Raw genomic sequence first — 229,405 nt, 5'->3', positions numbered from 1 at the left:
TGACCGAGTCCCCGGCTTCATGGTGCACGTAGGTGCGGCGTACCAGGTCGATGACGGCCGGGCGGTCCCCGTCCAGTACGTCGCGTACGGCCGGCCCCGGAACAACGGTGAATTCGAACATGGTGCGAGTCCTTCCTTCGTGTGGTCTGGTGTTCCGGCGGTCAGCCGAGGTCCGGTGCGCCGGCCTCGCTCCGTACGAGTTCCACCGGGCCGATGGGATGCAGGGGCTGCAGCGGGCGCAGGGCCTCGGGGCCGAAGTGGTCCAGCACCCAGCGGTCGTCGTAGACGGTGGTGAGGTAGCGGTCGCCCATGTCGGGGGAGATGCACACCGAACTCAGCGTCCGTCCCGGGTCGTACCGCTCCAGCCACTGGAGCGCGCCCGCGACCACCGTCCCGGTCGAGCCGCCGAAGAGCATGCCGTGCGAGGCGAGCGTGCGGCAGAGCCGGACGGCGTCCAGTTCACCGACCTCGACGAGGTGGTCGAAGGCTTCCGGGACGAACAGCGGCGGCGGCACACTCGCACCGAGCCCGGGGATCAGCCGGGGAGCCGGGGCCCGCCCGAAGGTGACCGATCCGGCGGCGTCCACGGCCACCAGCCGGGCGTGGCTGCCGCTGTCGCGGAAGTAGCGTGCGCAGCCCATCGCGGTCCCGCCGGTGCCCACCCCCACGAACAGCACGTCCACGTCGGGCAGATGCTTCAGGATGGCGGGCGCCGTGGACTCGTAGTGCGCACCCCAGTTGGCGGGGTTGGTGTACTGGTTCAGCCATAAGTACCGGTCGTCCTCGGCACACAGCGCCCGGACCCGGTCCAGCCGGGCCTTGAGGTAGCCGCCCTCGGGGTCGGGCTCTTCGACCACCACCAACTCGGCGCCGAGGGCGCGCATGGTGGCGGCCGTGGCCTCGTTGCACCGCGCGTCGGTGACACAGGTGAAGCGCAGTCCCTTCCCGGCCGCGATCACGCTCAGCGCGACGCCCAGGTTGCCGGAGGAGGACTCGACGAGCACCGAGTCCTCGCGGAGGAGGCGGCTGCGCTCGGCCGCGGCGACCATCGAGGCCGCCGCCCGCACCTTGATCGAGCCGCCGAGGTTCAGGCCCTCGCACTTCATCTGGAGCGCGTGCCCGAGATAGGGGGACAGGTCGATGAACATATCCGGGTCGGTCAGTTCCTGCAGTGCGGATGTCGATCTCACAGCGCGGCCTCCTTCTCTGCTCCGGTACGTGACGTGGCATCACGGGTTCCGGCCCGGAGGGTCACCACGGTGTCGGCGGCCTTCAGCAGGTCCGGGTTGTGCGAGACGACGATCCACGCGCCGGGCCACTGCCGGGGCAGGGTCTGCCAGATGGACCTGGCCGTCGCGCCGTCCAGGGACGAGTCGCAGTCGTCGACGACGTACAGCTCGGCGGGGCGGCAGAGCATCCGGGCCAGGGCCAGGCGCTGGCGCTGGCCACCGGACAGCCGGCTGGCCGCACCCGAATCGAGCCGGGTGCCGAGCCCGTCGGGCAGTTCGGGCGAGCCGGGCCGCAGATGTACGGCGGCCATCACCCGCTCCAGGTGCTCGGTGCTCACTCCCGTGGCGCCGAGCAGCAGGTTCTCCTGGACGGTCCCCCGCAGGAACAGGGACTGCTGCCGGGCGTGGCCCACGCGGGGCGCGCTCAGCCAGTCCTGGTTCCCGGCCACGTCGACGCCGTTCCAGCACACCTGGCCGCGCACCTCGGGCTGGAGCGCCAGCAGGCTGCGGACGAGGGTGCTCTTGCCGGAGCCGATGTCGCCCGTGACGGCGACGAGCTGACCGGGGCGGACCTGGAAGCTGACCGGCTCGGGCGCGGTCACGCCCGCCGGGGTCGTGCAGCTCAGCGCGGTCACGGTCAGCTCGCGCAGGGGCTCAGCGGCGGGGGTGGCGGCATCCTCCCGGGCGGACGACGGCTCGTCCGGGGGCGCGAGTTCACCGAGCCGCGCGTAGGAGACCTTGCCGCTCTGGTAGCGGGCCAGGATCTTGCCGAAGAAGTACATCTGCTGGCCCAGCCAGCCGGTGTACGTCACGAACAGCGCCAGCTTGCCCACGGAGAAGTCGCCGTTGGAGACACGGACGCTGACGGTGAGCAGCACCACCGCCGTGCCCACCATGACCAGGTTGCGGAACAGGTCCGACAGGAGGTCGAGGTAGACCTGATGGCGCAGCTGCACCCCGCGCCGCCAGGCGAACCGCCGCTCCAGCCCCTGGAGCCGCCCCTCGATCGCGCCGGACAGGCGCAGGTCGCGGATGCCGGTCAGGGTATCGGCGACCTCCGAGCCGATCATCCCCTGCCGTACCCGCGTCTCCGCCTGGAGCACGGCGACGCGGTTCTTCAGCGCGACGGACGCCCACAGGCCCAGCAGCAGCAACAGCAGCGGGATCGTCATCGCGAGGTCGGTGACGGCCAGCACGACGACGGCGATGACCAGGAGGACCGAGCGGTAGACGAGGTCGGTGGTCCACTCCAGCAGGCCGCCGATCTCGTCGCTGTCGTCGCGCAGCCGGTTGAGGATCTCCCCGTTGCCGCGTACGGCGGCGCGCGACGCGGGCCGGCGCAGCAGCCGCCCCAGCGCCGTCACCTTGATCCAGGCACTGGTACGGAAGATCAGGACGAACGTCAGCTGCAGACCGCCCCACAGGGCGGCGGCGCGCAGCACCATCAGCGCGACGGCGGCGGCCAGCAGCCACCAGATGCCGCTGCCCTCCAGCGGTCCGGCCGCGCTGTCCAGCATGGCCGAGGTGACCGCGCCCGCCAGCAGCGGAATGCCGTAGATCGCACTCCAGGTCGCCATGGCGGAGAAGTACAGCGCCCGCAGCCTGCTCCCGCAGCGGTGCAGGAAACGGCTGAACGGTACGGTTTCGAGCCCAGCTCCGTGTTCGGTGGTCACCGGTTCCCTCCTCGCGTGAGCGCGCCGGAGCGTCCGGCGCCGTCGCCCGTGGCACCGGCCTCGGTGATCTCCTTGACCCGGCCGCTCTCCATGGTCATGATCCGGTCCACTCCGCGCAGGGTGCCGGTCCGGTGCTCGACCATGACGACCGTGCGGTCCTGCATGACGGTGTCCAGCATGTCCGCCCAGGCCTTCTCGGTCTCCGGGTCGAAGTGGGACGCCGCCTCGTCCACGATCAGCAGGCTGTACGGGCGGATCAGCGCCCGCGCGCCCGACAGGACCTGCATCTCGCCGTCCGACAGCTCCCGCGCCCCGGCGCCGACCCGGGTCTCCAGGCCCTCGGGCAGGGCACGTACCCGGTCGGCGGCGTTGAGCTGCTCCAGCACCTCCCAGACGCGCTCGACGGGCATCGAGTCGTCGAAGAGGGTGATGTTCTCCCGGACCGTGGCGGAGAAGACGTGCGCGCGCTGGCTGAGCACGGTGACGCGCTCGGCGAACTGGGCGGGCGTGAGACGGCCGGCCTCGACACCGCCGATGAGGACCCGGCCCGCACCCGGCTCGGCCAGCGCGCAGAGCAGGTTGACGACCGTGCTCTTGCCCGCGCCGGTGGGACCGACGATGCCGAGACTGCCGCCGGGAGCGACCGTGAAGGTCACATCGCTCAGCACCTGCGTCTCGCCGTAACCGAAGCAGACCCCCTCGAAAGCGACCTCCAGCGGCCCCTCCGGCAGCGACGCCCGCCCGTCCGGCAGCGAGGCCCGCCCCTCCGGCGGCGCCGTGGACTTCGCGCGCCCCTCCGGGCCGAGCCTGCGGGCGGACGTCTTGAGCACCGCCATCATCTGCTGCAACTGGCCGAGCTGGGAGGACATCTCCTCCAGCGGGCGCTGCAGGAGATCGACGTAGAGATAGATCATCGTGAGCGTGCCGATGGTGATGGCACCCGCCTGCAACTGCTGGAGGCCGAACCCGAATCCCAGGCCGAAGGCGAGCGCGAAGCACAGCTGGGTCAACGGCCAGAACGCGCGGCCGCTGATGTAGGCGCGGCCCTCGGTGCGCAGCAGCGCTTCGAGGTCGGTACGGGTCCGCTCGGTGGCCCAGTCCGACTCCCGCGCGAGCAGCAGGTCGTCCCGGGCGCTGAGGGAGTCGCCGACGAAGCCGAAGAGGTCCGCCTGCTGCTCCCGTGCCGCCTGCCAGCGGCGCACCGAGCGCCGCGTCAGCCGGGTGAGCACGAAGCACACGGCGATGACCAGAACCGAGATGGCGAGCCCGGCGGCCGGAATGACCACGGACATCGCGACGATGGTGCCGATCGCCAGCGCGATGTTGCTGAGCATGCGGAAACCGGACTCGGCGATGGCCTTGCCGACGATATTGGCGTTGCCCTCGACCTGTTCCAGGATCTCGCCGACCGGCCGGCTCTCCACGTCGAGCACCGGCTGCTCGACCGCCGCGTGGCGCAGCAGCCGGACGCGCAGGCTGTCGGCGATCCGCCAGCCCGCCTGGACCGCCAGGTAACTGGCCCAGATCCGGGCCGCTCCGGCGACGAGCGCGGCGGCCAGATAGCCGAGGGCCGCGGTGACCAGCACGGACTGGGCGCTGCCCGCGGTCGCCTGGTTCACGAAGTACTGGACCAGCCAGGGGCCGGCCAGGGTGGCGAGGACGCTGACCATGAGGACGGACAGGGCGCCCGCCGCGATCAGCCGGACGGGCCGTGACTCGCCCCACAGCAAGCGGAGGGACGAGGCGCGCGGCTCATGCATATGAGGGTGCTCCTGACCAACGGGGTGGCATGTTCTGTCTCCTGAGATCCGGCGGTGTCGGGGGCGTTCGCCCGCGGGCAGGTCCGGCCCGTCCGGCCCGGACGTATCGGTGGCGCCGGCGGTCAGCGCGGCACCGCGTCGGCGTGTCCGCTGACCAGGCGGCTCCGCAGCAGCGCCGCCACCGCGGACTGCTGCGGCTGCGACGAGAGGTAGAAGTGGCCGCCGGAGAAGACCCGGAGTTCGTGCGGGCCCGTGGTGTGGTCGGCCCAGGCGGCGGCCTGCTCCAGGCTGACCCGGGAGTCGCTGTCCCCGGTCAGGGCCACCACGGGGGAGGTCAGCCGCGGGCGGGGCCGGTGGCGGTAGGTCGCCACGGCCCGGTAGTCGGCGCGGACGGCGGGCAGGATCAGCCGCAGCATGTCCGGGTCGGAGAGCAGCTCGTCCTCGGTGCCGTCCAGCGCCCGCAGCCCGTCGATCACGGCTGCGTCGTCCAGCGTGTGCAGCGGCTCGATGTCGTCGGGGCAGCCGGCGGCGCGCCGCCCGGAGACGAACAGCGCCTTCACCGGAGTGCCCCGGTCCTGGAGCTCGCTCGCGACCTCGTAGGCGACCAGGGCGCCCAGGCTGTGTCCGAACAGCGCCAGCGGGAGGCCGTCCGCGTCGGCGGCGGGTGACGTCAGCGCGGCGACGACCTGGCCGGCCAGGTCCGCGATGTCGGTCAGGGGCGGCTCGTGGTGCCGTTCGAGGCGGCCGGGGTACTGCACGGCCAGCACGTCGAGGTCTCCGGCGAGGGCCTGGGAGAAGGGGAAGAAGAAGCCGGCCGAGCCGCCCGCGTGGGGCAGGCAGACGAGGCGGGCCGCGGGGCGGCCGGGCGGGGCGTGGAAGCGCCGGAGCCAGCGCTCGACGGCGTCCGGGGCGAGGGGCGAGCTCATGGGAGGTCCTTTCAGGAAGGCGTGGGGGACGGCCGCCGGGCGAGGACCGCGATCCGCGTCAGCGCCGTACGCAGCGCTTCCACCAGGCGGCGGGCGTGGCTCTCGTCGACGCCGTCCTCCCGCCACGCGATCACCAGCCGCCACGATCCGCCGGCTTCCGGGACAGCTTCCAGCATCAGCTCCACAGCGGTACGCGGCGGCCGCACCCGCACCGGAGCCAGCGTCACCTCGTCACCCAGGCGGCCGCTCGGCGGCTCGGCCTGGAGGACGGCGAACGCCTGGAACCAGGGGTGCCGGCTGCGGTCCGGGCCCAGCTCGCGCACCACCTCGTCGAACGGCGTCCGGGTGTGCGCGAGACCTGCCACGATGCCGTCCGCCGTCCTGCCCACCAGCGCGGCGAGGTCCTCGCCCGCTCCGTCGCGGACACGGATGCCGAAGGGATTGACGAAGTAGCCGAGCACCGTCTCCAGGGCGGGGTCGAAGCGGCCTGCCGTGACCGAGCCGAGCGTGAAGGACCCGGTCCCGAAGGTTGCGGCGATGGCCTGTGCGGCTCCGGCGGCCAGCGCGGTGACGGCCGGACCGCCGTACCGGGCCGACACCTTCACCAGACTGCCGACCGTCCCGGCGTCCACCTGCAGCACGGCCTCCAGCCGCCGGGCCTCTCCCGCACCCGTGGGCGCAGGCAGAAAGGGCGGCGTGGCCGGGCACAACTCGGCCTCCCAGAAAGGGAGATCCTCCTTGGCCCACTCGGCGAGCCGGGTCTTTTCCCAGGCGCTGTACCTGCCGTACGGGAGCCGCCCCCCGGGCTGTTCCGTCGGCCCCCCGGCCAGCCGGGCCCGGTACGCGGCTTGCAGATCCGCCACCAGCACGGTCTCCGACCAGCCGTCGAAGGCGATGTGGTGCACCTGGACACAGAGCAGATGCCGGTCCGCGTCCAGCCTGCACAGCCGGACGCGCAGCGGTACTTCGTCCTCCAGGGAGAACGGCCTGTCCCACCAGTCGGCGGTCACCGCCTCCGCCAGCTCCTGGAGTCCGGCCCCGGCCGCGTCGGCCGGGGGCTCGGTCAGCTCCACGCCGATGCCCGCCTCGTCGGGCGGCAGCACCCGCTGCACGGGAGCCTCCCCGGCCCAGGGGTACGTGGTGCGCAGCGCCGGATGCAGGCGGACGGTGTCCTGGAGGGCCTCGGCCAGTGTCTCCGTCTTGAGGGGGCCCGACAGCGCGTAAGCCAGCACGATCATGTTGTCGGCGGCGCCCGGAGCGCTCATCTCGGCGAGCCAGAAACGCTGTTGGGCGTGCGAGAGCGGCGCGTCGCTCTCCTCCTGCTCCGTGGGCTGCGGAAGCACATCGGCGGATACGGCGTCAGCTGCCGAGCAGTGGGCGCCGATGTCCTCCAGCGTGCGCAGCCGGTAGACGTCCGAAGCCGTCAGCCTGGCGTTCAGGCGGCGGCCGAGCCGGGCCGCCAGCCGGATGACGTCCAGGGAGTTCGCCCCGGCGAGCACGAGATCGTCCCGCATGCCGAGTGCGGGCAGCCCGAGCAGGTCCCGCACTTCGGCAAGCAGCGGGTCTGCCTGCGAGTCCCGCTCCGCCTCCGTCTCCTGCGGAGTCCGCCCCGGTGCCGGAACCGGCCCCAGCGCCTGCCGTACCGCCTGCCCCACCGCTTTACGGTCCGTCTTGCCGGTGCCCGTCAGCGGAAGGCGGTCGACGTGGTGGAGCACCGTCGGCACCATGGCGTCCAGCAGCTGCCGTCCGGCGAAGGCGCGCAACTCCGCGGCGTCCCGTGGCCGTCCGTCCGACGTGGCGTACGCCGCGGCCAGTTCCCTGCGGCCGGGGACGGCTTCCAGGGGCAGGACGCAGGCCGCCGTGATGTCCGGGTGCGCCTCCAGTACGGACTCGACCTCGCCCGCTTCGATCCGTATCCCGCGGATCTTGAACTGGTGGTCGATCCGGCCCCGGTACCGCAGCAGGCCCTCCACGTCGCGTACGACGATGTCGCCGGAGCGGTAGTAGCGGTTGCCGCCGGTGTCGAAGAAGCGGCGCCCGGTCTCTTCGGGGTTGTTCGCGTACCCCAGCGCCACCCCGTCGCCGCCGATCGCCAGTTCCCCCTCACCCGGCTCGCCGTCGGGTACGGCCCGGCCGTCGGGGCCCAGCAGCATGACCGCGGTGCGCGGCAGCGGGGTGCCGATGGGGATCTCGGTGCTGTCCTCGGCCACGTCCGCGGGGCGGATGACGTGATGGGTGGCGAAGATGGTCGCTTCGGCGGGCCCGTAGCCGTTGACCATGTGCAGCTCCGGGAACCGGCGCAGTACGCGCCGGGCACTGGCGACGGAGACCCGCTCGCCGCCCACCAGCAGCAGCCGCAGCTCGCCGAAGAGGTCCAGCCGTTCCTCGGCCAGCACGCTGAACAGCGAACTGGTCAGCCACAGGCTGTTGACGCCGAGCCCTACGACGCGTTCCAGCTGCTCGGCGTCCAGCGTCGCCGCCCCCGCGTCCAGCAGGACACTGCGGCCGCCGTTGAGGAGCGGTGCCCACAGCTCCAGCGACAGACCGTCCCAGGGGAGGGGCGCCGCCTGGAGGAAGACCGCGTCGCTGTCCAGGGGGATGGCGGGGCAGTCGACCAGGGTGCGCAGCGTGCCGCGGTGCGGGGAGAGGACACCCTTGGGCTTACCCGTGGAACCCGAGGTGTAGAAGATGCTGGCGGTACGGGTGCCGTCGCGTTCCGGCGGGGGCGCCGCGGCCGGATCGCCGCTAAGCAGCACGTCGAAGGGGGCCACGGGGATCTCCCCGTCCACCCCGGGAACGGGATCGTCGGTGATGAACAGATCCGGACCGGTTCCCCGCAGGCTGTCCAGCACACGGGCGTGCGGCCACTCCGGATCGGTGGCGACGTAGGCCGCACCGGCGCGCAGCACCCCCAGCAGGGCTGTCACCAGTTCGGGGGAGCGCGTCATGCGCACGGCCACCCGCCCGCCCGCCGTGACACCCCGCTCGTGCAGGGCGGCAGCGACGGAGTCCGCCCGCTGCGCCAACTCGCCGTAGGTGAGCAGACGGTGTCCCTGCTGTACGGCGATGTCCGCGGGCCGCAGCCGTGCGTGGTGAGCGACCACCTGCTCGATGCGTTCGCCATACACGTAGGGGTTCGGGCCGGTACCGGAGGGCGGGGAAGAGCGCATGCGGAGATCACCGTGTTCTGGGCGTGGGGGGTGGGAAGACCGAAGCGAGCCACGGGAACGAAGAACGGAGGGGACGGCGGCCGATGGCGGCCTGCGCGGCGGGCTAACGCGTGGCGTCGACGGCCACGGCCAGATCCTTCAGCACGGTGTTGTCCAGCAGCGTCGGGAAGGTCAGCCGGGCGTTCAGCTCGCGATTGATGCGGTGATGCATACGGAACGCCAGCAGCGAATGGCCTCCCAGGCCGAAGAAGTCCTCCTCCCGGCCGACCTGCTCGACATTCAGCAGCTCTCCCCAGAGCCCGGTCAGGTACCGCTCGGTCTCGTTCTGCGGCTCCGCGTACGCCGTCCCGCGCGCCTGCTGGGCCGCGAGCACCTCGCGCAACGCGTCCACGTCGCGCTTTCCGTTCACGGTGACCGGAATCTCGTCCTGGACGAGGAACCGGCTGGGCACCATGAAGTCGGCCAGGTCGCGTTCGGCGCGGGCGCGCAGCGCCTCGACGCCCAGCGAAGCGTCGAGGACCACGAAAGCCACCAGCCTGCGGTCGCTGCCCTCGCCGTCGGCGAGCACCACGGCTTCCAGCACCTCCGGGTACCGGCGCAGCCCGCGCTCGACCTCGCCGGGCTCCACGCGGTAGCCGCGGATCTTCACCTGGTCGTCGGCGCGGCCGACGAAGACCAGCACCCCGTCCTCCCGCTGCCGGGCCAGGTCACCGGTGCGGTACATCCGCAGGACGCCGCCGTCCTCGTCGGGTACGTCCAGGAAGCGCTCCCGGGTCAGGTCGTCGCGGTCCTGGTAGCCGCGGGCCACGCCGGGGCCGCCGACGAACAGCTCGCCGATCTCGCCCGGGGCGACCGGCCGCAGCCCGGCGTCGAGGACCCGGACCGTCGCCCCCTCGATCGGGCGGCCGATCGGCACGACGTCGCTCTCGGCGTCCTCCCGGGTCACCAGGTGCGCGGTGCACCCGGTGGTGATCTCCGCGGGGCCGTAGCAGTTGTAGAGACTTCCGGTGAACCTGCCGCCGAGCAGCGAGCGGCAGGCGGACGGCAGGAGGACGTCACCGCCCGCGCCCAGGACCCGCAGGGGCGCGAAGGCGTCCTGGTCCTCGTGCGCCACGTGGTTGACGACCATGGTGGGGACCACCATCGCGGTGATGCCGTACTTCTCCATCTGCTGCCGGAAGCCCGCGGCGAGCAACTCCGGCACCGTGGGCAGGATCACGGTCCGCGCACCGGCCGCCAGGGTGCTCCACATCTCGAAGTGGAAGGCGTCGAAGGAGACGCTGGAGACCTGCCCGGTCCGGTCCTCCGGCCGGAGCACGGGCATGCCCGGGTTCCCGGCGAAGGAGACGAGGTTGCGGTGCTCCAGGACGATCGCCTTCGGTTCCCCGGAGGACCCCGACGTGAACAGCACACTGGCCGCGTTCTCCGGCTCGACGACGCCTGCGCCGCGCCGGCCCTCGAACTCCGACCGGCCGCTGAGGGCGACGGCCTTCGCGGCGATCCCGCCGAGCCGGTCCTCCCAGCCGTCCTCGGTGAGGACGACCTTGGCGCCGCTCCTGCCGAGCATCTGGTGACGGCGTGCCTCCGGATAGCGGGTGTCCACCGCCACGTAGGCGCCCCCGGCCTTGAGGATCCCGAGCACCGCGACAAGAAGCTGGACGGAGCGGTTGACGTACAGGCCGACCCGGTCCTCGGTGTCGACACCGTGACTGCGCAGCAGCGCGCCGACCGCGTCGGATTCCCGGTCCAGCTCCGCGTAGGTGAGCGACCGCCGGTCGTCACTGACGGCGATCCGGTCGGGGTGGAGCCGCACCGAGCGGCTGAACAGCTCGGTCAGCGTGCCGACACCTGGGGTGCTTGTCACTGCTTCCTCCCGCTCGCTCCGCACGGGTGCTGCCGTACGGGCTCAACGTTGATGACTGACGCTCGGGCCGCGGCCGGGGGCGACGGAGGGGCCGGGAGCCACGGGAACCTCCGGCACACGAACGCGCCGGTGAACCACCCGGCCCCGGCAAAGTTAGTGAGCCGCCGGACCGTGCGTCGACGCATTCCGGCGACGGCGAGAGGCCATGGCGGACAGCAGCCAACCCCGCCGTTTGTCTCACCATGTGAGACGAGATCGAGGGGGTGCGCGGATCGGACCGGGCCGGGGGACTGGGGGCCGCGAGAGCGCCTTCCGGGGACGGCGGTACGACGTACCGAGCCGCATTTCCCGAATTCTCCGGCGAGTTGCTGCCCATTCGATTACCTGCCGCGCCGCCCCCGCTCCGCCCCGACCGGTGAATGACTAGCGCCAAACGATTCTTCTGACTTTCGTACATGAGTACATTCAGGTGTTGTGTGCACATGCCCCGCGGAGCCCCGCGGGCCCCGCTATGCTCACTGCCGCGCAGCGAGCCGTGACCGTTACGACACATCGGCCCGGCGTGCACCGCGGCAATTGACCGGTGTGTGCGAACCGATGGTCGGCCATCGCCTATTCGCTGCTTTCTCGACGTCCGTGAATTCCGTGAGCGACGCATGTACGACGACGTGTACGACGCCCATTCCCTTCCCATAGCGCTCTGAGGCTGCCGATGGTTCATGCTGATTCGTCACCCGGAAGGCCGGGGCCGGCCTCTACCGCAATGTGGCTGCTGCCACCCGTCTTCCTGGCCATATGTGTGGCCGTGGCCGTTCCGATGCTGCCGTCGGCGGCCGGCGCCCACGCCGTCTGGATCGGCGCTCTCGCCACCGCGGCAGTGGCCGCCGCGACCCGGAAAGCAGCGCGCCGAGGGCGTGCGCTGGAAGAACTGCGCAGGCAGTACACCGAAAGAGAGGCCGCCCTGCAACGGCAGTTGGCCGAGCAGGAGACCGAGACGGAACGGATGGCCAAGGAAACCCTGCCCGCGGCCATGGCCCGGCTCCAGCAGGGCATGCCGGTCGACGAGGCACTGCGCGGCACCTGCCAGGCGTCCCGGGTGAGCCCCCGGTTCGAAGCCGCGCACCACGCGGTGCTGCGCTACGTCCTCCAGGCCGTGGAGACCGAGGAGGACCTGCGTGACTCCGCCCAGCGAGCCTTCGTCAACATCGCCCGGCGCGTCCAGGCCATCGTGCACCAGCAGGCCCTGGAACTACGCGAGATGGAGGACCGGCACGGCCAGGACCCACAGGTCTTCGGCGACCTGCTGCACCTCGACCACCGCACCGCCCTGATCGGCCGGCTGGCGGACAGCATCGCCGTCCTCGGCGGCGCCCGGCCGGGGCGTCAGTGGCAGAAGGACATCCCGCTGTTCAACGTGTTGCGCGGTGCCATGTCCCGGATCACCGACTACCAGCGCGTCGACCTGCACTCGGTGGCCGACGTCGGAGTCCTCGGCCGCGCCGCCGAACCCTTGATCCACGCCGTGGCCGAACTCCTGGACAACGCCACCCGCTATTCACCGCCGCAGACCCGCGTGCACCTGACCGCGGCCGAGGTCCAGTCCGGCGTCGCCGTCGAGATCGAGGACGCCGGGCTCGGCCTGACCGACGAAGCCCGCATCCGCGCCGAGCGGGCCCTGGCGCAGCACTCGAAGAGCGGACTGGACCTCGACGACCTGGGCGAGTCACCACGGCTCGGCCTGGCGGTGGTCGGCCGGCTGTCCCACACGAACCGCTTCAAGGTCTCCCTGCGGGTGTCCGCGTACGGCGGCGTGCGCGTCGTCCTGGTCGTACCGCCGGACCTGATCACCGTGACCCCGGTGCCCGGCGGGGCCCTGGCCAAGGCGGCCAGCCTGCCGCCGCCCCGCCGCCCCAGCGGCCCGAAGCACCGTGCCGAAGCGGCCGTCGACGAGCCGGTGCCCGCCGACGCTCCGCGCACCGCCAACGGCCTCCCGCAGCGCAGGCGGCGCACCCGCACGGTGATCTCGTCCGTGCGGCCGCAGCAGGCGCCGCCCGCCGGGTCCGACGCCCGCTCCCCGACGGCGTCCGGCCGGTCCGCACCGGCCGGGATGTGGATGTCCGCCTTCCTCGACGGTGACTCCGGCGGGCCCGCGGCCGGGGCCCCGGAGCAGCGTCCCCACAATCCGAGCGATGAAGAGCCCGAGCAGTGACCGAGCCGGCAGAGAAGGATGAGTGAGCAAGTGGCGACAAAGCAGCGGCTCAACATGGACTGGATGCTGGAGGAGTTGGCGGCCGGCGTTCCGCAGACCCGCAATGTCGTGGTGCTGTCCTCGGACGGCCTGTGCATGGCGCAGTTCGGTGCGGACAACGACACCGCCGACCGGCTCGCCGCCGCCTGCGCCGGGCTGCAGAGCCTGTCGGCGGCCATCGGCGCGGAATTCCCGCGGGGCGACGGCCGGATGAAACTCGTCGTCGTCGAGGTCGACGGCGGCTTCTTCTACCTGATGGCGGCCGGCGCGGGCGCCTATCTGGCGGTGCTGGCCGACGACGACGTGGACGCCGGCCTCATAGGGCAGCGGATGCGCGATCTGGTCGCCCGGATCGGGCAGCACCTCACCAGCCCGCCACGGGCGGACCGGCAGGCCCCATGAGTGATCCGGAGCAGGAACAGCACCGGCCCTGGGAAGAGGGCGGCCCCGAACGGCTCTACGTCATCACGTCCGGCCGGAAAACGCCCGACCGGCACGCCTCTCTCGACATGGTCACGCTGATCGTGAGCCGCGGCGAACCCGGTCCGGGCATGCAGCCCGAACCCGCCGCCATCGTCCGCATCTGCGGCTACCCGCTCTCCGTCGCCGAGATCTCGGCCTATCTCCACCTGCCGGTCAGCGTGATCACCGTACTGCTCACGGACCTCCTGGCCAGCGGACATGTCGAGGCACGGGCATCGGCTCTGACCCAGTCGCTGCCCGACGTGGAACTCCTGGAGGCGGTGATGCATGGACTACAGAATCTCTGAACCCGTCGTCGGCCCCCGGAGCGAAGACATCCTGCCGGCCTCGGTCAGCACCGCGGTGAAGGTGGTGATCGTCGGCGGCTTCGGGGTCGGGAAGACCACCCTGGTCGGCTCGGTCAGTGAGATCAGGCCCCTCACCACCGAAGAGATCATGACGCAGGCCGGTGCCGGAGTGGACGACATCGCCGGTGTCGAGCGCAAGAACGAGACCACCGTGGCGATGGACTTCGGCCGGATCACCCTCAGCGACAAGCTGGTGCTCTACGTCTTCGGCACCCCGGGCCAGCAGCGGTTCTGGTTCCTGTGGGACGGGCTCTTCGAAGGAGCGCTGGGCGCCGTGGTCCTGATCGACACCCGGCGGCTGGAAGACAGCTTCGACGTGATGGGCCGGCTGGAGGAACGCGGGGTGCCCTTCATCGTCGCCATCAACGCCTTCCCGGACGCACCCTGCTACCCGGCGTCCGAACTCCGGGAGGCCCTGGACATCCCCGACGGGGTGCCGGTGATCGACTGCGATGCCCGCGAACGCGTCTCCAGCCGCGACGGCCTGCTGACCCTCATGCGCTACCTGCACGCCCTCACCACCACGACCCCGGAGCGACGGTGACCTCCTCTTTCCCCGAACAGCCCCGCACCGCGTGGGCTCCCACTCCGCCTCCCGGGTGTCCGGCACACGCCCGGTTCGGCGCCCCGGACGGACTGGCGCGGCTCTTCGGCCCCGAGGCGGCCGAGGATCCCATGGGCCTGTACGAGCGCCTGCGCGCCCGGCACGGCGCCATCGCGCCCGTTCTGCTGGACGGCGACCTCCCGGCCTGGCTCGTCCTCGGATACCGCGAGATCCTGGAAGTCGCCGGTACACCCGCCCGGTTCAGCCGTGACTCCCGTATCTGGCGCTGGTTCAGGGAAGGGCGGGTCCCGCCGGACTCCCCGCTGCTCCCGATGATCGCCTGGCAGCCGGTCTGCCTGTTCCTGGACGGCGAGGAACGCAACCGGCTGCGCCTGGCGGTCACCGACAGCCTGGAGCGCTTCAACCGCCGCGGAATCCGGCGGCACATCACCCGCTTCACGCACCAGTTGATCGACGGCTTCGCCGAGCGGGGGGAGGCGGACCTGGCCGAGGAGTTCTGCGAGCACCTGCCCATGCTCGTCCTGACGCAGCTCCTGGGCATGCCCGACGAGTACGGGCCGCGGCTGGTCGCCGCCAGCAGGGACATGGTGGCGGGCACCGAAACCTCGGTGGCCAGCAACGCGTTCATCGTGGAGACCCTCACGGAGCTCGTGCGGCGCAAGCGCCGCAACCGCGGCCACGACGTCACGTCCTGGCTGATCGAACACTCCTCGCGGCTGACCGACGAGGAGGTGTGGAACCACCTGCGGGTCATCCTCATCGCCGCCAACGAAACCACGGTCAACCTCCTCAAGAGCACCCTGCGGATGGTGCTGACCGACCCCCGGTGCCACGCCTCGTTGGCCGGCGGGCAGATGACCCTGCCCGACGTGGTGGAGCAGGTGCTGTGGAGCGAACCGCCGCTGATGACCATTCCCGGCCGGTGGGCCGCCGTGGACACGGAGGTCGGCGGTCAGAAGGTCGAGGCGGGGGACATGCTGCTGCTGGGCCTGGCCGCGGGGAACCACGATCCGTCCGTCCGGCCGGACCCCTCGATCCCCCTGCACGGCAACCGTTCGCACCTCGCCTTCAGCAGCGGTCCCCAGGAGTGCCCCGGCCAGAACATCGGCCGCGCCATCGCCGACACCGGCATCGACGCGCTGCTGGCGAGGCTCCCCGACGTACGACTGCGCATCCCCGAGGAACAACTGAGCTGGAAATCGGGCTGGATGACACGGCACCTGGCCAGCCTCCCGGTGACGTTCACCGCGCCCGCCGGTGCGGTGCGTGCCTCCGCGGAGGCCGGGCAGCAGCTGTGGAGTGCCGCGGGCAGCGGCCGGGGCGCCACCGGCAGCGGCTCTGAGTCCGCTGCCGAGCCCCCGGCCCGTTTTCCGTCGGTGGTGCCGCTGCCGGTTCCCTCCCGGAGGAAGCGGCGTACATCCTGGTGGATCTCGTTGAAGGCACGGCTGCGAGGCTGATGCCCGGGTGGGGGCGGTGACGCTCTATCGCCGGGCCCCGGTGGCCTGGAGGGCGGCCGGGCCACCGGTGAGGAGTTCGCCAACGGCTCCGGCGATGCGGTGCATCGCCTCTTCCATGACCGCCCGCGAAGTGGCGTAGCTGATACGGATATTGCCTTCGGCGGCCGGGCCGAACCACTCCGGTGTACCGGCCACCACCGCCACCCGGGCGCGGGACAGCAGGAATTCGCCCATCGCCCGGCTGCTCAGCCCGGTGGCGGACACATCGGGGAACAGTACGTACGTCCCGTCCGGGCGGTTGCAGGAAATTCCCGGAATCGAGTTCAGCCGGTCCACGCAGAAATCACGTACCTCCCGTAGATGTTCCAGGAAAGTGTCCCTCCAGGGCCAGCCGTGACGCAGGGCGGCCAGGGCACCGGCCTGGGTGAAGGGGGTCATGCTGTACGTGGCGCCGAGACGCCGGAAGGTGAGCTGTAGGGCGTCCGCCTCCCGCAGGGTCGGGGCGATCACGAATCCCATCCGCAGGCCCGGCAGCGCGAATGTTTTGGAGAGGCCGGTCACCGTATAGATGCGGGGACTGTTCCCGGTGTTCAGGCTCGCCATGCTGACGTGCGCTCCGGGCGGGTACACGATCTCGTTCCACACCTCGTCGGAAAGGACCGGGATCCGGTACGCAGCCGCCGTCTCCGCCACCGCGCGAAGGGCCGCTTCGGTGAAGACCGTGCCCAGCGGATTGTGCGGATTGCACATGCAGATCAGGGCGGTGCGCGAAGTGATCAGGGAGGCGAGCCGGCCCGGGTCCAGCAATCCCGTGCCCTTGTCCACCGGGCAGTAGACCCGCCGGGCCCCCGCGGCGTCGATGGCCTGGCCGAAGAGCAGGTCGACCGGGTCCAGCAGAATGCACTCGTCGCCCTCTCCGCACAGAAGGTGCACCACGCCCCAGAGCGCGGCTGCGGTCCCCGGTGCCGCCACCACCCGATCGGGATGACTGCCGATCCCGTAACGGGTTTCGGCGACGTCGGAGAAGACCTCCCGGAGTTCACCGCATTCCGTGAGCGACGCATAGGGGAAGTAGCCGTCGGCAAGAGCCGCGTGCAGGGCGTCCGTGACCACCGGGGGCCCGGGGAAATCCGGCTCGGCCGCCGTCAGCGGGATGACGTCGGGTGGACAGGCGCCCCACCGGAGAGGCGACCGCTGCCGCAGCAGGCCGGGCCGGACCTGCGCGTCGTCGAACAGGTGCCGGTACGCGTCGGACAGTGGCACGGCGCTCACCCCCGTTGATAACGGGCAGGCGGATACCGGTCGTAGAGTTCCGGCGACCAATAGATGGTCAGGCGAGGCCGTCCGTGGTGCATCCGGGCCGATGCGTACGTGTGGATGCCACGGCCGGCCGCGAGCGGACGCCGGGCCATGAGGTTCAGCAGCGACCGATAGCCGTCGAGGGAAAGGCCCATGTCGGCCATGACCGAGCTGATGCGGTCCCGGACGGTCCGGTCGCTCGCCGTGTGCCGCCACAACGGGACGTACAGCGTCGCGGACACCGGTATGTGCCCGCCGGCGTCCGTGAACGTCAGATTGCTGACCAGCGGCTGGGCCCGTACCTCACTGTCGCTGCCGGTCAGCCGACGGCAGAACTCCCCCAGGAATCCGGCTTCGTGCTGAAGCGAGATCTCCATTTTGGCGTCGAGTTCCGCCGGAGAGATGTCGTAGTGGCGGAAGTACACCTTCACGCGTGACGCGGGGCCGTCGGCCAGGTCGAGACCGAAGTAGACGATCCTGTCGAGGTCGAATCCCCGGCTCGCGTAGGCGCTGACCGCAGCCCACGCCTTTCCGAACCCGAGGCGGTCCAGTGCCTCGCGGGTCCGCTCGGTGCCGGTCATGCCCTCATTGGCGTTCGGATTGAGGTAGACCTTGAATGCGGGCCCGCCGGTGGGTGCGAGGGCGGCGGCGTGCATCATGGCGAAGCCGGTCGGGTCCTCGTCCGGCAGGAACAGGTCCGACACCATCGCCAGCCGCTTTCCGGCGGCGCCGAAGTCCTGGGTCAGCCCCTCGGTGAGATCGAGCGCCGCGGTCTGCGCGGACGAGGTGCTCAGCCGGTCGGGAAGGGCCTCCACGAGCACCCGTATCTGTATGTCCTCCCCGGAGAAGGCCGCCGAGAACTCGATCGGCGAACCGTCGGCGCATACGTCGGAGTGCCAACCGGGGTTCGCTCCGATCCGCCTCGCCCCCCACGGGGACAGCATCCGCCGCAGCACCTTTGTGCCCTGTTCGACGTCCATGCCCGCGCTGCCGAGAAGGCGTGTCGCGGTCGTGACCCCGTAGTCCAAGAACGTCGCGCTCGCAGAAACCCGTGGAACCGACCGAACAGACGACATGGAATTCCTCCCTACCTCGCGCCGGGTCCCGCCGTACCGCACGCTTGCTCCGCCGGCCGGCCGGCCAGTACCCACAGGCCGATCGGCCAGTACCAATAGGGAGAGAAGCTCCTGACTATCCGTCCATGAGGAGATCGACGGCTCGATCAGCCGTTCGCGTAATCCCGCATTCCCGCACTCCCGCGTTCGCCCGGGGCCGGCCGCTCGGATACCGCCCGTCACCCCTGTCGGTTGCGGCGGCTTCCCCGGACCCGGGGTACTTTCACAATTAACTATGCTTCCTCCGCCCGCCACCGGCGCACAAGGGGCGTGCGCGGCGTTCGTCCTGCGATGGCGTGCGCAACCGACTGACGGATGCGCACTCCGGCGCGCGGGAGAGCGCGAGGACGCGGGGGCAGCAGGCCCCGGCGCCGGCGTGCGCGGGTCGGGCGGGATTGCCGCGTCCGCTGAGCGGTCACGGAAGTGGCCGTCGGGGTGGGAGTGGTGACGGGGCCCGCCTGGGGCTTCATTGGCCGGGCGCCCCTCTTCCCTTTCCCCGCAGGGCGGGAACAATGGTCCGAAGTCTCGGAAGCGGGGACGACATCCCTACGCGGGCGCGGGCGGCCACCGGCCTGAGGGCCGGTCTCCGGACCGGCGCGTGCGTGCGGGCCCGCGCGCCGGGCGCGCCGACCGGCAGACCTTCCCGGGATCTCCCGAAGGAGTGGTACATGGTCGCTCATCGTGACTACCCCGTCATCGACGCGGACAGCCACATCGTGCTGCCCGACTCCGACGACTGGTGGCGGGGGAGGCTGCCCGCGAAGTACGCCGCCTGGATGCCGTCCTACCGGGACGACACGCTGACCGCCGAGGGCCGGGTCATCGAACAGCCCTCGTCCACCTTCCACGGCCGGCCCACCCAGGCCGCCTGGTTCGGCGGCACCCAGGGAGCCACCTACACCCCCGGAAGCTGGAAGTTCGACGACCCGGCCGCCGTGGACGTCCTCGGCGCCCTGCGGCGCGGCGGCCTGGACCCCAAGGACCGGCTCACCGCCATGGAGCGGGAGGGCATCAGCCGCGCCTACATCTTCCCGTCCAAGGTGCTCGGCCTGCTCCCGGCGCTGCGCAGCTCGGCCTTCGCGTACGAGGTCGCCAAGGCGTACAACGACTGGGTCCTGGCCTACTGCGCCGAGGACCGGGAGCGGCTGTTCCCGGTCGCCGCGCTGCCGCAGCACGACCTCGTGCTGGCCGTGGACGAGGCGCGCCGGGCGCTGGAGCAGGGCGTGCGCACCGTCATCCTGCGTCCCAACACCGTGGCCGGTACCAACATCGACGATCCGGTCTACGACCTCCTGTGGGAGTTCTGCCAGGAACACGGCGTGGCGGTGTGCTTCCACGAGGGCTTCGGGGTCGCACGCATCCCCCGTATCGGAACGGAACGCACCCACGACACCATGCAGGGCCACCTCGTCAGCCACACCTTCGAACACATGATGGCGGTCATGCTGCTCATCACCGGCGGCGTCCTGGAGCGGTTCCCGGGCGTACGGTTCGCCTTCATGGAGAGCGGCGCGGGCTGGGCCCCGTTCTGGCTGAACCGGATGGACGACCACGCCGAGCAGTTCGCCAAGGACCGGCCGCCGCTCCCCGAGCGGCCCAGCACCTACTTCAAGCGCCAGTGCTACCTGGGGGTGGAGCCGGAGGACCCGCTGCTGCCCGTGCTCATCGACCAGGGGCTGGCGGAGAATCTGCTGTTCGCCAGCGACTTCCCGCACTTTGACGCCAAGTTCCCCGGCGCCGTCACCGCCCTGACCGACCGGAAGGACATCGACGAGGCGGCCAAGCGGCGGCTGCTGTGCGACAACGCCCGCCGATTCTTCGGGATCGGCTGATGGAGCGGATCCTGCCGGACCTGGACACCCGGCTCACGGCCGTCCTGACGAAATTGGAGGAACGCTCCCTCAAGGAGCAGCGCGAGCTGGAGACGCTGCGCGCGCAGGGCGGCACCGCCCTGCGCGACCGCGCCGGCTCCTTCATGCTCGACGTCGGCCCGGACGTCGGCCAACTGCTGAACACCCTGGTCCGGGCGACGGCCGCGCGCACGGTCGTGGAGGTCGGCGGTTCGGTCGGCTACTCCACGCTCTGGCTCGCCGAGGCGGTACGGGCCACCGGCGGACGCCTGTACTCCATCGAGGTCGACCCCGGGAAACAGGCCGAGCAGCGGGACAACGTGGCGGAGGCGGGGCTCGCCGACGTCGTCGAACTGACCACGCTGGAGGCGCCCGCTCTCGTCCCCACCCTGACCGGCCCGGTGGATCTCGTCCTGCTGGACCACTGGAAGGAGCTGTACGTACGGGACTTCGACGCCTGCTGGCCGGCGCTGCGTCCGGGCGGCCTGGTGCTGGCCGACAACATCCTGGTCCCGAAGAAGAACGCCGAGGTCATCGCCGCGTACCGGCGGCATGTCGGCGGCGTGCCGGACGCGCGGAGCCAGGTACTGAAGATCGGGGACGGGGTGGAGTTCACCGTAAAGCGTGAAGCGCGGCCCGGCGTTCGGCGAGGTTCCGGCTCCGGGCCCTAGCGTGGCCCCGCCACCGACGCCCCCTCGTCCGACGGAGAGCCTGGAACATGAAGATCGGCATCGAATCAGAACTGCCCGTGGCCGACCGCCGGGGGGCCGCGGCCGACCGCCCGGCCGTACGGGCCGTCTTCGAACGGCTCGCCGCCCGCCCGGACTTCACCCCGTACCACGACGCCGCCACCGGCACGCTGGTGGGCGCCCGGTCGGCGCGCGACCACGGGACCCTGGACGTGGGCAACGACTACGGCGTCTGCACGGTCGAGGCGGCCCTGCCGCCGGAAGAGGGGTTCGCCGCCGCCAAGGCCGCCTGGCACCGCACGCTCGACGACGTGGTGTTCCCGGCCCTGGCGGCCGAGGGGCTGTCCGCCCTCGCGCACGGCTGCCAGCCGCTGACCGAGACCCTCGGAGGCCCGTACCTGGCCGACAAGGCGCACTACGGCCTGTGGCTGGCACAGGCCGAGCGTTTCCCGGGGCACTACGCGAGCGACGCCTGGCCCGGGTTCGCCGCCGTCCAGTTCAACGTCGACGTCCCGCTGCCGCAGGTGATCGACGCCTGCAACACGCTGATCAAGATGACACCGCTGATCTTCGCCTGGGGCTCCAACTCCGCGGTGTTCGGCGGCCGGGTGCAGCCCTGGCACTCCCTGCGGCTGCGCGGCTACACGGAACTGTCCGAGACCAATCCGTTCTTCGCCCACCGCCTGCACTACCCCCGCCACCTCTACGGCAGCCTGGCGGACTACATGCGCGAGGCATGGGCGCTGCCGATCTTCGAGGTCACCCGGCACGGCACCCTCCACACCCCGCTGGTGCCCGAGCTGACGACGCAGCAGTTCGCCGAGGCGGGCCACGCCGAGTTCGTCGACCCGGACGGCACCAAGCGCATCCTGCACTGCACCACCGCCGACCTGGCGTCCGGCCTGGTCTTCTGCTGGCCGGCGGTACGCGTCCGGATGCGGCTGGACGAGACGTGCACCGTCACCGAGGCGCTGGCGGCGGTGGCGGCCGGCCGGGGCGAGGCGGTGCTCCGGGACGGCGGACGCGGCACCTTCGTCGAGATCCGCCACCTGCCCACGATGCACAAGGAGGAGACGTTCGCGTGGCTGGCCATGCTGCTGGGCTGGCTGGGCGACATCGAGGGCTGCCGTGACCTGTTCGGCGGCTGGTCGCTCCAGGACGCCCGCACGGCAGCCGCCGAAGTCCAGACCCGCGGCTGGGCGGCCGAGGTCGCCGGGGTGCCGCTGACCGAGTGGGGCCGGCGCGCCCTGGACCTGGCGGCCGGGTCGCTGCGCCGGGAGCCGGTGGCGCCTGCCGAGGAGCTGGAACCGCTGGCCCGGCGGCTGCGGGACCGGACGAGTCCGGCGACCGACGCGGAGGCGCAGGTCCGCTCCGAGGGCATCGAGGCGTTCGTGGAGGGGCTGCGGATGTGCTGAGGGGGGCGGGCGGGCCGACCGCCGTACGGCTGAAGGAGGGGCGTGGGATGGACCGACGGCAGGCGGAGGGGAACCGGCGGGGTGCGCCCGGCACGCCGGAGCCCCGGACCGCGTACAACTTCTCCGCAGGCCCCGCGACGCTGCCCCGGCCGGTGGCCCGGCGGGTGCGCGAAGAGTTCGCGGAGCACGCGGGCGACGGTGCGTCGATCGTCGAGATCAGTCACAAGCACCCCCGCTTCACCGGCGTGCTCGACACCGCCGTGGCGCTGTACCGGGAGGTGGCCGGGCTCCCGGAGGACCACCACGTGCTGTTCGTGCACGGCGGCGCCCGGATGCAGTGCGCCGCCGTACCGCTCAACCTCATCGGCCGGTCACCGACCCGCACCGCCGGGTACGTCGTGACCGGCCTGTTCGCCCAGCAGGCGCAGCGCGAGGGCGCCCGCTACGGCACCGCCGCGATCGTCGCCGACAGCCGGGACACCGGATTCGACCGGATACCCGCGGTGGCCGTACGGCACTGCCCGCCGGACGCCGCCTACCTCCACCTCACCAGCAACAACACCGTCTACGGCACCCGCTGGAACGATTTCCCGCGCGACTGCCCCGCGCCGCTGGTGGCCGACGCCACCAGCGACATCCTCTCCCGGCGGCTGGACCACAGCCGGTTCGGCATCGTCTACGCGGGGTTCCAGAAGAATCTGGGGCCCGCCGGCACGGCCCTGGTGACCGTCCGCGACGACCTGCTCGGCCACGCGCTGCCCGCGACCCCCCGGCTGCTGGACTACTCCGTCCACGCGGCGTCCAAGTCCCTCGACAACACCCCGAACACCTTCGCCGTCTTCGTCCTCTCCCTGACCCTGGAGTGGATACGTGACCAGGGCGGCCTCGCGGCGGTCGAGCGGACGAATCTGGCCAAGGCGCGGCTGCTGTACGAGGAACTGGACCGCACGGCGTTCTACCGGCCCACCGCCCACCCGGACCACCGCTCCGTCACCAACGTCGTCTTCCGGCTCGCCGACGAGTCGCTGACCGGGGAGTTCCTCGACCGCGCGCGGGAGGAGGGGCTCCTCGGCCTGGCCGGGCACCGCCTGGTGGGCGGGGTGCGGGCGTCCGTCTACAACGGGATGCCCCGGGAGGGCGTACAAGCGCTGGCGGGATTCCTGCGGGAGTTCGCGCGCGTACGGGGGTGAGGCGGGCCGCCGCCCCGCCTCACCCCCGTACGGCTCAGTCGGCGGGCTTGGCCACGGTGAACGCGTACCGGCCGAGGCTGAAGAAGTACCGTCCCGCCGCGTCCAGTTCGCGCAACTCCCGGACCCAGGCCCTGGTCTCCTCCGGGTCCGCGCCGGGGTGGCCGGCGAGGAACGCCTCGATGAAGCCGATCTGCCAGTAGCTGTACGCGTCGCGGTGGCACCGCCGGTTGAGGAAGGTCAGCGTGGTCAGGCTCTCCTCCGTGAACCCTGCCTCCTGGAGCAGCGGACCGAGCCGACGGGGCAGCCGGGGATCGGCGACATGGTCCTCCCACAGAGCCAGGACCCGCCGCATCCGGGGGAGGTCGGCGGAGTGCCACACCAGGGAGTCCCAGTCCGTGTCGAGCACCACCGCGCGGCCTCCCGGGCGCAGCACCCGGTACAGCTCGGCCAGCGCACGTTCGATGTCGCCGACGTACTCGTACACCTGCGAGGAGACAGCCGCGTCGAACGACGCGTCGGGGAAGGGAATCTCCTCGCAGCGCCCCGCCACCAGGTTCACCCGCGCGCCGGCCGGCGCGCACCGGGCCCTGGCCAGGTCCAGCATCGACGCGCTGATGTCGACGCCGCACACCTCACCGTCCGGGCCGACCGGGTCCACCAGCTCCGCGATCAGATAACCGGGTCCGCAACCGACGTCCAGCACCCGCTCCCCGGAAGCCACGGCGAGCTGCCGGAGCAGGTGCTGCCGCTGCCCGCGCATCTCCGGTGTGTGCGCCTCGACGTCGGCCTCGCAGGCCCGTTCGCCGTCGAATCGCAGCAGATCGGTCATGAGGGCACCCCCTCCTCGGTGCGCGCGACCCGTGGTGTGCCGGGCGGTACCGGTCCGAGCCGGGCGCGTGCCACCGCCCGGTCGGTCAGGGCGCCGGCCTCACCCACGTAGCGGGCCGGATCGAGCAGGTCGTCGAGCGCCGCGGCGGAGATCCGGCACGTGATGTCCGCGCACTCGCGCACGCAGACGCGCAGCGGGCGGCCGTCGCTCTGCGCCCGCTGGCTCACCGCGTAGACCAGGGTGTGCGCGCTCTGCTTCCCGATACGTTCGCCCAGGGCCAGCATCAGCGCCTCCGTGCACAGGAACTCCGCCACCGAGGCCGCGTTCGCCGCCATCCGCTCGCGGTGCACCCGGAGCCCGGCGAGGACCTCGTTCAGGATCGCCAGCGCCGCCAGCGTGTAGTGCGATACGTCGGCGACCGTGACCCACTCCATCCGCAGGCCCCGCGCGTCGCGCTCGTGCTCCTGCACCATGCCCTCGACGCCGAGCGCGGCGGCGGAGCGGGCCAGGCGGGCCAGCAGGACGACCTGTTCGGAACGTTCGGGATTGCGTTTGTGCGGCATGGTGCTGCTGCCCACCCGCCCGTACTCCCAGCCCTCGGACAGTTCGCCGACCTCGGCGCGCGAGAGCACCCGGATCTCCTCGGCGATCCGGCCGAGTGTTCCCGTGAGCAGGGCCAGGGTGGTGCCGAACTCCGCCACCCGGTCCCGCGCGACGTGCCAGCCCACGACGGGCTCACCGAGTCCGAGGCGGGCGGCGAAGTCGGTGAGCAGTTCCTGCCCGCGCCCCTGGAACCCGGCCATGGTGCCGACGCCGCCGTGCAACTGGGCCACCAGGGCCCGTTCGCGCAACTGGGCCAGCCGCTCACCGTGCCGCCCCAGCTCGTCGAGCCAGCTCGCCACCTTGAGGCCGAAGGTGATCGGCAGCGCGGGCTGGGCGTGGGTGCGGCCCACCATCAGCGTGTCGCGGTGCGCCCCGGCCAGCGCGATCAGGCGCGTCGTCATGGCGGTGAGTTCCCGGTCCGCCTCGTCGAGCACGTCCCGCATCTCCAGGGACTGCGCGGTGTCCTGGATGTCCTGGGTGGTGGCTCCCAGGTGCACCATTTCCCCCGAACCCGCCTCGCACGCCGCCTCCAGACCGCGCAGCAGCGGCACGAGGGAGTGGCCCGTACGGCGGAACTCGGGCTCCAGGGAGGCCAGATCGATCCGGCCCGGTTCGCAGGCCCGCGCCACCCGCGCCGCGGTCCCGGACGCGATCATGCCGAGCCGTTCCTGACTGGCCGTCAGGGCCGCCTCCACCCGGAGCCATCGTTGGAGCCGACATCGGTCACAGAAGATCCGGCGGCTGGCGGCCGTGGCGTACCCCTGCCCGTGGAAGAGGGAATCCAGTACGTGTCCCCGCTCGTGGCCGCACCCCGCCGCCGTGTGGCCGTCCTCGCCCTCGCACGCCGGTGGCGCGTGCGCGGGCCCGGTGGGGCCGTACGGGAGGCCGTCCCCGTACGGGGCGGGAACGGGCGCGGGTGCCTGCTGGTGCCTGCGAGAAATATCCATGAATCCTCGCATTCAGTGAGTTGCTTCTAGGTCACTTCGGTCATCCCGGCAGAACTCGCCTCATGGCACCACATGGGGGAGTCGGGGCCAATACCGCGCGCGGGGGCGGTTCCGGGACGGCCGGCAAGCCTCGTCGTGCGGGGGAGCGGAGCCGGCACGCCGTGTCACCTGCCTCCGGCACACTCCCCGTACCCGCGCCTCCTACGAGCGAGCGGCACACCGCGCAAGGCAGGCCCCGGAAGCCCCGGAGGGAGCCTCCGGAGCCGGGGGGCGGGGGCGGGGCGCAGCCCCTACGCTCTCAGCACCGTCTTCAAACGCACCCTGGGCATCCGCCCTACGGAGCATCGCGACCGCTCTCAGTACGACCGCAGGAGTTTCCCATCCTTGAAAAACTGACAACTACGGCCGCATTGCTCGCCGTCCCTCTCATGGCGCTGTTCGCCGTCATGTGGGTATTCCGGTTTCTCATGCGGTCGTGGGTCAGCGTGCAGGTAAGCCGCTGGATCGAAGGTGCCTTTTACGCTCTGCTCGGCACCCTCATCACCTATGCGTGGGGCCTGTTCAGCGGTTTCCCCTGGGATATCGAGGAAACGTGCAGGCTGGACCATCAGCAGCACTGGGACCGGGGTTTCGCGGGATCAGCAGGCTATTTCCCGCTCTCCAACAAGTGCAATGCCGCTTTCGACCTGGTCCCCGGTTACCTCAACCCGCTGCTGGCCACGGGGGTGAGCGTCATGGTGATCTGCATCGGCATGGCCGCATACCGGGCATGGAAACGGCGGAAACGGGCTTCGCGGTGCGGACCGGGGCGGGTAGCGGCGGATCACGGTTGCGGTGGTCCGGTCCCGGAGGCCTGAGTTGCAGGTTCAAAGGTCAGCGGCTTGCTCAAGGTGGAGCGCACCGGCGATTGTGCGATGCGCTCCTCGACCGCGGGCCGGTGGGCTTCCAGTTCCGGGGCGAGGAGAAGTTCGTAGCGGAACCGCGTCGTGGACTCCTCGCGCTCCAAGTGCACCCGTACACGCACCTCGGCATCGGTGATGCCCAGGTCCGCCAGCGCCATCCGCGCCGAGATGGTCATGCACGTGGCCAGGGACGCCTCCAGCAATTCGTGCGGCCGCATCCCCGCCGATCCGCCGACGCCGGCCTTGAGCGTGTCGGCGGTGCCCTCGTTGTCGCCCGCCTGGAACCTGACCTGCCAGGGCGCCGGAAGCGCCGCAGCCTCGACCATCGCTTGCCTCCCTACAGGAAACCCGACTCGCCAGGAGCGTATCGACTGGCTCACATCGCGAGTAGTCGATGATCGGATGCTGAACCGGACGCTGCTCTGAAACCGTGTACGACCTGGGCCGGGCGCCAGGCAGGGACGGAGCGTGTCGCGGCGCCGGGTGTGATCGGGATTTCGGCGCTGTAAATGTCGTTTATCACGAGGTGAAAGCCAGGATGACCTGTTGCCGTGCCACCCGGGTGCCCGAGTAGGGTCGGGGGGCTGCGTGATCACTGAGGGCTGCACCCTGTCCTCCCGGCCCTTGTGAGGGCACATGCGTACGCGGCCTTCCCGGCCCCACCCGGGATGGGCGCATGGCATGCGCACGTACGGGCAGCGTCCGTACGCGCCGGGCGCCGGGATGCGGCTCCGATGTCTCACGGGCAGTACAGCGGACCCCCGGGTCCGTATCCCCCACACAAAGAGTCGCGCGTGCGCGGCCGCAGAGCAGGAGCACCAGTGCAGGGCATCCCCCACATAGCCAGCACACCGCACGACGGGCGATCGTCGTCCGTACCCCCTGCCCGCAGGGAGCAGTACCCGGCGCAGCAAACGGGGCGGGACATGACACCGCGCATGCCGCACCAGGGCGCGGCGCTTCGCGTGCCCCCGGCGGCGCGGCGTCCCGAGGCCGCCGTCCCCCGACATCCCGTCTTCATCTCCCGGTCGGGCTGGCGCAGGCGGACGCTGCAAGTCGTGGCGCTGGCCGTGGGCTGCGCCTGCTTCGGGTATCTGCTCTTCGTCGGCATGCTGATCAGCGGACTCCGGCAGCCCGTCGGCACGCACCCGCCGAGTATGACCGGGCCGGTGCCTTCCGGTCCGGTCGCCGGCACGTCGCAGTACGGCCGCGGCGCACCGGCCCGAGCCGAGGCGCACCGGCCGCCGGCCGGGGCCAGGGCGGACCGCGACGACCGCCGCCGCCCGCCGGCCGGCAGATCCGCCCCGTCGGCCGGAGGCCCGAAGCAGTGAGCCGGCACGCCGCCGATGTGCGGCGCCCGCCGCGCGGACACTGGCTCGTGCTCCTGCTGGTCCTCCTGGTGGTCGCCGTCGCCCTGGCCTTCGAGGGCTGGACGACCCACCAGGTCGACGCCGCGCGCACCAAGCCGTCGTGCACCCGGCCGATCCCGCGTGAGGCGGACGACGGGAAGCCGCTGCTGCGGTTCGGCCCGAAGGGGGTCACCACCGCGGCCATGCCACCCGGGACCGTCGCGCTCACCTTCGACGGCGAGCCCGACCCGGTGTGGACGCCGCGTCTGCTCGACCTGCTGCGCAAACACCGTGCACGGGCGACCTTCTTCGTCTACGGGAAGGACGCGGCCCGGAACCCGGAGCTGGTGCGGCAGATCCTGCGCGACGGACACGAGGTCGGCTCGTACACGTACAGCGGCGGCGACCTCGGTATCGCCTCACCGCTGCGCGCGCGGCTCGAACTGCCGCTCGCCCAGACCGCTTTCGCGGGTGCGGCCGGCATCAACACCACCCTGCTGAGGCTGCCGCACACCACGGCCGCGGACACGCTCTGCGGCCCCGAGTGGCCGGCCGCGCAGCGCGCGGCGGCGCAGGGGTATCTGGTGGTCGCCTCGGATCGCAAGGACCGCAAGCCGTGGCGGGGGGTGGTGACACAGCACAGCCAGACCGACCTCGGCTACCACGAGGCCGAGGATCTGCTGGAGGACCGCAGCGTGAAACGGTTCACCACCATCAGCGGCGGACTCGGCCGTTCCTCCTTCCTCGAAAAGGTCCCGGTCATCGAGGAGATCAAGGGGGAGGGCCTGATCTGGTCGCAGCGGCTCGGGCACGCCTTCCTCACCGTGATGGTGTGGACGCTGACCCTCACGGGTGTGCTCGGCGTCCTGCGGATGCTCCTGTTCGCGGTGTTCGCCCGGCTCCACGTACGCAGGCTGCACCGGTACCGGCCCGGCGCACCACGGCTGCGCGCGGTGCGGGACCCGGTGACGGTCCTGGTACCGGCGTACAACGAGGAGGCCGGCATAGCCTCCACCGTGTACTCGCTGCTCGCTTCCACCCACCCGCACGTGCAGATCATCGTGATCGACGACGGCTCGACCGACTCGACCGCCGACATCGCCGAGGACATCGACGATCCGCGGGTGACGGTGATCCGGCAGCCCAACGGCGGCAAGCCCAGCGCCCTCAACACCGGATTGGCGTACGCCCGGCACGACATCGTCGTCATGGTCGACGCGGACACCATCTTCGAACCCGCTGCGCTGGCCCGGCTGATCCAGCCGCTCGCCCACCCGGCGGTCGGCGCGGTCAGCGGCAACACCAAGGTCGGCAACCGGCGCAGCCTGATGGGCAAATGGCAGCACCTGGAGTACGTCCTCGGCTTCAACCTCGACCGGCGGATGTTCGAGGTCCTGGAGTGCATGCCGACGGTTCCGGGGGCGATCGGCGCCTTCCGCAGGGACGCGCTGATGGGCATCGGCGGTGTCAGCGACGAGACCCTGGCCGAGGACACCGACCTCACCATGGCGCTCTGGCGGGCCGGGTGGCGCGTCGTCTACGAGGAGTCGGCGGTCGCCTGGACCGAGGTGCCCAGCACCGTACGACAACTGTGGCGCCAGCGTTACCGCTGGTGTTACGGCACCCTCCAGTCGATGTGGAAGCACCGTCACACGGTGAAGGAGGTCGGCCCCGCCGGACGCTTCGGCCGTCGCGTGATGCTCTACGTCACGCTGTTCCAGATCGTGCTGCCTTTGTGCGCGCCGGTCGTGGACCTGTTCGCCCTCTTCGGGGCGCTGTTCCGCGACCCCGTGGAGGCCGGCCTCGTCTGGCTCGGGTTCCTCGCCGTCCAGTTGGTCACCGCCGCGTACGCGCTGCGGCTCGACCGGGAACGGCTGCGCGTGCTGTGGGTGCTGCCGCTCCAGCAGTTCGTCTACCGGCAGTTGATGTACCTGGTGGTCATCCACTCCGTGATCACGGCGCTGCTCGGCATTCGCCTGAAGTGGCACAGCATGAAGCGCACCGGAACCGCCGACCCGTATCTGCTCGAATCACCGGCCGCGGAGACGTCCGGGGATCCGCTGGAGGAACTGCCCCCGCGGCGGGACCTGTCGCCGCAGTGAGGGGACGGAATGGACGGGAGGGGATGGAGGGGATGGAGAGGGTGGAGAGGACGGGAGGGGAACCGGTGAGCGGCCGAGTGAGTCCGACCTGGGACATGACCGAGGGAGCTGACCATGACAGACCCGCTTGACCAGCGGGCCGGACGCACCACGCCCACGGGGGAGCAGGGCCGGCACGGCGACGCCGGGAGCCGTCCCGTGCACCGGGGGCCGGTGCGGGTGACGGGCGAGCTGTGGCGCCCGGAGCCGGGGGGAGGCCAGGGCCCGTACGCCGAGCAGGAGCTGCATGGCGATCCAGATCGGTACGCCCATCCAGATCTGGGCGCTGATCCGGGTCCGGGTCCGGATCCGCAGGCCGGCCAGGGTTTGTACGAGGTCCCGGAAGGCGCCGCCGCGCGTGAGCGGTTCGCCGAACGCCCCAGTTCGCGCTACGGGCCCCGACGCGCCCACGCCCGGCAGCCGAAGAAGCGCAGGAGGCTGCGGCGGGCGGTGCTCGTCCTGCTGGCCGTTGCGGTCGTCGCGGCGGGCGGCACGTACGGCTGGGCCGAGACCCGGCTCCAACGTGACGTCGACCTCGGCGCGTACGGGAACCGGCCGCCGCCCGGCGAGGGGACCAACTACCTCATCGTGGGCTCGGACAGCCGCGACGGACTCTCGGACGGCGACGTGCAGGACCTGCACGCCGGTGGGGGTGGCGGCCGGCGCACCGACTCGATGATGCTGCTGCACTCCGGGGCCCGGGGAACCAGCATGGTCAGCCTGCCGCGCGACTCCTGGATCACCGTGCCCGGCCGCCTCGACACGTCGACGGGCAAGACCAAGCGGCCTGAGGGGGACAAGCTGAACGCCGCCTTCTCCTACGGCGGCCCCGAACTGCTCGTGCACACCATCGAGAAGAACACCGGGCTGCGCATCGACCACTATGCGGAGATCGGCTTTGCCGGGTTCGTGAACATCGTCGACGCCATCGGCGGCGTCCGGATGTGCCTGGACCGGGACATCAAGGACGAGAAGTCGGGCGCCGACCTGCGCAAGGGCTGTCACACCCTGAGCGGCAAACAGGCGCTCGCCTTCGTCCGCCAGCGGCACCAGGAGAGGGAGGGCGACCTGGGCCGGTCGAGGAACCAGCAGAAGTTCCTGTCGACCCTCGCCCACCAGGCCGCCCAGCCCGACACCCTCTTCGACCCGACGGAGATCGGTCCAGCCATGGAGGCCGGGCTCGACACGCTCATCGTCGACAAGGACATGAGCCTGCGCGATCTCAGCCGGATCTTCCTCGCCGTACAGAGCGTCGCGGGCGGACACGGCAAACAGGTCAACGTGCCCCTGTCCGGCATGGGTGTTCCCACGCCCAAGGGCAACGTACTGAAGTGGGACGCCAGGGGGGCGGCCCGGCTCTTCGACGACCTGCGGTACGACCGGCCGGTGACGGAGACGGGGAAGACGCACCGGCACCGGGCCGAACGGTGACGGCGGGATCGTGAGGGCCAGCAGCGGCCCCACCATCAGAGCGCGGGCGCCGCGCCGCCGCGCCGCGCGGTGTATGGACCCGGGAGGAGGCGGCCGACGTGCTCGGTGGTGAGTGGCGGGTGCTGTTCAGGGGTATGGCGGGAAGCAGCGGTGACGGGGGAGCGGGTCTCTTCCAGGGGTGCGAGGGGCCGTAGGGGTGCTTCGTGCGTCTGTTTGTCACGCACCTGACGGGGGCGCGTCTGTGTGGCGCGCGAAGAGAGAGGCGCGGAACGCCATGCAGAGAATCATGCAGAGAACCTCCTTCCGTGGCTTCTTCCGTATCCGTCTCGTGTTGCCGGCCGCCGCGGTGGCGTCGGTCATGCTGGGTACCGCGGCGAGTGCGGCCGTGCCGGCGGACGTGTCGCACGGCGTTCCGGCCGGGGCGCGGGCACCTGCGGCGCGCGGCTGTGCCATCGTCTACTTCGATCTGGGCGAGACGCTGGTGCACACGGCCGCGGACTCCGGCATCAGCTACCTGCCGGGTGCTGCCGCGTACCTGCGCACGTTGCGGGAGCGGCACATCGAGGTCGGGCTGATCACCAACGTGCCGTCCTCGTGGGGCAAGACGGACGCCGAGCGCGCTGCCGCCCTGAAGAAGGAGGTCGACGGCGCGTGGAAGGGGCCCGTTCCGTTCGCCTGGGAGGACTTCGGCGACCGTATTCTCACTCCGCGCACCGAGGCGGAGCGTAAGCCGGCGGCCGTCCTCTGGAAGCGCGCCAGGGCCGCGGCGCACGGCTGTCGCCTCGTCTACGAGGGGGAGACCGCCAAGGAGACGTACGTGGCGGCCTCGCTCGGTTACGTGGCCTATCAGGTCGGACGGCCCTTCCGTCCCGCCTACCTCCCGGTCCGAGTGATCGAGTGCCTGGCGTACGGCTCCCGCCGGCCCGCCTGAACAGGTGCGTCTGCGCCCGGCTCCTCCGTCGCCTCAGAATCCGGCCGCTCCGCCGCCTCCAGGGCTCCAACGCCCTCCGTCATCCCCTCCGCACCGCGCCGCGGCCTCATGCTCCGCAGGACCAGTTGGAAGGCGCCGAGCAACACCGCGGTCGCCAGGGCGCTGTGCCAGAGCAGGGCGTCCAGGTGGCCTGCGGAGAGGTAGGCGCCCACGGCGACGGCCGCCAGCGCGCACACCGCGCGGTCCACGATCGACTCGACCGACAGCAGCGTCGCCCGTGGGGCGTCGGCAGGTACGGCATCGTTGACCAGCTTGCGCTGGACGGGATAGGCGAAGCCGGCCGCGGCGGCGAACACGCAGAGGAGAGCGACGACCGCCCAGGGCCCGCCGAGGGTGATGCCCGCCAGGGTGCCCGCGAGAACCAGGCTGAGGACGGAGACCCAGGCCACCGGCGTCAGGCGGCGGCCCAGCCACTGGGGGCGTGCCGAGCCCACGGCCTCCGCCACCGTCATGGCGGCGAGTACCCCGCCGTGCGCGGACTCGCCGATGCCGTGGTCGAGCAGGATCGGCTGGAAGAGGTTGACCTGGCAGATCCTGGACAGGGTGAACACGGCCACGCCCTGGACCATGACCAGCGCCAGCCACGGCGAGGAGGCGACGCAGCGCAGCGCTGCCTTCGCGTCGCCCAGCGAGGTGCCGCGCCCGCCTCGTGGCGCCCGGGGCTTTCCGGTCCGGCCCGGCGAGGCCGGGGCTTTCCGGTCCGGCGAGGCCGTGGCGCGAATCCTGGCGGGCGTCGCAGCTCGGGGCAGGGCGATGACGCAGATCAGGGAACCCGCCGCGCTCAGGGCGCTCAGGAGGTACGGGGCCGGGTGGACGAGGACCATCAGCGGCCCGACCAGGGGCCAGCACAGGATCTTCGCGGCGAGTCCGAGTGCGCGGGCGGTCCCCTCCGCCTTGAGGTAGTGCTCCTCGCACCGCTCGTCGCGCAGCCCGTCGTACAGGTAGGCGCTGGCCGCGCCCGAGGTGAGGGAGCGGCCGGCGGCGATGGCGAGGAAGTGGACGAGGAAGCCGGAGTACGAGGAACTGACCACCGGGGCGAGGTTCGCGGCCGTCATCACGACGGCGCCGGCCCGCAGGCAGTTGCGGGTACCGATCCGGTCGGCGATCAACCCGGTCGGGATCTCGAAGAGACAGAAGGCCACGTAGTAGATGCTCTGGATACCGAAGATCTGCCCGTCGGAGAGCCCGGCGTCCTTCTGGTAGGCGTAGAACACCGGCATCCACCACAGCAGGTTGAACAGCAGCTGGAAGCCGTAGTTGAGCCGGACGATACGCCGGGCGGTGCCGGTCAGGGGCGTGGCCGCGGGCCGCGCCGCGGAGCGCGGGAGGCGGGGGCTCACAGCGCGTAGGGGCGGATCTGGACCAGGCGGAAGTCGCCCTGGTCGGTCAGCAGCCACTCGATGTCCAGGGGGTCGTCCACCTCGGGGGCGCTGAAGTGGGACTGCAGCAGCCGGCCGGTCAGGGACAGGTCGGCGAGCCGGGCCCGTGTGGCGGCGGGCAGGCCCTCGCGCCACGAACCGAGGGCGACGGTGCGCCCGCCGCCCTCGACGGTGTTGTAGAGGTACTGCTGCGGCAGTACCTCTCCCTCGACGACCTGTTCGGGCGAGCCCGGCGAACAGTTGAGGTAGACGTTGCGGAAGTCCTCGCGCCGGGTGGGGTCGCAGGTCACCAGGACGCCGCCGAGCGCGGCGGGGACGTACTCCTGGATGATCACGCCCATGTAGGTGTCGTCCAGGGATATGCCCACCTGGTGGCGCAGCCGCACACTGCGCGGCGAGAGCAGGGAGGCCCACACCTGCCGTACGGCGTCGAGGAGTTCGCCGGTGCCGCGGACGGTGGTGACGGAGTCGTAGACCCCTGCCGCGGAGAAGCCCGGCAGGTCCTCGGCGTTGGAGGAGGAGCGCACCACGAGACGGCCGCCCGTGGCGAGCGGGGCGGGGAAGGACCGGGTGATCTCCCCGGCGACGGCGTCGGGCATCGCGGTGTGCCGGATCAGATGCTGGATCTGTAGGCAAAGCGGGTCGAGGACGTCGGTGGCGTCGAGTTCGAGCGCCATCTTCAGCTTTCCGATGCCCTGCTGGAGCGCGGGGGAGGAGATGAGGAAGCGGTGCAGGAGGGAGAACGGCAGGGCCACCCCCTCGGGGGCCTCGACGGTGCCGGCCACGAAGGAGGCTGCGGCCGCGCGGAGTTCGGTGGCGGAGGGCGCGTTCAGGCCGAGCCGGGCCGCGAGGTGCCCGTACAGGTTCTTACGGGGCGGGCGGGGGCGGCCGTAGAACGCGGTGAGATCGGCCGTGCGGCTGTCGAGCACGTGGTGCAGCTCTCCGAGGTTGGCCGCCTTGGTGCCGTAGCGGTCCCGGTCGGCGCTGCGCAGCCGGTGCAAGGAGAGTACGGGCGCGTCCTCCAGGAGCGGCGGTTCCAGGCGGATGCGCTGCTGATGCCAGGCAGGGGCCCGCAGCTCGGGGGCCTGTTCCAGCCGCTCCAGGGTGATCTCGTCCTCGCGGACCCGGTAGCGGACCCAGGCGCCGTTCAAACCGTCCTGCTGGACGAGCTGTTCCAGGTCGCGGACGATCGCGTTGGGGATGCCCCAGCCGGAGGCGAGGACGTTGGTGTGGGACAGCGGGGTGATGGGCGCGGTGTTGATGAATCCGGCCACCCTCTGGATGCCGTCCGGCAGGCAGGGCATGGCGACGATGTCCGGCCAGCCGAGCCCGCCGGCGGCCGCCTCGTACTCCGCCACGTCCCGGAAGCAGTGCAGCCGCCCGGTGGCTTCCCCGACGTTGAGCGGCGTACGGACCCGGGCACCGAAGAGTTCGTGACTGAGGATGCGCGGCACCCGCTGCTCGCTGATCGCGGTCAGCTCCTCCTCCTGACCGTGGTTGGCGGGCTTGAGCAGGAGCGGGAGCCTGCCGTCGACACGCTCCCGTACGAAAGCGTGGAAGAACTCCAGCAGCTCCCCGTGCATGGTGTCGGCCTCGGTCGTCTCCAGCACGAGGAAGGTGCGCTCGCGGCCCTCCCGGTCCTCGTCGGTGTGCAGGGACAGCACCCCGAGCAGGAAGCGGCGCTCGGGGTCCATGTAGACGGACGCGTTGAACTCGTCCAGGGAGGCGTCGAGTTCGTCGAGACCCATGCCGAGGACGCGGGTGGCGATGTAGTTGACGTGGAAGGGGTGTGCGGCCGTGTCGAGCAGGTGCCAGGTGGCCTCGGCGCGGTCGACGACGACCTTGAGGTACGGGTGGCCTGCCAGAACGCCGGACAGCGTACGGAACAGCGGCAGCGAGAGGTTCTCGCCGATGACCGTGCGGTCGGTCGCGGGGTCCGCGACAGCGACGGGAAGCTGAGTGGTGGTCACGCGGAGGCTCCCTCGGGCTGGGCGGCCGGCAGGACGCGCGGGCGGGTGGGGGACGGTGCGGCCACGGACGGGGGCCCGGCGGCCGGAGACCCGGACCGCGGCGCGGCGGGTACGGCGGTCGGCAGCACGTCGGGCAGCGCGTCCACCAGCGCCGTGAAGTCGCGCAGCACGGTGCGCGCGTCGGCAGCGGAGAGCAGGCACAGGGCCGCCATCGTGTTGGCACCGCCGGCGGGGTCGTAGACCGGCACGGTGCTGCCGTCGGGCAGGGAACTCTCCGGTACCACCGAGAGCGTGCTGCCCCCGCTCAGCGCGACGGCCTCCTTCACCACGGGGAAGTCCCACAGTCGGCGGTCCCGCCAGGCCGCACCGTGGCCGTCCACCGCGAGGACGACGAGGGAACCCGCGGCGCCCCGTGCCTCCTCCGGGCCGAGGACCCGCGCGGGCCAGGCGACCGGACGGCCCAGAAGATGGTCCACGAGCATGCCGACGACGTCGAGCCCGAACACCTCCTCGATCTGCGGGACGGTCATCGCGCCGCCGAACCGGGCGGCCGTCTCGATCAGCCACATGCGCCCGTCGGCACCGAGCTTGATCTCGGTGTGGGTGCCGCAGTCGCGCAGGCCGAGGGCGTCCACGGCCTCCCGGGCGAGGGCCACGACACGGTCCTGGAGATCGGCGGGAAGCAGCGCGGGGGTGATGCCGGCGCGCTCGGTGAACGGCTCCACCGTCGGCATCCGGCCGCTGACGCAGACCGGCCGGAAGACGCCGCCGGTCACCACGCCCTCGACGCTGACGTAGTCGCCCCAGCCGGGCTCGTCGAACCATGCGGCGGTGTCGCCGGTCACGATCTCCTCGACCACGAAGTGTCCCGCGGCCTCGGCCACATGAAGTTCGGCGAAGCCCAGCCGGGCGGACAGCGCCATGGTCTCGCGCGAGCGCCGCCAGGCGGTGTCGGCCTCCTGCGGGGAGCCGATGATCTGATGGGCGGTGGAACCGGCGCTCCAGGCCGCCTTGAGCAGCAGGGGAGCGGTCAGGGTGGCGACGGCCTCGTGCAGGTCCGCCTGTGTGGTGACGGGGCGGAACGCGGGCTGCGGCAGGCCGTGCCGATGCCAGGTGTGCCGCATCATCCGCTTGTCGCGGGCGAGCGCGGCGGCGTCTCCCGCCCCGGCGAGACCGAGCGCCTCACACGCCTCGGCGACAGCCACGACCGCGTACTCGGAGAAGGTGAGAACCGCGTCCGCGCCGACGGCTTCGGCCCGCGCGACGATCAACGAGACCAGGTCGGACCGCTCCGCGTCGGTGGGCAGCACGACCGAGGCGCACAGGCGCTCCGCGGACGCGGCGACCGACGGCACAAGCGCGCTGAGCGCCAGCAGGTGCACGTCCGCCCGCGCGGCTGCCCGGGACAGGACATGACCGAGCGGCGGACCGCCCTTGGCGTGCACCAACAGCACCGTGCTCACTGAAATTCGTCTCCCATCGCTTGTCTGTTCACTTGTCTGTCCGGGGTGTTGGGCGTCCGGGGTGTCGGGCGTCCGTCCGGGGCGTTGGGCGTCCGTCCGTGGCCCGGACCCGCTGCCCGGCCTGGCGCCGCCCGCCGCCCGTCGACCGTGACCGGGACACCGTGACGCAACCCGCGTAGAACACGTCGGGTAACCGGTGACACACACAAGGGAATCAGAAGGCGGATGCCGGAAGTGCCACCGGAGGCGGGTGCCAATCAGGCAAATGCCAAAGTCGTGGACACCGTTGGAGTACGGACGAAGGGCGTGGATCACCTATGGCGAGCCGCCCCGGCGACGCGCTCACGTATCGCAGTCGGCCGATAACCGAGCATGGCCGGACGCCGCACGGGATAGGCATCGCCATGTCACTTCCCGCCGCCCGGTGTGGACATGGACGGAAAGGCCGTCGTGGACGATCCCGGTCTCAGAGCACTGCTGGAGCACCTCCCCGTGTCCTGGTGGGAGGCCGACGAGCAGGGGCACGTCAAGGAGCGGGGCGGCGGGGCCTTCGCCGACCTGCCCACCGCGCAGCGCTTCCTGGACCGCGCGCGCCAAGAGCTGTCCGCTCAGGGGGATGCCCTCCAGGACGGCCACCCCGTGGTCCGGTTCGACGGCCGGACCTTCAACGTGAGACGGCCCCAGGACGGGAGCCGGGGCTGGACGCGCGGGTTCGCGATGGAGGCCGGCGCGCAGCCCGCGGGCGGCCGGCCGTACGCCGCATTCGCGGACTTCGCCGGTTTCGCGCCGGCCGCGGCCTTCCTCCGCGACCGCGACGGCCGCTACTTATGGGCCAATCACGCCTACGCGCATCTTTACGGCACCACACCGGAGCGGGTCGTCGGCAGCCGTATCGAGGACTTCGACACCCCCTCCGACGCCGCCCAGTTCCGGGCCCTGGACCAGGAGATCCTCAGCCGCGGCAAGCCGGTCCGCCACCACCTGCGCTATCACCGTTCGGACGGCAGCACAGGGCAGGCGGCCGGCCACCGCTTCCCGGTCCAGGAGGACGGCCGGACCTGTGTGGCCGGGATCTATGTCGACATCACCGACCACGTCCGCGCGACGAGCCAGCGCCAGGAGGCCGAGGAGAACCTGCGCGCGCTGCGGGATTACAGCGGTCTGCCCTGCGCGCTGCTCTCGGTCGGCGGCCGTATCGAGCAGGCGGGTACGGCCGCCGCCGAACTGTTCCGGACACGCCTGTCCGACCTCGTCGGCCGCCGTGCGCACACCCTGCTCGCCGCCACGCCCGACCTCCGCCCCCTGCGTCGCGCCTGGGAGGGGCTGATCACCCGCCGCATCAGGCGGGCGGAGACCTCCGCCGTCCTCCTGGACACGGAGGGGCGCCAGCGCCGCGCGCAGCTCCACCTGTCCACGGTGAGCGGGCCCGTCGGCCGTGTCGCGCACGTGTGGGCCGTCGTCACCGACCAGAGCATCGCCCACGAGGCCCACCCGCCGCTCACCGCCGCGCAGATCCGCATACTGTCCCTCCTCGCCGGCGGCAGCACCAACGGCGAGATCGCCACCTCGCTGAAGCTCTCCCGGCAGGCCGTCGACTACCACCTCAGCCGGCTCCGGGACCTGCTGGGCGCCGAGACCAGGCCCGCCCTCGTCGCCCGTGCCTACGTCCTGGGCATCCTTGCCCCCCGCGCCTGGCCGCCGCGCCCGGCCGCGACCCGCGATCCGCTCGGCTCGCGCTGAGATGTGCGGGGTGGGGGCGGGGCCCCGGCCGTGGCCTCACCCCGGGTCGGGGATGTCGGGGACGGCCGGAGCCTGCGCCTGCGATGGAACTGAACTGAACTGAACGGATACAGATACGGATGCGGATGCGGATCTAGAACACGTCGCGCAGGGTCTCCAGGAGGCGCGCGATGTTCGCCTCGTCCCGGCGGTAGTAGGTCCACTTGCCCCGCCGGGTGGCGACCACCAGCCCTGCTTGCCGCAGCATGGCGAGGTACTGCGAGGTGGTTGACTGCCCCAGACCCGCACGCTGCTGGATGTCGGTCACGCAGACGCCGATCTCGACGTCGCCGGGCTCCTGGCCGGGGAAACTCATCGGCTCCTTGAGCCACACCAGCATCTGGCGGCGGGCCGGGTTGGACAGGGCCCGGAACACAGCCAGCAACTCCGCCTCCGAAAACACGCCGTGATCGTAACGCATGCACATATTGACGATTCGCGATACGTCGATCTAAGTTCACCGCATGCCGACTTCGATGCGCGTGATGGAACTCGTCCGCTTCGGTGCCGCGGAGGCCGCGTTCGCCACCCGCGAGCTGCCCAGACCCACTCCCGGACCCGGTCAGGTGCTGGTGCGCGTGTTGGCCACGTCCGTGAACCCGCTCGACCTGCAGACCCGGCGCGGCGACTACCGCGACCAGGTGGCGCTGCCCGCGGTGATCGGCAACGACGTGTCCGGCGTGGTGGCCGGGACCGGCCCCGGGGCAGGCGACTTCCAGCCGGGCGACGAGGTCTGGTACCTGGCACCGATTTTCGCCGGACAGGGAACCTACGCCGAGTTCCACGTGGTCGACCAGGCCCTGGTCGCCCGCAAGCCCGCCCGGTTGTCGCACGTCGAGGCCGCCGGTCTCGCGCTCGTCGGCGTGACGGCGTGGGAGGCGCTGGTCGAACGCGCCGGGACGCGGGCCGGGGAACGGGTCTTGGTGCACGGCGGAGCGGGCGGGGTCGGGTCGGCCGCCATCCAGGTCGCCCGCGCGCTGGGAGCCGAGGTGGTGACCACCGCGCGGGCAAGGGATCACGAGTTCGTCACCGGACTGGGAGCCGACCTCGCGATCGACTTCTCGGCGGGAGACTACGTGCCGCAGGTCCGCGCGCTGGGCGGCGTGGACGTCGTACTGGACACGGTGGGCGGGGACACCCTCGCCCGCAGCCCGGAGGTCCTCGCCGACCGGGGCCGCGTGGTGTCCGTCGTGGACATCCCCGAACCTCAGAACCTGCTCGCCGCGTGGGGCGTGAACGCGACCTACCACTTCCTCTTCGTCAGCCCCGGCCGGGCAAAGCTCGCGGCCCTCGGCCAACTGGTCGACCAGGGCGGACTCCGGCCGGTGATCGGCGCCGTGCTACCGCTGGCCGACATCGCACAGGCGCACACACTGCTGGAAGGCGGCTCTGCCGACGAAGGCCGCAGACGCCCACGAGGCAAGATCGCCCTCGCTGTACACCCCCTGGACGAGCCGCCTGTCGGGACAACGCCTTTGCCTTAGAAGAGTCAACACAAGGCTTGGACTCGTTGGCAGACGATGACGCCGGTCCATGCGGGATGGCCGGCTCGCCCCGAGTCATCGCGTGCGGGGTCGCTGCGGGGAGCGGAGTACGAGCAGGGTGATCTCGCTGGGAGCGAAGATGCGGAACGGCGGGCCCCAGAAGCCGGTGCCGCGGCTGGTGTAGAGGAGGGTGCGGGCGCCGTGGCGGCTGAGGCCGGCGAGGGCGGGCTGGTCCATGCGGACGAGGTGGTGGAAGGGCCAGATCTGGCCGCCGTGGGTGTGGCCGGAGAGCTGGAGGTCGATGCCGTCCGCCGCGGCCCGGTCGATGAACTTGGGCTGGTGGGCCAGGAGCAGGACGGGCAGGCCGGGGTCGGCGCCGTGCAGGGCTCCGGCGAGGTGGGCGCGGTGCCCGGCCAGGCCGGAGGACTCGGCGGTCACGTCATCCACTCCGGCGATCACCAGGGTGTCGCCGCCGCGTTCGAGCAGCAGATGACGGTTGCGCAGCGGCTCCCAGCCCAGTTCGTCCATCAGGTCGACCCAGCCCTGGGCCTCGCTGTAGTACTCGTGGTTCCCGGTGACGTACACCCGGGCCCGGGTGGCGCGCACGGTGCCGAGCGGAACGGCCTGGGCACGGCGGCGTTCGGCCGTGCCGTCAGCGATGTCGCCGGTGTGGCAGACCAGATCGGCCTCCAGGGTGTTGACCTTCGCGCAGACCCGCGCCGACCAGCGGGCGCGATCGAGCGGGCCGTAGTGGGTGTCGGTGATGAGGACGACGCGGGTACCGTCCAATCCCGCTCCCAGGCGCGGCAGCCGTACGTCGAGCTCGCGCACCCGTGGCACCCGGCGGGCCTCGGCGTACCCCCAGACGAGCAGCACGGCGACTACGCCGAGGACCGCCCAGGTGACGATCCGGGCCCGGCTCTGCCCGTCGCCTGCGCCGGCCACGGTCAGGGCGAGGCGCAGCAGGACGCCGAGCAGGACGGACCAGGTGAAAAGTACCCAGCTGACCCCGAGGAGGGTGTCCCCGACGATCGCCGCCCGGTCCTGCTGGCGCCGGCCGTGGCCGCGCACCATCGCGAGCGGCATACCGATCAGACCGAGGACGAACAGCGCGGTGCCGCCCAGCACCACAGGGAACGGCCAGTGCTGGCCGGCGTGCAGCAGCACCCAGCAGGGCACAGCCCACAACAGGATCGGGACGATCGACGGGGCGTAGCGCATCAGGCGGCGCAGCCGGCTCTGCCGGGACGCGTGCGCTGTACCGTCCGCGGACCGGGTTTCGCTGGTGTCGGTCACGCTTCCCCTCCTCAAGTAACCGGACTGCCGGACCGGACTGCCGGACCGCACTGCCGAGGCGGACTGCCGAGGCGCGCACTGTATCCGGTCGTCCTGGTCATGGCCGAAGCCGCTCCCATGGCGCTGAGCATGCCGGCTCAGCGCATCGAGCAGCTCACCGGGCGGATCGACGAATCGTGCGCGGCCTTGGAGGCGGTTCAGACGGTCGAAGTATTCGCGCGGGTGACGGCCGTGATCGCCGGGGCCCTGGTGATCACGATGGAGGACAATCCTGAAACGCCGCCACAGCGAGACGTCATTCGTCGCCTTGTACGGGGTAAGCCCCGATGGACATTTCTCGGGGTGCGAGTGGTGCTTCGGCTCACTCTCGGAGGGTCCGGCAGGTCAACCCGGCACTCCATCGCATCGTGCGCACCCGCCTTCGGCAGGATCCCGGTACCCGGACCTACTGTGAGCGGCGCACGGCGGGAGTCAAGATCCGGCGTGAGATCCTCGAACGCTACACGGCGGCGAGTTCTCTCCTTGGCCCGATCCGACAGCACACTCCGCGAAACGCCCTAGCTGTGTATGCCGCGAACCTTAGGTCCATCTCGGGTGTTTCGGGGGAATCGGCAGGAGCGGATGTCCGGAGTTTCCGGGCACGGGCCGACCTGCGGACGTCCGGGCCCGAAACGGCCCAAGTTCTCTGCTCTCGTGGCATTATGGGAAATTCATGGCACGGGAGGGGCACTGGTGGGCAAGCGAAGTGTGCGGAAGATGCTGGGGCGGATGGTGGGCGAAGAGCCCGTTCAGGTCACCAGCGCCATGGCGTCCATGAGTAAGCTCGCCCGACTCGGGGCGTTGGCCCAGCAGTTCGGGTACGACTACGCGTACGTGAAGCAGGGGGCCGGGCCGCGTGGTGACGGATACGTGATGACGCTCGTGCCCGACCCTCGTCCGGAGGCCCGCGAGCGGGCCACCCGTAACCGGGCGCGGTATCCCGACGCCGCTGACGGCGGCGCGCTGCCGCCCGTCGCGCCCGAGGCGGTCCGGCTCTTCAAGGCACGCATCGCCTACGACCTGGCCTCCAGGCTGACCGAGAAGCGGATGCTGTGGCTCGCGGGCGTCGCGTTCACGTTGCTGGCCGGGGCCTTCGCCTTCCGGTTCCGTGCGCACCCCACCGCTCTCGTCGTGGCCGCCGTCGGCTGGGCCGTGATGATGGCCGTCCTGCCCGTCGGGGTCTTCGTCAACCGGCGCTACAAGGAAAGGAACTCCGCCATGCTCCGGGCGGCCGGATTCGCGGCGGTGACCGACGCCGAGGGAAAGCTTCGGTACGTGCCGCCGGGAGGGCAGTTGCCCGGGCGGGTGAGGGCTCTTCCCCGGGAGCGCTAACCGCTGTTCCGGGGTGCCGTCAGGCCCGTATCCGCCGGCCCGCCGCCTACCCTCGCGTTTATGTCGACACCTCGCATTTCGTGGCTCGGACACTCGCTTTCGCGCCACCCGTGTGTCCTTGAGCTGTTCCGGAGTGTCAAATCATGATTACCGTTCGTGGTGCCGACGGGCGTGTCGGCGCCCGGCTTCTGCTGTCCGGCGTGTCCTTTCACGTGGCCCCCGGCGACCGCGTCGGGCACCACCCGGCGACCCATCCGGCACGCCACACCGAGTTCTACCGGCTCACCGCCCGAAACCGGGTATGGCTCGCCCGCCGTAATCTCCCGGCCCTTCTGATCCCCGCCAATCTCGCGACCTGGGCAGCATTGACGGGATGGCGCGTACGGGGCCGGGACGCCTCACGAGCCACGGCCTCCGGCTTCCGAGAAGGCCCGCGCACGAACCCCGGCACACGGTCGTCCATGAGCCGGCGCACCGTGGGACGGCTGACGCGCACGTCCCCTACCGACGCGTCGGGCCGCTGGAGCATGTGATTGTCCTCCGGCGGCTCGTGACACGTCGACTGAGGGCCCACGTATCGCCGTATGGATAAGGCAGGCGTGATTGTGGCGGCGGGCCTTCGGCGCCACATATCCGGAATCCCTTTCATCTGAGGCGAGGGCATGGGGCGGTCCCCCCCCACGCCGGGCGTTCGTCGACAACGCAGTTGTACGACCGGTCAGCGGTGTCTTAGTGTCCGGGCAGCGACGTGTAGCTCAGCAGCAGAGCACCGGGCTCTGGCCCCGGAGGGCGCAGGGGCAGGACCTGCCACGCCGGCCTATGAACCATCACGCTGACCAGCAGCAGCCCACCGTGACCCCGTCCTACCCGGCGGGCCAGTTGGACAAGGCATTCCTGACCGCGCTGACCCATAAGGACGCCGTGGCCCGCCGCCGGGCCGCGGAGCGCGTGCGGCGCTGGCAGGACGTGCTCGCGGGCATGGCCGACGGTCGGCTGACGGTCGGCTCGCGTACGCCGGTGGCCGGCTTCCCGGCCTGGGTGACCTTGGAGGTGGTCCGCGGCGGCTTCGCCACGGGCGCCCCGGCCGCCGGCGGCCCTCTCCAGCCGTACGAGCAGGAGGCCGCGCGCCGGGCCGGGGTGCCGCAGGACCGCCGCGCGCTGTTCGCCCACTGCCTCACCGAGCCCGGCCTGACCCGGCTGTACGCACTACTGGACAGCGGCCGCTACGAGATCACCGTGCCCGAGGAGGCCGCACTGCTCACCGTGGCATGGCTGGTGCGCTCCGGTGACATCACGGGCGCGCTCGTCCTGCTTGATGAGCTGTGGCCGTTCGCGGGCACGCTGCGGTTCCTCCCGCGGCCCTCCCCGAGGCCGGCCCCGGACGCTGCCGCCGTGCACCGGCGCACGGTCGCCGAGGCCAGCTGCGCCCTGGCACGGCGGCGGCCGCACGAGGCGGTCGAGGCACAGCGGGAAGCACTCGCCGTCTGGCAGCCGTTCGGCGACGAACTGCTGGCGCACTGGCTCCAGATCATCACGACGGACCGCGAGCCCGACCGGGCCCCGGATGCCGCCTGGCACGAGCGCGGCGCGGTCCTGCTGGAGCGCTACCGATCGCTTGCCGCAGCGCATACCCGCTGCGGCAAGCACCGCAATCCCAAGGAGAACCTGGGCATCCTGCGTGGTGCACTGGAGGAGGCCGTCGCCGGGCGTCCGCTGGACGCCCGGCGCCTGGGCCTGCTGCGGCACGCCGTGGCGGCCATGGTGCGGCGACGCGGCCGCCCCGGCTCCGAGCGGCACACCGCGCTGCGCCGGGAGCAGGCGCTGCAGGCGGCGCTGCCGTCTCATCACGCTCTGGCCCAACTGGTGCTCCGCCGGCTGTCCGAACTCCCGCAGGACGTCGGGACGGCCGATGTCGCCCCGCTTGTCGCCCCGGTGTCCGAGGACGAGGCGCGGGAGACCGGGCTGCCCGTCGGGGCGTCGGTCCCGGCGGCGATCCGGCGCAATGTCGAAACCGCGCTCAGCGCGCCGGTCGGCACGCTGGTGGCCCAGGGCGTAGTGCCGTCGCCCGAAGTGCTGGCCGAGCTGGTACCGCAGCTCACCGCGGCCACCACGGCGCAGGCGTACCAGGATGGGGCGCTGCGCACGCTGATGGCCGCGACCTACCGGGCCTTTCGCCACCGCCGTTCGCTGCTGCTGGTCAACCTGCAGCGGCAGGTACGGGTCGATGAACTGCCCTGGGTGCGGGCGGTGGCAGAGCAGCGCGCCCCCGCAGCGGTCCGCCCGCCGGCGCGCACCGCACTGCGGCAGCTGGGTGAACTGGCCGTGCAGGGCTTCCCCGCCACGATCCTGCCCAACCCCCTCGTCCGCGAGCTCGGCGTGCTGGCCCGCCAGGCCGAACTGGACGCGCCGCTGGTCGAGGAGCTGGCCGCGGACATCTTCATGGGCACCTTCACCCCGAAGTTCCTCGCGGCGGCGCAGGTCGCCGGTGAGTTGCTCGGCGGCACACTGTACGAGCGGTACTACAGCATCGACTACGCGGCCGTGCAGCACCTCGCGATCATCGAACCGGACGGGACACCGTCGCACCGGTACGCGGCGCGGACGTCCCCCGGATTCGCGCGGCTGTGCACCGAACGGGCCGGGACCGGCGGCCCCGAACCGTCATGGTCGGTGGCGGCGAACGGCGCGGTGATCGAGCAGGCCCAGATCCTGACCACCCACAATCTGGCCACCCTGGTGCACCGGGTGGGCATCGCCCCCGAGCCGGGCTGGCCCGACCTGGCGCGCCGGTGCTTCGCCGCGGTGTGCCGGCTGACGGCCCGGGTGCACGGCAACCCGCGCCCGCTGGCCACGGTCAAGGAAGCGGCCTACGCATGGCGGCAGATGGTCTTCCACCTGTCGCTGTGCACCCCCGACGAGCAGCGGCATGTCATCGGTGGCCTGGAGGCGCAGACGGCCCGCCGCCCGGGGCACGTCGCTGCCCGCCTCGAGCCGGCGCTCGCGGGGCTGCGGTTCGTGGCCGACGGAGGTGCCTTCGACACCGACGGCACCACGGACAACGGCCGTACCCGGTGCTTCCTCGGATGGGCCACCGCCGGTGGCCACTGGCTGTGCCATCGCCCTCATTGACTTACTGCGGCTGCCCTTCTCCTCGGCGCTGAACGCTCACGGCTCGCGCAGGAGCAGCATCGCCAGGCCCTTCGCATCGCGCGGCTCGGCGCTGTGAAACCCGTCGGCCAGGGCCTCCAGTTCGTCTTCGTCCAGGGCGATGTGGCGCCGCTCGTCGGGCGTGTTCGTGACGGTGGGGGTGATGACGACGAGCGCTCCGCCCTGGCGCAGCCGCGTGGCCAGGCGGTGCAGGACCCGGGCGCGGTCGTGTAGGAAGGCGATGGACCGCCCGCGGTGTGATGAGGTCGTAGCCGTCCTCGGCCGGATCGGACAGGTCGTCGTGCTCGATGTCCAGGCACAGCCAGCGCACCCCCTCCACCCCGGCACGCTCCGTGCTCGCCCGCGCAAGGGCACCGTCGGCGAAGTCGGCGCCGTCGACGGCGTACCCGAGCGAGGCCAGGAAGGCGGCCAGCTCTCCGGTGCCGCAGCAGGCGTGCAGGGCCCGGCCCTGCTCGGGCGGTGCAGCGCGCTCGATCCGGGCTTCTTTTCCTCGTCCCCTAGCGGCCGGAATCCGTGGCCGTCGGTGTAGTGCTGGGACCAGTCCTTGCGGGTGTAGCCCACAGAGTGCTCCTCGTTGGGTGAAAGGCGGGTGGTACGGCGCGGCTGCGGTCGTTCGGCGGGACCGCTCGCGGACTGGTTCGGGAAGGCGGGCGATTCTTTCCGCGTCATCCGCATCGGCGCGGGACTGCCCTCGAAACCCAGCTCGCGGTAGAGGGGTGCGGCCTCGTCGCCGGCGTGGAGGCCGACCAGCGTGACGTGATCGGCGTGCAGGCGATCGAGCAGTGCGGACACGACGGCTCTGGCGTAGCCGCGGCGCCTGAAGTCCGGCTGCGTGGCGACGACGCGCACGCGGGCGGCCAGGCCCCTGGGGTGGGCCGGCGCCGGCAGTACGGGGTGGATGAGGCCAAGGGCGCAGGCCGCGAGCGAGCCGTCCGGGACCTCGATCACGCAGGCTCGCGCGTCGCCCGCCGATGTCAGCCGCGATGCCGGCTCGTTGGTGCACCACCGGATGCGCTCCTCGCTCAGGGGCTCGGACGGGACGTAGGCGGAGCGCAGCCGGTGATGCCTTCGGCGTCGGCTGGGCCGGCCGTACGGACTGCCGGTGGCCCGGGGGCGGCCGGCACGAGGCGTAGACGGTCGGCGCCCGGGTCGTGGGCGATGGCATCACCGGGCCGTTGGAAGTGGACCGCGAGCCGGGCGCCGGCCACGTATGCCTCCAGGCCGGCACGGCAGAAGGCCACCATCTTCGCGGGCAGAGCATCCAAGGGCACCCAATTCATCGCGTCACACAGGTCCGGTTCCGCGATCCGGGGCTCGCCCTTCCACTGCCGCACCTCGAAGAAGAAGCCGGTACGGCAGGCCCCGCCGGGGCTGCGATGGTGCACGGTGACGGCGGCCCGCACATCCGCCGGGTCGATGACCACGCCGGCCTCCTCCAGCGCCTCCCGCACCAGGGCCGTGACGACGTCCTCGTGCGGGCCGTCCAGGTGCCCGGACGGCAGATGCCACAGCCCGCTGGCATACACCGGGCCGGCCCGCCGCGACAGCAGGATCTCCGGCCCGCTACCGGACTGCCGCCGCAGAATCAGATGGACGTCCAGCGGCTCGGCGTGCCGCTCTGCCGCTTTGTGCCGTTGCGGGCGCACCCGGCCGGCCGGTATGCCGACCGGGGAGTGCCGGGCCGCATGCCGGCGGATCAGATCGGCGGTACCCGGGCTCAAGCGCAGCCGGTCCAGCATCTCGGGGGCGAACCAGCGCAGCAGCACACCCTCCTGCAAGTCCACCGCATCCGGATCGCCGCTCCAGCGGGCCGCGTAGACCTGAACCGGTACTGTCAGCCCCTCGACGCTCGTCGCATGCTCAAGGGCGTACGGGGCCAGACCGACAGGTTCCAGGCCAGGGGTCTCCTCGGCGAGCTCCCTTCGCAGAGTCTCCTCCAAAGACGCGTCGTCCACGTCGCATTGGCCGCCGAGAAGGGCAAACGTCCCCGGCTGCCAGATGCCGTCGAGCTGGTCCCGCAGATGCAGCAGGTAGCGGCCGTGGCCGTCGTGGAGCACCACGCAGGCGCTGACGGGCTCCGGCCGCCCGTCGAGTCCCTGGGCTTCGGCCGCCAAGAGCTTGGTGCGCAGGGTCGGCGACCCGACGTCTGCGAACGTCGGCCACTGGGCACCGCATACCTCGTCGTCCTGCAGTGCCAGGGGCGGTGGCTGCTCGGCGCTGAGGCAGAAGGCGAAGCGGAAGTCGACGTGCTGGTGGGCGGGTTCACCCTTGGCTGGATCGGTATCGATGTCGTGGATGTCGATGTCGATCGGATCACCGAGGAACTGCCGGGTCAGGCACAGGTCGCCGGGGCACAACCCGGCTTCCTCGCACACTGCCCACAGGGCCGCGGCCAGGAGGGTCGGGCCCTTCTCGACGTGGCCGCCCGGCGCGAGCAGCTTCTCCGATGCCTGGTGCCCGGTGTGCAGCACCCGCCGATCACGGTCGATGACGACCGCACTGCAGGTGACGTGGCAGGGCATCGTGGACCGGTGATACGGATCATCACTGCCGTCAACGACGGACAGCAGCCCGGCCAGAGCAGCTCGCTCATCGGGATGCCGGGCCAGATACGCCTCCACGGTCGCACGGATGTGGGAGCGGGTGGGCGGCACGTGATCACCTCGGGTGGGGTGCTCGGAGGGGTGCGTGGCTGACGACGTAACCGTCTCGGCTGGGCCGTGCGGAGCCCTACTGGGACCGCTCATGAGCACCTTCCGCGGCTCTCGTCGTCCGCCCCCGCAGTGACCTGATAGGACAACAATTGCCTGAACAGCCCGGCTTGTTCGGCGAGGTCGTGGTAGGTGCCCTCCTGCACGATGCTGCCCTCGTCGAGGACCACGATCCGGTCGGCAACCGCCACGTTGGTGATGCGATGGGTCACCAGCAGCACCACCCGGTCCTGGGCGAGGTCCCGCAGCCGCTGGAAGATCCGGTACTCGGCGCGCGGATCCAGGTTCGCGGTCGGCTCGTCGAGCACCAGCAGCCCGGCCTCGCGGAAGAACGCCCTGGCGAGAGCGACGCGCTGCCACTGGCCGCCGCTCAGCTCCTCCCCGTTGAGCCACTCGCGGGCCAGCAGCGTGTCCAGACCGGCGCCGAGCCGGCCGACGACCTCGTCGGCACCGGCGGCCTGGCACGCCTCCCACACCGCGGCGTCGCCCCGTGCTGCGGGCTGCCCCTGGGTGATGTTCTCGCGCACGGTCAGCGGCCAGTGCGCGTAGTCCTGCGGGACCAGGGCCACCTGCTGCCACAGCTGATACGGGTCGGCCTCGCCGGTGGGTACGTCATCCCACAGCACCTGCCCGTCCGTGGGGAGGTACAGGCCGCTGACGAGCTTGGCCAAGGTCGACTTCCCCGAGCCGTTGAAGCCGACCAGGGCGGTGACTTCGCCCCGGCGCAGAGTGAGCGACACATTCGACAGTGCGTCGCGGTTTTTGCCCGAGTAGCGGTGGGTGACCGCTTTGATCTCGATGGTCTTCGGCGGCTCGGGACGGCGCGGGCCGCGGCGCATCCGGTAGCCGCCCGCCTTGTCGAGGAAGCCGCTCCAGTCGTCCATGTACAGACCGGTGCGTACGGCGCGCGCTCCGATGGCCACCAGCCCGCGGACCGACTGGCCGGCTGTCTGCAGGGCGAAAACTGCCGATCCGGCGTGCCCGACGCTGATGCGGTCGCTGGCCAGCAGCCACACGACCGCCGTCCACACCACCGCCGACAGGAGCCCGCCGCACAGCGCGCCGACCAGAGACATGCGTGCCCCCGTGTCGGCGGCGGCCCGGTCCTCGCGGTTGATCCGGGCGACCGTCTGGCGGTAGCGGCCGGACAGGAAGGGGCCCATGGTGCCGGCGCGGATCTGGTCGGCCGCCTCACGGGTGAAGATGTGCCAACGAAGTACCGACAGCATCCGCTGATCGCCGTTGCTTCGGGCGTTCGCCAGATATCGCACCCGGGCGGCGCTGACCTGGGCCAGGGCCTGCGGCAGGCTGGCCGCCATCAGAAGCGGGAGAAGGACCGGGTGCACTCCGGCGAGCACGACCGCCCCGGCGAGGAAGCTGGCGCTGGAGGCGATCAGGTCCTGGCCCTCGTCGATCAGGTCACCGGTGACCTGCGCTCCGCGGTCGGCGGCTTCACGGTCGCGGTTGAAGTCGGGCTCGTCGTAGGCGCACAGCTCCACCTCGGCGCAGCCGGTGAGCAGCATCTGCTCGGCCTCGCGTGACATCAGCGGGCCGAGCCGGGAGGACAGCCAGCTGACGGTGATCCCCATCAGGGCGCGGATGCCGGCGGCGCCGGCCAGCAGGGTCACGGACGGCCATGCGTGCAGGATCCGGTCGTAGACGGCTCCGGTGGCCAGCAGGGCGCTGAGGGTGCCGGTGATGGCGACCAGGCCGAGAGCCTGCATCACACCGGCTGCGGCCTGACACAGCAGCAGGCCGACGGTCGCTCGCCGGTCGACCCGCCAGGCCAGAGCCAGTGACCGCCGCACCAGCTGCGGCAGTCGTCGGGCCATGTCGCGCATCCGGATCGAGCGGCCGGTCGCCTCATGGCGGCCGGTCAGGTCGACGTACCGCATCTGCGGCTCGCCGTCGGGCTGCGTTGCGGCTTCCGACTCGGCTTTCGGAGGCGCCGTCTCTCCGGACACTGCGTCTGCCGCGCGTGGGGCGGTGCGCGGCTCGGGGACGCGGTCGGCTGGTGCATCGGTGGGCTCGCTCACGCTCCCCACCTCGTATCCGGGCGCCCGGTACGGATGACATCGGCGGCGCAGCGGGCGCGCGAGGTGGCACCGGCCCGGGCTCTGAAGACAGTGACCAGGGCGGCAGGGCCAGGGGAGGGGGCAGCAGAGCGGGCGGGAAGAGGGTGCATGGCGGTCTCCAGGAAGGGGTGGTCCGGGGATGTCATGGCGTTCAACGAGAGCCCGCGCGCTTCGAACACAAGTGTTTCGGACGCAGTGCAAGCCTTGGGAATGCGCGGGAGCGCTCCTTTGCCGAATACACCGACCCTTGCCAGGGGCGGGTCGTCCTCCGACGTGACCATGGCCGAAACGCGGATTTCGGGTGTGCAGCAGCCGTCGGCCGTCACGTGGCGCAGCCGTACCTCTCGTACAGGGGGAGCTGGATATCAGGTGTGGTCTGTCGCCCGAATGCGGGTGCCGTGGGTTCGCTCGCAGCCATGTTCGAGAGAACTGCGTCCGCCGAGATCTCGCGCCGCAGCTCGTTCCCAGGCGTTACCAGGGTGGCGAACGCGACAGCATGGGCGAACTCGCCACCGAAGCGGCCGAAAGCGCCGGCAGTCTCGGCACCCGCTCCCTTTCGTCGGAGAGGCAAGGACGGCGCATGGGGCGGGTGACGCTGGGGATTCAACGAGGGGCGGAGCAGGCCGAACAGCAGCCGGCGGGAAGCCAGAGCGGCGTCCAGGTAGACGTCGACGCTGCCCGGGCCGGCGCGACGGCCTGCTGCACGCCGATGCCGTACCGCTCGGCGTACTGCCGCAGCCACACCTCGGCAGCCACCACCAGGCGCAATGAGCGTCTCAGGCCGGGCGAACCGAGCAGCTCGCCCCCAGCAGATCACCGCTGGGGCCCGCTGAGCAGGGCAAACTTCCTGAAGAGCCCCACCCAAGAACTCAAGGTGGTCGCCCCGCCGCCTCGCGATTCACACGATCCCCGGCAGAGTCACTCACTGAGCAGCGGGAAGACGAGCGCCCCCGACCGGCTCCGGGCCCGACGTACGGCGGAGGAAGCCGCCTTCCGGGAGGAGACCGCTATGCGCGGCGGCCGCGAGTTCACCGGGTTCCACATTGAGCGACCGGAGGCCGGCCGATGACACCGCCGACAGCTTCCTTCTCTCGCCCGCGCCCGGCCCTGCCCCCGGTAACCGTCCGCGACGAGATGGCCGAGGTGCTGCGCAGGGCAGCGACGGAACCCAGGCGTGTCCGTGTCCATGACGGTCGCGTGGACCACGCCGCCCGCGAAGAGCGTCCCGGTCGGTGGAGCATGGCCTGCGGCCGCCTCACCCGTGCCCGCCCCGGTCAGCCGCCTCGCGGGCCTGCCCGCCAGCGCCTTCGTCGTTGTTCGCGCGGAGCGTGAGTTCGTGCCACGATCGCTCGTTAACGGGGCGGCGCCGGGCGGCGACACGCCACCCGGCGCGGGCACACCTTGGTAGCGGCGCGCGGCGAGCAAGTGCGTACTTCCAGGTGGGAGTCAGGCCATATGGTCTGGCAGGAGGGGGCGGCTTTGTGGCCGGATGGCGGCGAGCTTGTTGGTGGGGTCTGGCGGCTGCCGGTGCTGGTGTGGCGGTCGGGTTGCTGGTGTGGGTGTCGGCCGCGGACCTGGAACGGTCGAGTCAGGCATGGGGGGGGCCGGTTCATTGGCCGGAGTCTTGGCGCTGGGAGTCGCCCTGCGGCAGCTGAAGACATCAGTGGTCCGGTCACCTGCCCAGGTTCCGCCAAGGTCGGTGCGGGCTGAAGGCGGGTCGAATGCCGCGGGCAGGAGCATCCGAGACTCCCAGGCACGGACACCACGCCCAGGGCGGGCACGGCGCGGACGCCCCCCGAAGCGGCTTGTCGAACATCCCCCGGACTGCGGGTTTCATCGGCCGCACCGGCGAACTGGAGATGCTGGATACGGCGTTCACCGGCCCGGGTGCGGTGGTGCTGCACGCGGTGTACGGGCTGGGCTGGGTCGGCAAGAGCGCACTGGCCGCGCAGTGGGCCGCGCACCGGACCACCGCCGTCCTGCGCTAATGGATCACCGCTGACAGCTCGGCAGCGGTCGACAAGGGCCTCGGGGATCTGGCCGTCGCCCTGCAACCGGGACTCACCGAGCTGCCCACGAAGCTGCAAAAGGAACGCGCCCTGCACTGGCTCGCCGGCCACCATGGCCGGCTGATCGCGCTGGACAACGTCGGCCACCCCGACCACATCCGCCCCCTCGTTGACCGGGTACCGGGCGGCCGAATCCTGGTCACCACCCGCCGGGCGACAACCGTCTACCAGGCTCTTTACCCGCCAGGCCGCGGCGAGCTGCTGCGAGAGCTCGCCGGTGCTCTGTGCGCCGGCCGCGCCCGGCGCCGGCCCCACCGTCGAGCCGAGGTTCGCCGGCCCCGTTTCGCCGGTTCGCCGGACCGATGGTCATGATCATCGGACAACCGGATCGCTTGAACCCGGCACCGCAGAACCGCCCGCCCGTTAGCCTCGAAATGGTGCCGCTGACTGGCGGGAATGGTGAAGTCCCACTGGAATATCGGCAGCCGCTGCCCCAGGACAGGAAGATCGTGGGCGGTTTTCGCGGGACGACGCCGGGAGATAAGCGGCCGCGCGGAAGGTGCCCAGAGGTATGGGGCAGCGCATAATGCCGGACGCTCTTCAGCGGCACCCGTCATCGAGTGACGTCGGTTCCGGTGCGGGGATGACGTCGGGAACTCGCCAGATGCGGCGGCAGGTCCTTTGACATGCTGGCTCCGGCGCACGCTCCGCCTGCCGGGTTCCTGGAAGTGCAGAAGTCGACCCGGTGCCGACGGCTGTCGGATTGGACGTCGAATATAAATCCCCATCATTGGAAGGATTCAACGATGCAGGAGTTCGAGCGTACGGCCAGGCGGGAAGTGCTGGAGCAGGCTACGGGAATGAGCCGAGCCGAAGCGAAAGATCGAGAAGAAACCCTGCAGAATGAGCGTAAAGCTCATCTGGGGTTCCACTGCTTCGACGGTCTGTGGGCTGCGGAGCTGGTTGCCGTGAAAATTTCTGAATGGCGCCGCGTCATCAGTGTGATGGATGCGCAGGGCATGGACACCTATATGCCGGCGAAGGATCCGTCCGCGGCACAGGAAGTCGTCACTTCTGTGCACTGAGCCCGGGAAGGATGGTGGGCCGTCGGGGCAAGACTGTGGTGGGCTCGCCCCGACGGCCCGTCAGATCGGTCCGGTACATGCCCCCGCGTGCCGGGAATCAGATAGATGCCGCTTCGGCAAGGATCCCGCTGCTGTTGTAGGCCCTTTCGTAGGCGATGGCAGTGCGCAGCAGATCGGGCTCGGCGAGTGCACCTGCAGTCAACTGCAGCCCCAAGGGAAGGCCCGCACCGTCGAACCCGATGGGTATGGAAACAGAAGGCAGGCCGGTGACATTCATCGGCGCTGTCAGCCGGACGTATGCGTCAGTGACGGTTTCGACGGCCCCATCCGCCCAGCGCAGCTCGGGCTGGCTGCGTTCGGCCGCGGTGCAGGCGACCGTGGGGGCGGCGAGTACGTCGATGGTGTCGAACAGCTCGCGCCAGGATCGGCGAATGACGGAACGAGCGCGTTGGGCGCGCATATAGTCGTCGGCCGGAATCAGCTGCCCGGCCTCAAGCAGTATCCGCACGTCCGCACCGAAGAGGTCGGCCTGATTCTGCAGGTGGTGTTCATGGACGGAGGCCGCTTCCGGCCCCATGAGTCCCCACAGGGTGGGCAGGATGTATTCGGCCAAGGGGATCTCCACGTCGACGGTTGTCACGCCGAGATCACCGAGGCGGTCAATGGCGGCGCGGACTGCTTCCGCCACTTCGGCCGTTACATTGTGGAAGAAGTGGTTTCGGGGAATGCCGACGCGCAGACCGCGTAGGTCGGTCGGCCTTCCGCACTCACCGTGGAGGTTCGGTGAGGTGATGCTGGCCGGGTCACGTACATCCCGGCCGGCGAGTGCGTCCAGGACCAGGGCGGCATCATGAGCGTTTCGGGTGATAGGCCCGACATGGTCCAAGGACCACGACAAGGGAGCGACTCCCCAGCGGGAAACGAGACCGTAGGTCGGTTTGAGCCCTACAACGCCGTTGAGGGCCGCGGGAACCCGAATGGAGCCGGCCGTATCGGTGCCCAGCGCGAAGAGCGCCGAACCTGCTGCCACGGCCACGGCCGAGCCGCCGCTCGATCCGCCGGCAATGCGCTCGGTATGCCAAGGGTTGGCCGTTTGCGGCGTGATCAATCCATAGGCGAATTCATGGGTCTGCGTCTTGCCGACAAGTACGGCACCCGCGGACGCGAGACTCCTGGTCACGGCACTGTCCTCCGTGGGGAGGCGGTCGGCCCAGAGACGCGATCCAGCCGTGGTGGGGACTCCGGATACGTCGATGGTGTCTTTGAGCGCGAAGGGGATGCCGTGCAGCGGGCCGCGATACCGGCCTGCCATGATCTCCCGTTCCGCCTGCGCAGCCGCTGTCCTGGCGGCCTCGGCGGTGACGGTGACATAGGCGTTGAGGGTGTCCTCGGTCTCGTCGAGACGCTGCAGAACCGATGCGGTCAGCTCGACGGGTGAGAGTTCTTTCGACGCGATGGCTTCCGCAGCAGCGGCCAAGGTGAGTTTATAGAGCTGCATCGGAGGTCCCTTCGGCCGCGACGGGAATACCGTCGACGGCCCGGAAGACCGGCGCGGGAGCGACGCTGGTGAGATCCAGTTCGCGCAGCGTGGCAATGAGGCCGCGGAGTCGGGCTGCGAACGCCATTTTCTCAAGGTGTCGGTCGCTTGTCAGCGGCGAACCGGAGTGCGGCGCGCGCGACGCCCCTATCGCCGCCGGCATAAGGGGATTGTCGGGAACGGACATGAACGCTACCTCTGATTCAGCGGTGGAGCGTGCGGGTTCGAAGGTGCCCGACGGCCCTGCTGTACGGGGGAATGGCAGGGCCGCCGGGCGGTCTCAGACCTGGGCTCCGGTCATGGCCGGCAGGTGAGGTGTATGACGCGCTGCGGGTACGACGGGCCGTGCGGCGAGGCCGGTCACAGATCGACGGTGACGCTGTAGGACTCCAGCCAGGCGTTCAGCGAGAGCGGGACTTCCAGATCGATCCGGGTGATCTGTGTGCTCTCGGAGCTGACGGGCCGGTTCAGGCGTTCCTGGACCCGTTCCCGGTCCAGCAGCGGGAGGACGGGGGACGAGTCGTCGGCGATGACTTCCGCCAGCCGGTCACGGAGTTTCTTCTCGTAACCGGAGTCCTGGGTACTCGGATAAGGGGCCTTGACGCGCTCCGCGATGGACCGGGGCAGGATGTCACGTGTCGCGGCGCGCAGCAGGCTCTTCTCGCGGCCGTCGAACTTCTTCATGGCCCACGGGGCGTTGAAGACGTACTCGACGAGCCGGTGGTCGCAGAACGGAACGCGGACCTCCAGGCCCACGGCCATGCTCATGCGGTCCTTGCGGTCGAGGAGGGTGTTCACGAAGCGGGTGAGATTGAGGTAGCCGAGTTCCCGCATCCGCTTTTCCAGGCCGTCCTCCCCCGGAAGCACGGGAACTTCGGCTATCGCCTGGTGGTAACTGTCACGCCGGCGCCCGGGAATGTCGAGACGGTTCAGCAGGCCCGAGTCGAACAGGGGAGTGCCATCGTAGAAGGGGCCCGGCGTGCTGGTGAGCCAGGGGAAGGTCTCGGCGGTGAGCACCTCCGGGTCATGGAACCAGCTGTACCCGCCGAAGAGTTCGTCCGCCGATTCGCCGGAGAGGGCGACCGTGGACCGCTCGCGCACCGCACGGAAGAGCAGGTACAGGGAGGGCCACAGGTCCCCGTACCACACGGGCGGCAGATCGGTCGCGCCCAGGACGGCGGCGCGGATCGCCGGATCGCTCAGGTCGTCACTGTCGAGAAGGATTTCCTTGTGGTCGGCCGCGACGAGTTCGGCCAGATCGCGGACGAAAGGAGCGTCCGGGGTACTGCGCAAAGGGTCCGGCACGAAGTTCTCCGCGGCGCCGACGAAGTCGACCGAGAAGGAACGCACGGGGCCGGCGTTCTCGTTCTTCAGCGCCCTGGCGGCGAGCGCGGTCACGGCGGAGGAGTCCAGGCCGCCGGACAGGAGACTGCACAGCGGTACGTCGGAGATGAGCTGTCGGGAGACGATGTCCTCCAGCAGCTCCCGCACGGTGCTGATCGTCTTGTCCAGGGAGTCGGTGTGCTCCTTGGCCTCCAGGGCCCAGTACCGGTGCTTGGTCAGCCCCTGGCGGCGGACACGGATGAGGTGTCCGGGGCGGACCTCGGACATGCCGGTGAAGATGGCATGCTCGGGGGTCTTGACCATGTCCAGTATTTCGCCGAGGCCGTCGGCGTTCACCCTGCGGGAAGCGGCAGGGTTGGCCAGGATCGCCTTGGGTTCGGAACCGAAGAGCACTCCGTCGGGAGTGGGGTAGTAGTAGAGCGGCTTGACGCCCATGCGGTCGCGGATCAGGAGGAGTTCCGCACGGCGGACGTCCCAGACGGCGAACGCGAACATACCGTTCAGCTTGTCGACCAGGCTCTCGCCCCACTCCAGGTACCCCCGCAGGACGACCTCGGTGTCGCTCTGGGTGCGGAAGCGGTGCCCTCGTGACACGAGATCGGAGCGCAGTTCCCGGTAGTTGTAGATCTCGCCGCTGAAGGTCAGGATGGCCAGCGGCCTGCCGTCCTCCTCGGCGACCATCGGCTGGCGGCCGCCCTCCAGGTCTATGACGGAGAGTCTGCGGTGGCCTATGGCCGCGTGCCGGTCGAGCCAGACCCCATCGGCGTCCGGTCCGCGGCAGGTCATGGTCCGCGTCATGGCGTCCACCGTGGCGCGCTCGCGCGTCAGGTCACGCTCGAAATCCACCCAACCAGCAATTCCACACATGGACGAACGCCCTTTCCGGGGTATGAGTATTCGGGATGCTGCCCGCCGGCCGGACCGAGGGTGCCGGGACCCCGTACGGGACGGGACCCGGCAGCCGAGGTCTGGGAAATGGCCGGTGCGTTGCCTCAAGACCGGGCGTTCTCCGACCAGGTGAGGCGCCGGGCGAAGTGGGACCAGGCGGCAAGGACCATGAGGGCGGCGGTGATGCCGCCGAGGGTCATGACGACGGACGGCGAGGTGTGGTCCAAGATGGCCCCGCCTACCAGCGCGCCGAGTGAGATGGTCGCCTGGAAGGAAGCGGTGAACAGCACCGAGGCTGCCTCGGGCATGTCGGGGGACGCCTTCGTGAACCAGGTCTGGGACGAGACGGGAACAGCTCCGTAGGCGACGCCCCACACGATCAGCATGGCCACCGCGCCGATCTTCCAGCCGCCCAGCACTGGCAGCAGCAGCGTCGCAGCCGCGAGCAGGGCGGCGGCGATGCCGAAGCCGGCGCGGGGATACCGGGTGACCACCGCGCCCCCCAGGAAGTTGCCGGCGATTCCCGCGACTCCGTAGATCAGCAGGAAGGTGGTGACCAGCCCGGAACCCGCGTGCGTGACCTGTTCGAGGAACGGGGTCACATAGGTGTAGGTGCCGAAGTGGGCCAGGACGATGAGGAAGGTCAGCAGCAGCGCGAAGCGCGTGTTCACGCTGCGCAGCATGCCGCGCAGCACGCTCAGGCGGGTGGTCCGGGAGGGCGGCAGCGGCGGCATGACCAGCAGGAGCATGATCAGCACACCCACGGTCAGGACCCCCATGACGACGAAGGCCGTACGCCAGCCCGCCACATCGCCGATGAAGGTGCCGACCGGAACGCCGAGAACGGACCCCAGCGGGACCGCGGAGAAGATCACCGATACGGCGCGGCCGACCTGCTCCGCGGGGACCAGACGGTCGGCCAGTCCGGCCCCGATCGACCAGAAGCCGCCGATGGTGATCCCCACCATGACGCGCGAGACCAGGACCATCCAGTAGTCCGGTGCCACGGCGGCCAGGAAGTTCGCGAGGGCCAGCAGCAGCATGAAGACGCACAGCATCAGCCGGCGGTCGATGCGTGCGGTCGCCACCGTGACCAACGGCGCTGAGATCGCCGCGAGGAATCCAGGCATGGTCATCATCAGCCCCGCCATCCCGTCCGAGATGGTGAAGCTGGAACCGATCGAAGTGAGCAGGCCGATCGGCAGGATCTCGGTCGTGACGATCGAGAATATACCCAGCATTACCGATACCACGGCCAGCCACCCGATCAATGGTGATCGGGGCGGCGTGTCAGTTCCGTCAGGGTGCGCGGTAGCGGCGGTTGTTGAGGCCATGAATTCCATCCTGTGAAGGGCCTTCCATTTCTCGATCAGTTCAGCACGTCTCCAAAACAGAGGCTGGCAGCTTTCCGACAGTATCCTCGCGACGGATGGCCGCGGGCCGCGGTCCGGTCGACCGGACCACGTCATCGTTGCTGGTGGGAGGCATATTCTGGCTCGGCCGACGAGTGCTGTCCGCACCATCGGCGTGGGGAACCCTTGGCCTACTTGTCCAGGTTGCCCAACGCGTCCGCACTGCCTCGGAGTTTGCGTCGCACGCCGTTATCGCGGCGCTGCCGGTGAAATCTCCGCACCTCTGCCATTCGCTGTAAAATTCGATCGCGACTTGGGCAAAAACGCGTTGACCTGCCGTGGTGCGGAAGCGACGGTATGAGCCATGCCGATACCTATGGCCTTAGTTTTCAGTGCGGGAATCTCAAGCCTTGAGATCGCGGCTGCACGCGAGATTTTCGGCGTGGCTCGAACTTATCTGGCCGATCCCTGGTACGAACTCGTCGCCTGCGTCTCGGAGACCGTGCGAAGTTGTGACGCCTGCCGTATCGACCGACTGTGCGGCCCTGAGCAACTGGTCGACGCGCACACGGTCATCGTTCCTGGCTGGCCGGACGTGACACGGGAACCGCCCGCCGATCTGGTCAACGCCCTGCGCGACGCGCACACCGCCGGCGCCCGTATCGTCTCCGCCGACACCGGGGCTTTCGTGCTCGCCGCCGCGGGTTTGCTGGACGGGCGACGGGTCACCACCCACTGGGCGCATGCCGATCTCCTGGCCGCCCGGTATCCGCGTGTGCACGTCGACCTCGACACCCCGTACGTCGACGAGGGCGGCGTCCTCACCTCGGCCGGCGGGGCCGCCACCCTCGATCTGTTCGTCCACCTGGTGCGGTGCGACCACGGCGCCGCCGTGGCGAAGGCCCTGGCCCACCACTTGGTCATGCCGTTCCAAGCGGCCGACGAGCAGGTACCGGCCGCCGCCTCGCCCGAGCCCGGTCCCGACGACCGGGTGCTCACCGACGTGCTGTCGTGGGCCGCCGAGAGAATGGACCAGCAGGTGACCGTGGAGGACATGGCGCAGCAGGCCAACGTCAGCCGCCGCACTCTCGCCCGGCACTTCCGGGCGGGCACCGGCATGGCTCCGTTGCAGTGGCTCCTCGCCCAGCGGGTCCAGCTCGCCCAGCGCCTGCTCGAAACGACGCACCTGAGCGTCGAGCAGATAGCCACCCAGACGGGTATGGGGACGGCGGCGACGCTGCGCAGGCACTTCAGCCGCATCGTGGGAGTGCCGCCGGACTCCTACCGTCGCTGGTTCCGCGGCCGCGACAGGGGGAGAGAAGGGCCGGCGTCGTTGACGTGGCGGTGAATTCGGAGGGTCCCGTATCCACGCGTCCGGATGCCGAGGTGCTGTGACCGCTTGTTGGGCCCTGGAAGGAGAAACCGTAAGTGAACACCGAGGGAGAATCCGTAGCGGGCGCGTCCGCGTCAGCGCCCCTGCCCGAAGCCTTCTACCGCGATCTGGGCCACGGACGGTACGAGAGCAGTCCGGCCACGGCGGGGCCGTGGAGCCCCAAGTGGCAGCACGGCGGGCCGCCGTCGGCTCTGCTCGGGCGGGCGCTGGAGCAGCACGACCCGAGGGAGGGCTTGCGGATCGCGCGCGCCACGGTGGAACTGCCGCGGCCGGTGCCGATGGCGGATCTCCAGGTGGCGGTGCGGACCGTGCGTTCCGGTCGGCGTGCCGAACTGCTGGAGGGTGAAGTCAGTTCCGGGGGGAACACCGTGTTGCCGGCCCGGGCCTGGCGACTGGTCGTCAGCCCGCCGGACGTCCCGCCCTTGCGGCCCGAGCCGAAGGCCCCGCCACTGCCCGGTGCGCAGCCTCCGCCCACCATGGCCCGTGCGCACACGGACGGCTACCTCACGGCCATGGAGTGGAGGTTCGAGCCCGGCGGGGGGTTCGATGCGATGGGGCCCGGCACCGTATGGGCGCGCCAGCGCATACCGCTGTTGGTCGACGAACGGTGACCGTGGGCGGACGAGGCCGGCCCTCCCGCCGTGCGACGGGCAGGAGGGCCGGTGGGGCATGGCCACCCAGGAGCGGCGGTACGGCCGCGGCCGGGTGGGGCCGGTCACTCCGGCCAGTGGACCAGCAGCTTGCGAGGCCCGCGGAAGGAGATGTTGGCCGGGAAGTCGAAGTCCTGCTCCTCGACCATACGCATCCCGGGCGCTCGCTGCGCGAAGAGATCGAGCGCGACCCGCGCTTCCATGCGAGCGAGTGCGGCGCCGATGCAGTAGTGGATGCCCTGCCCGAAGGCGAGGTGCTTGCGGACGTCCGTACGGTGGATGTCGAACGTCTCCGCCGCCTCGAAGTGCTTGGGGTCCCGGTTCGCGGCACCGAGCAGCAGCAGGATCTTGGCGTTCGCGGGGATGTCGACACCGCCCACGGTGACCGCCTTGGTGGTGATGCGCCGCCAGGCGGGGATGCTGCTGTCGTAGCGCAGCACTTCCTCAACGGCCTGGGGGATGAGCGAGCGGTCGGCACACAAGTCGTCCCACTGCTCACGATTGGCGAGCAGCCGACGGACCGCGTTGCCGGTGAAGCTCGTGGTGGTTTCGTGGCCGGCGAAGCTCAGACCGTACGCTACGTTCGTGATGTCCGGCACCGACAGGCTCTCGGGATCGGCCTGGTGGATCCGGATCAGGTCGCTGGTGAAGTCGTCGACCGGCTCGGCCAGTCGCTTGGCGACGAACTCCTCGCAGTAGCGCCAGTAGTTGACCATGTTGTTCGCGATGACTTGCTGCTCGTCCGCGGACGGCCGGCCCCAGCTGAAGGCGATGCGGTTGCCGCACCAGGACTTCAGCATGTCCATGTCCTCGTCCGGGAACCCGATGAACGTGAAGATCATGTAGGCGGGGAGCGGGTAGGTCAGCGCCGAGACCAGGTCGACCACACCGGGCTCGATCGCGTCGACCAGTTCCGTGGCCTTGGCCCAGACCTTCGGCTCCAGAACCGAGATCCGCCGCGCGGAGAAGCCCTTCTGGTTGTGACGGCGTATCCGGGTGTGGCGGGGAGGGTCGCAGTCCGACATCACCGGATAGGCGCGGAACCCCGCTTTGATGATCGACTGCGCCTCTTCGGTCAGCGGGAAGACCGGCCGCTGGCCGACCGCTGCCGAGAACGTCGCCGGATCCATCAAGGCAGCCTGGATGTCGTCGAACCGGGTTATCACCCACATGTCGATCGACTGCGCGTAGAACGCCGGCGTCTCGTCCCGTACGCCGGACAGGATCGGATACGGATCGGCGACGTAGTCATCGCCCAATGGATTGAAACCGTGGTTCACCGGGCACGCCATCGCGTTGGTCATAACGGACCCTCCTGGGTTCGGTGGCATCCAGTGTCACCTGTTTCTGGCTCTCTTGAAAAGGTGAATAATGTGGACAGCAATCCTGGTTTTTCTCATGGCTGAGCGAATAAACTTGCGCCAGTTGGACTACTTCGTGACCGCCGCCGAAACCGGCACGATGACCGGGGCGGCGCAGCGGTTGTACGTCTCGCAGTCCGCGGTTTCCGCGGGAATCGGTGAGCTGGAGCACCAGTTGGGGGTGCAGCTGCTGATTCGCGCGAAAGCCAAGGGCCTGACCCTCACCACCGCCGGGCACCGCTTCCTGCCGGAGGCCCGGGCCCTGCTGACGCGCAGCGAAGAGATCCAGGTGGGAATGCGGGAAGTAGGGCAGACACTGGCCGGCCGGCTGGTGATAGGGTGCTTCACCACGCTGGCGCCATTTCTGCTGCCGCGGTTGCTGGAAGAGTTCCGGACCGCCCACCCCAAGGTCACGCTGGATTTCGTCGAGGGGTCCCTGAACGAGTTGCAGGACCTGCTGCGCGAGGGAAAGTGCGAGGTGGCCATGCTCTACGGCTTCGATGTGCAGTCCGGAATCGACTTCGAGGAGCTGCGGACCGTCGAGCCGTACGTTTTGCTGCCACCGGGGCATCCCTTGGCCGAGACGGCGGAGATCCGGTTGCCGGATCTCGACGGGCACGACATGATCATGCTGGACGTGCCGCCCAGCCTGCGTTATTTCACCGACATCCTCAGATGCGCGGGCGTCATCCCCAAGATCAGGTATCGCACCGAAAGCTTCGAGCTGGTGCGCAGCCTGGTCGCCCGCGGCGCGGGGTACTCCCTGCTGCTCCAGCGTCCTGCCCAGGATGTCAGTTACGAAGGACGCCGCCTCCAGGTGCGGCGCATCGCCGGCGATGTCGACCGTCTATCCGTCGGTCTGGCGCGGCCTTCGAGCAGCCGACCCACGCGCCGGGCCGCGGCGTTCGCGGCTTTCTGTCACGCGCAGATGGAACACCACCCTGCGGCGGAGCAGGGCGCGAGGCGGTACGGGCCGATGAACCCCGGTTTCCCGGCTGCCGTATCGTCGTAGTGCCGACGCTGGCATCCGCTGCTTTCACCCGCGACGCCGAACAGCCGCAGATCGCCGCTCACGCGGAAAGGTGGCCGGCTGCAAGGCCGGCCACCTTTTCCGCTCTGCGTGAGCGGGACAGGATCGATGGTGATGTCGAACTGCGGCTCAGGCGGTGAGATCGGCGAAGTGGGCGGAGCCCGTACCGAGCGCCTCGGTGATCGCCGCGAGGACGGGCGGCGGGACGACAACATCGACCGGCATGGCGACCATGGCCTCGCCGCCCTCGGCATCCCGCGCGACGTGCATGGCCGCGATGTTGATGTCCGCCTCCCCAAGAATGCGGCCGGAGGCCCCGATCATCCCGGGCGTGTCCTTGTAATTGAGGAAGAGCATCCGATCGGTGATGTCCAGGTCGACGTCGTAGCCGCCGGTGCCGACAAGTTTCCGGGTGTTCCCGGGCCCGGTCGGCGTACCGGTCACACTGATCTCCTGACCGTCGGAGAACATGCCGCGCACAGTGCTCACATTGCCGTGCGCCGGGCATTCCGAGGTGGTGAGAAAGCGGGTATCGGGAATCCGCCCGCGAGCGGCCACCGGAGCGTTCACCAGCGTGAGCGTGCCCTTGACGGCGTTTGCCAACACACCCGGCAGAGCGGCGGATCCGAGGACTTTCACCTCGCGAATCTCTTCGGTGATATCGCCGGGCAGGTTGACGGCTTCGGGGACCAGGTCACCTGTCAGGGCCCGGCGGACGGCGTCGGCGGCCGCGGCGACCGCCGTGAGCAGAGCAGCCTGGTCCGTACCGTCACAGTGCCGGACCTCCAGGCCGGACCCCAGCGCTTCGATCGGGTGTGGCGCGAGTCTTTCCGCGACGAGCATGACAGGTTTCGTCATCGGGACCGCCTCACGGAGTCGATTCGGCGAGCGGTTCGGCAGCCACCAAGGGGTGATCGGATTCCAGCCGGTCCCCGGCCCCGCCGGGCGAACCGAGCGCTGCGAAGAATTCGCGCTCCGCGGTTGTGTAGTCGGCCCATCGGGCCGGCACGGAGTCTTCGTAGAACACGGCTTCAACGGGACAGACAGGTTCACAAGCTCCGCAGTCGACGCATTCGTCGGGGTGGATGTACAGCTTGCGCGGACCTTCGTAGATGCAGTCGACCGGACATTCCTCGATACACGCTTTGTCCTTCACATCAACACAGGGCTGGGCTATGACAAAGGCCATGATTGATCCTCCACCGTCCAGGTGTCGTTGCCGGCGAGCAGTGTGGAGAGGGCCTGGGAAACCTGTTGGCGGTGGTGTGCACCGGCCGCGGAGTCGTGCTCGGCCCAGACTTCGGCCGTCAATCCTCCGGGAAGCATGACGCCGTCGGTGGAAGCCGGGACCATCGGAGCAGGGAAGAGAGTGGGCAGGCCAGAGCGCCGGGTCGCGGGCACGATCAGCGCCGCCTCAGGCGGCGGGATACTCGGAAGAGCAGGCAGGCCCACCAGCAGGAGGTTGCCCACGATCGCCGTCAGGGCGGCGGTGCGCGCGCCCGTCAGCCGGGGAGGGGCGGTCGCGGTGGCCTGGAGAAGGGCTTCGTAGAGCCGGACGGTACGGAGGAAGTCGTCCTCGTGCACGGTCCGTTGTACGAGCAGCCGCACCCTGCCCGTCGGCGTCCCGACGCGGGGGACGGCGCTGGAGGAGTCGGCCGAGCGAGGTTTCTCACCGGGCCAAGGGCGATGTTCGACCAGTTCGGCCACGGTGCCGTCGGGAAAGCGGACTCGGGCTCGGGCGCCGGGCAGGATGGGCTCGGGCGGTTCGAGAACAGTGGTGCCGGTAGCGCCCAGCAGCTCCAACTGCCTGTCGAGCGAGGGAACGATCAGGGAGAGTGACGTCTGCCGCTGTATCGGGGTGAAGGGGCGGGCGCTGGCGATGAGGAGAAGGTTTCCCACCGCGGCCAGTTCCAGACCGCCGAAGTCGGGAATGGGCATCCGCAGGTCGGCGGGTACGCCGAGCAGCCGCTCGTAGGAGCCGATGTGATCGTCGAGCTCGGCCGCGTCGATGAGGCACCGGGCGAGCAGCCGCGGTCGTGACAGCACGGACGAGTCGGGCCGGGCGCGGAACCAGCGTTCCGGGTGGGCGGGCCGCAGGGGCACGGACATCGGTCAGCCTCTCTTCGTCTCGTGGGCCGCGACGGGCCACCACGGGTGCGCCTTGAGGCCCCAGGCCGCCAGCTCCTCCACCGCCAGCAGGTGCAGGGCGGCGGAGTCGCCGAACTGATGGGGCATGCCGGTGACGGTCACGACCATGCGACGACCCACGCGGAGCAGGCACAGCGAGGCCCGCAGCCGTGCCCTGTCCGGGACCAGGCCCGGCACGTTCATGGTGCGCAGGGCGACCGAGCCGGCCGTGCGGCCGGCGAAGCGGACCACGGCTTCGGGAGCGCTCCCGAAGTTGGAGGCCACCACGTCGGTCTGCTGTGCCCCCGGGGTCTTGAGCGCGTCGGCACGGCGAGCGGGCAGCAGGTGCCACAGCGGTTCGGGTACGAGCGTGGCGCTCCGGGTGCCGGAGGACCGCAGCAGCGCCTTCGTCGCCCACCGGGTCGCCCGTAGATCCCCGTACTGTACGGGGCCGCCGGGAACGCTCAGCGGCACGACGACCAGGGCGTTGGCGCGCTCGTCGCGCGGGCCGCGCCGTAGATTCATCGGGATGCCCACCTCGATGTCACCATGTGCGGCGCGTGGCACGCGGGCGCGCACGAGGTTGGCGGCGACTTCCAGGAAGAGGGTGTTGGTGGTGCCGCCGCGTGCACGGGCCTGCTCGTCCCATGAGGAGGCGTCCACCTCGACGATCGCCGTACTGAAGAAGCGGGGCTGTGCCGGAGGGCAGGCGGGCGGGGCGGGACGCGGCCGCATGGCTGCGCTGAGCAGTGCGCGCTGTCGGGGATCGCGGGCCAGCCGCAGGGACTGGTGTGCCGATTGAACCGCGGCCCGGGTCACTTGCCGCAGCGCGTCGGTGACATCGCTGTGGCGTGGACCGCGCGGCGGGTGGGCGGTGCTGTCGGTAGCAAGGGCTTCGAGAATGCCCAAGCCGTCGCTGCGAAAGTGCGGCACGGTCAGCGAGACCAGGCAGCCGCCCTGGTAGGGAGCGCTCGCCAGCCGCCACAGATCCGTGGAGTCGGTGGGCAGGGGCGCCCGGACCTGGGCGTCGATCCATTCCGGTGCGGTGGCATCGGTCAGCGGGTCGCGTTGCGACTGCACCGGCTGCGTATTGGTGGCCCGGAGCCACTTGCGACGGGCTCCGGGGAAGCGCGCGGCGGCTGAGCGGCGGCTGAGCAACCCTCTGTCGAGGCGTCGCCACTCCGCCTGTAGCGCCTCGTCGGGTACGGGATCCGGGAAGCGCCACAGTACTTGGACGATGCGGGAGGAACCGAGTGACCGCGCGGTCCGGTGCAGCATCTCGTCCGTAGGGTTGAGGCGCCAGGCAAGTGCGTCGTTCATTGGGCCGGCACCTCCAGGAGCTCGGCCGCCGCACGGCGGCCGACGGCGGGCGCGAGCTTGAACCCGCCCCCGTTCCAACCGACGGCGGTGACCAGGCCCCGGGGACGGGGCCATGCCGTGACCGTCCCGGGACTGTCGGACGCGAGGGTGTCGTACGCGGTGACGCCGCCCACGGCGCGTGTGTGTGCGAGGCGCGGCCAGCGGTGCCGCACGACTTCGCGGATGCGATGTTCCTCGGTGGCCGGGACCGTCTTCCGCACGAGGGGAGGTACGCCCGTTCGGTCGGAGGACACGCCGGCCAGTACGGTGCCGTGGGTGTCCCACCGGCGTATCCACGCTCCAGTGGTGCGGTCGATGACGGTGGGCAGCTCCGCCGGGCCGGCAAAGTCCTCGCAGCGGAACAGGCAGTAGCTGACTGCCCGGGTGTTGAGCCCCAGCCGTACGCCCACCGACGCAGCCAGGGACTCGCTGCCCGTACCGGCGGCGAGGAGAACGGCGCCGGTGCTCACGGCACCTTTGGTGGTCCGGACGCCACGGATACGTCCGGAGGAGTGCAACAGCCCGGTGGCCCGCGCGGTGAGCAGGCGCAGCCCGTCTCCGGCGTCGCGCCGCAGGGCCTCGACGACGGCCCGGACCGGAAGCCATCCGGCCCGGGGTTCGAACACGCCGAGCAGGTGGCCGGGAGCGGTGAGGCCCGGGAACCTCCCGGCGATCTCGGCGGAGGTCAGGACGTCTGTCTTGTGCCCGGCGGCGTGCGCCACGTCCAGTGCGGCCGTGACGCGGGGAAGGTCGTCGCGGTCGATCAGGGTCAGGCTGCCGTGTTCGCGCAACCGGGGCCACGTGCCGCGCGGGCCGCCCGCCTGGTAGAGCGCGCAGCCTTCGGTGGCCCATGCGGTGTGCGTACCGGTGGGGTCGAAGGCGCGGACCAGCCCGCCGGAGGCGCTGGTGGCGCCGCCCGTGGCACCCGTTTCGTCGATCAGGACCACGGACGCGCCGTGGGCGGTGAGCCGTTCCGCGGTGGCCAGGCCGATGATGCCGCCACCGACGATTGCGACATCCGCCGAGCGGGCCGTCGTCACCGCAGGGCCTGTGCGGCCGGCCGGCGCCGGGACGCCCGGGTGTCGCGCAGAGACAGGAGCGACCGGGAGATGTCGGAGGCCCGTACGGACAGCATGGCCAGCGCTCCGGCGTCGCCCATTCCGTGGCTGGCCTCGCACAGCCCATTGAGGTAGACCTTCAGCGGGCGGGGGGTGGACGCCTTGAGTTCGATGGCGTAGTCGCGCCCGACGACGGGGATGCCGTCGCCGTCCAGGGGGAGGCGGTGGGCCACCCCCTCCAGCAGCGGGTGGTAGGGCTCGTCGTCCGGCCCCGTGCCGAAGTCCTTGAATCCGGTGGCCAGGACGATGACGTCGGCGTCGACCGTGTCCTGGGTGAGGTGGTTGACATCGCGCACGGACAGGCGGTGCGGTCCGCCGCGCGGCGCGGTGTCGAGGCCGGTGATCTCCGTGAACGGCTGGAGCCGCAGCCGGGCCGAACCGGTGAGTTCGTACTCGCGCTGGGTGCCCACGAGCCGGTCGATCACGTCCTGGTCGCAGGCGGCGTAGTTGATCGAGTGCAGCTCCGCGCGCAGACGGCGTCTCGTCTCCGCGGGAAGCGGGTGGAAGTAGTCGACGAAATCGGGCAGGAACACCTGGCGGCTGTAGGGGCTGGTGTCCTTGAGCCGGAAGCCGATGCCGCGCTGGATCGATATGACCTGACGTACGTTGGGGCGCTCCAGCAGGTCGAGCACGATCTCGATGGCGCTCTGGCTGGCCCCCACGACCGCCACCCGGATGTCCCGGTGCCGCAGGGCGTTGATGGAGGAGAGGTAGCGGGTCGAGTGGAAGACGGTCTTTCCGGTACTCCCGAGGAACTGGTGCGGAATCCTGGGGGAGCGGCCGGTGCCGACGATGAGGGCCTCACCGAGATAGCGCCGGCCCTCCCGGGTCTCCACGGAGAAGAGCTCTGCCCCGTCCGCGCCGTCGACGAGGGAGAGCTCAGCGGCGGACTGCCCGTAGTCCACCGAAGCCGCAAAGGCGTCGGCGACCCAGGCCAGGTATCCGGCGTACTCACGGCGCAGGGGGAATTTGGCGTTCAGGTGGAGGTAGTCGGTCAGCGCCCCGCGGGAGGCGAGGTACTTGACGAAGGTGTGGGGACTGTCCTGGTTGCGGGGCATGACGAGGTCGCGGAACGGGTTGTTCTGGATGTCCGCGCCCGAGAGCAGCTGCTCGTCCTGCCATTGGAAGCCGGGTGATCGCTCGATGAAGTGGGCGCGGTCCAGGGAGCCGAACTCTTGGAGGGCCACGGCCAAGGACAGGTTCGCCGGCCCGAACCCGATGCCCAGTACCGGATAAGCCTGGTTGTTCATCACCATTCACACATCCTCGACTTGTCGCGAGTGCAGGAACGCAGGAGGAGCCGGCGGGGGCCGGCGGCAGGGCACCGGGGCACTCGGCGTTTCGCCTGTCGCACCACGGAGGGCCGGCCTTGGCGGGTGTCGCCGCGGTGTCCCGGGCGCCCTGCCGCCGATGTGGGGTCGCGCCCGCTCCCGGTGTGGGGGAGGCCGGCGGGCGTCAGGAGCTGAGCAGGGCCGTATCGGTGATCTCGTTGGCTTCGTTGACGTGTACGACACGGGACTTGAAGCCGGCCCGCTCCTCGTCGTTCAGCTGGGCGTAGCTGATGATGATGACCTTGTCACCCGGCTGGACGAGGCGTGCGGCGGCGCCGTTGATCACGACCTGCCCGGCGGGAGGCTCGGGGGCGTCGTCCAGGATGGTGTAGGTCTCGAACCGGGCGCCGTTGTTGATGTTGACGACATGCACCAGTTCGTGGACGCCGAGCCCGGCGGCCTCCAGCAGCTCAGGTGAGATGGTGATCGATCCGACGTAGTTGAGATTGCTGTCGGTGACGGTCGCGCGATGAATCTTCGCGTGCATGAACGTGCGCAGCATGATGGGGCTCCTTCGGCGTGTGGTGTGCCGGTCGGCACGGGAGGGCGGTCGGGTGGGCTGCGTCCGGCGGGCCCGTTACGTGGCGGGTACGCCGCCCTGTGCAGGAGCTGAGGTACCGCCGGTGGCCAGGCCGGCGAACGGGCCCGGCGGTCGGCGGCCCAGGTCCTCCACCAGGGGCGGGTTCTGCACGGTGGAGGGGGCGCCGAAGGCGCTGGACACCCGCTCGGCAAGGTCCGGGGTCAGGGGCCAGGCGAGGGTGCGCAGGGTCCACAGGAACCGCAGGGCGCCGGAGACGTCACCGGGGTCGGCGGCGTCGAGGTCCGCGCAGCGCAGGGCGAGAACCTCCAGGTGCAGGGCGAGCGCCTCGGCGGCCTTGCGGATGGAGAAGGTCTCCAGCGCGTACGCGTCCTCGAAACGCCGTCGCGAAGCCGCGAGCGCCGTGCGCCACCAGGGCGAGGGTTCGGCGTCGGCGCGCCGCCCGGCCAGCGCGGTGACGAACGTCTCGGCGATGGTGGCGAGGGGGGCGTCGAACCGGGTCGCCAGCGTGGCGTCGGCCACCGGCTCGCTGAATTCGGACTGCTGCAGCTCGGGGCTGGTCAGGGACAGCACGAAGCGGGCCCGGTCGCGACCGACGGCCTCCAGGAAGTCACCCGCCCAGCGCACGTCGCCCTTGCTGGTGGAGAACTTGCGGCCCTCCAGCAGGTAGTACTGATTGGTGAGCGTACGGGTCTTGGGCAGTTCGACCGGCAGTCCGTGCCGCACAGCGAGCAGCGAGAGCGCCACGTAGATGAACGCGTTGTAGAACCCGTTGTCGATCCCGATGAACTGGATCAGCTCGTCGGCTCCGGCCCGCCGGCCCTCGCGCGCCTTGCGCAGCCAGTACACGTGGCCGGCATAGATCTCCGGCCAGGCGTTGACGGCCTGGGCGGGAGCGTCGGGGCCGTCCCAGTCGACGGTGATGCCCCACGTACTCGGGTAGGTGACCGGGATGTACGGCAGCGGACCGGCGAGCGTACGGGTGACCACGCCCTCCAGGTCGGGGCGGAGCCGTACGTCCGAGGACCGGTACCAGTTGGTGAGCATCGAACGGTAGCGCTCCAGGTCCAGAACCCAGATGGAGACGGGGCGGTTCGGCAGCGCGGAGGCGGAGTCGGCCACGGGCAGCAGGGCGCCCGGGAGGTTGTACAGACCGCACGTCTCGCAGACGCCGGCGCGGGCATGCGCCAGGCAGGTCGGGCAGCGCCCGGTGACGAACGCTTCGGCCTTGTAGGAGTCCGATGCGGCGTCGTAGGGGAGTTCCACCTCTCGGCGGTCGAAGGTGCCGTGCCGCCACAGGTGGGTGAAGAACTCCCGGACGAACGCGGTGTAGTCGGAGTCGGGGCGTTCGAAGAGGTCGACCTGTATGCCCGCCAGATCCAGCGTCTTGGTCACGCTGTCGAAGGCATGCCGGATGAGCGATTCGGGCTCGGTCGCGAGCTTTTCGGCCGTGGTGACGACATAGGTCTGGTTGTCGTCGGTACTGGTGCCGAAGGCCACGTCGTGCCCGTGGATCTTCTGGGCCCTGGCGCAGATGTCGCTGGCCAGCACCGGTCCCGACAGATGGCCGAGGTGGAGGTCGCCGTTGGGGGTGGGCGGGGAGAAGGTGACGTTGATGCGGCGCCGTCCGTCGTCGGCACCGCGCGGAGCGTCGGTCATCGCAGCGTCTCCCCTCACCGGGCCGGCTGGAGCCAGTAGATGCTGACGAAGGTCAGCGGCTCGTCGGCGCTGGTGTTGGTGACGATGTGCCTGGTGCCGTGGGGAATGTAGATGACGTCCCCCGGGGTGACGGCGCGTTCCTCGTCGCCTACCCGTGCCTGCCCCTGCCCGGTGATGAAGATGAAGGTCTCGTCGGTGTCGTGTCCGTGCGGCGTGCTGGACTCTTCGGGCCGGATGGAGCACAGGGTGCTGTTCCACGGCGGGGTGACGACCCCGTCCCAGGGATAGAGCTGGCGGATGTCGCAGCCGTTCTTGCGGATCAGTTCGTCACCGGCCGTGGTCTTGACATGCATACGGATTCCTCTCTTCTTGGTTGCCCGCCCCGCTCCGGAGGCCGGGTGCTGGCTTGGTCCGAGGTGGCGCCGAACCGGGGCGCCGTGGTCATCCGAGGGCGAAGAGCCGCTCGATGACCTCGGGATCGAAGGATTCGGCGGGTACATGGAAAGGCCCCTTGAAGGTGGCGAGCCGCGACCCGGCCAACGCCGGGTCGGTGGGCCAGGCTTCGGCGTAAGCCTTGCGCCGGGCCATGCCTTCGGGGGTGAAGGTCATGTTCATCGTGGTGCGCACCGAAGCGGAGATCCGCAGTCGGTGCATGCGCAACTCGCGCTCTTCCACGTACGGTTGGAAGTCCTCCACCGCCCAGCTGCTGGACGAGCGGAGCGCGTCACGTACCATCCGCGCGTCCCGCAGCGCGATGGACAGGCCCTGCCCGATCACCGGGTCGGTCCACCCGGCCGCGTCCCCGACCAGCGCCGCTCCGGGAACGACGGGCGTGTCGGTCCATGCGTCGTTCATCGGGTAGAAGGCGCACACGGCGGACGGTGTGGCTCGGGCGAACATGTCACTGCCCGGGATGCACCGCAATTGGAATGCCCGCAGGAAATCGGTATGGCGATCCGGCCCGGTGAAACGGCCTTTCTGGGCGACATCGTGCAGCAGGTACAGCCGTGCCCGACCGTTCTCGCGCGGGAATACGAAATAGAGCAGGTCTCCTTCGGTGCCGACCGAAGTGACGTTCACGGGCCAGTCATCCAGGTTCTCCACGAGCATGCCGCCGCCCAGGGAGTTGGGCGGGGTCTGCGTGAGGCCGATGTCCAGCTGGCGGCGTACGGTCGACATCCGTCCGTCGGCGCCCACCACGAGCCGGCAGGCGACCTCGTATTCGAGATCGTTGTGCTCATAGCGCACATGGGGATGCGTGCCACCGCTCACCAGAACGTCGCCCACACCCCGCACAACGGTGGCGCCTGCTTCCTCGGCTGCGTTGGCCAGGGCCTCGCACGCAGCGGGATGTCCGACATCGATCACCCCGTGAATGTCCGGAAGCAGCTCGTCCAGGTGCAGGGCATTTGCCCTGGCCGTTTCCGGGTCGACCGTCTCGTCGAAACCGACGAACCTGTCGACATAGGTGCCACCGGCCTTGAGGATGCATTCCTCCAGTCCCAGCTCGATGAGTTCCGCCACGCCCCAGCAGTTGATGACTTCGCCTCTGACTTTGTCCCGGTAAACTGTCTGCCGCTCCAGGAGCAACACCTCATGACCATCTCCGGCGAGGGCTGCGGCCAGTGCGGATCCGGCGATTCCGCCACCGACGATGACCGCTTCGAAGTGTTCAGCTTGCACCATGGAATCCTCCTGGAAACCTTGATGTGGGCACGCCGGGACAGGGCTTGTGGGCTCTTCAACCGGGCTCGCTGTGCCGAGCTTGCGACTAATGAAATTCTCACCACCGTGATGAGGTAGGTCGAGGTGAGGACGTGACATCCGTCGTTCACTTTGGGTCATGCCGTGAATGCCGGGAAGGTGGCCGCTCGAAGGGGTATCCGAGTAGGGCAGGGGGCGCGTGACCGAGAAAGCAAGGTGTACTTGTACAAGTCGCAGACGGGCGATCGTGACGGAAAGGGGAAGCGGAAGAGGGCGTCCGGCGCGTGTACTCGCCGAATGCCCTACGCCGATACGGTGCCCGTGACCGGAAGGCGGCGCGCCGTTGACCCCGGCCTTGGCTCCCTGCGATGTGGTGATCGGGGCCGGGGCTTCCGTACAGGGCGCACCTGGGCGCCCCGGCCTGTTGTCCAGTGGTCCACCGCGTGATCGAACACCGGCGTCCGGCGTCCATCGCTCCCGGCACATCTGGACGAAGAACTGGAGCGTGGATACCGGCCGAACGGAAGACGCGGCGCAGACGCCCGCATCGACAGCGATCACGAACTGTTCACGTCATGCCGACATCGGTTCCAGCGCCGGATGGGCGGCTTGCGGGAGACCGGCCAGCCGCCGGTAGGCGTGGGCTGCGGACGTCAAGGTCATGTGATGGTGCCAGCCCGGATACGATCGGCCTTCGAAGTCCTGCAGGCCGAAGTCGCGGACCAGTTCGCGGACCGAGTCCTCCGTGCCTGTATGGCTGTCGACGAGCGCGAGCAGGTCCTTCACCCGTCGGCGCACCATGTTGGTGATCCAAATGACGGCGGGGTATCGCCGGCCCGGGCGCCGGTGGGTGAATAAGCGGTACGTACCCAGGGATCCGGAGCCGGGCACGGTCGCGGAGGGCAGCCGGACCAGACTGGTCTGCACATCACTGCCGTGGTGGGCGCCGTCACGTTCGGCACCGGTCGTGGACCGGGCATGCCGGACATCGCTCAGGACCAGACTGCGCTGTGTGCCCAGTGACAGGACGGATGCGGCTGCCCGGGAGCCATGATCGGATGCGTCGAGGGGCAGGACGGGAAGGCTGCCGGGAACGGCGACCACGAAGTCGCAGCGCTGACGCGTCAGAAGGTGCAGCATGTCGTTGGCCTCACTTCTGTCACACATGTCGGCCACGAGCGGGGCAGGGTGCACCCCGCCGACCCGTCTGAGACGGTCCGCCATGTCCAGGGCATCGGCCCACATGGGCACCGAGGCGGCCTCGCAGGGGATGCGTGCCAGTCGGCGAGGGTGCGGAAGGGCCCAATGGTCGGGCAGGTGCAGACGCCAGTCGACGGGCACCGCTGTCGCGCCGTCGGACAGGAACAGTCCGACACCGACCTGACAGTTCACGGTCTGGCCCAGCCGGGGGACGAAGCGCCGATGCACTCCGCAGGAGTGGTCTCCTCTTTTGGGTAAGACCGCCGTGGTGATTGTCCATGCTTGCGGGCGCAGCCGTACATCGATCCAGCGGGCCAGTTCGTGACGGACGGGTTCCCATTCCCATGGGCTGGAGTTGATGAATTGCTGGAAGGATTGCGACGCTGTCGGCGAGTCCGCGACGGCGGCTGCTAAACGCCGGACCGTCTTTTTTCCCGGCACAGTGAGTAACCCGAGAAGGTAGGCATGACCCCAGCGGCGCTGCTCCGCGCGCCGCAGCTGAGAAAACACGGTACTCGTGAATTCGGAGAGCTGTTCTGTAGGAGCCGGCTGTTCGGTGGGGGCAGTGGGGTGCGACGCCATGAGGATCCTTCCGGTGAGAAGTGGAGTTCCGCTGCACCAAGGGCTGCGGACAGTGGGGCCTGAGCAGAGGGGAATCCGGAGCATGCCGTCCCGATCTACATGCAGACAAGACGGCAATAGAGCATGGGGAAATGTGTCCACGCTGTGCCGAACGTGGCGGTGACCGTTTTATGCGTGACTGCGAGCGCGACAGCAGGTCGCCGAACCCGTGCCTCGGTGATATTGTTCCGCGGAACGGCAGATTCACGAATGTCCGGGCTCCGGATCGCCGCGCCGACCGCTGTCCAAGAGGTACAGGGTTCCGGCGGTATCGTGCGACGGATTCGTGGTGTCGGCGGAACAGTGCTGCGAACGGCGTGAGCCGGAACGCCTGCCGAGGACGGCCGCGCTTCTATGAAGGGTCAGGGTGCGGGAGCCCGACCGGCCGAGCGAAGTCGATGCCCCGGTACGCCCGTTTCGCGGCTGCTCGATCCTGCGATCCTGGTATTTCGTACGCAGGCGCCCACCGTGTTGGCGAGCCGGGGAGAATCGCTCACCCGATGAAGAGGAAGGCCGTCCGAGCCGGCCGATCCATGTTTCGCCACGTTAATCCCCCCGGATTCGCGAAATTCTCGGGACATCAAGTTCAGGCGGGCACGGCACCGCCTTGCGCCGCGCCGGGTGCTGACAACTCGGTCGTACGGTCGGTGCCGCGAGGAACACGGCGCATTCGCAGGCGTGTGAGAGTGCGTCGCCTGGCTGTTGTCGCGTCGAGGCGGGCGGAGGCATGAGGTGCCGAACACCGCGACTGGCTGAGGTGACGCCAGTGTGCGACGCCCCGCTCTCGCGGGTTTCCGCCCTTCGCCGAGGACGATAGGGCGCTTTACGCATTATTGCAATATGCTGCGCCATCGGTGCACTATCCTGCCCGAGGAGGTAGGTGATGAGCAATCAGCACACACCCGAGACGTCCGCACAGCGGTTCCCTGTCGATCACGTCCAGGCGGCCAAGGCCGACATCGCGTCGCGGCTGCGGCACATCCGTCAGCACCATCCCGAGGGGCCGTTCAGCCTGGCCAAGCTCGCCGACCTCGCAGGGGTGTCCAAACGCACCCTGGCGTCCGCGGAGTCCGCCGAAGGCACCAACCTCACCATCGAGACCCTGGTGAAGGTCGCGCACAGCCTGGGCATCCAGCGCTGCGCGTACTTCCTCGACGAACAGGTCTTCCAGCAGGTCAATAAGGAGTTGGAAGTCCTCTCGGCACTGCGGTCGCGCAAGACGCGGGGCCTCGCCCTGCGGTCGTCGCACGCGGCCCCTGTTCCCACCGACGTCGACCAACTCTCCCAACTCCTCACCGGGATCATCGACGCCGCGGCTCAGGCCCGCGACTCACTTCACCCGACATCGCCGACCGCCGGTGAGGAGCCGGACGGCCCCGATCCGCAGCCGCCATGAAGCACCGGGTGACCTCGTCACGATGCGCTCGGTCGAGCCCGACACGGGACCCGGCGGTCAGAGCGGCCGCTCCTTCGGGGCGGGTCGGCAACCGACCACGAAGGTCAGCTCTGCAGCATGCAGCACCTATACAACTGCTTCTTCCAGCGGTGTCTGATCGGGGAGCAAGGCGACACCATGACCACACGGCAGGTCCGCAAGAAGTGTCAGGCGCTCGTGAGTTCCCTCGACCTACCCCGGCCCTTCTCCGTCGATGCGCTCGTCCGCGAGCTGTCGACGAGGCGGGGCCGGCCGATCCAGATCCACACCGTTCCCATCGGCTCGGCCATCAGCGCCTGTGGCCTGTGGATCGCCACTGATGCGAGCGACATCATCTACGTCGAGGAGAAAACCACCAAGTTCCACCAGGACCACATCGTCCTCCATGAACTCGGGCACATCCTGTGGGATCACGGCATCTCCGACGAGGAGACCGAAGGCGCGCTCGTCGCCCTGCTGCCCAGCATCAGCCCCAAGCTGATCAGTCGGCTGTTGGCGCGCACCCACTACAGCACCGCCCAGGAACAGGAAGCCGAACTCGTCGCCAGCTTGATCCACGCAGCTGCGGGAATGTTCCCTCCCTCACCGTCCAGCGGGGTGCGTGGTGCCCTGGAAACCGCCCTAGGGATTCGAGAGTAGGAGCCGTGGACACACTTTCCCTGTATGAGCTGGGAACTCGGGTCGAGCTTATCGGAGCCCTGGTCCTGTGGCTGGTGATCATTCTCCGATTACCCGCCGCCCGCCGATCCCGCCAGCAACGCATGCTGCTGATCGCTGTGATCGGGATCGCCGGATCAGTCACGGTCTATCTCGACCCCGTCACCGCGGCCCTGAACCACAGCCTCGCCTTTGCCGAGAGCTGTGGCCTGTTCATGAACGCATGGGGCGTCCTCAGTTCAGCCCTTATCCTCGACTTCGTCCTCGCGGCCATCGCCCGGCGCTGCCCCTGGCTGGTCTACGTTCCGATGGTCGTCACGATCGCCGCCCTGATCGTGCTCAACTACACGATCGCTCCGCATGCCGGCTGTGTCACCGCAGCCTACGTGCCCTGGTACAGCCCCTTCTGGTGGATCCTCGTCGCCGCCCATCTCGTCGGCACCGTTCCCTGCACCGTGCTCTGCGTACGCTATGCCCGCCGGGTCCGCGACGACCGCTCCTTACGGGCCGGCCTTGTGCTGCTCGCTGCCGGTTTCGCCTCGTCCTCGGTGTTCTGGGGCGTGGTTTTCGTCTTCCTGCTCGCCCGCCCCGCCTGGCTGGGCGCGTTGTTCCCGCTCAACATAGGCATCACGGCTTGGCTCATGGCAGCCGGGGCCAGCTCGCCGCTGGTCATCGGCGTCCTGCGCACAGTCCGCGACGCGTGTGCTCTGTGGCGCTTGCGCCCGCTGTGGGACGATCTCACCAAAGCTGTCCCGCACGTGACCTTGGGCCGGTCGGTCCCCAGACTCCGCGCTGTGATCGGCAGCCCACACGCGATCCACCTCCGGCTCTACCGCCAGGTCATCGAGATTCGCGACACCCTGCTCATCCTTCAGGACTACGCCAGTCCCGAAGTGATGGCCCGCGCTCGGCAGCACATCACAACCCTGGCCATGCCCGAGGACCAGCGCGAGCCGGCCACCACGGCGTGTTGGCTGCAGGCCGCCCTCCGGGCCGTGGCGACCGGAGGCACACCTCGGCCGAATCCGCTCGGGTCCGGGCACTCGGGAAAGGGTGACCGGGACAGTCTCCGTAGTGAGATCGACTTTCTCCTCGCCGTTTCCCGAGCCCGCACACTGCCCGCCGTACTGTGCTTCACCCTGCCGTCAGCCGTACCAGGTACCACCACACCGGACGGAGACGACCGCCACGCTCCAGCCACGCCCGCGAAGTAGACATCCACGAAACAAGGTGACACCCCGTGCTACCACAGTCTGGCACCGCTGCCCCTGACAGCACCGCCATCTTGGGCGACGATGCTTCACCGGAACGTCATCGCCTGGAATCCATTCAACGCAGCGTCGACACTTTCACGACAGGCGTCATCGACTCCCTGCCTGTCGGTCCCTCGTGGAACTGTCTGGAACTGGGAGCAGGCGCAGGATCCATCGCCTACTGGCTCGCCGAACGCTGCCCGGACGGATGGGTGACCGCCGTCGACATCGACACCCGCCACCTCGACGCCGGCCGGGTCCCGAACCTGTATGTCCAGCGGGCCGACATCACACACGAGAACTTCGCCCCTGGTGCTTTCGACCTCATTCACGCCCGCTACCTGTTGTGCCATCTTTCTGTACGCGACGAACTGATGGCGCGGGCCGTCCGCTGGCTGGCCCCCGGAGGCTGGTTGGTCGTCGAAGAGCCTTACCACCTCCCGGCGGCCACCTCACCCTTCCCTGTGGTCCAACGCGTTCTCGATGGTTACCAGCGATATTGCCGCGAACAGGGAGCCGACATGACATGGGCGCGCGGCCTTCCCGCCCTCATGGCCCGGGCCGGCCTGAGCGACGTGGCGTATACCGGGAACCTTGGCTGCATGGGGGGCCTCGACAAGGACCGGTGGTTCCCCCTGATCGCGCAGGCCGCCCCGGCGCTGCTCGCCGGCGGCCTCGTCTCCGAAGCCGATCTGGTGCAGTTCTCCGAGGCGTTGAAGAACCCGACGTTCATCGACATCCCTCAGATCACCATCTCCGCCTGGGGCCGCCGCCCGAAGGAACTCGCGGAAGTGCCCACGCCCTCAGAGCCCACGCCGGACCGGCCAGGCGCTCCCAGTCGGCTCACTCCAGATTCGGCGGGTGGCGCTGCATAGCCAGCGGTGGACTCTGCCAGCGGCTTGGTGAGGAACGGCGATGTGGAGCGGTGGACGCCGCGCGAGCTTCTTTTAGGTCAGCTCGGCGACCACCGTTCCACCAGATTCGGCCAGGACGTGCTGGTCGGCGTGAAGAGGGCGGGTTAGCTGTCACCGCTTGATGCCGGGCGTCTTGTGGGTCGCGTAGTCGTCCAGGTGGACTTCGAGGCCGTCGGGGACTTCCCGGTCGAGTTTGGCCAGGAACTTCTTGACCTCCGCTGTCCGTGCGCCCCCGTTCGGCAGCGGTGTGACGGCGGCGCGGACGGCATCGACGCCGTCGACGCTCTGCGCACGGCGGAGTGGACGCCGTCGACGCTCTGGGCACGGCGGAGTGGATGTAGCTGTAGCCGATCACTGGCTTGCAGTTCTTGCGCTGGTCGGTGGTGGCCTGCCGGTTGCGGTCGCCGTCTTTTCTGCTGACCGTGTGCCAGCCGCCGCCGTCGGGGATGTTGCCCAGCTACAAACGTAAAGACGACCAAGAGGTGGTACGTCGAGCCGGATGTAGAGGACCTCCGCGGAGCTGCCACCACATGGGATGGCCTGCACGGGGGTGCGGTGGAGGGGCAAGCGTGAGTCATGTGTTTCACCAGCCGGGCGACTTGCCGAGTCGTATGGCCAGCGGGGTTGAGGCGGACTCGGAGTCCGGCTGCCGGTTGTGGATCGGCAGCCGGGATGAGGAGGGCCAGTCCGGCTGCGGCCAAGTCTCCTGCCAAACGCGCGCCCCATTGCCGACGTGGTCACGAGTGCACGCCAATGAACGGATACCCGGACACTCGGTAGGGTTCCGACAGCGCCCCGCCCCGTCTGTTGCGGGAGAGTCAGGACCCGCTAGGTTCACCCTGGCGATGTGACACCTCATGACAGATGAGAGGGTCGGGCGGGTGAGCGAGACGACGAAGACCCTGCAATACCGCTCTGACGGGCCGGAAGATGCACCTTGTCTGGTTTTGGGTGCGGCCCTCGGAACGACGTGGCATATGTGGGATCGGCAGATACCCGAGCTGACCCGTCACTGGCGCGTTATCCGGTTCGACCTGCCCGGGCACGGTGGCTCGCCGGCCTATCCGGCCTCCTCCGTCGCGGAGCTGGCCGATCGGCTCGTCGCCACGCTCGACGCGCTCGGTGTGGACTGTTTCGGCTACGCGGGGTGCTCCATCGGCGGTGCGATCGGCGCTCAGCTGGCGCTCACCCGGCCGCAGCGCGTCACCTCGCTCACCCTGGTCTCCTCCTCCCCGCGCTACGGCACCGCCGACTCCTGGCGGCAGCGCGGTGTGGTGATCCGTACGAACGGGCTGGACCCGATCGCCCGTACCTCGCCCGAGCGCTGGTTCACCCCCGGCTTCACGGGGGCCCAGCCCGCCATCGTCGAGTGGGCCGTCCAGATGGTGCGCACCACCGACCCGGGCTGCTACATCGCGGCCTGTGAGGCGATGGCCTCCTTCGACGTCCGCTCCTCGCTCCAGCGGATCGGGGTGCCCACCCTCGTCGTCGTCGGCTCCGAGGACCAGGTCACTCCGACCACCGACGCCCGCACCCTGGTGGCCGGGATTCCGGACGCGAGCCTCGCGCTCGTTCCCGGCACCTCCCACCTCGCGCCCGTCGAGCAGCCCGCCGCCGTCACCGAACTGCTCATCCGGCACTTCACCGCCGCCTGGCACGACAAGCCGGGCGCCGCCACCCAGGCGGCGATCGGCGCCGCCGCGCCCAAGCCGGTGCTCGGGCCCGCGCCCCCGCCCCCGCCCCCGCCGGTGGCGCCCGCGGCCATCGAGTCCGGTCTCGCCCAGCCGGAGGCGGTCCGGGGCGGCGCGTACGAGCAGGGCATCAAGGTCCGCCGTGAGGTGCTCGGTGACGCGCACGTGGATCAGGTGGAGGAGGGGGTCGACGACTTCAGCGGGGACTTCCAGGAGTTCATCACCCGCTACGCGTGGGGCGAGATGTGGACCCGCGCGGGGCTGGACCGGCGTACCCGCAGCATCATCACGCTCACCGCGCTGGTCGCCCAGGGCCACCGGGACGAGCTGGCCCTGCACACGCGTGCCGCGCTGCGCAACGGACTGACGCCCACGGAGATCAAGGAAGTCCTGCTGCACACGGCGGTCTACTGCGGTGTGCCCGCGGCCAACGCCGCGTTCGCCGTGGCCCAGCGTGTCATCCGCGAGGAGACCACCCCGGAGGGGTGATCTCGGGGCCCGGCCGTCGTCCCCTCCGGCCCGGCCGTCGTACGCTCCGATCCGGCCGCCGTCCCCTTCGGCCCGGCCGCAACGGGTTCCCTCGCGCGTCCCTCCGGGGCCCGCCGTACATCCGCGCGGCAAGATGGGGACATGGAACTCACGAAGAAGACCCACGCCTGTGTCCGGCTGGAGAAGGACGGGCAGGTGCTCGTCATCGATCCCGGTGTCTTCAGCGAGCGGGACGCGGCGGTCGGCGCCGACGCCATCCTGATCACCCATGAGCACATGGACCACTTCGACGAGGAGCGGCTGCGCGCGGGCATGGAGGCGAACCGCGGCGCCGAGATCTGGACCCTGGCCAGCGTCGCCGAGCAGATTTCCGCTGCTTTCCCCGGGCGGGTGCACACGGTGGGGGAGGGGGACGCCTTCACGGCGGCCGGCTTCGACATCGAGGTGCACGGGCAGCTGCACGCCGTCATCCATCCGGACATCCCGCGCGTCACCAACGTCGGCTACCTGATCACCACCGAGGACGACGGCGCGACCGTCTTCCACCCGGGTGACGCGCTCACCGTCCCCCAGGGCCGCACGGTCGACACGCTGCTGCTGCCGGTGCACGCGCCCTGGAACAAGGTCGCCGAGGTGATCGACTACGTCCGTGAGGTCCGGCCGCGCCGCGCCATCGACGTACACGACAGTCTGCTGCAGGACCATGCCCGACCGGTCTACGACGGCATGATCGACAAGCTCGGCGGTACCGACCACGGACGCCTCACCCCCGGTGAGAGCACCGGTTTGAACTGAGTGTCACACCCCCGCTGTAGGTTTACGGACATGCGCATCGCGACCTGGAACGTCAATTCGATCACCGCCCGCCTCCCGAGGCTGCTGGCCTGGCTGGAGAACACCGGCACGGACGTGCTGTGCGTCCAGGAGACCAAGTGCTCGGCCGAGCAGTTCCCGTACGACCAGTTGCGCGAGCTGGGCTACGAGGCCGCCGTCAACGCCACCGGCCGGTGGAACGGCGTCGCGCTGCTGTCCAAGGTCGGCCTGGAGGACGTGACCACCGGGCTGACCGGCGGTCCGGACTACGAGGGGGCGCAGGAGCCCCGCGCCGTCTCCGCGACCTGCGGCCCGGCCCGCGTCTGGTCGGTGTACGTGCCCAACGGCCGCGAGATCGACCACGCGCACTTCGCCTACAAGCTCCAGTGGTTCGAGGCGCTGAAGGCGGCCGTCGCCGAGGACGCGGCGGGCCCCCGCCCGTTCGCGGTCCTCGGCGACTTCAACGTGGCGCCCAGCGACGACGATGTGTGGGACACCTCCGTCTTCGAGGGCATGACGCATGTGACGCCCGCCGAGCGCGCCGCCCTGTCCGCCCTGCGCGAGGCCGGGCTGTCGGACGTGGTGCCGCGCCCCCTGAAGTACGACAAGCCGTTCACCTACTGGGACTACCGCCAGCTCTGCTTCCCGAAGAACAAGGGCATGCGCATCGACCTGGTGTACGGCAACGAGCCGTTCGCCAAGGCCGTCTCGGACGCGTACGTGGACCGCGAGGAGCGCAAGGGCAAGGGCGCCTCGGACCACGCCCCGGTCGTCGTCGACCTGGAGGTCTGAGCCGGGCCCGGCTCGCTGCTGTGGCTTCCGGGCCCGGACCACGATTACGGGTGCCGGGCCCGGACCACGACTGCGGGTGCCGGGCCCGGATCACGGCTGCGGGTGTCGGCCCCGGCAGCCCCGGCGGCCCGTATCAGTGCGTATCAGTGCGTATCAGGGCGTCCTGGGTACGAGCGCGCGCAGGTCGACCGACTGTCCGAGCGCCCGCAGGCCCGCGTCGCCGGGGTGCAGGTGGTCGCCGCTGTCGTACACGGGCAGCAGCCGCTGCGGACGCGCCGGGTCCCGGAGTACCGCGTCGAAGTCCAGTACGGCGTCGAAGTCCGCGCCTCGCTGCCGGATGGCGGCGTTCACGGCGTTGCGCCGCGCCTCGACCTGCGCCGTGCAGTCACCGAAGCCCTCGCACGGTGTGACGGTCGCGGCCACCACCCGCAGCCCGCGCTCGTGCGCGCGCCGGGCGATGGCCCGCAGCCCTGCCACGATGTCGCGCACCGGAGTGCCGATCCGGATGTCGTTGGTGCCCTCGAAGACCACGACCGTACGGACCGAGGGCTGGGCCAGCACGTCCCGCTCCAGCCGGTGCTGAGCGCTGACCCCGCCGGTGTCGTTGCTGACGCCGTCACCCGGATAGCGGTCGGTGACCACCCGGTTCGCGTCGATACCGCTGTTGGCCACGCCATAACGCGGCAGGCGGTGCTGGGCCTGGAACCGGCGGGCCAGCACGTCCGGCCAGCGCCGGTTCGTGCCCGCCGTCGAGAGGGAGCCGTCGGTGATGGAGTCCCCGAGCGTCACGACCGTGCCCGGCCCGCCCGCGACCTGCACCCCGGTCAGGAACGGCCAGCCGGTCAGCGTGCCCGGATACGCCGCGCCGCCGATGTCACCCGTCCGGTCGCCGCTGCCGGGCGCGCTGGCGTACGAGATCTGCTGGGACCCCGCGTGCACCGGCGCCGCCGTCACCGTGCCCGGCAGATGGAGGCTGACCAGCAGGTCGCGGCCCGCGGGGACGGTGAAGCCCACCGGATCGCTGTACGCCTGGGCCCCGGCCGGGATCTGCACGCCCCGCTGCCCGCCGAAGGTCAGCGGTACGGGCTTGCGGCTCGCCGCCGCGCCCCTGCCCCGCACGGCCACGCTCGCCGCCCCGAAGCGCACCGGCGCCGACGCGAAGGTGTTCGCCAGCCTGACCCGGACCCGCGGCCCGCCCGCGCCGGGGTGCACGACCAGCCGCAGCGTCTGGCCGCGCCACGGCCCGCGCTTGGTGTACCCGCCCGTGGCCGTCGCCCAACCGGTCGTCCAGCCAGCACCGTTGTCGCGCACCGCCGCGGCGAACACATGCAGGTCGGCGCGCGGCCCGGGGTCCGCGGGCAGGACGACCGCGGCCACCTCGCGCCCGCGCGCCACCGGCACGCTCACCGCGTACAGCCGCGCGCGCTCCGCCCGTTGGCCGCCGGGTGTGTTGATGTGCGGCAGCGCCACCGCCTTGGTGCTCAGGGGGCCCGTACGCCAGTCCGGCGCGGTCAGCCGGTACGTGCTGCGCGACCCGTCCCGGTAGCGGACCGTGCCGCTTCCGGTCACCGTGCCGCCCGTCGCGGCCACCAGCAGCGACAGCGCGTCGCCGCGGCCGCTCAGCCGGACCGCCTGGCCGTCGGCCCGTACGTTGTCCGGGCGGCCCGCGGCGGCGCGCGGCCACCGCAGCCGGGCCGCGTCCAGGGTCAGCACCCGCCCAGGGGTCCAGCCCGCCGCGGCGAGGTCCCGCGCGGACAGCGAGTTGCCGTCGCCGTCGAAGTCGGCCGACGCCGGGGCGGACGGCTCGCTGACCGCCGTGTTGTCGAAGAGTCTCTCCAACGGCACCGGGGCGCTGGGCCGTTGAGGTGGAGCCGCCATGGCCGGGGTGGCCAAGGGGGCGAGGGAGAGGCAGAGGGCCGGGGCGAGAAGCGTGCCCCATGGTCGTACGCGCATACGATCTTCCTTCCGCTGGCACCGAGGACGTGCACGGGGACCGGCCGGAACCGGCGGCCCGGGGCGGTGATCCGGCCACGGCCTGCCGCGCGCCTGTGGCCACCGCCCGGGCCCGGGTGGGACGCTACGCTCATGAACATGTCTTTCCTGGACAAGTGGCGCAAGCGTCCGGAAGTGGTCCCTGCTGTCGAAGACGACCCCGAAGGCGCGGCGATGCTCCTGGCGGAGTGCGAGCTGCTGCGTGCCCAGGCCCAGACCGAAGGCGTGGAACTGGACGATTCGGTGCGGTCGTTGGAGGCGCTGGACCAGCTGCGGCCCGCCTGGCGCGACGACCCGGACGTGGTGACCTGGCTCGGCAACGACGCGGGTTTCTACCTGGGCACCGTGCTGGTGCGGACGGTGCCCGGCGCCGCCTGGAAGGTGTGGCCCAGCGGCGAGCCGGTCGTCCGGCTGGCGTCCGGCCGGGAGGTGGACGTGGTGACGGCGGGCCAGGACTGGGCGGCCAACGGCGCGCCCGAACTGTGCCAGCTCTACGCGGAGGCCGCCGAGAGCTGACCGTCCTGAACGGAGGCCGTCGAGAGCCGACCGGGCCGACAGCCCTCACCGACAGCCCTCACCGGCGGCCCCGGCCCGGTCATACGAAGACCGGCGGTCCCGGCCCGGTCACTCGGACACCGGCGGCCCCCGGCCCCGTCACACGAACCCGATGTCGTACGCGAGCCGCCACCGGTCGGCCCGTACGACGATGTCCGAGGTCTCCACGGCCCGCCCGTCCGCGTCGAAGTGCGTACGCTCCACGACCGTCACGCACTGCCCGGGGGAGCAGCCCAGCGTCTCCGCCTCGGAACTGGAAGCGGGCCGGGACCCGACGCGCTCCTCGGCGCGCACCACCCGGATCCCGATGGCGGCCATCCGCCCCCGCACCCCCCGCCGGGCATAGGGCCCGCACTCCGGGAAGACGACGTCGGTGCCCTGGGTGATGGCGAGCGGCTCCCAGCTCGTGGCGAGTTGTACGGGCTGCCGGTTGGCCAGGTATTCGTACACCGACCGTACGACGCCGGTGCCGGGCACGATGCACAGCCGCCGTGCCACCCGGTCGGACGCCGCGTCCGTCGTCGAGGACGCCTCCCACGTCAACGGTGTGCCGTCGGGTGACCCCTCCAGGGCGATCCGGGCGGCGAACGGGGAGTCCACGGCGCCCGTGGAGCGCAGCAGGGTCCCGATGGGCGCCCGGTCGGCCACGAACACCCCCCGGCCGAACTGGCCTTCCGCGTAGCCGGCGGCCTTCAGGACGCGTACCGCGCGGTCCACGGTCTGGTCGCTGGCCTCGTACGCCCGCTTGAGCTCGGAGCGGGACGGCATCCGCGCGCCGACGGGCAGGGCACCCTCGTCGATCTGGCGGCGCAGGTCGTCGGCGATGCGCTGGAAGACAGGTCGGTTGTCACCCATGCCCCACAGGCTAGGTACGCAGGCGGGCACTGTGTACCTAGGGAAGAGGCGCTGGGGCAGCCGCCCGCCGGAGGTCCGTACCGGAGGCCCGTACCGGAGGCCCGTACCGGAGGCGGCCCGCCGGAGCCCGTACCTTCCGGAGGCTCCCCGCCCGGGGACCCGTACCCGACCGGAGGCTCCCCGCCAGGGGCCCGCACCTGGCAGGCGTGCGCACTTTCCCCGGTAATCAGGGTTTATCGGAGTATTCGTGCGTGTCAGGGGAAAACCGCTGCTTTCGGGCAGGTAGTTTGCGGTGTTCTGGCGGTACGGATGAGAGTGAGCAGGCTGCACATGGCCGGTGATGCGCTGATCGAGCTGCGCGGGGTCAACAAGCACTACGGGAAACTGCATGTCCTGGCGGACATCGACCTCACCGTCGGCCGTGGTGAGGTGGTGGTCGTCATCGGGCCCTCCGGGTCCGGCAAGTCCACCCTGTGCCGCACCATCAACCGCCTCGAACCGATCGAGTCCGGCACCATCACCCTGGACGGCCGGCCGCTCCCCGAAGAGGGGCGCGAACTGGCCGCGCTGCGCGCCGAAGTCGGCATGGTCTTCCAGTCCTTCAACCTCTTCGCCCACAAGAGCGTGCTGGCCAATGTGATGCTCGCGCCGGTCAAGGTCCGCAAGCGCAAGAAGGAGGAGGCCGAGGGGCGGGCCCGCCAACTCCTGGAGCGGGTGGGCCTGGCCGCGCACGCCGACAAGTACCCGGCGCAGCTCTCCGGGGGGCAGCAGCAGCGGGTGGCCATCGCCCGCGCGCTGGCGATGGAGCCGCAGGCGCTGCTCTTCGACGAGCCGACCTCCGCCCTCGACCCGGAGATGATCAACGAGGTGCTGGAGGTCATGCAGCAGCTCGCCCAGGAGGGCATGACGATGGTCGTCGTCACCCATGAGATGGGTTTCGCGCGCTCCGCAGCCAACCGCGTCGTCTTCATGGCGGACGGCCGGATCGTCGAGGACCGCACGCCGGAGGAGTTCTTCACCGCGCCGGAGAGCGACCGCGCCAAGGACTTTCTCTCCAAGATCCTCAAGCACTGACCGGGGGCGCCGCCATGCACCAGACCCGCACCGCCCTCGTGGCACTCGCGCTGACCGCCGCACTCCTGGCCGCTGGCTGCGGCAAGTCCGGCAGCCCGCCCGTCAAGGGTCCCGGAGGCAGCCAACTGCCCCACTACACGACCGCCCAGGGTTTCCGGCTGCCCGACTCCGCGACCTGGCGCAAGGCCAGCAGCCGCGGCCGGCTGGTCGTCGGGGCCAAGGAGGACCAGCCGTACATGGGCGAGCGCGACCCGGCCTCCGGGACGTACACCGGCTTCGACATCGAGATCGCCAAGATGATGTCGGCCTCCCTCGGCTTCGACCCGAAGACCGTGCAGTTCAAGACCATCGCCTCGGCCAACCGCGAGACGGCCCTGCAGAACGGCCAGATCGACTACTACGTCGGCACCTACACCGTCAACGCCAAGCGCAAGCAGCAGGTGGGCTTCGCCGGTCCGTACTACATGGCCGGCCAGGGCCTGCTGGTGCGCAAGGACCAGAAGGGCATCGACGGGCCGCGGGACCTGGCGGGCAGGAAGGTCTGCTCGGCGGCCGGTTCCACGCCGTACCAGCGCATCCAGGCCGACTACCCCAAGGCCGACCTGGTCGCCTACGACACGTACTCGGTGTGCGTCGACAACCTGCTCACCTATCAGGTCGACGCCGTCACGACCGACGACGCGATCCTCATGGGCTACGCCGCCAAGGTGCCCGACGAGCTGAAGCTGGCGGGCCGGCCGTTCTCCGAGGAGCCGTACGGCATCGGCGTGCCGCGCGGTGACACCGCCCTGCGCTTCGCGCTGGACGACGCGCTCGCCGCCCACGAGAGGAACGGCGACTGGAAGAAGGCGTACGAGGCGACGCTGGGCCTGTCCGGCGTCCCGGCTCCGCGGCCGCCCGCGATCGACCGCTACCCGGCGAGCTGAGGACGAGGACCGCCCATGAACGTGCTCACGGACAACTTCTCCCTCTACGGGAAGGGCCTGCTCGGCACCGTCGAACTGACCGTCTTCGCCTCGCTGCTCGCACTCGTCGTCGGTGTGCTGATGGCGGCCTTCCGGGTGGCGCCGGTCGGCTCGCTGCGGGCGTTCGGCACCGTGTGGGTGACGGTGCTGCGCAACACCCCGCTGACGCTGCTGTTCTTCGCGGTGCTGCTCGGCCTGCCGCGCTTCGGCGTCGTGCTGCCCTTCAAGGTCTTCGCCGTGCTGGCGCTGGGCTGCTACACCTCCGCCTTCATCTGCGAGGCGGTGCGCTCCGGCATCAACACCGTCCCGGTGGGGCAGGGCGAGGCGGCCCGCAGCCTCGGCCTGACCTTCTCCCAGACGCTGGGCGACGTGGTGCTGCCGCAGGCGTTCCGTACCGTCATCCCGCCCGTCGGCTCGACGCTCATCGCGCTCGCCAAGAACTCCGCGATTGCCGGCTCCTTCAGCGTCGTCGAACTCCTCGGCACCTACAAGACGCTCAACGAACTGGGCTACGGCATCATCTGGACCTTCGTCTGGATCGCCGTCGGCTACCTGATCGTGACCCTGACCATCAGCGCGCTGTTCAACGTGCTGGAAAAGCGCTGGGGGGTTCCCCGATGACCGCCACCACCGCCCTCTACGACGTACCCGGACCGCAGACCAGGCGCCGGCACCGGCTCTACGGGGCGGCAGCGGCCGTGGTGATCCTCGCCGTCGCCGTCTGGGTCGTGTACCTGCTGATCGACACCGGTCAGTTCAGCGCGCGCAAGTGGACGCCGTTCGCGTACCGGGGCATCCAGGAGCTGCTGCTCGAAGGGCTGGGCAACACGCTGAAGGCGTTCGCCTGCGCCGCCGTGCTCTCGCTCGTGCTGGGCGCGCTGCTCGCCGCGGGCCGGCTCTCGGACCACGCGCCGGTGCGCTGGGTGAGCACGCTGCTGGTGGAGTTCTTCCGCGCGATGCCCGTACTGGTCATGATCTTCTTCGTCTATGTGGCACTGCGGGCCGAGCCGCTGTACGCGCTGATCGCGGGGCTGACGCTGTACAACGGCTCGGTGCTGGCCGAGGTGTTCCGGGCCGGTGTCCACGCGGTGGACCGAGGGCAGCGGGAGGCGGCCTACGCGCTGGGGATGCGCAAGACTCAGGTCATGACGCACGTCCTGGTGCCGCAGGCGGTCCGCGCCATGCTGCCCACGATCATCAGCCAGCTGGTGGTCGCCCTGAAGGACACCTCGCTCGGCTACCTGATCACCTACGAGGAGTTCCTGCACGCCGGCAAGCTGATCGCCTCGAACCTCGACTACGACCTGCCGTTCATCCCCGTCGTCCTGATCATCTCGCCCATCTACATCGGTCTGTGCATGCTGTTGTCGTGGTGCGCCTACCGGGTCGCCAAGCGGCAGCGGAAGAGCCTGAAGACGGACGCGGTGGACGTCAACGCGCCGGAGCCGGGGACACTGCTGCCGGGGGCGCAGCAGCAGCGATGACGCCCCCGGCAGCCCGCCTCAGCGGCGCAGCACCTTGCGGGACAGCGTGTTGCCCAGCAGCTGTGCCGCCTGGACCAGCGCGATCAGGATGAGCACGGTCACCACCATCACCCGGGTGTCGAAGCGCAGGTAGCCATGGGTGATGGCGAGGTTGCCGACGCCCCCGCCGCCGACCGTGCCCGCGATGACCGAGAAGTCGATCAGCGCCACGAGCATGAACGTCAGGCCGAGGATCAGCGGTCCGAGCGCCTCGGGGATCAGCACCGTCACCAGGATGCGCACCGGCCCGGTGCCCATCGCGCGGGCCGCCTCGACGACGCCCGGTTCCACGGCCAGCAGGTTGCTCTCCACGATCCGGGCCACGCCGAACGTGGCGATCACCGTCATCGGCAGGATGACGGCGTCGGTGCCCACCGCCGTACCGATCAGCTCCCGGGTCACCGGGGAGAGCACCACGATGGCGATCAGCGCCGGCACCGGGCGTACGACGTTGACCAGCACGCTCAGTACGGCGTACACGACACGGTTGTGCAGCAGGCCGCCCTTGCGGGTGGCGTACAGCAGCAGTCCGAGGGCCAGGCCGAGGACGGTGGACAGGACGAGGGTGGCCAGCACCATGTACACGGTCTGGCCGGTCGCCTCGGCGATCTTGGGCCAGAGCAGGTTCCAGTCCGGATGCATCAGGCGCCCACCTCCGCGAGGACGGTCGCCACGACCGAGTCCGCCACACCGTGCTTGCGCAGCAGCTGCGGCAGCAGGTCCAGGACGGGCGAGGCGTGCACGGCGGCGCGTACGAAGGCGCGGGTGGTGGGGTGCTGCGGCCGGGCGAAGACCTCGGCCACCGCACCGCGCTCCACGATCCGTCCGCCGTCCATCACGGCGACCTGGTCGCACACCGCCCGGACCACCTCCATCTCGTGGGTGATCAGGACGATGGTGACGCCCAGCTCCGTGTTGACCCGCTTGAGCAGCGCGAGGATCTCGTGCGTGGTCTGCGGGTCCAGCGCGGACGTGGCCTCGTCGCACAGCAGCACCTGGGGAGAGGTGGCCAGGGCGCGCGCGATGCCCACACGCTGCCGCTGGCCGCCGGACAGCTGCTCGGGATAGCGGCGGGCCTGGTCGGCGAGCCCCACGAAGGCCAGCGCCTGCCCGGCCTTCGCGCGAGCCTGCGCCCGCGAGGCCCCGGCCTGCCGCAGCGGGTAGGCGACATTGCCCAGGACCGTGCGCGACCGGAACAGGTTGAACTGCTGGAAGACCATGCCGATGTCACGCCGGGCGGCACGCAACTGCCGCTCCGGGAGGCCGGTGAGCTGCCGCCCGCCCACGGTGACGGTGCCCGCTGTCGGTGTCTCCAGCAGGTTGACCATCCGCAGCAGAGTGGACTTGCCGGCGCCGCTGTGCCCGACGATGCCCTGTACGGTGCCCCGCGCGACGGTCAGGCCGACATCGTCGACCGCGCGCACGCCACCCGCGAACTCCTTGGTCAGACCGCTCAGCCCGATCATCGTCTCGGTGCTCATCGCGGCCTCAGCCCTTGAGCTGGCGGGCGACCCGGTCCAGCTCCCGTGTCAGTTCGGCCCGGGACAGCTCGATGTGGACGGCCGTGCCGTTGGACGTACGGCGCGACTCGTCCTGGACCGGCTTGCTCGCGTACAGCTTCACGATCTTCGCGAAGCGGGGGTCGTCCTTGTCCTTCGCGCGCGAGGCGATGACGTTGACGTACGGCCGTACGTCCGCTCCGCGCGGGTCGTCCTTGAACAGCGCGGTGTCCGCCTTGACGCCCGCCAGCGTGGCCACGCCGTCGTTGATGACGGCGGCGTCCACGTCCTTGAGCAGCCGGGGCGTCTGCTGGGCGTTGACCGGGGTGAGCTTCAGGTGCCGGGGGTTGTCGGCGATGTCGTCGGCGGTGGCGTACAGGCCGGTGCCGGGCTTCAGCCCGATCAGTTCGGCCTTCGCCAGCAGCCGCAGCGCCCGGCCCTCGTTGGCCGGGTCGTTGGGGTGGGCGATCCGCGCGCCGTCCGGCAGGTCGGCGAGCTTCTTCGCCCGCTGGGAGTAGAGGCCGAGCGGGACGACGTTGGTGGCGGCGAGCGGCACGATGTCGCTGCCGTTCTCGGTGTTGGACTGGGCCAGGAACACCAGGTGCTGGAACGCGTTGAGGTCGATGTCCCCGGCGGCGAGCGCCTTGTTGGGCAGCGAGTAGTCGTCGAACGGCACCACCTCGACCTCCAGGCCCTGTTTCTCCGCCTCCTTGGCGAGCACGTCCCAGTCGGTGGAGTCACCGCTGACACCGACGCGGATGCGGTCTCCGCCGGAACCGGTCAGGCCGCAGCCCGAGAGGGCGAGGGCCAGCAGGGCGGCGGCCGCGAAGGCGGTGCGGCGGGGCAGGGTGCGGTTCATCGTTCTCATTCCGTGAATTCCGTGGGTTCCGTGGGTGGTGGAGGGGGAAGGGCGGGCGCGGCTCTTGTGGAGCGGGCGCCCGCCCGGTCGGTCGCGCCTGGTCCGGGTGCGGATCAGGCGGCGAAGTGACAGGCCGAGGTGTGGCCGGGCCCGTGCGCGGTGAGGCCGGGGACCTGTTCCTCGCAGCGGGCCCGCCGGTCCGGGCCGAGCGTGGCGTACAGGGGACACCGGCCGCGGAAGCCGCAGCCGGTGACGCGCTCGGCCGGACCCGGCGGGTCCCCGGCCAGCAGGACGCGCCGGCGGGCGCGCTCGCGCGCCGGGTCGGGGACCGGTACCGCCGACAGCAGGGCCTGGGTGTACGGGTGCCGGGGCGCGGCGAACACCGCGTCCGCCGGGCCGTGTTCGACCGTACGGCCCAGGTACATCACGCTCACCCGGTCGGCGACGTGGCGTACGACGGACAGGTCGTGCGAGACGAACAGGTACGACAGGCCCAGCTCGTCCCGGAGATCGGCCAGCAGGTTGAGCACCCCCGCCTGCACCGACACGTCGAGGGCCGACACCGGCTCGTCCAGGACCAGCAGCCGCGGCCGCACGGCGAGGGCGCGGGCGATGCCGATGCGCTGCCGCTGGCCGCCGGAGAACTGGTGCGGATAGCGCTCCGCGTCCCCGGCCGAAAGCCCCACCCGCTCCAGTACGTCCGGTACCCGCGCCGCGATCCGGTCCTTCGCCGCCCGCTGCGCGCGCAGCGGCTCGGCGATCAGCTCGCCGACCGGCATCCGCGGGTCCAGGCTGGACACCGGGTCCTGGAAGACGATCTGGACGGCTCCGCGCAGGGCCCGGCGCCCCGCGCGGTCCAGGGTGCGGACGTCGTGGCCGAGCAGTTCCACATCCCCGCCTTCGGGGCCCCCGGGCGCTGTTCCGGACAGAATCTCCAGCAGCGTGGTCGTTTTGCCGGAACCGGACTCGCCGACCAGGCCGAGTGTTTCGCCGCGCCGGATGTCCAGGTCGACGCCGTCCACCGCGTACACGCTGCCGGTCCGGCGCCGGAACACCGTGCCCCCGCGCACCGGGAACGTCTTGGTCAGGCCCCGCACCCGTAGGACGTGCGGCAGCTGGTCGCGGTCCCCGGCCGCCGGGCGCACGGCCGGTGGCTCCGGCGTCGCGTATGCAGCGGCGGCGGGCAGCGCGCGCTCAGCCGCGCGGTGCGGCTCCTTGAAGCACGCCACGGCGTGTTCGGGGCCCGCGCCGACGGTCAGCAGGGCGGGCTCGGCCGTACGGCAGGCGTCGTCGGCGAGCGGACAGCGTGGCGCGAAGGCGCATCCGGCGGGCAGATCGCCCGCGTCCGGCGGCGTACCCGGGACCGGAACGAGCCGCCCGCGGCCCGGCACCGCCTCGATGCTCGGTACGGCGCCCAACAGGCCCGCGGTGTACGGCATACGGGGCGCGTCGAACAGCTCCTGCGCGGGCGCGCTCTCCACCACCCGGCCCGCGTACATGACGGCCACCCGGTCGGCCATCCCCGCGATCACCCCCAGGTCGTGGCTGACGAGCAGCAGGGCCGCGCCAGTCTCCCGCTGGGCGGTGCGCAGCACGTCCAGCACCTGGGCCTGCACGGTGACGTCCAGCGCGGTGGTGGGCTCGTCGGCGAGGATCACCTCGGGGTCGTTGGCGATGGCCATGGCGATGAGCACGCGCTGCCGCATGCCGCCGGAGAACTGGTGCGGGTACGCGGCGGCGCGTGCCCGCGGATCGGGGATGCCGACCAGGTCGAGGAGTTCCACGGCCCGGCGCGCGGCCTGCGCGCGAGAGACGTCCTGGTGGGTGCGGACCGCCTCGGCGATCTGGTCGCCGACGCGGTGGACCGGGGTGAGGGCGGACAGCGGGTCCTGGAAGACCATGCCGATACGGCGCCCGCGCAGCCGGGAGAGCGCGGCGTCACCGGCGCCGACCAGCTCGGTCCCGCCCAGCCGCACCGACCCGCCGACCTGCGCGGACCCGGGCAGCAGCCCCATCGCGGCGAGCGCGACGGTGGACTTGCCGGACCCCGACTCTCCGACGAGCCCGAGGACTTCGCCGCGTCGCAGCGCGAGGTCCACGCCGCGCACCGCGTGGCGGGGACCCCGCGGGCCGGGGAACTCGACGTCCAGCCCGCGGATGTCCAGAGCGGCAGGCGCGCCGGCCGCCTCCTGGGGGTCAGTCGGCGACGAGATCATGGGCGGTTTCCTCGTGGTGCGGGGACGGGAGGGGCGCGTACCCGGGCTCCTCGGCGGGGCGGCGGCGCTTCGTACGGCGGGTGCGGCGCGGCCGGCCGCCCGATGTCGGGTCCAGGGCGTCGCGCAGTCCGTCGCCGAGGAAGTTGACGGCCAGGACGAAGACCACCAGCAGCCCGGCCGCGAAGAAGAACAGCCAGGGGTAGGTGACCGCCGCGCCCGTCCCGTCCGCGATGAGGGTGCCCAGGGACACGTCCGGCGGCTGCACGCCGAAGCCGAAGTAGGACAGGCCCGTTTCGCTCATCACCGCGCCGCCGACCGCGATCGTGGCGTCGACGATGAGGAAGGAGGCGACGTTGGGGAGGATGTGGCGGAAGACGATGCGCAGCGGGTGGACGCCCATCAGGCGGGCCGCGCGGACGAAGTCCCGCTCCTTGAGGGACAGCGTCATGGACCGTACGACGCGCGCGGTGAGCATCCATCCGAAGGCCGCCAGCAGCCCCACGAAGGCGATCCAGCTCGCGCCCCGCAGGCGCGGGGAGACGATCGCGATGACGAGGAAGGCCGGGAAGACCAGGAGCAGGTCGGTGAAGAGGGTCGTCAGCCGGTCCGCCCAGCCGCCGAAGTATCCGGCGCACGCGCCGGCCACCGCCGCCAGCACCGTCGCGAACAGCGCGACCAGCAGCCCGATCAGCAGCGACTTCTGGAGCCCGCGCAGCACCTGCGCGTACACGTCCTGGCCGATGCTGTTGGTGCCGAACCAGTGCCCGGCGGAGGGCGGCTGCCGCAGCGCGCTGTAGTCGACGTCCGTGTACGACCAGTGGCCGAGGTACGGGCCGGCGAAGGCGAGGAGGAAGAGGAGCAGCAGAACGGCCGCGCCGGTCAGGGCGTTGGCGTTCCGTACGAAGCGGCGCAGGGCGACGCGAAGCATGATCCGGCCCCTCTCAGCTCGTCCGTACGCGCGGATCGAGCGCGGCGTGCAGGACATCGGCCAGGAACCCGGACAGCAGCACCAGTACGGCCGCGAACACGTTGACCGCGACGACCGCGTTGACGTCGCCCTTGCCGACGGCGTCGATGAACCACGAGCCCATGCCGTGCCAGCCGAAGACCTTCTCGGTGAAGGCGGCGCCGGTGAACAGGGCGAGGAACCCGTAGGCGAAGAAGGTGGACATCGGCACCAGGGCGGTCCGCAGCCCGTGCCGGAGCACCGCGCTGTGCTTGCGCAGGCCCTTGGCGCGGGCGGTGCGCAGGAAGTCGGAGCCGAGTACGTCGAGCATCGTGCCGCGCTGGTAGCGGCTGTAGGACGCGGCCGTGCCGAGCGCGATGGCGAGGGTCGGCAGGAGGAGGTGGACCAGGCGGTCACCGAGCAGCGTGCCGAATCCGCCCGTCAGCCCCGGCGTGTGCTCTCCGGTGAAGCCGATGATCTCGCCGCCCGCCGCCTGGTTCACCGCGATGGCGCCGGTCTTGAGGAGCACGGCGAGCAGGAAGGTGGGGGTGGACAGCAGCAGGAACGCGAAGAGGGTGACGGCACGGTCGGAGAAGCGGTACTGCCGGACCGCACTCCACGCACCCAGCAGTACCCCCGCGACCGTGCCCAGCAGGGTGCCGGCCAGCAGCAGCCGCAGGCTGACGCCGACGCGGCGCCCGAACTCCTCGGTGACGGCGCCGGAGTCGATCGTGCGGCCGAGGTCGCCGTGCAGGGCATGGCCCAGCCAGGCGGCGAACCGTTCCGGCAGGGGAGTGTGGTCGTTGATGCCCAGCGCGGTCAGCTGGGCCTCGACGGCGCCGGGCGACGGCGGCGGCTGCCGGCCCTCGAAGTAGCCGCGGGGCGACAGCGCGAGCGAGGTCAGCGCGTAGGAGACGACGACGGCCAGCGCCAGCAACAGCGCGTAATAGCCGAGGCGTTTGGAAAGGTGGGCGAACACGGGCGGACATCCCTTTCAGGGTGGTGCGGCCAGTGACGCTATCCCACGCTTTTCACCGGGTGATGCGGCGGCGTGAACCTGTCATTGCAAGTTCAATAAATGCGCTGAGCTGCGCCTTTGAGGAGTTCCCGGCCGCCTTACGGTGCTCCGGGGGCCGTGCTCGCGGCGCCCGCGAACCAGCGAGAGGAACCGCGCATGAACCGGGCCCGAGGGGCAGCCGCCCTGGCCGTAACGACCGTCCTGGCCGCGGTGGCGGTCACCGCCTGTGGCGGGCCCGGCGGCTCGGCGGACGGCGCGCACGCCGGCGCGGCGCCGCGGGCCGGGGCGCAGGGCCTGGCCCCGCACCCCGTCTCCGACCTCAGACAGGGCGGCACCATGCGGGTCTCGGTCCAGCAGTGGATCACCCAGTCCAACCCCAACCAGATCGACGGCACCCAGGGCGACGCCTCCGCGATCACCAGCATGGTGGAGCCGAGTCTCTTCAGCCTCGACGCGAAGGGCGAGCCCCGGCCCGATCCCGACTTCCTCGCCTCGGCGAAGGTCGTCTCGACCACCCCCCAGGTCGTGTCCTACCGGCTCAACCCCCAGGCGAAGTGGTCCGACGGCAAGCCGCTGGGCTGGCGGGACTTCGAGGCCCAGTGGAAGGCGCTGAACGGCACCGACGACCGCTACCGCGCCGCCACCACCGGCGGCTACGAGCAGATCGGCGCGGTGGAGCGGGGCGCCGACGACCACGAGGTGCAGGTCACCTTCACCACCCCGTACGCGGACTGGCAGTCCCTGTTCAAACCGCTGCTGCCCGCCTCCCTGAACGCTACCCCGGAGAGCTTCGAGAAGGGCTGGGTCGGCCGCATCCCGGTGACCGGCAACGCCTGGAAGGTCGGCGCGTTCGACCGGACCGCGCAGACCGTCACGCTCGTTCCCGACCCGGCCTGGTGGGGGCGCAGGCCCAAGCTGGACAAGATCATTTACTGGGCGCTGGACGGCACCTCCACCATCGACGCTTACCTCAACAAGGAGATCGACGACACCAGCGCCGTCGACCCCGAGAAATACCAGCGGCTGAAGAAGGACCGCGGCACCGACATCCGCGTCGGCGCCCGCTGGGACCAGGTCACCCTCAGCCTCAACGGCGGCCGCGGCCCGCTGGCCGACGTCGCGGTGCGCCAGGCCGTCACGCTCGGCGTGGACCGTGCCGCGCTCGCCGAAGTCGCGGGCAAGGACCTGCCGTTCGAGCCGCGGGTGCTGGACAACCACTTCTTCATGCCCGACCAGGCGGGCTACCAGGACAACACCGGCGGCTTCGGCAAGCGCGACGTGGCCCGCGCCAGGAAGCTGCTGGACGCGGCGGGCTGGCGGGACAACGGCGCCGGCGAGCCGCGTACCAAGGACGGCAGGCCGCTGTCCCTGGAGTTCGTGATGCCCGGCGACGCGCTCGCCCTCCAGGCCGACCAGGCCAAGCTGGTGCAGCGGATGCTCGGCGAGATCGGCGTCGGCGTACGGCTGCGGAAGGTGCCGGGCAGCGACTACTTCGACAAGTACGTGCACCGCGGCAACTACGACCTGACCCAGTTCCGCCAGGTCGACCGGGTCTTCCGGGCCACCTCGTACGCCGACTACCGGATGCCGCACGGCGCGAACGCCTTCACCAACTACGGCCGGGTCTCCTCCCCGGAGGTGGACCGCCTCCTGCTGGAGGCGACCCGTACCACCGACGTGGCGCGCCAGCGCGCGCTCTACAACCAGGCCGACGCCCGGATCTGGCAGCTGGGCCACTCCATCCCGCTCTACCAGCGCCCGCAGCTCATCGCGGTCCGCAAGGGCCTGGTGAACCACGGCGCGCCCGGCCTCGGTGACGAGGACCCGAAGACGATCGGCTGGCTGAAGTAGCCGGCGGACGGGCCGGAGCGCCCCGGCCGTGGGCGCTCAGTCGCGCACCGGCACCGAAAGCCACGACGGGTCGGCGGCGGGCGAGGAGAAGGTGAGCTTGGCGCCGGACGGGTTGTGCTCGATGTAGAGCGGGTCCACGGAGTCCACGACCACCGCCAGCCGGTGGCCCGCCGGGACGTCGTACGCCGTCGAGAACAGCTCCAGGTCCACGCCGAACGGCGTGTTCGCCGCCTTGTCGTGGAACGTGAACGGCGCGTGCGAGACCAGCTTGCCGAGGCCGAGCGGCCCGACGTCGTACAGGTAGGCGATGCCGGTGCCGCTCGTGGCGGTGCTGGTGACGGTGGTGTGCAGCTTCGCCGTGCCGCGCACGTGCTGCGCGGACGCGTACCGCTCGGACTGCCAGACGGCGGCGGCCGAGCGCGGCAGCAGCGGGATCGAGGCCATCGGCGGCAGCTTGAGGAACTGGTCCAGGATGCTGCTGAGGAAGATCGTGCCGCCGTTGGCGCCGGAGTCCCAGCCGGTGCTGATCCGGTGGGTGCCGTTCAGCTCGATCCTGCGGTGCGCCGAGGGTACGTCCTTCCAGCTCTTGTACCCCTCGTAGGCGCCGGTGGAGCGGGACTTCAGCTGTACGGGCGCCTCGCGGTCGACGCCGTTGTCGGCGCCCTTGAGGTAGTGGTCGAACCAGCTCTTGGTGTGGTCCCAGGTGTCGTTCGGCAGGCCGAGCAGGCCCAGGCCCTCGGCGGTGCCGTGGTCGCCGGGCCGGAACTCCAGCCGCTTGGGACCCTTGAGCTTCTCGTAGAAGTCGGCGTACTGGTTGGGCGGGAAGAGCGAGTCGCCCCAGGCGTTGCCCAGCATGATCGCCGCGCCGTTGGCGTTGATCTTGTCGAGGTAGGTGACCGGGGACCGCTTCGCGCCCCACTTGATCATTTCGCCTTCCTTGGCGAGGTTCGAGCCGAGGAAGTTCTTGAGGATGCCCGTCAGTTCCGGGCTGGGGCGGCCGGTGAGCGCTCCCGCGCCGCCCAGCACCGCCGCGGCCTGGAGGTGCTGGGTGCGCCCGCTGTAGATCGAGTCGATCAGGTCGGCCCAGCCGCTCAGCGCCGCGACCGCCTTGACGCGCTTGTCGAAGGCCGAGGTCAGCAGGCTGATCCCGGCGCCGTACGACACCCCGCCCATGCCCACCTTGCCCGGGTCGGCCGGGGTGTGGGCCAGTGCCCAGTCGATGACCTTGGAGGCGTCGGCGATGTCCGGGGGACCGGCCGTCTCGATCTGCCCGCCGGACTGCCAGAAGCCGCGGGAGTTGTAGCCCACCACCACGTACCCGGCGTCGGCCAGCTTCTTGGCCTGCACGACGTACTCGATCTGCGGCATGGCCCAGCTGGTGGGGAGCACGATCAGCGGATAGCGGCGGCCGGGGGCGGCGTCGCCCGGGGTGAAGACGTTGGCCTTGAGGGTGATGCCGCCGTCGCCCTTGATGTCGACGAACTTCACGTCCGGGAACTTCGCCGCGAGTGCCTGCCGCGGGGCGGCGCCGGCCGCGGGCGTGCTCGTGGCGGGGGCGTGCGGTGCGCCGGTGGCGGAGTTCGCCATCGGAGCGCCCGCGAGGACGGTGGTGGCGAGCACGGCCGCCGAGACGGTGCCGACGGCGGTGCGCAGCGTGGTGCGGGAAGGCGACATCTACTGCTCCTAGTGCTTCAACAGTGAAGTGACTGGAGAGTAAGATGTGGCTTTTACCGATGGTAACCCGTCGGTAGGTTACGGATGGGTAACGTCCGGTCGTCGAGGGCCTGGTGGCGCGCCCGGCCGGTGGGCCGGGCGCGCGCCCCGTCACAGGCCCAGGTCCGGCCCGAACACCTCGTAGTGGATGTCCGCCGCGCCCACGCCCGCCGCCAGGAGCTGGCCGCGGGCGGCCTTCATGAAGGGCACCGGGCCGCAGAGATAGGCGACGGTGCCTTCCGGGGCGTCGGTCCGGCTCAGGTCGATGCGGCCCTCGTGCTGGGTGACGGCGCCGCCGCCGTTGCCCGCGGCGCCGTCGTTGCCCGCGTCGCCGGACTCCGGCTGCTCGTACCAGACCTCCGCGGTGGCGTTGTCCAGCTTCTCGGTGAGCTGCCGCAGTTCGGCGCGGAAGGCGTGGGCGGCCGGGGCGCGGTCGGCGTGCACGGAGACGACGCGGCGGGCGGAGCCGTCGGCGGCGAGCCGGGACAGGATGCCGATCATGGGGGTGCAGCCGATGCCGGCCGAGGCGAGGAGCAGCGGGCGCTCGCTCTCCTCCGGCACCACGTCGCCGAACGGGGCGCTGAGGCGCAGCACGTCGCCGCCGTGCACATGGGCGTGCAGGTGGTTGGAGACCTCGCCGGCCGGCGACCCGGACGCGTCGCCGGCCACGCGCTTCACCGAGAACTGCAGGCCGCCGTCCGGCTGTCCGGACAGGCTGTACTGCCGTATCTGCCGGGCACCGTCGGCGAGCCGCACCTGTACGGAGACATACTGGCCGGGCCGGGACGCCGGGACCGGATCCCCGTCCACCGGCTGTACGACGAAGGTCGCCACGTCCTCGGTCTCCTGGAAGCGCCCGGTGACGCGGTACTCCCGCCAGACGTCGCCGTCCGGCGTGCCCGCAGCCTCGTACAGGCGCTTCTCGATGGCGATGAGAGCGTTCGCCATCAGCCAGTACACCTCGTCCCAGGCCGCCACGACCTCTTCGGTGACCGCATCGCCCAGCACCTCGGCGATGGCCGCGAACAGGTGCTCGCGCACGACCGGGTACTGGCCGGGGAGGACGCCGAGCGAGGCGTGCTTGTGCGCGATGCGCTCCAGCATCGCGTCGGGACGCTCGTCCGGGTGCTCCACCAGGTACGTGGCGAAGGTGGCGATGGAGCCGGCGAGCGCCTGGCGCTGGCTGCCGTTGGCCTGGTTGCCGCGGTTGAACAGGTCGCGGAGCAGCGCGGGGTGGGCGGCGAACAGCTTCTCGTAGAAGAGCGGGGTGATCTCACCGATGGCCGCTCCGACCGCGGGGAGGGTAGCACGGACGGTTTCGGCGGACTTGGAGGACAGCATCGGGTGCTCCGGTTCTCGTTCTTGAAAGGTGTTGACGGGTCGGCTCGTCGGTTGGTCGGTGGAGGCGCTGGTTGGTCGGTGGAGACGCTGGGGCGCGAATAACTTGCATCTCAGATTCGTATTTCGCCGCAAGCGTACGAGCCGGGGTGGGGGTGTGCGGTAGGGCCGTTCAGCCCTCCGGCCGCGGAGACAGGCTGAGCAGCAGAGGGCCGGTCGGGGTGCCCACCAGGTCCTCGACGGACAGCGGGTCCAGCGAGGCGAAGAACGCTTCCTGTGCGGTGCGCAGGGCGCCGCGCAGGCGGCAGGCCGCGCGCAGCGGGCAAGGCGGCTCGTCCTCGCACCCCACCACGTCGCCGACGCCCTCCAGCTCGCGCACCAGGTGCCCCAGGGAGCCGGTACGCCCCGCCCGGGTCAGGGACAGTCCGCCGTTGCGTCCCCGCCGGGCCTCCACGACGCCGAGGTGCTGCAGTCTGCTCACCACCTTGGCGGCGTGCGTGTACGGGACCTGGACGGCGCCCGCCACCTCGCGTGTGGTCGGCGCGTCGCCCCGGTCGTCGAGGACCGCCAGCCGCATGGCGATGCGGAGCGCGATGTCGGTGCTCTTCGTCAGTCGCACGGTCTCACCGTACTGAATTGGATTATGCGATGCCAATTTGGGGGTGGTGTGGACGGGGCGGGCGGGATGGGGTGAAACGGGCGGGCCGGAGGGCGGATGGGCCGGGCGCGTGTCGGACACCCGCGGCGAAGACGGACGGCCGCGCGCCTGTTCCGCCGTACCGGGCAGCAGTACGGTCGGGCCGAAGGGCATCCACGGGCCGCTCTCCGGCCGCCGGGATGCGGTGCCGGAGCCGGCCCGTGAGCACCGCGTTTGGAGGCCGCCATGCTCCCGACCCGCACACTCCTCGACAGCATCACCACCAAGGCCCGGCTCGGCACCGACGTGCTGGCCCCGGCCACCGACGCCCTCGCCGACTGCGAGAAGGCCGTCCTCGTCTGCGCGACCGGAATGCTCGCCTCCGACGACGCGGACCGGATGCGCGAAGCGGTCCGCGCCGACCTGGACTGCCACGACGTCGTCGGGGCGACCCTGCGGCTGCTGCTCCGGGAAGGCGGCGCCGAGACCCGGCTGCTCGCCGCGCAGCTCGACGCGTGCGCGGTCGCCTGCGAACGCAGCAACGACCTGTGCCGGGCACACGCGGGCGGCCACGAACACTGCCGCCTGTGCACCCAGGCCACGACCCGTGCGGTCGACGCCTGCCACGGCGTACGGGAGGCGCTGCGACCGTAGGGCGTGCGGTGCGGTCGGTCGCGCGGACGGTCGCGCGGATGGTCGCGTGTGGTCCGTCGCGCGACCGGATACGGCACGGCGGTCCGTCCGGCGTTCGGCTCACCGCCGGTGCCGTCTCCCGTCGCACGGGGTAGGCGTCCGGGCATGGTGAGCGAAGTGGAGTGGGCCGCGTTCTTCCCGGCGGCTCTGTTGCTGGCCGCCACGCCCGGGGCCAACCAACTGCTGGCGTTGCGCAACGGGCTGCGGCACGGCCCGCGCGCGGCCGTCGGCGCCTCGCTGGGACGGTTCAGCGCGTTCGCGCTGATGGTGGCGGCGGTGGCGGCCGGGCTGGGAGCGGTGCTCACCGCCTCCGAGCCGGCGTTCAACATCGTCAAGTGGGGCGGGGTGGCGTACCTGGCATGGCTGGGAGTGCGGACGGTGGCCACGGCGGGCCGCACGGCGTCACGGGAGCGGCCGGACCGTGACCGCGACGACCGCGGCGGGGGAGCGGCAGGAGAGCCCCGGCCGTCCGTGTCCGCGCGGCGGCTGGCGTGGCAGGAGTTCGTCGTCGCGGCGGCCAACCCGAAGGCGCTCATCCTCTTCACCGTGTTCCTGCCGCAGTTCCTCGCCCGCGACGCGTCGCACATCGCCGTCCCGCTCCTCGCCCTGGGAGCGGCCTACATCGCCGTGGAATTCTGCTGCGCCTGCGGTTACGCCGCACTGGGCGGCCGGCTGAAGACCCTGGGAATCACCCGGCGCGTACGGCGCCGCCTCGACGCGACGACCGGGGTGGCGATGCTGGGACTGGCGGGGTGGCTGGCCACGGAGCAGCGGTGAGGCCGCGCGCCGGTGCTGCGGGTGGCCGGGTTCCTTCCGGAGCGCGGGAGGCGTACGCGGCCGGACCGCCCCCGGAACGCTACTTCCCGTGCCGGGCGCGCCAGTCGCTCACGACGCGCTCCACGTCGTACGGCTCCAGGTTGAGCGGCGGCCCGGGAGGCGGCTGGCGGACCGCCTGCTCGATCTTCGTGTTGATCTCGCCGACGATGCGCCGCACCGCCCGCTCCGAAGGGGCCTGCGCCGCGGCTTCGAGCGCGTCCTCGGCCTCCTTGCGCAGGGCGAGCGTCGGCGGCAGGAAGGAGAGGTTCTCCCGGCTCATCTTCTCCTTGACCCACCACATGTCGTCGTACGGCTTGTTGAGGTCGGGCAGCGGCTTGCCGAAGCCGGGCAGGTCGGCGAACTCGCCGCGCTCCGTGGCCTCGCGGATCTGCCGGTCGGTCCAGGTCTCGAAGCCGACGCCGGGGGGCTTGCGCTCGGTCATCACGGAACTCCCTGGGAGGTGGGGTTCGGCCGGTCACCCTCGGCCCCGGCACACCGGGGCCGTTTGTACAGGAGTACCACACCGGGATTCCCCGGGCGCAGCCGCGCGGCGGAGGTCCGGACCGCGCTGTGTGACGGGCGCGAGCACGGGTAGCGGACGGTCGCGTGGAACAGACCCGCGCGGGGGCCCGAACCGGAGGAAGGGCGGAACCTATGGCGGCAGTCGGCGAGTGGTGGCGGACGGTGGAGACGGAGCGGGGGCGCGTGCGCGGTGTGCCCGCCCCGGCGGAGAACGCGACGGGCGTGGGACGGCGGCTGGAGGGTGCCCACGGCGCCCACGGCGCCGGAGCGGGAAGCCCGGCGGGCTCGCCGCCGGTGGCCGCCGTCCCGCCGGTGGTCGCCTTCCGCGGAATTCCGTACGCGGCCTCGCCGACCGGCGCTCTGCGCTTCTCGCCGCCGCGCCCGCACGAGGGCTGGACCGGTGTCCGGGACGCGGCGCGCCCCGGGCCCGCCGCGCCACAGGGCCCGTCCCGCCTGGAGGGCGTCATGGGGGCCCGTACCCCCGACTGGGACGAGGACGGCTGCCTGACCCTCAACGTCTGGAGCCCGGCCGACGCGGCGGACGGCACCGGCCGGCCCGTGCTGCTCTGGCTCCACGGGGGCGGTTTCACCAGCGGTTCCGGCGGCTGGGACTGGTACGACGGCGCCCGGCTCGCCGCCCTCGGCAACCTCGTCGTGGTCACGGCCAACTACCGCCTCGGTCCGCTCGGCCACCTCTTCCTCCCCGACGCCGGCGTGCACAACCTCGGCCTCCAGGACCAGGCCGCGGCGCTGCGCTGGGTGCACGGGAACATCGCGGCCTTCGGCGGCGACCCCGCCCGTATCACCGTCGGCGGCCAGTCGGCGGGCGCGTACTCGGCCCTGTGCCTCGCGGTCGCTCCGCAGACCCGCACCCTGGTACGCCGGGTCGTCGCGCAGAGCGGGCCGTGGGGCCTGCCGCCCCAGGACCCGGCCGCGGCGGCGCAGAACACGGCCGACTTCCTGCGCCTTGCCGGAGTGCCGGACAAGGCGGCCGTGTCCGGCAACGAGGCGGCGGCGCTGCGGGAGTTGCGCGCCCTGCCGGTGGAGCGGCTGCTCTCCGCCTACGCCCGGCTGGCGGCGGACCGCGCGCGGCCGGGCCGCGTCGCGCCGCCCCTGTACCCCGTGCTCGGCGGCGCCACCCTGCCGGTCTCTCCTCAACAGGCCGTATCACAAGGGGATCTGGGCAGCACCGGGCTGCTGATCGGCACGGTACGCGACGAGATGACCGCGTTCCTGGCCTTCGACGAACAGGCCCGGCGGTTCACCCGGGACGACGTCCTCAAGGTCATGCGCGAGGAGTCCGGCGGCGACTTCCGGAGCGGCGGCCGTGACGCAGCGGCGGACGCGTACGACGACCTGGCACGCCTGCGACCGGACGCCCCACCCGTCGGCCTCCTGAGCGAGGCGGCCACCGGCTGGATGTTCCGTGACGGGACGATCCGCATCGCGGAGCAGCGCGCCGTGCAGGGGACCCCCGCGTACGTCTACCGCTTCGACCGGGCTCCGGAGGGCGACGACGGCACCCTGGGCGCCACCCACTGCGCGGAACTGCCGTTCCTCTTCAACACGTTCGACGCCTACCCCGAAAGCCCGATGCTCGGCCGGACAACCACAGAAGACCACCTCCTGGCACAAACGCTCGGCAGCGCCCTGACCACCTTCGCCACCACCGGCACACCCAACGGCCCCGGCCTCGCCAACTGGCGGCCCTACCTGGGCGGGCCGGCATCTGAGGTGATGTATTTCGGGTGAGCGGTGCGGCGAAAGCCTCCCTTTCTTCACCTTTATTCACCGCGTCGACGGTGAGGATCATGATTGGTGGACTCTGCGTGACAGCCCGCTCCATTTCCGGCGGTGGTCGGCTCCGCCCTACGCGTCGCGCGTGATTTGCTCCTGATTTCCCCTCAGGGCCGAGGACGCACTCCGTCGTCGCACCCCGGACAGTCCTCGATGTCGAAGGCCTGGACCGTCCGGCAGTGTCTGCAACTCCAGTGCGTTGGGAGGGGCGTGGCCTGATACGCGTCCTTCGGGCGGACCGACAGGTCGGCATCCCGGCGCAGCGCCTCCATGATCGAACCGTTGGGATCGAGACACGGTACGGCAGAGATCAGCATTCTCGCCGCCAATCGGTGGTCCGCCGATTCCGAGGAAGCGGCCCGTGCCAGGAGCGAAGGGCGCCGATCGCCAGAGGTCATGACGGCGATGGCGTAGAAGAGGCTCGCCCGGTGGCGAGGCCAAGGGGTCATGTCCCTGTCGAACAACTCCTCGCCGTCCCACGGAACGCGACCTCCTTCCAGGTTGATCAGCAGGTTCGCCGCCGACCATGCCATCCACGAGGAGTCCGCTTCCAAGCACGCCAGCATTGCCGTCTGCTGGGCGTCGGTGAGGATCTGTCCGACATCGGGTAGCGGCGACGGCTTGACCGGGGGCGGTGTGCCCGCGACGAGCCATCCGTCCAGCGGGGAATCGGGCGCGGTGACCTGCTGGAGGTGGCGCGCCTGGGCGGCCACGGCCGCCTTGTCGATGCCGTACGCGTCCGCTGTCGCGTCGAGCCACGCCCGGCGCTCCGCCGTGCTGTCGTGGGCGAAGGCGCGGTCGATCTCGTTCGCCGGGGAATCGGAGTATCCGGTCGCCGCGAGAAGGTCGCCGAGGGCGGTGAGCGACCAGAAGTCCCCGCCCGGAGGCTCCGGGCACGGGCCATGCAGCGACACGAGGTCGGAGAGGAAAGCAGCCCTGTCGTCCCAGGCGCCGGACGCCCAGTCTCGCAACTTGGCGGTGATGTTCCCCCAACGCCGACTTGTGTCGAATCCCCCGCGTGCGAGTACGGCGTAGATCCTTTCGGCGACGTGCCCAGACGTGTGCATCGCGAGGGCGAACACGTACTCACCCGCGTCGTCGGGAAGCTCCCCCAGGTGCTCGGCCGCGCCTAGGGCGACCTGCTCGAGCCCCGGTGTGAGGCGGCCACCACCGACCATCTTCCAGCTACCTCGTCCTTGCTGCACCATGCCGGAGTCCTGCGGCAGGGGAAGCGCCAGCAGCTGGCGGAGCGCGTCGATCTCCGCTCTGCTCAGGGGGGACGCGTCCGTGCGTGCGTCCGTCAGCGCGCACAGAGTCCGGGCGATCGACTCGGCGGTGTCATCGAGCTCGGACAGTTCCACAAGGTCCGTTCGCCGACGCCGCGACGTCGAGGGCAGGGCCAGCAGACACGCGGCCTCCACGAAGGGCCAGGGCCCCGCACCGCGCGCCTTGTCCCACAGTGCGGGGAGGAACCCCGGGGGTTTGCCAGGGCCGCGCGGGAGTACCGGCTCGCCCGCGAGCGCGCCGAGAGCGCCGTTTGCGAGCTGGTCCAGGGCCCGTCCCAGTTCGCCGTCGGAAAGTGTCACGACACCGCGCGCCGCGAGGTCAGCCACCATGAGGGTGGCCTCCCGCTGTGTCTCGCCGACGTCCAGCAGAGCCTCGGCCGTACGGGAATCGAGTCCGGCGGCGAGTGCGATAGCCCCGTCGGAGTCCGTGTGGACGAGGGCGTGGCGCAGCCAGTCCCGCAGTTCCTCGGCCCCGCACGACCGTGCCCACATGGCTGTTGCGATCTCGGCGAAGACCTTGCTGCGGGAGGTGAGTTCGCCCGCACCGTTCACCACGAACACGGCGACGTGCTCGTCCCAGAACCGGAGAACGTGCTCCGCCAACTCGCCGGCTGCGGCGGGCGGCATGGCCCATCGCAGCGGGTCCCTCAGCATGCTGTTCAGTGACTCGAGGGCGCGTCCCGCTGGAGGGGTCGCCTCGCCGGCGAGGAGCCGTCCGAGCGTGACGAACCCGTCGAGAAGCATGCCCGTCGTCAGGGCGGGTGCCCAGGGTCGGGCCGGGTCGAGTGTCCCCCGTAGCCGCTCCCACCGGTGCACGGACTGTTCCACCGCGCGGTGCAACAACGCCGCACGCCCTCTGGGGAGGGCGGCGTCCGGCGCGTTCGCGCAGACGAGGGCGAGCAGAGCGGCGAGCAGCGGCACCGCGAGCAGATGCGAGTGCGCCTTCTTCGCATCCTTGATCCAGGCGCGTCGCGTTGCCAGGAAGGCCGCTCGGTCCGGCCCGGGAACCCGTGCTTCGGCACAGGCGACGAGGATGCTGTCGACCGTTGCGTTGAGATCCTGTGGGGCCGCGAGTTCGACCCGGGGCAGGCCGAGCCGGGCCGCGGCCCCTTGTGCGTTCGTCCGTGTCGTGACCACGAACCCGCAGGAGGGGTGCAGAGACGCGAGAACCTCTTTGAGTTGCTGCGCGACCCATGGCACGCGCGCCCCGCATTCGTCTAGCCCGTCGCAGAGGAGGAGCACGCGCCCTTGGCCGATCTCCTCATGGAGGTACGCGGCGAGCGGTCCCCGGTCCGCGTCCGGCACGGTGTCCGCCACGGCGTCATCGACCAGGCTGTCGAGGGTCAGCCGTCCCGGCTGTCTCTTCAGTAGACGCGGCAGCGACACGGGGACCGGGGCGGGGGCATCGGCGTGGCTGGCGCAGTGGGCCGCGATCTCGCGTACTGCCACCGACTTGCCTGAGCCCGGTTGCCCCACGATGAGCATGCGGCGCCAGCGCCTCAGGTATTGGAGGAGGAAGGAGGAGGAATGTTTACCCTCCACTTCGATCCGGAGGCCGCCGACGAGGTCGTCGACGACGAGGGGCGGAAGGTCATCGGCGAGCAGGCTGAGGTCGATCCGTCCGGCCTCCGCGGTGAGCCGGGTGCGGTACGCGTCGACGGCGTTCCGACGGGAGGCCAGACGCATCGCCACCGGACCCCCTTGGTCCGGGAGCACGGTCACCCCAGAGGCGGTCAGGGCGGCGACCCAGTCCTCGGCGGAACTCCCGAGCGCCTCGCCCGCTTGCCGGTGGAAGACGTCGGCCAGGGTGCTCACGGCACGGTGTCCCTGCGTATCCGCGACGACGAGATCCATCAGGGCGGCCAGAAGGTCCCGGTGGAGTGCCGGTCCGGTTGAGGCGGGTAGATGGAGGACACGTGCCCGGTCGAGGACGAGCCCACGGACCCGCGACGGAAGCCGGTCGGTGAGGAGGGCGAGGGCCCTGGTCTCGTCACCAGTCTCCATGCCCAGGCCCGCACGGTGGCGTCGCAGAGCCCGGTCGAGGTTCTTTACCGGCCCGACGAGTTCCTCGCCGGCGATGACCAGAAGATCGTCCGGACCGAGCGTCGGAACCTGTTCCACCCACCCCGCCAGCGTCTCTTCGAGCGGACGCCCTCGGTCGATCTTCCGCTTCGCGGACACGTAGGCGAGGCGCCCATCGGAAAAGGTGACACGGATGTCGTCCGTCGGGTCGCTGGTCTCGAAGTCCAGCCGGACGGGCCACGCCCCTGCGGGTACGTCCAGTCCCGACACCGGGCGGCCACGGAGCCCGTGCACTGCCAAGTGCGCGGCCAGTTCGCACCGGAAGACACTGCCGACTTCCCCAGCCTGCCCTGCCCTGCTCACAACGACCGCACTCCGCCCGCCCGACCCACACAGCTTGCTCCGGACCTCCGGCGGAGCACCGCCCATGGTAAGACGTCACATCGAGAAGCGGGGGCGAGACAAGGACGGGTTCGCCTTCGTGCGCCTGAGCCCTCGTGGTCTCCGCCCGGTGAAGGTCCGGGCGCGATCACGTCGCCCATCCGGGCAGGAATGCCGTCCGGCCCTCGGTGCGGAGGAACGAGGCTGATGACGCGAGTCTGGATAGAGGGCCGAGTTGGGCACTCGGCGTAAGGCCGTCCGCAGCCGGATGGTGTCGACGCGGAGGTCATCGAGTTGTACGGATTTCACGTGCGAGACCCATAGAGCCTGATCGTGTCGAGCAGGAAGCGACACTACGAAGGGTGGTTGAAGTGATGCCGTCGCCGTGCGTTTAGACGCGACATTGCTGAACTGGGCATGTGTCTGATGCCTCGGTGTGCGCGTGCGAGAGGCCAGCACTGGGATCGGTGCTGCGGGTGCACAAGCGCCTAGGCAGGTTCCGATGGTGTACGAAGCAGGTCAAGTTGTGGGTGAGGTCTTGTGATTCGCACGGTTGCCGACCTTCTTTCAGGAATTCTCCGAGATGAGTTACCTAAACTCGATAATGCTCCCGTAAAACATGCTCCGACCATTGGAGACATGTATGAGGGACTGTCTTCCGAGATATTGAATCGCGCCCTTCCGGTTGGCTTGGGGCTGCGGGTGGTATCCGGATTTGCTCGCGATGGTCGAGGATGTCTATCCGGTCAACTTGACTGTATGGTGGTGCGGGGAGAGGGGGAGAACCTGCCGTACACCGACTCGTACGTATGGCATGTCAAAGATGTCATTGCCGTCGTCGAAGTCAAGAAAAATCTCCACTCGGCCGAGCTTCGTGATGCGTTCGCTCAGCTCAAGACCGTCAGTGCAATCGAGCACTCTTATTATCAAAGTGGAGACGAGGAACTGGACGACCCCGATCGCAGCATGGCTCCGTCGGCTCGAACGTTTGCCGAGATGACGGGAAGGGCTGTTTCGGAATTGGAAGGTATCGCCGACCTCCCGTACGAGGAGGAGGCTGTATTTCGCGCACTTCTCCTAGAGCAAATGTCTGCGATTCGAGTCATTCTTGGAATGCACGGATTCAAAAGTGAGCGGGCGTTCCGATCGTCAATGGTCGATTACCTTGAGCAGAACGTCGGGAAGAATGGGTTCGGCCCGACAAGTTTTCCTCAGTTGATCATATCGGGTAATTATTCCCTCGTGAAGGCCAATGGGCGACCATACATGACACCTCTGGTCGATGGATGGTGGCCGTTTTATTTCCCGACACCGGAAAATCCACTGAAGCTGCTACTGGAGTTCATTTGGACGCGGCTGGACGAAATGTATGGCTTCGGTCGGAAATTGTGGGGGGAGGATCTTGAGATGGAAGTGGGGAGGGCCGGCTTCTCGGTCAGGTTCGCGAGGTCTTGCGTCGCCAAGCGAAAGGACGGCCGCTTTCAGTGCGCGGTCTACGTCCTCCAGACGGACGGGACACGGGCCCGCAAGTTAGCCTATGGCAAGACCTGGGCCGGGTGCGACACCAAGCGCCGAACTCTGCTCGACGAGATGGACCAGGGCGTGCCCATTCCCACGCGGTCGGCCAAGCTCTCCGAGTGGCTGCCGTACTGGCTGGACAACGTCATCAAGCCTCGGCGGAAGCTCAGTACGTACGACAACTACGAGGCGCACGTCCGGCTCTATCTGGTGTCCCTGCTCGGCGCGAAGCGGCTCGAACCGCTCTGTGTCTCCGACGTTTGGCGTTCTATTACGACGACGATCCGAAGAGCCGCCGTCGCCGCGCCGTCCCGCTGCCCGGCCTGTGCATTGCGCCTCTGTGTTGGCACCGGCTGAAGCAGGCGGCCGTCCGGGGCAAGGCGGGGGAGAGGTGGCAGGAGTCGGACTACGTATTCACGACTCGGACCGGGCGTCTGGTCGAGCCGCGGAACCTCTACCGGTCCTTCACTCGCGTCGCTGAAAGCGCCGGCCTCCGAGTCATCCGGCCGCACGATGCCAGGCATGGCACGGCCACCCTCCTCACGGCGGCCGGAGTCGCGCCCCGTGTGGTGATGGAGATCCTTGGCCACTCTCGGATCAGCATCACCATGGACGTCTACACGCACGTCGTGCAGGACACCCAGCGCGAGGCGATGAGCCACATGGACCGGCTGCTCAGGAGGCGCCCCGGTCGTCAGTGACCATGGGAGTTGATGTCAGAAGTGGATGTCAAAGGCCCCGGAGCTTGATCGCTCCGGGGCCTTCGCGTTGGTGCCCCCGGCAGGATTCGAACCTGCGACACCCGCTTTAGGAGTGGGGTCGAATGCATGATCGAGGGTGTTCGTATCTGCCGGGTGGTGCTGTTCTTGCAGGTCAGCACCACCCGGCCTGATGCTGAGTCCGACGTCCGGCACCTCGTGTTCCGCCGTCCGCTCACGCATCGCTCACGCATCGCTCACGCATCGCTCACGCATGACAGACGGCTGACCAGGCATGTGACGCGCGGTGGTCTATGAGTGGGCGTCACAGGTTTGGCAGCGGCGGGTGGCCACTCGGTCGGTGTTGCCGTGTGTGGCCCGCAACGGCTCGGACTCCGATATACGAGACCAGGTATCGGGATCGGGGCCGGCTAGCCAGCCGAACTTCGGGGAGGAGATCTCGCTGTCGGAAAGGTGGAAGCAGCCGGGAAGATGGGCGTTCCCAGCAGGCGACACAATGATGGCGCTGGGCGGCTGCCCAGGTCGGAGGGTCCGTGGTGATATACGCTCATGCGCGATGCGAGGGACAGAGCCGTCGGGCGGGCAGGCGCATCCCGCCCCGATAATGAGGTCACAGCGTTCGCAGCGTTGGGCAGCCAAGGGTTGTCGTCCTTCCCGAGCCGGATGTGCAGCTCGTCATCTACGTCCTGCGACATGAGGACCGTTGACGTCCGACCACCATCGCATCCGCTCTTAATCCCGGTCTGGTGAATTGACGTACGCGTCCAGGGGCTGAGCCTGCGGTTCTCCGCTGGGTTTCCGGTAAGAAGTGGGGTGCAACCAGTCACGGGCTGCGGGACGCGGTTCAACCCCGCGCTCTGAGCTTGGGAAGCACCGCCGCTCTGGCCGCCAATATGACCTCTGATCTGCGGACAACCCCCTCCGCCGGACCTGTCGAGAGGTTCCGCTCGCACCTGTGATGACCGCTGTTCACCGCTCCGAAGGGCACGGATGGGGCACGGACGGATCAGCGTAATCGGGCGGGGCCCCCTCGCCGAGGAATCGGGCAGCCACGGCCGGGTGGATGAACTCTTCTGGGCCGATTCCGATCGAGTCTTTGCTCGACTTGCGCCAGTTGCAGCCCTGATGGGCCAGCTGCACATTGGCGGAGGTATCGGGTCCGCCAGCAGCGATCGGTACGACGTGGTCGATGGCGGCGGACAGAGGGTCCGGCCACTGTGCTGCCTGGTCCACTGGGTAGAAGCAGAGTCGGCATCGCCAACGGTCGCGTTCGAACACGTCGAGTCGCTCGTATCGCTCGCGGCCATTGCCCCGGATCCGGGCCCGGCGCCGGTTTGCCGCGTCTGCCTGCTGGCGGCGGCGTAGTTCCGGACACGCTGCCCAGCGTTGGCGGCGAGCTTCGTTCTTCCAGGCCGGGAGGCAGGCGTCACAGCGGACTGCCAACAGTTGTTTGGCTGTGATGTCTGCTTCGCAGTCCTTGCAGCGACGGGTTTCCACATGCTTCGGATAGGGCTTCCCGTGCTGCTTGAAGTACTCCATGCATGCCTGGCTGCACCACTTTCGCCGTGCCCCGGCGACCGGCTGTCCGAACGAACGGCCGCAGCCGGCGGCGCAGTAGGTAGTCGTATTGGCAGCGGAGTCCCTTGCGCAGCTGCGGCATCCGATGAGGCGCTGTCCACGCGTGATGTCGGAGATCTTGACGGTTGTGCCAGTACGGCAATCGAGGCATTCGGCAGCTACTGCGAGCGTGGCTCGAGCGTAGGGTCCCGCAAGCACTAGACGGAGACTCGCCAGAGCTTGGACCGCCTCGGACTTGGGCATAGCCCGGTCCCGGCCGGCTCGGAGCCGTCGGAAGCAATGGATGCAGGAACTACCTCGGACTGCGTTGCTCAGCAGCACTGCCGACAGCTCACCGCAACTCAGGCAGGCGACCTTCACAGGCTGGTTACTACCCTGGAAGGGCTCCAGCGGACGGTAGCCGTTGTTGGCGAACACCTCTGCGGCGCACCGTGCGCACCAGCCAGGTCGCCCAGACGCTGTGTATCTGGTACTGCACTGGGTGCATTTGGCTCCTGCAGCATCCCCGTATAGCTTCTGCAGGCGTCGGTGCCGTGGGCAAAGCCCCAAGGCCGCGGCTGCCTTCGTGCACTCCTCGACAGCACATTGGGGCGTCTGTCGGGGGACGGTTTGGTGTAGAGGGTCCCCATACTTGTGCCAGCGCGCATAGTGACTGCGGCAGTACCCGCGCGCGACGACTGGGCCGCCGCATCCCTCAAGGGCGCACTCCGTGAAGTCTCCTGATGAGAGCAACGCCTGCCGCTTGAGCTCAGCGCGTTCTCCGCCTGCCCGCTGGGCGCACTGTTTGGAGCAGAACTTCTGCCATGGCATGGACTGCGGAGTGAATTCCTGTTGGCAGAATGTACACGTCTTGGTGAGGTTGGCGAGTTTGCGGCGCGTTTGGGCTCTGCGGTTCTCGTTGCCTAGCTCGCGGCGTCGTTCAGCGGCGCACTCGTCGGAGCAGGTTTGACAGGCGCGATGCCGAGTGGAGGGGACCGGGTTGGTACACACCACGCAGATGAAGTGCTTCTGCGGTGGGCGCCGGGTACCCCTCTTATTTGCGGCGCTTTGTCGGTCGCGGCACTCAACTCCGCAGTATTTAGCCTGAGATGCCCGGTCTGCACCAATAGTGCCGCCACACCGAGCACAGGTGGTTGCCATCCTCCGGCTCTCCATCTGGCTGTAGATTTGTACATCCTCTGGGGCCGCAGACTAGGGGGAGGTACTGACATTGCCGATGGAACCGCGATCTTCTGCCCTCCCCTTGTTCCGCCACGTTGATGCCAGGTATGGGAACAGAGGGGGGTGTGTCAGGCTATCGGCCGAGCCTTCCAGCGCCGGGCCAAGGGAGCCATGCCATGCCTCTTCAGCCTCATCATCGAACAATGCTGCTCGGCAACCGCGGTTGCGCGCCGGGTCGCAGTGAACCCAGCTGTTTTCGTTAGGGCGCTGTTCGAGGCTAGACAACAACTAAGCCCCAGGCCGCTGGCCTGGGGCTTTCGCGTGGAGCGGGCGACGGGATCGAACCCGCGCTCTGAGCTTGGGAATCAGGGGGCTTTCCGGCACTCAATGCCAGTCTGACCTGCGAAGACGCCGCATTGGGGGTGCGGTTCCTGGCGAACCCTCTGGGCCCCTGTTGGCCGTCGTTTACCGTTCTATCTGGCACGGGAGTGGCACGGCGGGCGGACTTGCTGCTGAGGGGGCATGCGCTGCACCTGAGGGCTTTGCTCAGAGGCGTGCGCGAGGGCGGTTCGAAGTCGGCATTGCTGTGGCAAAGTAGCCCGTACCGGACACATCGTCTAGCACAAACACGCGGTCAACGGGCGTGAATGAGGGAACCCTGATGGCTTCTCACCCTCGCCGCTAACGTCGGTTGAGCAGTCACATCAGCGGACTCCAACACCTCACCTTCGCCATATTGGCGTTGGGCGGCAACGCCGGCAGCCGAAGCCGGTACGTCTCGGAGGTGCGGTCGAGCGTGCTGATGCCGTCTCGGACACATTGGGTCTTGCCCGGGCGAGCCGAGGGGGAGAACGGGAAGCAGCGTGACCGATCTCCTTGGACGACCACGGCGTCCAGGTGCGTGCCTGGATGGACACCGGGACGAAGATCGGAGAACACCTGATGGAGCCCCCATCCGGCGCGGGCGAGACCGTGCTGCCCCGCCCCGTCGAAGCGTTGCCCCTGCCTGCCCTGGCGGCCGCAACGCGGAAGCTCGCCGATAAAATTATCGAATACTTCGCCATGGGTGAGTCCGCCGCACTGGCCCTCGCGCAGGCTGTCGTCGCCCCATCTGCCGCTCGCCGGGCCGTAGAGTCACCGGAGCGGCTCCGGGTGCCCGGAGGCGTGATCCTGGCCATCAGGGCTGACGTTTGGGCGCGCTACCTCATCCCGGACCCGCGAAATCCGCGAATCGGTCCGTCGCGCCGACACCCGGCCTCGAACCTGATCGGCACCGGCGAGAGTACGCGCTTCCGTCCGTTGGTCGAACCGATCGCGGCGTCAGGGAGTCGCCCAGAGCTCGTGCAGAAGCTCGCGAACCAGGAACACCTCGCGTGGGCGGCACAGCTGTCCAAGGAGTACGTGCTCGATCACAATGACTGGCGTGAGTCCCTCCGACATCAGGGAGTGATGACGGAGGTGTGGCTAGCCGCGACGACCTTTCAGCATGAGGACAGCACACCCGGGGTAACGGTGCCGGTCACGGTCGAGGGGTCGAGCCGCGTGACGTGCGCCCACGACCTGCTCGACCTCAGGTCCGCCGACGTTCCCTACCTCCGGGATACGGCGAAGCTGCGTTCCCACATCCGCAAGCTCAACGAGGCGATCACGACCGCGGGCGACCCGGCACAGGTTGACCCCAAGGTGGCGGTCACCGTGCGTTGCGAACGACTCCCTGCGCTGCTGCTCGTCGGCTTCGAGCCGCATGACGGCAGCACCGCTGACTTCGGCGTCGCCGTGAAGTCTTTGGTCGCGCTCCGGCACGTCGACTCCCCCAAGCCGTGGGGTGAAGCTGCAGAGAACGAGGCTCTCGCGGACGCCGTGGTGGACGAGATCGAGCGGCGAAGACTGATTACTCCTGCCAAGGCCGACTGGCTACGCGGTGCTCTCACGCCCGATCAGGCGAAGGCCGCCGGATTTAACGACGACCCGTCCGTCCGGGCGGCGGCGATTGTCCGGCTCTTCGCCGAGCGCGATCAGCCGATCCATGTAGCTGTGCGGGTGGCCATCACCGGTCAGAGCACCCGCAAGAACATCACCACCAAGCTGCTGCTCGACGTAGCTTCCTCTCTGGTAATGCGCTCGGTTTCGGAAGAGGATTCTCGCAAGCGAGAACGGATGCGGAAGTACCTGCAGTCGGCGTTCCCGGGTGAGCTGGCCAAGGACTGGGAGGCGACGTTTCGTGGGACGGAGGAGCTGGCCCAAGCCGCGCTGGAGGAGGTGAAAAAAGGGGAGCCAGGCGCGGCGACCCGGGAACTCGCGGCCCGCAGCGCCTATCCCCTGGTGATCAACGGCCAGCTCACGGGTGACCGTGGCACGAAGAACAACGATCAACCCGATCGTCGGCACCCAGGCGAGGTCATCGACCGCATGCGCGGTACCCAGCACGGTGTGCATCAGCTGAAGCAGACACTCCTCGACTCTGCAGCGGGTCGCAGGAGCCGCAAGGTGGACGAGACGGGACAGGTCACTCAGAACGACGACGGCCGCGACATCCTCGTCACTGACGCGGACCTCCGTCGCACCTTCCCAGCTGCTGGCGAAGGTCCATCACTCACACCGGCTCCCCGGAACGCAGCTGAGATTCTCGGGAATGCACTGCATGACTTGGCCGCTTTGATCCAGACAGTCGAGGGTGCGGTCAAGGTTGTGGAAGCGGTCAGGGCCGACGACGGGACCCGTGCTATTGATTCGCTCGGCGCCGACCGAGCTGACTGCGAGGCTTGGCGAAACGTCCTGCAGGACGTCTTATTCAAGCTGCCCGTCTGGCAACAGAGGAGTGTCCAGCGACACGGGATCATCGCCCAGGACCCATACGACCTCGACGCGGACGGTGACGACGAGGAAGGCGAGGAAGCAGGCGACGACTTTGACGGTCAGCCGACTGACGAAGACACCGCGCCTCAGCACGAGGTCGTGTGAAATAGCTCGTGCCCCCAAGGTTTGCCGGTTAGGCATCGGAACCCGGCAGCGTGCCGGGAAATGCGAGGTGGGTAAATGGTGAGGTCTACCCACCTGATCAGAATGAGGGCGGCAACGCCGGCTTTCCGGGCTTGTGCTCGGAAAGCCGGCCTGCTCTCTACTCGTCCAGCCTTAGCGGAGGCGCATGTGAAATGACGCGTCGCCCAGCTCCCCATATGCGTCTGCCGAGAGGTCTCCTCTCTTCCCGTTCCGCGCGGGCTCGGTCGTTTCCGGAGGCCGACGTCTCGCCGTGGGTAATTCCCTGCGCACTCAAGGGTCGGTGCGCAGGTGCATGTCGAGTGTTCCGATCACTTCGGCTTTGCGGGCCATGAGGTAGACGTGGTTGTGGGTGCGCTGGACTTCGTGGAGCAGGGTGAAGCCCTGGGTTTCGTAGTAGTGGACGAGGCTGGGGTGCATGCAGCCGCGGCGGACCCAGGACCGGCCGGTGCGGGCGGCGTGGTCGACGGCCCATAGGGCGATGAGGGTGCCGGGCCGGTGGGGACGGTCGGCGGGGTCGGTGATGGTGGAGTAGAGGTAGTCGGCGGGCTCGGCGAGTTCCTGCTCGGTCCAGCCCCACGGGGGTGTTTGCTGCTGGACGGTGGTGCAGCCGACGATCCGCCCGGTGTCCTGCTCGGTAAGGACCCACATGGAGCCGTCCGTGTTTTCAGCCTGTCCCGCCAGGTCTTCCGCGCTGTGGCGCCAGGTGGGCAGGCCGCGTTCCTCCAGCCAGGCGGAGCGGGCCAGGATGACGGCTTCGATGGCGGGGGCGTCCGCAGCGGTGGCGGGGCGGATGACGTACACGGTGCCCTCCTCGTCTCGGAGCCAGGATTACTGGAAGGCTTGGGCGGCGAGGTGGAGGTCGATGACTTCGAGGAGTTGGGCGTCGCCGTCCTCCCGGTAGGGGCCGGCGCCGAGGCGGTGTACGGCCTGTCGTAGTCCGTCGGGGTTGACCAGGCCCTGGTCGAAGAGGGGTGAGCCCTCGTGCAGCATGCGGGCGAACAGGGGGCGGGCGTGGGTGGTGAGGGTGTGCTGGACGACTTCGGCGAAGGACTCGCGGACGCGTGACTGGGTGACGTCGGGGCCGAGGCCGAGCGCGGCCAGGCGACGGCGTTGGAGCTGTTTGAGCTCGCGCCAGTGGAAAGGCAGCCACTCACCGAGCTGGATGAGGCCGGGGTCGGTGAAGGGGTGCACGGGCCAGATACCAGCGCGGAGCAAGACCGGCGCGGTGGTCTCCAGGGAAAGCAGGGTCATGGAGTTGACGGCGGCGGGTGGGGCGATGGCGTCGTCGGCGAATTCCAGGGCCTCGCGGGCGCGCTGGCCGATCCAGGGGAGGGCGTCGCTGATTTCGCCGATGGGCGGGTGTGGGTGTTCGTTCTGGGAGAGGGCGACCATCTCGTCTCCGCCGAGGCCGGTGACGACCGTGCGGGCGCCGTGCTGGGACAGGAGCGCGGTGAGCTGGGTGAAGGGGTGGTGCAGCGGCTCCTCGTAGGGGCTGATGCGTTCGCCGCGGACTCGTGCGCAGTCCGGGTGTAGGGGCGGGCAGTCCACGGCGTCGATGACGAAGTCGTCCTCGGCGAAGGGCACGGCGGCGCGGATCTGCTTCCGGCGCCGGAGCTGGGAGGCTCGTCCGGGGCCCGCGATGAGGAGGGTGGCGGTGGCGAAGCGGTGGGGGTGCCGTTCGGCGGCACGAGTCGCCACGGTGCCGGAGTCGAAGCCGCCGGTGAGGTGGAAGACGGTCGTTGCCGGCTCCAGGGGGCGCAGGTAGAGGGCGTCGTCCATCGCGGTGGTGAAGGCGTCCAGGACGTCGGCGTCCTCGGCCAGTTCGCGCGGGACGCTGTGGAGGGCGGGTTCGGGGTGGTGGAGGTGCAGGTGGCCGCCGTAGAGGGCGGTGGCGCGTTCGGTGAGGCGGTGGATGCCGCGGAAGAGGGTCTCGGTGCTGTAGCGGGGGCGGTAGATCAGCAGGCGGGCGGTCTCGCGGGGGCTGAGGCCGGTGATGTGGCCAGCGAGGTTGGCCATGTCCCATGAGCCGTACAGGGTGCTCGTGTCGTGAGCCAGGTACAGGGGCGCGATCCCTCCGGGCCCGGCGGTGACGCGGACCGGCTGGCCGGGGGCGGTCTCGATCAGGACGTAGTCCGCGGGCCACTGCTCAACCAGGGCGCGGGCACGGTCGAGCTCCTGCGGCGTGGCCGCGTGCACGTCGGGGGTGGCCGGCTCGCGGCCGGTGACACGTTCGCGGATGACGATCAGCGTGCGCTGGCCGTCGGTGACGGCGGTGTGTTCCAGCATCGGGTGGGCGTACGGGGTGATGTCGCTGGTGCCGTCCGCGGTGACGTAGCCGTGGCCGTTCCACTTCCAGGCGGTGTCGGCATAGGGGGTGAGGCGCAGCTTGAGCACGGGATTCCTCCGGAACCGTAAGGATGCCGAGGGCACGGCCGTCTGACCGCGCCCTCGGCGAGGAGAACGGTCAGACGGCCGTGGTGTCGTAGGTCTTGGCGCCGTCGGAGGACCCGGCGACTTTCTTGTACTCGTGGCACTCCGCCGGGGTCTGCACCCGGCGGGTCGCCTTGGTGGTGAACAGTTTCTCGAAGCTGGTGGTGCGTTTGGGCGGCGGGCTGAAGTCGTCCATGGTGGTGCCCCTTTCGAGTGTGGACGAACAAGAACAGGGCCCTGCCGCCGCCCCGGTTTTCCCCATGTCCGGGACGGCGGCAGGGGGCTCAGGGGATGGGCGCCTGATCGGCGATGGCTTCGAAGTGGTGGAGCAGCGCGTTCGCGCAGCGGGCGAGCTGACGGGCGTACCGGCTGGCGGAGTCGAGGTTGTGGCCGGGCCCGGCGCGCAGCTTGCGTTGGGCCTCGGCGATCGCCAGGAGGGCTACCTTGCGCAGGTCGCTGTCGCTCGGCAGGTTCCGGACGCTGTCCGCGACCGCGTTGACCAGCTCGGACACCTGGGCGCGGAGGACGATGGTGTCCTCGTCCAGGCGACGTGGGAGCGGGTGCTGGTCGGTGAGGACGCGGTCGACGACGGCACGGATCGCATCGGCCATCAAGGCTTCTGCGTCCGGTGGCCTCGTGTGGGGCATGTCGGTCACGTCCTTGTCATCTGGGGCGGTGGGGCGGCTGAGGGGAGCGGAGCGAATCCCTCGGGGATGCGGAAGCGGGGCTCGCCGAGTACGCGGAGGAGCGTTCGGTCTCCGGAGAAACGTGTGCGGGAGTGAAGCCACCGGTGATTGTCGAGCAGGTAGCCCTGCCCGGCCTGGAGGTGGATGCGCTGCTGGCTGTCGGCGATGGCTTCGCGCAGGCAGGAAAGGTGCGGCTGGATGATGGGACTCCACCGGGCGAGGCCGTCCTGGCGCAGCCGTATGGAGATCCGTCCATCAGAGTGGGAGGTGATGACCTGCGTGGCGTGGCCGGCACCGGCCCCGAAGTACGCGGTCCGGGGCTGGGCGAACGCAGCGGCTGCACCTTGGCGGTCGGCGGCGAGCCGGGCGTGGACATCGCGTCCGTCGGCGAGGAGGACGTCCCCGCCCGAGAGGGCCGGCTGCTGGCACACCAGGAGCAACAGACGTGGCGGCTTGGGGGTGCCGGATCGCTCGGTGTGCGCTCGGAGTTCGCCGTTGCCGAGTCCGGCGAGGCCCGCTCGACGGGCGTGGCTGCCCGTGTCACGGATCAGCGTCAGGCCGTCCGGTTCGCCGTGCGGGTGCGGGGCGATGTACATCACCTGTGAGGCGAACGCCAGGACGTCATGCCGGCTCTGCAGACCGTCGACGGTGACGAGACCGGTCTCCCGAAGTTGGGCTGCGATCACGTCGCTTGCGTGCGGTGCGCGGACGTTGACGTAGTGATCCGTGAAGGGGGCCACGGTGTCTGTTGCGGCATCGCACATGGCCGTACTCCTTCGATCGAGGTCGGTGTGCTCAGGGTGGGGAGGCGGGCGTGGCGGGGTAAAGCGACGGATTGCCGACTCGGGCAAATCACCCGGCGCGGCTGAAGGTTGGGGTGGGCGTGCTACGTTCCGAAAGCCCGGGTCGCATACCGCAGGACGAGGATCGTCATGACGTACACGCCGCCGCTCTGGCCCGTCTCCGTGAAGGGCGTCGCCCTTGATGCGCGGGACCGCGTGCTGCTGCTGAGGAACGAGCGCGACGAGTGGGAGCTGCCCGGCGGCCGTCTGGAGACCGGCAACCCGGATGGTGCCGTACCGACGGACGCCAGTCCCGAGGCCGCGCTGGTACGAGAGATCCAGGAGGAGACCGGCTGGGAGGTCAAGGCCGGCCCGCTCATCGACGGCGGCGTGTGGATCTACCAGCCCATTCCCGGACGGCGCGTGCTGATCGTGACGTATGGCTGCACCGTGCTGAGCCCCGACCGTCCGCCGGTCGTCAGCCACGAGCACAAGCAGCTTGGCATGTTCGCCGCCGAGGAAGTGCCCGGGTTGAACATGCCTGATGGCTACAAGCAGGCCATCGCCGCCTGGTACGGACGGAAGAACCCCAGCCTGGACAACTACGAGCGGAGGTAGCTGACAGTGGCCGGGAGCGAGATCGCACAGCGAGTGGAAACGAGCAGGGTCCCAGTGCACCGGCCTTCGGCCAGGCACGCTCAGTGGCACTGGGCGACCCCACAGGCCCAGCTCCTTCTAGCCACCGGCGACCTGCCCAGCATCCTGCGCTTCTACCGGCGGGTGCATGGCATGAACCAGACCGAGCTCGGCGCGCTTCTCGGCTACGACAAGACGTACATCTCCGCCCTCGAACTGGGGAAGCGCACCCTCGACGACCTCGGCTCCCGTCGCCGGGTCTGCGACTTCCTGGCGCTGCCGCCGCATGTCCTCGGGGTCACCGATCCCGCCGACACGGATCACCGGGCGATGCTGCAGTTCGGGGAGTCCACCGTCCGGCTCGCTGAGATCGCCCGGCAGTCCGGACACGCCTCCGAAGCCGTCGCCGAGCTGTGGCCGCTCGTCGCCCGGATTGAAGCCCGCATCGAGGACGGCCACACCGAGCGCGACGTGCTGCACCTGCTGGCCCGAGCCCGGATGGGTCTCGGCGTGGCCCTGGGAAATGTGCTCCCCGAGGAGCGACTGGCCACAGCGGCCCACTGGACCGCGAAGAGCCTGGAGGTTGCCGAGTACTTCGAGGACCTGGGCATGACCTCCCATGTCCTGCGCATGCACGGCAACGAACTGCGCAAGGCCAACCTGCGCGGCGCGGCTGTCCAGCGGCTGTGTCGCGCCGCGGCCACGGCGCCGGACGACAACGCCCGGGCCGCGGCCCTGTCGCTCCTTGCCCGCGCGGCCGGCACGCTGGGCAACGGCGAACTCTTCGACCGGGTGATGCGGGAGACCGACGATCTGCTGTCCCGTCTCGACCACACCAGCTTGTTCAATCCCTTCTCGCTCCATGAGATCCGCCTGCGCGGCCTGGTCTCCACTGGACGGATTGGCGTGGCCATGCGACTGGTGGAGCACAGCCCAGCGCTCACGACAGCCGTCGCCCCGCAGTGGCGCGTCATTGAACTGATCACCGTGGCGCACGTCCAACTGCTCGCCGACGACCGCAACGGCGCCGCCCAGTCGCTCGACGTCGCGATCCGGGAGGCGGTGTTGCAGCGCCTTCCCCACCAGCTCCAACGAATCATGCGCACCGCTGGGACCCGGTTACCGGCCCTGCGCATAGACGCCTCCCATGCCCTGGATCGGATACGCGGCGAGATGGCTGCATAGCCTGTTGTCTGTTGCCGGCTACCTTCCATGCCTTCGACCGCGCCCGGCTTGAGGGAGGCTGCGCGGTGTGGGTGAGGGCACGGTGCCCGAAGGCTGCCGCGCGCGGTCGGGCAGAGGCCGGGCGTCCGCGGGCAGGTCCGCCAGGTGCCGTAGGCGCCAGACGAGGACGTCGCTGACGGAGTCGGCGCTATCTACCTCCCGATATGCCGCGGCTTCGGCCAGCAGGTGCCGTGGGTCACGACCAGCCTGGTGGGCTTGGGTGAGGGTGGCGGCCAGGGCGTTCCAGCCGGGTTCGGCGAGGATGGTGTCCGCGAGCCGGGGGAGGGTGGCTTGCACGGTTGCCGCGTGCCGGGCGTGGATGCCGCGCGGGAGGTGCTGGCCCTGTTCGCGCAGGAGAGCCAACGGGGTGGCCGCACTGGTGCGATAGGCGGCGCGGAGGTGCTGGGCGGCCTGGCGGGCGGCGAGGGCTTGCTGTTCGTGGTGGCGCTGCGTGTGCCAGCGGGCGATGGCGATGGCCAGGAAGACGAGGGAGTCGAGCACCATCGCGGTGGCCGCTCCGTCTTCTCCGCTGCCGAGTGCGCTACCGCCGTAGACGAGTTCGCGGGCGGCCTTGCGCAGGGCCCGGCTGTGCTGGTGCTGGGCACGGACATGTGAGCGGCTGGCCCGCTCGAAGCGCCGTGCGGCCTCGCGCAGTCCGATGCGAGTGCTGGGGGAGGAGGTCTTGACGAGGGTGTCGAGGACCTCGCCCGCCGCGGCGATCTGCGCCGCTGCCGCACCGTCCCCGACATCGTCGAGGTGGTGAGCGGCTTCCCAGACCACTGCCGTGGCCGAGCGGCGCGCACGGGCGGGTGCGCTGGGGGCGGCGCGCGCAGTGGCGGAGTGCTCCGGTTTCGTCATCGAGTCGGGGTTGGCCTGGGCGAGGCGTTCGCGGATCTTGGGAAGGGAGAGGTCGGGGGCGAGTTTGGAACCGGAGTACCAGATGGGTTCCTGGTCGGCGTTGCGATCGCCGATGTGGGCGAGGCTGTAGCCGGTGACGTCTCCGGAGGGGGCGGTGCGCAGCTTGATGCGGACGCCCTCGGCGGCCAGCCGGTCGAAGAACTCCTGCTCGGTGGCGGCGCCGGCGCGGGCGGTGCGGGCGGCCTCGCGCAGCAGCTCGCGGGAGGTGGCTACCTGGCCGCGGCGCTGGGCCTTGTGGCGTTCGGCGCTGGTGGGGCGGCGGGCGGCGGTGCCATCACCCGTGCCGACGCGGCGCAGCCCGTAGTCGGCTTCGATACGGCGGGCTTCCTGCTGAGCGCGCTTGGCCTCGTTGTTCAGGCGGGGGCGGCGGCCGTCGTCGCGGACCAGGGTGGCGATGATGTGGATGTGGTCGTCCGCGTGGCGGACAGCCGCCCAGCGACAGGCTTGTTCGTCCCCTTTCGGGGCGAGGCCGGTGGCGGCGACCATGCGGCGGGCGATGGCGCCCCAGTCCTCGTCGGCCAGGACCGGGTCCTCGGGTGCGGCGCGTACGGACAGGTGCCAGACGTGCTTCTCGGGGCGCCGGCTGGTGGGCAGGGCATCGACGGGCTGGTCGAGCAGGCGCTGGAGCTGTTGGAAGGTGGCGTGCGGGTCGCGGCCGGGGTCGGGGGTCAGCGGGTCGAAGGCGGCGACCAGGTGGGGGGCGATGTGCTCCTCGTGGGTGCCGGGACCGTAGAGGTAGCGCAGCAGGCCGATGGTGCGGCTGCCGCGCTTTTGGAGGCGGGGGATCATGCCGGGGCACCGCCGGTGCGGTGGGCGAGCAGGGCGTCGGCGGCGTCCTCCACGCGTCGCGCCGCGCGCACGACCGCCTGGGCGGTGGCTTCCAGATGGGGTGCGTCGGCACCGGAGTTGAGGGCCTTGGCGACCTGGTTGAACAGGCCGTGGATGCGGCCGAGGTGCCGGCGGGCGGCGAAGACCTCGTCGAGGACTTCCCGTTCGGTGGCGATCTCGGCGGCGGTGCGGTCCAGGTCGCGGGCCGCCTTGTCGATGGCGTAGGCGAGGAAGGCGGCGTTGGTCATCTTGCAGTGGGCGGCTGCGGTGGTGAGGCGCGCGTACTCGGCATCGTTCAGACGGCAGCTGGGCTGGTGCAGGCGCTTGAACGGCTTGGACTGACGGGGGCGCTGGCGCACGCGCGAGAGCTCATCAGCCTGCGTCCCCTGCTCTGGCTGCGGTCCGCCCTCGGCCGCTGCTCGCTGGTCCAGTGCCCCCTGGTGCCGGGCCGCTCCCGTCACCTCCGGGGCGGGATTCCCGGGAGCATTGCTCCCGGGACAACTTGCTGCGCTGTTGAGGCCGGTGGTCATCTTCGTCTGGGGGGTGGGGAGTTCGCGCTGCGGGTCGTGCATGGGTTGGTTCTCCGTGGGGTGCTGGTGCTGGGTGCTTCGCCGTGCGCGGCCCCCGTGCCCCTGCGCTTGTCTGCACAGGGGCACGGGGCTAGCCGGAAGGGGGCGATCGGCGCGATCGCAGGGGTCAGGCGGTGCCGACGGGGGCTGTGTCGAGTTCCCTCTGCCGCTGGGAGGAGGCTGCGTCGAGTTCGGATTGAAGGATGTCCTTGAGCTCATCCGCCTCCTTCCTGCCGATGGTGAGTTCCTTGCTGCGGAACGTGTCTTCGATGTGGCGGCGCGAGGCGCGACCGTTGCGCCCCAGTGGCGCGGTGCGCGCGATGGCGAGGCGTTCAGGGGAGACCTCGCTGGGCTTGTGGTCCTGCGATTCGGCGGGAGATTGCGGATCCCCAGCCACTTCGGTGCTGTCCGGAGCCACGTCGGAGGGACCGTCAGCCACGTCTGGACCCGTTGGCTCCGGCACATTGGGAGCCTCTCCTGCCGGGTTAGTGGCCTCGACGCCGTCGGTGCCGTTGTGGCTGTGGTCGTTGGTGTTGTGGCGTTCGGTGGCGTCGGCCTCCTGGCGGCGAAGCGTGGGGTGCCGGCGGATGACGATGTAGAGGTGGACCGCGCCGGCAAGGGCGAGCGGGGCGATGGCGGACAGCGCACCGACGGTGAGGTCGCCCAGCCTGAGACCGTCGCCTTGGTGGCTCTGCTGGTTGAGGCGTACGGCGTGCAGGGCGTTGGCCCAGATGCTCGTCACGGTGGCCAGTCCGACGAGCGCCCACACGTACGCGCGGGAGCGCAGAGGGGCGGTGCGCAGCATGAGCAGGGCGCCGACCCCGATGGCGATGAACCCGTCGATCACGAGTGGGAAGGCGTAGGTGAGCAGCCCGCGGATGTGGATGGCGACGGCCATCTGCCGCAGGGCGTCGTAGGAGAGCGCGAAGGCGAACGCGGCGAGCAGGGCGATGCCGAGGCGGATGGCGGCGGTGCCCGGTATGGCGGGCCTGGTGTTGCTGAGGGAGGTCAAGCGGAGGTTCTCCAGGTGGGGTTGGGCGGCGGCCAACCGGTGCGGGGAAGGGGTGGCCGCCGTGTGGTGCGGTGACTCGTACCACTCGTTGCATGCCTGGTCAGAGCAGGTACGAGTGGCGTGGTGATGTCGACTCGACTCGTTGCGGGCCTCGCACTCGTCCCCGCGCTGACCTGCGCGGGGACGAGTGCGACGAGTCGAGTCGGGTCAGGCTGCGGTGCCGGGGAGCGGCTCAGCCACCGGCTGAGCCGACTCGGCCGGAGGCTTCGGCTCGGGGCAGTAGCGCTTCCAGGCGTCGAGGAACTGGTTCCGTGCGAAGCCCTTGGCCTGGGTGCCGTCGGGGAAGCGGCGGTTGGCCGAGCTGATGCCGTAGGGCTTGAGCAGCAGCTGCAGGGCGCGCGGGGTCAGGCCGTTGGCGCCGTACTCCGCCCATGGCGCTTCCTTGTCCGCGTTGAGGTGCTCCAGCAGGCGCTTTGTGCCCAGTACCGCCGGATCGTTCTCGGCGGCGAAGGCCCGGCGGATGCCGACCAGGAGGCGGGTCCGCGTCCCGCCCTCCTCGTCCTGCCCGGCCTCGTAGTCGGTCATGATGCGGCAGGCGGTGCGGACCAGCGTGGGCCACTCGCCACCGGCGAGGTCGGCGATGACTACCAGGGGCTCCCAGGTGTCCGCCGCGCGGTCATCCACCGGCATGGCCGGCTCCATGTCCATCGCCTGTGCGTGCAGCGGCTGCAGCCAGGCGGTGAGCCGGTCGCGGATCGCGTGCAGGGCAGGGGTGTCGCGAACGGTGCGGAAGTGCGCCACCTTCTCCCCGTCCACCCGGCGGCGCATGCGGATGACCACAGACCGGTCCATGACCGTGTCCGGCAGGTCGCCGATCCCGGCGAGCGCCGCCATGGCGAAGGTGGGGAACTTCTGGGGCTTGTGCTCAGGCCCGGACACCCGCAGCGTCGGCCGGTTGCGCTGGTGGCCCGCGTTGATCAGGCCGCGCACCTCCTCGTTCTTCTCCGCCGCCTTGGTGGTGCCGAAGAGGGTGTCGGCCTCGTCGACCAGGAGCGTGATCGGGTCATCGTCGTCGATCGACCGGAAGATCGCCGCCGGGCTGGCGTTGACCGTGATCAGGGGGTTGTGCACCGTCTCGGTGATCACGTCCAGCAGCCTCGACTTGCCGCACCGCTTCTCCGGCGCGACGATCGCCAGGCGCGGCGCGTGCTGCCACGCACGCTGCAGGTGCGTAGCCGCAACCCACAGCGTCACCGCCGTGAGGGCCTCCTCGCTCGGCATCGCCACGTACCGCTTGATCTGCGCCCGCAGATCAGCCAGCACCTCCTCGCCCTCCCGCAGAGGGCCCATGGGCGCCCTACCGCTCATCATCGGAGGCTTTGGTGCCGACGGCTGATCCCCCGCAACGCGCCCCGGCTGCTCATCGGCATCTGCGTCTTGCTCATCGAGCAGATGGGCTCCCGGCTGACCAGGGATCGCGGCCTTCGGCCAGACGGCCTCGGCGGGTGTGGAATGGGCTGGCGCGGAATGCGCATCGGGTGTCGTAGGTTGCACAGGGCAGCTCCTCATCTGGCGGTTACGGACTTGCCCGCCCTTGCCGCCGGGTTGGTTCACGTGAAACCGTGCAGGGGTGTTGCTCGGGCCTCCGGCGTTGCCCCGCCGGAGGCTCACCCACGTCTCGCGGCTGCTCGACCGCGGCGAGGGACCACGGACAGTACGTCCACGCCTCGCCGCAGTCCAGCGCTTCTGTGTCAGCTCAGCGCAGACACGCCTGCTACGGTGCCCTGCTCTCACGCCGCCAGGCCCAGCAGTTCCAGCAGGTCCGCCGTCACCACTCGGTAGGCGTTGCCCAGCCGCAGCACCTTGCACGGGTACTGGCCGCGCTTGGCCAACGCATAGCCCTTGCTCCTCCCCAACCCGAGTGCCCGGTTTCCTGTTTCCAGGTCAACGGCAACGGGGAGGGTGAGAAGGTCCTCCCGGCTCATCCCCTGCGGCCGCCCGGTCATCGCGTCCTCGCGCATGCAGTGCGCCCCTTTCGGTACAGCCCTCGGCGAACGCGGGTGTCACGTCCGGCTCCAGGCGTCTACCAACCAGGATGACCAAGCTAATGTGTCTGCATGACACAACGCAGATCCGATGATGAAGAGGACGACGTTCCTGAGTGGGCGGACCGGGTCAAGGCCAACGTGGCCGGCGAGGTCCGGCGGAGAAGAAAGGAGATCGGATGGAGCGCGCAAGACCTGGCGGACCAGTGCGAGCGGCTCGGGCATCCCATCCCGCGCAACGTGATCGCCAACATGGAGTCCGGACGCAGGGCCAACCTCCCGCTGGTGGACGTCATGGTCCTGGCCGCCGCCCTGGAGACCTACCCGGCCTGCCTGATCTTCCCCGTTGGCTACGTCGACCAGACGCAGGAACTCCCCTTCCAGGACCTCGTCCCCACCCGGGAAGCCCTACAGCGCTTCACCGGTGAGCAGGAGGTGCCCGGGTACGACGCTGGCCTGCTCCCCGGCTTCGAGCTTCACGACAGCCTCGTGCGCACCGCGCTCGCGGCGCTCGAAGAGGAAGAGCAGGCGCGGTTCGCGGCCAAGACCGCAACCGGACGCGCCCAGCAGGAAGAAGCCGAGCGCAAGCGAACGCAGTACGCCGACCAGGCCATCTCCGCCAAGTACAAGCTCCGCTCCCTCCGTCGGGACATCCGCGACGAAGGAGCCACCCCACCTGGTCTGCCACCCGCATTGGGCGACGTCGACCCGCCCGAACCGGATATCGAAACCACTCAGGAGGAGCGCCTTTGAAGGGCTCCACCCACCGCCGCTGCTACTGCCGCGACCCCAAGACCGGCAAACCGCTCGGCAAGAACTGCCCCAAGCTCTCCAGCCGCAAGCACGGCTCGTACTCCATCCGTCAGGAGCTCCCGCCCCGCGAGGACGGCACGCGCCGCTCCTTCAGCCGCGCCGGCTACGAGTCGCTCAAGGCTGCCCAGGCCGACCTCGACCACATACGCGCGCTCCTCGGGCTCGCCGAATCCGACGACCCCGAGGGGCTTGCTCAGATCGCCGCGCTGCTGGAGAAGGTGGCTGACGAGAAGGCGCCATTGCCGGACATCGAGGCGACCCGGCGCCGCCTCAGCCACGGCCTCGACCTGACCAGCAGGCTCACCGTCGGCGAGTGGCTGGACATGTGGCTGGCGGGCAAGAAGGGGCGGCAGAGCGCCATCAGCCGCGATGAGAGCAACATCCGGGTCCATCTCAAACCGCGTATCGGGGACCTGCGGATGGACCGTCTCCGTGTCAGCCACCTGTCGGAGATGTTCGAGGCCATTGCCGAGGCCAACGTCGAGATCGCTGAGGGTAACGCCGCGCGCCGTAAGGCGTTCGAGGACCTTGCCCAAATCCCTTGGAAGGGGCGTGAGCATCGCGCCCGCCGCAAGGCGATGAAGGCGGCCATCGCCGAGATGGAGTCCTACCGCCGCATCGTGGGGCCCGCTACGCGCCAGCGTGTGCGCTCCACGCTGCGGGCCGCGCTGAACGCCGCGATCGCGCAGCAGCTGATCACCTTCAACCCGGCTGCCCACGTCGAGTTGGAAGCGGGCAAGCGCCCCAAGGCGCTCGTGTGGACCGAGGAACGCATCCTTCGCTGGAAGCGGACCGGAGAGAAGCCCTCACCGGTGATGGTCTGGACGCCGGAGCACACCGGCCTCTTTCTCGACCACGTCGCGGAGGACCGCCTGTACGCGCTGTGGCACCTGATCGCCTTCCGTGGGCTGCGGCGCGGCGAGGCGTGCGGTCAGAGGTGGGCCGACACGCGCCTGGACGCCGGGCTCATCACCGTCGCCAAACAGCTCGTCGTGGACGGCTGGGAGGTGTATGAGGACGATCCCAAGACCGATGCCGGCGCGTGCACCATCGCGCTCGACTCGGACACCGTCCAGGCCCTTCAACGGCACCGCGTCCAGCAGGACAAGGACCGCAAGGAGTGGGGGAGCGCCTGGGTGGAGACCGGGCGGGTCTTCACCCGCGAGAACGGCGAGCTGCTCCACCCTGCCAACGTCACCCGGCGGTTCATCGAGCTGTACGAGGAGATCGGCCTCCCGCCGATCCGGCTGCACGACCTGCGCCACGGAGCGGCGACTCTCGCCCACGCGGCCGGGGCCGACCTGAAGGGCATTCAGGAGATGCTCGGCCACTCCTCCATCACGATCACGGCGGACACGTATACGAGTCTGCTCCCCGAGGCGGATCTGGCGATCGCCGAGGCCGCGGCCAGGCTTGTGCCTCGCACACGCGCCGCCACCGAGGACACCGCCTTGGCATCCGAGCCCGAGTCCGATGAGGTCGAGAAGACGGATCCCGAGCCTGAAAAGGCGGACGAACTCTGTCAGGAGTCCATGCCGGACCGTGCTGATCCGTCGGGCGGAAATCCGGGGCCTGGCGACCCGTCCGCTCACGCACCGCTCACGCATACGGCCCCGGACGAGGAGTCCGAGGCCGAATAGAACGCCTTCCTGGGGGAGAAACCCCAGGTCAGCGGCTTAAAGCGCTGTGCCCCCGGCAGGATTCGAACCTGCGACACCCGCTTTAGGAGAGCGGTGCTCGCCCCGGCCGCTTGAACGGCCCCCGCGCGCCGCCAGTCCGCGCCGACCCGCGCTTCTGCACGCCGTCCCGGCTACACGCCCGCCCGGTGCCCCTTCGGCTCCGCCGGAGTCAGGGCGGGCTTGGTCACGTCCGCTACGAGTTCCACCACGTCGGGGCCGTATGCCTGTGAGTTGACGACCTTGAGGAGCAGGCAGAACTGGCCGTCGGTGCCGTGCTTGCGGGTCAGCCGGGGCTGGTTGCGTACCAGGTGTCGGATGGCGGCGCGGTGGGTCACCGGGCGCTGGCCGGCTGCGAGGAAGACCGGGCGGCGGCTTTCGGCGGTGGTGAGGCGGGCCAGGAGGACGAACTCCACCGCGCCGGGTTCCATCCGGTACGTCGTGCCGCCGACGGTGAAGGTTCCGCGGCCGATGCCCCGTTCGTCGCCGGGGTGGACGGCGACACCGGGCAGCAGGTTCGCCAGGTGGGCCGCGAGGCGCCGGTGTGCGGTCGGGTCGCCGACGCAGAACTCGGTGCGGGCGCCGAAGCCCTGCAGCCCGGTGTCGTGCGGCGCGATCTCGGCGTGCGCGCCGCAGGTCTCCACCACCGAGGCCAGTCCGAGGAGGGCGAGCGCGTCGTGCCGGGGGATGCTCCAGTGGGCCGACGTGCTGTCCCGGTGGGTGACCAGCACGCACTCCGATCCGTCGGGCAGCCCGAAGAAGCTCTGCTCGCGGCTCAGCTTGCGGCGCGCCAGGGCGGTGTGCGCGGCCCAGCCGGCCGCGGCGCCCACGACGAGGGCGGCCGCCGCCACGGTCAGGAGGAGCAGGGAGTCGTCCATGGCGGGGGAGCGTAGCGGCTGTCCGGGAGTGTGTTCGAACGCGGGGCGGGTGGCTGGGCGGCCTTGCCCGGGTCCGTACGGGCATGGGGAGCGCCGCCCTCTATGCGGGGCCCCGTACCTTTGCGCACCCGCGTGGAGGGCGCCCGTTCGCGCCCCTTTCGCGCCCCGCCCTCGCGCCCCCTGTCGCCCCTGTGATCACGCAGGTAGGCTCCGGCCCCTGCCACCCGAGCAGGCCAGGAGGGAACGCAGCATGACACCTGCCCGACGTCTTTCCATACTGGGGGTGGTGGCCGCGCTCGCCGGCTCGCTCGCCGCCGTCCCGGCCTCGGCCACGTCACCGTCCGCCCTCCGGCCGCCGGGCGCCGCCCCGGCAGGCGCACCGGCCGAGGCCCCGTCGAAGGTTCCCGTGGCGGTCGGCTACGGCGGCGCGGTCTCCAGCGTGGACCGCGACGCCTCGGCCGCCGGCATCGAGGTGCTGCGCAAGGGCGGCAACGCGGTGGACGCCGCGGTCGCCACCGCGGCGGCCCTCGGCGTCACCGAGCCCTATTCGGCCGGTGTCGGTGGCGGCGGTTACTTCGTCTCCTACGACGCCAAGTCCCGTACCGTACGCACCCTCGACGGCCGTGAGACCGCGCCGCTCAGCGCGGACAGCGGCCTCTTCCTGGAGAACGGCAAGCCGGTCCCGTTCGACGAGGCGGTCACCAGCGGGCTGTCCGTCGGCACCCCCGGCACCCCCGCGACCTGGGACACCGCGCTCGAACGGTGGGGCACCCGCCCGCTGCGCGAACTCCTGGAGCCCGCGGAGAAGCTGGCCCGCGACGGCTTCACGGTCGACGGGACGTTCCGCTCGCAGACCGCCGCCAACGAGGCGCGCTTCCGCGACTTCCCCGCCACCGCCCGCATCTTCCTCCCCGGCGGCAAGCTCCCGGCCGTCGGATCGACCCTCAAGAACCCCGACCTGGCCCGTACGTACAAGGAATTGGGGGACGAGGGAGCCGACGCGCTCTACCACGGGCGCCTCGGCAAGGACGTCGTACGGACCGTCCGGAAGCCGCCGGTGCGCCCCGGCGCGCAGCGCAAGGTGCGGCCGGGCGACCTGACGGCGAAGGACCTGCGGGAGTACGAGGTGCGCCGCCAGGCGCCGACCAGGATCCGCTACCGGGGTCTGGACGTGTACGGCATGGCGCCCGGCTCCTCCGGCGGCACCACCATCGCCGAGGCGCTCAACATCCTGGAGCACCGTGACCTGTCGAAGCTGAGCGAGAAGGACTACCTGCACCGCTACATCGAGGCGAGCCGCATCGCCTTCGCCGACCGCGGGCGCTGGATCGGCGACCCGGAGTTCGAGGACGTGCCGACGCGCGGCCTGACCTCGCAGCGCTACGCCGACTCCCGGGCCTGCCTGATCAAGGACGACGCGGTGCTCACCAGCCCGCTGGCGCCCGGTGACCCGCGCGATCCGCAGCCCTGCAAGGCCGGCGGCCGGGCCACCCCGACGACGTACGAGGGGGAGAACACCACCCATCTGACCGTCGCCGACAAGTGGGGCAACGTCGTCGCCTACACCTTCACCATCGAGCAGACCGGCGGCAGCGGCATCGTCGTACCGGGCCGCGGCTTCCTGCTCAACAACGAGCTGACGGACTTCTCCTTCGCCCCGGCCGACCCGGCCGTGCACGACCCGAACCTGCCGGGGCCGGGCAAGCGTCCGCGGTCCTCGATGTCCCCGACGGTCGTACTGCGGGACGGCCGGCCGGTGGTGGCGCTGGGCTCGCCCGGCGGCGCCACGATCATCACGACCGTGATGCAGAGCCTGCTGAACCATCTGGACCGCGGGATGCCGCTGGTCGACGCCATCGCCGCGCCCCGCGCCAGTCAGCGCAACGCGGCCGCCACCGAGCTGGAACCCGGCCTGTGGAACAGCCCGGTCCGCGCGCAGCTGGAGGCGATCGGCCACCGGTTCACCCTCAACCCGGAGATCGGCGCCGCGACCGGCGTGCAACGCCTGCCGGGCGGGCGCTGGCTGGCGGCGGCGGAGAAGGAGCGGCGCGGAGGCGGGTCGGCGATGGTGGTGCGCCCCAAGGGGTGAGGCCACGGCCGTACCCGGCCGCGTGCCGGAGCGGGCGGCCCGGCGGGTGACGTGCGGTTGCGCCACCCGCCAGGCACGCTCTCGTTCGTCCGCATCACGACACATCGGGAGCATAAGGGCGTTAAATAACCGTACGATAGGTTTTCTCGTGTGAACGACGACCTGAACGACCACCCGCCCCCCTCCCCGGACGGCGACCTGGACGTGGACGCCTTCGCCACCACGATCGAGTACTTCAACCGCTTCTACGTCCGGCTCCCCACCCCGGAGAAGCTGTCCCTCACGACCCTCTCCGTGCTGGACACCCTCGCGTACGCCGAAGGGCCGCTGCGGCTGACCGAACTGACCAGGGCCGAGCAGGTCAGCCAGCCCGGCATCACCCAACTGGTCACCCGGCTGGAGCGCGACGGGCTGGTGGAACGCCGCCCCGACCCCAGTGACGGGCGCGCCGTCCTCGTCCGGATCACCGAGGCGGGCCGGCGGATCGGCCGCACCCGCCACACGGACCGGACCCGCCACCTGGAACCCCTGGTGGCCCGGCTGACCTCCGGACAGCGGCAGGCCCTCGCCGACGCGCTGCCGGCCCTGACCCGCCTCGCGGAACTCGGACGCGACCAGCTCTGACATCCGGGCCGCACGGAACTCCGGGCCCGCCCCGCCGGTCGCCTGCGCGCGCCACGGCCGCACCGTTGAAGCGGGCGCCCGGCCCGGTTACCGTCGAAGCTGTTCGTTCGAACGAACAGTGCCGCCGAGGGGGAGCCATGGGCATACGGGACAACGGCACCAGGGAGTACGAAGGGCTGGCCGAGCAGGCCGCGGCACTGGCGGCGGGACAGGTGTCCTCGGCCGAGCTGGTACGGCGGTCGCTGGAGCGCATCGACGCCACCCAGGGCACGGTCAACGCCTTCCGGCGGGTCCGCGCCGAGGCCGCGCTCGCCGAGGCCGCCGAGGCCGACCGGCGGCTCGCCGCGGGCGAGCGGCTGCCACTGCTCGGCGTGCCGGTCGCCGTCAAGGACGACACCGATGTGGCGGGCGAGCCCACCGCGTTCGGGTGTGCCGGGGAGTTCCCGCCCAAGCGGGCGGACGCCGAGGCCGTACGGCGGCTGCGCGCGGCCGGTGCGGTCGTCGTCGGCAAGACCAACGCCTGCGAGCTGGGACAGTGGCCGTTCACCGAAGGCCCCGCCTTCGGCGACACCCGCAACCCCTGGAACCCCGGCCACACGCCCGGCGGTTCGTCGGGCGGCTCGGCCGCGGCCGTCGCCGCCGGTCTGATACCGGCCGCCCTCGGCACGGACGGCGCCGGCTCGGTCCGCATCCCCGCCGCCTGGACCCACCTCGTCGGCATCAAGCCCCAGCGCGGCCGCATCTCGACCTGGCCCGACGCGGAGTCGTTCCAGGGCATCACGGTGCTGGGCCCGCTGGCCCGCACGGTCCGCGACGCGGCACTGCTGCTCGACGCCGCAGCCGGCAACCACGACGGCGACCTGCACCGGCCCCGCCCCGTCGCGGCGCGCGCGGCGGCCGACCGCGCCCCGGGCCGGCTGCGCATCGCACTCTCCTGGAAACCGGCCTTCACCGGTACGCCCAAGCCCCTCCACCCGGAGGTACGGTCCGCCGTCACCGCCCTCGCCCGCACGCTCGCGCGCCTCGGCCACGAGGTCGAGGAGGCCGAACCGGACTACGGGCTCATCGGCCTCGCCTTCGTGCCGCGGGCGACGACGGGCGTACGGGAATGGGTGGAGCGGGCGCCCGACCGCGCCCTGCTGGACCGCCGTACGCGCGACGCGGCCCGGCTGGGACGGCTGCTCGGCGGCCCCTTGCTGCGCGGGGCGCGGAGGGCGGAAGAGCGGCAACACCGGCGCGTGGGCGCGCTGTTCGGCCCGTACGACGTCATACTGACGCCCACCACGGCCGCGCCGCCGCCGCGCATCGGCACGCTCGCGCGGATGAACGGCTGGCAGACGGACCGGGCCATGATCGCCGCGTGCCCGTACGCCTGGCCGTGGAACGTCCTCGGCTGGCCGGGCATCAGCGTCCCCGCCGGCCTCACCACGGGTGGGCTCCCGCTCGGCGCCCAACTCCTCGGCCCGGCCCACTCGGAACCGCTGCTGATCTCGCTGGCGGCCCAGCTCGAAGAGGAGTCGAGGTGGCACGAGCGGTGGCCCGAGGAAGCGGCGGGAGAGAAGGCGGTGGGACAGGGCGCGGGGACGACGGCGGGTGACGGCCACGCGGCGCGGGGGCCGGGGGCCGGTGGCGGTCGGGAGAGCGGTCGGGGAAGCGGTCGGGAGTTGCAGGAGGAGGGAGTCCGCGGCCGGGGGCGGGAGCGGATCCGGAGCCTGATGGTGGCGGCGGACCGGCTCAGGTCGGCGGGGACGGCGGGGACGACGAGGTCGGCGGGCACGGCGGGCGCGGCCGGTCCGGCGGATGCGGCGGACCGATGACGGCGGACCCCGCGCCCGGCCCGTCATCGGCCGACTCCGCCCCCGTACCGGGGCAAAAGAGTCCCGTCCCGGGGCAGACGAGCGACACCCGGCGCTGCATCATCGGTGCCGTGCTGCGCATCATCGGGCGGGACGGCGTCGCCGCCGTCACCAACCGGCGCATCGCGAAGGAAGCCGGTGTCTCGCTGGGCTCGGTGACGTACCACTTCGCGACGCAGCACGACCTGCTGCGGGAGAGCCTGCTGCGGTTCGTCGCCGAGGAGACCCGGCGGTTCACCGAACTGGCCGCGGACAGCCGCCTCGACCGGATCGGCCTGGCCGAGGCCGCGGCGCTGGTCGGCCAGGTCGCGGGCGGTACGGAGTTCGACAGCGAGCACATCGCGCCGTTCGAACTGTACGTCCAGGCGGGCCGCGACGAGCGGCTGCGGACCGCCGCGGCCGAGTGTTTCGCCGCGTACGACCGGCTGGCGGCCCGCATCCTGGCGGCGCTGGGGGTCGCCGACGCCGAGCGGCTGGCGGGCACCGTGGTCGCCCTGGTCACGGGGCAGCAACTGCGGCGCCTGGCCACCGGATCGACCGCCGAGGATCTGGTCGACGCCCTGCTGCTCCTGGCCAGGGGCGCGGCCCCGGAAGCCCGCCCGCCCGCGTCGCCGCGGCCGGGGACAGTCAGCCCAGCAGGCCGATGATCTCCTGCGTGGAGCCGGTCTCGCCCAGGAGCGGGAAGATCTTCTCCAGGCCGCGGCGGTGCGCTTCCTCGTCCGTGTCGGTCACCGCGTCCGTGGCGACGGTGACGTGGTAGCCGTGCTCGTGCGCGGCACGGGCGGTGGACTCCACCCCCATGCTGGTCGCGATGCCCGTCACGACGACCTGGGTGACGCCCCGGTGGCGCAGTTCCGCGTCGAGGCCGGTGCCGTGGAAGGCGCCCCACGTCTGCTTGGTGACGGTGAGGTCCGCGGGCTGCCGGTCGAGTTCCGGGGCCAGTTCGGTCCAGTCGGCGGGCGGCGTGCCCCCGCGCGTACCGGCCTCCGTACGGCCCGGAGCGCCGCGGTCGACGTTGACGAGGACCACGGGCAGGTCCCGCGCCCGGAAGGCGGCGGCGAGCCGGGCGGAGCGTTCGACGATCTCGGAGGTGGGGTGGGCGCACGGCAGGGCGGTGATGCCCTTCTGCAGGTCGATCACGAGGAGGGCGGTGGTGGCGTCGAGTGCGGTGACGGGCATGTGTCCGGCTCCTGGGTGTGTGAAGGGCGCTCGCGGGGCGAGCGGCGTCCGGTGGGGCGTCCGTCGGGAACAGGAACGTGAACAGGGTCGGGGATCGGAACGGGAGTCGGGGCGGGAATCAGGGCGCGGGCGGGAATCGGGAACGGCGCCCGCCCTCAGTCCCGCACCAGCCGCCGCAGCAGCCCGGTGGCCTCGGCCACCGTTCGCTGTTCGGCCGGGTCCAGGCGTTCGGCGATGGCGACGGCGAGCCAGTTCTGCTTGGCCTGCCGGGCCTCGCCGATGATCCGCCGTCCGTCCTCGGTGGGGGAGAAGACGACCTGTCGGCCGTCGGTCGGATGCGGGCTGCGCCGCACCACTCCCTGTTCCTCCAGGGCGCCGATGGTCAGCCGCATCGACTGGGGCCGTACGAGTTCCGCGCGGGCCAGCGCCGCGATGGTGGTGGGCCCCTCGGTGTCGATCCGGGCCAGCGCCGAACGCTGCGAAGCGGTCAGCGCGCCTTGCTGCGAGACGGCGCGCAGGTGTCGCATGAGGAGGCCGACGGTGGCGCCGAGGTCGGCCGCCAGACGTTCCTGTTCCTGGTCGGGCATACCGGCACCGTAGAATCACGACAGGTGAACTTGCAAGTTTGCCTGTCGACCTGATGATCGGCCCGCCGCCCTCGTGCGCCGTGGCCGCCCGCGTGCTGTGCCTGTGAGACGCCGGTCACCGGCGCCTCACAGGCCCTTTCCGCCCCCGGTGCGTGAGTGCCTGACCCCCGTCCAAGCACTCACGGCACCGTCCCTCGTGGGGCAGGTTTCTGTCTCCCGGCGCCGGGGAGGGCGCGGGGAGGCGGTCGAGAAGTGTGCGACTGTCGTGGGGCTCAGTGGCCCATGCCGGCGCCGCCGTCCACCGGGATGACGGCACCGGTGATGTATGCCGCCTCGTCGCCGGCCAGCCAGCGCACCGCCGCGGCGATGTCCGCGGGGCGGGCCATCCGGCCCAGGGGGACCTGCTCCAGCATGGCGTCCAGGCGTTCCTGGGGCAGCGCGGTGGCCATGTCGGTACGGGTCAGGCCGGGGGCGACCACGTTGGCGGTGATGCCGCGCGAGCCCAGTTCGCGGGCGAGTGAGCGGGCCAGGCCGACCAGTCCGGCCTTGGCCGCCGCGTAGTTCGCCTGCCCGGCCTCGCCGCGCAGGCCGACGGTCGAGCCGATGAAGACCATCCGGCCCTTGCGGGCGCGCAGCATGCCGCGGGTGGCGCGCTTGGCCAGCCGGTACGCGGCCGTGAGGTTGGTCGCCACGACGTCGCCGAAGTCGTCCTCGGACATCCGCATCAGCAGGGCGTCGCGGGTGATGCCGGCGTTGGCCACCAGGACCTCGACCGGGCCGTGCGCCTCCTCGATCTGCCGGAACGCCGCCTCGACCTGTTCCGGGTCGGTGATGTCGCACCGCACCCCCAGGACGCCGGCGGGCGGCTCACCCGAGCGGTACGTGACGGCCACCTTGTCCCCGTCGGCCGCCATGGCTTCCGCGATGGCCAGGCCGATACCCCGGTTGCCACCGGTGATGAAGACGCTGCGGCTCATGGGTGCCTCTCGGTTGCGGCCGGCGGGCCCGGCTCCGCCGGGGCGGGCGCGGGGTGGCGGAACGCCCGCGGGGGCGCCGTGCGGTGCCTCGCACGGGGAGTCACTCTGACATGAACCGGCTGATCGTTCTTGCCCGATGCCGGTCACCTGAAGTGACCGGCACCAGGAGTTCCGGTAGGCGCGGTGCCGGTCTGTGGGGTTATTTGAGAGGTGGCGACGGTTTTGGGGTGATATTTGATGCGGAGGGGACGGGTACGGACGGGGTCGGTGCGTGGCGACATCGGGTTAGAGTCGGCCGTAACTTTTCGATCCCTTTACCGAATCGATGGGGAGTTTGGCGAAGGATGTCCAGTAATCACCGGGCCGGTGACTTCCTGCGTGACTGGCGCGGCCGCCGGGACCCCCACCAGGTGCCCGGTTTCACCGCGAGATTCGGCCACCGGGGCCGCCGGGGCATCACCCAGGCGGAGATGGCGGCGCTCACCGGCGTCACCGAGGGCTGGTACCGGAGGCTGGAGTCCGGCCGGATCGAGAAGCCGAAGGCCGAGTGGCTGGAGCGCATCGTGCGCATCCTCGACCTCGACGAGGCCCAGCGGCACACTCTCTTCGTCTTCGTGCGGGGGCAGGCGCCGCCGCCGCTGTACCGCCCGGCCGGCTCCGTGGACCCGTCGACGACCGCGCTCGTCCAGGTGCAGCCCTGGCCGGCGTACCTGTCCGACGCGGCGTGGGACGTCCTCCTGTACAACGCGGCGTGCGAGCAGGACTGGCCGTGGATGAAGCACGGCATCAACGTCATGATCTGGGCGCTGACCTACCCCGAGGCCCGCCTCCAGCTGATCGACTGGGAGGAGGCCTGGGCCAAGCCGATGGCGTCCCAGCTCCGGCTGGCCGCCGCCGAGCAGCCGGAGAACCGCAGGCTGGCGGAGGTCGTCGCCGAGATCAAGGAACGCGACAGGGTCGCGGCCCGGCTGCTCAACGACGACCTCACGACGGTCACCCACCCGGACGGCGACCGGCGCTGGCTGTACCTGCCCGGCCACGGCGACGAGGAGTTCGAGGTCACCTTCCGCTGCTTCGCGCCGCTCGGCGACCGTACGCAGCGGTTCATGCTGGTGGTGCCGTGCGACTACCCGGCGGCGAGCTGAGCCATGCCCTCGACGAGGTCGAACGTGGTGCTCGGAACGTTCTCCGCGCCCGCCTCCTGGTAGGCCGCGGCGACGGCGGTGAACAGCCGCTCGGGGTGCGCCAGCGCGCCCGCGTGCTCCGCCTTGACCAGACGGGCCGCCTCGGCCAGCTCCGTACCCTTGCGGGCGTGGGCGGTGGCCGTCTCCTGGACCCGGGACAGCATGTCGCGGAATTCCGTGACGCCCGCCCGGTCGGTGATCCCGCCGTGGCCGGGCACGAAGGTCGTCGCGCCGGTGGCCAGGAGCGTGTCGCAGGCGGTGACGCAGGACGAGAGCGAGCCCGACCAGACGATCATGTGGCCGCCGCGGAACAGGGCGTCACCGGTGAACACCACGCCGTCCTCGGGGACGTGCAGCGCGACGTCGCCCGCGCTGTGCCCGGCACCGAGGTCGAGCAGCCGCACCGCCGTGCGGCCGACGGCCACCTCCAGGCTGCCGGTGAAGGTCCGGGTCGGCCCGGTGACGGTGATGCCGCCGAAGTCGAAACCGCCGAAGTGCTCGACGGCGTAGGCGGCGACCGCGGTGGTCGGCTCGCTGCGGCTCAGGGCCGTCAGCATGTCCGGGGTCATCTCCTGGCACAGGTGCGCGGCGGACGCCTCGGACGTGATGATCTCCGCGTCCCCGACCAGTTCGTTGCCCCACGTGTGGTCGCCGTTCTGGTGGCTGTTGACCACGGTGGTGATCGTCGCGCCGGGTACGGCGGCGGCGACCGCGTCCAGCAGCTCCCGGGTGTCCTGCAACGTGAACTGCGTGTCCATCAGGAGCGCCTCGCCGTCGGAGGCGACGAGCCCGCAGTTGCTGTAACCCCAGGCGGTGCTGTCGTGCGTCCACGCCCAGGTGGTCGGGGAGAGCGGGACGAGGCGGGGCGTGCTCAAGGAAGGTCCATTCTCTCGTGAGGTGTCGCTGCCGCCGGCGGAGCGGCGTACGGACCTGGCGGTGGACCCCGACGGAAGGAACCCCGACGAAGTGATCACCCCGGCTCCGCAGGGCCAATGTACTCACCACGTGCAGGGGACACCCACTCAAGATGGCTGATTACGCGCGTTCCGGCCGATAGCGCCGCACCATGGCGGGCCCGCCCCGCACGGACGGTGATCAGTCTCACCCGCCGCGATCACGACGGCGCACCGGAGCATCTCGGCCACGTCCGCGGAGCGGGCCCGACCACCGGCAACGGCGGACAGCCGCCCCGCACGCCCGGGAGGGCACGGAAAACCGCCCGCAGCGCGGCGGGAATCCAGGCCGAAACACGGCTGGTGCCGAATGCGGGCCGGGCGTGAGGTGGGGACGGACGGGGGCCGGGGGGAGGGGAGAGAGGAACGTGACAGGGGAACAACCGGGTACGCCGGTGGAGGAGTTCGCACGCTTCCTGCGCGGGCTGACGCGGCTGCTCGACGAGACGGCCGGGTGGTACGGGGTCTTCACGCTCCGCGACCCCGAAGGGATGCGGGCCTGCCTGGACGGGGAGGACGTACCGCCCTGGGACGTGGTGGCGTCGCTGCTGCACGACCTCGCGGGCCGCCGCGGCGAACACTGCGTACGCACCGCGGGGCCACGGGCGCGACGGCTCCACGAGGAGGCGGTCGCCGCGTACGACGCCCGGCCGGACGCGCCCGGCCGCCTCGGGGACCGGCTGGACGTGATGCTGCGCGAGCGGCAGTACGCGGCGCTGCGCGAACGGGAACTGCTCGCCGCACTGCGGGCGGCAGCCGACGGGCCCGGCGCGGAGCGGCTGACCGACGAACTGGCCTGGGCCCGTGACGACCACGTACGGTCCGGTGCCCGTGCGCGCGAACTCCAGGGCCGTATCGATGCGTTGGCCGAGCGGGCGGCGGCGCGCCGGTTCCCGGGCGGCGCCGCCGGTCCTGCCCCGGATGCGGGCGGGGCGGGGAGCGGGGAAGTGCCTTGGCGGCCCACGGGTGCGCGGTTCGCCGGGCTGGAGGTGATGGAGACCCCGGAGTCACCGGGAGCACCGGACGGGAGCGGGAGTCCCGGATGGGACACCAGCGGGAGCCCCGCCGGGGAGCCCGTGGCGGCGCCCCGCCCGGCACCCCGCGGGGCGCGCTTCGCCGGTGCGGACGAGGCCGGTCCGGCCGATGGCCCCGGCGCACCCCACCCCGCCCGCGGCCCCCGCGAGCCCGCCCCGCCGCCCCCTGCGCCCCTCCCTCCTCGTACGTCCACCAGCGCCACCCGCCTCGCCCGGCTGCGGGCGGCCGGGCGCGGCGGCGAAGCACACGCCCTGCTGTGCGCAGCCGCTCACGCACACCCGGCCGGACTGCCCGTTCTGATAGGCGAGTTGGAGTACGCCGGTCTGGCGGCGGAGGTGCCGACGCTGCTCTGGGAGGCGGCCTGCCTGCCGCCCGCCCGGCTCGCCGCTGCCGCCGACGCACTCGCCGCAGCGGGCCGTACGGCGGAGAGCGCGCGCCTGCTGCGCCAGGGCGTCGCCCGCCCTGTCGAGGAGGTGGCGCACACGGCGCTGGCGCTGCTGGGCGCGGGCCGCCCGGCGCAGGCCCGCGAACTGTTCGCGGCGCTCGTCCGGGCCCGTACGCCCGAGGAGGCGGTGGAGGCGGCCGCAAGCGCGCCGGACGAGCTGACCCCGCTGCTCCTGGACGCCGCCGCCGGAGTCTCGCCGCATCGCCACCGCGACATCACCCACGCCCTGCGCGTCGGCGGCGCGGGCTGATCCCGTGCCCCGCCCCGTCCGTGGGGGAGATGGTCTTGCCTCGTCGCTGCACGAGGCCTACGGTCGCCTCCACACGCGTAGATCCGCATGGCCCGTGGCCGACGGCTCGACGAAGGAGCAGCTCATGGCCGATGTTGTCCGTAACGTCGTACGCGCCGCACTGGTTCAGGCGTCCTGGACCGGCGACACCGATTCGATGATCGCGAAGCACGAGGAGCACGCCAGGGCGGCGGCCGCGCAGGGCGCGCAGGTGATCGGCTTCCAAGAGGTTTTCAACGCACCGTACTTCTGCCAGGTCCAGGAGCCGGAGCACTACCGCTGGGCCGAGCCGGTGCCGGACGGCCCCACCACACGCCGGATGCAGGAACTGGCCCGCGAGACCGGCATGGTGATCGTGGTGCCGGTCTTCGAGGTCGAGCAGTCCGGCTTCTACTACAACACCGCCGCCGTCATCGACGCCGACGGCACCGTGCTCGGCACCTACCGCAAGCACCACATCCCGCAGGTCAAGGGCTTCTGGGAGAAGTACTACTTCAAGCCGGGCAACCTCGGCTGGCCGGTCTTCGACACCGCCGTGGGCCGGATCGGCGTCTACATCTGCTACGACCGCCACTTCCCCGAGGGGTGGCGCCAGCTGGGCCTGAACGGCGCCCAGCTCGTCTACAACCCCTCCGCCACCTCCCGTGGCCTGTCCGCCTACCTGTGGCAGCTGGAGCAGCCCGCCGCCGCGGTGGCGAACGAGTACTTCGTCGCGGCGATCAACCGGGTCGGTGTGGAGGAGTACGGCGACAACGACTTCTACGGGACGAGCTACTTCGTGGACCCGCGCGGGCAGTTCGTCGGCGACGTCGCCAGCGACACCAAGGAGGAGCTGGTCGTACGCGACCTGGACTTCGGCCTGATCGACGAGGTGCGGCAGCAGTGGGCCTTCTACCGGGACCGCCGCCCCGACGCGTACGAGGGTCTGATCCGGCCATGACGGCCCCGCGCGCGCCCCGGAACGGCTCCGGGGCCGCGGCGGCGGGCGCGGACCTGCGCGCCCGGCACCGCGCCGTCCTGCCCGACTGGCTCACGCTGCTGTACGAGCGGCCCATCGAGCTGACGCACGGCGAAGGCCGGCACGTCTGGGACGCGGAGGGCAACCGCTACCTGGACTTCTTCGGCGGCATCCTCACCACCATGACCGCCCACGCGCTGCCCGCGGTGACCGAGGCGGTCACCGGGCAGGCCGGCCGCATCCTGCACACCTCGACGCTCTACCTCTCCCGCCCCATGGTGGACCTGGCGGAGCGGATCGCCGCGCTCTCCGGCATCCCCGACGCCCGGGTCTTCTTCACCACGTCCGGTACGGAGGCGAACGACACCGCGCTCCTGCTGGCGACGGCGTACCGGGGCTCGCACCAGATCCTGGCGATGCGCAACAGCTACCACGGCCGGTCCTTCTCGGCCGTCGGCATCACCGGCAACGCCAGTTGGTCACCGACCGGTCTCTCCCCGCTCCAGACGCTGTACGTGCACGGGGGCGTGCGCAGCCGCGGCCCGTACGCCGGGCTCTCCGACGCCGCGTACATCGGTGCCTGCGTCGCCGACCTGGAGGACCTGATCGGCCAGACGGCGGGCGTCGCCGCGCTGATCGCCGAGCCGGTGCAGGGCGTCGGCGGCTTCACCTCGCCGCCCGACGGGCTCTACGCGGCCTTCCGCGAGGTGCTGGACCGGCACGGCATCCTGTGGATCTCCGACGAGGTGCAGACCGGCTGGGGCCGTACCGGCGACCACTTCTGGGGCTGGCAGGCGCATGCCGGCAACGGCCCGCCGGACCTGCTCACCTTCGCCAAGGGCATCGGCAACGGCATGTCCGTCGGCGGAGTCGTCGCCCGCGCGGAAGTGATGAACTGCCTCGCCGCGAACTCCATCTCCACCTTCGGCGGCAGCCCGGTGACCATGGCGGCGGCCCTGGCCAACCTCGACCACCTCCTCGAACACGACCTCCAGGGCAACGCCCGGCGCGTCGGCGGCCTGCTCATCGAGCGGCTGCGGGCGGTCGGCGCGGAGCGCGGGACCGTACGGGAAGTACGCGGGCGCGGTCTGATGATCGGCGTGGAACTGGTCGTGCCCGGCACCGGCGAACCGTCGCCGCAGGCGGCGAGCCTCGTCGTGGAAGCCGCCCGTGAGCGCGGTCTGCTCATCGGCAAGGGGGGACTGACGGGTGCCGTCCTGCGCATCGCGCCCCCGCTGTCCCTGACCGCGGCGGAGGCGGAGGAGGGCGCCGGAATCCTCGCGGAGGCCCTGCGGGTGGCCGAGCGCGGGCTGTCACCGGCCTGAGGAAAGCCCGGTGGGGCCGGTATCCGTACGCAAAGTGTCGTGGGTGAGCGGCGCGGAGCGGGAATTCGGCGCCGGAACAAAAAGGCGCGAGCCGGACACTTACCCGTTCGGGTGAAGTTCCGGCTCGCGCGCTACGCGTCGGCGTCAGGCGAGAACGATGTTCTCGGCCTGCGGGCCCTTCTGGCCCTGCGTGACGTCGAAGGAGACCTTCTGGCCCTCCTGCAGCTCGCGGAAGCCCTGGGCCTGGATGTTCGAGTAGTGGGCGAAGACGTCGGCGCCGCCGCCGTCCTGCTCGATGAAGCCGAAGCCCTTTTCGGAGTTGAACCACTTCACGGTGCCGGTTGCCATGTCTTTATCCTTCGATCGAGGCAGTTGAGGAATCCGCACTGTGCGGGTTCCAGGGTCGCCGCAATTGAGCCCATCCGGATGTGACCGGCAGAAACAAAATGCGCCCGACGGTTACATACCGTCAGGCGCACATAACGTTTATGGGTACCAAAACTGCAACTGTTTTGACGGTAGCACGGAACCTGTCGCCGGGACAGTACCGACGGTGATCCCCGGGTGTCGCCGGACCGGCGGCACCCGGGGCACGGGGCGCGGGCACGGGGCCCGCGGCCGTCAGATCGTCGCGGTGTCGATCACGAAGCGGTAGCGGACGTCACTGGCGAGCACCCGCTCGTACGCCTCGTTGATCCGGTCGGCGGTGATCACCTCGATCTCCGAGGCGATGCCGTGCTCGCCGCAGAAGTCCAGCATCTCCTGGGTCTCCTGGAGGCCGCCGATCAGCGAGCCGGCGAAGGACCGGCGGTTGCCGATCAGGGCGAACGGCGCGATGGGCAGCGGGTGCTCCGGCGCGCCGAGCTGGACGAGGGTGCCGTCGGTGCGCAGCAGGCCCAGGTAGGCGTTGAGGTCGAGCTGGGCGGAGACGGTGTTGACGATCAGGTCGAAGCTGTCCGCCAGCTTCTCGAAGGTCTCCGGGTCCGATGTGGCGTAGTAGTGGTCGGCGCCGAGCCGCAGGCCGTCCTCCTGCTTGCGCAGTGACTGGCTCAGTACGGTGACCTCGGCACCCATCGCGTGAGCGATCTTGACGCCCATGTGGCCGAGGCCGCCGAGGCCCACGACGGCGACCTTCTTGCCGGGGCCGGCCTTCCAGTGCGCCAGCGGCGAGTACAGGGTGATGCCGGCGCACAGCAGCGGCGCGGCGGCGTCCAGCGGCAGGTTCTCCGGGATGCTCAGCGCGTAGTTCTCGTCGATGACGAGGTGGGTGGAGTAGCCGCCCTGGGTGGCCACACCGTCCCGGCCGACGGCGTTGTACGTGCCGACCTGGCCCAGCTCGCCGGTGCAGTACTGCTGGAGACCGGCCAGGCAGTTCTCGCACTCCCGGCAGGAGTCGACGAAGCAGCCGACGCCGACCCGGTCGCCGACCGCGTACCGGGTCACCTCGGGGCCGACCTCGCTGACCACGCCCGCGATCTCGTGGCCGGGGACGATCGGGAAGTGCCCGCCGTCGCCCCACTCCGCCCGCACGGTGTGGATGTCGGAGTGGCAGATGCCCGCGAACTTGATGTCGATGAGGATGTCGTGTGCGCCCAGCTCCCGGCGCTCGATGGTGGTGCGCTCCAGCGGAGCCTTCGGAGCGGGTGCTGCGTATGCGGGAACAGAGTTCATGCTCCCCAGGGTGGGCTTGCGTGCGCGGGGCAACCAGTGCCCTGTCGAACCTACGCTCGGCGTTCCTACTACTGCGAGGACCACCCTGGCCCCTCTGCCGCGAGGAGCGCCCCGGCCCCTCGCCGCCGGTCCCCGGGCGGCACGCGCCATAATTCAGGGATGGACCAGCGCACCGAACTGAGCGAATTCCTCCGCTCCCGCCGCGCCCGGCTCCGGCCCGAGGACGTCGGTCTGGCGCACTACGGCGGGCGGCGCAGGGTGCCCGGCCTGCGGCGGGAGGAGCTGGCGCAGCTGGCCGGGGTCAGCGTGGCGTACTACATACGGCTCGAACAAGGGCGGGGGCGGAACGTCTCCACCGCGGTGCTCGACTCGATCGCGGACGTGCTGCGGCTCACCCGGGCCGAGCGCTCCCACCTGACGCACCTGGTCAGGCCGGCCTCCCCGCGTCTGCGCCCCGCGCTGTGGCCGCAGCGGATGCGTCCCGCCTTCCAGGACCTGATCGACGCGATGGACGGCGTCCCCGCGTACGTGGTCGGCCGGCGGCTGGACATCCTCGGCTGGAACCGGCTCGCCCGCGCGCTCCTCGGCGACTTCGCCGCGATGCCGCCCGAGGAGCGCAACATGGCCCGGCAGCTCTTCCTCGCCCCGGCGACGCGGGAGCTGTACGCCGACTGGGAGGAGAAGGCGGCGCACATCGTCGCCCATCTGCGGCGCGACGTCGGCCGGTTCCCGGAGGACCCGAAGCTGTGCACGATGATCGACGAGCTGTCCGCGACGAGCGCGGACTTCCGGCGGATCTGGGCGGCCCACGACGTACAGGACAAGGGTTTCGGCCGGAAGCGGCTGTCGCACCCGCTGGTGGGGCCGCTGTCGCTCGCGTACGAGACGCTCACCCTGCCGGCCGATCCTGACCAGCAGCTGGTCACCTATCACGCCGAGCCCGGGTCGGCCTCGGCGCGGGCGCTGCGGCGGCTGGCGGAGTGGGCGGCGGAGCCGGCCGGCGCCCCGGAGCGGCCGTCGGAGGCCGCGGCTTCGGTGCCTTCGGTGTCCTGAAAGCGGTGACGCGGTCTGTTGTGCGGACGCCCGGCTGGGTACCGTACGACTGGGCCCCGTTGTGAATATTCCGGCGGGGCCCACCAGCTTCCCGGCGCCCGGGTGCGCGCCGTCCGTACGCTCCGCCGCGCGCCCCGTGGCCGCCGCCCGTCCGTCCGCGTCTTTACTTCTCCATTACCTCTACAGTGCTGTAGATTTTTGGTCCCCGGCCGGTGGCGACGGCCGCCGCCTGCCCAAGGCACGCCATCCCGACGCAGGAGTGACAGCACATGACCGTGAACCTGGACAAGGGTCAGAAGATCAGTCTGAGCAAGTCCGGCGGAGGCGAGCTCAGCGTCGTACGGATGGGACTCGGCTGGCAGGCCGCCGCCCGCAAGGGCTTCCTCGCCAAGCTGATGGCCCGTGAGATCGACCTGGACGCCTCGGCCGTGCTGTTCGCCGGTCAGGAACCCGTCGACGTCGTCTTCTTCCAGCACCTGATCAGCGACGACGGCTCCGTACGCCACACCGGTGACAACCTGGTGGGCGGCGCCGGACAGGGCGGCGACGACGAGGCGATCCTCGTCGACCTCCAGCGGGTGCCCGCCCACGTCGACCAGATCGTCTTCACGGTGAACTCCTTCACCGGGCAGACCTTCACCGAGGTGCAGAACGCGTTCTGCCGCCTGGTCGACGAGACCAACGGCCAGGAGCTGGCCCGCTACACCCTGACCGGCGGCGGCGCGTACACCGCGCAGGTCATGGCCAAGGTCCGCCGCTCCGGCGGCGGCTGGGAGATGGCCGCCATCGGTGAGGCCGCGAACGGCCGTACCTTCCAGGACCTGATGCCGGCCATCGCCTCGCACCTGTAGGCGAAAGGCCCCGCCCGCGGGCGGGTTCGGGGCGCGCCCGCGCGGGCGCGCCCTTCCGTGCGCCGTGCGTCAGCCGACGTTGACGCCGTAGTCGGTGGCGATACCGGCGAGCCCGGACGCGTAACCCTGGCCGATGGCCCGGAACTTCCACTCGCCGCCGCGCCGGTAGAGGGCGCCGAAGACCATCGCCGTCTCGCCCGCGGCGTCGTACGACAGCTCGTAGCGGCACATCTCGCGGCCCGTCAGATTGTCGACGACGCGGATGTACGCGTCGTCGACCTGGCCGAAGCTCTGGCCGCGCCCCTCGGCGTCGTGGATGGAGACGGTGAAGACGACCTGGCCGGTCTCGTCGCCGAGGCGGTCCAGGTCGACGAGGAGCTGCTCGTCGTCGCCGTCGCCCTCGCCGGTGAGGTTGTCGCCGGTGTGCCGGACCGCGCCGTCCGGGCTGGTCAGGTTGTTGTAGAAGACGAAGTGCGCGTCGGACAGGACGCGTTGGTCGGGGCCGCAGACGACCGCCGAGGCGTCCAGGTCGAAGGCCGCGCCGGCGCTGGGCCGGGCGTCCCAGCCCAGGCCGACGGTGACGTCCGCGAGCGGAGTGCCGTCCTGGTTGAGGACGACGTTCTGGCCCTTGGTGAGGCTGACGCCCATGGTGCTGTGTCTCCTGTTGCGTGTGCGTGCGGTCCGGTGTGTCGCGTTTCCCCCACCGGGCAACGCGGCGGGCCCCGGCAAGGTTCCCAAGTTGCGCAATCAGTGAAGTGACGCAATCGGTGAAGTGACAGCCGTCCGGCGGCGGGCGGTTCCCCCTGAACTGCGGACATGGTGTTGCCACGGTGGGTGACATGCTTCTACGGTCTGCTGCACGGCCGTGCTCTACGGGTGTAGACCGGCCGTGACGCGGCGTCACCTGGGGCGGGCCGCCCGGACGGCAGAGCACGCCGGGCCGTGTCCCTTCCGGCGCCGCCGAGCACCACTGGTGTGTGTGGAAGGGAGAGCCGGAAGCATGAGCCGAACAGTCATCCGCGGCGGCCTGGTCGTCACCGCCGCCGATGAGATCCATGCCGATGTCCTGGTCGAGGACGGCAGGATCGCCGCCCTCGCCGCGCACGGCACGACCACCGCCGAGAGCTGGACCGAGGGCGCGGACCGCACCATCGACGCCACCGGGAAGTACGTCATCCCGGGCGGCGTGGACGCCCACACCCACATGGACTTCCCGTTCGGCGGGACGTTCTCCTCCGACACCTTCGAGACCGGCACCCGGGCCGCGGCCTGGGGCGGCACGACCACGATCGTGGACTTCGCCGTCCAGACGCGCGGCCAGGCGCTGCGCGAGGGCCTGGACACCTGGCACGCCAAGGCCGACGCCCAGTGCGCCGTCGACTACGCCTTCCACATGATCCTCTCCGACGTGAACGAGCACTCGCTCAAGGAACTGGATCAACTGGTCGAGGAAGGCGTGACCTCGTTCAAACTGTTCACCGCCTATCCCGGCGTCTTCTACAGCGACGACGGCCAGATCCTGCGCGCCATGCAGCGGTCGGCGGGCAACGGCGGACTGGTCATGATGCACGCCGAGAACGGCATCGCCATCGACGTCCTCGTCGAACAGGCCCTGGCCGAGGGCCGGACCGACCCCCGCTACCACGGCGAGGTGCGCAGGGAACTCCTGGAGGCCGAGGCCACCCACCGCACGATCCAGCTCGCCCGGGTCGCCGGCGCGCCCCTGTACGTCGTGCACGTCTCCGCCGAGGAAGCCGTCGCCGAACTGGCGCAGGCCCGCGACAAGGGCCTGAACGTCTTCGGCGAGACCTGCCCGCAGTACCTGTTCCTGTCCACCGACAACCTCGCCGAGCCGGACTTCGAAGGCGCGAAGTACGTGTGCAGCACGCCGCTGCGACCGCGCGAGCACCAGGCCGCACTGTGGCGCGGACTGCGCACCAACGACCTCCAGGTGGTCTCCACCGACCACTGCCCGTTCTGCTTCAAGGGCCAGAAGGAGCTGGGCCGCGGCGACTTCTCCAAGATCCCCAACGGGATGCCGGGCGTCGAGCACCGGATGGACCTGCTCCACCAGGGCGTCGTGGACGGGCACCTCAGCCGCCGCCGCTGGATCGAGATCGCCTGCGCCACACCCGCCCGGATGTTCGGCCTCTACCCGAAGAAGGGCACCATCGCGCCCGGCGCCGACGCCGACATCGTCATCTACGACCCGGTCGCCGAGCAGGTCATCTCGGCCGCCACCCACCACATGAACGTCGACTACTCGGCCTACGAGGGGCGCACGGTCACCGGCCGCGTGGAAACCGTCCTCTCGCGCGGCGAGACCGTCATCGACCAGCGGCGCTACGCCGGGCGCGCGGGACACGGCCAGTACACCCCGCGCGGCACCTGCCAGTACCTGAACTGAGGAGGCCGAGATGGACTTCGGAGTCGTCCTGCAGACCGACCCGCCCGCATCCGACGTCGTCACCACGATGCGCCGCGCCGAACAGCAAGGCTTCCGCTACGGCTGGACCTTCGACTCCTCCGTGCTGTGGCAGGAGCCGTTCGTCATCTACAGCCGCATCCTGGAACACACCGAACGCCTGATCGTCGGCCCGATGGTCACCAACCCCTCCACCCGCACCCCCGAGGTCACCGCCTCCACCTTCGCCACCCTCAACGACATGTACGGCAACCGCACCGTCTGCGGTATCGGACGCGGCGACTCGGCGATGCGGGTGGCCGGCCGCGCCCCCAACACGCTGGCCCGCCTCGGCGACTCGATACGGATCATCCGCGACCTCGCGGAGGGCCGGGAGACCGACGTGGGCGGCCACCCGCTGCGCATCCCGTGGGTGCGCGACGGGCGGCTGCCCGTGTGGATGGCCGCGTACGGGCCCAAGGCCCTGAAGATGACCGGCGAACTGGCGGACGGGTTCATCCTCCAACTGGCCGACCCGTTCCTGACCGAGTGGATGGTCAAGGCCGTACGCGACGCCGCCGCGGCGGCCGGACGCGACCCGTCCGACGTCAAGATCTGCGTCGCGGCCCCCGCGTACGTCGGCGACGACCTCGACCGCGCCCGGGAGCAGTGCCGGTGGTTCGGCGGCATGGTCGGCAACCACGTCGCGGACCTCGTCGCACGCTACGGCGAGCACTCCGGCATGGTGCCCGAGGCGCTCACCGCGTACATCAAGGCGCGCGAAGGGTACGACTACGCCCACCACGGCCGGTCGGGCAACCCGGACACCGCCTTCGTGCCGGACGAGATCGTGGACCGCTTCTGCCTGCTGGGGCCGCCCGAAGCGCAGCTCGACAAGCTGCGCCGGCTCCGGGAGCTGGGCGTGGACCAGTTCGCGCTGTACGCCATGCACGACGCGAAGGACGCCACGATCGACGCGTACGGAGAACGGATCATTCCGGAGTTCGCGGGCTGACCGCCCGCGGGGAGGAGGAACGGATGCGCGTCGCCGTGATCGGATCGGGCATCGTCGGTGCGAGCGCCGCCTGGCACGCGGCCGGGCTCGGCGCGGACGTGGTGCTGGCCGGACGCTCCCAGCCCGGTGAGGCGACCGCGGCCGGCGCGGGCATCGTCTGCCCCTGGGCCTCCGACCACGACGACGCGGACTGGTTCCGCAGCGCCGCGGACGGCGCGCGGTACTACCCGGAGCTGGTCGCCGAACTCGCCGAGGCGGGCGAGCGCGGCCTCGGTTACCAGGCCGTCGGCGCGCTCGCCCTCGCCGCCGACGAAGCGGACCTGCACGGCATCCGGCGGCGGGTGCTCGAACGGCGGCGCGGCGCCGCGGACACCGGCGAGGTGGACCTCCTCGGCGAGTCCGAGGCGCGCGCCCTGTTCCCGCCGCTCGCCCCCGGCTCCCGGGCCGTACGGATAGCCGCCGGCGCGCGCGTCGACGGCGGACGGCTGCGGGACGCGCTGCTGCGCCAGGCGCGGTACCGGGGCGTCGGACTGCGCACCGGACGCGCGGCACTGCGGCGTTCGGCGGACCGTGTCACCGGCATCGAGGTGGACGGCGAGCACATCGCCGCGGACGCGGTCGTCGTCGCGGCCGGGGCCTGGGCACCGGAGCTGCTGGCCCCGGCGGGCGTCACCGTACGGGTCGCACCGCAGCGCGGCCAGATCGTCCACCTGTCCCTGTCGGGCGCGGACACCGGGCACTGGCCCGTCGTCATGCCCGCCACCGGGCACTACCTCGTCCCGTTCGACGGCTCGCGGATCGTGGCGGGCGCCACCCGCGAGCCCGGCACCGGATTCGACCACCGGGTGACGGCCGCGGGACTGGCCGAGGTGCTGGCCGAAGCCCTGGCCGTGGCGCCCGGACTGGCGGGCGCCACCCACCTGGAGACCCGCGTCGGCTTCCGCCCCGTCGGACCGGACATCCGCCCGCTGCTCGGCCGGGTCCCGCAACTGGACGGCCTGGTCGTCGCCGACGGCCTCGGAGCGTCCGGACTGACGAGCGGCCCCTGGGCGGGCCGCGTCGCCGCACTGCTCGCCACCGGCGCCGACCCGGGGCTGGACCTGACGCCGTACGATCCGGTGCGCTGACGGTCCGGTGCGCCGTCCTGGAGCGCTGCCCCGGTGCGCCGTTCCGAGGTGCCTCCGTGGTGCGCCGACGGTCCGGTGCGCCGTTCCGAGGTGCCGCCCCGGTGCGCCGACCGGCGCACGGGCTCTGCGGGGGCGCACACGATGCGCGGAGGCGCGCGGGGGCGCGCACCGATTCACCCGTCCCTCCGAACTCTTTGCCCACTCCTGATGCTCCCCATACGAGGCGGCCTTGGAGTCGCACGGCCGATGCGAGGACCATGGACCGTATGAGGCGCCCCCCATCGGGAACACACTTCGGTCCTGCTGCCCGTACGACGACCGCTGCGGCGGGCCGGCTCTCCCACGTGCGGTGGATCGCCGGCGGCACCGGAGCGGGCAAGAGCACGCTGGCGATAATCCTGGCCCGGCGCCACGGCGCCGTGATCTACCGCGGAGACCTGGCCCAGCACACCTGGCTGCCCCGCTGCACCCCACGGCAGCACCCGAACTTCCACGCGGCCCGCGACGAACCGCCCGGCTCGATGTGGGACAGCCGCAGCCCCGACGAGGCGTGCGGCTTCGCCCAGCGCGTGGTCGCCGAGACCTTCGCGTTCGAGGTCGAGGACCTGCTCGCGCTGCCCGCCGACCGGCCCGTCCTGGTCGACTGGTTCGGCAACCTGCCGAGCCAGATCGCCCCCCTGCTCACCCGCCCCGACCAGGCGGTCTTCCTGCTCCCCACCCCGGAGTTCCGGCTGGCCGCGCTGCGCGCCCGCCGGGCCGTCCCGGTACGTTCCCTGGTCAGCTGGGGCAGCCGGGCCCCGGAATCCACCCTGGCCACACGGCTGGCCCGGGACGAACTGTGGGACGCGGAAGTACGCCGCCAGGCCGCCGCCCACGGAAACACGGTGATCACCATGGACGGCGGCCGCCCGGCCGGCGAACTCGCCGACGAGGTGGCGTCCCGCTTCCGGCTGGGCACGGCGGCGTAACGGGCGTGGCGCCCACGGGCGGTGGCACGGCCTACGGGAACCGCACGGCTGACGGGACCCGCTGGGCTGACGGGACCCGCACGGCTAACGGGACCCGCCGGGCTTACGGAACCCGCTGGGCCTGCGAAACCCGCACGGCCTACGGAACCCGCGCGGTCCACTCCGGCGAGCTGAACTTCCCGCCCGCCAGCTCCTGAGCCCGCGTCATCTCCTCCTGGGAGACCGCGTCGTCACTGCCGCCGTACCGTGCGCGGAACGAGCCGATCATCCGCTCGATGACCTCGGCCCGCGGCAGCCCGGTCTGCCGGCGCAGCGGGTCCACCCGCTTCTTCGCGCTGCGGGTGCCCTTGTCCGACAGCTTCTCCTTGCCGATCCGCAGCACCTCGACCATCTTGTCCGCGTCGATGTCGTACGACATCGTCACGTGGTGCAGCACCGCCCCGTCACCCGCCACCATGCGCTTCTGCGCGGCACCGGCGATCTTCCCGGCGTCGGTCGCGATGTCGTTGAGCGGCTTGTACCAGGCGTTGATGCCCATGTCGCCGAGCGCGGCCAGCACCCAGTCGTCCAGATAGGCATAGCTCTCGGCGAAGGTCAGCCCCTGCACGAGCGAGGCCGGCACGCACAGGGAGTACGTGATGGTGTTGCCCGGTTCCACGAACATCGCACCCCCGCCGCTGATGCGCCGTACGACCGTCACGCCGTGCCGTGCGGCGCCCTGCGGGTCCACTTCGTTGGCCAGGGACTGGAAGCTGCCGATGATGACCGCGGGGCGGTCCCACTCCCATACCCGCAGCGTCGGCGGCCGTCGTCCGGCGGCCACCTCGGTGGTCAGCACCTCGTCCAGCGCCATGTGCAGCGCGGGCGGCTGCGGTTCCTCGTGGATGATCTGCCAGTCGAAGTCCGTCCAGTCGGTGGCCTGCGCGACCGCGCGGCGCACCGCGATGCCGACGGCCTCCGCCGTGAATCCGAACAGCACCGCGCCGGACGGCAGTGCCGCCTCGATCCGGGCCGCCAGCCCCCGCGCGTCGGTGTCGGCGGGTGCGCCCTCCAGCGCCGTGTTGATGGCGCCGAGCGCCTCGTCCGGCTCCAGGAAGAAGTCCCCCGCGACACGGACGTCGCGCAGCGCCCCGCCCGTCACGTCGAGATCGACGACGACCAGCTTGCCGCCCGGCACCTTGTACTCACCGTGGTGCTTGCCCTGCACGGCGCATCCTCCCGCTGTTCTGTTCCGGCGCACGGCCCGGGGCGGCCGGCAGCCGGGTCAACCGTAGCGCCGGTGGTGCCATTCCCGGCAAAGGGGGCGGTTCCGGAGGCCGGGACCCCGGGCGCTCAGGGGGTGAGGGTGGCGAGGAGGTCCGGGAGGGCGGTCCCGATGGGGGTGCGAATCGTTTCGGCGGCCAGTTCGTCGTACGGGGTGGGCTCGGCGTTCACGATGACCAGCCGGGCGCCGTGCTCGGCGGCCACCCCGGCGAGCGAGGCGGCGGGCTGCACCTGGAGGCTCGTACCCACCGCGATGAAGACGTCGGCCGCCTCCGCGATGCCCATCGCCGTACCGAGCACCTGCGGGTCGAGCCGCTCGCCGAACATCACCGTCGCCGACTTCAGGATGCCGCCGCAGACGGCGCACGCCGGGTCGGGGTCGCCCGCGGCCACCCGGGCGAGGGCCTCGGACATCGGTGACCGGGCGTGGCAGCGGGTGCAGGCGGCGGTGCGGGCCGTGCCGTGCAGTTCCAGCACCTTGCGGTCCGGGACGCCCGCGAGCTGGTGCAGCCCGTCGACGTTCTGCGTGATGACACGGACCGGTGCGCCGGACCGCTCCAGCCGGGCGACGGCCTCGTGCGCCGCGTTCGGCCGGGCCCGCAGCGCCGGGCTGTCCTGCCGCATCCGCCAGGAACGGCGCCGGATCTCCGGGTCGTTCATGTAGTACTCGTACGTCACGAGCTTCTCCGCCTCGGGGTCCCGCCGCCACAGCCCGTCGGGGCCGCGGTAGTCCGGGATGCCGGAGTCGGTGGAGATGCCGGCGCCGCTGAGGATCGCCACCAGAGGGCGCCGGGAGGAGTCGCGGGGTGTGGGGTCGGCGGTGTCGGTACCGGTCATGGCGCGAGCGTACGGAGGAGCGGCCGGGACGGCGAACGGATTTGCGGGGGTCCGCCGCCCGGCAGATGTGATCAGGAACGGCCCTGCCCGGGGCATTCCCGGGGGCTCTGCGGGGGAGAGGGCGGGAAGGAGACCTTCCGAACCGTTCCGAACCGCCCGCACGTCACGAGGAGACCCGTGTTCACCACCCGTCCGACCCTCCAGGGAACCTTCGGTATGGCCGCGACCACGCACTGGCTGGCCTCCCAGTCCGCGATGGCCGTACTGGAGGACGGTGGCAACGCCTTCGACGCGGCGGTGGCCGCCGGTTTCGTGCTGCACGTCGTCGAGCCGCACCTGAACGGCCCGGCGGGCGAGGTGCCGGTCATCGTGGCGCCCGCCGGGGGACCGGTCCGGGTGCTGTGCGGGCAGGGGCCGGCTCCCGCCGGGGCGAGCGTCGCGCACTACACGTCCCTCGGGCTCGGCCTGGTGCCCGGCACCGGACCGCTCGCCGCCGCCGTGCCCGGCGCCTTCGACGCCTGGATGCTGCTGCTCCGCGAGCACGGCACCCAGTCCGTCGCCGAGGTGCTGAAGTACGCGGTCGGGTACGCCGAACACGGTCATCCGGCCGTCGAACGGGTGGGGGAGACGGTCGCGACGGTGCGGGAGCTCTTCGAGACGGAGTGGATATCGTCGGCCGAGATCTACCTGCCGGAAGGGCGGCCGGTCGCGCCCGGCGGGCTGCTGCGCAACCGGCAGCTGGCGGCCACCTGGCGCCGGCTGATCGGCGAGTCCGAGGCGGCGTCGGCGGACCGGGAGGCGCAGATCGACGCCGCCCGGCGGATCTGGCGGGAGGGCTTCATCGGCGAGGCGCTGGCCGCCTTCGCCGCCCGCCCCGCCATGGACACCTCCGGTGAGCGGCACGCCGGTACCCTCACGGGCGACGACCTGGCGGCCTACTCCGCGGCGTACGAGGACCCGGTCACCTACGACTGGAACGGCTGGACCGTGGCGAAGGCGGGCGGCTGGTCGCAGGGGCCGGCCCTGCTCCAGCAACTCGCGCTGCTGCCGCCGGAGCTGCCCGCCTACGGGGACCCCGCGTACGTGCACCTGCTGATCGAGGGCTGCAAGCTGGCCATGGCCGACCGCGAGGCCTGGTACGGCGACGCGGCCGAGGTGCCGGTCGGTACGCTGCTGAGCGAGGACTACAACGCGGCGCGGCGGGCGCTGATCGGGGAACATGCCTCGTACGAGCTGCGGCCCGGCAGCCCGGACGGACGTACGCCCAGGCTGAGCAAGCACGCGCTGACCGTCGCGGCGGGGGAGGACGCGGGCGAGGCGCCGGGCGCCGCGGGGCGGGGAGCGGGTGAGCCCACTGTGGCGGCCCCCGCCACCCCCGGCGCCGCCCCCGTCATCGCGCCCGAGGTCGACCGGAGCGGTGCCACCCGCGGCGACACCTGCCACATCGACATCGTGGACCGCTGGGGCAACATGGTCTCCGCGACGCCTTCCGGCGGCTGGCTCCAGTCCAACCCGGTGGTCCCCGCGCTCGGCTTCCCGCTCGGTACGCGCCTGCAGATGGCCTGGCTGGAGGAAGGGCTGCCCAACACCCTCACGCCGGGACGCCGTCCGCGTACCACCCTCACGCCGTCCCTGGCACTGCGCGACGGCGTACCCGTGATGGCCTTCGGCACCCCCGGCGGCGACCAGCAGGACCAGTGGCAGCTGCACTTCCTGCTCGCCGCCGCGCTGCGCGCCCCCGTACGCGGCGGCCTCGACCTCCAGGGCGCCATCGACGCCCCGAACTGGCACAACGACTCCTTCCCCGGCTCCTTCTTCCCGCGCGCCATGCGGCCGGGCAGCGTCACCGTCGAGTCCCGCATCGGCGCGGACGTGATCGGGGAGCTGCGGCGGCGCGGGCACGCGGTGACGGTCGGCGACCCGTGGTCGGAGGGGCGGCTGTCCGCGGTGGCGCGGGACCCGGAGACCGGGGTGCTGTCGGCGGCGGCGAACCCGCGAGGGATGCAGGGGTACGCGGTGGGGCGGTAGGCGGAGGGGCAGCAGGCCGGGCGTCAGCCGGAGGGGCGGCTTCCGCAGGGCCCGGCTCCGGCATCCGGAGTTCACCTCCTGTCCAGTCCCCGTGTCAGTGGGGCGTGGTTCGATGGGGTCATGATCGAAGCAATTCGTACGGATACGGGAGACACGACGGACAGGACGGGTGCGGCCGGCGGCTCCCCGGCGCACACGGCGGACGAGGTGCTGCGCGCGCTCGACCCGGCGGCCGTCGAGGAGGCCATACGCAAGGCCGCGGCAGCCGAGATCATGCCGCGGTTCCGGCAGCTCGCCGCCCACGAGGTGCTGGAGAAGAACGGCCCGCACGACCTCGTCACGGTCGCCGACCGGCTGGCCGAGGAGCATCTGACCGCCGCCCTGACGAGCCTGCTGCCCGGCTCCCTGGTGGTCGGCGAGGAGGCGGTGCACGCCGATCCGGCCGTGCTGGAGGCGCTGGGCGGCGACGCGCCGGTGTGGATCGTCGACCCGGTCGACGGCACCCGCCAGTTCGTGCACGGCGACCCGGGCTTCGCCACGCTCGTCACCCTCGCGCTGCGCGGCGAACTGCTCGCCTCCTGGACGTACGCGCCGGCCCTGGACCTGATGGCCACCGCCCGCCGCGGCGCGGGCGCCGAGCTGAACGGGGAGCCGCTGCGGCCGGGCCCCCCGGCGGCCGGTGCGGTGCTGGACGTGGCGATATCGCACTACGACTTCACCACCGACGAGCAGAAGCGGGTGCTGGCCGCCCTGGAGACCGACGGCATCGCCCCGCGCCCCTGCGGCTCCGCGGGCCTGGAGTACCTCCACATCGCCCGCGGCCAGCTCGACGCGGTGGCCTTCAGCTGGGAGAACTCCTGGGACCACGCGGCGGGGCTGCTGCTGGTCCACGAGGCGGGCGGGGTGAGCGGCACGGTCGCCGGCGAGCCGTTCCGCATAGCCGGCGGCAACGCGCTGCCGTTCACCGCGGCACGGGACACGGCGGCGGCCCGGCGTATCCTCGGACTGCTGGCGGCCGCCAACTGATCCTCAACGGCGAGGATCGCACACGAGGGGAGTGGCGAGAGGTGCCGACGATGCTCGATGCCGTGGTGATCGGGGCGGGGCCCAACGGGCTGACCGCGGCCGTCGAACTGGCCCGCCGCGGCATGGCCGTCGAGGTCTTCGAGGCCCACGACACCATCGGGGGCGGCGCCCGCACCGAGGAGCTGACCCTCCCCGGCTTCCGGCACGACCCCTGCTCGGCGGTGCACCCGCTCGCCGCGGGCTCGCCCGCCTTCGCCGCCATGGGGCTGGAGGAGCACGGCCTGCGGTGGCTGCACCCCGACCTCCCGCTGGCGCATCCCTTTCCCGACGGCTCGGCCGCGGTGCTCTCCCGTTCCGTCGGCGAGACGGCGATGTCCCTCGGCGTGCACGACGCCGGGACGTACCGCAGGCTCGTCGCGCCCTTCCACGGCAAGTGGGACACCCTCGCCGCGGACTTCCTGCGCACCCAGTGGCTCGGCCTGCCGCGCGACCCGGTGACGTACGCCCGGTTCGGCCTGACCGCGGCCCAGCCGGCCGCCCTGCTCAACCGGCGCTTCCGGGACCAGAAGGCGCGCGGCCTGTTCGCCGGGCTCGCCGCGCACGTCATCGCGCCGCTCAGCAGTCCGGGCACCGGCGGTGCCGCGCTCATGTTCGCCCTCGCCGCGCACGCGGGCGGCTGGCCGGTCCCGCGCGGCGGCTCGCAGGCCATCCCCGACGCCCTGGCCGCGCTGCTGCGCCTGCACGGCGGTGTGGTGCACACGGGATACGAGGTCAAACGGCTGGACGACCTGCCCCCGGCCCGCGCGTACGTCTTCGACACCTCGCCGACCGCCCTCGCCCGGATCGCGGGGCTCGGCAACGCCTATCGCGGCGTGCGGTACGGACCCGGCGTCTTCAAGATCGACTATGCGCTGTCGGGCCCGGTCCCGTGGACCTCCGCCGAGGCCCGCCGGGCGGGCACCGTGCACCTCGGCCCCACCAGCGGCGAGATCGGCACCGCGCTGCGCGCCGCCGTCGACGGCCGCGACCCGTCCGTACCGTTCCTGATCACTTCGCAGCCGAGCCTGATCGACCCCACCCGCGCTCCCGAGGGCAAGCACACCTTCTGGGTGTACGGGCACGTCCCGCACGGCTGGGAGGGCGACGCCACGGAAGCGGTCGAACGCCAGCTGGAGCGCTTCGCGCCCGGCTTCCGCGACCTGGTCCTCGCCCGTGCCGTCGCGGGCCCGCCCCAACTGGCCGCCCGCAACGCGAACTACGTCGGCGGGGACATCTGCGCGGGCTCCGCCGCGGGCCTCGGCCTGGTCGTCCGCCCCAAGCCGGCCCGCGTCCCGTACACCACCGCACACCCGGCGGTCTTCCTGTGCTCCCAGTCCACGCCGCCCGGCCCCGGCGTCCACGGCATGTCGGGCCACCACGCCGCCAGAGCGGTCTGGTCCCGGCTGCGGCCCACCGGCTGACCGGACCACCGGCGTACGGGCTGACCGGACCACCGGCCGACCGGCCGCACGACGTGCTCCGTACGGTTCAGAGGTCCAGCACCAGCCGCGGGCCCAGCGCCCGCGACACGCAGGGATACATCCGGCCCGCCGGGGCGCCGATGTCGTCCCGGTGCTCGACCTCCCCGTCGAGGACGGTGATCTCGCAACTGCCGCAGACGCCTTCGAGACACCCGGACGACACGGGGACCCCGGCGTGGGTCAGGGCGTTCAGCAGCGACTCGTCGGCATCCACCGTCAGCGCCCGCCCCGACCGGGCGCACGCGGCCTCGAACGCCGTGTCGGGGGCGAACACCTTGGGCACCGGCTGGAACCGCTCCGCGTGCAGCTGTCCGGCCGGGAAGGCGGCCTCCGCCGCCGCGAGCATCGACGCCGGGCCGCAGCAGTAGACCAGGGTGCCGGGTTCCAGCTCCGCCGCCAGCGCGTCGAAGTCCGGCCTGCCGTCCTGCTGCGTGGCGACGATGCGTACGGCGTCCCCGTAGGCCGCGCGCAGTTCGTCGGCGAAGGGCATGGAGGCGGCCGTCGCCCCCGCGTACACGAGGGAGGCCGGCAGCCCCGCCGCGGTCGCCGCGCGCAGCATCGGCAGGACGGGGGTGATGCCGATCCCGCCGGCGAGGAAGAGGTACCGCGGCGCGGGGGCGAGGGGGAAGTGGTTGCGCGGCAGCGACACGTCGAGCGTGCGCCCCGTGCTCAGGAAGCGGTGGATGTACTCGGAGCCGCCCCGGCTGAGCGGGTCGTGCCGTACGGCGACACGGTAGCTGCCCAGGTCGGTGGGGTCGCCGCACAGGGAGTACTGCCGGGTCAGCCAGTTCGGCAGGGCTATGTCGACGTGGGCGCCCGGCTCCCAGGGCGCCAGGGGGCCGTCGGCGCCGCGCAGGACGAGGGAGACGACGTCCTCGGCGACCGGGTCGATGCGGTCGAGGAGGGTCCGCTGCATCAGTGATGACCTTTCTGGCACGCTCAGAAGAGCTTCCGGTAGGACTCTTCGAGGGCGGCTTCGAACTGCTCCGGGGCGATGCCGGAACCGAACTGCGCGGCGGCGATCTCACCGACCGACGGCAGCTCGTCGGCGAGGGCCTGGCTCGCCGGGTCCCACAGCCGGGACCGCAGGAGCGCACGGCCGCAGTGGAAGTACGCCTCCGCCACCTCGACGATGATCGCCAGGACCGGAGCCTTGGCCTCGGTGCGCATCCGGGCCAGCACGTCGGGCTCGTCGGTCGGATAGGCCCGGCCGTTGACCCGCAGCGTCTCCCGCATCCCGGGGACCAGGAAGAGCAGCCCCACCTCTTCGTTCTCCGCGATGTTGCGGAACGAGTCGGCGATCCTGTTGCCCGGCCGGTCGGGTATCGCGAGCAGGTTCTCGTCCAGGACCTTCACGAACCCCGGGTAGTCGCCGCGCGGCGAGCAGTCGGCGTGCCCCGCCGCGTCCGCGGTGGCCAGCGACAGGAAGGGCGAGTGCGCGATGAAGCGGCGGGCGAACCGGTCGATGTGGTCGATCTTCTTGTTCTCCAGCGTGGCTTCGGGTTCACCGAGCCGGGCGCGGACCTCGTCCGGGGACAGCCGCCGGGGGCGGGTGAGGACGTGCGTCATGAAGGCTCCTTCCGGGCGGGGCGACACGGCGGACGGGCGGCGCGGCAACGGCTCCCCGTGCCCCGCGCTCCGCCGACGGCGGCGGAAGGACTGATCCGCCGCAGCTCATGGCACTATTGTGAGTAATTGCTCAGGTCTTCGCCACTCGCATTCGAGGGGCGGCCCAGGAGGCGTCATGACAGCGGACCGCCGCGCCATCCAGCCACGTAAACAGCCGCGTCAGGCCCGCGCCGAAGCCACCCGGCAGCGCATCCTCGCCGCCGCTGCTCACGTTTTCGCCGAGTTTGGCTACGCGGCGGGGACCACCAACCGCATCGCGGAACAGGCGCGGGTCTCGATCGGCTCGCTGTACCAGTACTACCCGAACAAGGACGCCATCCTGGTGGAGCTGATGACCCGGCATCTCGACGCCGGCTTCGCCGCCGCCGACGGCCATCAGAACGGCGAGCTGCCCGACTCCCTCGAAGAGATCATCCGGGTCTTCGTGCGCACCGCGATCGACAACCACCTCGACGATCCCCAGCTGCTGCGCGTCATGATGGAGCAGGGGCCCCGGTCCCACGAACTCCTCGACCGGATCTCCCGGCACGAGCGGGAGCAGATCGCCCACGTCCACGACCTGTTCGCCCGGCATCCGGAGGTCCGGGTCGCGGATCCGTACGTCGCCGCGCGGCTCGTCGTGGCCACGATCGGACTCGTCGTCCACCAGCTCCGCGCCGCGCCGGACCCCGTCGACACCGGCCGGTTCGAGGGCGAACTCGTCGCCATGATCATGGGGTACCTCACGACGGCCCGGTGACCATGGAACCGCTCGCGCGGGCCGGAAAATCCGGTGCGGCCCGCTCGCCGCGCGTGCTGATCCCCTGTCATGACCGGTCTTCGGACAGCGCGGCTGGTGCTCCACCCGCTGAGCGCCGCCGAGGCGGAGCGGCTGGTGGCGCGCACCCCGGCCGACGGGGAGTGGTGGGCGCGCGGGTATCCGACGGACGGGGACGTGTCGTCCGGCACCGACTTCCCGGGGCACTGCGCGGCCACCGGCGACCCGCAGCCGTTCGGGGACCACGAGATACGCCGCCGGGATGCGGCCGGCGGGGGAGGACGAGCGGGTGAAGTACTACGAGATCACGTGGCCCGGAGCGCGGACGGCCACCGCCACGGCCACGCGCGCCGGGCTCCCGTCACCCCGCACTCCGGAAAGCGGCGGAGGCCGGACGTGCGGGACATGATGGCCGTATGACCGCACATACGCCCGCCCTGACACTCGTCGCGGGAGACATCACCGAGCAGACGGTGGACGCCGTCGTGAACGCCGCCAACTCCTCGCTGCTGGGCGGCGGGGGAGTGGACGGCGCGATCCACCGGCGCGGCGGCCCCGAGATCCTGGCCGAGTGCCGTGCGCTGCGCGCCTCGCGCCACGGGACGGGCCTGGCCACCGGCCGGGCCGTGGCGACCACGGCGGGCCGGCTGCCGGCCCGCTGGGTGATCCACACCGTCGGGCCGGTCTGGTCGGAGTCCGAGGACCGCTCGGAACTGCTCGCCTCCTGCTACCGCGCGTCGCTGCGGGTCGCCGACGAACTGGGCGCCCGCACCGTCGCCTTCCCGGCGGTCTCCGCCGGGGTCTACCGCTGGCCGCCGGCCGACGCGGCCCGTATCGCGGTCGAGACGGTACGGGCCGCGGAGACCGCCGTGGCGGAGGTGCGCTTCGTGCTGTTCGACGAGCAGGCGTACGGGGCGTTCGCCGCGCAGGTGCGCTGACCGGACGCCCGCCGGGCGCGGCCCGCCGGGCCCGTATCGACCGCGCCCGTACCCACCGGCTCCGTACCCACCGCGCCCGTACCCGCCGGTCCCGAACCGCCGGTCCGGCTCAGTGCCAGGCGAACCGTGCCGATACGCACGGGTCCTCGTTGCGGTACCCGAGCCGGGTGTAGAGCCGTTCGGCCGGCGCGTTCGCGGCCAGCTGCCACAGCGTGCAGAACCCGTGCCGCCGTACGGTGTGCCGGGTCAGCCACGAGGTCAGCGCCGCGCCCAGGCCCTGGCCGCGCTCGGCGGCGTCCGTCGCGACGGACGCCATCAGCGGCGCGCCGCTGTCCCGCAGGCTGCTCATCGCGCCGCACGCCACCAGCCGCCCGTCCGCGCCGCGGATACCGGCCCACAGGCTGACGTCCGCGGAGCCGGGGCCGGTCGAGTGGGCCGGACTGTGCTCGTTGAGGAAGGCGAGCAGCTCCCCGTGGTGGCTCTCGTCGAGCGCGACCACGCGGTCCTCCGCCGGGTGCACGGGCGGTTCCTCCAGCGTCCAGCGGAAGACCCACTCGACGACGTCGGTCACCGCCAGATGGCGGCCGACCAGCCTCTCGGTGCCGCGCGGCCCGGTGAACTCCCGTACGCGGTCGGGAAGGCCCTGCGCGGCACGGAGCACGAGACCGGCGGCCGCATCCGATTCGCCGACGCTCCACGCGTGCCCGCGGGCGGCGTCGAGCCACGCGACGGCACCGGTGTTGCACCAGCTGGTCCGCTCGGCGGGCCGCTGCCGGGCGGCGCCGAAACGCAGGAGGGCAGCACCCTCCTGGAGCTCCAGGCCCTGCGTGAACAGGTCCTCGGTCCGGGGAAGAAGAGTCGTTGCCTGCATCACTCTCTGGGAATGGACGTAGGGATGGGAACGACCCCGGACACGCGGGAGGCGCGGCCGGAACCGTTCGTCTGAAGTAGGGGGTCCCGGCAGCGGCTGCGCACACGTGCGCGCCCGGCCGACCGGGTGGTCAACTCTCGCACACCGCCCCCGGCCCGGCGCAAATCCGCGCCGGGTGCCGTATGCCACCCGGCGCGGTACGGGACGCGGCGGCCGAGGCAGCCGGAGCGCCGCTGGTCACCGGACGCTGATGTCGGGAAACCGCCAGCCGAATGCACGTGACTGCCGGATCCTGGCATCATGCACACCGACTTCGAGCGCTGTCTGCGCGCCGTACAGTCCAAGGACGCCAGGTTCGACGGCTGGTTCTACACGGCGGTGCGCACCACGCGTATCTACTGTCGTCCCAGCTGCCCGGTGGTTCCTCCCAAGCCCGAGAACATGACCTTCTACCCGAGCGCCGCCGCGGCCCAGCAGGCCGGATACCGCGCCTGCAAACGGTGCCGCCCGGACGCCAGCCCCGGCTCGCCGCAGTGGGACGAGCGCGCCGACCTCGTGGCGCGCGCCATGCGGCTGATCGCCGACGGCGTCGTCGACCGCGAGGGCGTCCCCGGCCTGGCCGCCCGGCTCGGCTACAGCACCCGGCAGGTCGAGCGGCAGCTGCTGGCCGAGCTGGGTGCCGGGCCGCTCGCCCTGGCCCGCGCGCAGCGCGCCCAGACCGCGCGGCTGCTCATCGAGACCACCGAACTGCCCATGGCCGAGGTGGCGTTCGCCGCCGGGTTCGCCAGCATCCGTACCTTCAACGAGACGGTACGGGAGGTGTTCGCGCTCGCGCCCACCGAGCTGCGAAGGCGCGCCCGGCCGGGTGCCGCCGCCGCCCTGCCCGGCGCGCTGGCCCTGCGGCTGCCCTTCCGGCAGCCGCTGTGCCCCGACAACCTCTTCGGCCACCTGGCGGCGACCGCCGTACCGGGCGTGGAGGAGTGGCGCGACGGCGCGTACCGGCGCACGCTCGCCCTGCCGTACGGGCACGGCATCGTCGCCCTGTCCCCGCGCCCCGGCCACATCGACTGCCGGCTGTCCCTCACCGATCTGCGCGACCTGGCGGGGGCCATCGCCCGCTGCCGCCGGATGCTCGACCTGGACGCCGACCCGGAGGCGGTCGACGGGCTGCTGGGCGAGGACCCGGTACTGGCACCGCTCGTCCTCAAGGCGCCCGGACGGCGGGTGCCGCGCACCGTGGACGCGGACGAGTTCGCGGTCCGGGCCGTGCTGGGCCAGCAGGTGTCCACCGCCGCGGCCCGTACGCACGCGGGCCGCCTGGTCACCGCGCACGGCCGGACGGTCGACGACCCGGCGGGCGGCCTGACCCACCTCTTCCCCTCCGCCGCGGAGCTGTCCGGGCTGGACCCCGCGACGCTCGCCATGCCGCACACCCGGCGCGCCACCCTCACCGGGATGATCGCGGCCCTCGCCGACGGCACCGTGCAGCTCGGCGTCGGCAGCGACCGCGACCGGGCCCGTGCCCAGCTCGCGGCACTGCCCGGCGTGGGCCCCTGGACCGTCGAGTGCGTCGCCATGCGGGCCCTCGGCGACCCCGACGCCTTCACCCCCACCGATCTGGGCCTGCGCCGCGCCGCCGCCGGGCTCGGGCTGCCGGCCACCCCGGCCGCGCTCATACGGCATTCGGCGCGCTGGCGCCCGTGGCGCGCGTACGCCGTCCAATATCTGTGGGCCACCGACGACCACCCCATCAACCACCTCCCCACCGACTGAGGCGATCATGTCCGTTCCCGATTCCGCAGGCACCGGCGGCGAGCGCTGCCACGCCGTCCTGGCCGACAGCCCGTACGGCCCGCTGACCCTCGTCGCCGAGGGCGACGTCCTCGCCGGTCTCTACATGACCGACCAGCGCCACCGTCCGCCGCAGGAGTCCTTCGGCCCGCCGGAGGACCCGGAGACACCGCCGTTCGCGGCGGCGGTACGCCAGCTGCACGCCTACTTCGACGGCACGCTCACCGTCTTCGACCTGCCCTTGGCCCCGCGGGGGACACCGTTCCAGCACCGCGTCTGGGACGCCCTGTGCGAGATCCCGTACGGCGGGACGCTCTCGTACGGGCAGCTCGCCGAACGCCTCGGCAAGCCCTCCGCCGCCCGCGCCGTGGGCCTCGCCAACGGCAAGAACCCGATCGGCATCATCATTCCCTGCCACCGCGTCATCGGGGCGAGCGGCAGCCTCACCGGCTACGGCGGCGGGCTCGACCGCAAGCGCCGACTGCTGGACTTCGAGCGGGGCACGTCCGTACCGGGACAGGAACGCCCGGACTCCGGCGGGCAGCAGGCGCTCTTCGGCTGAAGCGGGCGGGGCCGGTGTCCGGGTGCCGAAGACGGCCGGTCCCTCGGAAGACAGCCGGCCCTTCCGCAGACGGTTCCGCAGAAAGCCGACGCCTCGGAAAGCAGTCGGCCCCTGCCCGGCGCGCTCAGCCGTCGCTCTCCACCACCGCCCGCACGTCCGCCACCAGCAGCTCCGCCGCTTCCAGCGAACGCGCCAACTCCGGCCCGGTGCGCCCCATTTCGCCGAGCGGGGCGCTAGGGCCTGTCGTCAAATTCCCGCCTGCCGCGCGACGCCTGGCACGCACGCTCGCTGCGTTGTCGGGCCCTTCCAGGTACACCCAGTACCTGGAAGACCCTCCGCCTTGCGATCGCACGCACCAGACGCCGCGCGGCCCGCCCTCCGGGCGAACGACGGGAATTTGACGACAGGCCCTAGCCCGCTCCGCGAAGCCGGGCGGTGTGCCGGGCAGGGCAGCGGCGGCGGCGAGCGCGCCCTTCTCGTTGATGCACCAGGTCCGGTGGTGGGCGTGCAGCGCCTGGGTCAGGTCGCCCACCGCCCGCGCCAGGCACAGGGCCGCGTGCAGGGTGTCCGCTGCCGCGTGGGACTTGCCCGCCATGGCCACCGAGAAACCGGCGTCCCAGACCGCCGTTCCGGTCAGTGCGGCACGCAGCGGTTCCGGGTACTCCCGCATCTCCTCCTTGAGGCGGCCCAGGTCACCGGTGGGATCGGCCAGCACGCGCGACAGCGCGAGTTCGCCCGCGTACGCCGGGGACCAGAAGCCCAGCGGATGGCCCACCTGGGCACCGATCTCGAACCGGCCCGCCCGGCAGTCCCGCCAGACCCGCTCCACCCGGCCGGTGTCCCGCAGGAGCCAGTCCACGTGGCTGCCGTCCGGCAGCACCAGCCACGCCCCGCCGTTGACCCACGCCCCCCACGCGCCCGGCGGGTGGATCTCCACCGGCGCCCCGGTGACCTCGGCGGCCAGGTCCGCGAGGGCGGCCAGGTCGACGTCGCCGCGGTAGTAGACGCCCAAGTCCCAGTCGGAGTCCGGCCGGTGGACGCCCCGGGCCCGGCTGCCGCCGAGCGTCACACCGACGACGCCGGGCACCCCGGCCAGCGCGGCAGCCCCGCCCTCCGCCCGGAAGCCCTCTCGCGCTGCGTGCGCTCCGGCACCGGCTGCTTCTGCTCTCTCCTGCATACGGGCAGCCTAGGGTGCGCCCGCACGCCCTAGGCTGCCCGCCATCGTCCTCGCTCGGGGGCCGTCCGGTCAGCTCTTCTCGTAAGGCGAGCGGATCGGGAAGTACGCGCCGAGGAAGGCGCGCAGGACGCGGTCCTGCTCGTCGGCGGGGACTTCGGCTTCCGCGGACTCGCCGATGCAGAACACGCTGTGGCTGCGGGTGGCGAGCATGCGGCTGAGGCGGGAGTGGTGGGCGTAGTCACCCGCGTTGATGTACGCGCAACTGATCGTCGCGGGGGCGGAGCTGCCCGTCAGATAGCCGTAGTGGTGGTGCAGCGAGGAGACGATGGACAGGTCCGTGGACGTCCTGAAGCGGTTGGCCGCGGTGGCCGTGGTCTCGGCGGGGAACTTCTCGGCCATCTCGGCGAGGACGCTGCGGCGCAGCGGGTGCGGGGTGTGCAGGAAGCTGTGGGTGGTGGTGTACCCGAAGTGCTTCTGCAGCAGGGCCCGGTTGTTCTTGCCCGCCGAGAAGTAGCCCTCCTCGCCCTCGGACAGCTCGCCCGGGGGGATGGTGGTCGGCGAGCGGAAGAAGCACGCCATGCCGTTGCTGTGGAAGAACGAGCGCGGGGTCAGGGGCTGGCCGAGGAAGACGTCGTCGTTGAAGTAGAGGAAGTGCTCCGACAGGCCCTCGATGCGGTGCAGCTGGCTCTCGATGGCGTGCGAGTTGAAGGTGGGCAGCTGCTCCGGGTCGGCGAAGATCTCCCGGTGGCTGACCACCTTGATGCCGGGGTGCTCGGTGTTCAGCCAGCTGGGCGTCTGGTCGTCGGTGACGAGGTAGACGTTGCGCACCCACGGCGCGTACATGGCAAGCGAGCGCAGGGAGTAGCGCAGCTCGTCGCGGTTGCGGAAGCGGACGTCGCCGCTGTTCGCACCGCCGTCGGTGTCGATGCCGGCGGCGCGCTTGGCGGTGTCGCGGCGCTCGCGCCACCGGGGGTCGGTGTCGTCGACCCAGGTGTAGACGACGTCGATGGGGAAGTCGACGTCCCACACGAGGCGGTCGGTGAAGGGCGCGAGGGTGGGGTGGTCGCGCTCGCCGACCCGCAGCGTCGCGTCGGCCTTCAGGGAAGGCACCCGCGGACCGATGAGGGTGGTGCCGCGCGGGGCGCTGCGCCAGCCCGGCATCTCCTCGGTCTCGTCGTTCTCGGCCCAGAACTCGATGGCGCAGCCGTAGGCCGGGCCGTAGCGCAGGGTGCGGCTCTCCGTGACCAGCGGCTTGAAGATCCGGAGGCCGGCCACGTCACCGGCCCCGCGCAGCCGCTCGGCGAGCACGGCTCCCGGTGCCGCGCCGCGCGGGGTGATCAGCTCGGCGTAGACGGGCTTGCCGTGCAGTTCGCCGGCGAGCGCCTCGAAGACCTGCTCGCGGCGTTCCACCTCGACGGCGATGCGGTAGGCGGCGCCGTTCTCGCGCAGCAGGACGTACGGGATGCCGTGGGCGTTCAGCGCGTCGGTGGCGATCTCCAGGTTCCACTGCGCCATGCGCGGGGCGAGGACGTCGTCGCGCACCTCGGCCAGCCGGCCGGCGGAGCGCACGAGCGTCCCGGTGCGGTCCTGGGCCTGGAGCAGCACCTCGCGGGCCTTCTGCTCGTCGGCGGAGCCGGACAGGACGCTGATGGGGGCGGCGACGTTGAAGCTGCGGCTGCCGCCGGCCGCGACGCGGCGCGCGGTGCGGTCGGCGCGCTCGGCCAGGCGGCGGGGGTCGTCGCGGCGGGCCACCAGCCGCGTGAACAGCTCTTCCCACCGCTCGGTGATCTTGTCGGCGCCGAAGCGCTCGTAGACGCCCGGCCGGGCGGCCTTGCCGTAGGCGCGGCGCAGGTCGTCGTCCTCCATGAGCTTGCTCATGGCGACGGCCAGCGAGTCCTTGTCCCCGGCGGGGACGAGCAGTCCGTCGACGCCGTGCCGGACGATCTCGGCGGGGCCGGTGACGATGTCGTACGCGACGACGGGCACACCGGCGGCGAGGGCCTCCAGCTGGACCAGGCCGAACGCCTCGTAGCGGGACGGCAGTACCGCCAGCGCGGCCTTGGCCCACTCCTGTTCCATGTCCGGGGACCGGCCGAGGAGGTGGACGCGGTCGTGCAGGGCCAGGCCCTCGATGATGCGGCGCAGCCGTACTTCCTGCGGTCCGTCGCCGAAGATCCGCATGACCCAGCCGGGGTGCTGGTCGGCGATGGAGGCGAACGCCTCGATGGCGTGGTCGAGCCGCTTCTCCGGCGTCATGCGGGCGGCCAGCACGATGGCTTTGCCGTCCAGGTCGGAGCGGGGTCGGAAGCCGCTGGGCACGGCGTTGGGGATGGCTGCCAGCTCCGGGGCGGCGGCACCGAGGGAGTCGGTGAACCAGTCGTTGGTGCTCTCGGTGAGGGAGACCAGGGCGTCGACACGGGGCGCGTACACCAGCAGCGGCTCGCCGCCGGCGCCGCGCAGCTGGGAGACGCGGTGCTCCTGGTGCACGGTGATGACGCGGGTGGGGACCAGCTCAGCGGCGGCGGCCATCAGCGCGGGGGTGGTGGTGACCAGGACGTCGGTCTCCAGGGAGCCGAGCGCCGCGCTCATCTCGATGTCGGAGAGCCGGTCGAAGGTGGGCTCCCAGGCGGGCTTGACCAGTTCGCTGGGCAGGGAGGTGAGGGTGCGGCAGGACTGCTCGTCCAGGTCGCTGGTGCGTACCGGCCTGCCGTACGGTCCGGTGCGGTCGACCAGGTAGCGGCGGGGTATCGCGCGGCCGGCGCCGAAGAACGGCTCCTCGCGGGTCTTGAAGACGCTGATGACCTCGACGTCGTGACGCGGAGCGAGGTGTACCGCCTGCGTGTAGGCGGCCATCTCGGTGCCACCCATCTCGTCGCCCCAGGTGAGCAGGAACGTGATCTTCATCAGGCGGATTCCTCGGTGGTGAAGGCGGTGCAGTTGACCGCGAAGGCTCCGGCAGCCGAGAGGTGGGCGTGCACGCGGAGCAGCCTGCCGTCCTCGATGGCGATGGTGCGGAAGGGAACTCGGAAGACTTTTCCGAGGTGTCGTACGTCGGTGAGCCCGCGGCAGATCTTGATGCGGTTGCGGCCGCGGCGCAGCTGGACGTCCCACATGCGCTGGGCACGGGTGCCGCCGGCCATGGCGGCGAGCGGCACGTCGAAGGTGAAGTGGTCGCCGTCCCAGGTGAGGTCGACGGGGACGGTCGCGCCCGAGCCGCGGCGGACGGCCTCGGCGCGGTACTCGTCCGTGCGGCCACGGGCGGCCAGCAGCCTGCCCCGCACCGTGATGCGGTCCCAGCGCAGCTCGAAGGTGTCCAGCTCCGCCTGCTCGCGCGGCCCGGTGACCTTGATCATGGCGTAGCCGTCGACGGAGCGCACCGGCCGAAAGACGGTGCCGCTGGTGGCGCTCGGCGGGTGCGGAAGGGTCGGACCGTCGGAGATGTACGGGTCGGCCGCCGCGACGGCGAAGACGTGCTGGGTGCCGGACGCGTCACGCAGGGCGACGCTCAGCCGCCACACGCCGTCGTCGAGCCGCAGACCGCCGAGGCCCAAGTCGTGGCGCGCGTGGCGCAGCGACGCGGTGGCGGTGAGCAGGACGGTGCCGTCCGGCTGCCGTTCGGCTTCCATCTCGGCCGTACGGCGCAGGCCGCGGTGTTCCAGTACGAGGCGGGCCGCTTCCGCGCCGGTGTGACCGGCTGGGCAGGGCACCGCGACGTTGAGGGTGCGTCCGCCGAGGACGGAGAGGTGGGCCGGGCGCAGCGTGGCACGGGGGCCGCGGGTGCCGAGCGCCGGGACGGTGTTGATCCGCTCCACGCGGCGGCGGACCCGCCCGGCCGTGCGGCGGGCGCGTTTGACCGCCCCTACTGCGTGGGACAGCAGAGCTTCGCTCATGGTGCTTTGACTTCTCTCCTTCGGCAGGCGGCCAGCGCATGGTGTCAAGGATGCGTAGGTGCGGCAAATCGTTCGATAGAAAACAATAAGAGACCTAGATCACTTTGAAGCGAGGCATCCTGAGTGTCCCTTACGTCCTCTTCAGGGGCGTGGACGGAGGATCTACCCCGACATTTCTCTCTTTAAAGGGTAAATGTAGAGTGAAGAAAAGATGAACGACCGGTGCTTCACCGTGTCGAGAGCGACTCCGCGACGGGGAGAACCGAGGGAATGAAGCAGAGTGAGGCGGTGCGCGCCGAGCAGCGCGCGCCGGGCGGCAGACCGCAGGCCACGCGGAGCGCGGCGCACCAGCCGGCCGGTGCCGTGCCCGGCGCCGACGGAGCTGTCAACTCCGAGGCGTCGCCCCTCGTCGCCGTCTACCGCAAGGTGCTGCCCAAGCGCCTGCGCCGGGCCATCGCCGGCCGGTACTCGCCCGAGATGCGGCGTGGCATCAAGCGGGCGCTGACCACCGCGTCCGCCGGGCGGCCCCTGAGCCAGGTGCGCGGCAGCGCCCTGACCACCCGCCGCCGCTCCCTGATCACCGCCTCCGGCGGGACCGTCCTGACCGTCGACGGACGCCCCCGGGTCGGATTCGTCGAGGACCGGCTCTCCCCCGAGACCGCGCGCCGCGCCAACCTGGGCGCGGTCGCCGCGGCCCTCGAAGACGCGGACATCGACTACTTCTGCGTCCGCAGCCGGACGGGCGGCGCGACCACCGTCGCGGTCTCCACGGCCGACCGGGACCGCACCCTGGCCGCCCTGCAGAAGCTCTGCCGCACCCTGCCCGCCTACTTCGGCCCGCAGCACGACGGTGACGGACGGGTCGCCCCCGCCTACCCCGCCGCGGGCTGGCGCCGCCATGCCCGCGCCACGTCGCTGCGGCTGTTCTGGTACCGCACGGAGCGCACCCGCCGCCTGGTGCTGGGCCCCGAAAACGGCTGCGACATCGAGTTCTGGAAGCCCGAGGACGGCCGGCTGACCGCTCCGCGGCGCAACGACGTCACCGAGTCCGTGGCCGCCGACGCGCCCGCCGTCCAGGTCGCGGCCGCGATGTTCACCGCCCCCGGCGGGACCCGGGACGTATCGCCCCTCATGGTGCGCACCCGTGAGGAGTTCACCACCGTCCTGCCGCACGACGTCACCTTCCCCGTCGACGTCGTCTACACCTGGGTCGACGGCGCCGACCCGGCCTGGCAGCAGCGCCGGGCCCGCTACTCGGGCGACGCGTATCACGAGGAAGCGGCCAACGCGGCGCGCTACGCCAACCACGACGAGCTGCGCTACTCCCTGCGCTCGCTCGCGATGTACGCCCCGTGGGTACGCAACATCTACCTCGTCACCGACGACCAGACGCCCGCCTGGCTCGACACCCGGCAGCCCGGGATCGAGGTCGTCAGCCACCGCGAGATCTTCAGCGACCCCGGCGTGCTGCCGACGTTCAACTCGCACGCCATCGAGAGCCAGCTGCACCACATAGCCGGCCTCTCGGAGCACTTCCTGTACTTCAACGACGACGTGTTCCTGGGCGCCGAGATGCGGCCCAGGGACTTCTTCCTCGGCAACGGCCTGACCAAGTGCTTCCCCTCGCCCGCGCTGGTGCCGTTCGGCCCGCCCTCCGCCGAGGACGTACCGGTCTCCGTCGCGGGCAAGAACAACCGCGCGCTGATCCAGGAACGTTTCGGCACCACGCCGGTGCGCAAGATGCGCCACGTACCGCACGCGCTGAACCGGCACGTCCTCACCGAGATCGAGGGGGAGTTCGCCGAGCAGCACCGGAGGACCGCGGCCCAGCGGTTCCGCAGTGACGAGGACATCTCCATCCCGTCCTCGCTGTACCACTACTACGCGTTCCACACCCGGCGCGCGCTGCCCAGCGACCTGCCGTACGTCTACATCGACGTCTCGCGGCCCAACGCGGCGAACCGGCTCGACAGGCTCCTGCTGCACCGCGACAAGAGCGTCTTCTGCCTCAACGACACCCTGTCGACCGAGGACGACTTCGAACAGCGCACCGGCCTGCTGCACCCCTTCCTCGAAGCGTATTTCCCGGTACCCAGCCGATACGAAATGCATGCCTGAGCACATCGGGACCGGCGGCCCGCTCCGCCCCACCCGCCGCGCCGTCGCCCTGGGCCTCGCCGCCCTGACCGTGGCCGGGTGCGGCGACCGTGCCGAGCGCCCGCGGCCCGGCACCGCGCCGGCCGGCAAGCGCGGCAAGGTGTCCGCCGCCGCCGACGGCAGCAGTGGCGCGCGCGTCCTACAGGTCGTCGCCCACCCGGACGACGACCTGTACTTCCTGAACCCGGACCTCCAGCAGTCCATCGACGCCAACGACCAGCTCGTCACCGTCTACCTGATCTCCGGAGAGGCCGACGGCCGCAACAAGGCCCCGGGCAGCACGACCGCGCCGAAGGCCGACCGCGCCGCCTACGCGGGGGCCCGGCGGCAGGGCCTCCGCCAGGCCTACTCGCTCATGGCGACCGGCCGGACCGACGCGCGCTGGGAGCTGAAGGCCGACAAGCTGCCGGACGGCACGCTCATCGAGACCGACACGCTCGCGGGCCACCCCGGTCTCCAGCTCGTCTTCCTCGGCCTGCTCCAGCACTCTTCGCACGGCGGTGGCCGCAGCCGCGGCCTGGTGGACCTGTGGGCCGACCCGGCCATGGTCACCAGCACGCACGTGACCACCGGCTCACCCGTGCGCGACCCGCACCGGGTCACCCGGGCGAGCCTGACCGACGCACTGGTCCACCTGCTGGAGCAGTACCGCCCCACGCTCGTGCGGACCATGGACCCGGACCCCGACATGCAGGTCCACGACAAAAAACACCGGCTCCACCACGATGCGCACGGCTACTCGGACCACCCGGACCACACCGCCGCCGCCCTGTTCACCCACGCCGCCCTGGCCCGCTACCGGAGCCGCGGCGCCGGCCGCTCGTACCTGGTGACCGCCTATCGCGGCTACTACAACGAACGCTGGCCGGACAACCTGCCCCGACAGGTCGTCCGGGGCAAGGCGGACGTGCTCAACGCGTACGGGGGCAACCCCGGCTCCTGCGGATTCGCCGCCGGCTGCGGGGACTACGACGTCGGCCGGGACCGTTCCTTCGGCACCGGCTGGCTGCAGCGCACCTCGCCGCGCCACCCCGCCGCCGGTCCGCGCACGCGCCCGGCGCCCGACGGGCGGCTGACCGCGTTCGCCGTCCTGGGCGGCCAGGCCGCCATGTGGCAGGAGACCGGCCGCGGCAGCGGCACATGGACCGCGCCCCGGCTGCTCGGCGGCGACGGACTGCTGCCCGGTCTGACCGCGGAACTGACCGAGGACGGCCGCTGGCAGCTCTTCGCCGAGCGGATCGCCGCACTCGGCCGCACGCGACCGGACAACCGCCGCGAGATCGTCACGGCCGGACAGACCCGCAAGGGCGGGCCGTTCGGCGCCTGGTCCTCGCTCGGCAACCCCGAGACCGACCCGGACCACGGCCGGCGCGTCGGCGGCCCCGTCACGGTCCGGACCGCCGACGGAACCACCTGCCTCTTCGTCCGTACCTGGGCCAAGGGCGTCGCGGTCCGCCGGCACACCGACGCGGGATGGGACGGCTGGACGGACCTGGGCGGCGCCGAGGTGCAGGAAGGGCTGAGCGCCGTCGCCGACCGCGAGGGGCGGGTGCACCTGTTCGGTTCGGCGCACGACACCGTTCACCACTGGGCGCAGCAGCGGCCCGGCGGCGACTTCACGCTCGTGCCCACCGGACTGCCCGCGCCCGCCGACCCGCCGACGGCGCTGGCCCGCCCCGACGGCACGATCCTGCTCGCCTTCCGGGAAGCGGGCAGCGCTCGTCCGCTCGTCCACACCCTGCCCGCCGGGGGCGGCACCTGGCGGCCCGAGCGCGTGGGCCTGGATGCCCGGGGGTACGGCATGCTCACCCTCCATCCCGCCCGCGGCGGCGGCGTCCTGCTGGCAGCCCGTAACAACAACGGCAGCACCAGCCTGGCGACCATCGGCACCCGTAAGGCTCCGCGCTGGTCCACCGTCGCAGGCCGGGCCGTCGGCAACGTCTGCCTGACCGGTGCCGCCGGTGCCCGCCCGGTCCTGGTCCGGCTGGGACCGGACGCGACGCTGCACAGCGAGACGGTGGCGGGCTGAGGCCCAGCGTGGCGGGCTGCGGCCCACCGTGACGAGCTGCGGTCCGCCGACCGCCCGTCAGCGCAACAAATCCCGTACGTCCGCCAGCAGGTCCACCTGGTTGCGCCAGTCGCCGCCCGCGATGTCCACCAGGACGCGGGTGACCCCCGCGCCGCAGTAGCGGTGCAGGTGCTCGGCGGCCTCCCGGCAACCGCCGGTCACCGGGACGTCGGCGAAACGCCCCGGCCGGCCGCCGTGCGCCGCGGCGAGATCCGCCGCGATGTCCGCGCGGCCGGGCAGGCCCGGTTCCCCGCCGAGCGCGCCGGTGGTGCCGACGACGACGGCCGGGGCCGGGCGGCCCGAGGCGGCGGCGAGTTCCGCCAGCTGCACGGTGCCCTCGGCCACTTCGGCGGCCGACGCCAGGGAAGGGAACCAGCCGTCACCCAGGCGCGCGGCGCACCGCACCGCGGTCCGCGAGGTGCCGCCGATCCAGACCGGCGGCATCGGCACGGCGGGCGCCGACTCCGCCGCCGCGTACCCCGGTTCGTACGGCAGTGCCACCCGCTCGCCCGCGAGCAGACGGGGCAGCAGCCGCAGCACCGCGTCGGTCCGGCGCTCCCGCTCGTCGTACGGAACACCGGCAGCCGCCCACCGCTCGTGCCCGGCGTCCGTCCCCACGGCCAGCACCAGCCGCCCGTCCGCGACGTACTGAAGGCTCGCCACCTGCTCGGCGGCCCGCACCGGCGGCAGGAGCGCCGGTGCGCACGCCTCGCCGACGACGGTGATCCGCTCGGTCGCGGCGGCCGCCGCCGCCACCGCCACCGCGGCGTCGAGCGACGGTGTGCCGGAAACCGGCCCGCCCCGGTGCGCGACGAGATCGAGCCCGGCCAGTTCCGCGTGCCGGGCCGCCTCGGTGAGGGGGAGCTTCTGCTCCCGCTGCACGGTCAGGGACGGCAGCACCACACCCACTGCCAGGCGGCCGGGCCGGACCGCGGAATCCGGGAGAAGAGTCATGGGGTGACGATGCAACTTCAAGGGGGCTTGAGGTCAAGGGGCGGCCGGCGCGACACCGTCCTCCAGCTCCACCGGACCGCGGCCGCGCGCCAGCGCGTCCAGTGCGGCCCGCATCCGCAGCGCCATCGACGGGGACAGCCGGGGTTCGGCCTCCTCCCACGTCATCAGGGACCAGGACAGCAGCTCGCTCTCCTGGAGGCGGACGGCCGCCAGTTGCTCCGCGTCCAGCACGCCTCCGTCGTACAGGTACGACACCAGCGGCGGCCGTGCGGTGCCGCGCACCCAGTCGACGGCCAGCAGCGCGCCCGGCTCCAGATCCAGGCCGATCTCCTCGGCGGTCTCCCGCCGCGCGGCCTGGCGGGGCGACTCGCCCTCGTCGGACTCGATGGTGCCGCCGGGCAGGTTCCAGGTGTCGCGGTAGTTCGGCTCGACGTACAGCACCCGGCCGTCGGCGTCGCGGAAGATGACACCGGCCCCCGCGAGTACACGAGGAAGACCGGCGATATAAGTGGCGTAGTCCGTAGTCATACGTCGAGCGTAGTGGGGTCGGCGGCGGGGCCTGCGGGCCGTCTCACCGGTCCGGTGCTGCCGCTCAGGCGTCGTAGCGGTAGAACCGGGTGTGGTCGACGAGGTCGGCCGGGGACATCGTGTGCCAGGGGGCCAGCGGGGTGTGGAGGCCGGGCACGTCAGGTGCGGGTTCCAGCGGGAGGTAGTGGGGGACACCGGGATGCCGCCGCTGCCACTCGGCCCAGATCTTGTCGATGAAGCAGTGGTGGAGGAAGAACACCGGGTCGTTGGGCGAGCCGATGAAGTCCATGTGGCCGCCGACGAAGGCGTGGGCGGAGCCGTGCAGCTTGCCCCAGTCCCGTTCCCACGGGAACTTCGCATAGCCCTCCAGGTGGTTGCGGAAGCTGCGCTGGGAACGGGACTGGCCGCTCAGGTGGTTCCACGGCGGACAGTCGTAGACCGGCAGGGCGAGGGCCGCTTCCAGCTGCCGGGCTGTCGAGAGGACGCCGGGACGGCGCAGGGCGCGGGTGAGGAAGTGCCGGTCGTCCTGGGTGTAGTGGCCGTTGAGCCACGCCACGTCGTGGCCGGTGGGCCGGACGTCGACCCCCAGCCGCCAGCCGTTGCGCCGGGCGAAGGGGCCCGCGGTCACCTGCCGGTCGCCGGGCCGCCCGTCGCCGCCCATGAAGTCGTCGGCCCACAGCGGCGATTCCCGGCCGCGGTCGCTCGTCCAGTCCCAGTACGGCAGGGTGACAGCGGGGTCGATCGCGCGCAGTTCCTGTTCGAAGTACAGCAGGAACTGCCGGTGCCAGGGCAGCAGGGAAGGCGTCAGGTGCGCGGTGCGCCGCCCGTGGTCGCGGTGGATGTAGTCGTGCGAGTTCAGCCGGATGTGGACGGCGACCAGAGCGTCGTACACGCCGCGCCGCTTGGCCTCCAGGACGGCGTCCACGAAACGGTGCCGCTCCTGCGCGGTCAGCGCCAGGTGGTTCTTGCGGACGTACGGGCGGGCAGGGGGCGCGGGGCCGGGCGGCACCACGGGCCGCGGCCACGACCGGAGCGGCGGAGGCGGCAGCAGCCGAGCGCCCCGCAGCCGCCGCACGGCGCGGCGCGCGGCGGCCAGCGGGGTCCGGTCGAATCCGTAGTGGCACAGCGGGGACAGGTAGGCGTCCGCTCCCATCCGCATCAGGTCCAGTGCGCGGCCGTCGATCGTCACCCGGGCCGTGCCGTGCGGGGCGTCGATGCGGATCGTCCGGCCCAGATACCGCTCGGTGTACGGGCGCGAGCCGCGCGGGCCGGCTGCCGTGGGCAGCAGGGCCGCGGCACCGGCCGCCGTGGCCCCCGCGAAAACGTCGCGCCGTCGCACCGGGCCCCCTTCGCCTCTGTCCGGACCTTCGCCCTTGTCCGGAGCTTCACCCCGGCCGGGGGCCCGGACGCCTTCCCCGGCCGAATGCACCCGAACAGGTGACGCGGAGGCCCCGTCTCACCAGCGGTCCAGGAGCAGCGCGGCCAGCCGCAGATACGCCCGGTAGGTCTCCGGGGCGAGCCAGGACAGCTCCACCACGCTGCCGGTGGCCAGATGGCCGTCGCGTGGCACCATGACCACACCGCGGCACCGCGAACTGAGCCCGCGCACGGTCGCCGGGTTCAGCGTCCAGCCGGCCTCCGGGCGGCTGTGGTTGAGCACCACCACCGCGTCCGCCGCCAGGTGCGGCAGACCGAGCGTGAGCAGCCGGTCCATGGACCGTTCCGCGTGGGTCAGCCCGGCCGGGTCGGCCCGGGTCACGATCACGACGCGATGGGTGCGGTCCAGCACGGCCTGCGGGAACCGGTCGGTGTCGGCAAGGGTGACGGGGCAGTACGGCTCGGCCAGCGCGGTCACCGTCGCGTAGTCGCGGTCGGTGAACTGGGCGGGCGTGCCCGACCCGTGGTGCACGGAGTCGTTGGCCAGCACCAGCAGCCCCGACCGGTGCTGGGACACGAACAGCCGGAAGTCGCCGAAGCCGCGCACATGTCCGGCGGAACGCGCCAGGTCCGTCAGCCGGGCGTCGGTGTCGCGGTAGACGCGCCGCGCGATGCGGATGTGGCTGCCGGCGTGCCGGTCCGCGTCGACGGCCAGGACCGGCTCCCGGCGCTGCTCGGCCAGCAGCGCGCCGAGCACGGCCGTCGTCGTGGTGCAGCCCACCCGGTCCTTGAGGGCGAGCAGCGCGATGTGCAGGGGGCCCGATACCGGGGCCCGGACCGTGGCGAGCAGCTGGTCGCGTTCGGCGTCGGTGTCGCTGCGGTCCGGCTCGGGGAGCTCCGGGCTCAGGCTGGGGGGCGGGCCGGAGGGGCGGTCGTCCGCACCGGCGCGGGTGACCGACTCCGGCAGGTAGCCGGCGAACACCTCGGCCACCTCGGCGGCCGTCGGCCGCGCCTCGGGCTCGTCGTCGATGCACCGCAGCAGGATGTCCCGCAGGCCGCCGTCCAGCTGGAGGAACTCCTCCTGGGTGAGCAGGACGTCGCGCCGGTACCACCGCCAGGACCGGCCCGTCGCGGCGTCGACGAGGATCGTACCGAGCGCGTACACGTCGCCCGCGGCGATCCGCGACTCGCCCCAGGAGGTGACCTCCGGCGCCCGGTGCGGCGAACGGGTGGGCATGGCCAGCGGCGACGCGCTGGACTCGCCGTCGATACGGGCCGAGGTCCACTCCAGAATCCGTACCGTCTCCTCGGTGACCAGCACGGTCCCGGGTGTCAGCGCGCCGTGCACGATGTTGTTGCGGTGGCAGCGGCTCACCGCGCGCGCCAAGTGCCATCCGAGCCACGGGAACAGCGGCGAGTCGTACAGGGCGCCCGCCGCGCGCAGCAGCGCGCGCAGCGTCGGCGCGGGCAGCTCCGTACTGAGCCGGTCCAGCCGCAGCGCGATCCACGGCACCGGACCCTCCATGTCACTGGCGACCACCTCAGGGGCGTAGACCCCGCCCATGCGGTGCAGCGCACGCCACTCGACGCCGAGAAGTTCCCTGGCCATCGGCCATTTGACGGACTGCGAGACACGCAGCAGCACTTGCGCGCCCGTCTCGTTCTCGCCGATGTACGCATTGGGCACACCACTGGACTCGCCGCGCAGCCGCAGGGTGTACGGGCCGAGGGAGTGCAGGTCCTGAAGCCGCAGCGGCAGCCAGGACGGCGCCGTACCCGACGTGTCCGGCAGCCGGGCCTCCTCGTACGTCTCCGGCGGCAGCGCCTGGATCTGCGCCATCGGCCGGGCACCGAGGTGCGTCAGCAGCCGGTCCTCCAGCCACGCGAACGGCCGGGTGCCGGGCAGGAGTTCACCGGTGCCGGACGGGTGCGCCAGCCACGCCGGGAAGTCCGGCGAACGGCCCACCAGGCGCGCCAGCCGCTCGGTGACCGCACGCGTGGTGCGCAGCAGCTCGATCGGGGAGGCGGTGTCCAGCAGAATCTCCTGGGTGCCTTCGGCGAACTCGAAGCTGAGGTGCTGCGGCTGCGCGGCGTCGGCGGGCCCGGCGCGGCGCATCAGCCCGCCGAGGAACACCTCCGCCAGATGCGACGTCTCGGCGGGCCACGGCACCGCGGCCTGCACGAGCCGCATCACCGGCACCGTGATCGGCGACACCGCGGCCAGGTGCGCGGCCAGCCGGTAGGCCGGGGCGGAGGCGGCGTCGCGGAAGCGCAGTACGGCATCCGCCGCGTCCGGGGTGCGGGTGCCCGCCTCCGGGCGCACTCCGGGAACGGTGGGCGGGGACAGCAGCGGCAGCTCGGCGCTGGCCCCGGGCGAGGCCACCAGCCGGGCCCAGGCGGCGACGGCCGCGCGGCGCGGCTCCAGGACGGGGACCGGGACGCCGGGGAAGTCGTCGGCGAAGCCCGCGGGCAGCAGCGCGTTGGCCACGTCCCAGGTGTCGTTGGCCGCGCCCCGCTGCCGGGTCGTCACCCGCCACGGCTCGGCCCGCAGCCCCGAACCGCTCCACATGTGGGCGGGCAGCGCGTGGACGACGGCGGTGGGGCCGCGGCGCGCCCAGCGCTCCAGGGCGGTGTGCAGCGTACCGTCGCGCCAGCAGGAGCCGACGCCGTCGCTGACGACCAGGATGAGGCTGCGGCCGGACGGATCGGCCACCGACGCGGGCGACAGCAGCGCCGGATCGGGGTCGAAGGGGCGGGCCCGCAGCCGGGGGCCGTCCGGCGACCGGCTGTCCAGGCCGTGTACCCGTACGTCCCGGAAGGCGCCCAACTGCTCGAACAGAGCCCGCAGTTCGGCGGCCAGGCGGCGCCAGAGCAGCATGGACACGCCGTCGTCGATCAGCAGCGTCAGATCCAGCCACCGCTCGCGGGCGGGCCGCGTCACCACGTCCGGCAGCCCGGTCTCCGCCATCGCCGCCACGGTCGCCGCGTCGTCCAGCTCCTGGCGGTCGCGGCGCGGCCGCCGCTGCTTGAGCGGGCGCAGGGCACGGCTGAGCCGGAGTTCCTCGTGCCCCAGCGCCTTGTTCTCCGGTATGCGTACGGGCAGCGCCCCGGCGTCCCCGTGCCCGGCCCGCGCGGCGGTGCCGGAGAACTCGACGGCGCCGCCCGCCGAGGCCGCGGCATGCAGGGCACCGGCGAGCTGGGAAGGCGACGCCCGGCGCCGGGCCGGTCCGGCATGGGCCGGGGCTCGCGCCCGGCCGGACGCGCCCGCGGCCGTACCGTCCGGGAGCCGGCCAGACTCCCCGGGCGGCGGCACCCGGCCCTCGCCGGAGTGCGGACCGGCCGGCTGCGCCGGCAGCGCGGCCAGCGGCACGGACCCGTCGCGGGGCAGCCGCCCGGCCAGCCACAGGACGTCCAGCAGCTCCAGGGTGGAGAGGTCGTAGCCGGTGACCGCACCGACCTGCTCGAAACCGGCGCCGCCGCCCGGCACGGTCACACCGTTCCGCCGAGCCGGTGCAGGACCGCCCGCAGCAGCCCCTGGGCGTCCAGGTCCACGCCGCCCTTGCGCAGGAAGACCGCGTTGAGCAGCTGGTCCGTCGCCAATTCGCCGTGCGCCCGCTCGTTGACGAAGGTGTGCAGGAGGTCGTCCATTCCCCGCAGGGCCGGCTCGCCCATGTGCGCGGCGACGATCCTGCGCAGCTGGTCCTCGTCGGGTTCGGGCAGCGCGAGCCGTACACAGCGGCGCAGGAACGCCGGGGGGAAGTCCCGCTCACCGTTGCTCGTGATCACCACCACCGGGAACTCCCGGCAGCGCACCAGACCGCGCGTCACCCGCACCCGCCCGCTGTCCGTGCCGTGCAGCAGCACCTCGACCTCACTGCGGTCCTCCGGCAGCCGGGACAGCTCCGGAATCTCGAACTCGCCCTCCTCGAAGACCATCAGCAGGTCGTTGGGCAGGTCCACGTCCCCCTTGTCCAGCTCGTCGACGAGCAGCACTCGGGGGACGTCACGCGGCACCAGCGCGGTGCCCAGCGGCCCCAGCCGGATGTACGTGCCGATGTCCGGCTCGGGGCCGGTGTGCTCCTGGCGCAGATGCGTCTCCCGCAGCCGGCCGATGGCGTCGTAGTCGTACAGCGCCTCCTTGAGCACCGAACGGCTGTTGACCGCCCACTGGAGCACCGGCCCCAGGCTCAGCTCGTACGCGATGGCGTGCGCCAGCGACGACTTGCCGGTGCCCGGGTGGCCGGTCACCAGCAGCGGGCGCCGCAGATGCAGCGCCGCGCTCACCACGTCCGCCTGGGCCCGGCCGATCAGGTACGGGCGCTCCTGCCGCCCGCCGCCGTCCGCGGCGCCGGGCGCCGTGAACTGCCGCCAGGGCGGCGCCGGGGGCAGCTTGGCCCGCCGGGGGGTACGGTCGCCCCGGAAGAGCCGCCACGCGTCGTTCTCCGTCATCGCCGATCCGCTCCCGCCGTCCTCCGTCGGTTTCCGCCGCGGCCCGCGCCCCCGTACCGCGGTCCGTACGCCCCTCCCCTCACCCCTCGGGCCCCGCGCCCGGATCGGCCAGCAGCAGCTCGTCCGGCAGCGGCAGCTCGGCGTCCTCCCAGACGAGCGCGGGCCGGGCCGCCTGCGGCGGGTCCATGTGGGCCCGTACCCGGAAATGCCGTACCCGCTCCGGCAGTTCTTCCAACGGACCGGACGGGCGCGACGGTTCCAGGCGCGCCGCCTGCCGGTGGTCGACCGCCTCCCGGTCCCACAGCACGATCGGCACCCCCATGAACAGGCACACGTTCAGCAACAGTGCCCGGTGCTTGGGCGGTCCGTGCACCACGACGCTGCCCTGGTCCCGGTGGGTGGTCTTCAGCATCCCCATCAGCTCCCGGTCGCTGGTGACCTGCTCGTCGGCGATCAGCGGCCCGGTGCGCCGCCGGGCCTCCCAGCGCCGGCTCAGGTCGTGCCGGGCGGTCTGCGAGTGCCGGCGCATCTGAGGGCAGCGCAGGACGACGAGGAAGTCCTCGCCCAGCGGCGCCGGGTACAGCTCGCCGGGCTCCGCGCCGTCCCACTCGTCCACCGGCAGTTGCAGCCCGTCCGGGCCGACGGCCACCGCGACCATCGGCACGCCCCGGCCGGGGCGCTCCGCGCCGCTGGCGACGGTGCGCACCAGCCGGGCGATCTGCGTGCCGTCCAGCGGGCGGTCGTCGCCGGACCCGGCCCGCGCCGTCGTACCGTCGTCCCGCACCCGCCACACCGAGCAGCGGTAGCGGTCCGGCGGGTCGTCCGCGTGCCGGGTCAGCTCCACCAGGATGCAGGTGCCCGCCGACGCGGTCCGCGCGGCCCAGCGCGCCGCGTCGGCCCGCCGCTCGTCCAGCGCCGAGGGATGGACACCCAGCCGCTGGGCGACCCTGGCGCTCCACTCCCGCAGCACCTCGCCCGCCAGCCCGCCGACCTCCGCAGCCACGTACTCCATCACCCGCACCAGCGAGGGCAGCCGGGGCGTCTCGTTCGGTACGGGCCCGCAGTCGCCGGGCCACTTCTCCAGCGCGTGCAGAGCGGCGGGTACGGCCGTGGCGGCCAGCCGCGCGCCGTGCAGCGGCGCGGGCAGCGTCATGAACTGCAGAGCCGCGGCGGCGGCCCGGGGGAGCAGCCCCGGGTCACGGGCCGTCAGGTCCGTCAGCTTGGCGAGCAGCTTGCGGTGTTCGCCCACCGACAGCAGACCGGCCGCCTTGACGGCCCGCCCCAGGCCCAGCAGCCGGTTCAGCTCGGCGCGCGTCCCGCTGTCGGTGACAGTGCGCGCGAGCGACTCGGCCAGGGTCGGCAGTGCCCGGCGCTGCGTGTACAGGACGGTGGCCAGCTCCTCCACGGTCGGCGCCGAACCGTCCGCCGGGGTCCGCAGGCCCAGCTCCGCGCCCAGGGCCGTGGCGTGCGCGGCGCGCTCCGCGGGCACGCCGAGCAGTGCCTGCACCGGACCGGCCAGCATGTCGCGCAGACCGCTGTCCTCGGGGAAGGACGCAGCACCGGGATCGCCCGTCGGCAGCAGCCCGCCCGCACCGGCCCGCGCCAGCTCGGCCTCGATGGCCTGCCGGCTGACGCCCCAGCTGCGCCGCACCGTGTGCTGGGCGGAGAACGCCCCGACCGGCGCGGTGATCCGGCCCATCACCAGGCCGACCGCGGCGGCGTCGCGCAGCGACCACAGGGGGCCGCCGCTGTAGCCCTCCTCGACGGCAGCGCCCGACAGCTGCCCGTCGAGGTAGCCCACCGAGCCGTCGCAGGCGCCCACCCGCACATCGGCGTAGGTGAACGGCTGCCCGCCGCCGTACCAGGCCCGTACCTCCTGGCCGGTGGCCATGTCCGTCCAGGGCAGCGGGCGCACCGGGGCCTCCGGCTGCTCGTCCAGTTCCAGTACGGCCAGATCACCGGCCCACTCCAGGGCCCCGTCGGGCGCCGGTCCGGCCCGGCCGACAGCGCGCGGCGCCACCCACACGGTCAGCCGCGCGGACACCGCCGGTGCGGGGGACAGCACGGGGAAAGCGACGTCCAGGCGGACCGCCCCCGGGTCGTGAGGGCTCAGCGGCCGTACGCCGAGCGCGATGTTGACCACGTGGGCGCAGGTCAGCAGGTACCGGTCGGTGAGGTAGACGCCCGCGCCCGCCGTCCGGCCCCGCCCGGCGCCCTTCATGCCGATCACCCCGGCCAGCGCCCCGCGGGCGTCCGCAGGGGGCTCGTCCGCGGGCACCGTGAACCAGCCCACGGCTCAGTCCCGTACCGGGAACTGCCAGCTCGCCGACACGGTCATGCTCGCCTGGCCGCCGCTGCCCACGATGCCCAGCTTCAGGTCCTGGCCGATCTGCACGCCGAAGGTCACGGCCAGCTCCTGCGGCGGGTCGGGCGCCGCCCGCACCGCGTCGTGCACCTGCTGGAGGACCGGGCCCAGCGGACTGAGCACGGCCCGCAGCGCGTCGGCCGCCGCGGCGGTGACCCGGGCGCCGCTGCCCACCGGTGTGACGCCGCCGATCCCGCCGGGCAGGTCCGCGTCACCGGGCCCGCCGGCCGGTTCTCCGGCGGCCGACAGCTCCACCCGGACGGTGGCGTCGTCGAACGGGAACTCCACATAGTCGTAATGCGGCACAGGGCTCATTGTGCCGATCAAGTCGCCCTGGGAACAGGCTCGTTCACCGATCGGTACGCGTCCGGTACCCGGGCCGTGCCGCCCGGCGCGCGGGCCGGTGCCACCGACGCCGTTCCGCTTGCCGGGCCGCGTCCCGGGCGCGCCCTACGGCTCCGGCGGCCCTTGCCCCGGCGTGCCCGTGTCGTCGCCCGTCCGCTTGGCGTCCGCCGCCCGCCGCAGCCGCGGGTGCCGGGTCGGCCCCTGCTCGGTGATCGTCTCGCCGACGATGGCGCGGACCGCGCTGCGCAGCCCGTGCATCGCGTGGTGCCGCGCCGGGCCGGCGCCCGGGTCCTCGCGCAGCTCCTTCAGCAGCGCCCAGCAAAGTGCCAGCATCACGAACACGAACGGCAGCGCGACCAGGATCGTCGCCGTCTGGAGGGAATTGAGCCCGCCGGCCACCAGCAGCACCGCGGCGACCGCGGCCATCAGGATGCCCCAGGTGACCACCAGCCACGTCCGCGGGTGCAGCGCGCCCCGGCTGGTCAGCGACCCCATCACCAGGGACGCGGAGTCGGCGCTGGTGATGAAGTACGTCATCACCAGGATCATCGCCACCCAGGAGGAGACGGTCCCGGCGGGCAGCGCGTCCAGCATCCCGAACAGCGACGCCTCGGCGTCCTTCGCGTTGCCCGCCAGGTCGGCCAGGCCGCTGGCGTCCAGCCGGATGGCGCTGCCGCCCATCACGCAGAACCAGATCATCGTCGCGCCGCTCGGCACCAGCAGCACGCCGAAGAGGAACTCCCGGATGGTGCGCCCGTGCGAGATGCGGGCGATGAACGTACCGACGAACGGGGCCCAGGACAGCCACCACGCCCAGTAGAAGATCGTCCAGGCGCCGAGCCAGCTCGCGTCGGTGAACGCGCCGGTCCGCGAGGCCATCGGCAGCAGGTCGTTGAGGTAGCCGCCGACGCTCGCCGGGATGCTGTCCAGGACGTACACCGTCGGGCCGAGCACGAAGACGAACAGCATCAGCAGCGCGGCCAGCACGATGTTCAGGGTGGACAGCCACTTGACGCCCTTGTGCAGACCGGAGAAGGCGGACCCCACGAAGGCGGCGGAGAGCGCGGCGATGATGATCAGCTGTACGGCCGTACTGTCCGCGGCGCCCGTGGTGATGTTGAGCCCCCTGCTGACCTGGAGGGCGCCCAGGCCGAGGCTGGTGGCCGTGCCGAAGACGGTCGCGAAGACGGCCAGCAGGTCGATCAGGTGCCCCAGCCGCCCGCCGGCCCGCCGCTCGCCGATCAGCGGTACGAAGGCGGAGCTGAGCCGGTTGCTGCGGCCCTTGCGGAAGCCCGCGTAGGCCAGGGCCAGGCCCGCGATGCCGTAGATGGCCCACGGGGTCAGCGTCCAGTGGAAGAACGAGTACTCCAGTGCGGTACGGGCCGCGGCGCCGCTGTGCGGTGTGACGCCGGTCGACGGCGGCGGGGAGACGTAGTGCTGCAGCGGTTCGCCGACGCCGTAGAACATCAGCCCGATTCCCATACCGGCGCTGAACATCATCGCGATCCACGCGAGATTTCCGAATTCCGGCTCCGCGTCGTCCTTGCCGAGCCGGATGCGCCCGAAACGGCTGAAGGCGATGAGGAAGCACAGGACGAGAAAGACATCGGCGGCCACCACGAAGAGCCAGCCGAAATTGCCCAGCACCCAATTCAGTGCGGTGTCGGTCACCGATTCGAAATTCTTCTTTCCCAGGGCTGCCCAGGCCACCACCGCGAGCACCGCGGCCACCCCGACGCCGACCAGGACCAGATCGGGCGGCGGATCGTGCGCCGCGTCTCCCGGCACGGAATTCGGCGTCGGTTCCTCGGATGTCTGCACGCTCATGGCGTCCCACTATGACCGGAAAAGCGACGCTTCGCCGGATGGGCGCGCCGTCCGGCGTCATCGGTCCCTGTTCGCCGGCCACCGCGCCGGATAAGGTCGCAGCGGCGCGACTGCCAGTTCGAAAGCAAGGGGAAACAGTGGCGGACGCAGCAAGGACACCGGCGGCAGACCAGGACCGGGCACCGCGGGTGCTGGTCGCCGCGGACAAATTCAAGGGCTCGCTCACGGCCACCGAGGTCGCCCGGCACGTCACGGCCGGGCTGCGCAGGGCCGTCCCCGGCCTGGCGGTGGAATCCGTCCCGGTCGCGGACGGCGGCGACGGCACGGTCGCGGCCGCCCTCGCGGCGGGCTTCACCCGGCACGAGGCACGCGTCACGGGCCCGGCCGGCGACCCGGTCACGGCCACCTTCGCGCTGCGCGAGGACGGCACGGCCGTGGTGGAGATGGCCGAGGCGTCCGGCCTCCAGCACCTGCCGAAGGGCCGCTTCGCGCCGCTCACGGCCACCACGTACGGCACCGGTGAACTGCTGCGCGCGGCGCTCGACGCGGGCGCCACCACCCTCGTCCTCGGCGTCGGCGGCAGCGCCACGACCGACGGCGGCGCGGGCATGCTCGCCGCCCTCGGCGCCCGCTTCCTGGACGCCGCGGGCACGCCGCTCGCACCGGGCGGCGGCCCGCTGCGCGACCTGGCCACCGCCGATCTCACGGGTCTGGACCCGCGGCTCGCCCGTACGGAGGTGGTCCTCGCCAGCGACGTGGACAACCCGCTCACCGGGCCCAAGGGCGCACCCGCCGTCTACGGGCCGCAGAAGGGCGCGAGCCCGCAGGACGTCGAAGCGCTGGACGCGGCCCTGGGCCACTACGCCAAGGTCCTGGAAACCGCGGTCGGGCCCCGCGCCGCCGGATACGCCGCCGCACCCGGCGCGGGCGCGGCGGGCGGCATCGGCTACGGCGCCCTCGTCGGCCTGGGAGCCGCCTTCCGGCCGGGCATCGACGTCATGCTGGAGGTGCTGGGCTTCGGCCCGGCCCTGGCCCGTGCCACCTTCGTCGTCACCGGTGAGGGCTCGCTGGACGAGCAGACCCTGCACGGCAAGGCCCCGGCCGGCGTCGCGGCGGCGGCCCGCGCCGCGGGCCTGGAGGTGACGGCGGTCTGCGGCCGCCTGGCCCTGCCCCCGGAGGCCCTGGGCCGGGCCGGTATCCGCCGCGCCTACCCGCTGACCGACCTGGAGCCGGACCCGGCCCGCTGCATGGCCGAGGCGGGACCGCTCCTGGAACGGGCGGCGGAGGCTCTCGCCCGGGACTTCCTGCTGTGACGGGACGGCGCTGAGTCGCGGGCGGTGAGGGTCCGGTGCCGGGCGACGGACGGTGACGGTGCGGAGCCGAGCCGCGGACGCTGAAGGTCTGGACCCGAGCGACGGACGGTGACGGTAAGGCGCTGAGCCGCGGAGTGCGGCGGCCGTGCCCCCTGCGCTCCGTGCGCCCCCGCGCGCTCCGTGCGCCTGCGTGCTTCCGTATACGACAAAAGGCCCCCGCCGAGCTGATGCGCTCGGCGGGGGCCTTTCCGGTCCGTGGACCGGAATCCGCTACTGGATCTGCGCGCTGCGCGCCTCGCGGCGGTTGTCGCGGAAGGTGTTGACCCGGCGGGCCGTCGCGAAGACCGGGATCATCGCGCCCAGCACGATCTGGAGGGAGCATCCGGTCTGGAGCAGCATCTGGCCGCCGGGGGCGTCCAGCGCCCAGGCCGCCAGCATGCCCATGCTCAGCACGATCCAGCTGAGCATCGCCACCGCGAGCCGCCCCCGCGGCTTCGGGTACTCGACCCGGCTCACCATCAGCCAGGCCACCCCGATGATCGCGAGCAGCGTCGGTACGAAGGGCAGCTCCAGCAGGACGATCGCGACGACGGTCAGCGCGCCGAACGGACTCGGCATGCCCTGGAAGATGCCGTCACGCAGCGTGACGCAGGAGAACCGGGCCAGGCGCAGGATCACCGCCAGCAGCACCACCACCGCGGCGACCACCGAGACCCGCTGGTGTGAGTCCGGGGCGACCATGCCCCAGGTGACGACGAAGTACGCCGGTGCCAGCCCGAAGCTGATCAGGTCGGAGAGGTTGTCGAGCTCGGCCCCCATCGCCGAGGCCCGCAGCTTGCGTGCGACGAGCCCGTCGAACAGGTCGAAGACGGAGGCCAGCAGCATCAGGATCACCGCCATGGCGGCGCTGTGCCGCGCCATCCCGCCGTCGTCGTTGCCCGTCAGGTGCGGGATCAGGACGCCGGTGGTGGTGAAGTAGACGGCCATGAAGCCGCAGATGGCGTTGCCGAGGGTGAGCGTGTCCGCTATCGACAACCGGGTGGACAGCGGCATGTCGCCGGCCGCGTCCTCCTCCTCGACCTCCGCGACCCAGCCGGACTGTGTGTCGGGATCAATCACGGTCAAGGCGTGTCACCCCCGCGGTGGTGGCCTGGCCGACCTCGACCGCGGTCTCGACACCCGCCGGGAGGTAGACGTCGACGCGCGAGCCGAAGCGGATCAGGCCGATGCGCTCGCCCTGCTCCACCTTCGAGCCCTGCGGTACGTAGGGGACGATGCGGCGGGCCACGGCCCCGGCGATCTGCACCATCTCGATGTCGCCGAGCTCGGTGTCGAAGTGCCAGACCACCCGCTCGTTGTTCTCGCTCTCCTTGTTGAACGCCGGGACGTACCCGCCGGGGATGTGCTCCACGGACGTCACCGTGCCGGCCAGCGGCGCGCGGTTGACGTGGACGTTCAGCGGGCTCATGAAGATCGCGACGCGGGTGCGCCCGTCCTTCCACGGCATGATGCTCTGCACCACGCCGTCGGCCGGGGAGATGACCCGGCCCTGAGCGATCTCCCGCTCGGGGTCGCGGAAGAACCACAGCATGCCCGCCGCCAGTGCGGTGGCGGGCACGGCGGCGGCGGCCCAGCGTCCCGAGCGACGGGAACGGGCCAGGCTGACCGCTGCCGTCGCGACGGTCGGCAGAAGCCACGGCGACGCTCCGCGCGCGAGGCGGACACGACCGCGTTGTGCAGAGGATTGGCTGTGGGGCATGGATGACCTTCGTAGCGGAGGATGCCGCATATGCAATGGGGGACGGCGGCTTTCCCGGGATGGTATCGGTTGCGAGCGGCAACTGGCCAAGAGCCAGAGCCAATCCATGGCCGAACAACGATGACCGGGTGTGATCTTCGTCCTGAAGAAATCACCCCAAATCGGGCGTTCACCCCTGGATTCGGTACTCCTCCAGCAGTCGCCGACCGATGATCATTTTCTGGATCTCGGCGGTGCCTTCGCCGATGAGGAGCATCGGTGCCTCCCGGTAGAGGCGCTCGATCTCGTACTCCTTGGAGAAGCCGTAGCCGCCGTGGATGCGGAACGCGTCCTCCACCACCTCCTTGCAGTACTCGGAGGCCAGGTACTTGGCCATGCCCGCCTCAAGGTCGTTTCGCTGACCGGAGTCCTTTTTGCGTGCGGCGTTGACCATCATCGCATGGGCCGCTTCGACCTTTGTAGCCATTTCGGCAAGTTTGAACTGAATCGCCTGGTGCTGGGCGATCGGCTTGCCGAAGGTGTGCCGCTGCTGTGCGTACGAAACGCCCAGCTCGAAGGCGCGCTGCGCGACGCCGCAGCCCCGCGCGGCCACGTTCACCCGACCGACCTCGACGCCGTCCATCATGTGATAGAAGCCACGTCCGGTCGCGCCGCCGAGGACCCGGTCGGCGGGGACGCGCAGCCCGTCCATGATCATTTCGGTGGTGTCGACACCCTTGTAGCCCATCTTGTCGATCTTGCCGGGGATGGTCAGCCCCGGCCGGACCGCACCGAAGCCCGCCTCCTTCTCCACGAGGAAGGTGGTCATCGATTTGTGCGGCGCGGTGCCCTCCGGATGGCCCTCGTCCGTACGGCACAGCACCGCGACGAGAGTTGACGAACCGCCGTTGGTCAGCCACATCTTCTGACCGGTCAGTACATAATCTCCGCCGTCCGCCACCCCTTTGGAGCTGATGGCCGAGACGTCCGAGCCGAGCGCCGGCTCCGACATCGAGAAGGCGCCACGGATCTCACCGGCCGCCATCTTCGGCAGGAAATAGTCCTTCTGCTCCTGCGTACCGTGCTGCTTGAGCATGTACGCCACGATGAAGTGCGTGTTGATGATGCCCGACACGCTCATCCAGCCGCGGGCGATCTCCTCCACCGTCAGCGCGTACGTCAGCAGCGACTCGCCGAGACCCCCGTACTCCTCGGGAATCATCAGCCCGAAGACGCCGAGTTCCTTCAGCCCCTCGACTATCTGCGTCGGGTATTCGTCCCGGTGCTCCAGCCCGGTCGCGACCGGCAGGATCTCTTTGTCGACGAAGTCACGCACCGTCGAGAGGATTTCCCGCTGGATGTCCGTCAGGCCCTCGGTCTGTGCGAGGCGTCCGCTCATGTCACTTCCCCTTCCGGGCCGGTTCCCGCAGCTCGGGGCGGCCCGGCTGCTCACCCCCGCGCTCCTTGACGTACGTGGCGGTGGGCACCATCACCTTGCGCCGGAAGACGCAGACCAGGGTGCCGTCCTGCTTGTAGCCCTTGGTCTCCACGTACACGATCCCGCGGTCGCTCTTGGATTTCGACGGTGTCTTGTCGAGCACCGTCGTCTCGCCGTAGAGGGTGTCCCCGTGGAAAGTCGGCGCCACATGCTTCAGCGACTCGATTTCAAGATTCGCGATGGCCTTGCCCGACACATCCGGGACCGACATACCCAGCAACAGGGAGTAGATGTAGTTGCCGACGACGACATTCCTGCCGAAGTCGGTCGTGTGCTCCGCATAGTTGCTGTCCATGTGCAGCGGATGGTGATTCATCGTGAGCAGACAGAAGAGGTGGTCGTCGTATTCCGTGACCGTCTTTCCCGGCCAGTGCTTGTAGACGTCCCCGACGGTGAATTCCTCATAGGTACGGCCGAACTGCATCGCGCTCACGCCTCCGGGGCTTCGAACTTCGACGTACGGGTCATACCGGCGGCGCGGCCCTTGCCGCTGACGACGAGCGCCATCTTGCGGCTGGCCTCGTCGATCATCTCGTCCCCGAGCATCGCGGAGCCCTTCTTGCCGCCCGCCTCGGAGGTGTGCCACTCGTAGGCGTCGAGGATCAGCTCGGCACGGTCGTAGTCCTCCTGCGACGGCGAGAAGACCTCGTTGGCCGCCTCGACCTGACCGGGGTGCAGCACCCACTTGCCGTCGAAGCCCAGCGCGGCGGCGCGCCCGGCGACCTCCTTGTAGCCGTCCACGTTCTTGATCTGGAGGTAGGGGCCGTCGATCGCCTGGAGGTCGTTGGCGCGGGCCGCCATCAGGATGCGCATGAGGATGTAGTGGTACGCGTCCGCGCCGTACCCGGGCGGCTGCTCGCCCACGACCAGCGTCTTCATGTTGATGGAGGCCATGAAGTCGGCCGGGCCGAAGATGATGGTCTCCAGACGCGGCGAAGCGGCGGCGATGGCGTCCACGTTCACCAGGCCCTTGGCGTTCTCGATCTGCGCCTCGATGCCGATCCGGCCGGGCTCGAAGCCCATCGTCGTCTCGATCTGGGTGAGCAGCAGGTCGAGCGCGACGATCTGCTCGGCGTCCTGGACCTTGGGCAGCATGATGCAGTCCAGGTTGGCCCCGGCGCCCTCGACGACGGTGATGACGTCCCGGTACGTCCAGTGCGTGGTCCAGTCGTTGACCCGCACGACGCGGGTCTTGCCGGACCAGTCGCCGTTGTTCAGCGCCTCCACGATGGTGTGCCGGGCGCCCTCCTTGGCCAGCGGCGCACAGGCGTCCTCCAGGTCCAGGAAGACCTGGTCGGCGGGGAGGCCCTGGGCCTTCTCCAGGAAGCGCGGGTTGCTGCCGGGGACGGCGAGGCAGGAACGGCGGGGGCGAAGGCGGTTGACAGTCACGCGGGGACCTCCAAGGGGTCGAGCTTGTTCGCGGTACGGATCTCGTCGACGATACGGCCGATGATCTCCGTGATACCGAAGTCCTTCGGGGTGAACACGGCCGCCACTCCGGCTTCCCGGAGGGCCGCCGCGTCGGCGTTGGGGATGATGCCGCCGACGATGACGGGGATGTCGCTGTCGCCGCTCTCGCGCAGGCGCCGCAGCACGTCCGGCACCAGCTCGGCGTGCGAGCCGGACAGGATCGACAGGCCCACACAGTGCACGTCCTCGGAGACGGCCGCCGTGACGATCTGTTCGGGCGTCAGCCGGATGCCCTGGTAGACGACCTCGAAGCCGGCGTCCCTGGCCCGTACGGCGATCTGCTCCGCGCCGTTGCTGTGGCCGTCCAGCCCCGGCTTGCCGACCAGCAGCCGCAGCCGTCCGGAGCCCAGGTCGGCGGCGGTGCGCTCGACCTTCGCGCGGACCGCGGCGAGCGGGGTGCCCGCCTCCGCGGTGACGGCGAGCGGCGCGCCCGATACGCCGGTCGGCGCCCGGAACTCGCCGAAGACGTCCCGCAGGGCCCAGGACCACTCGCCGGTGGTCACCCCCGCGCGGGCGCACTCCAGGGTCGCGGCGAACAGGTTCGTGTCACCGGCCGCGGCCTTCTTCAGCGCCGACAGGGACTCCTGCGCGCGCGCCTCGTCGCGGTCGTCCCGCCACCGGTGCAGCGCCCGCACCACGCCCGCCTCGTTGTCCGGGTCGACGGTCATGATGGCCGTGTCCAGGTCGGCGGTGAGCGGGTTCGGCTCGGTGGACTCGTAGCAGTTGACGCCGACGATCTTCTCCTCGCCCGCCTCGATCCGGGCCCGCCGCTCGGCGTGCGAGGAGACCAGCTGCGACTTCAGGTAGCCGGACTCGACGGCGGCCATCGCCCCGCCCATCTCCTCGATCCGGGCCATCTCCGCCAGGCACTCCTCGACCAGGGCGCCGACCTTGGCCTCGATGACGTGCGACCCGGCGAAGATGTCCTCGTACTCCAGCAGGTCCGACTCGTGGGCCAGCACCTGCTGGATGCGCAGCGACCACTGCTGGTCCCACGGCCGGGGCAGGCCCAGCGCCTCGTTCCAGGCCGGGAGCTGGACGGCGCGGGCGCGGGCGTCCTTGGAGAGGGTGACGGCCAGCATCTCCAGGACGATCCGCTGGACGTTGTTCTCCGGCTGCGCCTCGGTCAGGCCGAGCGAGTTGACCTGCACGCCGTAGCGGAAGCGGCGCTGCTTGGGGTTCTTGACGCCGTACCGCTCGCGGGTGACCTGCTCCCAGATGCGGCCGAAGGCCCGCATCTTGCACATCTCCTCGACGAACCGGACCCCGGCGTTGACGAAGAAGGAGATCCGCGCGACCACGTCACCGAACTTCTCCGGCGGCACCTGCCCCGAGTCGCGTACCGCGTCCAGCACCGCGATGGCGGTGCTCATCGCGTACGCGATCTCCTGCACCGGCGTCGCGCCCGCCTCCTGCAGGTGGTAGCTACAGATGTTGATCGGGTTCCACCTGGGGATGTGCGCCACCGTGTACGTGATCATGTCGGTGGTCAGCCGCAGGCTGGGCCCCGGCGGGAAGACGTGCGTCCCGCGCGAGAGGTACTCCTTGACGATGTCGTTCTGCGTGGTGCCCGACAGCTTGGCGATGTCGGCGCCCTGCTCCTCGGCGACGACCTCGTACAGCGCCAGCAGCCACATGGCCGTGGCGTTGATGGTCATCGAGGTGTTCATCTGCTCCAGCGGGATGTCCTGGAACAGCCGGCGCATGTCGCCGAGGTGCGAGACGGGGACCCCGACCCGGCCGACCTCGCCGCGGGCGAGGACGTGGTCCGGGTCGTAACCGGTCTGCGTCGGCAGGTCGAAGGCGACCGACAGGCCCGTCTGGCCCTTGGCGAGATTGCGCCGGTAGAGCTCGTTGGACGCCTCCGCGGTGGAGTGCCCGGCGTAGGTCCGCATCAGCCACGGACGATCCTTGTGACGTTCGGTCATGTTGGTCCGTACTCTCGGGGTCCGTCCGTCCGGATCAGACGTTCCGGAACCGGTTGATGGCGTCGATGTGCCGGGCGCGCTTCTCCTCGTCCCGCACGCCCATGCCCTCCGCGGGTGCGAGCGCGAGCACGCCGACCTTGCCCTGGTGGAGGTTGCGGTGCACGTCGTAGGCGGCCTGCCCGGTCTCCTCCAGCGTGTACGTCTTGGACAGCGTCGGGTGGATCTTCCCCTTGGCGATCAGGCGGTTGGCCTCCCACGCCTCGCGGTAGTTGGCGAAGTGCGAGCCCACGATGCGCTTGAGCGACATCCAGAGGTAGCGGTTGTCGTACTCGTGGGTGTAGCCGGAGGTGGAGGCGCAGGTGACGATGGTGCCGCCCTTGCGCGTGACGTACACGCTCGCCCCGAACGTCTCGCGGCCCGGGTGCTCGAAGACGATGTCCACGTCCTCACCGCCGGTCAGCTCGCGGATGCGCTTGCCGAACCGCTTCCACTCGCGCTGGTCCTGGTGGTGCTCGTCCTTCCAGAACCGGTACCCCTCCGCGTTGCGGTCGATGATCGCCTCGGCGCCCATCTTCCGGCAGATCTCCGCCTTCTGGTCACTGGAGACCACACAGATCGGGTTGGCGCCGCCGGCCAGCGCGAACTGCGTGGCGTACGAGCCGAGTCCGCCGCTGGCGCCCCAGATCAGCACGTTGTCGCCCTGCTTCATCCCGGCGCCGTTACGGGAGACCAGCTGGCGGTACGCGGTGGAGTTGACCAGCCCCGGAGCCGCCGCCTCCTCCCAGCTCAGGTGGTCCGGCTTGGGCATCAGCTGGTTGGACTTGACGAGCGCGATCTCGGCGAGGCCGCCGAAGTTGGTCTCGAAGCCCCAGATGCGCTGCTCGGGGTCGAGCATCGTGTCGTTGTGGCCGTCGGCGGACTCCAGCTCGACGGACAGGCAGTGCGCGACGACCTCGTCGCCGGGCTTCCAGGAGTTCACGCCGGGCCCGGTGCGCAGCACGACGCCCGCCAGGTCGGAGCCGATGACGTGGTACGGCAGGTCGTGGCGCTTGGTGAGCGGCGACAGCTTGCCGTAGCGCTCCAGGAAGCCGAAGGTGGACATCGGCTCGAAGATCGAGGTCCAGACGCTGTTGTAGTTGACCGAGGAGGCCATGACGGCCACCAGGGCCTCGCCCGGCCCCAGTTCGGGCACCGGGACCTCTTCGATGTGCAGCGACTTGCGGGGGTCCTTCTCCTTGGTGGGGAGGCCGTCGAACATGTCGGCCTCGTCCTTGTGCACGGTCACCGCGCGGTAGGAGTCGGGCAGGGGCAGAGCGGCGAAGTCTTCGCGGGTGCTCTCTGGCGCGAGGATCGCGTCAAGTATCTGGTTCACGGTGTGCCTCCGGCGAAGCCAGTCGAGGGAAACGGCTTGAGGGAACGTCGGGGGTGGTGCAGAGGCGATGCCGTCGGTTCGGCTGAGGGGTGTTCCGGCAGCGCTGGTGAGCGCGGTGAGGGTGCCTGTGACGCAGGCGTCCGGGCGGGCAGGCGCGAGTGGCCTGCTGGGACAGCCGGCGCGCGGTGGTTCTCCCCAGCTGTCGCTGGGAGGTGCCGCCGTGTGCCGGCCGCCCGGACAACATCAACGTATGACACCGCGTGCCAGTCGACAAGACACTGAGTGCCAACAATTTCTCTCAGATGTCACCTGGGGGGCACGCATGAGCGGACCGGTGTCTATGTCAAATGGTGAAATGTCGCCCTTTGGGAGGGCGGGCAACGTACACAACCCTGGCACCGGGCGTGGCATACGCCACCCCCGGTGCCAGGGCGTCGATACCTAGGACCGCTGCTTGAGCGCCTTCTCGATCGTGCGCATGACCTCGTCCAGCGGGGCGTCCGTACGGGCCACCGTCACCAGCACCTCGCCCTGCTTCGCCGCCCGCGCCGGGGGCTCCTGGCGGCTGTCCCCGGCCAGGCCGCGGCCCACGCCGATCCCCGTGCCGAAGGTGGCGCGGACGATGCCGAAGGCGTGGTCGAGCTGCGCCTCCACGTCTCCTTCGGCGCCCGCCCGCAGCCAGCGCCGCAGGACGTGGTTGTGCGCGGTGACGACCGCCGAGGCGGCGACCTCGGCCAGCAGCGGGTCGTCGTCGCCCTCGTGGTGGGCGCCCTCGTCGAAGTGGCCGAGGAGGTAGCGGGTGAAGAGCCGTTCGTAGCGGGCCACCGAGGCGATCTCGGCCTCGCGGAGGGTGGGGACCTCGCGGGTCAGCCGGTAGCGCGCCACGGAGACGGCGGGGGACGCCGCGTACATCCGCATGACTTCCTTGATGCCGCGGCAGACCGTGTCGAGCGGGTTCTCGTGCGGCGGCGCGGCGTCCAGGACGGACTCGGCCCGTACGAGGGTGTCGTCGTGATCCGGGAAGATCGCCTCTTCCTTGGAGCGGAAGTGGCGGAAGAACGTGCGGCGGGCGACGCCGGCCGCGGCCGCGATCTCGTCGACCGTCGTCGCTTCGTAGCCCTTGGCGGCGAAGAGCTCCATCGCGGCGGTCGCCAGTTCGCGGCGCATCTTCAGGCGTTGGGCGGCGGCCCTGCGGGTGCCGGGAGTGGGGGCTTCGGATCCGTCGGACGACTGCGTACGGGCGGGCTGGGACATGTGGGGACGGTACTGCATATTCCCGCTGCCTGCGGCATCAGCCGTCGCACGGGTCCCTTCGCGCGGGCGCGGGCCGCCGGAGGGTTCCAGCAGCCCGCCCCATCCGCCGCCCGCCGGCCGGGCCGTCCGCCACGCGTCAGCGCCGGGCGTACTCACGGAAGCCGCGGCCGGTCTTGCGGCCCAGGCAGCCCGCGGCGACGAGGTGTTCGAGCAGCGGCGCCGGCGCCAGGCCGGGGTCGCGGAACTCGGCGTGCAGCACCTTCTCGATGGCCAGCGACACGTCCAGGCCCACCACGTCCAGCAGTTCGAACGGGCCCATCGGGTAGCCGCCGCCCAGCTTCATCGCGGCGTCGATGTCGTCCGGGGTCGCGTAGTGCTCCTGGACCATCTTGACCGCGTTGTTCAAGTACGGGAACAGGAGCGCGTTGACGATGAACCCGGCCCGGTCGCCGCAGTCCACCGGGTGCTTGCGGACCCGGGCGCACACCGCGCGCACCGTCGCGTGCACGTCGTCCGCGGTCAGCACCGTCCGCACCACCTCCACCAGCTTCATGGCGGGCGCCGGGTTGAAGAAGTGCATCCCGACGACGTCCTGCGGGCGGGACGTGGCACGCGCACAGGCCACCACGGGCAGCGAGGAGGTCGTCGTGGCCAGCACGGCGCCCGGCTTGCACACCTTGTCCAGCGTGGCGAACAGCTGCTGCTTGACCGCCAGGTCCTCGGCCACCGCCTCCACCGCCAGGTCCACGTCGGCGAAGGCTTCCAGCGACCCGGCCGCGGTGACCGCCGCGAGCGCGGTCTCGCGCGCCTCGGCCGTCAGCCGCCCCTTGGCGACGGAGCGGGCGAGGGACGAGGCGATACGCGCCTTGGCCGTCTCGGCCTTCTCCAGGCTGCGGGCGGCCAGCACCACCCGGAACCCGGCCTTGGCGAACACCTCGGCGATCCCGCTCGCCATCGTCCCGGAACCGGCCACCCCGACACTGCGCACGGAACGCCCGGCCGCCAGGTCGTGGGCCGTGCCGGGCGTCCGGCCGTCCGGCACGGCCACCGCGCTGCCCGGCGTCTCGTACGTGTAGAAGCCGCGGCCCGCCTTGCGGCCGGTCAGCCCCGCCTCGGCGAGCTGGCCGAGGATGGGCGCGGGCGCGTGCAGCCGGTCGTGGGAGGCGGCGTACATGGCCTCCAGGACCGTGCGCGCGGTGTCCACGCCGATCAGGTCCAGCAGCGCCAGCGGCCCCATGGGCAGGCCGCAGCCCAGCTTCATCGCGGCGTCGATGTCCTCGCGGGTCGCGTACCTGGACTCGTACATCGCGGCGGCCTGGTTCAGGTAGCCGAACAGCAGCCCGTCGGCGACGAAGCCGGGCCGGTCGCCGACCGCGATCGGGTCCTTGCCCAGCTCGCGGGCGAGCTCGGTGACCGCGGTGACGGCGACCGGCGAGGTCAGGACGGAGGAGACCACCTCGACCAGCTTCATGGCGGGCGCCGGGTTGAAGAAGTGCAGGCCCAGGACGCGTTCGGGGCGTGCGGAGTCGGCGGCCAGCCGGGTCACGGACAGCGCGTTGGTGCCGGTGGCGAGGATGGTGCCGGGCCGCACGATGCCGTCCAGGGCGGCGAAGACCTGCCGCTTGAGCTCGTACTCCTCCGGCACCACCTCGATGACGAGATCCGCCTCGGCGGCGGCCTGGAGATCGCGGAACGTACGGAACCGGGCCAGCACGTCCTGCCGCTCGCGCTCGGTGACGCGCTCCCGGCGCACGGCCCGCGCGGTGGACGCCTCCAGGGCGGCGACGGCCCGGCGGGCAGCGGCGTCGTCGATGTCGATGCCGATCACCTCGCGGCCCGCACGGGTGAGGATCTCGGCGATGCCGGTGCCCATCGTGCCGAGGCCGACGACGGCCACGGTGGCAAGGGCCTGGGGCGCGCCGGAAGGCGAAGAGCCGGTGGAGGAGGTGGAGACCTTGGGGACAGCGGAGACATCGGTTGAGAGGTCAGGGGTGGACTTACGGTCCATCGCGAGACTCCAGAGAGTGGATCCCGTGCGAAGGGGTTCCCGTGGAGCGGGGGCCCGTGTGCGCAGGCGGGAAGTGACGACTGAGGAGGGCCGGGCACATGCGCGAACGGCATGTACGGGGCGGTGTTGCTGCGGCGGGCCCTGTCCCGGGGCCGCGCCGTGAGCGTCGTGCTGGACGCCGAACCGACTGCACGCTGTGGCGGCTGCGTCACCAGGCCGCCCGGACAGGGGTACTGCCCGTGCCCAGCACATTAACTCGCCGGTAACCAGGAGCGCCAGGGGTGGCGCGGGGATTTAGGCTGTGGCCCGGGCCACGTCGGACGTACCGTGAGAAATCCGCCGGAGGGGAGTGGCAAATGGAAGACGAATTCCATGAGTTGACGGACCGGGTGCGTGCCGAACTCCGCTCCCCGCAGGACCTCGTCGCCTACGAGCGGCTCCTCGGACTGGCACGCAAGAACACCCCGGCCGGGCGCGAGGAACTGGCCCGGATGCTCACCGCCGTCGAGCGCCCGCTGTGGGCCCGCGAGATCGCCGCGTTCATCCTGGGGACCGCGGGCGACCGCCGCGCCTTCGAGACGCTCGTCCTGCTCCTCAACTACCGCGACCCGGTCCGCTGCGCCACCGCCGCCCACGCCCTCGGCCGCCTCGGCGACCCGCGCACCGCCCGCGCCGCCGCCGCACTCGCCACCAATCCGCTGCGCACGGCCTACGCCCTGCACCCGGTCCGCCTGCTCGCCGAACTCCGCGCCCCCGAATCCGTACCCGCCCTGATCGCCACCCTGGAACGCCTGCTCACCCCGCACAACCCGTACTGGCGGGTGGCGCTCGCCTGCGTGGAGGGCCTGGGAGCCCTCGGCGACCGCCGCGCGGTCCCCGTCCTCACCGCGGCCCGCGACCACCCCCGCCTGGCCGCCGCCGCGGCGGCCTCCCTGGCCCGCCTGGGCGTTCAGGAGGAGCCGGGGGAGCGGGCGGGGTCCTGAGTGCCTGCCGAGGGCTCACCGGCGGACGGGAGGGGCCGCCGGTAGCGCACCTCGGGCACGGCGACGCCCGCGACCTCGTCCGCCTCCTCGGCGCCGTCGGCCCGGAACCCGGCGCACTCGTAGAAGCGCCGGGCGCGCGCGTTGCCCTTGAGCACCCACAGGCACAGCGCACGGAAACCGTTCCGCCCGGCGCGCGCCAGGCAGGCGTCCATCAAGGCGCGCCCGATACCCGTGCCGATGTGCTCCGGAGGCAGATAGAGGGCGTACAGCTCGCCTTCGGACGCAGGGAGCGGCGGTGCTCCTTCGGGCGCCGGGCCCGGTGGTGCTCCGTCGGCGGGGTAGGCGCACGTCGACGCACCGGCGGACGCGCTGCTCCACGCCCTGCTGGCCGAGGACGGCTGGCGCACCGACGAGCCGTGGACACCGCTGCGCCGCGACCTCACGCAGCCGGTCGAGGACCCGGGCGTACGGATCGAGGTGGCCGGGCCGCAGCAGGCGTCCGTACGGGCCGCCGTGCAGCGGGCGGCGTTCGACGGGTCGACGTTCACGGACGGGAACTGGCACGTGATGGCGGCCGGAACGCCGTACGCCGACGCCCGCTGCCTGATCGCGTACGGCGACCGGGGCGAGGCGGTGGCGGCGGTAACGGTGTGGTCGGCCGGCCCGGGAAAACCAGGGCTGCTCGAACCGATGGGCGTGCACCGGGAACATCGCGGTCGCGGCTACGGCAAGGCAATCACCGCCGCCGCGGCAGCCGCACTCCGGCAGCTCGGCTCGTCGAGCGCGGTCGTGTGCACGCCGAGTTCCAACGTGGGTGCCCTCGCCACCTACATGTCGGCCGGTTTCCGGCGACTGCCGGAGGTCCGGGACCGGTATCGGGACCGCTGAGATACGAGGGCCGGAACGTGCTGGCAGCACGGCCCGCGTACGGGTTCAGGACTGGTACTCGTAACCGATCGTGAACCGTGGCGGCAGGCACCACTCCCCGTACTCGATGACTCCTTCGGCGTCCGACCACCTGTGAGCGCCCGCCAGGATCGCAGAACCCACCGCGAGCCCGAGAGCGCCGGCCTCCCGTGCGTCGGCGTTGCGGGCGTGCATGTCGTCCCTGGCGTGCGTGATGGTGCGCCCGGTGGCTTCCAGGACCCGCGCGGTCAGCCCTTGGTTCCGTCCCGGAGCCGTGTTCAGCAAGTCCGGCACCAGGGCGGCGAACGGTGCCGGGTACCACGTCACGGCGAACACGGTCCGGGTCTTTCCCCGGCCGGCGAGCCACTCCCGGCGCACGACCTGATCTCCGGCGCCGAGGTCGAAGATCTCGGCGATGTACAACGGCGGGGCAACCAGCCCGGCAGCGGTGACCCGGCTCGTCTCGCCCTCCGCCAGGAACGACTTGACCCGTTGGACGCGGGCCAGCCGGTCACGTGCTGAGAGCGCCCACCTGGGGTCGTCGGCGACGTAGGTGCCCCTGGGGGTGGTCCGGATGTAGTTCTCGACCTGCAAGGCTTGCAGGGCCCTGGACACGGTGGCGGCTGCCACCTGCCACTGCCCGGCGATCTCTCGGTTGGTCGGTAGCTGTGCGCCGGGTTCGAGCTCCCCCGACAGGATGCGCTCCCGGAAGTGATCGGCGATCTTCGTGAACGTCTTGGGACTGGCCATGCGGCGTGCCTCTCGGTCGAGTTGACGCTCTATCGGTATCGGCACACTAGTGCACCGGTAACCGTAGCGAGAGTGCTTCGGTCACTCCGATACTGAACTAGAGCACCGACCGAAAGGGGTCGGCCGCAAGACGTTTCGAGGCGACGTGTCATGAGTGATCCGAAGACATACCCGTCCGCGCCGGTTGAACTGCCGCTGCGCTTCGACGTGGAGCCGACTCCGGTTGCGGGGTGCGCGGGGTGCGCGGAGCTTGTCGCCGTGCGGAATCGTGCGCGCGCCGTCGGCGACATAACGGCCGTGACCGACTGCAACGTCTACTTGCGGCGACACCTTGAGGGGCACTGATGGTCACACCGGAAGACATCGGCAAGCGGGTCCAGGACGACGCCGGGCGCGTCGGCGTCCTGTGTGACGTGATCGAGGGCTACCGGGACCCCACCGTCCGTCCGAGCGGGTGCCCTGCGCAGACGGTTGCCTTTCTGCGGCCGGAAGGCGGGGGACGCGAGTGGCTGGTTCCGCCCGGCGCGGTGAACCTGGCCTGAGCCGCTGACGCCGTGGGCCCCGGAAGCTCGATCCGGACGCGATAATAGAATGTTAGTTCGCACGAGCTCTGTCACGCCGCCTCCGGAGCGCCGCCGGACCGGCAGCCCCCGGGTCCGGCCGCGGCGTCCGGGAGGCCGGAGCCCGCCTAAGGTGGTGCCCACTGCGGCGCGGCGCCGGTACGGCCCGCGGTCGCGGGCACAGCAGACGAGCACCGGAGGAAGAGACACATGGGCCAGGTCGAGGCCACCACGCAGCGCGAGATCGCGGCGGACCCGGAGGACGTGTTCGACGCGCTCGCCGACTACGGCGGTACCCGCCGAAAGCTGCTGACCGAGCACTACAGCGAGTACGAGGTGCGCGAGGGCGGCGACGGCAAGGGCACCCTCGTCCACTGGAAGCTCCAGGCCACGAGCAAGCGGGTGCGCGACTGCCTGCTGGAGGTCGACGAGCCGACCGACGGGCAGCTGGTGGAGAAGGACCGCAACTCCTCCATGGTGACGACCTGGGTGGTCACCCCGGCGGGCGAGGGCCGCGCCAACGTCGTCGTCACCTCCACCTGGCAGGGCGCGGGCGGCATCGGCGGTTTCTTCGAGCGGACCTTCGCGCCCAAGGGGCTGGGCCGTATCCACGACGCGGTGCTCGCCAACCTCGCCACGGAGATGGAGAAGAAGTAGCCCGGCTCCCCGTCGAGGGGCAGGGCCTCGCCGCGGCCCCCTGTAGGGCCGCGGCGACGCTCACTGGTTCGGGTGGTTTCCATCGGCCCGCCGTCCGTGCCGGAACGTACCGCCACCTCCGGGAAACGCCTGATGGGCGCCCGACGGGCGCCCCCGGCACCGCAGTTGAGCCCCCCGTCCTCCCGTCCGCTGCCTCCTGCCGCGCTTGAACGCCGCCGTCGCCCGGTGCGAGAAAGGGGCGGCGGCGCAGGCGTGACGATGGGGAGCACTACGTGGGCGGTACCACCCTGACCGAACAGGGGCGATGGGCGGCGGCACCGGATGTCCGGCCGGCCTGGGCGGACGACGGCGGGCCCCCGGGCCCCCGCGGGGCGTCGGTGCTCCTCTTCGGCCTGCTGGCGGCCCTGCTGCCCGCGGCCCTCGGCGCGACGGCCGCCGTCACCGCCCTCCCGCGGATCGCCGGTGACCTGCGCGGCCCGGACACGGTGTCCTGGGTGCTGACCGCGTACCTGTTCGCCGCCGCGGCCGGTCTGCCCCTGCACGGCAAGCTGGGCGACGTCTTCGGCCGCAGGACCGCCCTCGCCCTCGCCGCCCTCCTGTTCACCGCGGGCTCGGTGCTGGCCGGCCGGTCGCACTCCATGGGCGAGCTGGCCGCCTTCCGCGCCCTCCAGGGCGCCGGGGCCGGGGGCCTGCTGATCGGTGTCCAGGCGGCCGTCGCGGGCTTCGTGCCGCCTGGCCTGCGCGGCCGGGTCATGGGTCTGGCGGGCGCCGTGTGCGGACTCGCCTGTGCGGCCGGACCGCTGCTCGGCGGGTACCTCACCGACCACGCCTCCTGGCGCTGGTGCTTCTTCTTCGGCGCGCCGTTCGGTCTCCTCGCGCTGCTCGTGACGGCTTTCCTGCCGAGGCTGCCCGGCCCCGCCGTACGGCCCCGACTCGACCTGGCGGGCGCCCTGTTGCTCGCCGCGTGCGCCACCTGCCTCGCGCTGCTGGTCAGTTGGGGCGGCACGGAACACGCCTGGACCTCGCGGACCGTCCTCGGACTCGGGCTGGGTGCGCTCGGCACCGCCCTGATGTTCCTCGCCGTCGAGTACTTCGGCACCGACCCGCTGCTGCCGCTCCGCCTCTTCCGGGACACGGTGTTCGCCGTCCCGGGGCTGGTGGGCGCGGCCCTGGGCGTCGCTCTCTTCGGCGCCGCCGGTTACCTGCCGACGTTCCTCCCGATGTCCGAAGGGGCGTCACCGGCCCGGTCCGGCCTGCTGATGCTGCCCGCGACGGCCGGTCTCGCGCTCGGCGCGGTCCTCTGCGGACACCTCGCCCGCCGCACCGGCCGCCGCCGCTGGTTCGCGCTCACGGGGTGCGCGCTGGCGGGCGGGGCGATGTGGCTGTTGTGCCGGGCCCCGCAGGACGCCGGGCAGCCCGTGCACAGCCTCGTGACGGGGGCGCTGGGCCTGGGCGTCGGCTGCGTGCTGCCGGTGCTCGTACCGGCCGTACGCGACGCCGTACGCCGTACCGGGACCGTCGCCGACACCCACTCCAGTACCCACACCGTGCTCCGGCAGCTCGGCGGCTGCGTCGGCGCGGCCCTGTTCCTCACCTTCCTCGCCGACCGGCTCGCCGGACACCTCGTCCACGGCCCGTCCGGTTCCGCCCGGCGCGGCACCGAGCCGGAATCACTCGTTCCGGGACTGGTGGGCGCCCTGCCGACGGCACTGCGCGACAGCCCGGCAGCGCACTACGCCCACACCGTGCCGCGCGTCTTCCTCTACCTCCTGCCGGTGCTCCTCCTGGGCCTGCTGCTCGCCGTCTTCCTGAAAGAGAAATCCCCGGTGTCCCACGCCTCGCACTTCTCATCCGTCCCGATCACCCCGTACACCGGGCAGCAGGACGCGGTCTCCGTCCCGCAGGCCCGTACCGAGGCCGCCGTGCCCGCCCCGCCGGAGCGCCCGGAACCGGACCGTACGCCGCACGCACCGGTCACCGGCGACCCGTTCGTGGCGGGCGTCCCGATGGGCGGCACGGTCCGGCACCGCGACGGCAGCCCGGTGCCCCGCGCGGCCCTCACGCTCATCGGCACCGACGGACGGCAGGTGGCGCGCGGCGCGACCGGCGAGGACGGCCGGTACGCGCTGAGCGCGCCGGGCGCGGGCGCGTACGTGCTGATCGCCTCGGCGGGCGGGCACCGGCCGCAGGCGGTCGCCGTCACGGCAGGCGAGCGGCCGGTCGGGCTCGACCTGCTGCTCGGCGGCGCCGGGCGGCTGTCCGGCGCGGTCACCACCGCCGACGGCACGCCCGTGCGCGACGCGGCGGTCACCCTCACCGACGTGCGCGGCGAGGTCGTCGCCACCGGCCGCAGCGGGCGCGAGGGCGGCTACGTCCTCACGGAGCTGGTGGCCGGCGAGTACACCCTCGCCGTGAGTTCCCCCGCGCACCGTCCCGCCGCCCTGCCGGTCAGCGTCCAGGCGTCCCGGGAGACCCGGCAGGACATCGAGCTGGCGGGCGGCGCGGTGCTGCGCGGCACCGTACGGTCCGGTGGCGGGCGCCCCGTCGAGGACGCCCGGGTCACGCTGCTGGACGCGGCCGGCAACGTGGTGGACTCCGCGACCACCGGCCCGGACGGGCTGTTCCGCTTCGTCGACCTGTCGGCGGGCGAGTACACCGTCGTCGCGGCGGGCTATCCGCCGGTGGCGACGGTCCTCCAGGTCACGGGCGGCGGCCGGACCGAGCGCGACCTCCAGCTCGGGTACGGGGACTGACCGCACGCCCGCCCGGCCGGTGCCGGTCGCGGGGACCGGCACCGGCCTGCCCGGCCCGGGTACGCGGGCCGGATCGCCGGACGTCCCGGATCAGGTACGGCGCCACAGCGCCGGGACGGACGGCGGCTCCCATCCGGCGCGCGCCGTGTGCGGCTGGAGGCACGCGTACGCCGCGCCGTCGTAGGTGACCTGGTCACCCGTGCGGTAGTCGGTACCGGCGGACCAGCTGCCGCCGGGCGGCTGGGTCGTCGGCTGGCCGGTGGGGGACGGGGTGGACCCTCCGCGCACCCGCAGGACGAAGTCGAACGACGCCTCCTTGGCCGAACCGTTCTGCCGGACGTTCATCAGCAGCGCGGGGTCGAAGATCGGGTCGGTGTTGTTGCGCGGCTCGCCGGGGAAGTAGAGCTGCGTGGTGAGGATCGGCTGGTTCGGTGCCTGCAGCTTCACGTGCAGATGCCGGGTGCGGCCCGGGTAGAGGCCCGGCACGATCGTGGTGAGCTTGAACGCGCCGCGCTCGTCGGTGAACTGGTGCCCGCGGAAGCGGAACCCCACGTTGTCGTAAGCGCCGTTGACGTCCGCCTGCCACCAGTCCAGCAGGACGCGGGCCAGCGGCTGACAGGTCAGTCCGAAGACGAAGCCGCTCACGGTGAGCCGGGTGCCCTGCGTACCGGGCTGGATCAGCGAGTCCCGCAGCGGCGAGTTCGGCTTGAAGTACGGGCCTTCCATCTGCGGCGGGGTGGGGTGGTCGCCGTCGTCGCAGTACGGGGTGGGGGTGAGCGGGCCGTCGGAGGGCTTGGCGTCACGGGCCAGGGCGGCGCCGCCGAGCAGTAACGGCAACGGCACGGCCGCGACGGCGGCCTTGAGGACGTTCTTGCGGCTGATCCGTCTGCGCCGGTCGCCGTCGTGCCCGGACTCTGTGCTCTCTGTGCTCTCTGTGCGTTCGTCGTCCATCGCGAGCTCCTGTGAGCAGGGGGGAAGGGCGGGGCGGGCCCCGAACACGGGGGTGGCAGGAGCCGGGGCCCGGCCTCGCCTCGGGGGCTGGCTGACGGCGACAGACGCTATTCGGGCAGCCGCGGCGCTTCGATGGACTCGGCGCGGAGGTCATGGTGAATTCCTCCGGCGCCGTCCGCGGCACGGCGGAAGTCGCCGGGGCTCAGGCCCGTCTCGCGGCGGAAGAAGCGGCAGAAGTACGCCGGGTCGCCGAACCCCACCCGGCGGGCCACCTGGGCCACCGTCAGGCCGGAACCGGACAGCAGCCGCTTGGCCTCCACGGTCTGCGCGTGCCGGATCAGCTGCCCCGGAGTCCGGCCGGTGCTGCGCTTGACCAGCTCGGCCAGATGCCCTACGGAGACGCCCAGTTCGTCGGCGTAGGACCGCACGGACCGGCCGGCGGAACCCGGTTGCGCCAGCAGCCGGGTGAACTCCCGCGCGACCAGAGCGGCCCGGCCCGACGCGAAGTCCGCACGCCGGGAGCCGGACGGACCCTCGGCCTCGCCGGAGCCGGACGCGCCGGCCGGGCCCGGCGTGTCCCGCGGGGCGGACATCCGCAGCGCGCGGGCGATCAGGATGTGCAGCTGCGCCTGGAGCACCGACGTGAACGACGGGGCCCGCTCGTCGTACTCCCGCAGCATCTCGCCGACCAGGCCGGCCAGCCGCGCCGCGTCGTCGGGTCCGGGCCGCGTCCACGGGCGTTCGCCCAGCGCCGTCAGCGCGTCCCGGTCGCCGGGGTGGGCCAGCAGGAAGTCGTCGGTGAACAGGATCACCCAGCCGCGCAGGCCCGAGACGCGGTCCCAGTAGTGCACCTGGCCCGGTGTGATGAAGCACAGGTGGGGCGGGCACAGCGGCCGGCGGTCCTCGTCGAGGACGTGGGTGCCGGTGCCGCCCGTGACGTAGACGATCTCGTGGAAGGAGTGCCGGTGCGGGAAACCGGCGCGGGAGAGGGGGCCGATGGTGTCGAAGGAGCCGATGGCGAAGGGCAGCAGATGGGGTGCGGGGACATCGAGGCGGTGCAGCGGTACGGGGCCGTCGGCCCGGTCGTTGCCGCCGCGCGGGGCGAAGACGTCCGGTGCCGGGCCCGCCTGCCGCCCGGCCCGGCGGGCGGCGGTCCGGCGGGCCCCCGCGGTCACCTGTTCGGTCCGTCTGGGCACATCCTCACCATACGGGCGCCCGCAAGACCACGACCGGGACGGCTGGTTCCGGTACCCGGCGGCGAGCCGCCCACGGTGCCCCGCGCCGCGGTGGAAAAGGGGCGCCGGATGCGCCCGGGACGACCGATCGGGTTGCGCCATGGTCGTTCGCGCGGGGCGCACCACCTATTCGGGGAATGCGGCCCGCGCTGTCACCCCGCGGTCGTACCGTGGTAGCGGTGGTGCAAGATCGGTGTACGAAGGAGCAACCGCCCATGGAGCGTGGCCCGTCGCACGGCGACGACAGGGTGGGCGCGGCGCGTCAGGTGCCGGCGCCACGGGACCCCGTGCCCGGGCGGATGCCGCTCGCCGTAGTGGTGGTGGACGGCGACGGACTGGTCTCCCACTGGAGTACGGGCGCCCGCAGGCTCTTCGGCCCCGCCCGCGAGGAAGCGGTGGGGACGCCCGCCGTCGATCTGATGCCGGTCTCCGGGGCGCTCGGCGAGAGGGAATGGTCGGCACAGGACTGGGACGAGGACCCGGCGCAGAGCCGGCGCAACGGGCCCGATCTGGAGGCGTCGTTGGGCGGCCGGTCCGCCTACCCCACCGCGGGCCGCGCCCGTATGGCGGACGTGGAGCGCGGCACGGTCGACATCCTGTGGTGGGCGTACCCGCTGGTGGGACCCGGCGCGGAGCGGCTGCTCGTGCTGGGGGCGGACGCCGACCAACTGCACGGCCACAGCGCCGCGGACGACGCGGACACCGAGGAGAGCGAGCGCTTCGCACCCGGCTTCGCGCTGCACACCGACTTCCCCGGCTCGGAGGTGCTGGCCGCCCAACTGCCGCAGATCCTGCCGAGCATGAGCCCCCAGGAGAGCGCCCGGATCGTCTCCCAGGTGCTGGAGCTGGGCTATCCGGTCCTGGAGATCAGCCAGCAGGAGCGCTTCCCGGTCACCCCGGACTGGGGCGTGCCGCGCCGGGTGGAGCGGCGGGCCCGGCCGCCGCGGGCGGTGGGCGCCGTGCCGGACGCGCAGGCCGACGCCGCGGCGGAGCTGGAGGCCGACCTCGAATACGCCGCCGTCCGGGAGCGGCTGGAGTTCCTGAACGAGGTCAGTGGCCGGATCGGCTCCTCCCTGGACCTCTCCCACACGATCCAGGAGGTCAGCGAGGCCGTCGTGCCGCGATTCACCGACGTCGCCGGGACGTACCTGCGCGAACAGGTCATCGCGGGCGAGGGATTCCCCGACGGCCCGCCGGACGCCACCACGATGTGGCACCGCGTCGCGGTGGAGCACAACGACGAGCCGGGCCGGTGGGACGATGTCGTGCCGGTCGGCGAGTCGATGCCCTTCCCGGTGCACACACCGTTCTTCCAGTGCATGACCACGGGCGAGCCGGTGCTGATACCGCGCATCAGCGAGGAGCTGGGCAACGCGATTGCCGCCCAGTTCGAGAAGCGCGACATCAGCCCGCTGATCAACCGGCGGTCGCTCCTGGTGGTGCCGCTCAAGGCACGCAACGTGGTGCTCGGCTTCATGATCCTGCTGCGCCATCCGGAGCGGATGGAGTTCAACGACATGGACCGGGTCACCGGCGCCGAACTGGCCGCCCGTGCGGGCCTCGTCCTGGACAACGCCCGCATGTACACCTACCAGGAGAACGTCGCAGAGACGCTCCAGGACAGCATGCTGCCGCACATCGCACCGCGGATGGCCGGCTGCGACACGGCCACCCGCTACCTGCCCGGCACCCGCCTCGGCCGGGTCGGCGGCGACTGGTTCGACACCATCAAACTGCCCGGGTCGCGCACCGCCTTCGTCGTCGGCGACGTGATGGGCCACGGACTGAACTCGGCCGCGATGATGGGCCAGCTGCGTACGGCCGTGCAGACCATGGCCGCCATCGACATGCACCCTGCGCAACTGCTGCGCAGCCTGGACGACCTGGCGCAGCGCCTCGGCGACAACTACCTCGCCACCTGCCTGTACGCGGTCTACGACCCGATCGGCCAGCAGCTGGTGATCGCCAACGCCGGGCACATCCCGCCGGTGCTGGTGCGGGCCGCGGACGGGCGCAGCGAGCTGCTGGACCTGCCGACGGGCGCGCCCGTCGGCGTCGGCGGCGTGCCCTTCGAAGCGGTCACGGTCCCCGTCGCGGCGGGGGACCGGCTGGTGCTGTGCACGGACGGCCTGGTGGAGGTGCGGGGCGAGGACATAGGCGTCGGCCTGGCGGCGCTCGCCGAGTCCGCCGCCCACCCGGCCGCGTCCATGGACGACGCCTGCGACGCCATCATCCGCGCGCTCAATGTGCGCGGCGGCCGCAAGGACGACGTGGCGCTGCTGATGGCGCGGCTCAACGGCATCGCCCTCGATGACGTCGCCGAATGGCGGCTGGCCATCGACGCGCGCGAGGCGGCCAGGGCCCGTCGGCTGGTCCGCGGCCAGCTGGCGCGGTGGGGACTGCAGCCGGCTTCGGAGACCGCCGAGCTGCTGGTCAGCGAGGTCGTCACGAATGCCGTCCGCCACGCGCACACCCGGCATGTGGTGCTGCGGCTGGTGCGTACGGACGCCCTGCTGTGCGAGGTGGCGGACGACGACCATGCCCTGCCGCAGATGCTGGGTGCGGCGGACGACGACGAGTTCGGGCGCGGGCTGCGGGTGGTCAGCAGACTCGCGCGGGAATGGGGTACGAGCCGGACGGCGACCGGCAAAACGGTGTGGTTCGAGCAGACTCTGTCCCGTACCGGAAGCTCCTGGCAGCGCGACGGGCGTACGCCGGGCTCGAACCGTGCATGAAAGAAGGGCCAACAGCCTTGCGGGGATCTCGCGTGCGGCAGTAGCAATTGGCCATGAGCGCTTCGAGCCACTATCTGCGGGCCTGGGAAGGCTTCTGGCGGGACGCGCCGCCCGGTGAGGGCGAGGTCTTCTGGGACTCCGACCCGTCCCTGACGGCCGAGCTGCATCTGCCGCTCTTCGCCGACCACTTCGACGCCGCGCTGCCGGTCGTCGACCTGGGCTGCGGCAACGGCACCCAGACCCGCTTCCTGGCGGGGCGCTGGACGCGCGCGGTCGGCGTCGACCTCTCCGAGGCGGCCGTCGCCCGCGCCCGCGCGGACGACCCGTCCGGGACGGCCGAATACCGGCGCCTGGACGCCGCCGACCCGGCAGCGGTACGCGCCCTGCACGGCGAGCTGGGCGACGCCAACGTGTACCTGCGCGGCGTCCTGCACCAGTGCGCCTCCGAGGACCGGCCGCGGATCGTGAAGAACATCGCGACGCTGCTGGGACGGCGCGGCCGGATCTTCGCCGTCGAACCGGCCGAGGCGTCCAAGGACGTCTTCGTCTCGCTGGCGCAGAGCCCCGAGGGCCCGCCCGGCAAGCTGCGGGCCATCCTCGCGCACGGCATCCAGCCCGGCGAGATGGCCGACTCGGTCGTCCCCGGACTGCTGGCCGCCTACGGGCTGCGGGTGATCGCCACCGGCCGGCTGCCGCTGATGACGACCGAGTACCGGGCGGACGGCTCCCGGATCGAGATCCCCACGAACTGGCTGGTCGCGGGAGCGGCGCACTGACCACCCGCGCGTCTCGCCCGGCCCCCGGCGCACCGTCGGCCGCCCGCGCATCGGCCCTCGGTACCGGGCCGCTTCCCCCGTACGGCGGAGGCGGCCCGCCCCGAGGCACGATGCGGGGCGCGACCGGCGGGCGGCACGGTGGTGAACGGCCGGGAGATCCGGCTGCCGGTGGGACGTCCGCCGGGTGATGTTCCAGGAGGAACCCATGCCGCGTGTCCGCCGCCGTCCACTCATCGCCGCCTTCACGGCCCTCGCCGTCTGCGCCGGAACAGCCCTGGCGCTCGGCGCGGCGGCCCCGGAGGAGGCCGGGGCGGCGGCGCCGCACCGGGCCGTGGCGGCTCCGGCCGGAGGCGGGGCGGCCGCGGCCCTCCCGCACACCGCCCGGCCCGCCCGCCACAGCGCCGACGAGCCGTCGGTCACCGGCACGGGCAAGCTCCAGCGACAGCCGGGCGACGACGCCTACATCTCCTTGGACGCGCACGGACTCGCCGACAAGGCGCACGGCACGTTCTTCGTCAGCCACCACGCGGGCAAGGAGTGGGGCGGTCACTTCAAGGGCCGTATCGACTGCCTGCTGACCGGCGGCCCGGTCGCGGTGGCCACCGGCGTCGTCACCGAGTCGCGCTTCACCGACGCGCCGGGCTTCCCGCAGGTGGGTGACCTCAAGGGCAAACGGTTCGGCTTCACCGTGCTGGACGACGGCGGGAAGGACCGTATCGGCTACAGCTGGGCCATGGACAACCTGCCGCGGAACAGCGTCGGCAAGTGCCAGAGCAGCGCGCCCTTCGAAACCCTGGCGAAGGGCGGCTTCAAGGTCCGGCACCGGCCGCCGTTCCCGTCCGCACGGGGATGACTCCGGGCGGGTGCCGGGTCGGCACGGGGGTGTGACCCGGCACCCGTTCGGCAGCCGTGCCACCACCCGGCCCGGCGCCGCGGTCCAGCCGTACGGACGCACTTGTGCCGAGGTCGGGAGTGTGACGGCCGGTCCTGGTTATGGTGGGAAGCCTGCCCGGAGGAGCGCGCGACAGCGCGGCCCGCCGGGCCGGTGCCGGAGCGGTCCGCCTCCTAACTGTGACGGGACGGGTGCATGGTGAAGATCCTCATTTCCGCGGACATGGAGGGCGTCACCGGAGTGACGTGGCCGGACGACGTGCTGCCGGGCCACGCCCAGTGGCAGCGCTTCCGGCCGGTGTTCACCGGCGACGTCAACGCGGCCGTCGCCGGGTTCTTCGACGGCGGCGCCGACGAGGTCCTGGTCAACGAGGCCCACTGGTCCATGCGCAACCTGCTGCTGGAGCAGCTCGACGAGCGCGCGCAGCTGCTCACCGGCAAGCACAAGGCGCTGAGCATGGTCGAGGGCGTCCAGTACGGCGACGTCGACGGCGTCGCCTTCGTCGGCTATCACGCGGGCGCCGGCACGGAAGGCGTGCTGGCCCACACCTACCTCGCCAACTCCCTGACGGGCGTGTGGGTGAACGGCGCGCGGGCCAGCGAGGGGTACCTCAACTCCCTGGTGGTGGCCGAATACGGTGTGCCCGTGGTGCTGGTGACCGGCGACGACCGGACCTGCGAGGACGCCGTCGGGTACGCGCCCGGGGCGCGGGCCGTGGCCGTCAAGGACTACGTCTCGCGGTACGCCGCCGTGTGCCGGCCACCGGCCCGTACGGCGGCCGACATCAGAGCCGCCGCCCGCGAGGCGGCGCCCCTCGCGGTGCGCACCGAGCCGGTGCGCGGCGGCCCGTTCACCGTCGGGATGGAGTTCGACGCCGAGCACCTGGTGGGCCAGGCAGCCTGCGTCCCCGGAGTCGAGCGCACCGGCGAGCGGCGCGTCGAGTACACCAGCGAGAACATGTACGAAGCGATCCGCTGCTTCAAGACGGTCACCACCGTCGTGTCGTCGGCGGTGGAGGAGCAATATGGCTGACAGCGCCGACGACACGGCGGACCGCGCCGGCGACGCGGTGGACGGACAGGCTCTCGACGAGGTCGTCCGGTTCACGTCCGAGCTGATCCGTATCGACACCACCAACCGCGGCGGCGGCGACTGCCGGGAGCGTCCGGCCGCCGAGTACGTCGCCGAGCGGCTCGCCGAAGCCGGTCTGGAACCGGTGCTGCTGGAGCGCAGTTCGGGCCGTACGAACGTGGTCGCGCGCGTCGAGGGCGCGGACCCCGGCGCCGCGGCGCTGCTCGTGCACGGGCACCTGGACGTGGTGCCCGCCGAGCCCGCCGACTGGAGCAGGCACCCGTTCTCCGGCGAGGTCGAGGACGGCGTCGTGTGGGGCCGGGGCGCCGTGGACATGAAGAACATGGACGCGATGGTGCTGGCGGTCGTCCGGCAGTGGGCGCGTACCGGCGTCCGGCCGGCGCGGGACCTGGTGCTGGCCTTCACCGCCGACGAGGAGGCCAGCGCCATCGACGGCTCGGGCTTCCTGGCCGACCACCACCCCGGCCTCTTCGAGGGCTGTACGGAGGGCATCAGCGAGTCCGGCGCCTTCACCTTCCACGCGGGCGGCGGGATGCGGCTGTACCCGGTGGCGGCGGGGGAGCGCGGCACGGCCTGGCTGAAACTGACCGCCGAGGGCAAGGCCGGGCACGGCTCCAAGGTCAACCGCGCCAACGCGGTCAGCCGGCTCGCGGCGGCCGTGGCCCGCATCGGCGAGCACCGCTGGCCCGTCCGGCTGACCGACACCGTGCGCGCGGCACTCGCCGAACTGGCCGCCCTGCACGGCATCGAGGCCGGTCTGGACGCCCCCGACTTCGACGTGGACAGGCTGCTCAGCAAGCTGGGCCCGTCGGCCGCGCTGGTCGAGCCGACGGTCCGCAACAGCGCCAACCCGACGATGCTGGAGGCCGGCTACAAGGTCAACGTCATCCCGGGCAACGCCGTCGCGTACGTGGACGGGCGGGTGGTGCCCGGCGGCGAGGCGGAGTTCCGCACCACCATGGACCGGCTGACCGGGCCCGAGGTGTCCTGGGCGTACGACCACGGCGAGGTGGCCCTCCAGGCGCCGGTCGCCTCCCCCACGTACGCCGCGATGCGGGCCGCCGTCGAGCGTTTCGACCCGGCCGGGCACGTCGTCCCGTACTGCATGTCGGGCGGTACGGACGCCAAGCAGTTCTCCCGGCTGGGCATCGCCGGATACGGGTTCTCGCCGCTCAAGCTGCCCGAAGGCTTCGACTACCAGGCGCTGTTCCACGGGGTCGACGAGCGTGTACCGGTGGAGGCGCTGCACTTCGGCGTGCGGGTTCTGGACCACTTCCTGACCGCGGCGACCGGGCGGCCGCCGTCGGGAACGAGCCACTGAAGGAACGTTGGAGCCGCCGGGCCCCGCCCGCCGGGCGGCGGCACCCGCCTGCCGCTTCCCGCCCGGACCGGTCGTTCTCGGCCACGACGGGAGCACGGTGCGCAACCGGACGGGTTGATGCCCGGCCCGGCGTACGACAGGCTTGGCGGCTCCAACGCCTGAGGAGGAACGCCACCATGGTGACCACGGCCCCCTACGGAGCCTGGCCGTCCCCGATCGACGCCCGGCTGGTCGCCGAGCACGACGGCCGGCCCGAGTACGTCGGCGTGGTGGGGGACGAGGTGTGGTGGACCGAGGCCCGCCCCGCGGAGGGCGGCCGGCGCGCGCTGCTCCGCCGACGGCCCGACGGCACGGAACAGTCCGTGCTGCCCGCGCCCTGGAACGTCCGCAGCCGGCTCATGGAGTACGGCGGCCGCCCCTGGGCCGGAGCGGTGGACGCGGACGGCCGCACGGTCATGGTGTTCTGCGACTTCGCCGACCAGCGGCTGTACGCGTACGCACCGGACGGCGACGCCGGGCCCCGCCCGCTGTCCCCGGTCTCGTCCGTCGGCGGCGGGCTGCGCTGGGCCGACCCCGTCCTGCGCCTGGACCGCGGTGAGGTGTGGTGCGTCCTGGAGGAGTTCACCGGCCCCGGCCCGACCGACGTCCGCCGGGTGATCGCCGCGGTGCCGCTGGACGGCTCGGCGGCCGGGGACCGCGCCGCCGTACGGGAACTGACCGACGACCGGCACCGCTTCGTCACGGGCCCGCGGATCTCGCCGGACGGACGGCGGGCCGCGTGGATCGCCTGGGACCACCCGCGGATGCCGTGGGACGGCACCGAGGTGCGGCTCGCCGACATCACCGACGACGGCGGGTTCACCGGCGTACGGACGTTCGCCGGCGGCACCGACGAGTCCGTACCGCAGATCGAGTGGGACGCGGACGGCACGCTGCTGTACGTCTCCGACGCCGACGGCTGGTGGGAGCTGCGCCGCGCCGACCCGGACACGCCCGGGGAGCCGGGCAGACGCCTGTGCCGACCCCGGCAGGAGGAGTTCGGCGGCCCGCTGTGGCAGCTCGGAGCGCGCTGGTTCCTGCCGCTGGACGGCGGCACGATCGCGGTGGTGCACGGCCGCGGCGCCATGTCGCTCGGCATCCTCGACCCGGTCAGCGGCGAGCTGGTGGACGCGGCCGGGCCGTGGACGGAGTGGGCGTCGACGCTGGCCGTGCACGGCAGCCGGGTGGTCGGCGTCGCCGCCAGCCCGCGCAGCGCGTTCGAGATCGTGGAACTGGACACCTGTACGGGCCGGGCCCGGGTGATCGCGGCCCGGCACGCCGACGCGGTGGACCCGGTGTACTACCCCGAGCCGCAGATCCGCACGTTCACCGGCCCCGACGGCCGCGACATCCACGCCCACATCTACCCGCCGCACAGCCCCGGCCACCGTGCCCCCGACGGCGAACTGCCGCCGTACGTGGTGTGGGCGCACGGCGGCCCCACCGGCCGCACCCCGCTCGTGCTGGACCTGGAGATCGCCTACTTCACCTCCCGCGGCATCGGCGTCGCCGAGGTCAACTACGGCGGCTCCACGGGCTACGGACGGGCCTACCGCGAGCGGCTGCGGGAGCAGTGGGGCGTGGTGGACGTCGAGGACTGCGCCGCCGTCGCCGAGGCACTGGCCGACGAGGGCACCGCCGACCGGCACCGCCTGGCGGTCCGCGGCGGCAGCGCGGGCGGCTGGACCGCCGCGGCTTCCCTCGTGACGACCGACCTGTACGCCTGCGCCTCGATCAGTTACCCGGTCCTCGACCTGGTGGGCTGGGCCGAGGACGGCACCCACGACTTCGAGTCGCAGTACCTGGTGAGCCTGATCGGCCCGTACGCCGAGGTGCCCGACCGCTACCGCGACCGTTCCCCGCTGCGGCACGCGGACCGGATCACCGTCCCCTTCCTGCTCCTCCAGGGCCTCGACGACGCCGTCTGCCCGCCCGGCCAGTGCGAACCCTTCCTCAGGGAGGCCGGCCGGCACGGCACCGCCCATGCCTATCTGGCTTTCGAGGGCGAGGGCCACGGCTTCCGCCGGGCGGACACGATCGTCCGCGCGGTGGAGGCGGAACTGTCGCTGTACGTACAGGTTTTTGGTATCGACCGTACGGACGTTCCCGTGCTGGAACTGACGAAGTGACGGCGGGGCGCCCCCTCCGGCGGACGGCGGCCCGCCCCGGAAGCCCGGACCCGGCCGGGGCGACGGCACCGCGCGAGCGCCCCTGAGGGCCGCGGCCACCCGGACGAGCGACCCCGCCCTCGCGGCCGCCGTACCGGCGCGGGTCTCGTACGGGTGGTCCGCCGGGGGCGGTTCCGGGTGTTCGTGCAGCCCATCGGGTGGTGCGGGCGGAGCCTTTCGGATGGACCTGGCGTGGCCGGGAGACAATCCCCGGTGCGAGCGTTGACACCTCTGTTACCCGTGTCACGACATGAGCCGGCCGTCACCGACCGCTTGGTGCGGCGTGCCTTTGTGGAGGTCTGCGTGCCCAGCGTGTCCAGAGCCCTGCCCGGTGCCGTGAGCCGGTCCGTCCGGCGCGCCCCGCGCGGGCGGCACGTCCGACTGCCGGTCTCCGCCTCGGTGTGCCTCGCGGCGTGCGCCGCGCTCATCGGGCCGGTGACCGCCGCCGGGACGGCCGGGGCGGCGGGGCCCCGGCACCCCGGCTACTCCGTCACCGCGCTGAAACTCCCGGTACGGGCCGGCGGCCGCGACTGCACCCTGGACGCCGACCTCTACCGCCCCACGGGTGTGGACGCCGCCCATCCGGCGCCCGCCGTGCTGACCACCAACGGCTTCGGCGGCAGCAAGTCGGACGGCTCCACCGACGCCATCGCCCGCGCCTTCGCCTCCCGCGGCTATGTCGCCCTGGCCTACTCCGGCCTCGGCTTCGGCCGTACCGGCTGCCCGATCTCCCTCGACGACCCGCGCGTCGACGGGCGGGCGGCGAGCGGGCTCCTCGACTTCCTCGCCGGGACGCGGGCGGCGCGCGACGGGACGCGCGTCGACTTCGTCACCCGGGACGGCCCCCGGGACCCGCGAGTGGGCATGTTCGGCGGCTCGTACGGGGGCGCGATCCAGCTGGCCACCGCTTCCGTCGACGAGCGGCTGGACGCCCTGGTCCCGCTCATCACCTGGCACGACCTCGGGTACTCCATGGCTCCCGACAACGCCGACCGCACCTCCGGCGTGCCGGGAGCCGGGCCCGGCGCGTACAAGTACCAGTGGACCAACGGCTTCTACCTCATCGGGGAGGCCCAGGGGCTGCTCCACCCGCGCCTGGACGCCTCGCGGGCCGGCGGCGCCGGCTGCGTGCACTTCGTCGCGCAGGCATGCGAGACCAAGAAGCTGCTGAACTCCGGCCGCTACCCGGCCGCCCGCACGGACGCCGTGCTCGGCTACGCGCGCAGCGTCTCCCCGGCCGCCTACCTCGCCACGGTCCGCACGCCGACCCTGCTCGTCCAGGGGCAGGCTGACACCCTCTTCAACCTCAACGAGGCCGCCGCGACGTACCGGACCCTGCGGGCGCAGGGCACCGACACCGCGATGATCTGGCAGTCCTGGGGCCACAGCGGCGGCATGACCGACCCGGCCGCCGGTGAACTCGACCTCGCCAAGGGGAACTTCGAGAGCAGCTACGTCGGACGGCGCGTCCTCGCGTGGTTCGGCCGCTACCTGCGCCACGCGTGGGACACCGACACCGGACCGGCCTTCGCGTACTACCGGGACTGGGTGCGCAGCGGGCCGGTGTACGGCACCTCGGAGGTCTTCCCCCACGGCATCCCGCGGCGGCTGTACCTGTCCGGTGACGGCCGCCTCGTGGACAGCCCCGCCGACGTGGTCACCGGCAGCCGCAGCTACCGCAACTGGCGGGTCGCGTCCAGCCATTCGGAGAGTTCGCTGGCCGAACTGCTGAAGCTGCCGAACCCCAAGCCGTACGACACCCGGGGCACCTACCTGGACTGGACGTCCGACCCGGTACGGGGACAGCCCGTGGACGTGGTCGGCGCGCCCCGGGCCACCCTCCGGGTCCATTCCCCCGCGGCCGAGCGGGTGCAGCGCTCCGGTGACGCGGCCGACCGGCTGGTCCTGTTCGCCAAGCTCTACGACATCGCGCCGAACGGCGGCAAGACCCTCGTCCACCGTCTGGTGGCGCCGGTCCGGGTACCCGATGTGACCAGGGAGTTCACCGTCGACCTGCCCGCGATCGTGCACCGCTTCGAGCGGGGGCACCGGCTGCGGTTCGTGGTGGCCGCCAGCGACACCGCCTACTTCGGCAACCGCGGGATCAAGCCGGTGACCGTACACAGCTCCCGCGGGCGGACCGGCACGCTCGAACTGCCGGTGGTCGCGGAGGTGCCGGACGCGCTGGACGAGGTGGAGCTGGACGATCAGCCGATGACGGGGGCCCGGTGACTCCGGGCCCGGCGGAACCGGAGCGCCGCCGGGCCCGGACGAACGCCGTCCGGGCCCGGCCGTTCACAGCTCGGTGACCGTGATGGCCCGGACCGGGCAGGCGCGGGCCGCCTCCCGTGCCAGCGGGTCGCCCGCGCCGTCCTCGCGGCCCGGCAGCAGGGCGCTGAACCCGTCGTCGTCCTGGGTGAACACCTCCGGCGCGGTCAGCGCGCACTGACCGGAGCCGATGCACACGGACGTGTCGATGTCGATCCTCATGGCGGGACTCTCCCGTTCGTCGGAGGGCCCGGCCGGTTGCCCGCTCACCAGGTGACGGGCAGTTCGATCAGGCCCTGCAGCGTGTAGCCGGGCTTGGCGGGAACCTCGGCGGCGGGCACCGCCAGCCGCAGGCCGGGGAACCGGGCGAAGAGCGTCGCGAAGGCGATCTCCATCGTCGCGCGGGCCAGGTTCGCGCCCAGGCACTGGTGGACGCCGAAGCCGAAGGAGATGTGCTGACGGGCGGAGCGCTCCCAGTCCAGGGTCTCCGGCGAGGTGTAGGCCGCGCCGTCCCGGTTGACGTACGAGGTCAGGAAGACGACGCCGTCGTCCGCCCGGATCGTCTCGCCCGCGATCTCGATGTCCTCGGTCGCCACCCGCGCGAGTCCGTCGGCGATGGCCAGGAACCGCATCAGTTCCTCCACCGCGTCCGGGACCAGCGACGCGTCGGCGCGCAGCGCGGCGTACTGCTCCGGGTGTTCCAGCAGCGTGAAGATGCCCAGGGAGAGCATGTTGGAGGTGGTCTCGTGGCCTGCCACCAGCAGGAGCATGGCCATGTGCACCAGTTCGACGTGACTCATCTCGCCGGTGACCAGCCGCTCGGCGATCAGTTCGTCCAGCAGGCCGTCGCCCGGCTCCTCCTGCTTGCGGGTCACCAGGTCCGTGAAGTACTCCGTCAGCCGGGCCTGGGAGGCGGCGACCTCCTGCGGGTCGCTGCTCTGCAGGAGGGTGCAGGACAGGCCCTCGAAGAGCTTGTGGTCGTCGTACGGGACGCCGAGGAGGGAGCAGATCACCATGGACGGCACGGGCAGCGTGAAGGCGGACACCAGCTCCGCCGTCGGGCCCTGCTCCTCCACGGCGTCCAGCAGCTGGTCGACGATCTCCTGGATGCGGGGGCGCATGGCGGTGGCGCGCTTGAGGGTGAAGCTCGAAATCAGCATCCGGCGCTGCACGTTGTGTTCGGGGTCGTCGACCCCCAGCAGCGGGGTCCGCACCTGGCGCAGCATCTCGAAGCCCGGACTGAAGGCGGGGTACCCCGGGTTCTGCCGGTCGGCGGACAGGCGCGGGTCGGTGAGCAGGGCCCGCGCCTCGGCGTGGCCGGTCACCAGCCAGGCGAGGCGGCCGTCGTAGAGCGTCGTGCGCGACAGCGGGCCCCCGTCGCGTAAACGCCGGTAGGCGGCGGGCGGATGGTAGGGGCAGGTGCGGTCCTGGGGGAAGGGCAGAGCCTCCGTCATGGGAACTCCTGGAGAGGGGCGGCGTGGACGGTGGGGCGGTGGGCTCCGGAGGATTGGATCACCCTTCACTCCATGCCCTGCGCACCGATACGTCTATACGCAGACCGGCCAATTCCGGCCGCCGCGCGGTGTGCCGCGGCGGTCCGGGCCCCAGGGCGGTGCGGTGCGCACGCCGACCGCTCCCGGTGGAGCCGCCCGGCCTCGGCCGCCCGCCGCGCGGTCTCGGCCACACGCCGCCCGCCTGGTCATTCCCGGCAGAGCAGGGTGTCGATCATCGAGTCCAGGTACCGGTCGCGGTCCGCCCCGCCGGGCAGGCTCCCGGGGACGGCGTGCCCCAGCTGGGTGTGGCCGAGATACGCCGTGTACGCGAGCAGGCCGCGGCGGCGCGCTTCGGCCTCCGGGAAGCCCAGCGCGGTGAACAGCCCGGCGACATAGCCGACCCGGCGGTCCGTCACCCGCCGCAGGACCGCCGCGACGCGCGGCTCCGCCGCCGTCGCCAGCAGGGAGACCTCCAGCGGGTCGGCGGCCGACGCGGCGGTCGCGTGGGCGAACAGGCCGCGCAGCCGCCGCTCCGGGTCGGGCTCCGCCTCGACCGTGGTGATCACGGCTTCGGTGTGCAGCTGCTCCCAGCGTTCCAGCGCGGCGTCGACCAGCGCGTCCCGGTTGGCGAAGTGCCAGTAGAAGCTGCCCTTCGTGGTGCCGAGACGGGCGGCGATCGGTTCCACGGCCACTGCCGCCAGGCCGCCTTCGCCGATGGCCGCGAGGGCGGCGGCGGCCCAGTCCCCGGCGGTCAGGCGGCGGCGGGCGCCGTCGCGCTTCCCGCCGCGGCCCGCGCTGCCCGGAGGGCTTTCGGGGGGTGGGGCCGCGAGCCCGTCCGAGGGGGTGTCGGGGGAGTCGTCCGTTCGCCGTTGCGCCATGTCCATACGCTACCGTACGGTCAAACATACGCAACCGTATGGAGGAGTCCGATGCGCACGGTCCGCGATGTCCACGCACGTACCGTCCAGGCGTCCGCCGAGACGGTCGGAGCCCTGCTCGACCGGCTGTCCGGTGACGACGACCCGTTCTTCCCGGTGCCCGTCTGGCCCGCCATGCGCTTCGACCGCCCGCTGGGCGTCGGCGCCACCGGCGGCCACAGCTTCGTCCGCTACCGCGTCACGGCCTACGAGCCGGGCCGCCGCGTCCGCTTCGACTTCCCCTCGGGCGGACACCACGCCTTCGAGGTGACCCCGCTCGACGCCGGCAGCTGCCGGGTGACCCACGTCCTGGAGGACCGGTTCCGGGGCGCCGGGCGGGTGACGTGGGCGCTCGCGATCCGGTGGATGCACGCCACCGTCGTGGAGGAGGCCTTCGACAACGTCGAACGCGCGGCCACCGGCACGGTCCGCGCCCCGGTCCGCCGTTCACGGTGGGTACGGCTGCTCCACCGGCTCCTGTGGGCGCGCCCCACCGCCGTCGGCATCCCGCCCGGCGCCCGGCTGGCCCGTACCGCCTTCGCGCGTACGGACTTCCAGGACGCCTGGCAGCTGCCGCTGCCGCCCGGCATGCCGCGCGACCCGGAGACCTGGAAGGGCGTACTGCGCGGCGCGTTCCCCGAGCTGGACCGCGCCGAAACCGCGGCCGGCGGAGAGATCCTGCTCGGCCGGGACGCCCGGCACCTGGACTTCCGGGCGTCGATCCTGGTCGAGAGCCCGGCCGCGGGGCCGGGCGGGGGGACCGCCGGCCACGACGGCCGGGTGACGCTCAGCACGGTCGTACGGACCCACCACCTCGGCGGACGGCTCTATTTCGCGGTCGTCCGGCGTGTTCACCCGGTGCTCGCCCGGGGGATGCTCCGCCGTACGCACCGTCGGCTGGCGCTGGCCGCACCGAGTGCGGGGGAGCGCGAGTTGGCGGCGCGCGCCCCGCGAGCCGGGTACGGTCACCGGACACGGCCGTAACGGCTTCCGGCGCCCGCACCACCGCGCCGGACCGCCCGCACGCGCCGCGCAGGACCGAACGGACCGGATGACTCCGGGCGGACGCGCAGGAAGACGACGAGGGAGTGCGACCGATGACCACGGGCGATACCTGGGCCCCGAGCGAGCGGAGCGGCGCTGTGCGGCCCGCCCTGATACCCGCGGTGTACGACGCGTCCGCGCTGCCGGACCCGCTGCCGGCCGACGGCGCGGGGGAGGTGTCGTTGTGGCTGGTCCGCACGGTGCCCGACGCCGGGCTGAACGACACGGCGGTGCTGGACGCGGCCGAGCGCAAGCGGACCGCGGCGTTCGTCCGGCCCGTCGACCGCGACACCTACGCCACCTCGCACGGCGCACTGCGCCACCTGCTCGGCGCGTACCTGGACCGGGACCCGGCGGAGATCCGGTTCGTCCGCGAACCCTGCCCCTGCTGCGACAAGCCGCACGGCCGGCCCGCGCTGGCCGGCGCCGGGACGCCGCCCCTGCACTTCTCGCTCTCCCACACCGGTGACATGGCGCTGATCGGCTTCGCGCGGACGCCCGTCGGCGTGGACATCGAGAAGCCGGCCTCGCCGCGGACCGTGGCCGAGGTGTCGGGCATGCTGCACCCGCGGGAGCGCGCCACGCTCGACGCCCTGCCGGAAGCCGGCCGGCCGGCCGCCTTCGCCCGCTGCTGGACCCGCAAGGAGGCGTACCTGAAGGGCACGGGCAGCGGACTGGCGGGCGATCTGATGACCACCACGCTGGTCGGCGCCGGGCCGGAGCCGGTCGAGGTGCCGGGGTGGGAGATGGCGGACGTGACGGTGCCGGAGGGGTACGCGGCGGCCTGCGCGATCCGCGCGGCGGCCGCCACGGCGTGACCGGCACCGGCTGACGCCGTACCGCTGCCGCCTCTCCCGCACGGGCCGGCTCTGTGCGGGCGGGGCGGCGGACGGCGCGGTACGGGGACCGGAGGGCCCGGAGGGCCCGGATGGCGGCGGCGGTACGCGGTGCCCCCGCTCGCTCGTACGACAGAATTGCCTGGCACCCCGGTCCGCCGCTTCGTACGATCGGACCATGGCTGACGATCATTATCTCGCCACCGGTCCGCGGGTCGGCATCCGGCACTTCGCGGCGGGGGACCGCGCGGAGTTCACCGCGCGGGCACGGGAGAGCGTGCGGACGCAGCGGCCGTGGCTCTCGCCGCCGACCACCGGCACGGCCTACGACGGCTACTTCGCCAAGCTGCAGGAGCCGTCGCGCGAAGGGCTCCTGATCTGTGAGCTGGAGACCGGCCGGATCGCCGGCTTCCTGACCATCAACAACATCGTGCACGCCGCGTTCCGCTGCGGCGCGGTGGGCTACGGTGCCTTCGCGCACGCCGCCGGGCGGGGACTCATGAGCGAGGGGCTGCGGCTCGCCATGGGGTACGCCTTCGGCGAGCTGGGGCTGCACCGCCTGGAGATCAACATCCAGCCCGGCAACGAACGCTCGATCGCCCTGGCCAAGCGCGCGGGCTGCCGGCTGGAGGGGTACTCGCCCGACTTCCTGTTCATCGACGGCGCCTGGCGGGACCACGAACGCTGGGCCATCACCAGCGACATGTTCGAAAGGGCCTGATGTCCGAGATCACCTTCCGGCACCCCGTCCCGGTGCTGCGCGTCTTCGACGTGCCCAAGGCGCACGAGTTCTACCTCGGGTACCTGGGCTGCGCCGTCGACTGGGAGCACCGCTTCACGCCGGACCTGCCGCTCTACACGCAGGTGTCGCGCGGCGGCCTGGTCCTGCACCTGTCCGAGCACCACGGGGACGGGACGCCGGGATCGGTGGTGTACGCCGAGCTGAGCGGCGTGCGCGCACTCCACGCCGAACTGGCGGCCAAGGACTACCCGTTCCTGAACCCCGGCCTGGAGGAGGACGGCGAGATCGGGCTGTCGCTGACCCTCACCGACCCCTTCGGCAACCAGCTGCGGTTCAACGAGCCGCCTGTGGGGTGAGCGGCCCGTGGAGTGCGCCCCTCCCGGCGTCCGTCAGCGGCCCTTGCGGTTGACCTTCATGGTGTCCATGTCGGTGGCGGACGAGCGCAGCTCCCGATAGCCGTACCCCGCCGCAGTCAGCGCCGCCTCCGCCTTCTCCTCGGCGAGGGCGGCCGCCATCTCCTCGCCGTCCGCCGCGTCCGAGACGATCACGTACCGGTACGTGAACGACCGCAGCGCGGCGTCGTAGGCGAGCGCGCCCTGCGTGAACAGGGGCTGCTGCGGCGGCTCGGTGCCCTGGAAGGCGGCGTGGTGACGCCGCCCCGCTACGACCGGGGCGACTGGCGGGAAGGCGAGGGCACCGCCCAGATGGGGTTACCAGGGCGTGAGCGGCGCCCAGCGGTGATCTACTGCCGGATCAGCAGTGACCGCGAAGGCCGTGCGTACGGGGTGAAACGCCAGGAACGGGACTGCCGTCAACTGGCTGGACACCGTGGCTGGGTTGTGGTGGCTGCGCTGGTGAGGACCGGTACGGGGCGGAACAAGCGCTCAAGCGTGCTGTCCGGCACCCCGCGCCTGCCGAGGAGTAGAAAGATGGCTCGCCGCAGCGGGGGAGTGCGGCGAGCCGAGCCCGGTGTGACTGCCACCGCTAGGGCGTTTTGGTCAGGGTTAGTTGGCCAGCGCGGCGTCCCCGTCGTCGTGGCACTGCTCGATCGCGCCCTGTATGCCAACCCTGCTCACGGGGTTGAGCCGCCCGTGCCGGCCCGGCCTGGTGCGGCTGCCCCAGGGTAGAGGTCCGGTCGGGTGCCCGGCGCGGTGATGCCGCGCCGGGCACCCGGGCAGGATCAGAAGAATGAGCCCTTCGCAAGGGTGTAATGGAAGCGCCGGTTGAACGCATCCAGGTTGTTGAAATGCTCACCGCCGAACTCAATGGTGGTGGAGATCGTGTCCGGCGGAAGATCGAGGGCGGCGCTGAGCCACCCCGAGATGTTGCCCCAGTTGTTCTCCATGTTCACTTGGTTGAGCGACAGCCGTGTTCCCTGCCCCGACGCGTAATTACGGATGTTGTTGCCCACCGTGATGGCGATGTCCTGGAACCGGGCTGCTTCGGAGACAGCCTGAATGAGGATGATCAGTTGGGCCTGGAAGCCAGCCTGCTGAGTGTGGGTCATGTGGGGGTTGTATCCGTGCAGCGCGCGGGCGGCGTCCGCGATCGTGAAGCCGTTCATTCCCACTTCGGCGCGCCTGTTGCTGCCGAGCGAGTCGTAGTTCGAGTTGAAGCCGAAGTCGGTGACCGGCGCCGGAGTGCCGTTGCGCTGGAGGATGGCCTGCATCTCGGCACGCTGGTCACGGAAGCCGACCAGGCCGCTCACGGAACCACTGTGCGGGCTGGGTGTCCACACACCCATCATGTAAAGGTTGTCGGATTGCACGTAGAGGGAAGCGTAGGACTCGTTGTCGTTCACGAGGCGGATCTCGACGGCGCGCGCCCCATCCGCTCGCAGGCGCTCCGTGGCGCCGACGCCGTTCCCGACGTTGTGGCCGGCGGCGGTCCGCAAGTCACCGATCATGCGCCAGTAGCGACTGTGGGCATCCTGCATGTCCCCTTCCAAGAGGCTGTGGACGTTCCAGACGATCTGGTGACGCGGGCGCGAGGTGTCAGCGTGGGCGGTGGGGGCGGTCAGGCCAGCCACGGCCAGAGCGGCGAGCGAAGCTGCCAGCAAGCGCGCGAGCGCGGCGCGCAGAGTTGACATCACGGTTGAGTCTTTCGATAGGAGGTGCGTTGCACGAGCGGCCGTGCCTCCAGCGGCGGCACGAGGACTGGTGGTCCAGGTAAGAGCCCGGCTCGGCAGACGGCCTGTCGGCGGATCC

At 71.5% G+C, this 229,405-nt stretch carries 184 protein-coding genes, 1 tRNA gene and 9 pseudogenes (1 of these 194 only partly in view); 88 read left to right on the top strand and 106 right to left on the bottom strand.

Annotated features, from left to right (window positions below; genetic code table 11):
* The 7 genes from sbnB to A6A06_RS26005 form a co-directional block, all read right to left on the bottom strand.
* Positions 1-121 carry the start of a 2,3-diaminopropionate biosynthesis protein SbnB gene (gene sbnB / locus A6A06_RS26035; RefSeq protein ID WP_073763843.1) on the bottom strand. Its footprint begins 881 nt before the window's first position, so 121 of the gene's 1,002 nt are visible here — the first part of the coding sequence; the start codon lies at positions 119-121; its stop codon lies beyond the left edge, outside the window.
* A 40-nt stretch (positions 122-161) separates the two neighbouring features.
* The gene (gene sbnA, locus A6A06_RS26030) at positions 162-1,190 is read right to left on the bottom strand and encodes a 2,3-diaminopropionate biosynthesis protein SbnA (protein WP_199931152.1); all 1,029 of its coding nucleotides are present in this window, start codon (positions 1,188-1,190) and stop codon (positions 162-164) included.
* Positions 1,187-2,902, bottom strand: coding sequence for an ATP-binding cassette domain-containing protein (locus A6A06_RS26025; RefSeq protein WP_073763839.1), 1,716 nt, complete (start codon positions 2,900-2,902; stop codon positions 1,187-1,189). Before A6A06_RS26025 ends, sbnA begins: the two co-directional genes overlap by 4 nt.
* Positions 2,899-4,662, bottom strand: a complete 1,764-nt coding sequence (locus A6A06_RS26020) for an ABC transporter ATP-binding protein (protein ID WP_073763837.1) — start codon at positions 4,660-4,662, stop codon at positions 2,899-2,901. Before A6A06_RS26020 ends, A6A06_RS26025 begins: the two co-directional genes overlap by 4 nt.
* A gap of 122 nt (positions 4,663-4,784) precedes the next feature.
* Positions 4,785-5,588: a thioesterase II family protein gene (locus A6A06_RS26015; protein ID WP_073763835.1), complete on the bottom strand. Its 804-nt coding sequence runs from the start codon at positions 5,586-5,588 to the stop codon at positions 4,785-4,787.
* An 11-nt stretch (positions 5,589-5,599) separates the two neighbouring features.
* Positions 5,600-8,758 carry a non-ribosomal peptide synthetase gene (locus A6A06_RS26010; RefSeq protein WP_073763834.1) on the bottom strand — a complete coding sequence of 1,053 codons (3,159 nt, stop codon included), beginning with the start codon at positions 8,756-8,758 and terminating at the stop codon, positions 5,600-5,602.
* Positions 8,759-8,861: 103 nt separating this feature from the next.
* The gene (locus tag A6A06_RS26005; protein ID WP_073763832.1) at positions 8,862-10,622 is read right to left on the bottom strand and encodes a non-ribosomal peptide synthetase; all 1,761 of its coding nucleotides are present in this window, start codon (positions 10,620-10,622) and stop codon (positions 8,862-8,864) included.
* 712 nt (positions 10,623-11,334) lie between these two features.
* On the opposite strand from A6A06_RS26005, the gene A6A06_RS26000 reads away from it, so the two are divergent.
* From A6A06_RS26000 to A6A06_RS25980, 5 genes are read left to right on the top strand one after another with little or no spacing between them, the layout of a single operon-like run.
* Positions 11,335-12,831, top strand: a complete 1,497-nt coding sequence (locus A6A06_RS26000) for an ATP-binding protein (protein WP_199931151.1) — start codon at positions 11,335-11,337, stop codon at positions 12,829-12,831.
* A 54-nt stretch (positions 12,832-12,885) separates the two neighbouring features.
* Entirely contained in the window at positions 12,886-13,272 is a 387-nt protein-coding gene (locus A6A06_RS25995) for a roadblock/LC7 domain-containing protein (protein ID WP_199931222.1), read from the top strand.
* Positions 13,269-13,640, top strand: a complete 372-nt coding sequence (locus tag A6A06_RS25990) for a DUF742 domain-containing protein (RefSeq protein WP_073763828.1) — start codon at positions 13,269-13,271, stop codon at positions 13,638-13,640. Before A6A06_RS25995 ends, A6A06_RS25990 begins: the two co-directional genes overlap by 4 nt.
* Positions 13,621-14,244, top strand: a complete 624-nt coding sequence (locus A6A06_RS25985; protein ID WP_073763826.1) for a GTP-binding protein — start codon at positions 13,621-13,623, stop codon at positions 14,242-14,244. Before A6A06_RS25990 ends, A6A06_RS25985 begins: the two co-directional genes overlap by 20 nt.
* Positions 14,241-15,722, top strand: a complete 1,482-nt coding sequence (locus A6A06_RS25980) for a cytochrome P450 (protein ID WP_073763824.1) — start codon at positions 14,241-14,243, stop codon at positions 15,720-15,722. Before A6A06_RS25985 ends, A6A06_RS25980 begins: the two co-directional genes overlap by 4 nt.
* 24 nt (positions 15,723-15,746) lie before the next feature.
* Here the strand turns inward: A6A06_RS25980 and A6A06_RS25975 are convergent, their stop codons facing one another.
* Complete coding sequence (locus A6A06_RS25975; RefSeq protein WP_073763822.1) at positions 15,747-16,994, bottom strand: pyridoxal phosphate-dependent aminotransferase; 1,248 nt, start codon at positions 16,992-16,994, stop codon at positions 15,747-15,749.
* Positions 16,991-18,097 carry a tryptophan dimethylallyltransferase family protein gene (locus A6A06_RS25970; RefSeq protein WP_073763820.1) on the bottom strand — a complete coding sequence of 369 codons (1,107 nt, stop codon included), beginning with the start codon at positions 18,095-18,097 and terminating at the stop codon, positions 16,991-16,993. Before A6A06_RS25970 ends, A6A06_RS25975 begins: the two co-directional genes overlap by 4 nt.
* A 707-nt stretch (positions 18,098-18,804) precedes the next feature.
* On the opposite strand from A6A06_RS25970, the gene A6A06_RS25965 reads away from it, so the two are divergent.
* From A6A06_RS25965 to serC, 4 genes are read left to right on the top strand one after another with little or no spacing between them, the layout of a single operon-like run.
* Positions 18,805-19,968: an amidohydrolase family protein gene (locus A6A06_RS25965; protein WP_073763818.1), complete on the top strand. Its 1,164-nt coding sequence runs from the start codon at positions 18,805-18,807 to the stop codon at positions 19,966-19,968.
* A complete protein-coding gene (locus A6A06_RS25960; RefSeq protein ID WP_079194341.1) occupies positions 19,968-20,657 on the top strand; it encodes an O-methyltransferase in 690 nt (229 codons plus the stop codon). The genes A6A06_RS25965 and A6A06_RS25960 overlap by 1 nt, the downstream gene beginning before the upstream one ends.
* A 47-nt stretch (positions 20,658-20,704) precedes the next feature.
* Positions 20,705-22,090, top strand: coding sequence for a glutamate-cysteine ligase family protein (locus tag A6A06_RS43575; RefSeq protein WP_073763816.1), 1,386 nt, complete (start codon positions 20,705-20,707; stop codon positions 22,088-22,090).
* Between the two features lie 47 nt (positions 22,091-22,137).
* Complete coding sequence (serC, locus tag A6A06_RS25950) at positions 22,138-23,280, top strand: 3-phosphoserine/phosphohydroxythreonine transaminase (protein WP_073763814.1); 1,143 nt, start codon at positions 22,138-22,140, stop codon at positions 23,278-23,280.
* Between the two features lie 34 nt (positions 23,281-23,314).
* Here the strand turns inward: serC and A6A06_RS25945 are convergent, their stop codons facing one another.
* Together A6A06_RS25945 and A6A06_RS25940 are read right to left on the bottom strand one after the other, a co-directional pair.
* Positions 23,315-24,109, bottom strand: coding sequence for a methyltransferase domain-containing protein (locus A6A06_RS25945; protein ID WP_073763812.1), 795 nt, complete (start codon positions 24,107-24,109; stop codon positions 23,315-23,317).
* Complete coding sequence (locus A6A06_RS25940) at positions 24,106-25,659, bottom strand: class-II fumarase/aspartase family protein (RefSeq protein ID WP_242440938.1); 1,554 nt, start codon at positions 25,657-25,659, stop codon at positions 24,106-24,108. Before A6A06_RS25940 ends, A6A06_RS25945 begins: the two co-directional genes overlap by 4 nt.
* A gap of 428 nt (positions 25,660-26,087) precedes the next feature.
* On the opposite strand from A6A06_RS25940, the gene A6A06_RS25935 reads away from it, so the two are divergent.
* Positions 26,088-26,516: a hypothetical protein gene (locus A6A06_RS25935; RefSeq protein ID WP_199931150.1), complete on the top strand. Its 429-nt coding sequence runs from the start codon at positions 26,088-26,090 to the stop codon at positions 26,514-26,516.
* Here the strand turns inward: A6A06_RS25935 and A6A06_RS42060 are convergent.
* Positions 26,483-26,887 (bottom strand): OsmC family protein, encoded by a 405-nt coding sequence (locus A6A06_RS42060; RefSeq protein ID WP_073763808.1) that lies wholly within the window; start codon positions 26,885-26,887, stop codon positions 26,483-26,485. The genes A6A06_RS25935 and A6A06_RS42060 overlap by 34 nt on opposite strands.
* A gap of 600 nt (positions 26,888-27,487) precedes the next feature.
* Here A6A06_RS42060 and A6A06_RS25925 point away from each other — a divergent pair.
* The 4 genes from A6A06_RS25925 (at position 27,488) to A6A06_RS25910 (ending at position 32,413) form a co-directional block, all read left to right on the top strand.
* Positions 27,488-27,892, top strand: a complete 405-nt coding sequence (locus A6A06_RS25925; protein ID WP_073763806.1) for a hypothetical protein — start codon at positions 27,488-27,490, stop codon at positions 27,890-27,892.
* Positions 27,889-30,012 carry a bifunctional polysaccharide deacetylase/glycosyltransferase family 2 protein gene (locus A6A06_RS25920; protein ID WP_073763804.1) on the top strand — a complete coding sequence of 708 codons (2,124 nt, stop codon included), beginning with the start codon at positions 27,889-27,891 and terminating at the stop codon, positions 30,010-30,012. The genes A6A06_RS25925 and A6A06_RS25920 overlap by 4 nt, the downstream gene beginning before the upstream one ends.
* Before the next feature lie 114 nt (positions 30,013-30,126).
* Complete coding sequence (locus A6A06_RS25915) at positions 30,127-31,482, top strand: LCP family protein (RefSeq protein WP_338015952.1); 1,356 nt, start codon at positions 30,127-30,129, stop codon at positions 31,480-31,482.
* Between the two features lie 286 nt (positions 31,483-31,768).
* Positions 31,769-32,413: a hypothetical protein gene (locus tag A6A06_RS25910; protein WP_073763802.1), complete on the top strand. Its 645-nt coding sequence runs from the start codon at positions 31,769-31,771 to the stop codon at positions 32,411-32,413.
* Here the strand turns inward: A6A06_RS25910 and A6A06_RS25905 are convergent.
* Genes A6A06_RS25905 through A6A06_RS25895 form a run of 3 tightly spaced genes read right to left on the bottom strand, consistent with a single transcriptional unit; the run spans position 32,356 to position 37,285 of the window.
* Positions 32,356-33,813, bottom strand: a complete 1,458-nt coding sequence (locus A6A06_RS25905) for an MFS transporter (protein WP_073763800.1) — start codon at positions 33,811-33,813, stop codon at positions 32,356-32,358. The two genes, A6A06_RS25910 and A6A06_RS25905, sit on opposite strands and share 58 nt — an antisense overlap.
* Complete coding sequence (locus A6A06_RS25900; RefSeq protein ID WP_073763798.1) at positions 33,810-35,822, bottom strand: PEP/pyruvate-binding domain-containing protein; 2,013 nt, start codon at positions 35,820-35,822, stop codon at positions 33,810-33,812. Before A6A06_RS25900 ends, A6A06_RS25905 begins: the two co-directional genes overlap by 4 nt.
* On the bottom strand, positions 35,819-37,285 hold the full coding sequence (locus A6A06_RS25895; RefSeq protein ID WP_073763796.1) for an ATP-grasp domain-containing protein: 1,467 nt from the start codon (positions 37,283-37,285) through the stop codon (positions 35,819-35,821). The genes A6A06_RS25900 and A6A06_RS25895 overlap by 4 nt, the downstream gene beginning before the upstream one ends.
* A 432-nt stretch (positions 37,286-37,717) precedes the next feature.
* On the opposite strand from A6A06_RS25895, the gene A6A06_RS25890 reads away from it, so the two are divergent.
* On the top strand, positions 37,718-39,025 hold the full coding sequence (locus A6A06_RS25890; protein WP_199931149.1) for a PAS domain-containing protein: 1,308 nt from the start codon (positions 37,718-37,720) through the stop codon (positions 39,023-39,025).
* Positions 39,026-39,158: 133 nt separating this feature from the next.
* On the opposite strand, the gene A6A06_RS25885 is transcribed toward A6A06_RS25890, so the two are convergent.
* Positions 39,159-39,467, bottom strand: coding sequence for an ArsR/SmtB family transcription factor (locus A6A06_RS25885; protein WP_073764613.1), 309 nt, complete (start codon positions 39,465-39,467; stop codon positions 39,159-39,161).
* Between the two features lie 61 nt (positions 39,468-39,528).
* Here A6A06_RS25885 and A6A06_RS25880 point away from each other — a divergent pair, with 61 nt between their 5' ends.
* Positions 39,529-40,548, top strand: coding sequence for a zinc-binding dehydrogenase (locus tag A6A06_RS25880; protein WP_073763794.1), 1,020 nt, complete (start codon positions 39,529-39,531; stop codon positions 40,546-40,548).
* Positions 40,549-40,623: 75 nt separating this feature from the next.
* On the opposite strand, the gene A6A06_RS25875 is transcribed toward A6A06_RS25880, so the two are convergent.
* Positions 40,624-41,844, bottom strand: a complete 1,221-nt coding sequence (locus A6A06_RS25875; RefSeq protein ID WP_073763792.1) for a metallophosphoesterase — start codon at positions 41,842-41,844, stop codon at positions 40,624-40,626.
* A gap of 813 nt (positions 41,845-42,657) precedes the next feature.
* On the opposite strand from A6A06_RS25875, the gene A6A06_RS25870 reads away from it, so the two are divergent.
* Both A6A06_RS25870 and A6A06_RS25860 read left to right on the top strand, forming a co-directional pair.
* The gene (locus A6A06_RS25870) at positions 42,658-43,215 is read left to right on the top strand and encodes a hypothetical protein (RefSeq protein ID WP_199931148.1); all 558 of its coding nucleotides are present in this window, start codon (positions 42,658-42,660) and stop codon (positions 43,213-43,215) included.
* Between the two features lie 819 nt (positions 43,216-44,034).
* Positions 44,035-46,344, top strand: a complete 2,310-nt coding sequence (locus tag A6A06_RS25860) for a hypothetical protein (protein WP_073763788.1) — start codon at positions 44,035-44,037, stop codon at positions 46,342-46,344.
* Between the two features lies 1 nt (position 46,345).
* Here the strand turns inward: A6A06_RS25860 and A6A06_RS43790 are convergent, their stop codons facing one another.
* The 4 genes and pseudogenes from A6A06_RS43790 to A6A06_RS25845 all read right to left on the bottom strand — a co-directional run bounded on the left by A6A06_RS43790 (position 46,346) and on the right by A6A06_RS25845 (position 50,989).
* Positions 46,346-46,783: a hypothetical protein gene (locus A6A06_RS43790; protein WP_338015956.1), complete on the bottom strand. Its 438-nt coding sequence runs from the start codon at positions 46,781-46,783 to the stop codon at positions 46,346-46,348.
* A 350-nt stretch (positions 46,784-47,133) separates the two neighbouring features.
* A pseudogene (locus tag A6A06_RS43785) lies at positions 47,134-47,331 on the bottom strand (GNAT family N-acetyltransferase); the annotation flags it as partial.
* Between the two features lie 74 nt (positions 47,332-47,405).
* Positions 47,406-49,037: an NUDIX domain-containing protein gene (locus tag A6A06_RS43780; protein ID WP_073763783.1), complete on the bottom strand. Its 1,632-nt coding sequence runs from the start codon at positions 49,035-49,037 to the stop codon at positions 47,406-47,408.
* Between the two features lie 89 nt (positions 49,038-49,126).
* On the bottom strand, positions 49,127-50,989 hold the full coding sequence (locus A6A06_RS25845; protein WP_073763781.1) for an ABC transporter ATP-binding protein: 1,863 nt from the start codon (positions 50,987-50,989) through the stop codon (positions 49,127-49,129).
* 1,985 nt (positions 50,990-52,974) lie between these two features.
* Between A6A06_RS25845 and A6A06_RS25835 the strand changes: the two genes are divergently transcribed.
* From A6A06_RS25835 to A6A06_RS25825, 3 genes and pseudogenes are all read left to right on the top strand, one after another.
* Positions 52,975-53,157: a hypothetical protein gene (locus tag A6A06_RS25835; protein WP_073763777.1), complete on the top strand. Its 183-nt coding sequence runs from the start codon at positions 52,975-52,977 to the stop codon at positions 53,155-53,157.
* Between the two features lie 240 nt (positions 53,158-53,397).
* A pseudogene (locus tag A6A06_RS44010) lies at positions 53,398-53,523 on the top strand (IS30 family transposase); the annotation flags it as partial.
* A gap of 461 nt (positions 53,524-53,984) precedes the next feature.
* On the top strand, positions 53,985-54,263 hold the full coding sequence (locus A6A06_RS25825; RefSeq protein ID WP_073763775.1) for a hypothetical protein: 279 nt from the start codon (positions 53,985-53,987) through the stop codon (positions 54,261-54,263).
* A gap of 97 nt (positions 54,264-54,360) precedes the next feature.
* Here the strand turns inward: A6A06_RS25825 and A6A06_RS25820 are convergent, their stop codons facing one another.
* The 4 genes from A6A06_RS25820 to A6A06_RS25810 form a co-directional block, all read right to left on the bottom strand.
* Positions 54,361-55,761, bottom strand: a complete 1,401-nt coding sequence (locus tag A6A06_RS25820; RefSeq protein ID WP_073763773.1) for an Asp-tRNA(Asn)/Glu-tRNA(Gln) amidotransferase GatCAB subunit A — start codon at positions 55,759-55,761, stop codon at positions 54,361-54,363.
* Positions 55,748-55,987, bottom strand: coding sequence for a hypothetical protein (locus tag A6A06_RS42055; protein WP_199931147.1), 240 nt, complete (start codon positions 55,985-55,987; stop codon positions 55,748-55,750). The genes A6A06_RS25820 and A6A06_RS42055 overlap by 14 nt, the downstream gene beginning before the upstream one ends.
* Before the next feature lie 173 nt (positions 55,988-56,160).
* Positions 56,161-58,011, bottom strand: coding sequence for an asparagine synthase (glutamine-hydrolyzing) (asnB, locus tag A6A06_RS25815; protein ID WP_073763771.1), 1,851 nt, complete (start codon positions 58,009-58,011; stop codon positions 56,161-56,163).
* A gap of 125 nt (positions 58,012-58,136) precedes the next feature.
* A complete protein-coding gene (locus A6A06_RS25810) occupies positions 58,137-59,273 on the bottom strand; it encodes an MFS transporter (protein ID WP_242440937.1) in 1,137 nt (378 codons plus the stop codon).
* Positions 59,274-59,748: 475 nt separating this feature from the next.
* Between A6A06_RS25810 and A6A06_RS25805 the strand changes: the two genes are divergently transcribed.
* A complete protein-coding gene (locus A6A06_RS25805; protein WP_073763767.1) occupies positions 59,749-60,732 on the top strand; it encodes a GlxA family transcriptional regulator in 984 nt (327 codons plus the stop codon).
* A gap of 80 nt (positions 60,733-60,812) precedes the next feature.
* A complete protein-coding gene (locus tag A6A06_RS25800) occupies positions 60,813-61,388 on the top strand; it encodes an acyl-CoA thioesterase domain-containing protein (RefSeq protein WP_079194337.1) in 576 nt (191 codons plus the stop codon).
* A 104-nt stretch (positions 61,389-61,492) separates the two neighbouring features.
* Here the strand turns inward: A6A06_RS25800 and A6A06_RS25795 are convergent, their stop codons facing one another.
* On the bottom strand, positions 61,493-62,731 hold the full coding sequence (locus tag A6A06_RS25795) for a cytochrome P450 (protein WP_073763765.1): 1,239 nt from the start codon (positions 62,729-62,731) through the stop codon (positions 61,493-61,495).
* Between the two features lie 121 nt (positions 62,732-62,852).
* On the opposite strand from A6A06_RS25795, the gene A6A06_RS25790 reads away from it, so the two are divergent.
* Positions 62,853-63,800 (top strand): LysR family transcriptional regulator, encoded by a 948-nt coding sequence (locus tag A6A06_RS25790; protein WP_199931145.1) that lies wholly within the window; start codon positions 62,853-62,855, stop codon positions 63,798-63,800.
* Positions 63,801-63,947: 147 nt separating this feature from the next.
* On the opposite strand, the gene A6A06_RS25785 is transcribed toward A6A06_RS25790, so the two are convergent.
* The 11 genes from A6A06_RS25785 to A6A06_RS25735 all read right to left on the bottom strand — a co-directional run bounded on the left by A6A06_RS25785 (position 63,948) and on the right by A6A06_RS25735 (position 75,436).
* Positions 63,948-64,676 carry an ACT domain-containing protein gene (locus tag A6A06_RS25785; protein ID WP_199931144.1) on the bottom strand — a complete coding sequence of 243 codons (729 nt, stop codon included), beginning with the start codon at positions 64,674-64,676 and terminating at the stop codon, positions 63,948-63,950.
* 10 nt (positions 64,677-64,686) lie between these two features.
* Positions 64,687-65,007, bottom strand: a complete 321-nt coding sequence (gene fdxA / locus A6A06_RS25780) for a ferredoxin (protein WP_073763759.1) — start codon at positions 65,005-65,007, stop codon at positions 64,687-64,689.
* A complete protein-coding gene (locus A6A06_RS25775; RefSeq protein WP_073763757.1) occupies positions 64,992-65,927 on the bottom strand; it encodes a VOC family protein in 936 nt (311 codons plus the stop codon). Before A6A06_RS25775 ends, fdxA begins: the two co-directional genes overlap by 16 nt.
* Before the next feature lie 3 nt (positions 65,928-65,930).
* On the bottom strand, positions 65,931-67,265 hold the full coding sequence (locus A6A06_RS25770) for a hypothetical protein (protein ID WP_073763755.1): 1,335 nt from the start codon (positions 67,263-67,265) through the stop codon (positions 65,931-65,933).
* Positions 67,262-68,344: an NAD(P)/FAD-dependent oxidoreductase gene (locus A6A06_RS25765; RefSeq protein WP_073763753.1), complete on the bottom strand. Its 1,083-nt coding sequence runs from the start codon at positions 68,342-68,344 to the stop codon at positions 67,262-67,264. The genes A6A06_RS25770 and A6A06_RS25765 overlap by 4 nt, the downstream gene beginning before the upstream one ends.
* Positions 68,341-69,672, bottom strand: a complete 1,332-nt coding sequence (locus tag A6A06_RS25760; RefSeq protein WP_073764611.1) for a SidA/IucD/PvdA family monooxygenase — start codon at positions 69,670-69,672, stop codon at positions 68,341-68,343. Before A6A06_RS25760 ends, A6A06_RS25765 begins: the two co-directional genes overlap by 4 nt.
* A gap of 205 nt (positions 69,673-69,877) precedes the next feature.
* Positions 69,878-70,255: an aspartate 1-decarboxylase gene (gene panD / locus A6A06_RS25755; RefSeq protein WP_073763751.1), complete on the bottom strand. Its 378-nt coding sequence runs from the start codon at positions 70,253-70,255 to the stop codon at positions 69,878-69,880.
* A 75-nt stretch (positions 70,256-70,330) separates the two neighbouring features.
* Positions 70,331-71,950 carry a class I tRNA ligase family protein gene (locus tag A6A06_RS25750; RefSeq protein ID WP_073763749.1) on the bottom strand — a complete coding sequence of 540 codons (1,620 nt, stop codon included), beginning with the start codon at positions 71,948-71,950 and terminating at the stop codon, positions 70,331-70,333.
* A gap of 14 nt (positions 71,951-71,964) precedes the next feature.
* Complete coding sequence (locus tag A6A06_RS25745) at positions 71,965-72,303, bottom strand: cupin domain-containing protein (protein ID WP_073763747.1); 339 nt, start codon at positions 72,301-72,303, stop codon at positions 71,965-71,967.
* Between the two features lie 88 nt (positions 72,304-72,391).
* Positions 72,392-73,636, bottom strand: coding sequence for an FAD-dependent oxidoreductase (locus tag A6A06_RS25740; protein WP_073763745.1), 1,245 nt, complete (start codon positions 73,634-73,636; stop codon positions 72,392-72,394).
* A 591-nt stretch (positions 73,637-74,227) separates the two neighbouring features.
* The gene (locus A6A06_RS25735; RefSeq protein ID WP_073763743.1) at positions 74,228-75,436 is read right to left on the bottom strand and encodes an IS701 family transposase; all 1,209 of its coding nucleotides are present in this window, start codon (positions 75,434-75,436) and stop codon (positions 74,228-74,230) included.
* A 922-nt stretch (positions 75,437-76,358) separates the two neighbouring features.
* Here A6A06_RS25735 and A6A06_RS25730 point away from each other — a divergent pair.
* The 4 genes from A6A06_RS25730 (at position 76,359) to A6A06_RS25715 (ending at position 79,695) form a co-directional block, all read left to right on the top strand.
* Positions 76,359-76,871, top strand: coding sequence for a helix-turn-helix domain-containing protein (locus A6A06_RS25730; protein ID WP_073763741.1), 513 nt, complete (start codon positions 76,359-76,361; stop codon positions 76,869-76,871).
* A gap of 177 nt (positions 76,872-77,048) precedes the next feature.
* Positions 77,049-77,549 (top strand): hypothetical protein, encoded by a 501-nt coding sequence (locus A6A06_RS25725; protein WP_073764609.1) that lies wholly within the window; start codon positions 77,049-77,051, stop codon positions 77,547-77,549.
* A gap of 5 nt (positions 77,550-77,554) precedes the next feature.
* Positions 77,555-78,781: an MAB_1171c family putative transporter gene (locus tag A6A06_RS25720; protein WP_199931142.1), complete on the top strand. Its 1,227-nt coding sequence runs from the start codon at positions 77,555-77,557 to the stop codon at positions 78,779-78,781.
* 71 nt (positions 78,782-78,852) lie between these two features.
* Entirely contained in the window at positions 78,853-79,695 is an 843-nt protein-coding gene (locus A6A06_RS25715; protein ID WP_242440936.1) for a class I SAM-dependent methyltransferase, read from the top strand.
* A gap of 89 nt (positions 79,696-79,784) precedes the next feature.
* Here A6A06_RS25715 and A6A06_RS44005 read toward each other — a convergent pair.
* Positions 79,785-79,959, bottom strand: a pseudogene (locus A6A06_RS44005) (IS630 family transposase); the annotation flags it as partial.
* Between the two features lie 97 nt (positions 79,960-80,056).
* Positions 80,057-80,191: pseudogene (locus A6A06_RS44000) on the bottom strand (IS481 family transposase); the annotation flags it as partial.
* A 424-nt stretch (positions 80,192-80,615) separates the two neighbouring features.
* Here A6A06_RS44000 and pcaDC point away from each other — a divergent pair.
* From pcaDC to A6A06_RS25695, 3 genes are all read left to right on the top strand, one after another.
* A complete protein-coding gene (gene pcaDC, locus A6A06_RS25705; protein ID WP_199931218.1) occupies positions 80,616-81,914 on the top strand; it encodes a bifunctional 3-oxoadipate enol-lactonase/4-carboxymuconolactone decarboxylase PcaDC in 1,299 nt (432 codons plus the stop codon).
* 141 nt (positions 81,915-82,055) lie between these two features.
* Positions 82,056-82,709 (top strand): MBL fold metallo-hydrolase, encoded by a 654-nt coding sequence (locus A6A06_RS25700; RefSeq protein WP_073763737.1) that lies wholly within the window; start codon positions 82,056-82,058, stop codon positions 82,707-82,709.
* A gap of 30 nt (positions 82,710-82,739) precedes the next feature.
* On the top strand, positions 82,740-83,519 hold the full coding sequence (locus A6A06_RS25695; RefSeq protein ID WP_073763735.1) for an exodeoxyribonuclease III: 780 nt from the start codon (positions 82,740-82,742) through the stop codon (positions 83,517-83,519).
* 153 nt (positions 83,520-83,672) lie between these two features.
* On the opposite strand, the gene A6A06_RS25690 is transcribed toward A6A06_RS25695, so the two are convergent.
* Complete coding sequence (locus A6A06_RS25690) at positions 83,673-85,472, bottom strand: SGNH/GDSL hydrolase family protein (RefSeq protein WP_073763733.1); 1,800 nt, start codon at positions 85,470-85,472, stop codon at positions 83,673-83,675.
* Between the two features lie 132 nt (positions 85,473-85,604).
* Between A6A06_RS25690 and A6A06_RS25685 the strand changes: the two genes are divergently transcribed.
* On the top strand, positions 85,605-86,027 hold the full coding sequence (locus A6A06_RS25685; RefSeq protein WP_073763731.1) for a DUF6278 family protein: 423 nt from the start codon (positions 85,605-85,607) through the stop codon (positions 86,025-86,027).
* Positions 86,028-86,165: 138 nt separating this feature from the next.
* Here the strand turns inward: A6A06_RS25685 and A6A06_RS25680 are convergent, their stop codons facing one another.
* Positions 86,166-86,921 (bottom strand): GntR family transcriptional regulator, encoded by a 756-nt coding sequence (locus A6A06_RS25680; protein WP_073763729.1) that lies wholly within the window; start codon positions 86,919-86,921, stop codon positions 86,166-86,168.
* Between the two features lie 330 nt (positions 86,922-87,251).
* Between A6A06_RS25680 and A6A06_RS25675 the strand changes: the two genes are divergently transcribed.
* From A6A06_RS25675 to A6A06_RS25660, 4 genes are read left to right on the top strand one after another with little or no spacing between them, the layout of a single operon-like run.
* A complete protein-coding gene (locus A6A06_RS25675; protein ID WP_073763727.1) occupies positions 87,252-87,995 on the top strand; it encodes an amino acid ABC transporter ATP-binding protein in 744 nt (247 codons plus the stop codon).
* Positions 87,996-88,009: 14 nt separating this feature from the next.
* Complete coding sequence (locus A6A06_RS25670) at positions 88,010-88,921, top strand: glutamate ABC transporter substrate-binding protein (RefSeq protein WP_073763725.1); 912 nt, start codon at positions 88,010-88,012, stop codon at positions 88,919-88,921.
* Between the two features lie 15 nt (positions 88,922-88,936).
* Complete coding sequence (locus A6A06_RS25665; protein ID WP_073763723.1) at positions 88,937-89,581, top strand: amino acid ABC transporter permease; 645 nt, start codon at positions 88,937-88,939, stop codon at positions 89,579-89,581.
* Positions 89,578-90,444 (top strand): amino acid ABC transporter permease, encoded by an 867-nt coding sequence (locus A6A06_RS25660; protein ID WP_073763722.1) that lies wholly within the window; start codon positions 89,578-89,580, stop codon positions 90,442-90,444. Before A6A06_RS25665 ends, A6A06_RS25660 begins: the two co-directional genes overlap by 4 nt.
* Positions 90,445-90,462: 18 nt before the next feature.
* On the opposite strand, the gene A6A06_RS25655 is transcribed toward A6A06_RS25660, so the two are convergent.
* The 6 genes from A6A06_RS25655 to A6A06_RS25630 all read right to left on the bottom strand — a co-directional run bounded on the left by A6A06_RS25655 (position 90,463) and on the right by A6A06_RS25630 (position 96,982).
* Positions 90,463-91,125 (bottom strand): methionine ABC transporter permease, encoded by a 663-nt coding sequence (locus A6A06_RS25655; protein ID WP_073763720.1) that lies wholly within the window; start codon positions 91,123-91,125, stop codon positions 90,463-90,465.
* The gene (locus tag A6A06_RS25650) at positions 91,125-91,964 is read right to left on the bottom strand and encodes a methionine ABC transporter ATP-binding protein (RefSeq protein WP_073763718.1); all 840 of its coding nucleotides are present in this window, start codon (positions 91,962-91,964) and stop codon (positions 91,125-91,127) included. Before A6A06_RS25650 ends, A6A06_RS25655 begins: the two co-directional genes overlap by 1 nt.
* 7 nt (positions 91,965-91,971) lie before the next feature.
* Positions 91,972-92,841, bottom strand: a complete 870-nt coding sequence (locus tag A6A06_RS25645; protein WP_079194335.1) for a MetQ/NlpA family ABC transporter substrate-binding protein — start codon at positions 92,839-92,841, stop codon at positions 91,972-91,974.
* Positions 92,842-92,954: 113 nt separating this feature from the next.
* Positions 92,955-95,057, bottom strand: coding sequence for an ABC transporter ATP-binding protein (locus tag A6A06_RS25640; protein WP_073763716.1), 2,103 nt, complete (start codon positions 95,055-95,057; stop codon positions 92,955-92,957).
* The gene (locus tag A6A06_RS25635) at positions 95,038-95,985 is read right to left on the bottom strand and encodes an ABC transporter permease (protein ID WP_199931141.1); all 948 of its coding nucleotides are present in this window, start codon (positions 95,983-95,985) and stop codon (positions 95,038-95,040) included. The genes A6A06_RS25640 and A6A06_RS25635 overlap by 20 nt, the downstream gene beginning before the upstream one ends.
* A 13-nt stretch (positions 95,986-95,998) precedes the next feature.
* Entirely contained in the window at positions 95,999-96,982 is a 984-nt protein-coding gene (locus tag A6A06_RS25630; RefSeq protein WP_073763714.1) for an ABC transporter permease, read from the bottom strand.
* A gap of 195 nt (positions 96,983-97,177) precedes the next feature.
* Here A6A06_RS25630 and A6A06_RS25625 point away from each other — a divergent pair, with 195 nt between their 5' ends.
* Positions 97,178-98,872 (top strand): ABC transporter family substrate-binding protein, encoded by a 1,695-nt coding sequence (locus A6A06_RS25625; RefSeq protein ID WP_073763712.1) that lies wholly within the window; start codon positions 97,178-97,180, stop codon positions 98,870-98,872.
* Positions 98,873-98,908: 36 nt separating this feature from the next.
* On the opposite strand, the gene A6A06_RS25620 is transcribed toward A6A06_RS25625, so the two are convergent.
* From A6A06_RS25620 to A6A06_RS25610, 3 genes are all read right to left on the bottom strand, one after another.
* Positions 98,909-100,546 carry an alpha/beta fold hydrolase gene (locus A6A06_RS25620; RefSeq protein WP_073763710.1) on the bottom strand — a complete coding sequence of 546 codons (1,638 nt, stop codon included), beginning with the start codon at positions 100,544-100,546 and terminating at the stop codon, positions 98,909-98,911.
* Positions 100,547-100,696: 150 nt separating this feature from the next.
* The gene (locus A6A06_RS25615) at positions 100,697-101,926 is read right to left on the bottom strand and encodes a globin domain-containing protein (RefSeq protein ID WP_073763708.1); all 1,230 of its coding nucleotides are present in this window, start codon (positions 101,924-101,926) and stop codon (positions 100,697-100,699) included.
* Positions 101,927-102,095: 169 nt separating this feature from the next.
* Positions 102,096-102,542 (bottom strand): RrF2 family transcriptional regulator, encoded by a 447-nt coding sequence (locus tag A6A06_RS25610; protein ID WP_073763706.1) that lies wholly within the window; start codon positions 102,540-102,542, stop codon positions 102,096-102,098.
* A 264-nt stretch (positions 102,543-102,806) separates the two neighbouring features.
* On the opposite strand from A6A06_RS25610, the gene A6A06_RS25605 reads away from it, so the two are divergent.
* Both A6A06_RS25605 and A6A06_RS25600 read left to right on the top strand, forming a co-directional pair.
* The gene (locus A6A06_RS25605) at positions 102,807-103,214 is read left to right on the top strand and encodes a hypothetical protein (protein ID WP_073764605.1); all 408 of its coding nucleotides are present in this window, start codon (positions 102,807-102,809) and stop codon (positions 103,212-103,214) included.
* 144 nt (positions 103,215-103,358) lie between these two features.
* A complete protein-coding gene (locus A6A06_RS25600) occupies positions 103,359-104,030 on the top strand; it encodes a LysE family translocator (protein WP_073763704.1) in 672 nt (223 codons plus the stop codon).
* Positions 104,031-104,109: 79 nt separating this feature from the next.
* On the opposite strand, the gene A6A06_RS25595 is transcribed toward A6A06_RS25600, so the two are convergent.
* Complete coding sequence (locus A6A06_RS25595) at positions 104,110-104,511, bottom strand: J-domain-containing protein (protein ID WP_073763703.1); 402 nt, start codon at positions 104,509-104,511, stop codon at positions 104,110-104,112.
* 212 nt (positions 104,512-104,723) lie between these two features.
* Between A6A06_RS25595 and A6A06_RS25590 the strand changes: the two genes are divergently transcribed.
* Positions 104,724-106,343: a carboxylesterase/lipase family protein gene (locus tag A6A06_RS25590; protein WP_073763701.1), complete on the top strand. Its 1,620-nt coding sequence runs from the start codon at positions 104,724-104,726 to the stop codon at positions 106,341-106,343.
* Between the two features lie 152 nt (positions 106,344-106,495).
* Here A6A06_RS25590 and A6A06_RS25585 read toward each other — a convergent pair whose 3' ends face one another.
* Complete coding sequence (locus tag A6A06_RS25585; RefSeq protein WP_242440935.1) at positions 106,496-110,059, bottom strand: NACHT domain-containing protein; 3,564 nt, start codon at positions 110,057-110,059, stop codon at positions 106,496-106,498.
* A 558-nt stretch (positions 110,060-110,617) separates the two neighbouring features.
* Between A6A06_RS25585 and A6A06_RS43775 the strand changes: the two are divergent.
* Positions 110,618-110,971 (top strand): annotated as a pseudogene (locus A6A06_RS43775) (DUF6602 domain-containing protein); the annotation flags it as partial.
* A 513-nt stretch (positions 110,972-111,484) separates the two neighbouring features.
* A pseudogene (locus A6A06_RS25580) lies at positions 111,485-112,296 on the top strand (tyrosine-type recombinase/integrase).
* 987 nt (positions 112,297-113,283) lie between these two features.
* Here the strand turns inward: A6A06_RS25580 and A6A06_RS42050 are convergent.
* Positions 113,284-113,853, bottom strand: coding sequence for an HNH endonuclease (locus A6A06_RS42050; protein WP_199931140.1), 570 nt, complete (start codon positions 113,851-113,853; stop codon positions 113,284-113,286).
* Positions 113,854-115,962: 2,109 nt separating this feature from the next.
* Here A6A06_RS42050 and A6A06_RS25565 point away from each other — a divergent pair.
* The gene (locus A6A06_RS25565; RefSeq protein WP_199931139.1) at positions 115,963-118,014 is read left to right on the top strand and encodes a hypothetical protein; all 2,052 of its coding nucleotides are present in this window, start codon (positions 115,963-115,965) and stop codon (positions 118,012-118,014) included.
* A 309-nt stretch (positions 118,015-118,323) separates the two neighbouring features.
* Here A6A06_RS25565 and A6A06_RS25560 read toward each other — a convergent pair whose 3' ends face one another.
* From A6A06_RS25560 to A6A06_RS25545, 5 genes are all read right to left on the bottom strand, one after another.
* Entirely contained in the window at positions 118,324-118,854 is a 531-nt protein-coding gene (locus A6A06_RS25560; RefSeq protein ID WP_073763693.1) for a GNAT family N-acetyltransferase, read from the bottom strand.
* Between the two features lie 27 nt (positions 118,855-118,881).
* On the bottom strand, positions 118,882-120,447 hold the full coding sequence (locus A6A06_RS25555) for an asparagine synthase-related protein (protein WP_073763691.1): 1,566 nt from the start codon (positions 120,445-120,447) through the stop codon (positions 118,882-118,884).
* Between the two features lie 70 nt (positions 120,448-120,517).
* Positions 120,518-120,679, bottom strand: a complete 162-nt coding sequence (locus A6A06_RS42045; RefSeq protein ID WP_199931138.1) for a hypothetical protein — start codon at positions 120,677-120,679, stop codon at positions 120,518-120,520.
* An 88-nt stretch (positions 120,680-120,767) separates the two neighbouring features.
* Positions 120,768-121,094: a DUF6415 family natural product biosynthesis protein gene (locus tag A6A06_RS25550; RefSeq protein ID WP_073763689.1), complete on the bottom strand. Its 327-nt coding sequence runs from the start codon at positions 121,092-121,094 to the stop codon at positions 120,768-120,770.
* A 41-nt stretch (positions 121,095-121,135) separates the two neighbouring features.
* Positions 121,136-121,933: a TauD/TfdA family dioxygenase gene (locus A6A06_RS25545; protein ID WP_073763687.1), complete on the bottom strand. Its 798-nt coding sequence runs from the start codon at positions 121,931-121,933 to the stop codon at positions 121,136-121,138.
* 168 nt (positions 121,934-122,101) lie between these two features.
* On the opposite strand from A6A06_RS25545, the gene A6A06_RS25540 reads away from it, so the two are divergent.
* Both A6A06_RS25540 and A6A06_RS42040 read left to right on the top strand, forming a co-directional pair.
* Positions 122,102-122,569: an NUDIX hydrolase gene (locus tag A6A06_RS25540; RefSeq protein WP_073763685.1), complete on the top strand. Its 468-nt coding sequence runs from the start codon at positions 122,102-122,104 to the stop codon at positions 122,567-122,569.
* Between the two features lie 171 nt (positions 122,570-122,740).
* On the top strand, positions 122,741-123,772 hold the full coding sequence (locus A6A06_RS42040) for an XRE family transcriptional regulator (protein WP_199931137.1): 1,032 nt from the start codon (positions 122,741-122,743) through the stop codon (positions 123,770-123,772).
* A gap of 18 nt (positions 123,773-123,790) precedes the next feature.
* On the opposite strand, the gene A6A06_RS25530 is transcribed toward A6A06_RS42040, so the two are convergent.
* The 5 genes from A6A06_RS25530 to A6A06_RS25510 form a co-directional block, all read right to left on the bottom strand.
* Positions 123,791-125,518 carry a relaxase/mobilization nuclease domain-containing protein gene (locus A6A06_RS25530; RefSeq protein ID WP_073763683.1) on the bottom strand — a complete coding sequence of 576 codons (1,728 nt, stop codon included), beginning with the start codon at positions 125,516-125,518 and terminating at the stop codon, positions 123,791-123,793.
* A complete protein-coding gene (locus tag A6A06_RS43770; protein ID WP_073764599.1) occupies positions 125,515-125,856 on the bottom strand; it encodes a hypothetical protein in 342 nt (113 codons plus the stop codon). Before A6A06_RS43770 ends, A6A06_RS25530 begins: the two co-directional genes overlap by 4 nt.
* A 397-nt stretch (positions 125,857-126,253) precedes the next feature.
* Positions 126,254-127,138: a DUF2637 domain-containing protein gene (locus A6A06_RS25520; RefSeq protein ID WP_073763681.1), complete on the bottom strand. Its 885-nt coding sequence runs from the start codon at positions 127,136-127,138 to the stop codon at positions 126,254-126,256.
* 207 nt (positions 127,139-127,345) lie between these two features.
* Positions 127,346-128,509, bottom strand: coding sequence for a DUF3631 domain-containing protein (locus tag A6A06_RS25515; protein WP_079194330.1), 1,164 nt, complete (start codon positions 128,507-128,509; stop codon positions 127,346-127,348).
* Between the two features lie 419 nt (positions 128,510-128,928).
* On the bottom strand, positions 128,929-129,159 hold the full coding sequence (locus A6A06_RS25510; protein WP_073763679.1) for a hypothetical protein: 231 nt from the start codon (positions 129,157-129,159) through the stop codon (positions 128,929-128,931).
* 96 nt (positions 129,160-129,255) lie between these two features.
* On the opposite strand from A6A06_RS25510, the gene A6A06_RS25505 reads away from it, so the two are divergent.
* Both A6A06_RS25505 and A6A06_RS25500 read left to right on the top strand, forming a co-directional pair.
* Complete coding sequence (locus A6A06_RS25505) at positions 129,256-129,936, top strand: helix-turn-helix domain-containing protein (RefSeq protein ID WP_073763677.1); 681 nt, start codon at positions 129,256-129,258, stop codon at positions 129,934-129,936.
* Positions 129,933-131,636 (top strand): site-specific integrase, encoded by a 1,704-nt coding sequence (locus A6A06_RS25500; protein ID WP_073763675.1) that lies wholly within the window; start codon positions 129,933-129,935, stop codon positions 131,634-131,636. The genes A6A06_RS25505 and A6A06_RS25500 overlap by 4 nt, the downstream gene beginning before the upstream one ends.
* A gap of 47 nt (positions 131,637-131,683) precedes the next feature.
* Here the strand turns inward: A6A06_RS25500 and A6A06_RS25495 are convergent.
* Both A6A06_RS25495 and A6A06_RS25490 read right to left on the bottom strand, forming a co-directional pair.
* A tRNA-Arg gene (locus A6A06_RS25495) sits at positions 131,684-131,755 on the bottom strand.
* A 51-nt stretch (positions 131,756-131,806) separates the two neighbouring features.
* Entirely contained in the window at positions 131,807-132,550 is a 744-nt protein-coding gene (locus A6A06_RS25490) for a hypothetical protein (RefSeq protein WP_073763673.1), read from the bottom strand.
* A gap of 250 nt (positions 132,551-132,800) precedes the next feature.
* Here A6A06_RS25490 and ggt point away from each other — a divergent pair, with 250 nt between their 5' ends.
* The 4 genes from ggt (at position 132,801) to A6A06_RS25470 (ending at position 137,766) form a co-directional block, all read left to right on the top strand.
* A complete protein-coding gene (gene ggt, locus A6A06_RS25485; RefSeq protein ID WP_073763671.1) occupies positions 132,801-134,639 on the top strand; it encodes a gamma-glutamyltransferase in 1,839 nt (612 codons plus the stop codon).
* Between the two features lie 150 nt (positions 134,640-134,789).
* Positions 134,790-135,263 carry a MarR family winged helix-turn-helix transcriptional regulator gene (locus A6A06_RS25480; protein ID WP_242440933.1) on the top strand — a complete coding sequence of 158 codons (474 nt, stop codon included), beginning with the start codon at positions 134,790-134,792 and terminating at the stop codon, positions 135,261-135,263.
* A gap of 137 nt (positions 135,264-135,400) precedes the next feature.
* Positions 135,401-137,080: an amidase gene (locus A6A06_RS25475; RefSeq protein ID WP_242440932.1), complete on the top strand. Its 1,680-nt coding sequence runs from the start codon at positions 135,401-135,403 to the stop codon at positions 137,078-137,080.
* 110 nt (positions 137,081-137,190) lie between these two features.
* Positions 137,191-137,766 (top strand): TetR/AcrR family transcriptional regulator, encoded by a 576-nt coding sequence (locus A6A06_RS25470; RefSeq protein WP_242440931.1) that lies wholly within the window; start codon positions 137,191-137,193, stop codon positions 137,764-137,766.
* On the opposite strand, the gene A6A06_RS25465 is transcribed toward A6A06_RS25470, so the two are convergent.
* The 3 genes from A6A06_RS25465 to fabG form a co-directional block, all read right to left on the bottom strand.
* Positions 137,747-138,298: an isochorismatase family protein gene (locus A6A06_RS25465; protein ID WP_073763669.1), complete on the bottom strand. Its 552-nt coding sequence runs from the start codon at positions 138,296-138,298 to the stop codon at positions 137,747-137,749. The genes A6A06_RS25470 and A6A06_RS25465 overlap by 20 nt on opposite strands.
* 155 nt (positions 138,299-138,453) lie before the next feature.
* Positions 138,454-138,885, bottom strand: a complete 432-nt coding sequence (locus A6A06_RS25460; protein WP_073763667.1) for a MarR family winged helix-turn-helix transcriptional regulator — start codon at positions 138,883-138,885, stop codon at positions 138,454-138,456.
* Positions 138,886-139,157: 272 nt separating this feature from the next.
* A complete protein-coding gene (fabG, locus tag A6A06_RS25455; RefSeq protein ID WP_073763665.1) occupies positions 139,158-139,862 on the bottom strand; it encodes a 3-oxoacyl-ACP reductase FabG in 705 nt (234 codons plus the stop codon).
* A gap of 344 nt (positions 139,863-140,206) precedes the next feature.
* Here fabG and A6A06_RS25450 point away from each other — a divergent pair, with 344 nt between their 5' ends.
* The gene (locus tag A6A06_RS25450) at positions 140,207-141,007 is read left to right on the top strand and encodes an MmyB family transcriptional regulator (RefSeq protein ID WP_073763663.1); all 801 of its coding nucleotides are present in this window, start codon (positions 140,207-140,209) and stop codon (positions 141,005-141,007) included.
* Here A6A06_RS25450 and A6A06_RS25445 read toward each other — a convergent pair.
* Positions 140,989-141,921 (bottom strand): MBL fold metallo-hydrolase, encoded by a 933-nt coding sequence (locus A6A06_RS25445; protein ID WP_073763661.1) that lies wholly within the window; start codon positions 141,919-141,921, stop codon positions 140,989-140,991. The two genes, A6A06_RS25450 and A6A06_RS25445, sit on opposite strands and share 19 nt — an antisense overlap.
* Before the next feature lie 446 nt (positions 141,922-142,367).
* On the opposite strand from A6A06_RS25445, the gene A6A06_RS25440 reads away from it, so the two are divergent.
* The 3 genes from A6A06_RS25440 to A6A06_RS25430 all read left to right on the top strand — a co-directional run bounded on the left by A6A06_RS25440 (position 142,368) and on the right by A6A06_RS25430 (position 146,051).
* Positions 142,368-143,729 carry a hypothetical protein gene (locus A6A06_RS25440; RefSeq protein WP_073763659.1) on the top strand — a complete coding sequence of 454 codons (1,362 nt, stop codon included), beginning with the start codon at positions 142,368-142,370 and terminating at the stop codon, positions 143,727-143,729.
* Between the two features lie 124 nt (positions 143,730-143,853).
* Complete coding sequence (locus tag A6A06_RS25435) at positions 143,854-144,708, top strand: nitrilase-related carbon-nitrogen hydrolase (protein ID WP_073763657.1); 855 nt, start codon at positions 143,854-143,856, stop codon at positions 144,706-144,708.
* On the top strand, positions 144,705-146,051 hold the full coding sequence (locus A6A06_RS25430) for an aspartate aminotransferase family protein (protein WP_073763655.1): 1,347 nt from the start codon (positions 144,705-144,707) through the stop codon (positions 146,049-146,051). The genes A6A06_RS25435 and A6A06_RS25430 overlap by 4 nt, the downstream gene beginning before the upstream one ends.
* Positions 146,052-146,195: 144 nt before the next feature.
* Here A6A06_RS25430 and A6A06_RS25425 read toward each other — a convergent pair whose 3' ends face one another.
* Positions 146,196-146,399, bottom strand: coding sequence for a cold-shock protein (locus A6A06_RS25425; protein WP_073763653.1), 204 nt, complete (start codon positions 146,397-146,399; stop codon positions 146,196-146,198).
* Between the two features lie 273 nt (positions 146,400-146,672).
* Positions 146,673-147,722, bottom strand: a complete 1,050-nt coding sequence (locus A6A06_RS25420; RefSeq protein ID WP_073763651.1) for an NAD(P)-dependent alcohol dehydrogenase — start codon at positions 147,720-147,722, stop codon at positions 146,673-146,675.
* Positions 147,723-147,881: 159 nt separating this feature from the next.
* Between A6A06_RS25420 and A6A06_RS25415 the strand changes: the two genes are divergently transcribed.
* Both A6A06_RS25415 and A6A06_RS25410 read left to right on the top strand, forming a co-directional pair.
* Positions 147,882-148,775 carry a helix-turn-helix domain-containing protein gene (locus A6A06_RS25415; protein ID WP_073763649.1) on the top strand — a complete coding sequence of 298 codons (894 nt, stop codon included), beginning with the start codon at positions 147,882-147,884 and terminating at the stop codon, positions 148,773-148,775.
* A gap of 269 nt (positions 148,776-149,044) precedes the next feature.
* Entirely contained in the window at positions 149,045-149,626 is a 582-nt protein-coding gene (locus tag A6A06_RS25410) for a TerD family protein (protein ID WP_073763647.1), read from the top strand.
* A 69-nt stretch (positions 149,627-149,695) separates the two neighbouring features.
* On the opposite strand, the gene A6A06_RS25405 is transcribed toward A6A06_RS25410, so the two are convergent.
* On the bottom strand, positions 149,696-150,274 hold the full coding sequence (locus A6A06_RS25405; protein WP_073763645.1) for a TerD family protein: 579 nt from the start codon (positions 150,272-150,274) through the stop codon (positions 149,696-149,698).
* A gap of 352 nt (positions 150,275-150,626) precedes the next feature.
* Here A6A06_RS25405 and hydA point away from each other — a divergent pair, with 352 nt between their 5' ends.
* From hydA to A6A06_RS25385, 4 genes are all read left to right on the top strand, one after another.
* Complete coding sequence (hydA, locus tag A6A06_RS25400) at positions 150,627-152,033, top strand: dihydropyrimidinase (protein WP_073763643.1); 1,407 nt, start codon at positions 150,627-150,629, stop codon at positions 152,031-152,033.
* 10 nt (positions 152,034-152,043) lie between these two features.
* Entirely contained in the window at positions 152,044-153,045 is a 1,002-nt protein-coding gene (locus A6A06_RS25395; protein WP_073763641.1) for a TIGR03842 family LLM class F420-dependent oxidoreductase, read from the top strand.
* A gap of 23 nt (positions 153,046-153,068) precedes the next feature.
* Positions 153,069-154,172: an NAD(P)/FAD-dependent oxidoreductase gene (locus tag A6A06_RS25390; RefSeq protein WP_073763639.1), complete on the top strand. Its 1,104-nt coding sequence runs from the start codon at positions 153,069-153,071 to the stop codon at positions 154,170-154,172.
* A 266-nt stretch (positions 154,173-154,438) separates the two neighbouring features.
* Complete coding sequence (locus A6A06_RS25385; RefSeq protein WP_199931136.1) at positions 154,439-155,140, top strand: hypothetical protein; 702 nt, start codon at positions 154,439-154,441, stop codon at positions 155,138-155,140.
* A 139-nt stretch (positions 155,141-155,279) separates the two neighbouring features.
* On the opposite strand, the gene A6A06_RS25380 is transcribed toward A6A06_RS25385, so the two are convergent.
* Both A6A06_RS25380 and A6A06_RS25375 read right to left on the bottom strand, forming a co-directional pair.
* Positions 155,280-156,347: a lipoate--protein ligase family protein gene (locus A6A06_RS25380; protein ID WP_073763635.1), complete on the bottom strand. Its 1,068-nt coding sequence runs from the start codon at positions 156,345-156,347 to the stop codon at positions 155,280-155,282.
* 125 nt (positions 156,348-156,472) lie between these two features.
* Complete coding sequence (locus A6A06_RS25375) at positions 156,473-157,240, bottom strand: SIR2 family NAD-dependent protein deacylase (protein ID WP_073763633.1); 768 nt, start codon at positions 157,238-157,240, stop codon at positions 156,473-156,475.
* Positions 157,241-157,417: 177 nt separating this feature from the next.
* Between A6A06_RS25375 and A6A06_RS25370 the strand changes: the two genes are divergently transcribed.
* From A6A06_RS25370 to A6A06_RS25360, 3 genes are all read left to right on the top strand, one after another.
* On the top strand, positions 157,418-159,268 hold the full coding sequence (locus A6A06_RS25370) for a gamma-glutamyltransferase family protein (protein WP_073763631.1): 1,851 nt from the start codon (positions 157,418-157,420) through the stop codon (positions 159,266-159,268).
* A 120-nt stretch (positions 159,269-159,388) separates the two neighbouring features.
* Positions 159,389-160,294 (top strand): inositol monophosphatase family protein, encoded by a 906-nt coding sequence (locus A6A06_RS25365; protein WP_079194327.1) that lies wholly within the window; start codon positions 159,389-159,391, stop codon positions 160,292-160,294.
* Positions 160,295-160,335: 41 nt separating this feature from the next.
* On the top strand, positions 160,336-161,754 hold the full coding sequence (locus A6A06_RS25360) for a phytoene desaturase family protein (protein WP_073763629.1): 1,419 nt from the start codon (positions 160,336-160,338) through the stop codon (positions 161,752-161,754).
* Between the two features lie 67 nt (positions 161,755-161,821).
* On the opposite strand, the gene A6A06_RS25355 is transcribed toward A6A06_RS25360, so the two are convergent.
* Together A6A06_RS25355 and A6A06_RS25350 are read right to left on the bottom strand one after the other, a co-directional pair.
* Positions 161,822-162,730: a PDR/VanB family oxidoreductase gene (locus A6A06_RS25355; RefSeq protein ID WP_073763627.1), complete on the bottom strand. Its 909-nt coding sequence runs from the start codon at positions 162,728-162,730 to the stop codon at positions 161,822-161,824.
* A 23-nt stretch (positions 162,731-162,753) separates the two neighbouring features.
* Positions 162,754-163,383: an MSMEG_1061 family FMN-dependent PPOX-type flavoprotein gene (locus A6A06_RS25350; RefSeq protein WP_073763625.1), complete on the bottom strand. Its 630-nt coding sequence runs from the start codon at positions 163,381-163,383 to the stop codon at positions 162,754-162,756.
* Between the two features lie 175 nt (positions 163,384-163,558).
* Between A6A06_RS25350 and A6A06_RS25345 the strand changes: the two genes are divergently transcribed.
* The 3 genes from A6A06_RS25345 to A6A06_RS25335 all read left to right on the top strand — a co-directional run bounded on the left by A6A06_RS25345 (position 163,559) and on the right by A6A06_RS25335 (position 165,138).
* Positions 163,559-164,182, top strand: a complete 624-nt coding sequence (locus tag A6A06_RS25345) for a TetR/AcrR family transcriptional regulator (RefSeq protein ID WP_073763624.1) — start codon at positions 163,559-163,561, stop codon at positions 164,180-164,182.
* Positions 164,183-164,251: 69 nt separating this feature from the next.
* Positions 164,252-164,620 (top strand): hypothetical protein, encoded by a 369-nt coding sequence (locus tag A6A06_RS25340; protein WP_073763622.1) that lies wholly within the window; start codon positions 164,252-164,254, stop codon positions 164,618-164,620.
* Complete coding sequence (locus A6A06_RS25335; RefSeq protein WP_073763621.1) at positions 164,617-165,138, top strand: O-acetyl-ADP-ribose deacetylase; 522 nt, start codon at positions 164,617-164,619, stop codon at positions 165,136-165,138. Before A6A06_RS25340 ends, A6A06_RS25335 begins: the two co-directional genes overlap by 4 nt.
* Positions 165,139-165,247: 109 nt before the next feature.
* On the opposite strand, the gene A6A06_RS25330 is transcribed toward A6A06_RS25335, so the two are convergent.
* Positions 165,248-166,009, bottom strand: a complete 762-nt coding sequence (locus A6A06_RS25330; protein WP_073763619.1) for a GNAT family N-acetyltransferase — start codon at positions 166,007-166,009, stop codon at positions 165,248-165,250.
* A gap of 300 nt (positions 166,010-166,309) precedes the next feature.
* On the opposite strand from A6A06_RS25330, the gene A6A06_RS25325 reads away from it, so the two are divergent.
* Both A6A06_RS25325 and A6A06_RS25320 read left to right on the top strand, forming a co-directional pair.
* Positions 166,310-167,782 (top strand): DNA-3-methyladenine glycosylase 2, encoded by a 1,473-nt coding sequence (locus A6A06_RS25325; RefSeq protein WP_073763618.1) that lies wholly within the window; start codon positions 166,310-166,312, stop codon positions 167,780-167,782.
* Positions 167,783-167,789: 7 nt separating this feature from the next.
* Entirely contained in the window at positions 167,790-168,362 is a 573-nt protein-coding gene (locus A6A06_RS25320) for a methylated-DNA--[protein]-cysteine S-methyltransferase (RefSeq protein ID WP_073763617.1), read from the top strand.
* A gap of 403 nt (positions 168,363-168,765) precedes the next feature.
* Here A6A06_RS25320 and A6A06_RS25310 read toward each other — a convergent pair.
* The 3 genes and pseudogenes from A6A06_RS25310 to A6A06_RS25300 all read right to left on the bottom strand — a co-directional run.
* Positions 168,766-169,539, bottom strand: a pseudogene (locus A6A06_RS25310) (nucleotidyltransferase domain-containing protein); the annotation flags it as partial.
* 69 nt (positions 169,540-169,608) lie between these two features.
* The gene (locus A6A06_RS25305; RefSeq protein ID WP_073763616.1) at positions 169,609-172,443 is read right to left on the bottom strand and encodes a stealth conserved region 3 domain-containing protein; all 2,835 of its coding nucleotides are present in this window, start codon (positions 172,441-172,443) and stop codon (positions 169,609-169,611) included.
* Positions 172,443-173,429, bottom strand: a complete 987-nt coding sequence (locus A6A06_RS25300; RefSeq protein ID WP_073763615.1) for a hypothetical protein — start codon at positions 173,427-173,429, stop codon at positions 172,443-172,445. The genes A6A06_RS25305 and A6A06_RS25300 overlap by 1 nt, the downstream gene beginning before the upstream one ends.
* 270 nt (positions 173,430-173,699) lie before the next feature.
* On the opposite strand from A6A06_RS25300, the gene A6A06_RS25295 reads away from it, so the two are divergent.
* Together A6A06_RS25295 and A6A06_RS25290 are read left to right on the top strand one after the other, a co-directional pair.
* The gene (locus A6A06_RS25295) at positions 173,700-175,547 is read left to right on the top strand and encodes a stealth family protein (RefSeq protein WP_079194326.1); all 1,848 of its coding nucleotides are present in this window, start codon (positions 173,700-173,702) and stop codon (positions 175,545-175,547) included.
* A complete protein-coding gene (locus A6A06_RS25290; RefSeq protein WP_073763614.1) occupies positions 175,540-177,615 on the top strand; it encodes a PIG-L family deacetylase in 2,076 nt (691 codons plus the stop codon). The genes A6A06_RS25295 and A6A06_RS25290 overlap by 8 nt, the downstream gene beginning before the upstream one ends.
* 57 nt (positions 177,616-177,672) lie before the next feature.
* Here A6A06_RS25290 and A6A06_RS25285 read toward each other — a convergent pair whose 3' ends face one another.
* The 8 genes from A6A06_RS25285 to A6A06_RS25250 all read right to left on the bottom strand — a co-directional run bounded on the left by A6A06_RS25285 (position 177,673) and on the right by A6A06_RS25250 (position 189,499).
* Positions 177,673-178,608: an LLM class flavin-dependent oxidoreductase gene (locus tag A6A06_RS25285; protein ID WP_073763613.1), complete on the bottom strand. Its 936-nt coding sequence runs from the start codon at positions 178,606-178,608 to the stop codon at positions 177,673-177,675.
* 33 nt (positions 178,609-178,641) lie between these two features.
* The gene (locus A6A06_RS25280) at positions 178,642-179,136 is read right to left on the bottom strand and encodes an NUDIX domain-containing protein (protein ID WP_073763612.1); all 495 of its coding nucleotides are present in this window, start codon (positions 179,134-179,136) and stop codon (positions 178,642-178,644) included.
* Between the two features lie 64 nt (positions 179,137-179,200).
* A complete protein-coding gene (locus tag A6A06_RS25275) occupies positions 179,201-180,475 on the bottom strand; it encodes a tyrosinase family oxidase copper chaperone (protein WP_073763611.1) in 1,275 nt (424 codons plus the stop codon).
* A gap of 117 nt (positions 180,476-180,592) precedes the next feature.
* Positions 180,593-184,006, bottom strand: a complete 3,414-nt coding sequence (locus A6A06_RS25270) for an SAV_2336 N-terminal domain-related protein (RefSeq protein ID WP_079194325.1) — start codon at positions 184,004-184,006, stop codon at positions 180,593-180,595.
* The gene (locus A6A06_RS25265) at positions 184,003-184,962 is read right to left on the bottom strand and encodes an AAA family ATPase (protein WP_073763610.1); all 960 of its coding nucleotides are present in this window, start codon (positions 184,960-184,962) and stop codon (positions 184,003-184,005) included. The genes A6A06_RS25270 and A6A06_RS25265 overlap by 4 nt, the downstream gene beginning before the upstream one ends.
* Positions 184,963-185,041: 79 nt before the next feature.
* Positions 185,042-187,255, bottom strand: coding sequence for a VMAP-C domain-containing protein (locus A6A06_RS25260; RefSeq protein WP_073763609.1), 2,214 nt, complete (start codon positions 187,253-187,255; stop codon positions 185,042-185,044).
* A gap of 3 nt (positions 187,256-187,258) precedes the next feature.
* Positions 187,259-187,642 (bottom strand): CU044_2847 family protein, encoded by a 384-nt coding sequence (locus tag A6A06_RS25255; RefSeq protein ID WP_073763608.1) that lies wholly within the window; start codon positions 187,640-187,642, stop codon positions 187,259-187,261.
* 135 nt (positions 187,643-187,777) lie between these two features.
* Positions 187,778-189,499, bottom strand: coding sequence for a BCCT family transporter (locus A6A06_RS25250; RefSeq protein WP_073763607.1), 1,722 nt, complete (start codon positions 189,497-189,499; stop codon positions 187,778-187,780).
* Positions 189,500-189,687: 188 nt separating this feature from the next.
* On the opposite strand from A6A06_RS25250, the gene A6A06_RS25245 reads away from it, so the two are divergent.
* Complete coding sequence (locus tag A6A06_RS25245; protein WP_073763606.1) at positions 189,688-190,812, top strand: glycerate kinase; 1,125 nt, start codon at positions 189,688-189,690, stop codon at positions 190,810-190,812.
* Positions 190,813-191,082: 270 nt separating this feature from the next.
* On the opposite strand, the gene pssA is transcribed toward A6A06_RS25245, so the two are convergent.
* The 9 genes and pseudogenes from pssA to A6A06_RS25200 all read right to left on the bottom strand — a co-directional run bounded on the left by pssA (position 191,083) and on the right by A6A06_RS25200 (position 201,945).
* Entirely contained in the window at positions 191,083-191,937 is an 855-nt protein-coding gene (pssA, locus tag A6A06_RS25240) for a CDP-diacylglycerol--serine O-phosphatidyltransferase (RefSeq protein WP_199931134.1), read from the bottom strand.
* Entirely contained in the window at positions 191,924-192,571 is a 648-nt protein-coding gene (locus tag A6A06_RS25235; RefSeq protein ID WP_073763605.1) for a phosphatidylserine decarboxylase, read from the bottom strand. Before A6A06_RS25235 ends, pssA begins: the two co-directional genes overlap by 14 nt.
* Before the next feature lie 169 nt (positions 192,572-192,740).
* The gene (locus A6A06_RS25230) at positions 192,741-193,949 is read right to left on the bottom strand and encodes an acyl-CoA dehydrogenase family protein (protein ID WP_073763604.1); all 1,209 of its coding nucleotides are present in this window, start codon (positions 193,947-193,949) and stop codon (positions 192,741-192,743) included.
* A gap of 1 nt (position 193,950) precedes the next feature.
* The gene (locus A6A06_RS25225; RefSeq protein ID WP_073763603.1) at positions 193,951-194,472 is read right to left on the bottom strand and encodes a MaoC family dehydratase; all 522 of its coding nucleotides are present in this window, start codon (positions 194,470-194,472) and stop codon (positions 193,951-193,953) included.
* A 5-nt stretch (positions 194,473-194,477) separates the two neighbouring features.
* Positions 194,478-195,437 (bottom strand): HpcH/HpaI aldolase/citrate lyase family protein, encoded by a 960-nt coding sequence (locus tag A6A06_RS25220; RefSeq protein ID WP_073763602.1) that lies wholly within the window; start codon positions 195,435-195,437, stop codon positions 194,478-194,480.
* Positions 195,434-197,464: pseudogene (locus A6A06_RS25215) on the bottom strand (protein meaA); the annotation flags it as partial. The pseudogene A6A06_RS25215 and the gene A6A06_RS25220, both read right to left, overlap by 4 nt.
* A 16-nt stretch (positions 197,465-197,480) precedes the next feature.
* The gene (gene ccrA, locus A6A06_RS25210; protein WP_073763600.1) at positions 197,481-198,818 is read right to left on the bottom strand and encodes a crotonyl-CoA carboxylase/reductase; all 1,338 of its coding nucleotides are present in this window, start codon (positions 198,816-198,818) and stop codon (positions 197,481-197,483) included.
* Positions 198,819-199,259: 441 nt separating this feature from the next.
* Positions 199,260-200,072, bottom strand: coding sequence for a TetR family transcriptional regulator (locus A6A06_RS25205; protein WP_199931133.1), 813 nt, complete (start codon positions 200,070-200,072; stop codon positions 199,260-199,262).
* Positions 200,073-200,208: 136 nt separating this feature from the next.
* Positions 200,209-201,945, bottom strand: a complete 1,737-nt coding sequence (locus A6A06_RS25200) for a 3-hydroxyacyl-CoA dehydrogenase family protein (RefSeq protein WP_242440986.1) — start codon at positions 201,943-201,945, stop codon at positions 200,209-200,211.
* Between the two features lie 491 nt (positions 201,946-202,436).
* Between A6A06_RS25200 and A6A06_RS25195 the strand changes: the two genes are divergently transcribed.
* Positions 202,437-203,063, top strand: a complete 627-nt coding sequence (locus A6A06_RS25195; protein WP_073763598.1) for a HEAT repeat domain-containing protein — start codon at positions 202,437-202,439, stop codon at positions 203,061-203,063.
* On the opposite strand, the gene A6A06_RS25190 is transcribed toward A6A06_RS25195, so the two are convergent.
* Positions 203,030-203,470, bottom strand: coding sequence for a GNAT family N-acetyltransferase (locus A6A06_RS25190; RefSeq protein WP_443333779.1), 441 nt, complete (start codon positions 203,468-203,470; stop codon positions 203,030-203,032). The two genes, A6A06_RS25195 and A6A06_RS25190, sit on opposite strands and share 34 nt — an antisense overlap.
* Between A6A06_RS25190 and A6A06_RS25185 the strand changes: the two are divergent.
* Positions 203,406-203,951, top strand: a pseudogene (locus A6A06_RS25185) (GNAT family N-acetyltransferase); the annotation flags it as partial. The gene A6A06_RS25190 and the pseudogene A6A06_RS25185 overlap by 65 nt on opposite strands.
* Positions 203,952-203,996: 45 nt before the next feature.
* Here the strand turns inward: A6A06_RS25185 and A6A06_RS25180 are convergent.
* Entirely contained in the window at positions 203,997-204,719 is a 723-nt protein-coding gene (locus A6A06_RS25180) for a GntR family transcriptional regulator (protein WP_073763596.1), read from the bottom strand.
* A gap of 344 nt (positions 204,720-205,063) precedes the next feature.
* Between A6A06_RS25180 and A6A06_RS25170 the strand changes: the two genes are divergently transcribed.
* The 3 genes from A6A06_RS25170 to A6A06_RS25160 all read left to right on the top strand — a co-directional run bounded on the left by A6A06_RS25170 (position 205,064) and on the right by A6A06_RS25160 (position 208,689).
* The gene (locus A6A06_RS25170; protein WP_031009820.1) at positions 205,064-205,261 is read left to right on the top strand and encodes a hypothetical protein; all 198 of its coding nucleotides are present in this window, start codon (positions 205,064-205,066) and stop codon (positions 205,259-205,261) included.
* A gap of 228 nt (positions 205,262-205,489) precedes the next feature.
* Positions 205,490-205,936, top strand: a complete 447-nt coding sequence (locus A6A06_RS25165; RefSeq protein WP_073763594.1) for an SRPBCC family protein — start codon at positions 205,490-205,492, stop codon at positions 205,934-205,936.
* 272 nt (positions 205,937-206,208) lie between these two features.
* Entirely contained in the window at positions 206,209-208,689 is a 2,481-nt protein-coding gene (locus A6A06_RS25160) for an MFS transporter (protein WP_073763593.1), read from the top strand.
* A gap of 90 nt (positions 208,690-208,779) precedes the next feature.
* Here the strand turns inward: A6A06_RS25160 and A6A06_RS25155 are convergent, their stop codons facing one another.
* Together A6A06_RS25155 and A6A06_RS25150 are read right to left on the bottom strand one after the other, a co-directional pair.
* A complete protein-coding gene (locus tag A6A06_RS25155; protein WP_073763592.1) occupies positions 208,780-209,640 on the bottom strand; it encodes a carbohydrate-binding protein in 861 nt (286 codons plus the stop codon).
* Between the two features lie 107 nt (positions 209,641-209,747).
* Entirely contained in the window at positions 209,748-210,701 is a 954-nt protein-coding gene (locus tag A6A06_RS25150) for a helix-turn-helix transcriptional regulator (protein WP_073764583.1), read from the bottom strand.
* A gap of 389 nt (positions 210,702-211,090) precedes the next feature.
* On the opposite strand from A6A06_RS25150, the gene A6A06_RS25145 reads away from it, so the two are divergent.
* The 7 genes from A6A06_RS25145 (at position 211,091) to A6A06_RS25115 (ending at position 222,130) form a co-directional block, all read left to right on the top strand.
* Positions 211,091-213,610, top strand: coding sequence for a SpoIIE family protein phosphatase (locus tag A6A06_RS25145; protein ID WP_073763591.1), 2,520 nt, complete (start codon positions 211,091-211,093; stop codon positions 213,608-213,610).
* A 53-nt stretch (positions 213,611-213,663) separates the two neighbouring features.
* Positions 213,664-214,386 (top strand): class I SAM-dependent methyltransferase, encoded by a 723-nt coding sequence (locus A6A06_RS25140; RefSeq protein ID WP_073763590.1) that lies wholly within the window; start codon positions 213,664-213,666, stop codon positions 214,384-214,386.
* 205 nt (positions 214,387-214,591) lie between these two features.
* A complete protein-coding gene (locus tag A6A06_RS25135; protein WP_073764581.1) occupies positions 214,592-215,239 on the top strand; it encodes a hypothetical protein in 648 nt (215 codons plus the stop codon).
* A 237-nt stretch (positions 215,240-215,476) separates the two neighbouring features.
* Positions 215,477-216,310, top strand: a complete 834-nt coding sequence (locus tag A6A06_RS25130) for a M55 family metallopeptidase (protein ID WP_073764579.1) — start codon at positions 215,477-215,479, stop codon at positions 216,308-216,310.
* Positions 216,303-217,691: a M20/M25/M40 family metallo-hydrolase gene (locus A6A06_RS25125; RefSeq protein WP_073763589.1), complete on the top strand. Its 1,389-nt coding sequence runs from the start codon at positions 216,303-216,305 to the stop codon at positions 217,689-217,691. The genes A6A06_RS25130 and A6A06_RS25125 overlap by 8 nt, the downstream gene beginning before the upstream one ends.
* 176 nt (positions 217,692-217,867) lie before the next feature.
* Positions 217,868-219,859 (top strand): prolyl oligopeptidase family serine peptidase, encoded by a 1,992-nt coding sequence (locus A6A06_RS41090; RefSeq protein WP_079194321.1) that lies wholly within the window; start codon positions 217,868-217,870, stop codon positions 219,857-219,859.
* 342 nt (positions 219,860-220,201) lie between these two features.
* Complete coding sequence (locus A6A06_RS25115) at positions 220,202-222,130, top strand: CocE/NonD family hydrolase (protein WP_073763588.1); 1,929 nt, start codon at positions 220,202-220,204, stop codon at positions 222,128-222,130.
* A gap of 63 nt (positions 222,131-222,193) precedes the next feature.
* On the opposite strand, the gene A6A06_RS25110 is transcribed toward A6A06_RS25115, so the two are convergent.
* The 3 genes from A6A06_RS25110 to A6A06_RS25100 form a co-directional block, all read right to left on the bottom strand.
* The gene (locus A6A06_RS25110; RefSeq protein WP_073763587.1) at positions 222,194-222,388 is read right to left on the bottom strand and encodes a ferredoxin; all 195 of its coding nucleotides are present in this window, start codon (positions 222,386-222,388) and stop codon (positions 222,194-222,196) included.
* A gap of 44 nt (positions 222,389-222,432) precedes the next feature.
* The gene (locus A6A06_RS25105; protein ID WP_073763586.1) at positions 222,433-223,620 is read right to left on the bottom strand and encodes a cytochrome P450; all 1,188 of its coding nucleotides are present in this window, start codon (positions 223,618-223,620) and stop codon (positions 222,433-222,435) included.
* 245 nt (positions 223,621-223,865) lie between these two features.
* A complete protein-coding gene (locus A6A06_RS25100) occupies positions 223,866-224,537 on the bottom strand; it encodes a TetR/AcrR family transcriptional regulator (RefSeq protein ID WP_079194401.1) in 672 nt (223 codons plus the stop codon).
* A gap of 51 nt (positions 224,538-224,588) precedes the next feature.
* On the opposite strand from A6A06_RS25100, the gene A6A06_RS25095 reads away from it, so the two are divergent.
* The 4 genes from A6A06_RS25095 (at position 224,589) to A6A06_RS25080 (ending at position 227,554) form a co-directional block, all read left to right on the top strand.
* Complete coding sequence (locus tag A6A06_RS25095) at positions 224,589-225,560, top strand: DUF2867 domain-containing protein (protein WP_073763585.1); 972 nt, start codon at positions 224,589-224,591, stop codon at positions 225,558-225,560.
* 113 nt (positions 225,561-225,673) lie between these two features.
* Positions 225,674-226,438 carry a 4'-phosphopantetheinyl transferase family protein gene (locus A6A06_RS25090; RefSeq protein WP_079194320.1) on the top strand — a complete coding sequence of 255 codons (765 nt, stop codon included), beginning with the start codon at positions 225,674-225,676 and terminating at the stop codon, positions 226,436-226,438.
* 196 nt (positions 226,439-226,634) lie between these two features.
* Positions 226,635-227,177 carry a GNAT family N-acetyltransferase gene (locus tag A6A06_RS25085; protein WP_073763584.1) on the top strand — a complete coding sequence of 181 codons (543 nt, stop codon included), beginning with the start codon at positions 226,635-226,637 and terminating at the stop codon, positions 227,175-227,177.
* Entirely contained in the window at positions 227,177-227,554 is a 378-nt protein-coding gene (locus A6A06_RS25080) for a glyoxalase superfamily protein (RefSeq protein WP_073763583.1), read from the top strand. The genes A6A06_RS25085 and A6A06_RS25080 overlap by 1 nt, the downstream gene beginning before the upstream one ends.
* A 33-nt stretch (positions 227,555-227,587) precedes the next feature.
* Here the strand turns inward: A6A06_RS25080 and A6A06_RS25075 are convergent, their stop codons facing one another.
* Together A6A06_RS25075 and A6A06_RS25070 are read right to left on the bottom strand one after the other, a co-directional pair.
* The gene (locus A6A06_RS25075; RefSeq protein WP_079194319.1) at positions 227,588-227,902 is read right to left on the bottom strand and encodes a DUF6204 family protein; all 315 of its coding nucleotides are present in this window, start codon (positions 227,900-227,902) and stop codon (positions 227,588-227,590) included.
* Between the two features lie 476 nt (positions 227,903-228,378).
* Entirely contained in the window at positions 228,379-229,287 is a 909-nt protein-coding gene (locus tag A6A06_RS25070) for a ribosome-inactivating family protein (protein ID WP_079194318.1), read from the bottom strand.
* Between the last annotated feature and the right edge of the window lie 118 nt (positions 229,288-229,405).

This window comes from Streptomyces sp. CB02923, from assembly GCF_001905005.1.
GTDB lineage: Bacteria > Actinomycetota > Actinomycetes > Streptomycetales > Streptomycetaceae > Streptomyces.
The sequence above is the reverse complement of the archived record's forward strand: the minus strand, read 5'-3'. Positions and strand labels throughout refer to the sequence as shown.

Excerpts from the sequence above, each read along its gene's own strand:
- fabG (WP_073763665.1), bottom strand. The coding sequence starts at position 139,862 with ATGAGCCGCAGCGTCTTCATCACCGGTGGCAACCGGGGTATCGGCCTG.
- A6A06_RS25650 (WP_073763718.1), bottom strand. The coding sequence starts at position 91,964 with ATGAGCACCGAGACGATGATCGGGCTGAGCGGTCTGACCAAGGAGTTC.
- A6A06_RS25365 (WP_079194327.1), top strand. The coding sequence starts at position 159,389 with ATGATCGAAGCAATTCGTACGGATACGGGAGACACGACGGACAGGACG.
- A6A06_RS25965 (WP_073763818.1), top strand. The coding sequence starts at position 18,805 with ATGGTCGCTCATCGTGACTACCCCGTCATCGACGCGGACAGCCACATC.
- A6A06_RS41090 (WP_079194321.1), top strand. The coding sequence starts at position 217,868 with ATGGTGACCACGGCCCCCTACGGAGCCTGGCCGTCCCCGATCGACGCC.
- A6A06_RS25670 (WP_073763725.1), top strand. The coding sequence starts at position 88,010 with ATGCACCAGACCCGCACCGCCCTCGTGGCACTCGCGCTGACCGCCGCA.
- A6A06_RS25135 (WP_073764581.1), top strand. The coding sequence starts at position 214,592 with ATGCCGCGTGTCCGCCGCCGTCCACTCATCGCCGCCTTCACGGCCCTC.
- A6A06_RS25295 (WP_079194326.1), top strand. The coding sequence starts at position 173,700 with ATGAAGCAGAGTGAGGCGGTGCGCGCCGAGCAGCGCGCGCCGGGCGGC.
- A6A06_RS25660 (WP_073763722.1), top strand. The coding sequence starts at position 89,578 with ATGACCGCCACCACCGCCCTCTACGACGTACCCGGACCGCAGACCAGG.
- A6A06_RS25505 (WP_073763677.1), top strand. The coding sequence starts at position 129,256 with ATGACACAACGCAGATCCGATGATGAAGAGGACGACGTTCCTGAGTGG.
- A6A06_RS25870 (WP_199931148.1), top strand. The coding sequence starts at position 42,658 with ATGAGTAAGCTCGCCCGACTCGGGGCGTTGGCCCAGCAGTTCGGGTAC.
- A6A06_RS25540 (WP_073763685.1), top strand. The coding sequence starts at position 122,102 with ATGACGTACACGCCGCCGCTCTGGCCCGTCTCCGTGAAGGGCGTCGCC.
- A6A06_RS25880 (WP_073763794.1), top strand. The coding sequence starts at position 39,529 with ATGCCGACTTCGATGCGCGTGATGGAACTCGTCCGCTTCGGTGCCGCG.
- A6A06_RS25770 (WP_073763755.1), bottom strand. The coding sequence starts at position 67,265 with ATGAACGACGCACTTGCCTGGCGCCTCAACCCTACGGACGAGATGCTG.
- A6A06_RS25285 (WP_073763613.1), bottom strand. The coding sequence starts at position 178,608 with ATGACTCTTCTCCCGGATTCCGCGGTCCGGCCCGGCCGCCTGGCAGTG.
- A6A06_RS25280 (WP_073763612.1), bottom strand. The coding sequence starts at position 179,136 with ATGACTACGGACTACGCCACTTATATCGCCGGTCTTCCTCGTGTACTC.
- A6A06_RS25330 (WP_073763619.1), bottom strand. The coding sequence starts at position 166,009 with ATGCAGGCAACGACTCTTCTTCCCCGGACCGAGGACCTGTTCACGCAG.
- A6A06_RS25155 (WP_073763592.1), bottom strand. The coding sequence starts at position 209,640 with ATGGACGACGAACGCACAGAGAGCACAGAGAGCACAGAGTCCGGGCAC.
- A6A06_RS25460 (WP_073763667.1), bottom strand. The coding sequence starts at position 138,885 with ATGCCCGACCAGGAACAGGAACGTCTGGCGGCCGACCTCGGCGCCACC.
- A6A06_RS42040 (WP_199931137.1), top strand. The coding sequence starts at position 122,741 with ATGAACCAGACCGAGCTCGGCGCGCTTCTCGGCTACGACAAGACGTAC.
- A6A06_RS25970 (WP_073763820.1), bottom strand. The coding sequence starts at position 18,097 with ATGTCGTCTGTTCGGTCGGTTCCACGGGTTTCTGCGAGCGCGACGTTC.
- A6A06_RS25070 (WP_079194318.1), bottom strand. The coding sequence starts at position 229,287 with ATGTCAACTCTGCGCGCCGCGCTCGCGCGCTTGCTGGCAGCTTCGCTC.
- A6A06_RS25735 (WP_073763743.1), bottom strand. The coding sequence starts at position 75,436 with ATGGCGTCGCACCCCACTGCCCCCACCGAACAGCCGGCTCCTACAGAA.
- A6A06_RS25745 (WP_073763747.1), bottom strand. The coding sequence starts at position 72,303 with ATGCATGTCAAGACCACGGCCGGTGACGAACTGATCCGCAAGAACGGC.
- fdxA (WP_073763759.1), bottom strand. The coding sequence starts at position 65,007 with ATGGCCTTTGTCATAGCCCAGCCCTGTGTTGATGTGAAGGACAAAGCG.
- A6A06_RS43575 (WP_073763816.1), top strand. The coding sequence starts at position 20,705 with ATGAAGATCGGCATCGAATCAGAACTGCCCGTGGCCGACCGCCGGGGG.
- A6A06_RS25465 (WP_073763669.1), bottom strand. The coding sequence starts at position 138,298 with ATGCCCGTCACCGCACTCGACGCCACCACCGCCCTCCTCGTGATCGAC.
- A6A06_RS25355 (WP_073763627.1), bottom strand. The coding sequence starts at position 162,730 with ATGCAGCGGACCCTCCTCGACCGCATCGACCCGGTCGCCGAGGACGTC.
- A6A06_RS25435 (WP_073763657.1), top strand. The coding sequence starts at position 143,854 with ATGGCCGATGTTGTCCGTAACGTCGTACGCGCCGCACTGGTTCAGGCG.
- ggt (WP_073763671.1), top strand. The coding sequence starts at position 132,801 with ATGACACCTGCCCGACGTCTTTCCATACTGGGGGTGGTGGCCGCGCTC.
- A6A06_RS25530 (WP_073763683.1), bottom strand. The coding sequence starts at position 125,518 with ATGATCCCCCGCCTCCAAAAGCGCGGCAGCCGCACCATCGGCCTGCTG.
- A6A06_RS25100 (WP_079194401.1), bottom strand. The coding sequence starts at position 224,537 with ATGGCGCAACGGCGAACGGACGACTCCCCCGACACCCCCTCGGACGGG.
- A6A06_RS25305 (WP_073763616.1), bottom strand. The coding sequence starts at position 172,443 with ATGAAGATCACGTTCCTGCTCACCTGGGGCGACGAGATGGGTGGCACC.
- A6A06_RS25805 (WP_073763767.1), top strand. The coding sequence starts at position 59,749 with ATGCCGATACCTATGGCCTTAGTTTTCAGTGCGGGAATCTCAAGCCTT.
- A6A06_RS25795 (WP_073763765.1), bottom strand. The coding sequence starts at position 62,731 with ATGACCAACGCGATGGCGTGCCCGGTGAACCACGGTTTCAATCCATTG.
- A6A06_RS25105 (WP_073763586.1), bottom strand. The coding sequence starts at position 223,620 with ATGACGGAGGCTCTGCCCTTCCCCCAGGACCGCACCTGCCCCTACCAT.
- A6A06_RS25510 (WP_073763679.1), bottom strand. The coding sequence starts at position 129,159 with ATGCGCGAGGACGCGATGACCGGGCGGCCGCAGGGGATGAGCCGGGAG.
- A6A06_RS25860 (WP_073763788.1), top strand. The coding sequence starts at position 44,035 with ATGAACCATCACGCTGACCAGCAGCAGCCCACCGTGACCCCGTCCTAC.
- A6A06_RS42050 (WP_199931140.1), bottom strand. The coding sequence starts at position 113,853 with ATGGAGTACTTCAAGCAGCACGGGAAGCCCTATCCGAAGCATGTGGAA.
- A6A06_RS25140 (WP_073763590.1), top strand. The coding sequence starts at position 213,664 with ATGAGCGCTTCGAGCCACTATCTGCGGGCCTGGGAAGGCTTCTGGCGG.
- A6A06_RS25395 (WP_073763641.1), top strand. The coding sequence starts at position 152,044 with ATGGACTTCGGAGTCGTCCTGCAGACCGACCCGCCCGCATCCGACGTC.
- A6A06_RS25825 (WP_073763775.1), top strand. The coding sequence starts at position 53,985 with ATGCAGGAGTTCGAGCGTACGGCCAGGCGGGAAGTGCTGGAGCAGGCT.
- A6A06_RS25385 (WP_199931136.1), top strand. The coding sequence starts at position 154,439 with ATGAGGCGCCCCCCATCGGGAACACACTTCGGTCCTGCTGCCCGTACG.
- A6A06_RS25990 (WP_073763828.1), top strand. The coding sequence starts at position 13,269 with ATGAGTGATCCGGAGCAGGAACAGCACCGGCCCTGGGAAGAGGGCGGC.
- A6A06_RS25590 (WP_073763701.1), top strand. The coding sequence starts at position 104,724 with ATGGCGGCAGTCGGCGAGTGGTGGCGGACGGTGGAGACGGAGCGGGGG.
- A6A06_RS42060 (WP_073763808.1), bottom strand. The coding sequence starts at position 26,887 with ATGGTCGAGGCTGCGGCGCTTCCGGCGCCCTGGCAGGTCAGGTTCCAG.
- A6A06_RS25625 (WP_073763712.1), top strand. The coding sequence starts at position 97,178 with ATGAACCGGGCCCGAGGGGCAGCCGCCCTGGCCGTAACGACCGTCCTG.
- A6A06_RS25605 (WP_073764605.1), top strand. The coding sequence starts at position 102,807 with ATGCTCCCGACCCGCACACTCCTCGACAGCATCACCACCAAGGCCCGG.
- A6A06_RS25615 (WP_073763708.1), bottom strand. The coding sequence starts at position 101,926 with ATGCTGTCCTCCAAGTCCGCCGAAACCGTCCGTGCTACCCTCCCCGCG.
- A6A06_RS25740 (WP_073763745.1), bottom strand. The coding sequence starts at position 73,636 with ATGGTGCAAGCTGAACACTTCGAAGCGGTCATCGTCGGTGGCGGAATC.
- A6A06_RS25910 (WP_073763802.1), top strand. The coding sequence starts at position 31,769 with ATGCAGAGAACCTCCTTCCGTGGCTTCTTCCGTATCCGTCTCGTGTTG.
- A6A06_RS25325 (WP_073763618.1), top strand. The coding sequence starts at position 166,310 with ATGCACACCGACTTCGAGCGCTGTCTGCGCGCCGTACAGTCCAAGGAC.
- A6A06_RS25675 (WP_073763727.1), top strand. The coding sequence starts at position 87,252 with ATGGCCGGTGATGCGCTGATCGAGCTGCGCGGGGTCAACAAGCACTAC.
- A6A06_RS25265 (WP_073763610.1), bottom strand. The coding sequence starts at position 184,962 with ATGACGGAGAACGACGCGTGGCGGCTCTTCCGGGGCGACCGTACCCCC.
- A6A06_RS25810 (WP_242440937.1), bottom strand. The coding sequence starts at position 59,273 with ATGCTGGGTATATTCTCGATCGTCACGACCGAGATCCTGCCGATCGGC.
- A6A06_RS25785 (WP_199931144.1), bottom strand. The coding sequence starts at position 64,676 with ATGACGAAACCTGTCATGCTCGTCGCGGAAAGACTCGCGCCACACCCG.
- A6A06_RS25730 (WP_073763741.1), top strand. The coding sequence starts at position 76,359 with ATGAGCAATCAGCACACACCCGAGACGTCCGCACAGCGGTTCCCTGTC.
- A6A06_RS25180 (WP_073763596.1), bottom strand. The coding sequence starts at position 204,719 with ATGGCCAGTCCCAAGACGTTCACGAAGATCGCCGATCACTTCCGGGAG.
- A6A06_RS25405 (WP_073763645.1), bottom strand. The coding sequence starts at position 150,274 with ATGGGCGTCAGCCTCACCAAGGGCCAGAACGTCGTCCTCAACCAGGAC.
- A6A06_RS25845 (WP_073763781.1), bottom strand. The coding sequence starts at position 50,989 with ATGCGGTACGTCGACCTGACCGGCCGCCATGAGGCGACCGGCCGCTCG.
- A6A06_RS25995 (WP_199931222.1), top strand. The coding sequence starts at position 12,886 with ATGGACTGGATGCTGGAGGAGTTGGCGGCCGGCGTTCCGCAGACCCGC.
- A6A06_RS25640 (WP_073763716.1), bottom strand. The coding sequence starts at position 95,057 with ATGATCTCGTCGCCGACTGACCCCCAGGAGGCGGCCGGCGCGCCTGCC.
- A6A06_RS25080 (WP_073763583.1), top strand. The coding sequence starts at position 227,177 with ATGTCCGAGATCACCTTCCGGCACCCCGTCCCGGTGCTGCGCGTCTTC.
- A6A06_RS25340 (WP_073763622.1), top strand. The coding sequence starts at position 164,252 with ATGACCGGTCTTCGGACAGCGCGGCTGGTGCTCCACCCGCTGAGCGCC.
- A6A06_RS26015 (WP_073763835.1), bottom strand. The coding sequence starts at position 5,588 with ATGAGCTCGCCCCTCGCCCCGGACGCCGTCGAGCGCTGGCTCCGGCGC.
- A6A06_RS25390 (WP_073763639.1), top strand. The coding sequence starts at position 153,069 with ATGCGCGTCGCCGTGATCGGATCGGGCATCGTCGGTGCGAGCGCCGCC.
- A6A06_RS25550 (WP_073763689.1), bottom strand. The coding sequence starts at position 121,094 with ATGGCCGATGCGATCCGTGCCGTCGTCGACCGCGTCCTCACCGACCAG.
- A6A06_RS25250 (WP_073763607.1), bottom strand. The coding sequence starts at position 189,499 with ATGAGCGTGCAGACATCCGAGGAACCGACGCCGAATTCCGTGCCGGGA.
- A6A06_RS25545 (WP_073763687.1), bottom strand. The coding sequence starts at position 121,933 with ATGTGCGATGCCGCAACAGACACCGTGGCCCCCTTCACGGATCACTAC.
- A6A06_RS25415 (WP_073763649.1), top strand. The coding sequence starts at position 147,882 with ATGGACCAGCGCACCGAACTGAGCGAATTCCTCCGCTCCCGCCGCGCC.
- panD (WP_073763751.1), bottom strand. The coding sequence starts at position 70,255 with ATGCTGCGCACGTTCATGCACGCGAAGATTCATCGCGCGACCGTCACC.
- A6A06_RS25200 (WP_242440986.1), bottom strand. The coding sequence starts at position 201,945 with ATGGGCACCGGCATCGCCGAGATCCTCACCCGTGCGGGCCGCGAGGTG.
- A6A06_RS25475 (WP_242440932.1), top strand. The coding sequence starts at position 135,401 with ATGGGCATACGGGACAACGGCACCAGGGAGTACGAAGGGCTGGCCGAG.
- A6A06_RS25235 (WP_073763605.1), bottom strand. The coding sequence starts at position 192,571 with ATGCCCCACAGCCAATCCTCTGCACAACGCGGTCGTGTCCGCCTCGCG.
- A6A06_RS25320 (WP_073763617.1), top strand. The coding sequence starts at position 167,790 with ATGTCCGTTCCCGATTCCGCAGGCACCGGCGGCGAGCGCTGCCACGCC.
- A6A06_RS25565 (WP_199931139.1), top strand. The coding sequence starts at position 115,963 with ATGGACACCGGGACGAAGATCGGAGAACACCTGATGGAGCCCCCATCC.
- A6A06_RS25450 (WP_073763663.1), top strand. The coding sequence starts at position 140,207 with ATGTCCAGTAATCACCGGGCCGGTGACTTCCTGCGTGACTGGCGCGGC.
- A6A06_RS25635 (WP_199931141.1), bottom strand. The coding sequence starts at position 95,985 with ATGCTTCGCGTCGCCCTGCGCCGCTTCGTACGGAACGCCAACGCCCTG.
- A6A06_RS25195 (WP_073763598.1), top strand. The coding sequence starts at position 202,437 with ATGGAAGACGAATTCCATGAGTTGACGGACCGGGTGCGTGCCGAACTC.
- A6A06_RS25700 (WP_073763737.1), top strand. The coding sequence starts at position 82,056 with ATGGAACTCACGAAGAAGACCCACGCCTGTGTCCGGCTGGAGAAGGAC.
- A6A06_RS25110 (WP_073763587.1), bottom strand. The coding sequence starts at position 222,388 with ATGAGGATCGACATCGACACGTCCGTGTGCATCGGCTCCGGTCAGTGC.
- A6A06_RS25925 (WP_073763806.1), top strand. The coding sequence starts at position 27,488 with ATGACACCGCGCATGCCGCACCAGGGCGCGGCGCTTCGCGTGCCCCCG.
- A6A06_RS25820 (WP_073763773.1), bottom strand. The coding sequence starts at position 55,761 with ATGCAGCTCTATAAACTCACCTTGGCCGCTGCTGCGGAAGCCATCGCG.
- A6A06_RS25090 (WP_079194320.1), top strand. The coding sequence starts at position 225,674 with ATGACCACGGGCGATACCTGGGCCCCGAGCGAGCGGAGCGGCGCTGTG.
- hydA (WP_073763643.1), top strand. The coding sequence starts at position 150,627 with ATGAGCCGAACAGTCATCCGCGGCGGCCTGGTCGTCACCGCCGCCGAT.
- A6A06_RS25375 (WP_073763633.1), bottom strand. The coding sequence starts at position 157,240 with ATGACCGGTACCGACACCGCCGACCCCACACCCCGCGACTCCTCCCGG.
- A6A06_RS25985 (WP_073763826.1), top strand. The coding sequence starts at position 13,621 with ATGGACTACAGAATCTCTGAACCCGTCGTCGGCCCCCGGAGCGAAGAC.
- A6A06_RS25760 (WP_073764611.1), bottom strand. The coding sequence starts at position 69,672 with ATGAACAACCAGGCTTATCCGGTACTGGGCATCGGGTTCGGGCCGGCG.
- A6A06_RS25665 (WP_073763723.1), top strand. The coding sequence starts at position 88,937 with ATGAACGTGCTCACGGACAACTTCTCCCTCTACGGGAAGGGCCTGCTC.
- A6A06_RS26000 (WP_199931151.1), top strand. The coding sequence starts at position 11,335 with ATGGTTCATGCTGATTCGTCACCCGGAAGGCCGGGGCCGGCCTCTACC.
- A6A06_RS25300 (WP_073763615.1), bottom strand. The coding sequence starts at position 173,429 with ATGAGCGAAGCTCTGCTGTCCCACGCAGTAGGGGCGGTCAAACGCGCC.
- A6A06_RS25430 (WP_073763655.1), top strand. The coding sequence starts at position 144,705 with ATGACGGCCCCGCGCGCGCCCCGGAACGGCTCCGGGGCCGCGGCGGCG.
- A6A06_RS25935 (WP_199931150.1), top strand. The coding sequence starts at position 26,088 with ATGGCGCTGTTCGCCGTCATGTGGGTATTCCGGTTTCTCATGCGGTCG.
- A6A06_RS25170 (WP_031009820.1), top strand. The coding sequence starts at position 205,064 with ATGGTCACACCGGAAGACATCGGCAAGCGGGTCCAGGACGACGCCGGG.
- A6A06_RS25655 (WP_073763720.1), bottom strand. The coding sequence starts at position 91,125 with ATGCATCCGGACTGGAACCTGCTCTGGCCCAAGATCGCCGAGGCGACC.
- A6A06_RS25490 (WP_073763673.1), bottom strand. The coding sequence starts at position 132,550 with ATGGACGACTCCCTGCTCCTCCTGACCGTGGCGGCGGCCGCCCTCGTC.
- A6A06_RS25775 (WP_073763757.1), bottom strand. The coding sequence starts at position 65,927 with ATGTCCGTGCCCCTGCGGCCCGCCCACCCGGAACGCTGGTTCCGCGCC.
- A6A06_RS25515 (WP_079194330.1), bottom strand. The coding sequence starts at position 128,509 with ATGATGAGCGGTAGGGCGCCCATGGGCCCTCTGCGGGAGGGCGAGGAG.
- A6A06_RS26020 (WP_073763837.1), bottom strand. The coding sequence starts at position 4,662 with ATGCATGAGCCGCGCGCCTCGTCCCTCCGCTTGCTGTGGGGCGAGTCA.
- A6A06_RS42055 (WP_199931147.1), bottom strand. The coding sequence starts at position 55,987 with ATGTCCGTTCCCGACAATCCCCTTATGCCGGCGGCGATAGGGGCGTCG.
- A6A06_RS25690 (WP_073763733.1), bottom strand. The coding sequence starts at position 85,472 with ATGCGCGTACGACCATGGGGCACGCTTCTCGCCCCGGCCCTCTGCCTC.
- A6A06_RS25350 (WP_073763625.1), bottom strand. The coding sequence starts at position 163,383 with ATGACGCACGTCCTCACCCGCCCCCGGCGGCTGTCCCCGGACGAGGTC.
- A6A06_RS25255 (WP_073763608.1), bottom strand. The coding sequence starts at position 187,642 with ATGAGCCCTGTGCCGCATTACGACTATGTGGAGTTCCCGTTCGACGAC.
- A6A06_RS25890 (WP_199931149.1), top strand. The coding sequence starts at position 37,718 with ATGGACGGAAAGGCCGTCGTGGACGATCCCGGTCTCAGAGCACTGCTG.
- asnB (WP_073763771.1), bottom strand. The coding sequence starts at position 58,011 with ATGTGTGGAATTGCTGGTTGGGTGGATTTCGAGCGTGACCTGACGCGC.
- A6A06_RS25595 (WP_073763703.1), bottom strand. The coding sequence starts at position 104,511 with ATGACCGAGCGCAAGCCCCCCGGCGTCGGCTTCGAGACCTGGACCGAC.
- serC (WP_073763814.1), top strand. The coding sequence starts at position 22,138 with ATGGACCGACGGCAGGCGGAGGGGAACCGGCGGGGTGCGCCCGGCACG.
- A6A06_RS25230 (WP_073763604.1), bottom strand. The coding sequence starts at position 193,949 with ATGAGCGGACGCCTCGCACAGACCGAGGGCCTGACGGACATCCAGCGG.
- A6A06_RS25915 (WP_338015952.1), top strand. The coding sequence starts at position 30,127 with ATGACAGACCCGCTTGACCAGCGGGCCGGACGCACCACGCCCACGGGG.
- A6A06_RS25410 (WP_073763647.1), top strand. The coding sequence starts at position 149,045 with ATGACCGTGAACCTGGACAAGGGTCAGAAGATCAGTCTGAGCAAGTCC.
- A6A06_RS25420 (WP_073763651.1), bottom strand. The coding sequence starts at position 147,722 with ATGAACTCTGTTCCCGCATACGCAGCACCCGCTCCGAAGGCTCCGCTG.
- A6A06_RS25345 (WP_073763624.1), top strand. The coding sequence starts at position 163,559 with ATGACAGCGGACCGCCGCGCCATCCAGCCACGTAAACAGCCGCGTCAG.
- A6A06_RS42045 (WP_199931138.1), bottom strand. The coding sequence starts at position 120,679 with ATGGACGACTTCAGCCCGCCGCCCAAACGCACCACCAGCTTCGAGAAA.
- A6A06_RS25145 (WP_073763591.1), top strand. The coding sequence starts at position 211,091 with ATGGAGCGTGGCCCGTCGCACGGCGACGACAGGGTGGGCGCGGCGCGT.
- A6A06_RS25225 (WP_073763603.1), bottom strand. The coding sequence starts at position 194,472 with ATGCAGTTCGGCCGTACCTATGAGGAATTCACCGTCGGGGACGTCTAC.
- A6A06_RS25425 (WP_073763653.1), bottom strand. The coding sequence starts at position 146,399 with ATGGCAACCGGCACCGTGAAGTGGTTCAACTCCGAAAAGGGCTTCGGC.
- A6A06_RS25290 (WP_073763614.1), top strand. The coding sequence starts at position 175,540 with ATGCCTGAGCACATCGGGACCGGCGGCCCGCTCCGCCCCACCCGCCGC.
- A6A06_RS25685 (WP_073763731.1), top strand. The coding sequence starts at position 85,605 with ATGAACATGTCTTTCCTGGACAAGTGGCGCAAGCGTCCGGAAGTGGTC.
- A6A06_RS25725 (WP_073764609.1), top strand. The coding sequence starts at position 77,049 with ATGACCACACGGCAGGTCCGCAAGAAGTGTCAGGCGCTCGTGAGTTCC.
- A6A06_RS25095 (WP_073763585.1), top strand. The coding sequence starts at position 224,589 with ATGCGCACGGTCCGCGATGTCCACGCACGTACCGTCCAGGCGTCCGCC.
- A6A06_RS25205 (WP_199931133.1), bottom strand. The coding sequence starts at position 200,072 with ATGTCCCAGCCCGCCCGTACGCAGTCGTCCGACGGATCCGAAGCCCCC.
- A6A06_RS26010 (WP_073763834.1), bottom strand. The coding sequence starts at position 8,758 with ATGCGCTCTTCCCCGCCCTCCGGTACCGGCCCGAACCCCTACGTGTAT.
- A6A06_RS25620 (WP_073763710.1), bottom strand. The coding sequence starts at position 100,546 with ATGTCGCCTTCCCGCACCACGCTGCGCACCGCCGTCGGCACCGTCTCG.
- A6A06_RS25680 (WP_073763729.1), bottom strand. The coding sequence starts at position 86,921 with ATGGGTGACAACCGACCTGTCTTCCAGCGCATCGCCGACGACCTGCGC.
- A6A06_RS25940 (WP_242440938.1), bottom strand. The coding sequence starts at position 25,659 with ATGGATATTTCTCGCAGGCACCAGCAGGCACCCGCGCCCGTTCCCGCC.
- A6A06_RS25960 (WP_079194341.1), top strand. The coding sequence starts at position 19,968 with ATGGAGCGGATCCTGCCGGACCTGGACACCCGGCTCACGGCCGTCCTG.
- A6A06_RS25695 (WP_073763735.1), top strand. The coding sequence starts at position 82,740 with ATGCGCATCGCGACCTGGAACGTCAATTCGATCACCGCCCGCCTCCCG.
- A6A06_RS25165 (WP_073763594.1), top strand. The coding sequence starts at position 205,490 with ATGGGCCAGGTCGAGGCCACCACGCAGCGCGAGATCGCGGCGGACCCG.
- A6A06_RS25945 (WP_073763812.1), bottom strand. The coding sequence starts at position 24,109 with ATGACCGATCTGCTGCGATTCGACGGCGAACGGGCCTGCGAGGCCGAC.
- A6A06_RS25085 (WP_073763584.1), top strand. The coding sequence starts at position 226,635 with ATGGCTGACGATCATTATCTCGCCACCGGTCCGCGGGTCGGCATCCGG.
- A6A06_RS25125 (WP_073763589.1), top strand. The coding sequence starts at position 216,303 with ATGGCTGACAGCGCCGACGACACGGCGGACCGCGCCGGCGACGCGGTG.
- A6A06_RS25750 (WP_073763749.1), bottom strand. The coding sequence starts at position 71,950 with ATGACCGACGCTCCGCGCGGTGCCGACGACGGACGGCGCCGCATCAAC.
- A6A06_RS25600 (WP_073763704.1), top strand. The coding sequence starts at position 103,359 with ATGGTGAGCGAAGTGGAGTGGGCCGCGTTCTTCCCGGCGGCTCTGTTG.
- A6A06_RS25335 (WP_073763621.1), top strand. The coding sequence starts at position 164,617 with ATGACCGCACATACGCCCGCCCTGACACTCGTCGCGGGAGACATCACC.
- A6A06_RS25645 (WP_079194335.1), bottom strand. The coding sequence starts at position 92,841 with ATGAACCGCACCCTGCCCCGCCGCACCGCCTTCGCGGCCGCCGCCCTG.